The sequence below is a fragment of the Aequorivita echinoideorum genome (genome assembly GCF_018476645.1).
GTDB classification, from domain to species: Bacteria; Bacteroidota; Bacteroidia; order Flavobacteriales; family Flavobacteriaceae; genus Aequorivita; species Aequorivita echinoideorum.
On record NZ_JAHCTB010000003.1, the window covers coordinates 57,672 to 288,357 of the forward strand.

The 230,686-nt window shown below is 37.4% G+C and carries 203 protein-coding genes, 1 tRNA gene, 1 other RNA gene and 3 pseudogenes (2 of these 208 only partly in view); 83 read left to right on the forward strand and 125 right to left on the reverse strand.

The window, feature by feature from the left end; all coding sequences use genetic code 11:
- The 5 genes from KIV10_RS07085 to KIV10_RS07105 form a co-directional block, all read right to left on the reverse strand.
- Positions 1 to 643, reverse strand: partial view of a glycosyltransferase gene (locus KIV10_RS07085; RefSeq protein WP_246516245.1) — the 5' portion only. 323 nt of this gene lie to the left of the window's left edge; only the first 643 of its 966 coding nucleotides appear in the window; its start codon is at positions 641 to 643; the stop codon falls past the left edge of the window.
- Positions 643 to 1,377, reverse strand: a complete 735-nt coding sequence (locus tag KIV10_RS07090; RefSeq protein WP_214112820.1) for a dTDP-4-amino-4,6-dideoxyglucose formyltransferase — start codon at positions 1,375 to 1,377, stop codon at positions 643 to 645. Before KIV10_RS07090 ends, KIV10_RS07085 begins: the two co-directional genes overlap by 1 nt.
- Entirely contained in the window at positions 1,370 to 2,443 is a 1,074-nt protein-coding gene (locus KIV10_RS07095; protein WP_214112821.1) for a DegT/DnrJ/EryC1/StrS family aminotransferase, read from the reverse strand. The genes KIV10_RS07090 and KIV10_RS07095 overlap by 8 nt, the downstream gene beginning before the upstream one ends.
- Positions 2,440 to 3,876: a lipopolysaccharide biosynthesis protein gene (locus KIV10_RS07100; RefSeq protein ID WP_214112822.1), complete on the reverse strand. Its 1,437-nt coding sequence runs from the start codon at positions 3,874 to 3,876 to the stop codon at positions 2,440 to 2,442. Before KIV10_RS07100 ends, KIV10_RS07095 begins: the two co-directional genes overlap by 4 nt.
- Positions 3,877 to 4,375: 499 nt before the next feature.
- Positions 4,376 to 4,597 (reverse strand): hypothetical protein, encoded by a 222-nt coding sequence (locus KIV10_RS07105; RefSeq protein ID WP_214112823.1) that lies wholly within the window; start codon positions 4,595 to 4,597, stop codon positions 4,376 to 4,378.
- Positions 4,598 to 5,586: 989 nt separating this feature from the next.
- Between KIV10_RS07105 and KIV10_RS07110 the strand changes: the two genes are divergently transcribed.
- Together KIV10_RS07110 and KIV10_RS07115 are read left to right on the forward strand one after the other, a co-directional pair.
- A complete protein-coding gene (locus tag KIV10_RS07110; protein ID WP_214112824.1) occupies positions 5,587 to 6,339 on the forward strand; it encodes a hypothetical protein in 753 nt (250 codons plus the stop codon).
- Positions 6,340 to 6,657: 318 nt separating this feature from the next.
- Positions 6,658 to 7,833, forward strand: coding sequence for a T9SS type A sorting domain-containing protein (locus KIV10_RS07115; protein WP_214112825.1), 1,176 nt, complete (start codon positions 6,658 to 6,660; stop codon positions 7,831 to 7,833).
- Between the two features lie 559 nt (positions 7,834 to 8,392).
- Here KIV10_RS07115 and KIV10_RS07120 read toward each other — a convergent pair.
- From KIV10_RS07120 to KIV10_RS07165, 10 genes are all read right to left on the reverse strand, one after another.
- Positions 8,393 to 9,418 (reverse strand): AI-2E family transporter, encoded by a 1,026-nt coding sequence (locus KIV10_RS07120; RefSeq protein ID WP_214112826.1) that lies wholly within the window; start codon positions 9,416 to 9,418, stop codon positions 8,393 to 8,395.
- Between the two features lie 463 nt (positions 9,419 to 9,881).
- A complete protein-coding gene (locus KIV10_RS07125) occupies positions 9,882 to 10,787 on the reverse strand; it encodes a M14 family metallopeptidase (RefSeq protein WP_214112827.1) in 906 nt (301 codons plus the stop codon).
- A 284-nt stretch (positions 10,788 to 11,071) separates the two neighbouring features.
- Complete coding sequence (locus tag KIV10_RS07130) at positions 11,072 to 12,124, reverse strand: glutathione synthetase (protein ID WP_214112828.1); 1,053 nt, start codon at positions 12,122 to 12,124, stop codon at positions 11,072 to 11,074.
- Entirely contained in the window at positions 12,121 to 13,965 is a 1,845-nt protein-coding gene (locus tag KIV10_RS07135; RefSeq protein WP_214112829.1) for a flavohemoglobin expression-modulating QEGLA motif protein, read from the reverse strand. The genes KIV10_RS07130 and KIV10_RS07135 overlap by 4 nt, the downstream gene beginning before the upstream one ends.
- A gap of 406 nt (positions 13,966 to 14,371) precedes the next feature.
- Positions 14,372 to 15,247 carry a glucose-1-phosphate thymidylyltransferase RfbA gene (gene rfbA / locus KIV10_RS07140; RefSeq protein WP_214112830.1) on the reverse strand — a complete coding sequence of 292 codons (876 nt, stop codon included), beginning with the start codon at positions 15,245 to 15,247 and terminating at the stop codon, positions 14,372 to 14,374.
- A gap of 117 nt (positions 15,248 to 15,364) precedes the next feature.
- Positions 15,365 to 16,228 carry a dTDP-4-dehydrorhamnose reductase gene (rfbD, locus tag KIV10_RS07145; protein ID WP_214112831.1) on the reverse strand — a complete coding sequence of 288 codons (864 nt, stop codon included), beginning with the start codon at positions 16,226 to 16,228 and terminating at the stop codon, positions 15,365 to 15,367.
- A gap of 4 nt (positions 16,229 to 16,232) precedes the next feature.
- A complete protein-coding gene (gene rfbC / locus KIV10_RS07150; RefSeq protein WP_214112832.1) occupies positions 16,233 to 16,778 on the reverse strand; it encodes a dTDP-4-dehydrorhamnose 3,5-epimerase in 546 nt (181 codons plus the stop codon).
- A 4-nt stretch (positions 16,779 to 16,782) separates the two neighbouring features.
- Positions 16,783 to 17,838, reverse strand: coding sequence for a dTDP-glucose 4,6-dehydratase (gene rfbB, locus KIV10_RS07155; RefSeq protein ID WP_214112833.1), 1,056 nt, complete (start codon positions 17,836 to 17,838; stop codon positions 16,783 to 16,785).
- Between the two features lie 147 nt (positions 17,839 to 17,985).
- Positions 17,986 to 18,981, reverse strand: a complete 996-nt coding sequence (locus KIV10_RS07160; protein ID WP_214112834.1) for an SDR family oxidoreductase — start codon at positions 18,979 to 18,981, stop codon at positions 17,986 to 17,988.
- A gap of 82 nt (positions 18,982 to 19,063) precedes the next feature.
- Positions 19,064 to 20,389 (reverse strand): nucleotide sugar dehydrogenase, encoded by a 1,326-nt coding sequence (locus KIV10_RS07165; protein ID WP_214112835.1) that lies wholly within the window; start codon positions 20,387 to 20,389, stop codon positions 19,064 to 19,066.
- A gap of 226 nt (positions 20,390 to 20,615) precedes the next feature.
- Between KIV10_RS07165 and KIV10_RS07170 the strand changes: the two genes are divergently transcribed.
- Positions 20,616 to 21,314, forward strand: coding sequence for a ZIP family metal transporter (locus KIV10_RS07170; RefSeq protein WP_214112836.1), 699 nt, complete (start codon positions 20,616 to 20,618; stop codon positions 21,312 to 21,314).
- A 122-nt stretch (positions 21,315 to 21,436) separates the two neighbouring features.
- Positions 21,437 to 21,670, forward strand: coding sequence for a YtxH domain-containing protein (locus KIV10_RS07175; RefSeq protein WP_214112837.1), 234 nt, complete (start codon positions 21,437 to 21,439; stop codon positions 21,668 to 21,670).
- A 145-nt stretch (positions 21,671 to 21,815) separates the two neighbouring features.
- On the opposite strand, the gene tamL is transcribed toward KIV10_RS07175, so the two are convergent.
- The 3 genes from tamL to msrA all read right to left on the reverse strand — a co-directional run bounded on the left by tamL (position 21,816) and on the right by msrA (position 30,035).
- Complete coding sequence (gene tamL, locus KIV10_RS07180) at positions 21,816 to 24,050, reverse strand: translocation and assembly module lipoprotein TamL (RefSeq protein ID WP_214112838.1); 2,235 nt, start codon at positions 24,048 to 24,050, stop codon at positions 21,816 to 21,818.
- Positions 24,051 to 24,139: 89 nt separating this feature from the next.
- Positions 24,140 to 29,248 carry a translocation/assembly module TamB domain-containing protein gene (locus KIV10_RS07185; protein ID WP_214112839.1) on the reverse strand — a complete coding sequence of 1,703 codons (5,109 nt, stop codon included), beginning with the start codon at positions 29,246 to 29,248 and terminating at the stop codon, positions 24,140 to 24,142.
- 247 nt (positions 29,249 to 29,495) lie between these two features.
- Entirely contained in the window at positions 29,496 to 30,035 is a 540-nt protein-coding gene (gene msrA / locus KIV10_RS07190; protein ID WP_214112840.1) for a peptide-methionine (S)-S-oxide reductase MsrA, read from the reverse strand.
- 221 nt (positions 30,036 to 30,256) lie between these two features.
- On the opposite strand from msrA, the gene KIV10_RS07195 reads away from it, so the two are divergent.
- From KIV10_RS07195 to KIV10_RS07205, 3 genes are all read left to right on the forward strand, one after another.
- Positions 30,257 to 30,781, forward strand: coding sequence for a YceI family protein (locus KIV10_RS07195; protein ID WP_214112841.1), 525 nt, complete (start codon positions 30,257 to 30,259; stop codon positions 30,779 to 30,781).
- Between the two features lie 169 nt (positions 30,782 to 30,950).
- Positions 30,951 to 31,829 (forward strand): pirin family protein, encoded by an 879-nt coding sequence (locus tag KIV10_RS07200; protein WP_214112842.1) that lies wholly within the window; start codon positions 30,951 to 30,953, stop codon positions 31,827 to 31,829.
- Between the two features lie 83 nt (positions 31,830 to 31,912).
- Positions 31,913 to 32,782, forward strand: a complete 870-nt coding sequence (locus KIV10_RS07205) for a pirin family protein (protein ID WP_214112843.1) — start codon at positions 31,913 to 31,915, stop codon at positions 32,780 to 32,782.
- Here KIV10_RS07205 and KIV10_RS07210 read toward each other — a convergent pair.
- Positions 32,779 to 33,393 carry a Crp/Fnr family transcriptional regulator gene (locus KIV10_RS07210; protein WP_214112844.1) on the reverse strand — a complete coding sequence of 205 codons (615 nt, stop codon included), beginning with the start codon at positions 33,391 to 33,393 and terminating at the stop codon, positions 32,779 to 32,781. The two genes, KIV10_RS07205 and KIV10_RS07210, sit on opposite strands and share 4 nt — an antisense overlap.
- A 184-nt stretch (positions 33,394 to 33,577) precedes the next feature.
- Between KIV10_RS07210 and KIV10_RS07215 the strand changes: the two genes are divergently transcribed.
- The 4 genes from KIV10_RS07215 (at position 33,578) to KIV10_RS07230 (ending at position 37,278) form a co-directional block, all read left to right on the forward strand.
- On the forward strand, positions 33,578 to 34,201 hold the full coding sequence (locus KIV10_RS07215) for a hypothetical protein (RefSeq protein WP_214112845.1): 624 nt from the start codon (positions 33,578 to 33,580) through the stop codon (positions 34,199 to 34,201).
- Between the two features lie 3 nt (positions 34,202 to 34,204).
- A complete protein-coding gene (locus KIV10_RS07220) occupies positions 34,205 to 34,837 on the forward strand; it encodes a hypothetical protein (protein ID WP_214112846.1) in 633 nt (210 codons plus the stop codon).
- Between the two features lie 15 nt (positions 34,838 to 34,852).
- Positions 34,853 to 35,503: a hypothetical protein gene (locus KIV10_RS07225; protein ID WP_214112847.1), complete on the forward strand. Its 651-nt coding sequence runs from the start codon at positions 34,853 to 34,855 to the stop codon at positions 35,501 to 35,503.
- Between the two features lie 476 nt (positions 35,504 to 35,979).
- Positions 35,980 to 37,278: an Ig-like domain-containing protein gene (locus KIV10_RS07230; protein ID WP_214112848.1), complete on the forward strand. Its 1,299-nt coding sequence runs from the start codon at positions 35,980 to 35,982 to the stop codon at positions 37,276 to 37,278.
- Between the two features lie 61 nt (positions 37,279 to 37,339).
- Here the strand turns inward: KIV10_RS07230 and KIV10_RS07235 are convergent, their stop codons facing one another.
- From KIV10_RS07235 to KIV10_RS07245, 3 genes are all read right to left on the reverse strand, one after another.
- Positions 37,340 to 38,611: an MFS transporter gene (locus KIV10_RS07235; RefSeq protein WP_214112849.1), complete on the reverse strand. Its 1,272-nt coding sequence runs from the start codon at positions 38,609 to 38,611 to the stop codon at positions 37,340 to 37,342.
- A 64-nt stretch (positions 38,612 to 38,675) separates the two neighbouring features.
- Entirely contained in the window at positions 38,676 to 39,290 is a 615-nt protein-coding gene (locus KIV10_RS07240) for a YqaA family protein (protein ID WP_214112850.1), read from the reverse strand.
- 625 nt (positions 39,291 to 39,915) lie between these two features.
- Positions 39,916 to 40,191: a DUF1456 family protein gene (locus KIV10_RS07245; RefSeq protein ID WP_214112851.1), complete on the reverse strand. Its 276-nt coding sequence runs from the start codon at positions 40,189 to 40,191 to the stop codon at positions 39,916 to 39,918.
- A 127-nt stretch (positions 40,192 to 40,318) separates the two neighbouring features.
- Here KIV10_RS07245 and KIV10_RS07250 point away from each other — a divergent pair, with 127 nt between their 5' ends.
- A complete protein-coding gene (locus KIV10_RS07250) occupies positions 40,319 to 40,630 on the forward strand; it encodes a hypothetical protein (RefSeq protein ID WP_214112852.1) in 312 nt (103 codons plus the stop codon).
- 10 nt (positions 40,631 to 40,640) lie between these two features.
- On the opposite strand, the gene KIV10_RS07255 is transcribed toward KIV10_RS07250, so the two are convergent.
- Together KIV10_RS07255 and KIV10_RS07260 are read right to left on the reverse strand one after the other, a co-directional pair.
- A complete protein-coding gene (locus KIV10_RS07255; protein WP_214112853.1) occupies positions 40,641 to 41,099 on the reverse strand; it encodes a universal stress protein in 459 nt (152 codons plus the stop codon).
- A 32-nt stretch (positions 41,100 to 41,131) separates the two neighbouring features.
- Positions 41,132 to 41,779: a hypothetical protein gene (locus KIV10_RS07260; protein WP_214112854.1), complete on the reverse strand. Its 648-nt coding sequence runs from the start codon at positions 41,777 to 41,779 to the stop codon at positions 41,132 to 41,134.
- A gap of 410 nt (positions 41,780 to 42,189) precedes the next feature.
- Between KIV10_RS07260 and KIV10_RS07265 the strand changes: the two genes are divergently transcribed.
- The 5 genes from KIV10_RS07265 to KIV10_RS07285 all read left to right on the forward strand — a co-directional run bounded on the left by KIV10_RS07265 (position 42,190) and on the right by KIV10_RS07285 (position 47,544).
- A complete protein-coding gene (locus KIV10_RS07265; protein WP_214112855.1) occupies positions 42,190 to 43,059 on the forward strand; it encodes a sigma-70 family RNA polymerase sigma factor in 870 nt (289 codons plus the stop codon).
- Between the two features lie 89 nt (positions 43,060 to 43,148).
- The gene (locus tag KIV10_RS07270; protein ID WP_214112856.1) at positions 43,149 to 44,966 is read left to right on the forward strand and encodes a sodium:proton antiporter; all 1,818 of its coding nucleotides are present in this window, start codon (positions 43,149 to 43,151) and stop codon (positions 44,964 to 44,966) included.
- A 13-nt stretch (positions 44,967 to 44,979) separates the two neighbouring features.
- Positions 44,980 to 45,912, forward strand: coding sequence for a mechanosensitive ion channel family protein (locus KIV10_RS07275; protein ID WP_214112857.1), 933 nt, complete (start codon positions 44,980 to 44,982; stop codon positions 45,910 to 45,912).
- Between the two features lie 291 nt (positions 45,913 to 46,203).
- Positions 46,204 to 46,587, forward strand: a complete 384-nt coding sequence (locus KIV10_RS07280; protein WP_214112858.1) for an HU family DNA-binding protein — start codon at positions 46,204 to 46,206, stop codon at positions 46,585 to 46,587.
- A 114-nt stretch (positions 46,588 to 46,701) separates the two neighbouring features.
- Positions 46,702 to 47,544, forward strand: coding sequence for an OmpA family protein (locus KIV10_RS07285; RefSeq protein ID WP_214112859.1), 843 nt, complete (start codon positions 46,702 to 46,704; stop codon positions 47,542 to 47,544).
- A 307-nt stretch (positions 47,545 to 47,851) separates the two neighbouring features.
- Here KIV10_RS07285 and KIV10_RS07290 read toward each other — a convergent pair whose 3' ends face one another.
- The 3 genes from KIV10_RS07290 to KIV10_RS07300 all read right to left on the reverse strand — a co-directional run bounded on the left by KIV10_RS07290 (position 47,852) and on the right by KIV10_RS07300 (position 49,775).
- Complete coding sequence (locus KIV10_RS07290; RefSeq protein WP_214112860.1) at positions 47,852 to 48,424, reverse strand: REP-associated tyrosine transposase; 573 nt, start codon at positions 48,422 to 48,424, stop codon at positions 47,852 to 47,854.
- A 140-nt stretch (positions 48,425 to 48,564) separates the two neighbouring features.
- Positions 48,565 to 49,149 (reverse strand): Swt1 family HEPN domain-containing protein, encoded by a 585-nt coding sequence (locus KIV10_RS07295; protein ID WP_214112861.1) that lies wholly within the window; start codon positions 49,147 to 49,149, stop codon positions 48,565 to 48,567.
- A complete protein-coding gene (locus tag KIV10_RS07300) occupies positions 49,146 to 49,775 on the reverse strand; it encodes a DUF5343 domain-containing protein (protein ID WP_214112862.1) in 630 nt (209 codons plus the stop codon). The genes KIV10_RS07295 and KIV10_RS07300 overlap by 4 nt, the downstream gene beginning before the upstream one ends.
- 624 nt (positions 49,776 to 50,399) lie before the next feature.
- Between KIV10_RS07300 and KIV10_RS07305 the strand changes: the two genes are divergently transcribed.
- Entirely contained in the window at positions 50,400 to 51,044 is a 645-nt protein-coding gene (locus KIV10_RS07305) for a DUF6266 family protein (RefSeq protein WP_214112863.1), read from the forward strand.
- A gap of 75 nt (positions 51,045 to 51,119) precedes the next feature.
- Here KIV10_RS07305 and KIV10_RS07310 read toward each other — a convergent pair whose 3' ends face one another.
- The 3 genes and pseudogenes from KIV10_RS07310 to KIV10_RS07320 form a co-directional block, all read right to left on the reverse strand.
- Positions 51,120 to 51,362, reverse strand: a complete 243-nt coding sequence (locus tag KIV10_RS07310; RefSeq protein ID WP_214112864.1) for a helix-turn-helix domain-containing protein — start codon at positions 51,360 to 51,362, stop codon at positions 51,120 to 51,122.
- 284 nt (positions 51,363 to 51,646) lie between these two features.
- Positions 51,647 to 52,290, reverse strand: a pseudogene (locus KIV10_RS14065) (putative polyvalent protein kinase domain-containing protein).
- 187 nt (positions 52,291 to 52,477) lie between these two features.
- Entirely contained in the window at positions 52,478 to 53,197 is a 720-nt protein-coding gene (locus KIV10_RS07320; RefSeq protein WP_214112865.1) for an SDR family oxidoreductase, read from the reverse strand.
- 71 nt (positions 53,198 to 53,268) lie between these two features.
- Between KIV10_RS07320 and KIV10_RS07325 the strand changes: the two genes are divergently transcribed.
- Positions 53,269 to 53,883 (forward strand): M15 family metallopeptidase, encoded by a 615-nt coding sequence (locus KIV10_RS07325; protein ID WP_214112866.1) that lies wholly within the window; start codon positions 53,269 to 53,271, stop codon positions 53,881 to 53,883.
- A gap of 61 nt (positions 53,884 to 53,944) precedes the next feature.
- Positions 53,945 to 54,685: an SDR family NAD(P)-dependent oxidoreductase gene (locus tag KIV10_RS07330; RefSeq protein WP_214112867.1), complete on the forward strand. Its 741-nt coding sequence runs from the start codon at positions 53,945 to 53,947 to the stop codon at positions 54,683 to 54,685.
- A gap of 4 nt (positions 54,686 to 54,689) precedes the next feature.
- Here KIV10_RS07330 and KIV10_RS07335 read toward each other — a convergent pair whose 3' ends face one another.
- Positions 54,690 to 55,619 carry a mechanosensitive ion channel family protein gene (locus KIV10_RS07335; protein WP_214112868.1) on the reverse strand — a complete coding sequence of 310 codons (930 nt, stop codon included), beginning with the start codon at positions 55,617 to 55,619 and terminating at the stop codon, positions 54,690 to 54,692.
- A gap of 118 nt (positions 55,620 to 55,737) precedes the next feature.
- On the opposite strand from KIV10_RS07335, the gene KIV10_RS07340 reads away from it, so the two are divergent.
- Together KIV10_RS07340 and KIV10_RS07345 are read left to right on the forward strand one after the other, a co-directional pair.
- The gene (locus KIV10_RS07340) at positions 55,738 to 56,025 is read left to right on the forward strand and encodes a DUF3817 domain-containing protein (RefSeq protein WP_214112869.1); all 288 of its coding nucleotides are present in this window, start codon (positions 55,738 to 55,740) and stop codon (positions 56,023 to 56,025) included.
- On the forward strand, positions 56,025 to 57,296 hold the full coding sequence (locus KIV10_RS07345; RefSeq protein WP_214112870.1) for a mechanosensitive ion channel family protein: 1,272 nt from the start codon (positions 56,025 to 56,027) through the stop codon (positions 57,294 to 57,296). The genes KIV10_RS07340 and KIV10_RS07345 overlap by 1 nt, the downstream gene beginning before the upstream one ends.
- On the opposite strand, the gene KIV10_RS07350 is transcribed toward KIV10_RS07345, so the two are convergent.
- Genes KIV10_RS07350 through KIV10_RS07360 form a run of 3 tightly spaced genes read right to left on the reverse strand, consistent with a single transcriptional unit; the run spans position 57,297 to position 59,985 of the window.
- A complete protein-coding gene (locus KIV10_RS07350) occupies positions 57,297 to 57,686 on the reverse strand; it encodes an acyl-CoA thioesterase (RefSeq protein WP_214112871.1) in 390 nt (129 codons plus the stop codon). It lies immediately after the preceding gene.
- On the reverse strand, positions 57,686 to 58,576 hold the full coding sequence (locus KIV10_RS07355) for a DUF72 domain-containing protein (RefSeq protein ID WP_214112872.1): 891 nt from the start codon (positions 58,574 to 58,576) through the stop codon (positions 57,686 to 57,688). The genes KIV10_RS07350 and KIV10_RS07355 overlap by 1 nt, the downstream gene beginning before the upstream one ends.
- Positions 58,577 to 58,623: 47 nt before the next feature.
- Positions 58,624 to 59,985: an NAD-dependent succinate-semialdehyde dehydrogenase gene (locus tag KIV10_RS07360; protein ID WP_214112873.1), complete on the reverse strand. Its 1,362-nt coding sequence runs from the start codon at positions 59,983 to 59,985 to the stop codon at positions 58,624 to 58,626.
- A gap of 200 nt (positions 59,986 to 60,185) precedes the next feature.
- Here KIV10_RS07360 and gcvT point away from each other — a divergent pair, with 200 nt between their 5' ends.
- The 5 genes from gcvT (at position 60,186) to KIV10_RS07385 (ending at position 64,271) form a co-directional block, all read left to right on the forward strand.
- On the forward strand, positions 60,186 to 61,268 hold the full coding sequence (gcvT, locus tag KIV10_RS07365) for a glycine cleavage system aminomethyltransferase GcvT (RefSeq protein ID WP_214112874.1): 1,083 nt from the start codon (positions 60,186 to 60,188) through the stop codon (positions 61,266 to 61,268).
- Entirely contained in the window at positions 61,268 to 62,182 is a 915-nt protein-coding gene (locus KIV10_RS07370) for a glutaminase (protein WP_214112875.1), read from the forward strand. Before gcvT ends, KIV10_RS07370 begins: the two co-directional genes overlap by 1 nt.
- Positions 62,183 to 62,202: 20 nt before the next feature.
- A complete protein-coding gene (locus KIV10_RS07375; RefSeq protein ID WP_214112876.1) occupies positions 62,203 to 63,060 on the forward strand; it encodes a sugar nucleotide-binding protein in 858 nt (285 codons plus the stop codon).
- A gap of 37 nt (positions 63,061 to 63,097) precedes the next feature.
- Entirely contained in the window at positions 63,098 to 63,379 is a 282-nt protein-coding gene (locus tag KIV10_RS07380) for a 4a-hydroxytetrahydrobiopterin dehydratase (protein WP_214112877.1), read from the forward strand.
- Positions 63,380 to 63,548: 169 nt separating this feature from the next.
- Positions 63,549 to 64,271 carry a YebC/PmpR family DNA-binding transcriptional regulator gene (locus KIV10_RS07385; protein WP_214112878.1) on the forward strand — a complete coding sequence of 241 codons (723 nt, stop codon included), beginning with the start codon at positions 63,549 to 63,551 and terminating at the stop codon, positions 64,269 to 64,271.
- 71 nt (positions 64,272 to 64,342) lie between these two features.
- Here the strand turns inward: KIV10_RS07385 and KIV10_RS07390 are convergent, their stop codons facing one another.
- From KIV10_RS07390 to KIV10_RS07405, 5 genes and pseudogenes are all read right to left on the reverse strand, one after another.
- Positions 64,343 to 65,371 carry a hypothetical protein gene (locus tag KIV10_RS07390; RefSeq protein ID WP_214112879.1) on the reverse strand — a complete coding sequence of 343 codons (1,029 nt, stop codon included), beginning with the start codon at positions 65,369 to 65,371 and terminating at the stop codon, positions 64,343 to 64,345.
- A 155-nt stretch (positions 65,372 to 65,526) separates the two neighbouring features.
- Complete coding sequence (locus tag KIV10_RS07395) at positions 65,527 to 66,063, reverse strand: 1-acyl-sn-glycerol-3-phosphate acyltransferase (protein WP_214112880.1); 537 nt, start codon at positions 66,061 to 66,063, stop codon at positions 65,527 to 65,529.
- Positions 66,064 to 66,080: 17 nt separating this feature from the next.
- On the reverse strand, positions 66,081 to 67,193 hold the full coding sequence (locus tag KIV10_RS13920; protein WP_317194714.1) for an iron-containing alcohol dehydrogenase family protein: 1,113 nt from the start codon (positions 67,191 to 67,193) through the stop codon (positions 66,081 to 66,083).
- Positions 67,191 to 67,895 (reverse strand): annotated as a pseudogene (kdsB, locus tag KIV10_RS13925) (3-deoxy-manno-octulosonate cytidylyltransferase); the annotation flags it as partial. The pseudogene kdsB and the gene KIV10_RS13920, both read right to left, overlap by 3 nt.
- 149 nt (positions 67,896 to 68,044) lie before the next feature.
- Positions 68,045 to 69,469, reverse strand: a complete 1,425-nt coding sequence (locus KIV10_RS07405) for an ATP-dependent DNA helicase (RefSeq protein WP_214112881.1) — start codon at positions 69,467 to 69,469, stop codon at positions 68,045 to 68,047.
- A 128-nt stretch (positions 69,470 to 69,597) separates the two neighbouring features.
- Between KIV10_RS07405 and KIV10_RS07410 the strand changes: the two genes are divergently transcribed.
- Genes KIV10_RS07410 through KIV10_RS07420 form a run of 3 tightly spaced genes read left to right on the forward strand, consistent with a single transcriptional unit; the run spans position 69,598 to position 71,596 of the window.
- Positions 69,598 to 70,260 (forward strand): hypothetical protein, encoded by a 663-nt coding sequence (locus tag KIV10_RS07410; protein WP_214112882.1) that lies wholly within the window; start codon positions 69,598 to 69,600, stop codon positions 70,258 to 70,260.
- A 43-nt stretch (positions 70,261 to 70,303) separates the two neighbouring features.
- Positions 70,304 to 71,059, forward strand: coding sequence for a DUF3822 family protein (locus tag KIV10_RS07415; RefSeq protein ID WP_246516233.1), 756 nt, complete (start codon positions 70,304 to 70,306; stop codon positions 71,057 to 71,059).
- The gene (locus KIV10_RS07420) at positions 71,060 to 71,596 is read left to right on the forward strand and encodes an RsmD family RNA methyltransferase (RefSeq protein WP_214112883.1); all 537 of its coding nucleotides are present in this window, start codon (positions 71,060 to 71,062) and stop codon (positions 71,594 to 71,596) included.
- Between the two features lie 34 nt (positions 71,597 to 71,630).
- Here KIV10_RS07420 and rnpB read toward each other — a convergent pair.
- An RNA gene (gene rnpB, locus KIV10_RS07425) (RNase P RNA component class A) lies at positions 71,631 to 71,978 on the reverse strand.
- A 186-nt stretch (positions 71,979 to 72,164) separates the two neighbouring features.
- Between rnpB and KIV10_RS07430 the strand changes: the two genes are divergently transcribed.
- From KIV10_RS07430 to ribB, 12 genes are all read left to right on the forward strand, one after another.
- On the forward strand, positions 72,165 to 73,985 hold the full coding sequence (locus tag KIV10_RS07430) for a DNA polymerase III subunit gamma/tau (RefSeq protein ID WP_214112884.1): 1,821 nt from the start codon (positions 72,165 to 72,167) through the stop codon (positions 73,983 to 73,985).
- 36 nt (positions 73,986 to 74,021) lie between these two features.
- Positions 74,022 to 74,603 (forward strand): tRNA-(ms[2]io[6]A)-hydroxylase, encoded by a 582-nt coding sequence (gene miaE / locus KIV10_RS07435; RefSeq protein WP_214112885.1) that lies wholly within the window; start codon positions 74,022 to 74,024, stop codon positions 74,601 to 74,603.
- Positions 74,604 to 74,695: 92 nt separating this feature from the next.
- Positions 74,696 to 76,453 carry an SLC13 family permease gene (locus KIV10_RS07440; RefSeq protein WP_214112886.1) on the forward strand — a complete coding sequence of 586 codons (1,758 nt, stop codon included), beginning with the start codon at positions 74,696 to 74,698 and terminating at the stop codon, positions 76,451 to 76,453.
- A gap of 52 nt (positions 76,454 to 76,505) precedes the next feature.
- Positions 76,506 to 76,874: a DMT family protein gene (locus tag KIV10_RS07445; protein WP_214112887.1), complete on the forward strand. Its 369-nt coding sequence runs from the start codon at positions 76,506 to 76,508 to the stop codon at positions 76,872 to 76,874.
- A gap of 41 nt (positions 76,875 to 76,915) precedes the next feature.
- The gene (locus KIV10_RS07450) at positions 76,916 to 77,395 is read left to right on the forward strand and encodes a VOC family protein (RefSeq protein WP_317194710.1); all 480 of its coding nucleotides are present in this window, start codon (positions 76,916 to 76,918) and stop codon (positions 77,393 to 77,395) included.
- A gap of 163 nt (positions 77,396 to 77,558) precedes the next feature.
- Positions 77,559 to 79,061 (forward strand): Na+/H+ antiporter NhaC, encoded by a 1,503-nt coding sequence (nhaC, locus tag KIV10_RS07455; protein WP_214112888.1) that lies wholly within the window; start codon positions 77,559 to 77,561, stop codon positions 79,059 to 79,061.
- A gap of 126 nt (positions 79,062 to 79,187) precedes the next feature.
- Positions 79,188 to 79,688: a thiol peroxidase gene (tpx, locus tag KIV10_RS07460; RefSeq protein WP_214112889.1), complete on the forward strand. Its 501-nt coding sequence runs from the start codon at positions 79,188 to 79,190 to the stop codon at positions 79,686 to 79,688.
- A 2-nt stretch (positions 79,689 to 79,690) separates the two neighbouring features.
- On the forward strand, positions 79,691 to 80,050 hold the full coding sequence (locus tag KIV10_RS07465; RefSeq protein WP_214112890.1) for a diacylglycerol kinase family protein: 360 nt from the start codon (positions 79,691 to 79,693) through the stop codon (positions 80,048 to 80,050).
- A 92-nt stretch (positions 80,051 to 80,142) separates the two neighbouring features.
- Positions 80,143 to 82,536, forward strand: a complete 2,394-nt coding sequence (locus KIV10_RS07470) for an FtsK/SpoIIIE family DNA translocase (RefSeq protein WP_214112891.1) — start codon at positions 80,143 to 80,145, stop codon at positions 82,534 to 82,536.
- 65 nt (positions 82,537 to 82,601) lie between these two features.
- Positions 82,602 to 83,240, forward strand: coding sequence for a LolA family protein (locus tag KIV10_RS07475; protein WP_214112892.1), 639 nt, complete (start codon positions 82,602 to 82,604; stop codon positions 83,238 to 83,240).
- A gap of 10 nt (positions 83,241 to 83,250) precedes the next feature.
- Entirely contained in the window at positions 83,251 to 84,687 is a 1,437-nt protein-coding gene (locus KIV10_RS07480) for an LptF/LptG family permease (RefSeq protein WP_214112893.1), read from the forward strand.
- A 70-nt stretch (positions 84,688 to 84,757) separates the two neighbouring features.
- Positions 84,758 to 85,906, forward strand: a complete 1,149-nt coding sequence (gene ribB, locus KIV10_RS07485; RefSeq protein ID WP_214112894.1) for a 3,4-dihydroxy-2-butanone-4-phosphate synthase — start codon at positions 84,758 to 84,760, stop codon at positions 85,904 to 85,906.
- Positions 85,907 to 85,909: 3 nt separating this feature from the next.
- Here the strand turns inward: ribB and KIV10_RS07490 are convergent, their stop codons facing one another.
- Genes KIV10_RS07490 through KIV10_RS07500 form a run of 3 tightly spaced genes read right to left on the reverse strand, consistent with a single transcriptional unit; the run spans position 85,910 to position 91,591 of the window.
- Positions 85,910 to 89,680 (reverse strand): transglutaminase domain-containing protein, encoded by a 3,771-nt coding sequence (locus tag KIV10_RS07490; RefSeq protein WP_214112895.1) that lies wholly within the window; start codon positions 89,678 to 89,680, stop codon positions 85,910 to 85,912.
- Positions 89,681 to 89,726: 46 nt separating this feature from the next.
- Positions 89,727 to 90,923 carry a DegT/DnrJ/EryC1/StrS family aminotransferase gene (locus KIV10_RS07495; RefSeq protein WP_214112896.1) on the reverse strand — a complete coding sequence of 399 codons (1,197 nt, stop codon included), beginning with the start codon at positions 90,921 to 90,923 and terminating at the stop codon, positions 89,727 to 89,729.
- A gap of 29 nt (positions 90,924 to 90,952) precedes the next feature.
- Complete coding sequence (locus KIV10_RS07500) at positions 90,953 to 91,591, reverse strand: NAD(P)H-dependent oxidoreductase (protein ID WP_214112897.1); 639 nt, start codon at positions 91,589 to 91,591, stop codon at positions 90,953 to 90,955.
- Between the two features lie 233 nt (positions 91,592 to 91,824).
- Between KIV10_RS07500 and KIV10_RS07505 the strand changes: the two genes are divergently transcribed.
- A tRNA-Ser gene (locus KIV10_RS07505) sits at positions 91,825 to 91,909 on the forward strand.
- A 156-nt stretch (positions 91,910 to 92,065) separates the two neighbouring features.
- Here the strand turns inward: KIV10_RS07505 and KIV10_RS07510 are convergent.
- Positions 92,066 to 92,707 (reverse strand): DUF6266 family protein, encoded by a 642-nt coding sequence (locus tag KIV10_RS07510; RefSeq protein WP_214112898.1) that lies wholly within the window; start codon positions 92,705 to 92,707, stop codon positions 92,066 to 92,068.
- 242 nt (positions 92,708 to 92,949) lie between these two features.
- Here KIV10_RS07510 and KIV10_RS07515 point away from each other — a divergent pair, with 242 nt between their 5' ends.
- Complete coding sequence (locus KIV10_RS07515; RefSeq protein ID WP_214112899.1) at positions 92,950 to 93,288, forward strand: helix-turn-helix domain-containing protein; 339 nt, start codon at positions 92,950 to 92,952, stop codon at positions 93,286 to 93,288.
- Positions 93,289 to 93,293: 5 nt separating this feature from the next.
- Here KIV10_RS07515 and KIV10_RS07520 read toward each other — a convergent pair whose 3' ends face one another.
- Positions 93,294 to 93,587 (reverse strand): helix-turn-helix domain-containing protein, encoded by a 294-nt coding sequence (locus KIV10_RS07520; RefSeq protein ID WP_214112900.1) that lies wholly within the window; start codon positions 93,585 to 93,587, stop codon positions 93,294 to 93,296.
- A 548-nt stretch (positions 93,588 to 94,135) separates the two neighbouring features.
- A complete protein-coding gene (locus KIV10_RS07525; protein WP_214112901.1) occupies positions 94,136 to 94,558 on the reverse strand; it encodes a hypothetical protein in 423 nt (140 codons plus the stop codon).
- A gap of 473 nt (positions 94,559 to 95,031) precedes the next feature.
- Between KIV10_RS07525 and KIV10_RS07530 the strand changes: the two genes are divergently transcribed.
- A complete protein-coding gene (locus KIV10_RS07530; protein ID WP_214112902.1) occupies positions 95,032 to 95,199 on the forward strand; it encodes a hypothetical protein in 168 nt (55 codons plus the stop codon).
- A 228-nt stretch (positions 95,200 to 95,427) separates the two neighbouring features.
- Here KIV10_RS07530 and KIV10_RS07535 read toward each other — a convergent pair whose 3' ends face one another.
- From KIV10_RS07535 to KIV10_RS07585, 11 genes are all read right to left on the reverse strand, one after another.
- Positions 95,428 to 96,315: a hypothetical protein gene (locus tag KIV10_RS07535; RefSeq protein WP_214112903.1), complete on the reverse strand. Its 888-nt coding sequence runs from the start codon at positions 96,313 to 96,315 to the stop codon at positions 95,428 to 95,430.
- The gene (locus tag KIV10_RS07540; RefSeq protein ID WP_214112904.1) at positions 96,315 to 97,154 is read right to left on the reverse strand and encodes a HipA family kinase; all 840 of its coding nucleotides are present in this window, start codon (positions 97,152 to 97,154) and stop codon (positions 96,315 to 96,317) included. Before KIV10_RS07540 ends, KIV10_RS07535 begins: the two co-directional genes overlap by 1 nt.
- Positions 97,155 to 97,255: 101 nt before the next feature.
- The gene (locus KIV10_RS07545; protein WP_214112905.1) at positions 97,256 to 98,884 is read right to left on the reverse strand and encodes a type I restriction-modification system subunit M; all 1,629 of its coding nucleotides are present in this window, start codon (positions 98,882 to 98,884) and stop codon (positions 97,256 to 97,258) included.
- A gap of 1 nt (position 98,885) precedes the next feature.
- Positions 98,886 to 100,040, reverse strand: a complete 1,155-nt coding sequence (locus KIV10_RS07550; RefSeq protein WP_214112906.1) for an AAA family ATPase — start codon at positions 100,038 to 100,040, stop codon at positions 98,886 to 98,888.
- Positions 100,037 to 101,302 carry a restriction endonuclease subunit S gene (locus tag KIV10_RS07555; protein ID WP_214112907.1) on the reverse strand — a complete coding sequence of 422 codons (1,266 nt, stop codon included), beginning with the start codon at positions 101,300 to 101,302 and terminating at the stop codon, positions 100,037 to 100,039. Before KIV10_RS07555 ends, KIV10_RS07550 begins: the two co-directional genes overlap by 4 nt.
- A complete protein-coding gene (locus tag KIV10_RS07560) occupies positions 101,295 to 104,285 on the reverse strand; it encodes a type I restriction endonuclease subunit R (RefSeq protein ID WP_214112908.1) in 2,991 nt (996 codons plus the stop codon). The genes KIV10_RS07555 and KIV10_RS07560 overlap by 8 nt, the downstream gene beginning before the upstream one ends.
- A 153-nt stretch (positions 104,286 to 104,438) precedes the next feature.
- A complete protein-coding gene (locus KIV10_RS07565) occupies positions 104,439 to 106,679 on the reverse strand; it encodes a DUF3987 domain-containing protein (RefSeq protein ID WP_214112909.1) in 2,241 nt (746 codons plus the stop codon).
- 25 nt (positions 106,680 to 106,704) lie between these two features.
- On the reverse strand, positions 106,705 to 106,989 hold the full coding sequence (locus KIV10_RS07570) for a helix-turn-helix domain-containing protein (RefSeq protein WP_214112910.1): 285 nt from the start codon (positions 106,987 to 106,989) through the stop codon (positions 106,705 to 106,707).
- A complete protein-coding gene (locus KIV10_RS07575; RefSeq protein ID WP_214112911.1) occupies positions 106,989 to 107,291 on the reverse strand; it encodes a helix-turn-helix domain-containing protein in 303 nt (100 codons plus the stop codon). The genes KIV10_RS07570 and KIV10_RS07575 overlap by 1 nt, the downstream gene beginning before the upstream one ends.
- Before the next feature lie 234 nt (positions 107,292 to 107,525).
- Positions 107,526 to 108,890 carry a hypothetical protein gene (locus KIV10_RS07580; RefSeq protein WP_214112912.1) on the reverse strand — a complete coding sequence of 455 codons (1,365 nt, stop codon included), beginning with the start codon at positions 108,888 to 108,890 and terminating at the stop codon, positions 107,526 to 107,528.
- A 39-nt stretch (positions 108,891 to 108,929) separates the two neighbouring features.
- Positions 108,930 to 110,231, reverse strand: a complete 1,302-nt coding sequence (locus KIV10_RS07585; RefSeq protein ID WP_214112913.1) for a tyrosine-type recombinase/integrase — start codon at positions 110,229 to 110,231, stop codon at positions 108,930 to 108,932.
- 451 nt (positions 110,232 to 110,682) lie between these two features.
- On the opposite strand from KIV10_RS07585, the gene KIV10_RS07590 reads away from it, so the two are divergent.
- On the forward strand, positions 110,683 to 111,930 hold the full coding sequence (locus tag KIV10_RS07590) for a site-specific integrase (protein WP_214112914.1): 1,248 nt from the start codon (positions 110,683 to 110,685) through the stop codon (positions 111,928 to 111,930).
- 99 nt (positions 111,931 to 112,029) lie between these two features.
- Here the strand turns inward: KIV10_RS07590 and KIV10_RS07595 are convergent, their stop codons facing one another.
- The 14 genes from KIV10_RS07595 to KIV10_RS07660 all read right to left on the reverse strand — a co-directional run bounded on the left by KIV10_RS07595 (position 112,030) and on the right by KIV10_RS07660 (position 132,695).
- The gene (locus KIV10_RS07595) at positions 112,030 to 113,796 is read right to left on the reverse strand and encodes a hypothetical protein (RefSeq protein ID WP_214112915.1); all 1,767 of its coding nucleotides are present in this window, start codon (positions 113,794 to 113,796) and stop codon (positions 112,030 to 112,032) included.
- Positions 113,783 to 117,274: a toxin-antitoxin system YwqK family antitoxin gene (locus KIV10_RS07600; protein ID WP_214112916.1), complete on the reverse strand. Its 3,492-nt coding sequence runs from the start codon at positions 117,272 to 117,274 to the stop codon at positions 113,783 to 113,785. The genes KIV10_RS07595 and KIV10_RS07600 overlap by 14 nt, the downstream gene beginning before the upstream one ends.
- A 45-nt stretch (positions 117,275 to 117,319) precedes the next feature.
- Positions 117,320 to 118,090: an XAC2610-related protein gene (locus KIV10_RS07605; protein ID WP_214112917.1), complete on the reverse strand. Its 771-nt coding sequence runs from the start codon at positions 118,088 to 118,090 to the stop codon at positions 117,320 to 117,322.
- A 12-nt stretch (positions 118,091 to 118,102) separates the two neighbouring features.
- On the reverse strand, positions 118,103 to 119,158 hold the full coding sequence (locus tag KIV10_RS07610) for a DUF3137 domain-containing protein (RefSeq protein WP_214112918.1): 1,056 nt from the start codon (positions 119,156 to 119,158) through the stop codon (positions 118,103 to 118,105).
- A gap of 11 nt (positions 119,159 to 119,169) precedes the next feature.
- Complete coding sequence (locus tag KIV10_RS07615) at positions 119,170 to 119,766, reverse strand: LemA family protein (RefSeq protein WP_214112919.1); 597 nt, start codon at positions 119,764 to 119,766, stop codon at positions 119,170 to 119,172.
- A 63-nt stretch (positions 119,767 to 119,829) separates the two neighbouring features.
- Complete coding sequence (locus KIV10_RS07620; protein WP_214112920.1) at positions 119,830 to 121,443, reverse strand: hypothetical protein; 1,614 nt, start codon at positions 121,441 to 121,443, stop codon at positions 119,830 to 119,832.
- 336 nt (positions 121,444 to 121,779) lie between these two features.
- Positions 121,780 to 122,166, reverse strand: coding sequence for a hypothetical protein (locus KIV10_RS07625; protein ID WP_214112921.1), 387 nt, complete (start codon positions 122,164 to 122,166; stop codon positions 121,780 to 121,782).
- A gap of 350 nt (positions 122,167 to 122,516) precedes the next feature.
- On the reverse strand, positions 122,517 to 123,500 hold the full coding sequence (locus KIV10_RS07630; protein WP_214112922.1) for a DUF4238 domain-containing protein: 984 nt from the start codon (positions 123,498 to 123,500) through the stop codon (positions 122,517 to 122,519).
- Between the two features lie 300 nt (positions 123,501 to 123,800).
- A complete protein-coding gene (locus KIV10_RS07635) occupies positions 123,801 to 124,748 on the reverse strand; it encodes a hypothetical protein (protein WP_214112923.1) in 948 nt (315 codons plus the stop codon).
- A 386-nt stretch (positions 124,749 to 125,134) separates the two neighbouring features.
- Positions 125,135 to 129,112, reverse strand: a complete 3,978-nt coding sequence (locus KIV10_RS07640; protein WP_214112924.1) for an N-6 DNA methylase — start codon at positions 129,110 to 129,112, stop codon at positions 125,135 to 125,137.
- Complete coding sequence (locus tag KIV10_RS07645) at positions 129,112 to 129,915, reverse strand: nucleotidyl transferase AbiEii/AbiGii toxin family protein (RefSeq protein WP_214112925.1); 804 nt, start codon at positions 129,913 to 129,915, stop codon at positions 129,112 to 129,114. The genes KIV10_RS07640 and KIV10_RS07645 overlap by 1 nt, the downstream gene beginning before the upstream one ends.
- The gene (locus KIV10_RS07650; protein WP_214112926.1) at positions 129,912 to 130,733 is read right to left on the reverse strand and encodes a type IV toxin-antitoxin system AbiEi family antitoxin domain-containing protein; all 822 of its coding nucleotides are present in this window, start codon (positions 130,731 to 130,733) and stop codon (positions 129,912 to 129,914) included. The genes KIV10_RS07645 and KIV10_RS07650 overlap by 4 nt, the downstream gene beginning before the upstream one ends.
- Positions 130,734 to 131,402: 669 nt before the next feature.
- The gene (locus tag KIV10_RS07655; protein ID WP_214112927.1) at positions 131,403 to 132,062 is read right to left on the reverse strand and encodes a restriction endonuclease subunit S domain-containing protein; all 660 of its coding nucleotides are present in this window, start codon (positions 132,060 to 132,062) and stop codon (positions 131,403 to 131,405) included.
- A gap of 309 nt (positions 132,063 to 132,371) precedes the next feature.
- Positions 132,372 to 132,695, reverse strand: coding sequence for a hypothetical protein (locus tag KIV10_RS07660; RefSeq protein ID WP_214112928.1), 324 nt, complete (start codon positions 132,693 to 132,695; stop codon positions 132,372 to 132,374).
- Positions 132,696 to 133,233: 538 nt separating this feature from the next.
- Here KIV10_RS07660 and KIV10_RS07665 point away from each other — a divergent pair.
- The 3 genes from KIV10_RS07665 to KIV10_RS07675 are packed head-to-tail and all read left to right on the forward strand — an operon-like array spanning position 133,234 to position 140,255.
- A complete protein-coding gene (locus KIV10_RS07665; RefSeq protein WP_214112929.1) occupies positions 133,234 to 136,218 on the forward strand; it encodes a SusC/RagA family TonB-linked outer membrane protein in 2,985 nt (994 codons plus the stop codon).
- 18 nt (positions 136,219 to 136,236) lie between these two features.
- Entirely contained in the window at positions 136,237 to 137,631 is a 1,395-nt protein-coding gene (locus tag KIV10_RS07670) for a RagB/SusD family nutrient uptake outer membrane protein (protein WP_045079488.1), read from the forward strand.
- Between the two features lie 53 nt (positions 137,632 to 137,684).
- Positions 137,685 to 140,255, forward strand: coding sequence for a S9 family peptidase (locus KIV10_RS07675; protein WP_214112930.1), 2,571 nt, complete (start codon positions 137,685 to 137,687; stop codon positions 140,253 to 140,255).
- Positions 140,256 to 140,298: 43 nt separating this feature from the next.
- Here KIV10_RS07675 and KIV10_RS07680 read toward each other — a convergent pair whose 3' ends face one another.
- The 4 genes from KIV10_RS07680 to KIV10_RS07695 form a co-directional block, all read right to left on the reverse strand.
- The gene (locus tag KIV10_RS07680) at positions 140,299 to 140,553 is read right to left on the reverse strand and encodes a DUF6520 family protein (protein WP_045079490.1); all 255 of its coding nucleotides are present in this window, start codon (positions 140,551 to 140,553) and stop codon (positions 140,299 to 140,301) included.
- A gap of 54 nt (positions 140,554 to 140,607) precedes the next feature.
- Positions 140,608 to 142,149: a MauE/DoxX family redox-associated membrane protein gene (locus KIV10_RS07685; RefSeq protein ID WP_214112931.1), complete on the reverse strand. Its 1,542-nt coding sequence runs from the start codon at positions 142,147 to 142,149 to the stop codon at positions 140,608 to 140,610.
- A 96-nt stretch (positions 142,150 to 142,245) separates the two neighbouring features.
- Complete coding sequence (locus KIV10_RS07690; RefSeq protein ID WP_214112932.1) at positions 142,246 to 143,220, reverse strand: helix-turn-helix domain-containing protein; 975 nt, start codon at positions 143,218 to 143,220, stop codon at positions 142,246 to 142,248.
- A 61-nt stretch (positions 143,221 to 143,281) separates the two neighbouring features.
- Positions 143,282 to 143,653: a DUF7793 family protein gene (locus KIV10_RS07695; RefSeq protein ID WP_045079493.1), complete on the reverse strand. Its 372-nt coding sequence runs from the start codon at positions 143,651 to 143,653 to the stop codon at positions 143,282 to 143,284.
- Between the two features lie 199 nt (positions 143,654 to 143,852).
- Between KIV10_RS07695 and KIV10_RS07700 the strand changes: the two genes are divergently transcribed.
- The 6 genes from KIV10_RS07700 (at position 143,853) to KIV10_RS07725 (ending at position 150,182) form a co-directional block, all read left to right on the forward strand.
- Entirely contained in the window at positions 143,853 to 146,264 is a 2,412-nt protein-coding gene (locus KIV10_RS07700) for an aminotransferase class I/II-fold pyridoxal phosphate-dependent enzyme (protein ID WP_214112933.1), read from the forward strand.
- A 26-nt stretch (positions 146,265 to 146,290) separates the two neighbouring features.
- A complete protein-coding gene (locus KIV10_RS07705) occupies positions 146,291 to 147,130 on the forward strand; it encodes an RteC domain-containing protein (RefSeq protein WP_045079495.1) in 840 nt (279 codons plus the stop codon).
- A 325-nt stretch (positions 147,131 to 147,455) separates the two neighbouring features.
- The gene (locus KIV10_RS07710; RefSeq protein WP_214112934.1) at positions 147,456 to 147,737 is read left to right on the forward strand and encodes a helix-turn-helix domain-containing protein; all 282 of its coding nucleotides are present in this window, start codon (positions 147,456 to 147,458) and stop codon (positions 147,735 to 147,737) included.
- A 6-nt stretch (positions 147,738 to 147,743) separates the two neighbouring features.
- Positions 147,744 to 148,418, forward strand: coding sequence for a hypothetical protein (locus tag KIV10_RS07715; RefSeq protein WP_214112935.1), 675 nt, complete (start codon positions 147,744 to 147,746; stop codon positions 148,416 to 148,418).
- Positions 148,402 to 149,058, forward strand: coding sequence for a P-loop NTPase family protein (locus KIV10_RS07720; RefSeq protein WP_214112936.1), 657 nt, complete (start codon positions 148,402 to 148,404; stop codon positions 149,056 to 149,058). Before KIV10_RS07715 ends, KIV10_RS07720 begins: the two co-directional genes overlap by 17 nt.
- Before the next feature lie 11 nt (positions 149,059 to 149,069).
- Positions 149,070 to 150,182, forward strand: a complete 1,113-nt coding sequence (locus KIV10_RS07725) for an exonuclease/endonuclease/phosphatase family protein (RefSeq protein WP_214112937.1) — start codon at positions 149,070 to 149,072, stop codon at positions 150,180 to 150,182.
- A gap of 8 nt (positions 150,183 to 150,190) precedes the next feature.
- Here KIV10_RS07725 and KIV10_RS07730 read toward each other — a convergent pair whose 3' ends face one another.
- The 3 genes from KIV10_RS07730 to KIV10_RS07740 all read right to left on the reverse strand — a co-directional run bounded on the left by KIV10_RS07730 (position 150,191) and on the right by KIV10_RS07740 (position 153,966).
- Positions 150,191 to 151,156, reverse strand: coding sequence for an HNH endonuclease (locus KIV10_RS07730; protein WP_045079500.1), 966 nt, complete (start codon positions 151,154 to 151,156; stop codon positions 150,191 to 150,193).
- A gap of 21 nt (positions 151,157 to 151,177) precedes the next feature.
- Positions 151,178 to 153,130 carry a hypothetical protein gene (locus tag KIV10_RS07735; protein ID WP_214112938.1) on the reverse strand — a complete coding sequence of 651 codons (1,953 nt, stop codon included), beginning with the start codon at positions 153,128 to 153,130 and terminating at the stop codon, positions 151,178 to 151,180.
- Positions 153,131 to 153,306: 176 nt separating this feature from the next.
- Positions 153,307 to 153,966, reverse strand: coding sequence for an N-acetylmuramoyl-L-alanine amidase family protein (locus tag KIV10_RS07740; protein WP_045079502.1), 660 nt, complete (start codon positions 153,964 to 153,966; stop codon positions 153,307 to 153,309).
- A 176-nt stretch (positions 153,967 to 154,142) separates the two neighbouring features.
- On the opposite strand from KIV10_RS07740, the gene KIV10_RS07745 reads away from it, so the two are divergent.
- From KIV10_RS07745 to KIV10_RS07785, 9 genes are read left to right on the forward strand one after another with little or no spacing between them, the layout of a single operon-like run.
- A complete protein-coding gene (locus KIV10_RS07745; RefSeq protein ID WP_045079503.1) occupies positions 154,143 to 154,430 on the forward strand; it encodes a hypothetical protein in 288 nt (95 codons plus the stop codon).
- Positions 154,430 to 154,714: a hypothetical protein gene (locus KIV10_RS07750; protein WP_045079504.1), complete on the forward strand. Its 285-nt coding sequence runs from the start codon at positions 154,430 to 154,432 to the stop codon at positions 154,712 to 154,714. The genes KIV10_RS07745 and KIV10_RS07750 overlap by 1 nt, the downstream gene beginning before the upstream one ends.
- A complete protein-coding gene (locus tag KIV10_RS07755) occupies positions 154,701 to 157,097 on the forward strand; it encodes a TraG family conjugative transposon ATPase (protein WP_214112939.1) in 2,397 nt (798 codons plus the stop codon). Before KIV10_RS07750 ends, KIV10_RS07755 begins: the two co-directional genes overlap by 14 nt.
- 11 nt (positions 157,098 to 157,108) lie before the next feature.
- Entirely contained in the window at positions 157,109 to 157,678 is a 570-nt protein-coding gene (locus KIV10_RS07760) for a conjugal transfer protein (protein WP_214112940.1), read from the forward strand.
- Between the two features lies 1 nt (position 157,679).
- Complete coding sequence (locus KIV10_RS07765) at positions 157,680 to 158,522, forward strand: hypothetical protein (RefSeq protein WP_214112941.1); 843 nt, start codon at positions 157,680 to 157,682, stop codon at positions 158,520 to 158,522.
- 15 nt (positions 158,523 to 158,537) lie between these two features.
- Positions 158,538 to 159,152, forward strand: coding sequence for a conjugal transfer protein TraK (locus tag KIV10_RS07770; protein ID WP_214112942.1), 615 nt, complete (start codon positions 158,538 to 158,540; stop codon positions 159,150 to 159,152).
- Positions 159,142 to 160,065 carry a conjugative transposon protein TraM gene (gene traM / locus KIV10_RS07775; protein ID WP_214112943.1) on the forward strand — a complete coding sequence of 308 codons (924 nt, stop codon included), beginning with the start codon at positions 159,142 to 159,144 and terminating at the stop codon, positions 160,063 to 160,065. The genes KIV10_RS07770 and traM overlap by 11 nt, the downstream gene beginning before the upstream one ends.
- On the forward strand, positions 160,062 to 160,895 hold the full coding sequence (locus KIV10_RS07780) for a DUF4138 domain-containing protein (protein WP_214112944.1): 834 nt from the start codon (positions 160,062 to 160,064) through the stop codon (positions 160,893 to 160,895). The genes traM and KIV10_RS07780 overlap by 4 nt, the downstream gene beginning before the upstream one ends.
- Positions 160,896 to 160,902: 7 nt before the next feature.
- A complete protein-coding gene (locus tag KIV10_RS07785) occupies positions 160,903 to 161,265 on the forward strand; it encodes a nuclear transport factor 2 family protein (RefSeq protein ID WP_214112945.1) in 363 nt (120 codons plus the stop codon).
- Between the two features lie 9 nt (positions 161,266 to 161,274).
- On the opposite strand, the gene KIV10_RS07790 is transcribed toward KIV10_RS07785, so the two are convergent.
- The 4 genes from KIV10_RS07790 to KIV10_RS07805 are packed head-to-tail and all read right to left on the reverse strand — an operon-like array spanning position 161,275 to position 164,320.
- Entirely contained in the window at positions 161,275 to 162,906 is a 1,632-nt protein-coding gene (locus KIV10_RS07790; RefSeq protein ID WP_214112946.1) for a nucleotidyltransferase domain-containing protein, read from the reverse strand.
- Entirely contained in the window at positions 162,907 to 163,734 is an 828-nt protein-coding gene (locus KIV10_RS07795; RefSeq protein WP_214112947.1) for an SMODS-associated NUDIX domain-containing protein, read from the reverse strand. It abuts the gene before it with no gap.
- Positions 163,727 to 164,143, reverse strand: a complete 417-nt coding sequence (locus tag KIV10_RS07800; RefSeq protein WP_214112948.1) for a lecithin retinol acyltransferase family protein — start codon at positions 164,141 to 164,143, stop codon at positions 163,727 to 163,729. The genes KIV10_RS07795 and KIV10_RS07800 overlap by 8 nt, the downstream gene beginning before the upstream one ends.
- Positions 164,144 to 164,146: 3 nt before the next feature.
- Entirely contained in the window at positions 164,147 to 164,320 is a 174-nt protein-coding gene (locus tag KIV10_RS07805) for a hypothetical protein (protein ID WP_214112949.1), read from the reverse strand.
- A 106-nt stretch (positions 164,321 to 164,426) separates the two neighbouring features.
- Between KIV10_RS07805 and KIV10_RS07810 the strand changes: the two genes are divergently transcribed.
- Complete coding sequence (locus KIV10_RS07810) at positions 164,427 to 165,095, forward strand: sigma-70 family RNA polymerase sigma factor (protein WP_214112950.1); 669 nt, start codon at positions 164,427 to 164,429, stop codon at positions 165,093 to 165,095.
- Positions 165,082 to 165,813: a hypothetical protein gene (locus KIV10_RS07815; protein WP_214112951.1), complete on the forward strand. Its 732-nt coding sequence runs from the start codon at positions 165,082 to 165,084 to the stop codon at positions 165,811 to 165,813. The genes KIV10_RS07810 and KIV10_RS07815 overlap by 14 nt, the downstream gene beginning before the upstream one ends.
- On the opposite strand, the gene KIV10_RS07820 is transcribed toward KIV10_RS07815, so the two are convergent.
- The 36 genes and pseudogenes from KIV10_RS07820 to KIV10_RS07995 form a co-directional block, all read right to left on the reverse strand.
- Entirely contained in the window at positions 165,810 to 167,252 is a 1,443-nt protein-coding gene (locus KIV10_RS07820; protein WP_214112952.1) for an RNA-binding domain-containing protein, read from the reverse strand. The two genes, KIV10_RS07815 and KIV10_RS07820, sit on opposite strands and share 4 nt — an antisense overlap.
- Before the next feature lie 54 nt (positions 167,253 to 167,306).
- Positions 167,307 to 168,899, reverse strand: coding sequence for a type IV secretory system conjugative DNA transfer family protein (locus KIV10_RS07825; protein ID WP_214112953.1), 1,593 nt, complete (start codon positions 168,897 to 168,899; stop codon positions 167,307 to 167,309).
- A 4-nt stretch (positions 168,900 to 168,903) separates the two neighbouring features.
- Entirely contained in the window at positions 168,904 to 169,941 is a 1,038-nt protein-coding gene (gene mobB, locus KIV10_RS07830) for a MobB family relaxase (RefSeq protein ID WP_214112954.1), read from the reverse strand.
- An 11-nt stretch (positions 169,942 to 169,952) separates the two neighbouring features.
- Complete coding sequence (locus KIV10_RS07835; protein WP_214112955.1) at positions 169,953 to 170,351, reverse strand: BfmA/BtgA family mobilization protein; 399 nt, start codon at positions 170,349 to 170,351, stop codon at positions 169,953 to 169,955.
- A gap of 391 nt (positions 170,352 to 170,742) precedes the next feature.
- A complete protein-coding gene (locus KIV10_RS07840; RefSeq protein WP_214112956.1) occupies positions 170,743 to 170,940 on the reverse strand; it encodes a hypothetical protein in 198 nt (65 codons plus the stop codon).
- 18 nt (positions 170,941 to 170,958) lie between these two features.
- Complete coding sequence (locus tag KIV10_RS07845; protein ID WP_045079523.1) at positions 170,959 to 171,339, reverse strand: DUF6876 family protein; 381 nt, start codon at positions 171,337 to 171,339, stop codon at positions 170,959 to 170,961.
- Between the two features lie 82 nt (positions 171,340 to 171,421).
- The gene (locus KIV10_RS07850; protein WP_214112957.1) at positions 171,422 to 171,775 is read right to left on the reverse strand and encodes a single-stranded DNA-binding protein; all 354 of its coding nucleotides are present in this window, start codon (positions 171,773 to 171,775) and stop codon (positions 171,422 to 171,424) included.
- A gap of 11 nt (positions 171,776 to 171,786) precedes the next feature.
- A complete protein-coding gene (locus KIV10_RS07855; protein ID WP_246516234.1) occupies positions 171,787 to 171,939 on the reverse strand; it encodes a hypothetical protein in 153 nt (50 codons plus the stop codon).
- Positions 171,940 to 172,481: 542 nt separating this feature from the next.
- Positions 172,482 to 175,742: a DEAD/DEAH box helicase gene (locus KIV10_RS07860; protein WP_214112959.1), complete on the reverse strand. Its 3,261-nt coding sequence runs from the start codon at positions 175,740 to 175,742 to the stop codon at positions 172,482 to 172,484.
- An 18-nt stretch (positions 175,743 to 175,760) separates the two neighbouring features.
- Complete coding sequence (locus KIV10_RS07865; protein WP_045079525.1) at positions 175,761 to 176,060, reverse strand: helix-turn-helix domain-containing protein; 300 nt, start codon at positions 176,058 to 176,060, stop codon at positions 175,761 to 175,763.
- A 584-nt stretch (positions 176,061 to 176,644) separates the two neighbouring features.
- Entirely contained in the window at positions 176,645 to 177,442 is a 798-nt protein-coding gene (locus KIV10_RS07870) for a hypothetical protein (protein ID WP_214112960.1), read from the reverse strand.
- 10 nt (positions 177,443 to 177,452) lie between these two features.
- Positions 177,453 to 179,210, reverse strand: coding sequence for a hypothetical protein (locus KIV10_RS07875; RefSeq protein WP_214112961.1), 1,758 nt, complete (start codon positions 179,208 to 179,210; stop codon positions 177,453 to 177,455).
- Between the two features lie 72 nt (positions 179,211 to 179,282).
- Positions 179,283 to 180,662: an RNA-binding domain-containing protein gene (locus KIV10_RS07880; protein ID WP_214112962.1), complete on the reverse strand. Its 1,380-nt coding sequence runs from the start codon at positions 180,660 to 180,662 to the stop codon at positions 179,283 to 179,285.
- Between the two features lie 137 nt (positions 180,663 to 180,799).
- On the reverse strand, positions 180,800 to 181,699 hold the full coding sequence (locus KIV10_RS07885; RefSeq protein WP_214112963.1) for a DUF4365 domain-containing protein: 900 nt from the start codon (positions 181,697 to 181,699) through the stop codon (positions 180,800 to 180,802).
- A 38-nt stretch (positions 181,700 to 181,737) separates the two neighbouring features.
- Positions 181,738 to 183,702 carry a heavy metal translocating P-type ATPase gene (locus KIV10_RS07890; protein WP_214112964.1) on the reverse strand — a complete coding sequence of 655 codons (1,965 nt, stop codon included), beginning with the start codon at positions 183,700 to 183,702 and terminating at the stop codon, positions 181,738 to 181,740.
- Between the two features lie 10 nt (positions 183,703 to 183,712).
- Positions 183,713 to 184,068, reverse strand: a pseudogene (locus tag KIV10_RS14070) (STAS/SEC14 domain-containing protein).
- A gap of 60 nt (positions 184,069 to 184,128) precedes the next feature.
- Entirely contained in the window at positions 184,129 to 184,305 is a 177-nt protein-coding gene (locus KIV10_RS07900) for a hypothetical protein (protein WP_214112965.1), read from the reverse strand.
- Positions 184,306 to 184,314: 9 nt separating this feature from the next.
- Entirely contained in the window at positions 184,315 to 185,631 is a 1,317-nt protein-coding gene (locus tag KIV10_RS07905) for an APC family permease (RefSeq protein ID WP_214112966.1), read from the reverse strand.
- Positions 185,632 to 185,643: 12 nt separating this feature from the next.
- Entirely contained in the window at positions 185,644 to 186,069 is a 426-nt protein-coding gene (locus KIV10_RS07910; RefSeq protein ID WP_214112967.1) for a Fur family transcriptional regulator, read from the reverse strand.
- A 12-nt stretch (positions 186,070 to 186,081) separates the two neighbouring features.
- Entirely contained in the window at positions 186,082 to 186,420 is a 339-nt protein-coding gene (locus KIV10_RS07915) for a P-II family nitrogen regulator (RefSeq protein ID WP_214113217.1), read from the reverse strand.
- Between the two features lie 120 nt (positions 186,421 to 186,540).
- Positions 186,541 to 187,755: an efflux RND transporter periplasmic adaptor subunit gene (locus tag KIV10_RS07920; protein WP_214112968.1), complete on the reverse strand. Its 1,215-nt coding sequence runs from the start codon at positions 187,753 to 187,755 to the stop codon at positions 186,541 to 186,543.
- Between the two features lie 19 nt (positions 187,756 to 187,774).
- Complete coding sequence (locus tag KIV10_RS07925; protein WP_214112969.1) at positions 187,775 to 192,190, reverse strand: CusA/CzcA family heavy metal efflux RND transporter; 4,416 nt, start codon at positions 192,188 to 192,190, stop codon at positions 187,775 to 187,777.
- 96 nt (positions 192,191 to 192,286) lie between these two features.
- Positions 192,287 to 192,658, reverse strand: coding sequence for a hypothetical protein (locus tag KIV10_RS07930; protein ID WP_214112970.1), 372 nt, complete (start codon positions 192,656 to 192,658; stop codon positions 192,287 to 192,289).
- Positions 192,659 to 192,746: 88 nt separating this feature from the next.
- On the reverse strand, positions 192,747 to 194,537 hold the full coding sequence (locus tag KIV10_RS07935) for an efflux RND transporter periplasmic adaptor subunit (RefSeq protein WP_214112971.1): 1,791 nt from the start codon (positions 194,535 to 194,537) through the stop codon (positions 192,747 to 192,749).
- A 62-nt stretch (positions 194,538 to 194,599) separates the two neighbouring features.
- Positions 194,600 to 195,082 (reverse strand): DUF305 domain-containing protein, encoded by a 483-nt coding sequence (locus KIV10_RS07940; protein WP_214112972.1) that lies wholly within the window; start codon positions 195,080 to 195,082, stop codon positions 194,600 to 194,602.
- A gap of 16 nt (positions 195,083 to 195,098) precedes the next feature.
- Complete coding sequence (locus KIV10_RS07945; protein WP_214112973.1) at positions 195,099 to 197,597, reverse strand: heavy metal translocating P-type ATPase; 2,499 nt, start codon at positions 197,595 to 197,597, stop codon at positions 195,099 to 195,101.
- A gap of 361 nt (positions 197,598 to 197,958) precedes the next feature.
- Entirely contained in the window at positions 197,959 to 198,279 is a 321-nt protein-coding gene (locus KIV10_RS07950) for a four-helix bundle copper-binding protein (RefSeq protein WP_214112974.1), read from the reverse strand.
- 84 nt (positions 198,280 to 198,363) lie between these two features.
- Entirely contained in the window at positions 198,364 to 198,930 is a 567-nt protein-coding gene (locus KIV10_RS07955) for a helix-turn-helix domain-containing protein (protein ID WP_214112975.1), read from the reverse strand.
- A 2-nt stretch (positions 198,931 to 198,932) separates the two neighbouring features.
- Positions 198,933 to 200,156, reverse strand: a complete 1,224-nt coding sequence (locus KIV10_RS07960) for a permease (RefSeq protein WP_214112976.1) — start codon at positions 200,154 to 200,156, stop codon at positions 198,933 to 198,935.
- 86 nt (positions 200,157 to 200,242) lie between these two features.
- Positions 200,243 to 200,698 (reverse strand): heme-binding domain-containing protein, encoded by a 456-nt coding sequence (locus KIV10_RS07965; protein WP_214112977.1) that lies wholly within the window; start codon positions 200,696 to 200,698, stop codon positions 200,243 to 200,245.
- A gap of 64 nt (positions 200,699 to 200,762) precedes the next feature.
- Complete coding sequence (locus KIV10_RS07970; protein WP_214112978.1) at positions 200,763 to 201,389, reverse strand: DUF3347 domain-containing protein; 627 nt, start codon at positions 201,387 to 201,389, stop codon at positions 200,763 to 200,765.
- Between the two features lie 14 nt (positions 201,390 to 201,403).
- Positions 201,404 to 202,639 carry a TolC family protein gene (locus KIV10_RS07975; RefSeq protein ID WP_214112979.1) on the reverse strand — a complete coding sequence of 412 codons (1,236 nt, stop codon included), beginning with the start codon at positions 202,637 to 202,639 and terminating at the stop codon, positions 201,404 to 201,406.
- The gene (locus KIV10_RS07980; RefSeq protein ID WP_214112980.1) at positions 202,636 to 206,415 is read right to left on the reverse strand and encodes an efflux RND transporter permease subunit; all 3,780 of its coding nucleotides are present in this window, start codon (positions 206,413 to 206,415) and stop codon (positions 202,636 to 202,638) included. Before KIV10_RS07980 ends, KIV10_RS07975 begins: the two co-directional genes overlap by 4 nt.
- A 108-nt stretch (positions 206,416 to 206,523) precedes the next feature.
- Positions 206,524 to 206,940: an HYC_CC_PP family protein gene (locus KIV10_RS07985; protein ID WP_214112981.1), complete on the reverse strand. Its 417-nt coding sequence runs from the start codon at positions 206,938 to 206,940 to the stop codon at positions 206,524 to 206,526.
- A 263-nt stretch (positions 206,941 to 207,203) separates the two neighbouring features.
- Positions 207,204 to 207,803: a nucleotidyltransferase family protein gene (locus KIV10_RS07990; RefSeq protein ID WP_214112982.1), complete on the reverse strand. Its 600-nt coding sequence runs from the start codon at positions 207,801 to 207,803 to the stop codon at positions 207,204 to 207,206.
- A gap of 12 nt (positions 207,804 to 207,815) precedes the next feature.
- Positions 207,816 to 208,835, reverse strand: a complete 1,020-nt coding sequence (locus tag KIV10_RS07995; RefSeq protein ID WP_214112983.1) for an XdhC family protein — start codon at positions 208,833 to 208,835, stop codon at positions 207,816 to 207,818.
- Positions 208,836 to 209,198: 363 nt separating this feature from the next.
- Between KIV10_RS07995 and moaD the strand changes: the two genes are divergently transcribed.
- The 11 genes from moaD to KIV10_RS08050 are packed head-to-tail and all read left to right on the forward strand — an operon-like array spanning position 209,199 to position 216,893.
- Entirely contained in the window at positions 209,199 to 209,438 is a 240-nt protein-coding gene (gene moaD, locus KIV10_RS08000; protein ID WP_214112984.1) for a molybdopterin converting factor subunit 1, read from the forward strand.
- Positions 209,438 to 209,857 carry a molybdenum cofactor biosynthesis protein MoaE gene (locus KIV10_RS08005; RefSeq protein ID WP_214112985.1) on the forward strand — a complete coding sequence of 140 codons (420 nt, stop codon included), beginning with the start codon at positions 209,438 to 209,440 and terminating at the stop codon, positions 209,855 to 209,857. The genes moaD and KIV10_RS08005 overlap by 1 nt, the downstream gene beginning before the upstream one ends.
- A gap of 16 nt (positions 209,858 to 209,873) precedes the next feature.
- Positions 209,874 to 210,860 carry a GTP 3',8-cyclase MoaA gene (moaA, locus tag KIV10_RS08010; protein ID WP_214112986.1) on the forward strand — a complete coding sequence of 329 codons (987 nt, stop codon included), beginning with the start codon at positions 209,874 to 209,876 and terminating at the stop codon, positions 210,858 to 210,860.
- Positions 210,853 to 211,326: a cyclic pyranopterin monophosphate synthase MoaC gene (gene moaC, locus KIV10_RS08015; RefSeq protein WP_214112987.1), complete on the forward strand. Its 474-nt coding sequence runs from the start codon at positions 210,853 to 210,855 to the stop codon at positions 211,324 to 211,326. Before moaA ends, moaC begins: the two co-directional genes overlap by 8 nt.
- Positions 211,316 to 211,912, forward strand: coding sequence for an NTP transferase domain-containing protein (locus KIV10_RS08020; protein WP_214112988.1), 597 nt, complete (start codon positions 211,316 to 211,318; stop codon positions 211,910 to 211,912). The genes moaC and KIV10_RS08020 overlap by 11 nt, the downstream gene beginning before the upstream one ends.
- Positions 211,902 to 212,990 (forward strand): HesA/MoeB/ThiF family protein, encoded by a 1,089-nt coding sequence (locus tag KIV10_RS08025; RefSeq protein ID WP_214112989.1) that lies wholly within the window; start codon positions 211,902 to 211,904, stop codon positions 212,988 to 212,990. Before KIV10_RS08020 ends, KIV10_RS08025 begins: the two co-directional genes overlap by 11 nt.
- 1 nt (position 212,991) lies before the next feature.
- Positions 212,992 to 213,765, forward strand: a complete 774-nt coding sequence (gene modA / locus KIV10_RS08030) for a molybdate ABC transporter substrate-binding protein (protein ID WP_214112990.1) — start codon at positions 212,992 to 212,994, stop codon at positions 213,763 to 213,765.
- A complete protein-coding gene (locus tag KIV10_RS08035) occupies positions 213,762 to 214,160 on the forward strand; it encodes a TOBE domain-containing protein (protein ID WP_214112991.1) in 399 nt (132 codons plus the stop codon). Before modA ends, KIV10_RS08035 begins: the two co-directional genes overlap by 4 nt.
- Entirely contained in the window at positions 214,157 to 214,828 is a 672-nt protein-coding gene (gene modB / locus KIV10_RS08040; protein ID WP_214112992.1) for a molybdate ABC transporter permease subunit, read from the forward strand. The genes KIV10_RS08035 and modB overlap by 4 nt, the downstream gene beginning before the upstream one ends.
- Entirely contained in the window at positions 214,825 to 215,700 is an 876-nt protein-coding gene (locus tag KIV10_RS08045; protein WP_214112993.1) for an ABC transporter ATP-binding protein, read from the forward strand. The genes modB and KIV10_RS08045 overlap by 4 nt, the downstream gene beginning before the upstream one ends.
- 14 nt (positions 215,701 to 215,714) lie before the next feature.
- Positions 215,715 to 216,893 (forward strand): molybdopterin molybdotransferase MoeA, encoded by a 1,179-nt coding sequence (locus tag KIV10_RS08050; protein WP_214112994.1) that lies wholly within the window; start codon positions 215,715 to 215,717, stop codon positions 216,891 to 216,893.
- A gap of 4 nt (positions 216,894 to 216,897) precedes the next feature.
- Here the strand turns inward: KIV10_RS08050 and KIV10_RS08055 are convergent, their stop codons facing one another.
- From KIV10_RS08055 to KIV10_RS08065, 3 genes are read right to left on the reverse strand one after another with little or no spacing between them, the layout of a single operon-like run.
- Positions 216,898 to 219,069: a xanthine dehydrogenase family protein molybdopterin-binding subunit gene (locus KIV10_RS08055; protein WP_214112995.1), complete on the reverse strand. Its 2,172-nt coding sequence runs from the start codon at positions 219,067 to 219,069 to the stop codon at positions 216,898 to 216,900.
- 31 nt (positions 219,070 to 219,100) lie between these two features.
- The gene (locus KIV10_RS08060; protein ID WP_214112996.1) at positions 219,101 to 220,093 is read right to left on the reverse strand and encodes an FAD binding domain-containing protein; all 993 of its coding nucleotides are present in this window, start codon (positions 220,091 to 220,093) and stop codon (positions 219,101 to 219,103) included.
- A 37-nt stretch (positions 220,094 to 220,130) separates the two neighbouring features.
- Positions 220,131 to 220,730 carry a 2Fe-2S iron-sulfur cluster-binding protein gene (locus KIV10_RS08065; protein ID WP_214112997.1) on the reverse strand — a complete coding sequence of 200 codons (600 nt, stop codon included), beginning with the start codon at positions 220,728 to 220,730 and terminating at the stop codon, positions 220,131 to 220,133.
- Between the two features lie 660 nt (positions 220,731 to 221,390).
- Between KIV10_RS08065 and KIV10_RS08070 the strand changes: the two genes are divergently transcribed.
- Entirely contained in the window at positions 221,391 to 222,413 is a 1,023-nt protein-coding gene (locus tag KIV10_RS08070) for a helix-turn-helix transcriptional regulator (protein WP_214112998.1), read from the forward strand.
- Between the two features lie 253 nt (positions 222,414 to 222,666).
- The gene (gene purB, locus KIV10_RS08075) at positions 222,667 to 224,010 is read left to right on the forward strand and encodes an adenylosuccinate lyase (protein ID WP_214112999.1); all 1,344 of its coding nucleotides are present in this window, start codon (positions 222,667 to 222,669) and stop codon (positions 224,008 to 224,010) included.
- Positions 224,011 to 224,081: 71 nt separating this feature from the next.
- Here the strand turns inward: purB and KIV10_RS08080 are convergent, their stop codons facing one another.
- Genes KIV10_RS08080 through KIV10_RS08095 form a run of 4 tightly spaced genes read right to left on the reverse strand, consistent with a single transcriptional unit; the run spans position 224,082 to position 226,112 of the window.
- Positions 224,082 to 224,621 carry a DUF4252 domain-containing protein gene (locus KIV10_RS08080; RefSeq protein WP_214113000.1) on the reverse strand — a complete coding sequence of 180 codons (540 nt, stop codon included), beginning with the start codon at positions 224,619 to 224,621 and terminating at the stop codon, positions 224,082 to 224,084.
- Positions 224,622 to 224,623: 2 nt separating this feature from the next.
- On the reverse strand, positions 224,624 to 225,163 hold the full coding sequence (locus tag KIV10_RS08085) for a DUF4252 domain-containing protein (protein WP_214113001.1): 540 nt from the start codon (positions 225,161 to 225,163) through the stop codon (positions 224,624 to 224,626).
- A gap of 18 nt (positions 225,164 to 225,181) precedes the next feature.
- Positions 225,182 to 225,619, reverse strand: coding sequence for a hypothetical protein (locus tag KIV10_RS08090; protein ID WP_214113002.1), 438 nt, complete (start codon positions 225,617 to 225,619; stop codon positions 225,182 to 225,184).
- Positions 225,606 to 226,112 carry an RNA polymerase sigma factor gene (locus KIV10_RS08095; protein ID WP_214113003.1) on the reverse strand — a complete coding sequence of 169 codons (507 nt, stop codon included), beginning with the start codon at positions 226,110 to 226,112 and terminating at the stop codon, positions 225,606 to 225,608. The genes KIV10_RS08090 and KIV10_RS08095 overlap by 14 nt, the downstream gene beginning before the upstream one ends.
- Before the next feature lie 194 nt (positions 226,113 to 226,306).
- On the opposite strand from KIV10_RS08095, the gene KIV10_RS08100 reads away from it, so the two are divergent.
- The 4 genes from KIV10_RS08100 to KIV10_RS08115 all read left to right on the forward strand — a co-directional run.
- Positions 226,307 to 227,707 (forward strand): S41 family peptidase, encoded by a 1,401-nt coding sequence (locus tag KIV10_RS08100; protein ID WP_214113004.1) that lies wholly within the window; start codon positions 226,307 to 226,309, stop codon positions 227,705 to 227,707.
- Positions 227,708 to 227,809: 102 nt separating this feature from the next.
- Positions 227,810 to 228,955 (forward strand): ABC transporter substrate-binding protein, encoded by a 1,146-nt coding sequence (locus KIV10_RS08105; protein WP_214113005.1) that lies wholly within the window; start codon positions 227,810 to 227,812, stop codon positions 228,953 to 228,955.
- Positions 228,955 to 229,986, forward strand: a complete 1,032-nt coding sequence (locus KIV10_RS08110) for a FecCD family ABC transporter permease (protein WP_214113006.1) — start codon at positions 228,955 to 228,957, stop codon at positions 229,984 to 229,986. Before KIV10_RS08105 ends, KIV10_RS08110 begins: the two co-directional genes overlap by 1 nt.
- A gap of 1 nt (position 229,987) precedes the next feature.
- Positions 229,988 to 230,686, forward strand: partial view of an ABC transporter ATP-binding protein gene (locus tag KIV10_RS08115; protein ID WP_214113007.1) — the 5' portion only. The gene runs 96 nt beyond the window's last position; only the first 699 of its 795 coding nucleotides appear in the window; its start codon is at positions 229,988 to 229,990; the stop codon falls past the right edge of the window.

A 230,686-nucleotide genomic window follows, 5' to 3' on the forward strand; every position in this document is an offset into this window, starting at 1 on the left:
TGGAAACACTTCCCGGTACTACTCTATACACAGAAGTCACCTCATCAATGTATTGGATTTTTGAATGTAATGAAAACCAAAGCCAAATAGGTAAATCTCCAGCAACCCATTTTCTGCTCAAAGGATTTACATCAATAATATACTCTTTAAGTAGATTAGACCGAAAACAAGTAGTTAAGGTAGCAATAGGATTTTTATAAATAATATCTTCAAAAGTATTTTTGTGACGATCCGTTTCTGATTTCTTTACAATTCCATCTGTTATTGAAACAAAGTTTGTTTGCGTATGAACCATACCATATTCGCTATTTATCTCTAAATAATCAACTTGCTTCTGTAATTTATACGGATCGGTCCAGTAATCATCGCCTTCACAAATAGCAATAAATTCTCCGGTACAATTTTTTAAAGTTTCAATCCAATTACCAATCATTCCTAAATTTTTATCTCTTGCAATGATCTTGATTAAATTTGGATATTTTATTTCAAATTCACGACATATTTTTAAAGTTTCATCTGTGGAATTATCTTCCCCAATAATAATTTCATAATCGCAATTTAGTTGCTGCATAACTGCACCCTCTAAACATTGCCGTATATAGTTTTCTTGGTTATAAGTAATTATACACGCGGATACTTTCATCACTTTTCTAGATTTATACTGACAAAAACTTTTTTTCCATCTTCTGGATCAATAAAATATGCATTCTTATATTCACCATGAGTTAAAGCTCTTAAAAGATTTATAGTTTTACGCATGGTTGTTTCCTCGTCCAAGTTTAATTCTCTCAACTCATTAAAATCCCTTTTCAAATAAAGATTACCCGTATTTTCAGGAACGATTGTTGTATAATTATTATTTAAGATGTTCTCCAAATTTTTTTTCATTAACTCAATTTCTGCATCTAAAATTTTATTATATAAACTTAATGAGGTATCGATTAATGTTTTTTGAACAAACGTTCGGTCTATAATATCGCCATTGTCCAGCTCATTATCTATTTCGTGTATGGTAGCACCAATGGGTAAATCATTAATGATTGAAAACACTTGAGGATACCACCCTCTATTTATGGGGTTATAACCTGGATGAACATTTATGCACTTTATTGTATTAACTAACTTTTTTGGAAATATTTGTTTACAGTGAAGGGAAATTATTAGATCATATTTACTTATGATATTATCAATAACCTTTTCCTCTCTAAGATCATAGATATTTATAGAAAAAAAATCGATTTCAAAGTCATCTCGGTTGGAGAATGGACTAATTCCAAAATTAAATTTGAAATGCGAATATTTCGAATCTCTAATAATGGCGACTACGCGTTTACAAATAACTGGATTATCTGATATGAAAAGTATATTTTTAAACATTCGTATTAATAATATAAGCTATTTTTTTTACCGTGCTAATTTCAAGACATTTAGATAAAGGCAAACACATAACACATTTTGCAATCTCTTCCGAAATTGGCATCTCTGCTCTTTCAACATAATTAAGCGTATTCAAAGAGGGATAAAAATACCGTCGTGGAAATATCTTTGCCTCATTAAGTGCCTTTTGAGCCTTTAGTAAAACTGCTTCACTTTCAAATATTATGGGATAATAACTATAATTCCATTGGGTTTTTTCGCGTAATTTTATTTTACGCAGTTTGGTAAAATCCAATCCGGCATCGTACGCCTCAACTACTCTTTTTCTTCCGCTATAGATGGCATCCATATAGGGCAATACGCTTAATCCCATAGCTGCTTGTAGTTCACTTATTTTTGCATTGATACCCACGCCATGAAAGTCCATGGGGCCGTTATGCCCAAAGTTATGGCTGTAAAAAAGCTGGTGGTACAAATGCTCGTTATTACAAAACGCTGCCCCGCCCTCCCCTGTATGGAAAATTTTGGTGGCATGGAAACTGCACGTGCTTACATCCCCATATTCAAACAGGGATTTTTTTCGGTACGTAACCCCAAAGCAATGGGCCGCGTCATAAATAACAGCTAAGTTATGTTTTAAGGCTATAGCCTCAATAGCTTCTATATTACAGGGATTTCCAAAAACATGGGTGGCAAGTATGGCGGTGGTTTTATCAGTTATTGCCGCCGCTATCTTGGTTTCGTCTATGGTCAAATATTCTGGGTGAATATCTACAAAAACAGGGGTGCATTGTTCCCAGACTATTGCGCTTGTAGTAGCTACGTAGCTAAATGGGGTGGTAATAACTTCTCCTCCTTTAGCCAATAATTTTAAGGCTATCTGTATGGGCAGGGTTCCATTGGTCATAAGGATGATGTTTGGAACATTCAAATGTGCCCTCAATTTCTCCTCCAATTCCAGTACCAGTTCTCCCCTATTGGTCAACCATTCATTCTGCCACACACGTTGCAATTGTGCTTCATATTCAGCCAAGGGCGGAAAAAAGGTTTTGGTTACGTTAATCATTTTAAATTTTGTTTAAACTGTAAAAGCAATTGTAGTGACGGCGTTTTTAAGAAATAGTTGGTAACCGCATAAAATAGGGCGCCCGTAATTGAGGGGACTAAAATCTTTAAAAACAAGTTTTCATCAAAAAAATAATATTGCCCGGCATACATAATCAAAAACATAACAATACCAAGCAACAAAATTACCCAAACATCCCTAAACTGTTGCCAGAGATTGTAGTTTATTAAAAGATTTGTATAATAAGTATTTATCGCAAGTGCCAACACAGAAATTATTGCGGCACTCCACACAAGGGCATAGATTCCAAATTGAAATGCTATTGCTACAACTACAGCAATCATAATCTTTTTTATTACCTCCACTTTTAAAAACCAATCACTACGTCCATATACTTTCAACAGGTTTAAATTAAATGCATGAATGGGGTATAACATCCCCGATATGCAGAGAATCTGAAAAAAAACGGCAGCCTGTTCCCATTGAGGACCCAGTACAAATAGAATTAATGGTTTTCCTACTGCAGAGAGACCAAGCATTAGGGGTGCCGATATAAAAAAGATAAATTGCAGTATTTGCTTATATGCACTCGCCAATCGCTCCTTTTCATCCTGAATTCCTGCCATCAATGGATAGCTAACTTTACCAACCATGGTGGTCAAAATAGTTGCCGGGTATAAGCTGAACGTTTTTGCTCTTTCAAAATGCCCCAATGATGCAGTTGCATAAAAGCGTCCTATCAATACATTGTATATATTATCAAATATGGTATTCAATAATCCGGATAACGTCAATTTATATCCAAATTCAAAGTGTCTCTTTAATTTTAGTGTAGAAAACACAAAACTTGGCTTCCAATCGCTTACAATCCACAGCATTATCGTCAAGACAGCTTGTGTGGCCAATTGCATGGCAATAATACTCCACACTCCAAAACCGTAATACGCCATCGTAATCCCAATTCCAGCACCTATCAAAATTCCTGGAATATTGAGAAGCATCAACTTTTTAAAATCCATTTTTTTTTGAAAAATAGTTAGCTGGACAGCTGAAAAGGAGGTAATTACAAAGATTAATGCATAAACCCTAACAATGAAGATTAGATCTGGTTCATCATAGAATGCTGCAATAAATGGAGCCAGTAAAAATACCACCCAGTATAGTATAAAGCTCACCGCTATATTGGTAAAGAAAATGGTACTATAATCCCTATTATCAACCTGTTGCGTTCGTATTAGAGATGCGGTAAGTCCCCCATCCACCAATGTTGCAGAAACCGCCGTGAAAATATAAACCATTCCCATCAATCCAAACTCACGTGGTGATAGCAAGCGTGCTAAAAGCACGGAAGCCGCAATCCCCACACCCCTAGCTACAACTGTATCTAGAAAAGTCCATACCAAACCAGAGGTAGCAGATTTCCGTAGGCTCATCGGGTTTTTTGATTTAGGGTAATAACCATATTTTCAATAACTTGAATGCTAATCAGCAAGCTAATTTTTTAAGCCTGCAAAGATACCATTCCTAAATGCTTTTAGAGTAGTTTTTTTAAAATAAAGAATAAGTAATTATTTTATACCGTCACTTCGAGTAGCCAACGATAAGGCGGCAGCCGTTCGGGGGCATATCGAGAAGCCTGCCCCAACGGTATCATGATTAGAACTACGAACAAGTTATTGCACATTGCAATGGCATTGATCAAAAATCAAACTTTTTATCAAAACCGCTTGCTTTTGTCATAGAAATCGACCTGACAATGGGAACACAATGCTGTCATTTTGAGTAGCAACGCAAAAGATAACTAATAATAAAAAGTAATTGCCATAATCAACTGATTAGGAAAACAAAATGATTTTTTAAAACTCGAAAATCAACAAAACGCTCCCGTAAAAAAAGCTGTCGAAAAGAACAAGGCAAATAGAGCCAAGGCACTCACTTAGAAACATTTGCACGCGGATTGTCTCGCATAAAAATAACCTCGCGTATCAACGCCACGTCTATTTCCAGATATTCCGCCACCTCGGGGATGGTTATGGGGCTATCTTTTTTCTTCCCTAACTTTTTTCGAATCTCCCGCAATTTTTTATTGCAGGTTTCTGGGGTCTTTCCCAAAATAACCGCCAAATCCTTGGCGTAAACACATAATCTACCCATGCTTTCTAAATTAATTTTCAATAAAACAACACCCTTAGTTGAATAAAAGAACAAAGTCCTTCAATTGAAAATTAAAAGCTCAAAAACTTTTAATCAACAATCCTAAACTAAATGAATGTTTAGCTCATTTTTTTTCATACTCGGATTCAAAGATTAATATTTGGTTAAAAAAGACTTGGTTAATGTCTAATGCAATGTTATAACATTTGAAATGAACTCCAATAAAAAGCAAAGCAACGTTTTCAACTAATTATTAACATTGTTAAAATTAATAACTTATAAATGTATGTATATCAGATAATTAAAAAAATAGTATTCACAACTAAACGACAAAGTTATCAACACAATTAATTGTTAATATGTTGATAACCAAATAATTAATATCACAATTAATTAACTATCAAGCTTTTTGATGTTATTGCAAGAAACAGCACCCCATTAATTAAATAATTACTATGTTAATCTCTTGATTTTAAGGATATACATTTCACAACCAACAACCAACAACTAACAACTAACAACCAACAACCCACAAACAACAACTTATCATCCGTCATTGCGAGCGAAGCGCGGCAATCTCATCAAACTAGCTCTTCACATAATTAATAATTACTAACTGCTAATTGATCATTGCTAATTGATCATTGCTAATTGACAATAGCATGATACTCCCATGATACTCCCACCATGATTGCACCTTACCCCACCCTATAGAATATGAAGAGTTTCCAGAAATATCATCGAAAAGAAGAAAACAAGACGTTTTTAAGAAATTCAGTCGGATAGGCATTATAAAAGCCCCATACAAATCCTAACGGGAAAAATAAGTATTTCAGTTCCATTGGCACGACTGTAAATAGGAAAAATGTATCAAAGAAATACCAGCCGATTTTACTTAAAAACAGTTCTTAATATCATAAAAAAAACATATCATTTGTTTGAAGAAGCCTGTATTTGCAGGGGCTCAACACCCGTCGTAATATTGCGCTATGCCTAAGCAACGAGGCCCATTAAAAATTGTTGGAACCCTAGAGGACATCAATTTTTACAAATTGAAGAAAGGATACGCAGTCCGCATGAAGGGCGGTGTGGACAAAGACCGTATCCTAAGCGAAGCAAAATTCGCAAGAACTCGTGAAAACATGTCTGAATTTGGTCTAAGCGCCACGGCAGGCAAGTATTTGCGTAAGGCAGCAGCAGGGTTGACGCTGTCTGCTAAAGACAATACCTCAGTCTCACGTTTGACTCAGGTTATGACCAGAATTAAGTATTTCGACAACACTTCCCCTCGTGGGAAGCGTCGGGTAGAGATTGGCATTCAAAACCCAGAGGGAATTGCATTGCTAAAAAACTTCAACTTTAATGATGAAGCCCCTCTATACGCTATTCTTAATGCACCTTACACGCTAGATAATGCCAGTGGGGAAGTTGAGATTCCGGTACTTATTACCGCTAAAAATCTCAACTATCCATCGGCGGCTACGCACGTAAGTTTTATGTCGGCTTTTATGGTTATAGATTTCGCCACTGGCGAATTTCAAGTAACCGAAAGCCCTGTGGTAAATCTGCCCATTAACCTGGTTTCCACCCAGGCTACGTTAACCCCAGCAGATGTGCCGTCGGGTACAGGACCATCCATCTATCTTCTTGGAATCCAATTTTTTCAAGAAATAAATGGCGTTCAGTATCCATTATCTGAAGGAGCCTATAATACGTTGAGTATTATCGAAGCGGCAATCTAAGCCAAGCTCCATTATAAAAGACCGGCGTTTTATACACCTTCAACTCTAAAACAAATTAACCGTAGTTGAAGCCTGTGCAAAATTGCTGGTCTTTTTCTATTATGTGAATTTTAACTAGGATTAACCCCGAAACAATTATCATTAATCGTCAATTGTAAATCTCTGTCATACATCTTTCATCTTATGTCATACATCTTAAGTCCTAGGTCTTACGTCTTATGTCATATATCTTAAGTCTCATAAGACACTTCTCAAGTCTCAAATCTCAAATCTCAAGTCTAACATCAATTACTATCTTTGCCTAATAATCGTATGAATATGAAACTTTTCATAACAACATGTCTTTTTATAATTTCCCAACTCACTTTCTCACAGACCGTAAACATTCCGGATGCCAACTTCAAGCAGGCACTCTTGGACCATACCCCTCCCATAGATACTAATAATGATGGCGAAATACAGTTAAGCGAGGCGCAGGCTACTTCAGTTGTTAATGTAATGAATAAAAATGTCTCAGATCTTACCGGTATCAGCGCATTTACAAACCTACAGGACTTATTGTGTAGGTCAAACCCCATAACTTCCCTGGATATTTCCAGCAACACCCAATTGGTGCAGCTGTGGGCAGGATTTACGGATATTTCATCACTGAACACCTCCCAAAATGGAAATCTCTACATAATTCGTATAGAGAATTCAAACGTAACTGATCTAGATATCACTAATAATCCGCTTCTTGAATGGCTGGATGCAAGCTATTCACCTTTACAAAATCTTTCCACGGCTTCCACTACGGCCCTTAGTGTTCTTTCTGTTGAAAATACTAATTTACAGTCCCTCGATGGTACCGCACATCCCCAACTGGAATTACTTAACATAGTCAATACCTCAATAACCAATATAGACTTTACTTTTTTACAGCAATTAAAGTCTATATCATTGGGCAGCGATTTAATACCCGAGACTTTGGACTTTTCCCAAAATACCAATCTTTGCTCCCTTTATATACAAAACAGCCCCCAATTGGAATATATAAATCTAAAAAACGGCAATAATACGCTTTTGGTGCCTAACAGTGATTGCTCGGTAAATCTTACTTATGGCGGTATAGCTACCACCTCGGGTGTCAACGCACAATTTAACGTCCCAAATCTGCAGACAATCTGTGTGGATAACATAGCCTTTGCACAACAAAACTTCACCCTTGTTCCCCCACAGACTGTATTTATAGATGATTGCAACCTTGGCAATACTGAAAATCCACTGACTTCCCTGGAGCTTTATCCCAATCCCGTTACGGAGGTGGTGTATCTTGATTCATACAAAACCATTTCATCGATAACAATTCTTAGCCCTTTGGGACAAACGCTAAAAAGCTTCAACCCCAACAATAAGAAAATCAGCATCAATTTAGAAGAATTTGCTGCCGGCATCTATTTTATTCAAATTGAATCAGAAAACATCCAAATACTAAAAAGGATCATAAAGAAATAACCACCCATCAGGACAGCGAAAGACTATCGTGAGCTAAAATTATATTTCACTGAAGCAACTAATTAATTTTCAGAATAGAAAATCAAAAACCAACAACCAACAACCAAGAACCAAGAACCAAGAACCAAGAACCAAGAACCAAGAACCAAGAACCGGGAATCAAGAATCAAGAATCAAGAACCAAGAATCAAGAACCAAGAACCGAGAACCGAGAACAAACAACCATCAACCATCAACCATCAACCAACAACCGAAAACCGACAACCGAAAACCGAAAACAGACAACCGAGAACAAAAAGCCCACAACATTCAACATTCATTAGTGAGCAACCAACAACAAAAAACCCCAACATTCATCATTCAAAATTCAAAATTCAAAATTCATTAGTGAGCAACCCACAACAGACAACCGAGAACAAAAACCCCACAACATTCAACATTCAACATTCAAAATTCAAAATCCAACAACCAATAACCGAGAACACACAACCCACAACAGACAACCGAGAACAAAAACCCCACAACATTCAACCACCAACCACCAACCAACAACCACCAACTATTTCTTCAGCAAATAAGCATACGCTTCCATTCCCTTGGTATATTCAAATAGTACCTTTAGGACGCCTACCAATGGCAAGGCAATGATGGCTCCCACCGTCCCCCAGATTACCGAGAAGAGGATCACGCCAAAGATGGTAATAAAAGGATTCAAATCCGTTTCGTCCCCTATAATCCACGGCGTAAGTACATAATTCTCTACCAGCTGCGCCGCAGAGATTACGCCAATTACAATGAGTGCTGGGGTGGTGCCTGCGTACAAAAATGAAAGCAATACGGCTATTCCCCCACCTATAATGTTTCCCACATAAGGAATAATGGAGAAAAGGGCCCCAAACAGTGCCAGGAACAATGCATACGGTACAGAGCCAAGCAGGAATCCCGCATAATAGATCACAAATAGAAATACCATAATCTTGCTTTTCCCAATGAGATAACTGCTCACTATCTTCGATGAGTCCCGTAACATCAACGCCATAGCCTTGGGATGGTCTGTCAACTTCTTAAAGAAATTCATGAACATCTGCTTCTGCAATAGCAATAGAATGATGTATATGAAAATGATAAGCGATTGCGATAGTAAATTGATAAATGAGGAAAGAAAAGCACCCGCCATTCCTTCCAACTTATCCACTATCTTTTGATTGTCCTCAATGTAATTTTCGTAATCCCAATGAAGGGTTTCATTGGCCCACTCGCTTGCGGCGTTCAACTTTTCAGTTCCCTTTTCCTTGATGGTGGGCCAGTCGTCTGCCATTGCATTTATCTGTGAACCCACCAACCACGAAAGCAGTGAAAATACAATGACCATAAGCGTAACAGACAGGGTTATGGCAAGCCAATGGGGCAATCCCCATTTCTTGAACTGCTGCGTAGGCTTGTCCAGCAGCACAGCGATAATCGCACCCACCGCCAAGGGCATCAATATCCCGGAACCTATAATCAGTAGTGCCAACACACCGCCAATTATAAACAGCACCTTCAATAAATACTTCCCAGAGATTTCTATTTTGTTATTATTCATTATGAATTTTTAGAATTGAAGAAACTAAAAGTAATTATTCATAAATGATAAATAACCAATAAACCAACAATTAATTTCTAAAAACAAAGAATATAGGACAAGATTAGAGAATCAAGAACCAAGAACAGAGAACCGAGAACCAAGAACCAAGAACCGACAACCGACAACAGACAACCGAGAACAGAGAACCGAGAACCGACAACCGACAACAGACAACCGAGAACAGAGAACCGAGAACAGACAACCGAGAACAGACAACCGAGAACTGGAAACAGACAACCGAGAACCGAGAACCGAGAACCGAGAACAGACAATCGAGAATCAAGAACTAAGAATCAAGAACCGAGAACAGAGAACCGGGAACAGAGAACTGAGAACAGAGAATTGAGAACTGAGAACAGAGAACCCACAAAATTCAAAATTCAGAATTCAAAATTCAACATTCATTAGTGATCAACAATCGCTAAACTTCCTCAACCACAAAAAACCCATCATTCCCTTGGGCCTGGTAAAGGGGCATAAAGATATACGCATCCCATTCACTGAAGACAGACTGTCCGTTGTGGTGCGCCAGCAACTCCCCTTTTTTGATAGGCTGAAAATTGGTGTAACCCGCTTCCATCTTAAAGTCATCGCCGGGCTGCAGTCCATACCTATGTTTTATTTCAAAGGTTTTTTGCGAATCCTTTTTCTTGTTGAGCAACTTAACAGATTCGGGATAATGGCGCAAAAGCTCGAGGTTGAGGCCGCAAGCATTCTGTATGGCCAGCCAGATCATCCCTTCATGGCTCACTTTTGAAATGCGGCTATCGTGCTGTCCTCCTTCAAAAACAAAGCCTGTAATGCCAATCCTGCTTTCGTAATGGTCTATACAGCCTAAAACAATATCCGAAAAACCACGAATGATGTAGGTAGGAAATTGATGCGCCCAAGCATCGTTATCATTTACTTCCTGTACAGAAATGTAGGGCTCGCTCGCCGCTGAGGTGGTATGGCAATCCAAGAAATAACGTTTGGTAAAATCCTCCTCCGGAAACCGCTCTAGCACTTCAATGATGGAAAACATCTCCTTTTTTTCGTAAGTGTCCTTTATGTTTCCCTCAATATTTTCAACGGTCCACGTTCTGTTAAGGTCTTCATCTATATACCGAACCCCATTCTTTAGGGCATCCCGGTTTCCTATCACACCTACAACCTTTCCGTTTATTTCAGGTTTCTCATCCTTTAGGATCTTAAAAACATTCTGAAGCGCAATTACACCACTGGGTTCATTTCCGTGTACCCCTCCCGTTATGAACAGGAGCGGTCCCTTGTTTCCGCTGCTATATTCACCAACCACGCGAGGCAAATTTTCTCTATTCCTAAGCATTGTTATCTCTTTCTGTTTTTTGAGTATATGGTTTTAATTAATTTAATTAAGCGAAAAGGTTTCCTAAAACATCTCCACTTCTACAAAAATAATAGCTATGTTGTTTAAATTCAAATTGAACTAATAACAATTAGCAATGAACAATTAGCAATTAGCAATTAATAATGTGTAATTAGTAATAATTTAGCGCCAAACTCAATCTTGAAAACCAAACTCCCATCTAATCTCTTAAACATTTAAACTTTTAAACTTTCAACTCTGAACTTTCAACCATTAACCATCAACTAATCCATAGTAGCCAATTCCCGATTGCTGAGTGTTTTTTTATAATACTTTCTATATTCCATCTTCCGTTCTATCGCTTCAATTACGGTATCGGTAAAGGCTGGTAGTTTTATCTTTTCGCAATAATCCAATCCGCCCGGGCTCAGTACGTTTATTTCTATCAGCTTATCCTTTACAATGTCAAGCCCCACAAAGAAAAGTCCGTCCCTGATCAGTTTTGGGGCAGTCAGTGCCACAATACGCTCAATCTCCGGGGTCAGTTTCGCCTTCTTGGCCTTGGCGCCCAGCGCCAGATTACTCCTGAATTCCGAGGAATCACTATTGACCCTGCGTATGATCGCCATTTCGCCATCTTCCTCCAGTATTTTCCCGTTCATTAAAATCACACGCACATCGCCCTTGCTCACTTCCGGCAAAAATTCCTGTGCTATGATATATCCCTTGGCACTGATGGTATCTACAATCTGGTTTAGATTTTTCTTGTCCTTGTCTATAAGATAAACATCCTGTCCCCCCGAGCCTTCCAAGGGTTTCAGTACCATTTTCTTTCCCGCTTGCTCCCAAAATTTCAATATATCCTCCTTATTGCGAGTGATAATGCTGTCCGGTTTTATTTCTGCGGGCAATTCCTCAAAATATAGTTTATCAATAAAAGCGTGGCTCATCGCAAAGGCATCGTTAAGCACCAAAACGCCACTCTGCTGTATCATTCGCGCAAAGGCAATACCACTGTGCTCTGCCCAATGTCTATCTGAGGTTTCCTCGGTTGGGTTATTCCGAAGAAAAACAACATCCATATCGGCACTCGGCACGGCTTTATACTTCATTTTATCGTCCTGTACCTGTGCCCAAAATTCCTCAACGGTTTCCCCTTTCAGCGATTTGGGGAGTTTCTTACAGCGCAGACTTATGTTCTCATCGTGCTGGAATATAAAGTCGCCCACGCTCATCACGTACACATCATGCCCCCTTGTATGGGCTTTTCTCAATAATACTACCGTGGTCCCGCAGGTCTCGGTCTTAATGTCGCTTATTACAAAACATATTTTCATGTTGCTATCATTTTTGAAAGAGGAATTCCCTCTTTTAGTTTGTCCATTCGTTTTTCAAAATCTTTTTGTTGCAAGTAACGCGGTTTCAGTTTTGGAGGTTGCAAAAGTTCGCGCGCCGTTAAATCGGTAATCATCGGTACGTGTTTAAGGGCGAATTTTCCCGAAAGCAAAAACTCCAGATCGCCACCGTTCTTTATATAATCCAGAAGGTGTACCAATCCCTTCAGATAAATAATGTCCTTTAAAAACCCACCGCCCTGGAACATACGTGATGTAATATTGAAGGCCCTATCCTTGGAAAAATGGTGCGTTGTGTACAGCAGATTGAAAACATCCCTGAAATCTGCGTGGTCCAAAAGCGCAGCCCCCGCCACTACCCTTCCCGCCAATATCCGCAGCCTGTTTGCTGAAAGTCCGCCTATCAAATATTCTGAAAGTACCGCAATGCCCTCCTGCAAGGGATCGTAATCTGCAAAGCCAACGCTCAACTGACTCAAGGGCTGCCGTGACCCGTTAAAGTGTGTTAGGGAATGGGTTCCTATTTCGTGCTGTATTAAGGCCTTGGCGTCATTCTGGGTAAGGGTATAATCCGCTGGTAGATAAAGTTCGCCATTGCTTACCATCATTACGTTTACATCCTTACGGATATGTACTTTTCCTTTATAATTGGGATCCTGATTTCTGAAGAATTCAAATTCTTCGGTGGCCATGGCTCCAAATTCCACGGCATCGATTATTTCAGCATCCGTTTCCTCCACATCTTCAGGCAATTGCTGAAGAATCATTTCTGCCTCAGTAAGAATATGTTTTTCCAACCCTTTATACAATCGCACGCTGCTGTAAAAGAAGTTTTTGGAACCGCGCTCCTTCAGCATGGTCAACTGCTGATCTATCTCCTCCCGCTTTTCGTCAAATAGATACGAAAGGGCGGGATCATCTATTTTATCAATATCCAGATTGTAGAGCTTTCGTTTCAGAATATCCGGATCTACGGGCAAAAGCCGATAATGGTATTCTTCCAGCGTTTCAAAATTGGATTCAAAAAAATGTTCGCGCATCCGCTGAATGTTCACGGGTGCCAGCAATAGCAGAAATTGATAGCTGTTCTCAATCTGGGTAAGGGCCCTATCCATTTTAAAAACTTCCTTATGGATTTCCCTTTTCCCCAAGGCGTAATAACTGGCAAGATCGCTGGAGGTCTGTACGCGTATAAATTCAAAAACCGATTTCTGTACCGCCTCGGCAAATCCTTCCCGAAACTTTCTGAAATACAACGGAAAAACATTCCCGGCAACATCCCTGTAAATGGGCGGTACTTCAAGCCCTATCAATGTTCCCCCGCATTCCTTTATTTCTGAAATGCTCATGAGCGATTCCTCGCTGTCCTGCTGCCGCTGTTTGGTTTGTTCAATCCTGCTTTGCAATTGAACGCCGTACTTTCGGCTTTCAATGGTGTCAAGTTCTTTCTGAAGTACTTCCAAGGATACCGGGAGTTTGTGGGAAGGCCCGCGGATTACAAATTCGTTGCTTCCAAATGCACCGCTGTATAGTTCCATTAAAAAGAAACTGCCAAAGCGGGCGCTCATTTTTTGGGTCAACTGACCAAGAAATTCACGGAAATATTCAAAATGCGTTTCTCCAATAATCAAATAGCTGGCACCGGTTCTGGCAAGCCGAAGGGTGGAATGATCATTTTCACGTTTTCTATAGATAAGAAGAAAGGGCACGTCGTGCTCCAAAAAAAGAAACCCGCCGTGCGGAAGGTCCTTCACGGTCCTACGTCCATCTGCAAGCTCCCCGATTAAATCCTCATTTTCAATAGAAGTGGATGCTTTTATCATAAAAGCGCTTTTTGTTATAAGGTTTCAAGGGAATATAAAAAAAACCCTGCGCGAGGGCAGGGAGTTTAGAGTTTATTTAACAAGATGTGATTTTTTAAATGTATAATTAGTGAGGAGTAATTAGTAATGAATAATGAATAATGAATAATGAATAATGAATAATGAATAATTAGTAATGAATAATTAGTAATTAGAAAGAACAAGATTTTAGGTTCAAGGTTTCAGATTTAAGGTTTAAAATGTAAATGCTGGGGAGTGTTCATTAAAATGTGTCTTCGGTGGGAGTGGAATTTAGATTCTTTCTGATCCCAACCCACAACGCACAACCCACAACCCACAACCCACAACCCACAACTCCTAACTCCTAACTCCTAACTCCTAACTCCTAACTCCTAACTAAAAAAAATCATTCATTGATAAACCGCGCCAAGTATTGCCCGTATTCCCCTTTTTTGAATTCTTCCGCTTTTTGCTTAAGTTGATTCTTGGTCATCCAACCTTTGTGGTAGGCAATTTCCTCAATGCAACCAATTTTAAGGCCCGTACGTTTTTCAACGGCCTTTACAAATTCGGTAGCCTCGGTCAGGGCTTCGTGGGTTCCCGTGTCCAGCCAAGCAAAACCGCGGCTCAATAGCTGCATCTTCAGCGATTCCTGCTCTAAATAGGTCTGATTCACCGTGGTGATTTCCAATTCCCCCCTGTGGGAAGGTTTCACGTTTTTCGCAATCTCCACAACGGAATTCGGATAGAAATAAAGCCCCACTACGGCAAAATTGGATTTCGGCTTTGCAGGTTTTTCCTCAATGCTCACCACATTCATTTCCGCATCAAATTCAGCAACCCCATATCTTTCGGGATCTGTTACATAATTTCCAAAAACCACTGCCTTATTTTCGTTTTCAACAGTTTTTACAGCATCCTGCAAAATCCTATTAAGTCCCGCACCGTAAAAAATGTTGTCGCCAAGCACCAGGCATACGGGGTCATTGCCTATAAATTCCTCCCCGAGAATAAAAGCCTGCGCCAATCCGTCTGGGCTAGGTTGTTCCTTATAGCTTAAATGTATTCCGTATTCGCTTCCATCACCCAGCAATTTTTCAAAATTGGGCAAATCGTGTGGCGTTGAGATAATCAATATATCCTTAATGCCCGCAAGCAATAAAACCGAAAGCGGATAATAAATCATAGGTTTATCATAAATGGGCAACAATTGCTTGCTTACCGCAAGTGTAAGAGGGTGCAACCGAGTTCCCGAACCGCCAGCTAAAATTATTCCTTTCATTTTTATATTATTTTTAATTACTCATTTAAAATTTCAAAAATATACACTTCTCTAACCACCGATTACTGAATACAGAACACTGACCACTCACAACTCCTAACTCCTAACTCCTAACTCCTAACTCCTAACTCCTAACTCAAATAAGCATTTCCTTAAACTATCCTTCCAAAAGGGAATTTGCACCCCATAGGTCTTTTCTATTTTTGAAGTATCCAATAATGAATAATTTGGCCTTTTGGCTGCTGTGGGAAATTGGGACGAAGGTACCGGCACTACTTCACATTCCAGTTGTGCAAGCTCTTTGATGGCGATTGCAAAATCAAACCAAGAGATTTTCCCCTTGTTCGAGTAGTGAAAAATTCCTGTCTCCCATTTCCCCGAACTTACAATCTTCAGGATAGCTTCCGCCAAATCTAACGCATACGTGGGCGCACCTATTTGATCGTTCACCACAGTTAATCGGTCGCGTTCCTTTAGTAAACGAAGCATGGTTTTTACAAAATTATTTCCATATTCTGAATAAACCCACGCCGTCCTAATGATTATAGCGTCATTCATAGCCTCCAATATGGCTTCCTCACCTCTTAATTTTGTTTCCCCGTACCAATTCACTGGCGCTGTTTTCGCCGCTTCATCAAGCGGGATTTGGCTGTTCCCATCAAAAACATAATCGGTTGAAATGTGGATGAGCTTCGTATTGTTCAGCTTGCACCATTTGGCAATTACACCTACTGCAATGTGATTCACTTGATCGGCCAATTCCCTTTCCGTCTCAGCTTTATCCACAGCCGTATATGCCCCTGCATTAATGATACATGAAGGTTTTGTCTTTTCCAAAAAAGACACGATTGCATCCTTGTTTTCCAAAGGCATTTCGTCCCTTCCAGCAAATACAAAATTGAATTGCGCGAAGTTCGTGGATATCTTTCGAATTTCTGAACCGAGTTGGCCGTGGGCTCCCGTTACCAAGATGGTTGACATAGCACTATTTTTTTTCAGATTCAAAAAAAGGCAATTGCATATCCTTTTCTGAAATAATTCTTTTTGAAGGAGCTATCTGCCAATCGATGCCAAAGGCCGGATCGTCAAAGCGATAGCCGTATTCCGCCTGCCTGTCGTAAAAATTATCACATTTATAGAAAAAGATGGCGTCCCCACTCAATACCGAAAAACCATGCAGGCAGCCACGCGGCACAAAAAGTTGTTTCTTATTTTCTGCGCTTAACGATATTGAATAATGTTGAAGATAGGTTTGTGAATCTGGCCTAAAATCCACCACAACATCCAAAACTTCACCTTTCAATACACGAACCAACTTGGCCTGCGCCATTGTTCCTTTTTGCGCGTGAAGTCCCCTAATTACTCCATAATTGGATTGTGATTCGTTATCCTGAACGAAACGAATTTGAAGACCCGTTGCTTTTTTGAAAGTATTTTCATTGAAGGTTTCCATAAAATAACCGCGGCTATCCTGAAAAACAGTTGGGGCAATCACAAAACAATCCTTTATATTGGTTTTTTCAACTTCCATTTTTTTATAAGTATTGTTCTTTATAGTATTTCTGATAATCGCCACTGGTGACTTTCTGCATCCAGGCTTTATTTTGCAAGTACCAATCTATGGTTTTTGAAAGGCCTTCCTCAAAGGTAACACTTGGTTTCCAGCCAAGTTCCTTATTTATTTTTGATGCGTCTATGGCATACCGCAAATCGTGTCCCGGACGATCTTTTACAAAGGTGATTAGCTTTTCACTTTCCCCAACGGTTCTACCAAGTTTCGCATCCATTTGCTGGCAAAGTAATTTAACAAGATCAATATTTTTCCATTCGTTAAAACCGCCAATGTTGTAGGTCTCGTGATTTTTTCCGGTATGGAAAACCAGATCGATTGCTTTTGCGTGATCTATCACGTAGAGCCAATCTCTTGTATAGTTGCCATCACCATAAACCGGTAGCGGTTTCTTTTCTATAATATTGTTGATAAACAATGGAATCAATTTCTCCGGAAAATGGTTGGGCCCGTAATTATTTGAGCAATTGGTTATCACATATGGCAGTCCGTATGTTTCACCATATGCACGCACAAAATGGTCGCTACTTGCCTTTGAAGCCGAATAGGGCGAATTGGGATCATACGAAGTGGTCTCGGTAAAAAGTCCGCTCTCTCCCAGAGTGCCATATACCTCATCGGTACTTATATGGTAAAATCGTTTTCCGGTCCAGTCATTCTGCCACGTTTTTTTGAATGCCTGAAGCAAAATCATAGTTCCCAAAATATTGGTCTTGGCAAACGCCAACGGATCGGTAATAGAGCGGTCCACGTGACTTTCCGCCGCCAGATGGATAACATCGGTAAAGCGGTTTTCTTCAAATAGATTATTTATGAATGCATCATCCGTAATATCCCCCTTTATAAAAATATAATTGGGAGAATTCTCAATATCGGTAAGATTTTCAAAATTACCGGCGTACGTAAGCGCATCAAGATTGTAGATTTTATAATCTGGGTATTTTGTAACAAATTCACGAACCACGTGCGATCCAATAAATCCTGCGCCTCCAGTTATTAAAATCCTTTTTTCCGTTTCCATAGTATCTTTAAATATTTATATAATGTAATTTCAAGTGTTTTTTATTGAACCAAAGTGAAAATAAAAAATGTATCGAAAACCCCATTTACACAATTCAACAAAAAAAGTATCGTCAAGAATCATTGCTAATTGCTAATTGTCAATTGCCTAAAGATTTTCCCAATACCAGCGCACCGCCTCCTCAATACCTTTATCAATGGTATGGCTCGGTTTGTAACCCAACAAACGCTCCGCTTTTTCCACAGAAGCCAATGAATGCGGAATATCTCCTTTTCTATTGGGACCGTGGGTAATGGGCACATCGGCAATAGCGGGATTAAAACTACTTAAATGTTTTTTCAACAGTTGCGTCAATTGCAATAAGGTGGTCCTATCACCTACCGCCGTATTGTAAATTTGGTTTAAAGCTTCATTGTTTTTTGTGGTTATGGCGAGCAGATTCATTTGCACCACATTGTCAATATACGTGAAATCACGCGAGAATGTTCCATCGCCATTGATTGTTGGGCTTTCGTGCGCCATAAATTTCTTTACGAATAAAGGAATAACCGCGGCATAGGCTCCCTCCGGATCTTGCCTTCTCCCGAATACATTAAAATACCGCAACCCCACACTGTCTAGATCGTACGTAGATTTGAAGATGGTTGCATATAATTCATTTACATATTTAGTAATTGCATATGGCGAAAGTGGATTGCCTATTTTATCCTCAATCTTCGGAAGTGCCTCGCTATCGCCATACGTTGAGCTACTAGCGGCATATACGAAGCGTTTTACACCGGCATCGCGCGCTGCTACCAGCATATTCAAAAAGCCGCCCACGTTTACATCATTTGAAGTAATTGGATCATTTATTGACCTGGGTACAGAGCCCAAAGCCGCCTGATGCAGCACAAAATCCTGATGCTCGCAAGCAGCTTGGCAGGTTTCAAGATTGCGGATATCTCCTTCCACCATCTTAAAATTTTCGTTCGAAAGAAATGGCGTAATGTTGTGCCTGTGTCCTGTGGCAAAATTATCCAAGCAGGTTACCTTCGCATTCAAATCCAACAAAGCCTCACAAAGATTGGAACCAATAAATCCTGCGCCTCCGGTTACCAAAACTTTTTTATTTTCTAAACTCCTAAACTGTTCTAAATTCATTCTTTTCGTTGCTTCCTAAGATGTTTCAAAATTGTTTGAAGACTTAAATACCAATTCTCAAATCAATATTTCAGAATATACGTTATAGCTTGGCGTTGCTTTCCGCTAAAACACCCTTCACATCATAAACTATGGAATTCTCCTTTTTCCAAGGATTTAAATCCATTTCCAAAAACTGATTATGCGAAACGCCCAAAACAATGGCATCAAAAGTTTTGTTTATTTCCGAAGCATTTTTCACCGTCTCCGTATTGTATTCGTGCATTACCTCTTGCGGATTGGCCCACGGATCAAAAATAGTCACATTAATACCGTAATCCCTTAATGCAGCAACAACGTCAACAATCTTGGTATTGCGAACATCGGGACAATTTTCCTTAAAGGTGATGCCCAGCATTAAAATTTCAGCAGCATTTATAGCTATTCCCTTTTTTATCATACACTTCACCACCTGTGATGCCACGTATTCGCCCATGGAATCGTTCAACCTTCTTCCGGCCAAAATAATTTCTGGGTGGTAACCGCGTTCCTGTGCCTTTTGAGCTAAATAATAAGGGTCTACACCTATGCAATGTCCACCCACCAAACCTGGTTTAAAGGGTAGAAAATTCCATTTGGTGCCAGCGGCTTTAAGTACTTCGTGGGTATCAATTTCCAAAAGGTTGAAAATCTTTGCCAATTCATTTACGAAGGCAATATTGATATCGCGCTGCGAATTTTCTATAACCTTGGCGGCCTCCGCAACCTTGATGGTGGGTGCCAAATATGTTCCCGCCGTTATTACCGAAGCGTAGATGCTATTGATCTTTTCGGCGCTTTCCGGCGTAGATCCGGCAGTGATCTTCAATATTTTATCAACGGTGTGTTCCTTATCGCCGGGATTAATGCGCTCTGGGGAGTAACCCACGTAAAAGTCTGTATTAAACTGAAGTCCGCTCTCCTTTTCAAGAACTGGCACGCACTCATCTTCCGTGACACCGGGATATACGGTAGATTCGTAAACAACGGTGTCTCCCTTCTTCAGCACCTTGCCCACCGTCCCGCTTGCGGCATATAATGGGTAGAGGACTGGGCGATTGTTTTTATCTACCGGGGTTGGGACCGTAACTATATAATAATTACAATCCTGAATATCCATCAAATCTGTAGTGCAGAATAGACCGTTATTACTCTCTTCTGAATTCAAGGAGTTTATGGGATTGTTTTTCAATAAAACTTCCTTCAAAATATCATCCGCAACTTCCAGCGTATCGTCATGGCCTTTTTGCAGGTTGGCCACGCGTTCCTTATTAATATCGAAACCGATTACGGGATATTTGGTAGCAAAAAGCCGCGCAAGCGGAAGCCCTACGTAGCCAAGGCCGATAACGGCTATTCTAATATCAGACTTTTCAATTGGGTTGTTCATAGGTTTTTATTGAAAATTTGGAAATGTAAAATCATTTTTCGAAACTCGAAAAACAGAATACTATTTTGCAAATATAGTATTCCCAAATTACAACGAACTCAAATAAATTTTATATAATTATTGAAAAACAAAATATTATAGATGTTTTTTTATTTTACCATTTCTTTTAAATAGTTATAAATATTATTATAAACACTTTAATTATTTTAGTCTATCAATATATTAAATGACTTTCATTGTAATCATCGTTGTTTCCGCAGCTCTTATTGTGGGTGCCGTTTGGGGTATTTATGGAAAATTGTCTGGATCTACTGAAGGATTTTTGGTGGCGCTTGCTGGAGGTGCTTTAATGGTTTCGGCAATTCTTGAACTTATTGAGCCAGCCAGCCATCAAGCGCCGTTGATGTACGCGCTAGCGAGTGTATTAATGGGTGCCTTTGTATTTTGCATATTGGATTATTATGTTAAACGAAAATTTGGAAGTGGTAATGGCGGCGGCCTTTTGGCGGCAATTACCTTAGATGGTATTCCTGAAAATCTCGCTTTGGGCGTTGCGCTTATTGGTGCCGATCCTTTGACTGTGGCGGCACTATCTGGTTCTATATTTTTGTCCAATCTTCCAGAAGCTGCTGGGGGAGCCAAGGAAATGGCAAATAATGGCCGAAATAAAAGGAAAATACTTTTTCTGTGGGTAGCTACAGCCGTTTTACTGTCAATCTCCGCAATTGCTGGCAACCTATTGTTAGCTGACGTTTCGAAGGAATTTTTGGCTTATATACGCTGTTTTGCAGCGGGAGCTGTTATAGCATCATTGGCTATAGAGGTTTTTCCGCAGGCTTTTAAGGAAGATAGTTATTATACTGGGGTTGCTGCTGCGTTGGGAGTAATATTGGCCATTTTTCTAACCGATATGGGTGGACAATAAGTGCTTGTTTTTATTAAAGTTTTAAGGGATGGTATTAAATAAATACTAAAGTGCATTCGAAAATATAGGTAGCAATGCAATTTGTAATATCTTCACACTAAATATCTAAAAAACAAAAAACTATGAACAATAAAGGAAAAGGATTATTGGCACTTTTAGGAATTGGAGCAGGTGCATTTGCATTCTGGAAATATAAAAATATGACTCCAGCTGAAAAGCAAAATCTTAAAAACAAAGTGAATAATACGGGCCAAAGAATCAAGGAGACTGCACAGGATGTCGAGGCCAGTATTTCAGATAAATACGACAAGTTGAAAAATTCAACTAAACAAGAAATCAACGATATTACAAGATAGATTATTTTTGTTTAAACATTTTTAAAATCCCTGTTGCCCCGCAATGGGGATTTTTCTATTTGGGCTTTATTGAAATTTTGCTCATTCTCAATTTTATGCAGGTTCTGATTTATTCAACTTAAATTGAAGAGAATTTTTATGCCTTTTAAAAAGGATAGCCTATGGCGAAGTTAAATATGGGTTCATCGTACCTAAAATCGAAGCGTTGTCCCACTTCCTGTGAAGGATCGTGAAAGGGTGCGGCAAGATCAAACCTTATTACAAATCCCTGAACATCAACCCGAAGCCCGAAGCCTGCTCCCATTCCCAATTCATTCAGAAAATTAGAAGTGAATTTACCTCCCGGCAATGCTTCGTTTTCTTTGCTGTTCCAAATATTTCCGGCATCCGCAAATACAGCGCCCTTCAAATATGAAAAAATGGGAAACCTATATTCCACATTCGCTTCAAGACGGATATTTCCGGTCTGATCAAAAAAGCTACTTTGGTTGGTGCCATCATCTGTATAGGTTCCCGGGCCGAGCGACCGTATTCTAAAGGCTCGAACGCTATATGGACCACCGGCAAAATATTGCTTCACATACGGCAAAACATCAGAATTTCCGTACGCGAGCCCATATCCCGCAAAAAGTCGCGTTGCGATGGTTTGTTCTTTCGCAAAATTGAAGTGATAGCGCACATCTACATCACCCTTTGCATACTGCGCGTATTCCAAACCTAAAAATTCATTAGTTCCCTCTTCGTTTTCCTTTCCGAATAAACTGATTGAATTTCCGGCAACATCCAGCGTTGCGTTCAAATAAAATTGATGTGTTTTTCCCGCGTCAACCATCCCGTTGTAGGTAAAGGAATAATTGAGACCCGAAATAAACTGCTGCTCAAAACTTCGTCGTAAAAATTCGTTGTCATCAAGAATTTGCTCAAATTCTGGTGTAGTATTTGAAAGTTTTGTGTAATTGATTGAAATTGGAATAATTTCGTGAGTAACATATCGATTTGCCTGCCACAAATATCCAAATTGTCCTGTGCCGGAAATAAGGGAGTACAGTTTTGTTCTGTTTAAATAGTCCACACCAACACTGGTTTTGGTTTTCGGAATCGCATATTCAAAAAAGTCGCTATTTATTTTTATTGGAAAAATCACTCTTGGGAAAATGAGTTCGTTCTTCAACCCCAACTCCAGACTGCTTCTCCCCCCAGAATCGCCGCCGCCGGCTTGCACCTCATAACTTACTCTTCCCGTGATATTTAATATTTCACCTCCTTTAAAAAGATTGCGGTTGGTATAGGTAAGTGCCAATCCCGGACCAGCAAAATTGTTTGATTTTGTAACTCCTTGCAGTTCAGCGCGGATGGCTCTTTTGTTTAAAGGCGAAAGAAAAATATTCGCTTCCAGCGCTCCCAAACTATCCGTTAGCAACGTATCTATTTCCTTGTATTGAATATTTACAAATTTATATGCGCCAATGGTTGAAAGTCTGCGTGCCGTATTTTTTGAATTTTGAGGACTATAAAGCTGGCCTTCCTCTAATGTGATGTATGGATCCAAATATTTTGATTTGAAAAAATCCTCACCATTTATATAATTTTTTTCATTGAAACGAATCACTTCATTTGAAAGTGAATCGGTGCCCACATTGTAATTTGGGTAAACGTTTATTTTTGAAATTCTGTAAGGAACAACAGATTTTGCTGGTGTCTCATTCTTTAGCCTCAAAAATAAATCGAAACGTTTTTTGTCATATTGATTGGTATCTGCTTCAAAAATTAAAAAACCATTGTTGAAATTATAATATCCTTTTTGCTTCAGTTCGCTATCAATCCGCTCGCGTTCCAGCTTCAAGTTTGAAAGGTCAAAACGCATTCCCGGTTTCAGCTTCGTATTTGCTACACTTTCTTTTATTTCAGAATAAAAAGGTTCCGAGAGGCTGTCCAATTGATAGGAGGCAATCCGGTACGGACTTGGCACGGTAACAGTATATTTTGCTGAAGCGTATTTTTCTTCCTCAATCATTTCTGAAGTTGCCGTACTGTAAAAGAACCCCCTATTTTCCAATCTATTGATAAGAATTTCCTCAACCTCAAAAGGTTGCACGCTGCTTTCGTAGACTGGCTCCTCTCCTATTCTTTTGTAAAAAAACCGATTTAAAAAACCCGGTTTTTCCTGCTGCATCTTGTAATAATAATGAAGTCCAGGGCGCATCCCCAAAAATTTGCTGTTGGGCTTGGGCCGCAATGCTTCTTGCAAAACTGCTTTCAATTGCGGTTCATTTTCAATGATGGAATCACTCTTTATTTCAATTTCAGCACCCGTGTAAAGTTTTTCATCTTCGGGGATATATTTTTCCACAGCGCAGGAATACAAGGTTAATGCAGCCATTGCTAAAACAATGGTTGTTAATCTTACGTTCTTCAATCGATAATTTGGTTTCAAAAAAATCAAAGTTTTTTATCAGATTTTAAATAATGCTAATTTTCATCTTCCTTGGTTGCTTCGGTTCCCGTTCTTTTTTCCAGTTCCTGTTGCTCTTCTTCTTCTTTTTGCGCTTTCTTTTTTTCCTCAGCTTCCTTTCTATCGGCTTTTTCCTGTTGGGTTTCGCCTTTTAAAATTGCCTCCCAAAGCTCATCAAACTTGTTGAATTCCTGAGTGAAAATAAGTGCAATACCACTGGCAATGGTCTGCCCGTCAATTACATTCTCAAATTGATTTCTTCTGAAACCACGTAATCTATAGCGGCCATTTTCTGTCAATAAATACTCTAAACTTACATTGCCAATCAATGGTGCAGGTTCATTTGTCTGGCTGCTTCCTTGTATATCCACTTCGCTTCCCACCCGCACAATCAATCTATCATTAAAAAGTTTCTTTTGGGCAGCAATATCCAATTGGGTGCGCTCCTGTGGCGTGTCGCCCTGATAATCAGTATAACTGGCCAAGCCAAAATCCAGTTCAACTCCACTATTTCCCAATAATTTATTTGAAAAGGTATTCAATTGATCTGAAACTGCATCATTAATGTTATCGCGGGCCACGGTTGCAAATCCGCCATTGCTGCCATCGCTTCCGGGATCGGGATAAAATCTATTGAGCACCAAAAGTGAAAATACCTGCCTATTAAGTTCATCTTCCTGCTGGTTCAATTGCTGAACCCTTCCGTAAACCTGTCCGCCAACAGCACCCTGCTCATCCTCCGGCATATCAAGATTGAATGAAATTACGGGTTGCGTAAGCTCTCCATCTACATTCAAATACACATAAAAAGGTAAAACCTGTCTATATCTCGATTTAAATGAAGGATCTGCTGAAGAGCTCGTGGGAGCCATTAATGCCGAAGCGGAAGTTTCCAATTTATAGATCGCGCTTACATCCAATTTCGCATCAAAGGGATCTCCGGACCAGCTTACACGGCCACCGGGAGCAAGTTCGAATCTTCTGTTTACGAGATTGTAGAGGTTCATTTCGTAATGGCCGCCAGCAATTTCGTAAACTCCGGCGAGCGTCATTTGTCCATTTGGATTCATTTTGAAATCTAAATCCCCATCACCAAATACCTTAAAATTATCTCCGGTTTCCTCATCCAGCACAATGGTAATTTTTGCGGCCTTTCCTATTTTCAGCAGCGCACTTACATCAAAACCGCCCAGCGTGCCTGTTTCCTGTTGTGTTCGTGTAAGAATGGCATCTGGATTTTCACGGTTCACAAAAAGAACCACGCCATCGCGTTCCTCAATGGCCACGGAAGATGCTGGCATTACGTATGTAACATTGGTATCGTCATTCACATCCAAATTCATGTCCAAAACCGGAATTTGGAGATCGCCCGTTAGTGTTGCGTCCACATCAAAAGCTGCCTTGCCGTACAGAAAATCGTTGTCATCCTCCGTGGCGTTCAGTACTTGGAAATTTGTAGCGTTCAGCTCAAGATCGAACGTTGGATTTACAAAACTTTCTGTACCTACTTTACCGCTAATTACAAATTTATTGTTGTTTTCATCCCGAATCGTAAAATTATCCATTGACAGACCACTGTTGTCAATCTGCAATTCCTCATTGGCCAGGGTAAAGGGAGCATTCAATTTTTTAATTTTGAAAGCAGCATCATCAAAATAGAGACTTCCTTCATATTCTGGTTCGGTTGGGCTTCCAGTTACGTTGAAATTTCCAGAAAAACTGCCATCGGTATCGGTAATTTCACCCAATGAAAAACCTTCCAAAGCTTTCATTTTAAATTCATTGATATCTAAATCAAGATTCAGCTTTGCCTCCGTTTCGGTAGCCACATAATCGCCCGTTAAATCGAGATCCACTTCACCTTCCTTTAAGGCCAGATTAAAATCATAATTATTTCCACCCAGAGATTTGGCATCAATGCTCAATCTCCCCAAGTTTACATCTAAAATTTTCAATTTTTCAATATAAAGATCTGCCAAAAGCCCAGTATTTCCAAAGGGTTCCTCAAATACTAAATTTCCATTTAGATTTCCGGTAGCCAGTTTTTCATCCGGGTTCAGATAATTTAGAATTTCGCTTAAGCGAAAATTTTTAAAATCGATGGCAACGTGGGTTTTGGACACATTGGGAAGTTTATCTGTAACCTCCACCGTTTGGCTATTTCTTCTGAAAATAAAATCATTGAATTCCAGATTATTTTCAGTAATGATAATTTCGTTTTCCGCGGGTGTTTCCCAAGTTTTTTTATTCAGAATTAAATCTGCGGGAACTACATGAAAACGCAACTGCGTGCTATCTCCCGTGATTTTTGTTTGAATATTTATAAGCGTGCTATCTTTATGCGAAGCATTAAAACCAAGCGAAAGTTCATTGTTTTGCTGGTTTCCGGTAATTTTTGTTTTTTGAATATCAATAGGACCTGCTTTGATGTTGTTAAACCCAAGATCAAAAACGAATTTTTCTCTATCTGTGTCCATCGAAAATGCGAGGCTGTCGATTTCATTTCCGCCATAATTTATATGCGGCGCATTGATATCGGCCTTCAGTTTTCTCGCCCTTTCATCAAAATCTACAGCGAGCGTAATGGTATCCAGCTCTTTAACGTTTACCAAAAACACTTCATTTAAAACAGGATCCTCGGCAACTCTTCCTTTTATGTTCAATTTTACTGGGTTGGTTATGCTGTCGGGAAGTTTTATTTCCCGAGAAAAATAGCTTGCAATGTGCCTTTGAACGGCTGTGCCGAAAGTCGCCGGATCTGTGTTACTTTCCAGCTGAAGCTGTAAAATCTTATTGTCAAACCAAATGGAGGTTGTGTCCTTTTCTACGTGCGCAGTTGCCAATACGTTACCAAGCAAATAGGTTTTATTATCATACACCACAACGCCGTCCCCGATGGTTGAAATGACATCAAAATTTTCTGCGTTTCCTTTAAATTCGGCATCAAGTTTTAGGGCTGCGCGAACGTCGCGCGTCATAACGCCTAGAGATTGCAGATTTACACCAATTAAATTGAGGCTTATATTCACTTCGGGCGCCACCGAATCCAGCACCACCCCTGCATTTAAATCCAGATTGAGATTTTGGTCTTTATATTTTGAAACAACATTTCCCTTGCCATCCTTAATATTTCCGTTTATCGCGAGATCTTTAATTTCGTAATTATTGAATTGAAAGCTGGAAATTGTGGCATCGAGCGTGGCATCGAGCGTATTGATATCACTACCCTTTCCGCTCGTTTTTATGTTAAGGCTTAAAGCTCCCAATTGTTCGTTATTCAGCAGCTCATTGAGCTTGTATTCTTTAATTTCAAGGTCTGCGTCAAAAGCAATGTCAGCATCGTTTTTGAAATGCCCATCTATAATTGCAATTCCTTGGGAAGTGTTCAATTCTGCTTTCGCGAAAACATCATTTACATTGCCTTTGGCATTTCCTTTAAGCGAAACATTTTCTGGAAGACTTACGCCAAAATCCTGTTCGTTGACAAACTGGAGCAAATCCCTGCGCTTGGTCTGTGCGGTGAATCGAGGAATATTGAATTGAAGATTATCAGGATCTGTTGCATTCTGAATAAGTCCGCTTGCAGAAATACGGGTGGTATTTCCCCAGCGGATATTTACATTGGGTATTTGAATGGATGAAAGATATCCAGAAGCTTTTGCATTACCAGTGAGATATCGCTTGCTAAGGGTTACCAAATATTCATTTTTTCTAAGCTCTGGTTGAAATTTGAAAATTTCCTTCAAATCAACCTGAAATCTTGGGAAATCCAGGGCGATTTTTGATTGGTCCGGTGCTTCAATCATTTTGGCGAGCGATGGGTAATCCATCTTAAATTCGCCATTTAAAAGATTATTATTTAAAGAAACAGCTATATCATTTACATCCAAAAATCTATCGGTAATTTCCAGATTCAGTGCCATCTCCTTTAAATTAAATCCAGAAAATTCCTCAAAAGTGAGTGACTCCAAATTCAAACCTGCATTTTTTTCTTTCAGAAATATTTTATTCGCCTGCAAATTGAAATCCTTTAAAACAATTGCATTGGGGTTGAAAATATTTTCTTTTGCTTCGGCATTTTCAACTAAATAGCTGATGTTGTTTTGCTCCAAATCAATATTGGCGATAGCAATTTTAAAATCGGGCCACTCAAATGCCTGAATTTCCTCTTTGGTTTGCTCCGTGGTTTCTTTTGCCTTTTCAGTAATCGCGTTGGTTGTGGATTCGGTTGTAAGGGTGATTATTGAATTTTTCAATTGAACATCGCCTATTTCTATATCGTTATTGACCAAATCTGCTTTTGGCAATTCCAGATAAAAATCGATTATTTCTAGATTTGCAGCAATGCCGTCCCCCATAGATTGATAATCCGCAAAAACGTTTTTCAGTGAAAGCTCATCGAGTTGTAAAAATGGCAGGGGAACTGGCTCAGCATTTGGGTCTGGCGGCACGGGGGATTGATGGTATTTAATTCTTGAATTTGAAATGGACGCATTCAATGCTCTGAAATCCATTGTTTCCAGATCCGTTTTTTTCATTTCAAGACTTAACTTTCCGACTTCAAATTGGCTGTCAATCCCCAAAACTTCATCGTTGTAAACTATATTGAAATCTTTAAAATTGAAGCTACCCAATACAATTTCCATCGCGTTTGAAGTAGTATCACTAGCAACGCTCGTAGTATCCGTAGCAACAAATGCATCCATTAAAAATTGGAAATTATACCCTTCAACGGAATCTTTTCTAACGATATTTGCACGGAGCCCTTCCCAATCTATGTAATTGATTGCAATGGCGTTTCCTTTTATAATGGGCAAAAATGGAATATCGGCTTCCAGCGATTTTGAATAGATAAGCGTATCGCCTTTCTTATCTTCCAAATACAGACCTTTCAGCATAATATTTCCGCCGAAGGTGACAAAGAGTTTTTCAATTTCAACTTTGGTATTTGTCTTTTCTGAAACGTAATTGGTGGCGTAATCAACTATAATCCCTTGGCCCCAAGGACTTCGTATAAATAATATGAGAAGAATTATCAGAATTATAAGAGCAGCAAAAACCTTCGCGATGATTCTTAAAAACCGATTTTTTTTTGATTTTGTTTTTTTCTTTTCCTTCTTTTCCAACTGGCTGATTTCGTAGGTTTCAAAAGTATGAAATTTAGGTTATAACAAATGATACAAATCCTTTACATATTGGCATTTCGGCATAAACTTATGTTAAAAATAATTAAGTATAAAGCAAAAAAAAACCTTCGATAAACGAAGGTTCAAAAAGCATAAATTAATTGGGGAGATAATTATTCTTGCTTTTTAAGATTTTATAAAAGTGAATTCCATTTACAAAAGAATTTTTTTTAAAAACGTAAAGGTGTTATTTTAATTTTTCACTGTGCATCTTCCGCAATTTAGCCAATTTTGGATTAATAACCGCACTACAGTAACCCTGACTTTTATTATTTGCATAATAATTTTGGTGGTAATCTTCGGCGGGATGAAATTTTTCGGCAGGACTTAATTCTGTAACAATTGGATTATCAAAATATTGAGCCATTTTGTTAAAAATTTTTTCTGCGATTTCTCTTTGGATTTGATTGTGATAATAAATTACGGAGCGATATTGCGTACCGCGATCTGCACCCTGTTGATTCAAAGTTGTGGGATCGTGCGTGGTCATAAATATTACCAATAAATCTTCATACGTAATTATTGATGAATCAAATGTTACCTGCACAACTTCTGCGTGTCCCGTAAGCCCTGAGCACACTTCGCGGTAGGTTGGTACTCCGGGCACCTTTCCCCCGGTATAGCCAGAAATCACCTTTTCCACACCATCAACTTCATTGAAAACTGCTTCCGTGCACCAAAAACAGCCGCCACCCACAGTCATTATCTCTTTATTCTTATTTTCCATTTTGCTCATTTGGTTCCAAATATAGCCCTTGCATATTTGTGATTTTTAAAATTAGTGTTAAAGATGGTTTGCTAATCAAATAACTTCATTTTTCAGAATTTAGCCGTTAAAGATTACGAAAAATTAAAAAAATAAATTTCTTATCATACATCAATGCCTTTCAAATTTTTGTAATATAGTTTTGCTTTGTAAATATTTAATAATTAAAACCTTATAATAAAATGGAAAACAACGCAAAAACAACTTGGAATATAGACACCGCTCATTCAGAAATCAATTTTAAGGTGAAACACATGATGATTTCCACCGTTTCCGGTCACTTTGAAAATTTTGAAGGGAAAGCCGAAACGGATAATCCAGATTTCAAAAATGCTGATTTTTCATTCTCTGCAAAGGTTGATTCCGTAAATACGAATAATAAGGACCGTGACAACCACTTGAAGAGTGATGAATTTTTCGGAAGTGACAAACATCCGAAGCTTACTTTCAAATCAAAATCCTTTGACGGAAACAAAGTAACCGGCGATCTTACCATAAAAGATGTGACCAAGGAAATCACACTTGATGCAGAATATAACGGCACAGCGGTAGATCCCTACGGACAGACCAAAGCTGGTTTTGAGTTTGAGGGCAATATAAACCGAAAGGATTTTGGGCTAACCTGGAATGCCGTCACAGAAGCAGGAAGCGTGGTTGTGAGCGACAAAGTGAAACTCATTGCATCACTGCAATTCATAAAACAATAATTTTTACAAATTAACTGTTCCCTATTTTTTGATCGAGAACCTGTTTGATAAGAACAGGGTTCTCGATTTTGTTTTAAAGTAAATAATCCACACAAAACTTCTTACCATACATCAATGGATAACAGTGGTTTCCGATGTAATTTTATAAAATAATTTAAAATTCAGAATTATGAAAACAAGAAATATAGAACGCATTCTTACTCCGCCAAGACCTCACATGGTTGGGGATGGTTTTAGGGTTCATCAATATATTCCTTCAGCAATTAATGAAGGTTTTGAGCGAATGAATCCATTTATTATGATGGACTACAACAGTAAATTCTACTTCCCTCCTACGGAACAGCCTCGCGGAGTAGGTGTACATCCGCATCGCGGATTTGAAACCGTAACTATAGCTTACAAAGGCAGTGTGGCCCATCACGACAGTGCCGGAAACAGCGGCGTAATTGCTGAAGGTGATGTTCAGTGGATGACAGCGGCCTCAGGTATTCTCCACAAAGAATATCATGAGGAAAATTTCAGCAGGGCTGGTGGCTATTTTCAAATGGTGCAGCTGTGGATTAACCTTCCGGCCAAAGATAAAATGAGTGCTCCCAAGTACCAGGGAATTACAAACGCAGAGATGAAAAAAGTAGCATTGCCAAATAATTCGGGTACAGTTGAAGTGATTGCAGGTACGTACAATGGGGAAAAGGGCCCGGCGCACACTTTTACTCCGGTGCATATGCTCAATGCGAAATTGAACAAGGGCGGAAAGGCAAATTTCAGTTTTCCAGAACACTACAATACCGTGGTTTTGGTTGTTGAAGGAACCATAAAAGTGAACAATACTGAACAAATAAATACCGATGGTTTGGGATTATTTAAAAATGACGGGGAAGAATTTACAATTGAAGCAACCGAAGCCGCGGTAGTACTGGTACTTAGTGGCGAACCCATAGATGAACCCATTGCTGCCCAGGGTCCATTTGTTATGAATACGCGCAGCGAACTCGTACAGGCAATAAGTGATTTCAATATGGGAAAATTCGGCTATCTGGAAGAATAAATTAATGTAATTTAGAGGATGCTTCTGTGCGGTCAAGCGCAGTGTAGACTTTTATGGACATTCTCTAAAATTCACAAAAAAATATGTCAAATTTAAGTACAATAATCCCAGAACGCGCTGCCAACATTGGTAATTTTATGGTCGGCCGGCTTCTGCCATTTCGTGAAAAGCGAATGGTAGGCCCTTTCGCATTTATTGATCATATGGGCCCGGTTTCCATGGGTGAAAATGAAAATCTGGATGTGCCGCCGCATCCCCATATTGGACTTTCCACGCTAACCTATTTATTTGAGGGAAGCATTATGCACCGCGACAGTCTGGGTTTTGAAATTGAAATAACCCCAGGTGCGGTCAATTGGATGACCGCGGGAAAAGGTGTGGTTCATTCTGAAAGAACTCCAGAAAATCTTAGGGGCACTCGCAAAACATTGCACGGACTCCAAATATGGGTGGCGCTGCCAAAACATTTGGAATTTATGGAGCCGTCTTTCCATCATACTGAAAAAAAGGACATTCCCCAATTTGAAATAGACGGTGTCTCCATAAAAGTTATTGCGGGTGAAGTCTTCGGAAAAAAATCGCCCGTGCCCGTACACAGTGACTTATATTTTTTGGAATTGAAAAGCGGCAAGAGAAAAAAGGTAAAACTAGGTGATTATCTTTTTGGCGAAAGCGGGCTATATATTTTGGAAGGAACGGTTATTAGTGAGGGAAATACATATAAACCTAAGCAAATACTGGTTTCAAAGGATAGCACTTTATGTGAATTTGAAATGGCGGAAAACACGACCGTATATATATTTGGGGGCGAAGCATTCGCTGGAGAACGCCACATTCACTGGAATTTTGTTGCTTCAGAAAAAGAAACTATTGAAAAGGCACGAGCTGATTGGAAAGCGCAACGATTCCCAAAAGTTCCGGGAGAGACGGAATTTGTTCCCCTTCCCGATTAAAAGGTTTTAAAATTATTGTGGGCAAGTTCTTTCCTTACGCGGCTAAGGCTTTCCGGGGTTATGCCCAGATAGGAGGCTATCATCCATTGGGGCACCCGCAACAATAAATCTGGGTACATCTTGATGAAACTTAAATAACGTTTCTGTGCCGTTGCACCCAATAAAAGATTAATGCGTTTTTGCATCTGCCGTATGTGGTTGTGCAAAAGTTTATCGTTATATCGTCCAAATGCTGGGCTCACCTCCGCTGCACGGCACATAAAATGCTCACCTATCCATACGGTTTCGGTGTCTTCTATGGCTTCAATATAACTTTCGGAAGGATCATTGAAATATACGCTGCTCCTATCCACAATAAACCAATTTTCTGGCGCAAATTGTATAACGTGTTCCTTTCCGCTATCATCAAGCATATACGATCGCAAAAGACCCTTTTCAACGAAAAAGGAATGTTTGCATACATCGCCCCTGCGCAATAATATAGAACCCTTATCGTATTTTTCTCGATGCAACCCAGCTGAGATTTCTTTCGCCTCCACTTCAGGTAAACCCACCGTATTTATCAAATAGGAATTAAAATCTGAAGAAAAATCGCTACTATTCTTTATCATTTTGGAAGTTTGATGTCTAAAATTAAAACTTTTAATTTATATGATTAAATCAATATTAGAAATATAAAAATGTCCATTTCTTCGATTATCGGTATAATTATTACGTTAAATAAACATTATATTCCACTATTTTCTAAATAGTTATTAAAATTTTATTTATTTTTGAAGTCCCAAATCGATTATAATGACCTACTTAAAGCAATTAGTGTGTTTAGGCACCTGCTGTATTTGCTTGATGCCAAATGTTTTTTCCCAAGTGGGAATAAACACCACAAGCCCCCGCACGGCACTTGAAGTGGCCGGAAGCACAAAAATCTCTGATTCCATTGTGATCACAAAAATCAAATCCTTGAAGGACTCTGATAATTCTACTTTTCTTATTCAGGATGAAAATGATTTTATTAAAACTCTCGATGTAAGCAACCCCACGGGGGCCGCACTGGGCTATATTCAGGAATATGTAATTGTAAACCCACAACTGGATTGGGTTTTGGATTTTGATACCCGCATAAGCGCTACTGATTATGTTTTAAACACGGTTTCTGCCCATTACAACCGTGAACTTATAATGAACACCGCCAATGGTATTAATTCCAGTATTCCATACGCTTCAGCATTCATAAAAAATGGAACCTGGCATATTATTGCGGATTATCCTTCGGCAAACAATAGAACACCTTCAGAAATTGGTACTTGGACCATAACTACCTTGATATATTCCCGGGATCTTTCAAAACAGTTCGGGACCGTAAACATTCCCATGGCAAATGCGACTACCGGCAGTGCCACTTCACCTATAATCAATTGATATATGGCTAGAAAAATTACTCCACTTATATTTCTTCTTTTTTGTGCTTTTGGTTTTTCCCAAGTGGGTATTGGTACAGAAACCCCGCGTGCCGCACTGGACGTCCACGGGTCTATGCTCGTACAGCAAGGTTTTAATCTGGGAACACTCCCTACCGTTAAAAACACCGATGAAGATTTCAAACTGCTTACAAGGCTTACCAACTCAAGCCCGGTGGGCGAAATAACCGTGCTGGATGTAGATTCACTAACGGTTGCGCCCATTAACGTGATCAATTACCGCTTCAATAATGTGAGCTTGGACAATCTAACCAACGTCAATCTTCAATATGATGCGAACAAATATGTAGTTGCCGTGTCCAACTTTCAATATTTGGGAGATGCCATCCCAAAAACGGCGAGCGGCACCACTACTTCCATCGGTGCATTTTTGGTACGGGCATTCGTGGAAAACGGCACTTGGCATCTGGAGATAAAGAATCGATTTCTCGATTTGCAGGCAAGCGCCCCCAACGGCATTCGGTATAGGGCCACCCTCATTATTTATGACAAATCATATTTCCGCAACCTTCCTGTAATCACCACCAATCTTGGTGGGTCAAACACGGGAATGGCAAGCGCTGTTCCCACTTTGTAAAATTTTCTGTTTCATATGAAGAATTTTATATACATCGCCGCCATACTATTTCTACACACTACCGCTGTAGTAGCGCAGGTAGGTATCAACAATCCAAACCCTCAGGAAACACTGGACGTGAACGGAAGCGCTATCGTGAGCGACCGACTTTATCTTGAAAATCCAGGAAACTCCACCCAAATCAGGGGTTCAAAATTATTGATACAAAAAACGGATGACCAGATTGTCCAGTATGATATTGAGCAAAGCAAATATGGACCCATAAATTACGTGGAATTTGTTTTCAGAAATACGAATACGGCCGGTCTTACGGATTATGATACCAAAATATCCGCTACAGATTATCTGGTAACCATTCAAGGATTCTATTTTTTGCGCGCCGGCTCTACAGACACCAATATTACCATTCGCAGTACGCTGGATAATAATAAAGTTGAAGGATTTCAAGTATATGCCTACATAAGCACCGCAACTAACACTTGGCACATTAAAGGTTTCGTGAACAATAGTAGATTCCAAAATAGTTCTGGCGCAGATACTTCAATAGATCTTTATATGAATTTAATCATATTCAGAAATGGTTTTATTTCGAAGCCACTCCCAAACATTACAGTAAATATGACCAACGCCGAAACAAAGACCGCTCCCCTCCCCGCAGGTTTTTAACTGAAAATCACCATATTTCAGAACATTATTTTTGAAAGATTGAAATAGCAGGGTTAACCCTGAAATGAAAACTCATGGTTTTTATCAATCTATCCCCATATTTGAATAAATCGCCTTCCAAATTCAAACAAATCTCTTAACAACAGACATAGCTCTCCTAACAGCACGGACAAAACTCCTAACAAACAAACTAAACCTCCTAACAATACGAACAAACATCCTAACAAACTAATTAAATCTCTTAAATACTTACCTAATTTATTTTAAACAACAATTTTTCATTCCTTAAAAGATGGACGACCGATTGTAATATTTTAATCAATATATTTTTCTAGAATCATAGGTTTTTGATCAAAAGTAGGTTTGTAGTATTACTAGCTACCAAATAAGATTATTGAACCATTACACTGTTCAAACCTGCTGTTCCATAATATTTTCTTACATTACCAATATTAATTATTTAAAATATGTGACATATGAAAACAAATTACAAGAAGAGATTTATTTCGAAAATGGCAAAAGTTGGTATTCTCTGCCTTATTATGTTTAGCACAAGCCCGATACTTCACGCACAAGGATGTGTAGATCCAACCATCACCTCAACTGGTGGTCCCGGAACAATCTGCGAGGGTGATACGGCAACTCTTACGGCAACTCATGACGGAGAGGTTATTAATTGGTATGACGCCCAAACCGGAGGTACTTTGTTAGGTTCTGGTTCTCCATTTGAGACGGATGCGCTCTCATCGACCACTTCATTCTGGGCAGAATCTGTAAATAACGCCATGGGCACACCTCAAACAGGAGCAGCTAGAGTTGCCCCGGCTGGAAATTCAAGTTCCTCGGTAGTTGCAGCAACAAGTCCGTGGGGATTGGCTTTCAATGCAGATGAAGATTTTACGATCAATTCAGTTGTTGTTTACTTGGCATCTGCCAATCCTGGTGATATTACCGTACAATTGAAAGATAATACACTGGCGATATTAGATGAAATAACAATTTCATGTCCAGCAGGTAATTCTGCCAATCCTGTTCCATTTACGTTAGATTTAGACTTTTTTGTACCGACAGGCACCGATTATAATTTAGTAGCAAGCATAAGTCCCACGTTAGTACGTGAATTTTCAAGCGGGCATCCTGGATTTCCTTATCCCATAGGTACATTGGGCTCTGTTTTTGGAGGAACAATTAATGACAATGATACCAACGCTACACTATATTATTTCTTTTACAATTGGACAGTAACTCCGGGCGAGACCTGCACGTCAGATAGAGCCGAAGTTCTAGTAACAGTGACACCATCTCCAGCTGCTCCCGTAGCTGAAAGTCCACAAACTTTTGAGACTGGTGAAACGCTTGCAGACCTTGAGGTTACTGGTGAAAACCTTATCTTTTATTCCGATGAGGATGGAAATAACGAAATCCCAATTACTACGGTTCTTGAGGATGGCACAACCTATTATGTAAGCCAAACAGTAGATGGTTGCGAGGGTGATTTATTACCCATTTTGGTACAGCTAAACTTAGGAGTTCAAGATGAATCTTTCGGTAGCTTGACATATTTTCCAAATCCAGTGACAACTTCTCTAAAAATTTCAAATTCTGAAGTAATAGAATCTGTAATTGTTAGAAATATTTTAGGTCAAACAATATTAACAAAGGATAACGGTTCTTTGGAATTTGAAGTCGATATGTCTGCGCTTCAAGCTGGAAACTATATGGTATCAATATTTACCAAGTTCAATTCCAAAACCATAAATGTGGTAAAGAAATAATTTAAAATGTTCTATATTGATAAAAACCCTTTCAAGAATTATTTTGAAAGGGTTTTTAAATTTAATCTATCTTGTTCTCATGCTCCTCAAGATCTTTCCTAAGATCAAGTTTTCGAAGTTTTGGCAAGAAAACGCCCGTGGCAAAAACAGTAATCAACGTCATACCACCCCCGAAAACTACAGCGGTAACCGTTCCCATCAATTTGGCTGTAAGGCCGCTTTCAAATGCACCCAGTTCATTGGAAGATCCCACAAACATTGAGTTTACGGAAGCCACCCTTCCACGCATGTGGTCTGGCGTTCGCAATTGCAGTATCGTTTGTCTTATTATTACCGATACGCCATCTGTGATTCCGCTGAGGAAAAGCGCAAAAACTGAAAGCCAAAAAGATGTGGAAAGGCCAAATACGATAATACAAATTCCAAAGCCGAAAATAGCCGCGAGAAGTTTCATCCCCGCATTTTTATTTAATGGAAAATAAGCCGAGGTAAACATAATAATTAAAGCTCCCACAGCCGGCGCGGCGCGTAAAATTCCAAAGCCTTCCGGTCCTACTTTCAAAATATCCTGTGCATAGATGGGCAATAACGCTACGGCCCCGCCAAAGAGTACCGCAATCATATCAAGTGTTATGGCACCCAGAATAACTCTGGTGGTAAGAACAAACCTAACGCCTTCTCTCAAACTTTTGAAAATAGGTTCGCCAATGTTTGGATTGAGTATCGGTTTTTTCGGAATTTGAAAAAGAAATAACAACGCTATAAGCGAAAGTGCAAAAATGAGGCACATAGACCAGTGCACGCCTATCCAGTGAATTGCAAATCCGCCAATGGCCGGACCCACGACTGCACCCATTTGCCAAACCGAACTGCTCCAAGTAGCGGCATTCGGATAAATTTTCTTAGGAATAAGCAATGAAAAAAGTGAGAAGATAGTGGGACCCAGAAAAGACCGCACGATACCTCCAATAAATACCAGAAAATATATGGAATATAAAATAGTATTTGTGGAAAAATCTGCAACAACTCTTGGCCAAGTAAGCAGGAAAAGTCCAAAACTTACAATTGAAAATCCACCGATGCACTTCACTAGCAGACTTCTCTTTTCTTTTTGATCAACAATATGTCCGGCAAAAAGTGCCATGGAAACTGCGGGAATAACCTCCATTAAACCAATAATTCCTAAAGAAAGTGGATTTTTTGTAATACTGTACACCTCCCACTCTATTACTACAAATTGCATACTCCAAGCAAAAACCATTGCAAAGCGTACCACTAAAAAAATGTTGAATTCCCGAAATCTCAACGCAGCATAGGGATCATTTTTATTCATTGGTATTTCAGGATTTGGAGGACGGCAATTTTAAATCCACCAAGGATTTATAGGTCCAAAGGTATTACACCAAGCTGAATATGGCAACCGCATACAAATAAAAACGAACAAAGCGCAACAAGCCAAAAAGCAAGTATTTTCTGAAACTGTAATTAATGGTCCCCGCTGCCATGCTCGTCATAGAATATGGAATGGGCAACAGCGCGCCCACTACAATAAGAAACCCACCCCATTTCTGGATATGTTTCAAATGTTTTTTCATTTTTCCTTCCATATAAGCGTACACCTTCGGAATTGTAAAAATCCATTTTCCGATGAAGTAAGAAATAATTCCACCTAAATAGGAAATGGCCGCGAGTAAGGAGAGATATAGAATTGGTTGTGGCATTTTATCGCTCCAGGCAATAAAAATTTCCGGCGGCACTAAACCCAACAAGGATTCTGAAGCAAGAAAAACCAGAAGGATATTTATGGGAGCGTAATTTTGGGTGATGTACGTAAACAAATCACTAAAGTCAACAACAAATTGATCCAACAAAACCAAAGCTACAACTGCAAATATGATTGGAACAATGGCTTTTTTGAGACTTTGACCCACAAAATTGTAGAATCCAGTATACTTGTAATAAAGGTGTGCTCTCTTGATTTTATTCTTTTCTGTTCTTTTCACGGTGTTCATAATGTGTCCTCCAGTTCAATTTTTTGCAAAGATAATTCTCTTTCATATTATTAACAATAAGGAACAACAACAATGCCGAAGATGGGTTAATGGGTTATATCCCAATTATTTTAAAATTCAAATAAAGTTAAGGTTTTGTTAATTCATTACTTTGTATTGCATAGTACTGTAACAATATTTCAAACGTGTCGTCTATTTAGTATAACCTTTAAAACTATAATTATGAGAACCTTTGAGAGTATCCATTCCGCAGAAAAAATGAAATCTTCAAAAGCATATACTTGGAATTTAAAAAGAAGATTTCGATAACCTTTAATTTATAAGAATCATGAGAACCTTAGATTCCAATGACACCCTTCACAGACCCAATACTTCAAAAGCATATACTTGGAATGCTAAAAGAAGATTCAGATAACCAATCAATTCTAAAATTATATTTATGAAAACCTTACGAAATATTCAAAATCGCATACGTGGCGCTTCCCAAAAACAGCATACGCTATATTTTCTTAGTGAGAGGCAATACAATCTTGAAGAACCATCTATTCGAAAAACATGCAGATACATTTGAAAATCTTAAATGCGAAAAATTAAAAACTGAATCTCACAAACGGATTCAGTTTTTTTATTGCTTCTCCCCTTCCCCAGATTTTTTCTTTCGAGGCGCAGGTTTTTCCGGCATTGGGCCGCGCAAGTGTATTACAAGACCGTTCAAAAAATTTCTTAAAAATTGATCCCCGCATTCCATATATTTTTCGTGGCTTTCGTGTCTGAAAATTGCCCCAAGCTCACTTTTGGTTACACGGAAATCCACGAGCTCACATATTTTTACGATTTCATCATCCCGTAGTTTGAGTGCCACACGCAATTTTTTCATGATATCATTATTGGAAAGTGCCATAAATTAAGTTTAATTGCGAAGATACCAATTTACCTTCCTTTTCTTAAACGCTTGTTATATTTTCTTTATCCTGTGTTAATTCGCGTTTTTATATATTTTTCATTCAATATCTTTAAAATAAAAAATTATGAAAAATTCAAAGGAAAATAATAAGCCGAAAACTTCTTCGCAATCAAATGATGAAAAACTGCCCTATAACCCAGAAGTTACCAAACACGACAGGGATATCCTTGAACAAAGTAATATTCATGGCGATGGCGGGGATGATCAACAATTACGCGACAGAATGGAAAATGTGGATTTCGAAGGAAAAGATTTAGATGTACCTGGACGCAACCAAGCAAAGAAGAAAAATGGAAAGTTTACGGATGAAGAAAATAAACTTTTTAGCCAAGGTGGCGAGGACAATGAAAATTTAGAACAAGATACACCTCTATAATGTAGGGGTGTTATTTTTCTCCTGTAGGAATTAAATAAACTGGGATTTTAGTGCGTTCCAAAACACCTGAGGGAACTGTCCCCAATAGTAATTTCTCCAAAGTACCGTGACTATGCGTACCCATAACGATAAGGTCTGCATTCCATTCTTCTGAAAATTTGATGATACTTTTCGCCGTATCACCTTCAGCTAAATGAGTGGAAACATTTTGATTGTCCAAATGTTTCGCAGTTTTTGCGAGATAATCTTCCGCCACTTTGATCATATCTTCCTGAATGTGAAAATCTACCGGAAACGCGTAACCCTCGTATCCCATAAAGGGTTCGTATTGCATTCCGTAATATCTCACATCTGCCAATACGTGCAACAAGCATATTTCAGCATTCATCAGTTGGGCAATCTCCCGCCCCATCCTCACTACTTTTTCTGAAGTAGGATTGTAATCAATAGCAATAACTACTTTTTTCATATTTTTTTCAGGAAGAATTTTTAAATGTCGTTTTACTCTTTTACCACAATGGCAGTCGCCTTATTGCCAGTCAACAGATTCCATTCATAACTAGCCAATAGATTTCCGGTTTCGTCAAAAACTTGGAGCTGAGCGGTATTGGGACCTGAAGAACCTTGATTGAGAGCTTCAAAATCTACCTTATTGAATCCACTTTCAAGCGGAAGTTCGAAACCACGAAACGCTCCTTCGAGCCGAACCCTATCATAGCCAACTTTTCCGTTTACATAGATTCGGATTAAATCGCCATCAACATATTCGTGGTCGCGGTACATAAAAGTAACCTTTCCAGCTTTGGTTTTAAAATCGCCCAAATAATCATCTTTACCATATTCAGGCTTTTCCTCTTTATCTTTTGAAAAATATTTTGGCGCTTTATTTGTTCCAGTATATTCTATTAATCCATCGCCGTTTTTGAAATCTATTGTTGGTTCTTCCGGTTGGCCCAATGTTGAATTTGATGTATTTGAAGGTAAATTGGTAAGCGTGGGTCTTTTGGAAGCTGGTATTTCAAAACTTGAGCCAGTTGTATTCGTTTCATTTGAATTAAACTTAACCGTACTGTTAGATGTTTCAAATTGCGCGAACACTGCAATATTGCTGGCAAATAGTAAAAGAAATACGACTATATATTTTTTCATCACTAAATAATTTTAGAAAACTGTATTCGTCAATTATCACACCAAAATTAGTGAAAGTTTGGTTCAATATTATTTGTTTTCGCTTTCGCGTCTGTTTTTTACCTTTTTCCACCACAATACAAAAAGTAAAATGCAAACAATTGGTAAAATTATGTATATTATAATGTTTGCTGGATTTGTAAAGTCCACTGGTTGATCATCAACCTTTGGGAGGTCTGTAGGTTTCTGTAACAAGAAAAATAAATTTAGAAGCATATTGGTGCATTTTCAGAGGTAAAATAATTTTCTTTGAAAGTAACTGAAAAAAAAATTTCTAATACACATTTTAACATAAGATGTTAAGTTTTTGGATTTTACGCATTAAAAAGTTATAATGCCTTGTTACAATAATATAAACCCCTATAAAATATATGAGACAACTTAAGATAACGAAGCAAGTTACCAACCGCGAAACAAAATCCCTTAACAGTTACTTACAGGATGTAAGTAAAATTGATTTAATCACTGCTGAAGAGGAAGTAGAGTTGGCACAACGCATTCGTGAGGGAGACCAGCGCGCGCTTAATAAACTAAGTCGTGCAAATTTACGATTTGTGATATCGGTTGCCAAACAATATCAAAATCAAGGTTTGAGCTTACCAGATTTAATCAATGAAGGTAACGTGGGCTTAGTAAAAGCTGCTAAAAGATTTGATGAGACGCGTGGTTTCAAATTTATATCTTATGCCGTATGGTGGATTCGCCAAGCCATATTGCAGGCCATTGCAGAGCAATCCAGAGTGGTCCGATTGCCTTTAAACAAAATTGGCGATATCAATAAAATTAAAAAAGCAGCAATCCACTTGGAACAATTATACGAGCGTCCCCCTACTGCTGCCGAAATTGCAAAGGAATTGGACTTTAGTGTGCAAAAAGTAAAAAGTTCACTAAAAAATTCAACGCGAAGTCTTTCCATGGATGCTCCTTTTCAGGAAGGCGAGAATGATAACAATCTTTATGATGTAATCAGTTCCGGGCAAAGTCCCAATCCAGATAAAAGTTTAATCCACGAATCCCTGCGCATCGAGATTGATCGGGCTCTGGATACCCTAGCTCCACGCGAGGCAGATGTCGTTAAGTTGAATTTCGGTCTTTGTGGGCAGCCGCCTATGACGTTGCAGGAAATTGGCGAAACCTTTGACCTAAGCCGCGAACGTGTACGCCAAATTCGTGAAAAAGCTATTAGAAGACTCCGGCAACAATCCAAAAGCCATATACTGAAAAAGTATCTTGGTCAATAACTCCATACAATCTTAATGTATTAATTTAAGATTTTATTAGTAACGAGTATAATATCTACGAGTATCTTTATAATTCTAACCAAATTTAAATGACTCCAGAGATTATACTCGTTTTTACAATAATAGGCATTGCCATTTTACTTTTCGCATTTGAAGTCTTTCCCGTAGATAAAATTGCGCTATTCATAATAGCATCCCTTGCGCTCACCGGCCTCGTAAAACCCGAAGAAGCCATTTCCGGATTTTCAAATGCTGCTACCATAACCGTACTTTCATTGATGATTATCGCGTTGGCGCTTGAGGACAACGGTGTTATTAGCACCTTGGCGCGGCTTTTAAAAAACCTGCACGTGCTGCCATTGGTTTTGCTTCTTCCCGCCTTTATGCTTATTACGGGCGGTATTTCAGCATTTATAAATACTACGGCAGTAGTAATCGTGTTCATAAAAATTATTGATGAACTTTCACGGAGATTCAATCTCCCAAAGGCAAAGCTGCTCCTGCCCATCTCATTTGCGGGTATTATGGGCGGGAGCTGCACGCTTATGGGAACTTCTACCAACCTTATTGTGAATTCCGTCGCGCGCGACTTGGGAGCGGAACGCTTTTCATTTTTTGAATTTTCGTTTTTTGGCGTAATCTTTCTGCTTGTAGGTATTCTTATAATTACCATTGCTTCCCGCTGGTTACCAAAAGATGCAAAGGAAAACCTTCACGATGCGTATGAACTTGGCAATTACGTAACCACGGTAGTAATTAATGCCGATTCAGATTTAATTGATAAAACCATTGAAGAAACATTTCTATATAAAAATCCGGACATTTCAATATTGAAACTTACGCGCAGCAAACAGATTACAAATGCGCCGGGCAGATATATTTCCTTAAAGGAAAAAGACAAACTGCTATTGATGTGCGATATTGAATCGCTTGCCAAATTAAATGAAGCCGAAGGTCTGAGCGTCCATAAACAGAAGGATTCCAACTCGCAGGAAGAAGTTGATGAGGACGGCGAGGAACAAAAAAGAAATGAGGATTTGGGCTTTGTGGAGTTGCTTATCCTTCCCGGTTCCCTATTGATAGGAAAAACATTGAAACAGTTACGAAAACAAACGTTTAAAAATGCGCTGCCAATCGCCATTAAAAAACGGCGGAATATCAGAAATACAAAAGAGCGCTTGGTGCGAAAGAATATTGATCAAATAACCGTAAAACCGGGCGACCGTATTTTGGTAGAAATTCCAAAGACCGAAATCGGCCAGCTCTATGAAATGGAAAATGTGGCTATTCTCCGGGAACACGAAACAAAACCGCCCGTAAATAAATACAAAAGAGCGATGTCCTTTGGTATTTTGGTGTTGGTGATAGCACTTGCCGCAAGCGGTGTTCTCACCATCCTGATAAGTGCCTTGACGGGTGTTTGTTTGTTATTGTTGACCAAATGCCTTGATTTAAATGATGTTTACCATCGCGTAAACTGGCAGGTAATATTCCTGCTCGCGGGAATGATTCCATTAGGGATTGCTATGAACAACACGGGTGCGGACAAATGGATCTCAGATCATTTGCTTGATATTTTAAGCGGCCAATCTGATCTGTTCGTTATCGGTTTTATATTTCTTATAACCATGCTTATGAGCAGTGTGGTTAGCAATAATGCCACGGCAATTATTATGACGCCCATCGCCATTGCGGTAGCAATTGGATTGGACCTTTCCATGAAACCTTTTATTTTAGCGGTACTCTTTGGTGCCAATTTCAGCTTTTTTACGCCTATGGGATATCAAACCAATACCCTCATTTATGCGATGGGTTACTATAAATTCAAACATTTTGTTATAATTGGAGGTATTCTGTCCTTAGTTTTATGGGTTTTGGGTACTTTTATGTTATCGACACTTTTTTAATCATTATTATATTATGCAAGAAACAGTACAAGAGGTGCAGGAAGCACAGGAAAAATTCTCAGTAAATGATGCCATTTCGGGTTTATGGAACAAACTTGACGGATGGTTTGATGCGCTTATTTTGAAGTTGCCAAATATGGTTGTAGCCATTTTGGTACTGGTTATCTTCTATTTCGTGGCAAAGATGCTTCGAAATGTATCCTATAAAATATTATTTAAGAAAATTCAGCAGGAATCCATTCGGCAGATGCTGAGCAAAATCATCTTTGCCGTAGTCGTACTCGTAGGTTTTTTCGTGGCGCTTGGCGTCCTTGAACTGGATAAGGTTTTAACCTCTGTACTTGCCGGTGCCGGTGTGGTTGGTCTCGCAATAGGTCTGGCGTTGCAGGGTACGTTGAGCAACACGTTTTCCGGGCTTATGCTTTCCTTTCTTCCCAAAGTGCGGATTGGTGATTTCATTGAAACACAGGACAAAAAAGGTTATGTAACGGAGATAAACCTACGCAATATCTCCATCCGTCAAACGGATAATGAATACGTTATCATCCCCAATTCCATATTTATTGACAATCCCTTTACCAATTATTCGTGGACGGAGCGTTCCCGCGTGGACGTGAGCTGCGGCGTGGGGTACGAAAGTGACCTGCAACAGGTGGAAGATCTTGTGGTAAAGATTATTTCTGAAAATTTTGAACAGCGTGAGAACGAGGGCGTGGAATTCTTTTTTACTGAATTTGGTGACAGCTCCATAAATTTTGTGACGCGCTTTTGGATAAGCAGTAAAAAGCCGAAGCCAAAACTACAGGCACAGCACGAGGCCATCAAACTTATCAAGAAACATTTTGATGCCCACGATATTAATATTCCATTCCCCATCCGTACGTTGGATTTTGCCAAAAACAGGTTGCGTATGGAAGAGCCAAATACTGGCGATAGAGACGAATAAAACACCCTTTCACAAATTTGCAAAAGGCTTCATATACTATATGGAGCCTTTTTTTATTTATTATGAAGCTATTTCAGAGATAGGATATTGATTTTCGATTTTATAGTATCAAAGCATCTTCCTCTAAATGGAGGCTTAGACATCAATAAAATATTGCGCTATATTTTATAATTTATAGCGCTATTTATTTTGAAATATTGCGCTATATTTATACTGGACAACGTTTCCCATCATGAATATAATGCTGTACGAACAAGATACCTTATACATTCCGAATAAACCATAGTACTTATGCCTTTAAAATATAAAATCGTAAAACGGATAAATCCGCAAAACACTTCCGAAGAAAAATATATTATGCAGCACATTGCCACAGGGGTGGTAGACCTGGAGCGGCTGTGTGATGAAATAAGTAAGGAAAGTAGCCTTTCCCATTCAGATATCATAGGTGTTGTTACGGCACTTACCCGAAGAATGCAAGACCACTTAGAAAATGGAAATATTGTGGATATGGGCGGTTTGGGAAGATATAAAGTAGGGTTTAAGGCCAAACCTTTGGAACAAGAAAAGGCACCCCTAAAACCTCATGTCGAAAAGTTCTATATCAATTACCAACCCTCGCCAAAGCTGAAAATGTGGCTGAAAAACGGACTTAAACTAACGGTTGCGAAATAAGTGGTACACGTTTGCGAAAAGTCTCATTTAACAAAAGTATAGCACGCGTTAACGTAATTTTTGGAGTACTCCCCTCTTATATTTGCTTCAACAAACCTTTAAAAATAAAGTATTATGAGAAAAGCTATTGCACTAACGATGCTAGCGGGAGCAGTAATCACTACTTCATGCGTTTCAAAAAAGAAGTACAATGAACTACAAACACAGTACGACACCACGAGTTCTACCCTAAGCAAGACCCAACTTGAAAAAGAGGAGCTTGAAAGAAAGATGGCGAAAATTGAAGAACGTGTAGCCAACTACAACTCAAAAATCCAATCCCTTACAGATTCAAACAATTCACGATTACAAAATATTGACGGTATTGCCGTTTCAGAAAATGATAAGGTGAAAATGCGTGCCGCGCTTGCCAATGTAGATCCCCAAAAATTGGCACAGGCACAAACATTGAAAGATTCCATGAACCTGATTGTTTCCTATAATCTGAAAAAGAATCTTGACAATACCCTGATTGCCGAAGGTGAGGAAGATGATATCAATATTGATATTGACGAAACGGTGGTGATGATTACCGTATCGGACAAATTGTTGTTCAACTCCGGAAGCTCAAAAGTGAACCCAAAAGCAAACAACCTTTTGCAACGTCTTGCTACGGTTATCAACAGCGAGCCAGCTATGGAAGTGATGGTTGAAGGCCACACCGATAGCCAGACCGTAAAGCCGGGCGCATATATTAAAGACAACTGGGAGCTGAGCGTTGACCGTTCTACGGCAGTTATCCGCAAGCTACAAGACGACTACGGCGTAGCACCGGAGAAATTGATTGCGGCGGGACGTAGCAGTTTCCACCCGCTTACCGAGAATGACAGCAAGGAAGGCCGCGCAACAAACAGAAGAACGCGCATCGTTATCCTCCCCAACCTAGATAAATTCTTGGCCTTGCTTTCAGCGAATTAAAAGAAAATCATTTGATATTTAAAAAGGCGATTCAGAAATGAATTGCCTTTTTTTATTTTGGTAAGTTGTATATTGAGTAGCCTTTCGCTAGTCGTTGTTGTAGGTAACATCGCTCCCGCGCTCCCGAGATTTCGGGAGCATCGCGTGGCATTACAGTATCAATTTCATTAAACTAAATTCTGAAAAACCAAATCATCGCTCCCGCGCGATTGTATCGCGTGGTATTCCCTTATAAATTTAATCTAGATTTTGAAAAACCACAATACCTCCTCGCTCCCGCGCGATTGCATCGCGTGGCATTCTAGTATCAATTTGATTGACCTAAATTTTGAAAAACCACAATACCACCTAACAAACCTTTTTCATCTGAATAGTCAAGGGCACTACTATACAAATAATCTGAAGGTTTATAAACAACTCCAGCTTCTACGGGATTGTTGTGTATATAGTTTATCTTCTCCTGTATCAACTTGTTGCTCCAGAGCTCTATTGGCTTATTGTCGTGTCGCCAAAATTGATATTTGGAAACATTTGAGGTCTTTTCCCCGGCATTACTGAATCTGGCCAATAAAAATTCTTTCCTGCTTTCCCTGGGGTTTTCTGAGATTGCCTTTACCAAGGCCTTGCTGGTAAATCTCTTGAAATCCCCCAAAAGCAATTCAGGTCTTTCGCCATTTATACTTCTGAAGATTAAATGTACATGATTGGTCATAATGCACCACGCAATTATCTCCATCCCCTTTTCCTTTTGGCAGAAAGACAAACTGTTCAATAGAATATTTTTATATTCAACTCTGGTAAACACATCGAGCCACTCCACCACCGCAAAGCTCACAAAATAAAGTCCTTCTGGATTATGGAATTTGTAGTTACGGCTCATAGATTATAAAATTAAGCAAAAAAGCATTGGTAGATATTATGCTTGGTGGAAAGAACGCTTACTCTTGTGGCCACGCGATGCAATCGCGCGGTAGCGGGGGAGAACAAGCAATTACTTATAGATATTGTTGCCAGTAGTTTTTATATTCCCACTTGTCTTATCCAATCTCTTATTAAAGTCCCGATTCTCGCTAAATCCTGTTCTGATAAATCTCCACTATGCATTATAACGTTTCTAGACCTTTCAAGAGCTTTGATAATTTGTTGTGCCCATTCTAAAGATACAATATGAGGTTCAAAATATGCCCAATTGTCTCCGCGCATAATTGCAATCAAATCTCCAAACTCTGTGTAATTAATAAAATTATCTCCTCTTTGTGTATGCCAGCGAATTTTATCTTCCTCTTCTTTTCTAGATTCGGCTCTTTCTCTAACTTTATTCGGAACACATTGTTCCCACCAATCAGCACCTTTTTCTTCGATTAGTTTTTGCGAGATAAATTCTCTTATACTATTTTCAAAAGCGCATATTGCCGTATATACATATGACATTTTCTTTGAATTTGACACGAATTCTTGTGGTAATTCATCAATACAAAGAAGGCTTATGATTTTTTCTTCATCAATCCTCCCGTAAGATTTTTTGTCTTTGGCTTGTGTATATTCTAATGCTTGTTTCGTCAAAATGCCTTTAAAAACAAAAGAATATAATGGGTCGGACATCATAATAAATGGTCTTTTAATGATTTGAAAATTGCATCGAATACTGAAATATCTTTGGTTTCAGGTAGATGTATTTGAATATTGTAATGCATCTCTGTAGTTATTTGTTTACTTATAATTTCTCCCAAATTCTTTGAATTTTTGTATTCGGGTTCTTCTTCGGTTTGATATTCCTCTTCTTGAAGAACTTTCGATAATCCAGTATTTGAAAAATCCGCAATACTGCAAAGTTCTTTAAAAGTTTTAGCCATTAAATCAAGAATATTATCCGTTTTTTTGCCTTGAAAAATTGTCTTCATTTTATTCTTAACTTCAGTTTTGGTCATATTTTGAGCATTTTTATTTAACTGAAATAAGTCCGAATATGCTTCTTGAATACATTCCGCCAATATCTTTTTAGTCCTTGATTGGTCAATGAATTCATAATATTTTGAAGTTGGAACTCCATTTCCGTCAAGCAATCCTAAATCCTTAAATAACTTTAAATACAATCTGTCATTGGTACTTTTGAAACCTAATTGTTCTAAAAAAGCAATCGTAAATTTGTCGGGTGCCTGAGCATTCACAACTGTATCAATAATTGGATTCAGGTTTTTTGTTGTTTGTAAATAACTTTCAATTAATGACATATGTTTATTTTTTTAAATTACTGGCAACATGCTTATATATACATCTTTTAAAAATAATGCTGTATATACACCACGGGAACATATTATAATTTTCAAATATTATAGTAAGATCGCTATCGCATGATACAACACACAAAAGCTAATTAATTGGGGGGAGATTTTCAAATGTAATAATTAATGTGAAATAAATGACAATGAATAATTAACAATGTGAAATTAATAATTACCAAGGGAGTGTTCATTAAAGTGTGTCAGCGGTTAAAATAGCTTTCTCTAAATCCATTACTACTTTGTTTCATGCTGTGTGCTAAAAGGCGTAACAAAAACACTTTCCCCCACCCTCACCCCACCCACCTTCGGAAAAAAGGTGCTTTTTCCGAACAACGTCCGAACAAAACTGCCACTATCCCCGAACAAATCCACAAACTACCCGAACAAATCTTGCAATTGTTTGCAAAAGTGTGCAAATGATTGCAGCGGTACGCAATGGTTGGCATTGGCCTGCAATACGTTGCTAAAGCAAGCAATAACAGGCAATTGTAGGCATACTTTAGGATGGGCCAACCTGTTAAAATACTTTTGGCTCAATCAATAACTAATGTTTAACCTTTAAAATTTAAAATCATGGGAAAATTTAATGATGGCATCTTTGGTGCCTTTTCAGGACGGGTAGGTAATGTGGTAGGTGCCAGCTGGCGCGATATGGACGTGCTGCGCAAGCGACCCCGCCGCAAAAAACAGGATCCTAGTGAAAAACAAATGGAGCAGCGCCTCAAATTTGCCGAGGTGGCAAAGTTTTTAAACCCTATCAAGGAAGTAGTGGGTGCCTATTTTGGCAGGACAGAAAAAAGCAAATCGCGCTTTAACCTTGCCACCAGTTACCACCTTAAAAATGCCGTAGTACCCGCACCGGATGGTACGTATTTAATAGATTACCCACGTGTTATGATAAGCCGGGGCGAACTGCGCGGTATGGAAGAGGGTACCATACAAGCGGCGGCAAACCATGTACTGCAAGTAACATGGGCTGACAATAGTGGGCAGGGTTCTGCAGCAGGGACTGACCTTCTTGTAGTGGTTGTGTATGAAAGCGACGGCCAGTTTTTCAGCATATACAATCCCGCGGGAACACGTAACGAGGCCACCAAGGCCATTACCATGCCGGCCTATTATTTTGGTAAGGAAGTCCACGTTTGGGCGGCTTTTGTTTCAGCAGATAAAAAGGTTTCTTCCATAAGCACTTATTTGGGCCACGTAACTGCGCAATAATGATCCACAATGCCTTAAAGGTAAAATCCAAAAAGAGCGATGCATCTTTTTGGATTTTTTGTTTTAGGCCCATCCTTACTTTTTTACCTTGTACCGGTAAATGCAGTTATGATGGCTTTGCTGTTCAATCATTTTATTGATTATTTTTTCTGAGTAGTAATACGTGCCGCCCATTTTTATAAAGGGAAGGTATTCCTTTTTGCGCCAGCGGTATAGGCTGCACTTGCTTACGCCAAAGAGAGTCATAAGTTCTTCGTCATTCAATAAACGATTCTTCTTTCCGAAACTTTCATTTCCATCGGTAGGTTTTTGTGACATACATGATAAGATTTAGATAACGGGGAGGGCGCTAATGTAAAAAATATTCTTAAATTAATGTTAATTACATAACTTTTTTAGTTGTGACGTAGCATAAATTTAATTTGAAAAGGTTTACAGCAACTATTTAGCAATGCTGGTTGCTTGAAAGAAATTATTATAATCAAAAATTATCTTGATAATAATCGGGAATGTATGTTTAATAAAAAAGGCGATTCAGAGATGAATTGCCTTATAAAAATAAAAAGTGAAAAAAATCAATCAAACCACTAGTCTTATTTGGTTTAAGATTTACAAAAAATATCGTTGTTGATAAAAAATACTGTATCAATAAAATATAAGATTCCCGTGTTGGCTAGTACATTTTCATCGTGCAAATCTTCTATTATAATTCCCAATTCTGAGTGAAAATAATCGTTACGCCTAATATTAACAAATCCATTGGCGCTCATAAATTCTCTAACCAAGGTTAAATCCGTAATACTGTCTGCAATTACAAAAGGTTGCTGAACTACTGCATAAAGCGTTTCATCTATAATATAAAATCCATTTAGATTATAGGCCGTATCCGAAAAGAAATAATTATGCAAAGCAGGTTATGAAAATAGTCTTCCCAAGATGCGTAGTATATAGCATCGTTTAATTTTATTACATCCTTAGCTCCGTGTATATAAACTTTTTGTTCAGCTCCACTGGAGATAAATTTATTTTTAGAAATAGAATCCACAAATAATCCGTGCCTTTCTGCAAAAGCAATTAATCTCTTTGTTTTTTCAGCTTTGTGTTCGTGTTTCTCCTCAGCCATTGGGCTTGTTCTTTTGCCACTTCTAAGGTAACTGGAGATTGTCTGGATAAGCGCATCGTAGCTTGCGCCGCTCTTTCCTGAAATGAGATTTTGTAATTCATACTTTGTTTGCTCTAAATCCATTTGATTAAAACTGGCTTTCTTAATTTTAAAACCGAAAGTTTAACTAGCTTTAAATGTAATTCTTTTGCAATGTCTATGCAAATATTCTATTGTAAGGGCCTATTTTGAAATTTCAATAATTATAAATATTCTTAAAAAGACGATTCATTTCTGAATCGCCTTTTTTGTTTTACTTATTCTGAAAAAATTACTTCGGCGTAGTGGGCCTTACCTCAATTTTGCTGGGCAAGGTGCGCGGGTTCATTTTCAATAAATCCACAACCATCTGCCCAATGTCCTCTGGCTGGATTTTCCAGGCATCTTTGTCATCGGGTTCATTGCCGTTGAATTGGGTTGAAACCGAACCGGGCATAATGGTGCTCATCTTTATTCCATAATCCCGAACGTCCAGCATCGCGGCTTGGGTAAATCCGGTCACTCCAAATTTACTCGCATTGTAGGCACTGCCGCCTTTAAAGAAATTGGTGCCCGCCAAACTGGAAATGGTAATGTAATATCCTTTAGTTTTTTTCAGTTGGTCCAGCGTGGCTTTTAAGGTAAAAAATGGCCCGGTAAGATTGGTCTCAATGGTTTCCTGCCATTGTTCGGCGGTCAATTCTTCTACGGAGCCAAAATGCCCAAGACCTGCATTGGCAATCACAAAATCGATACTTCCAAATTGTTCCACCGCCTTTGACACTGCTTTTTGCTGGCTGTCATAATTCCGAACATCCGCTTCCACCGCCATCGCCTTGGCACCATCGGTTGTATTGCTATTTAATTTTTCGGCTGCCTTTTCAGCGGTTTTCAAGGTTCTTCCGGTGATTACCACATTAATTCCCTCGTTTAAAAGTGCTTCGGCTATGCCGTATCCTATTCCTTTGGTTCCGCCCGTAATCAGTGCGGTTTTGTTCTTTAGTTTTTCCATAAAATTGTTATTTTTCCCAAAGTTACAAATCACGGTCTCCAAACTCCCTAAATTCAACTTAAATTTGAACGATGAAATTAACAGCCCTGCTCCTATTCCTTCTCATTTCTTTGAATTTTTCTTCGGAAGAAAATCCGCAGGAGCAGTTGGTGGATATGGCTGAACTTTCTACTGAATTCAGCTATGAAATCCGCTACGCCACCCCCAACAATTTTATAGGCGAAACATTGTACGATTGTCCAAAGTGCCTTTTGCGCCCCGAAGTTGCCGAAGCGCTTTTGCAAGCCAACCAATATTTCTGTGAAAAGGGATACCGCATAAAATTTTACGATTGCTACCGACCGCTGGATGTGCAAAAGAAAATGTGGGCCAAAGTACCTCGTGCCACATACGTGGGCAATCCCTACGGCAACGGCTCCATCCACAACCGCGCGGCTGCGGTGGACCTAACGCTGGAGACGCTGGATGGCTGTTATGTGGAAATGGGCAGCGATTATGATTATTTTGGCCGTGAGGCGCACATTGACAATTATAATTTTTCAAAGGAAATTCTTGCAAATAGAAAGTTGCTTTTTGATGGAATGCGAAAGTTTGGTTTCAGCACCATCCGTACTGAGTGGTGGCATTTCAGCTTCAAAAAGAACTATGCTTTTAAAGTGCTGAATATTCCCTTTCCCTGCGAATGATTTAATACTTCATTAATAGCCATTCCTATTCATTCATTGTAACTTTAGAAAAAAATTTATAATGAAAAACAAAACAGTTATAGTTACTGGAGCTGGATCCGGAATTGGAAGGGCAATTTCACATAAATTTGCCGAAAATGGTGCTAACGTTGTAGTTTCAGACATTGATGAAGAAGCTGGAAATAAGGTTGTAAACGAAATAACCGATAAGAAAGGTTCGGCAATTTTTATAAAGGCAGATACTTCAAAAGCCGAAGAAAATGAAAATCTAGTAAAGAAAACCGTTGAGAAATTCGGAAATCTGCATTATGCCGTCAACAATGCCGGGATAGGCGGCGAAATGGCAATAACGGCCGATTACTCCCCTGAAAGTTGGGAAAAGGTAATTGCCATAAATTTAAGCGGGGTTTTCTATGGAACACAATCCCAAATTCCCGCAATTTTGAAAAGCGGAGGTGGTGCCATCGTTAATATGTCGTCCATTTTGGGTAGCGTAGGTTCTGCAAATTCCGTAGCGTACGTTGCCGCAAAACACGGCGTTGTAGGGCTTACCAAAACTGCGGCAATTGAATACGCAAAAGAAAACATACGAATTAATGCCGTAGGTCCGGGCTATATTTCCACACCGCTCCTCGAACAGTTGGATCAAGAGCAAAAAGATGCGCTAATAGAAAAACACCCGATGGGCAGGCTCGGAAAACCTGAGGAGGTTGCCAATCTGGTTTTTTGGCTGTGCAGTGATGAAGCCAGTTTTGTTACCGGCTCCTACCATTTGGTAGATGGCGGTTACACGGCTCCATAACTAGTTAATCAGAAATACGATCCTTTTTTAATCCGCCCTCGTGGCGGATTTTTACTGGAATGGCATCTTCGGTTCCGTAGATTTTAAGTTCCTTGATGTCTGCGGGCAGATTGAAACCAGCCGCTGCCAATTTCTCCTTGATTTCTTTTATAATAATTCCGCGAAGTACTAGGGAGGCGCGGCGATAATCCTTGGTATCTACCCAGAAAAAGACTTTCAGGTTTACCGTACTTGCCGCGAGTTCGTCCTCAATCACAAAATTTTCGTGCAATGCATCGTGCACAATCTCGGTATTTAAATCCAGAATATTCTGTATCAATGCTTTTGCGCCCTCAATTTCATCTTCATAACCAATTCCCACAACAAATTCAACTCTATAAAAGCCATCGGCGGTATAGTTGGCCACGGGTTTGGTAAGCACATCGCTATTGGGAATGTAGATATCCCGCCCATCAAAGGTTTTGATGTGTGAATAGCGAAAACTCAGTTCTTTTACCTTTCCGAATATATCATCAATTTTTATGGTATCATCTATATTGAAAGGTCTGTTGAAGGCTAGGATTATTCCCGCTAGGAAATTTTTCCCAATATCCTGAAAGGCAAATCCCAGAATGATGGCTCCCCCACCCACTGCGGTCAAAAGTCCTGTTGCCACACCGTTTAACCCTGCAACCTGTAGCGCCAGCATAATTGCGATAATTACCAAAATAATTTTTATGGCTTGCGCAAGAAAGCGCGCCATCAGCGGATCTTCGGCTTTTTTAAGAATTCTTCTTTTATAGAAATTGGTTATAAGCTGGGCAATGAGAATTCCGGCGATAATAACGAAAATGCCCAACGCAATGCGCGGCAGTACGCTCAGGAGTTTTTCATAATAATTATCCAATGATTTGAGAATGGTTGTTTCAGGGGATTCTTGTAGAAGTGCAAACATAGAGATTTTTTGATTTCAATAAATATAGCGTACTTCGTATAAAGTCTATTCGCTTTTTCATATAAAATATTCATAAAAATATAGCATCCCAACTTCAACGTGTATCTTTGCAGAAACTTTGAAAACTGTGGAACTTTCAGTAAAATCATTCAAAATTATAAGCATTTTAGAAGCCGTATCCTTTTTAGTATTGCTATTGATAGCAATGCCCCTAAAATATATGTTTGAAATGCCACAAATGGTTCAGGTAGTAGGGATGGCGCACGGAATTTTGTTCATTCTATATTTGGGCGGTGCCATTTATATGTATAAAAAATTGAATTGGTCTATTGGCACGCTCTTCATTGCGGTGCTATGTTCCATTATACCATTTGGTCCTTTCTACGTTGAAAAGAAATTCCTCTAATGAATACGGAAACCATTCAAGAATATAGTTGTATTCTTCAATACTACCTTATAAATCAAGGTATGGCATTGCAATGGGCCATATTTGTGAATGTGGTGGTCAATTGTGTCATTGTTCTTATTTTCATTAATCTGCTTGATGTTGTTCTTCGCAAATTTGTGGTGGAAGCTTTCAAGGCATTCAGCAATAAAACCACCACTACCTTTGATGATTATTTGGTAACGAGCAATTTCCCACGATACATCGCGCATACCATTCCGCTTGCAATTGTTTGGTATTTAATCCCAATAATTTTTCTTGAATCCCAATTGATTACCCGTTTGCTTTTAGTTGCAGCAAATGTTTACTTGATTATACTTAGTGTTTTAATTTTCAGAAGTATACTTAGAACTTCCAGACGCTTTATGGCGGAGTCTGAAAAGTTTAGGGATAAACCTCTGGAGAGTTATGTTCAGGTAATGATGATTTTTGCATGGGGCGTCGGTATTTTTCTTATTATCCAAGAGTTGACCGGATATTCCGTGATAAGTCTGGCAACTTTGGGAGCCGCCTCTGCGGTGCTTCTTCTTATTTTTAGGGATACCATTTTGGGATTTGTGGCAAGCATTCAAGTTTCGGTAAATGATATTGTGCGCATTGGGGACTGGATAACCTTCAGCAAATTTGGTGCAGATGGGTATGTAACCGAAATAAACCTCGCCACGGTGCGCGTACAGAATTTTGACAATACATTCACCACGATCCCAACATATAGCCTAATTGCAGATTCCTTTCAAAACTGGCGCGGGATGCAGGATAGTGCTGGGAGACGCATAAAGCGGGCAATTTATATCAAGCAATCTTCCATAAAATTTCTATCGGAAGCGGAAATTGAGAAGCTGAAAAAAATACAATTGATAAAACCCTATTTGGAACACCGCCAAAAGGAAGTGGAAAAATTTAACAGGCAGAGTGAAGCCGACAAGGCGCTTTTGATAAATGGAAAGAACCAAACAAATTTGGGCGTATTCCGCTATTATGCCGATGCTTTTTTAAATGAAAATTCAGCAATAAACAAAGATCTTTTTATGATGGTGCGGCATTTGGCGCCAACGGATAAAGGCATTCCCATAGAAATCTTTTGCTTCAGTTATGATAAGCAATGGGAAAATTACGAACACATTCAGGCAGATATTTTTGACCATTTGTTAGCTTCCATCCCCTATTTCGATCTTGAAATATTTGAATTGCCCACAGGAAAGGATTTGCATCATTTCCCGAACAAGGAATAATTATTTCGCCAATCTATCTTTTACAAATTCAATCTCCGTTTTTCCATGGGGTTTGGGCTTGCCGTCTTCGCCAAGGCTAACCATAATTATTTTATCGATGGTAATAATAACTTCGTGCGTCATTTTATTTCGCACTTCGCACGATAGTGTTAAGGAACTGTTTCCAAAAGCGGTAGCTTCCAGGCCTATTTCAATAATATCACCTTTCGTCGCCGAACTTTTGAAATTGATCTCGCTCATAAACTTAGTCACCGTTCGCGGATTTTCGAGTTGGATGATAGCATAAAGTGCAGCTTCCTCGTCAATCCATTCCAGCAATCGTCCGCCAAAAAGCGTCCCGTTTGGATTCAAATCTTCAGGTTTTATCCATTTTCGTGTGTGAAAATTCATTAGAATAATTTATTTGGTTTGTCCATTTGCGGAATGTGGAGATTGGTTCCAAAGCGTTCGTTCGCCTTTTTTATAAAATGTGCGGAAAGCAACGGGGACGCCTGCTCGATGTTTTGATGTACGAAAAAATAGATGTTTTGCAGACCTTCCTTCCACCATTTTTCAAGCCTTTCAATCCAATCATCAAGCCTTGTGTAATCGCTTTCGTGATTACTACCGTTATAGCGAATGAATGCCGTGGGCGTGGTGAGCCGCATATGAAGCAGGTCGCGCCTTCCCGCAGAATCCACAATGATATTCGTTATTTGGTGTCTTTCAAGAATGGAATATAATTCTTCGGAAACTTCAGCATTGTTAAACCACTGCGTATGCCGAAATTCGATGGCGGGTTTTATGTCTTTTGGAATCATTTTAAAGAAAGGGTCTAACCTATCTATATCCTTTGGGCTAAAATTGTCCGGAAGCTGGACAAACGGCATTTCCAGTTTTTCTTTCAAATTTGAAGAGTTTAAGACAAATTCATTCAAATTTTCCTGAGCATCTTCCTGCAGCCTTTTCCAGTGTGAAATTCCCTGAAAAAATTTTGGGAAAAACCTGAAATCTGCGGGCGTTTTATCATACCAACCCGCAAAAACATCGGCCGGAAATATACGGTAGAATGTGGCATTCAACTCTATGCTATTGAATTGGGTGCCGTAATGTTCCAACTCATCCTTGGTACCTCTAGGATAAAAACCCTTTAAGTCTGATTTGTTCCATTTTGCACAACCCACGTAGAGATTTGGCCTATCCGGTTTTTTATGTTCTGAAAGAACTTTTTTTGTGCCGGGATGGTCTTCTGGCAAGCTAAAATCTATTTGTGAAGGGTCAGCTACTTTTCCGAATTTCATTTTTTGATGGATTTAATATAAAACTAAAGAAGATGAATTTTCTTCACTTATTTATTGATAAAAATGGTTTTTCTATTCAAAAATTCATGAATGCCGTGTTCGCTAAGCTCGCGGCCGTACCCACTTTCCTTAATACCACCAAAAGGCAATCTGGGGTCGCTTTTAACCAATTCATTTATAAAAACAGCACCCTCGTCAAACTGGAACGAGAGTTTTTCAGCCTCTTCAATATTTTTTGTGAAGATAGAAACCCCCAATCCAAATTTAGACATATTTGAAAGCTCAACAGCCTCTTCCGCAGTTTTGAATGTTGTAACGGAAAGCGCTGGGCCAAAGGTTTCTTCCGTAAAAACGGGCATGTTTTTGGTGACGTTTGTTAATACGGTAGGTTCAAAATAAGCACCTTGGCGCTTGCCTCCTATTACAATCTTTGCGCCTGCTTTTACGGATGCGTTTACTTGTTTTTCCAGATCCTCCGCCAAGTCCTCTCGTGCCAGCGTACCCACGTACGTTTCTTCATCGGCGGGGTCGCCACTTTTCAATTCACGAACTTTCACAACAAGTTTTTCTACAAATTCTTCTTCAATGGAAACATCGATAAGCAGACGTTTTCCAGCGATACAACTCTGTCCAGTATTTTGAAATCGTGCCTGCACACAAGTCTCAATGGTTTTTTCCATATCGCAATCCTTCAAGACCACCAGAGCATTGCTTCCGCCCAATTCAAGTACCGATTTTTTAATATTTTTCCCGGCAATGGAAGCTACGGAAGAACCCGCAGGCCCACTACCGGTGAGCGTTACGGCTTTAATTTTGTCATTCTTTATAATATCTTCAATGGCATCGCTGCCCACCAATAAGGTTGAAAAGCAGTTATCGGGGAATCCTGCTCGTTTAAAAACTTTTTCAATATTGAGCGCACTCCCAAAAACATTTGAGGCATGCTTTAGTACTCCTATATTTCCAGCCATCAACGCGGGTGCGGCAAAACGAAACACCTGCCAGAACGGATAATTCCAGGGCATAATGGCAAGTACCACTCCCATAGGCTCGTAACGCACGTAACTTTTATGTGCATCCGTTTTTATGATTTCGTCCTGCATTTGGTTTTGTGCGTTTTCAGCATAATATTCACAAACCCAGGCACATTTTTCAATTTCTGCAATGGACTGTGAAATTGGTTTTCCCATTTCAGCGGTCATTGTTTCCGCATATTCCTGCTTATTTTTTTTCAATTCAGCTGCTGCGGCTAGCATCAATTTTTTCCTTTCTGAAAAGGATGTTTCCCGCCAACTATAAAAGCGTTTGTCTGCTTTATCTATTATTTCTGAAACTTCGGCTTTTGTGTGGTTTTTATAACGCTCGATTTCTTTACCGGTGTAGGGATTTTTTGAGGTGGTTGTGCTCATTGTTTTTCTTTTAAAAGTATTGAAAACATTAGGGAAATGTAAAGCGATTAAGATGATTTTAACGCCCGATTTATTTAAAATAATCGCTGCAAACCTTCGTTACCTTTAGTGGATTGTAATACATTTGCCACAGGCGAAAAATAGGAAATTGCATGCGCCATGAAAATAAAAATGAACTATAGATCAAACCAGAATAAATGATGAAAAATACTGCACTTACACACATACACGAACAATTGGGTGCCAAAATGGTGCCTTTTGCGGGCTATAACATGCCAGTTTCCTATGAGGGCGTAAATGCCGAGCACGAGACCGTTCGCAAAGGCGTTGGGGTATTTGACGTTTCGCATATGGGCGAATTTTTAATTACAGGCCCAAATGCACTGGATTTGATTCAAAAAGTAACCAGCAACGATGCATCAAAACTTGTGGATGGACAGGCACAATACAGTTGTTTGCCGAATGACACAGGCGGAATTGTTGATGATTTGATCGTTTACAGGCTGGAAGCAGAAAAATGGCTGCTCGTGGTGAATGCCTCAAATATTGAAAAAGATTGGAACTGGATAAGTGGTTTAAACACAATGAATGCTGAAATGCGCAACCTTTCCGAAGATTATTCATTGCTGGCAATCCAAGGGCCAAAAGCTATTGAAGCGATGCAATCGTTAACTTCTGTAGACTTAAGCACCATAAAATTTTACACCTTTAAAGTGGCTGACTTTGCCGAAATTGAGCACGTTATTATAAGCGCAACGGGCTATACCGGAAGTGGCGGTTTCGAAATTTATTGCAAAAACAGCGAGGTAGAACAAATTTGGAATAAAGTAATGGAAGCTGGAAAGGATTTTGGGATAAAACCCATTGGTCTTGCCGCCCGTGATACTTTACGACTCGAAATGGGCTTCTGCCTCTACGGAAATGATATTGACGATAAAACTTCGCCACTGGAAGCTGGTTTGGGCTGGATTACAAAATTCACGAAGGATTTCACCAATTCCGAAAATTTGAAGAAGCAAAAGGAAAATGGCGTGATGGGAAAATTGGTCGGTTTTGAAATGAACGAACGTGCCATTCCGCGCCACGATTACGATATTGAAGATAAGAATGGAAATATTATCGGCAAGGTTACCAGCGGGACTATGTCGCCGTCCTTAAATAAAGGTATTGGTTTGGGTTACGTAAATACTGAAAACAGCGCCATTGGGAGTGAGATTTTTGTGAAAATAAGAAACAAATCTATGCCTGCTACCATTGTAAAACCACCATTTTATAAAGGATAATGCAGGATTATCAAACCATTTTAGAGGAAATTTACCAATCACTTAAAAACTGTGAAAACACAGGTCAGGTAGCCAGTTATATTCCAGAATTGGCAAATGCTGACAAGAACAAACTGGGTTTACATTTGCAGTTGATAACCGGTGAAAATTTTGGGGTGGGTAACTCCTCCGAAAAGTTTTCGATACAAAGTATTTCCAAAGTATTCTCACTTGCGTTGGCATTTCAGCATATTGGGAATGACCTTTTGGAACGTGTGGACGTGGAACCTTCCGGAAACCCCTTTAATCACCTTTCGCTACTGGAGCAAGAGGATGGAATTCCCAGAAATCCATTGATAAATTCAGGTGCTATCGTGGTTGCAGACGTTTTGCTTTCGAACTTACAAAACCCAAAACAGGATTTTTTGGAATTTGTACGCGAGCTCGCGCACGATGATACTATAGAATTCAATGAGAAAATTGCGGAATCTGAACGGAAAACAGGGTTCAACAATTATGCTGCCGCCAATCTTTTGAAGGCCTACGGCAATTTAAACAACAAGGTGGAAGATGTTTTGGATTTCTATTTCCATCAATGTTCCATAATGATGGATTGCAAGCAGTTGACCGATGCTTTTTTCGTCTTCGCAAACAAAGGCTGTTGCAGGAAAAACAAACAACATCTTACTGATAGCCAAGTAAAAAGGGTAAATGCCATTATGCTTACCTGTGGTTTTTATGACGAAGCCGGAGAGTTTGCCTTTGAAGTAGGGCTACCGGGAAAAAGTGGCGTTGGCGGTGGAATTGTGGCGCTTTTGCCTAACGAATTTATCATTGCGACTTGGGCCCCAGCGCTCAATCCCAAAGGAAATTCATATCTGGGAATGCAAGCCTTGGAACAATTTACCACCAAAACAAAACTTTCCATATTTTAAGAAAAGAACGAAGGATTTTAATGAAGTTGAAGCAAGACAAGCAGCGTATTTTAATTTTGGGAGGCAGTGGTTTTATTGGCAATGCGCTGTACAAAGAGCTTCTCTCCTATTTTGAGGTGTATTGTACCTACTGCCATCAGCACGGTGCGTTTTCTGAAAATCAGGTGTTTTTTCGTTATTGCGCAGAAGAAGATTCGCTTTTTTTATTGCTGAATGAAATTCAGCCTACTATTATAATTTCCGCATTTCACGGAAGCAATCAAGCACTATTTGAAGCTCACGAGGAAATTGTGAATTATGCAATGCTTCATTTTAATTGTACGGTTCTATATATTTCTTCTTCCGAAGTATTTGACGGCAAGTTTCAGCATCCGGCATTCGAGGATGATGCGCCACTTTCAGCGTCTGCATCTGGAAAATTGAAGATTTCAATTGAAAAATTATTATTGGAACAAATCCCAGCACAAACAGCCATTTTAAGGCTTCCGTTTGTTTTGGGTATTAATTCGCCAGAGATTGTACATTTACGGCAATGTATCAGGCACGCGGCAACTTTTGATGTGTACCCAAACTTGGTAATAAGTGCAACCACAATAAATAAAGTGTCGCAACAAATCCATTTTATTGTCAATAAAGGTTCGACGGGAATTTTTCATTTGGCCAGTAATGATATGATTCATCATGAAGACCTCTTCATGGAAATCACTTCAAAAATGGGAGATAAAATGCCTATCTTTAAAAGCATTTACAGAAGAAATGAAGATGATTATCAAGCAATTCTTCCGAAGAAAAATAAGCTGCCCGATACTCATCAAATTACTGTTTCACAGGTTATTGAAGAATGTAGTTTGAAGGAAGAGATTATATCGATAAAATAAATAGAACTATTCATTTCACAATAAAATCAAAGAAATTATGAAAGCGTTATCAGAAAAAGAAATCAATGAAAAATTAAAGAATTTTGAAGGTTGGGATTATCACGATGGTGCACTGCACACTGTTTTTGAATTTGAAAATTTCAAGGAAGCTTTTTCAGCAATGACGCGCATTGCTTTTGAAGCGGAAAGAATGGAGCATCATCCAGAGTGGAGCAATGTATATAATTCATTGGAAATTTATCTTTCCACTCACGATGCCGATGGGGTTACCGAGAAGGATTTTGAGTTGGCGGAAATCATAGATTCATTGGTTGGATAAATCACAAAATATTTAAATTTAATTAGTTATGTATTGTAATCTAATCATTTAATTCAAATGTTTCTAAGTGGTAAGATTTAATAAAATGATTATTACGAAGCGATTGGGATTTTTTATATTTGATCAGATTTTTCAGAGAATAATTAAAATTTTATAACATAAAATAGATATGGGAAGAGCTTTTGAATTTAGGAAAGCAAGAAAAATGAAGCGTTGGTCCGCAATGTCCAAAGCATTTACCCGCATAGGAAAGGATATTGTAATGGCGGTAAAAGAGGGCGGCCCGGATCCCGATGCCAATTCAAGACTTCGTGCGGTAATACAAAATGCGAAGGCAGTAAATATGCCGAAGGATAATGTGGAACGCGCCATCAAACGTGCCAGCGATAAAAGCCTGGGTGAATATAAAGAGGTGCTTTTTGAAGGCTACGCGCCCCACGGTATCGCTATTTTAATTGAAACCGCGACCGATAATAATACGCGAACAGTGGCCAACATACGTTCCTATTTCAATAAGTGTGATGGTAGTTTGGGAACTTCCGGTTCAGTTTCATTTATGTTTGACCACACGTGTAATTTTAGAATCAATCCGGAAGGGCTCGATATCGAGGAACTTGAGCTTGAGCTGATAGATCACGGAGTAGATGAAATCTTTGAGGATGAAGATGGAATAATGATTTACGCACCATTTGAAAGCTTTGGCGCAATTCAATCCTATTTGGAAGAAAACAAAATTGAAATTTTATCTTCTGGGTTCGAACAAATCCCTCAGGTCACCAAAAAATTGACTGAAGAACAAGCGGCTGATGTAGAAAAATTACTTGAGAAAATAGAGGAAGATGATGATGTACAAAATGTATATCATACTATGGAAGAAACCTCAGAAGAATGATTGTTGCAAAATTCATATAAAAAAAGCCATCTTTATTAGATGGCTTTTCTTTTTTTTTCAATTATTGTTTATTAACGGTCTTCAAAATATACAGATGATGCACCTTCAAATGGGGTGCTGAGTGAAGGTCTAAGATTTCCTCCAGCTTCCACATTGGTGAAGAATAAAATTTTACCACCTTCATTTGCGCGTTCTGCTACCATTATTGTGTTTCTACCGTTGTCGTATGCTACTGAAACAGGATTCCCCAACTCGGTAAGGTTTCCTGATACACGCACTTGGTTTCCGGCAACAGCCAGTGTTCCGCCATTTTCTACGCTATTGAATTTTGAAACAAAGTTTGAGATGAAGTGTAAGCCACCATCTGTACTTATATCTGCATCACCAATATCTGTTAAAATTACAAAACCATCATCTTCAGCAATACCGTGGGTTCTAGCTATCCCTTCAATAGTAATTCTTTTATCTGGAACTGCAGTTACATCTGTAGTGTAAGTGGTAAGGAAATTTCTTAAAACTGCCACATCTGAAGTTTTGTCAACTACAGTATATAGATCGTTACCGATAAATTCAATTCCCCATACTGCATAATCTACGGTCACCGTATTTCTCAAAGTATAGCCTTCGTTATTTCTTGAGAATACAAAAAATCGACCTTCGCCAGTATCAGGGTTTCCATCTAAATCTGTGTTATCGGCAACTACATATAGGTCGTTGTTTCTATCGATATCGCGTGGACTATCCAATACCGAACTGCTGGATAAAAATGGTGAAATTTCACCACTCTGTAAATTATCGATGTTTGAATAGGTATTAATAACACCCTGTGAACGTGACACTACGAATAATTCATTATCATCATCATCAAAATAAACACCTTCATTATCGTTTGAACTTGTACTAAAAGTACGTGTTGCTATTCCATTCGGTGTAAAATCGAAAGAAATAACATTGTCGTTAAGATTGCTGGTTGCAAATAAATTGGCATTGATTACAGTTGGGATGGGTCCATCATCTGTTCCAGAGTTATCATCATCATTACTACAAGCAACCCCAAGCGTCAAAGCAACGAGCGGGAATACAAATTTTAATTTTTTCATTTTTATGTGTGTTTGTTTGTTAATTTGCTGCATAGTTAATAAGAAGTCTGAAATTGAAAAAACACGTCGCGTCAAACTTAACTAAAATTTAACATTAAGTATTGAATATCAAATAGTTATGAAGATTTTTCAATTAGCTATTAACAAAAATCCAACTAAGAATATTCCGGATTTTTTCCAATTATTCCCTTGTAGTAAGACCGAAGTCTTTTCGTATCCTTATCAATATCTCCGGATGGATAGAATGGTTTGTTTATTATTACTTTTTTGTGCGGATAATCGAAAGCAACGCAAATAATAGGAACATTTGCAGCTAAAGCAATGTAATAATAACCCGTTTTCCAGTTTAAAACTTTTTTTCGCGTTCCCTCGGGAGCCATTGCGAGTCTATATTCATTTTTGGATTTGAAAAGTTGGGCGATGGCTTCAACTTTGCGTTGACCCGGTGTTCTATCCAAAGGCGCACCACCCATCCATTTAAAATACCAACCAAATGGCCAGGAAAATAGTTCTTTTTTTGCGATGTAATTTATTTGGGTTTTGGAAATTCTTCTCGCGAAGGCCCCAATGTAGAAGTCGTGCCAACTTGTATGCGGGACTACTATCACAACAGCTTTTTTAACTGATGGATCAAAAGATCCTTCGATCTTCCAGCCCATTATTTTATTAAATATGAATTTTGTAATTCCCATATTTGGTATTTACAGAATTACATCTTCCTATATAGTTTTTTTAATTTTGAAGGCGTTATTATAGATTGCCAATCTGCGCCCAGTGCGTTTTCCCATAAAGGAACCATACCCATTGCTATATGAACCATCATTTCCAATTGTTCTTCTGAAATATTTTCGCAAACTCCTTTCGGAATTTCCACATCATTTTTTAGTGCCATTTCTTTAAAAATTGCAACGTATTTGGGATAAAATTCATCCAAATATTGAAAAACGATACAATTACCTACCCCGTGCTTTGTTCCTAATACATATGAAAGACCGTAACTCATAGCGTGGCAAACACCAACCTGAGAATACGCAATGCTCATGCCGCCGTGCCACGAGGCCATCATCAATTTTGCCCGGGATTCTTCTTCCGAAAGTGTATTTCCCAAAAAGATTTCCAAACAAAGATCGTATGCCTTTTCACCGTAACTCTGGCTAAAAGCATTCAAAAAAGTACCATTTAGCGATTCAACACAATGAATAAAACAATCCATACCCGTATAAAACCATTGGTTTTTTGGCACACCCTGCGCTAAATCTGGATCCAAAATAACTTGATCAAATGGCGTGTAATCACTATTTATGCCCAATTTGCGCGTAGGGCCCGTTAAAACCGTTGTTCGTGAAACTTCAGCGCCTGTACCTGAAATTGTGGGAATTCCCACGTGGTAGATTGCTTTGTTTTTAACAATATCCCAACCTTGGTAATCTGCCGCGCTTCCCTCATTAGCCAGCATTATGGAAACAGCTTTCGCTAAATCCATAACCGTACCACCACCAATTCCAATAATGCCAGAGGGACTGTTTTTGAATTCTGCTTTAATATTTTTTACCAATTCATCAACTTGTGAGGTTTTTGGCTCTTCAGCTGCAGATATAAAAATCAATTTATCGTTGAAACGAAGACTTATTCTATTTATAAGTGAAGTATTTCCTTCGAAAACATCATCTACCAAATATATAAATGGCGCATTCTCCTTTTTATGTTCGGCCAAAATATCCAATAATTGGTTGAACGATCCTTGACCGAATACCACTTTTGGTACCATCGGAAAATTCCTAAATTTATTATTGACCGTTTTTGGTGAATTTTCCGCCAGCATTTTATTTGCTTTTACAAGATCTTCTGGAGTGTCTATTTCTACACCGGCAATATTTGAAATTGCCATCTTTATATTTTTTCCGTATTCCAAATACCGGATGCACTCTATTTTTTCAACCGCTTCCAACGAACGCATTGGCAATCTATAAAAATCCATAATCGCCTGTTTTCTAAATGCATAAATACCTTTGTGCTTATAATATTTTACATCCACATTTTTATCACGCGGATATGGTATGGGCGAACGGGAAAAATAGAGGGCAAAATTATCTTTATCTGTTAAAACCTTTACGCAATTGGGATCGCTGATTTCCTGCCAATCCGTGATTTCGGTCATAAGGGAGGCCAAATCGATTTTTTCGGCATCGGTTTCGTTAAAAACGGACAATACTTTTTCAAGTCCTTCACGGCTGGTAAATGGCTCATCTCCTTGAACATTAACAACAATATCCACATCCATATGTTCAACCGCTTCTGCTATTCGGTCACTGCCGCAATCGTGCTCCTTTTGGCTCATAATTGCCTTTCCGCCGTGCTTTTCAATTTCACTGAAAATAATATCGCTATCCGTTACCACATAAACTTCATCAAAAAGTTCCGTTGCTTTTGCGGCTTCATATGTTCTAACGATTACGGGCTTACCGCCCAAATCTTTCATTAATTTACCAGGAAATCTGGACGCGGCGTAACGCGCCGGAATCATTGCTATTATTTTCAAAAGAGATATTTTTTAATTTGGAAACCAAAAATAAGAAGTTTGCGCACTTTATACTTTTTTTTCCAAGGTTTTCTAAAATTGGTGGCAAATAGCCGTTTCAATATAAATGATGGGAAATTTTGTGAATGGTGGCGTTAGGCTTCAAAAAAATCTTCTTTGAAACCAATGAGATATAACTTTTCCCGTGCCCGTGTAATCGCAGTGTAAAGCCAGCGAAGATACTCTTTATCAACACCGTTCGGCAAATAGGGCTGCTCTACAAAAACCGTGTTCCACTGTCCTCCCTGCGATTTATGGCACGTGATGGCGTAGCTGAATTTCACCTGTAACGCATTGAAATATCTATTGTTTTTAACCGCTAAAAACTTTTTGTATTTGGATTTTTCGGAAGCGTAATCTTTCATCACTTCAACATATAAACTATTTGATTCTTCATAAGTGAGCGAAGGACTTTCGGAAGTAAGCGTGTCCAAAAGCAATGTTGTTTCCAAAGGCTTCATCTTTGGGTAATCTACCATTCGCAGTTTCACATCGGCAAAACGAAAACCGTAGAGTTCTTTAAAAGCGAAAATTTCCATCACTTCAACAATATCGCCATTGGCAATAAAACCTGCTTCACTGCTGCTATCCAGCCAAAAATAATTGTTTTTCACCACCATTAAATAATCTCCGGCGGCCAATTCAGATTCTTGGAATAAAATGCGTTGCCGAATGCTTTGGTTGTAAAGATTTGCCCTTTTATTTGAGCGTACAATAATTACGGAATCCTCGTTGCCAAGTTGGGCATAACTGTCATTTATAGCATCCATTATTTCCTGTCCGTCCGTAGGTCTCACCACTTCTGGAAACTTAAGCGCAGAAAATTTGAAGGTCTCAAAAAAACCATCGTCAATAGTTTCCCTTATTTTAGTGGCATTTACAAGAATACCGCTGTCCTTTTGCTGTCTTACAACTTCATCCAATTCAATTTTACTTATTTGCCGACTGTATTGATTTTCCAAAATTGAAGCATCCAAAGCTGGGCTTATATCCAAACGAACCGGTGGCAACTGCGCGGAATCGCCAATGAGCAAAAGTTTGCAATTGTCTCCGCTGTATACATATTGCATTAAATCATCCAGCAGCGAACCGTTTTCAAATAATTTTGAATCCTGATTTACGTCGGGTATCATAGATGCTTCATCCACAATAAATAAGGTATTTCTATGCTTATTGGTTTGAAGTGTAAAGGAAATTCCCCCGCCGCTCTCCCCTTTTGGAAAATATATTTTTTTATGAATAGTATAAGCTTGCCGGTTTGAATAATTACTGATCACTTTTGCCGCGCGGCCTGTTGGAGCTAATAAAACTGAAGTTTGCTTGATTTTTGAAAGGTTTTTTACCAAAGTTCCAATAATGGTAGTTTTTCCCGTACCAGCGTAACCTTTCAATAAAAAAAGACCGTTTTCCTGGGAATCTAGCACGAATTTTGCGAGCAATTGAAGCGCAATATCTTGCTTGGCAGTAGTTGTGTAGGGAAAATCATTTTTTAAAACACTGTAAAATTCAGAAACGTTCATAGTTCTCGGCTCTCTGTAAGGGTTTAAAGATAGCCATGATTTTTTCGGAATATGACTTTAACGATTAAAAAAAAATTGTAGATTTGCGATAGACCTTTTAGTAATTCAACACTTAAACTTTAGTAATAATGAAATTAGTAATTCAGATTGTTCTTTGGATTGTGATCATCTTTTTGGGATGGAAACTGTATAGCTCCGTAAATGGACCTGTAAAGTTCAATGAAATCAAAGAAGCGCGCTACGCCAAAGTAATCAAAAATTTAAAGGATATTCAAGCAGCACAACTTGCGCACAAAGAAATTACTGGAAAATTTACTGGAAGTTTTGATAGTCTTGTCCGCTTCATAGACACTGCACAATTTGCTGTTATTCAAAGACGGGATACAAGTTATGCTGATGTCGCAAAAAATAAAGCCTTCGGAATTGATGAAGGATATTACATTGAGTCCACCCTCATTGATACTTTAGGATTTACCCCTGTTAAAGATTCCCTTTACGCAGGAACAGACCGTTATAAAAATATGATGAATGTCCCAATCGAAGGGGTTGATGCAAAGGTTGAGCTTCGCGCCGGGAAAATTTCCAAGAGTGATGCAACCTATTCTGTTTTTGAAGCGCGCGTAGCCAAAAATGACATCTTGAATGATTTGGATAAAGATCTTTTAAAGCAAGAAAACCAAGTACAATCCGTGGACGGAGTGAATGGTGCCTATATTAAAGTAGGATCTATGGACGATGTAAACACCGCTGGAAACTGGCCAAAAATTTACGACTCTGTTAAAGACAAATAACATAGACAATTCCATAAATAAAAGACTGTCCGTTCAAGTTTCATTGATCGGACTTTCTTTTTTGGTCACAAATTTAGAAAGCGACGAAACACTTTTTTTTATTGAAAAATCGCTTCCCCACAGCACCACACCCGAAGAACTGCTAATAGAAATTGAAAATACACTTTCAGAAAATACTATTTTTGATGGGCCTTTTTCTGAAATTTCAATTGTTTATGCCACTTCCAATTATAGTTTGGTTCCCCAAACACTTTTTGATGAATCCAAATCCAGCGAATATTTAAAGTTTAATTCAAAGATTCTCGCCAATGATTACATTGCGCATGACAGACTGGAGACTTTGGGAGTTGTAGTCGTTTATGTACCCTTCATAAATATCAACAATTACTTCTTTGAGCGCTACGGTTCATTCAGTTATTTTCATTCCACTACAATTTTGCTGAACACCTTATTAGCAAAAGAAAATCAATCAGATTCGCCAACCGTCCATTTACACTTTCTAAAGAATAGTTTTGACTGTATCATAATTAAAGATGGCGCGCTTCAATTGTGCAATACTTTCCAATTCAAGACTCCAGAGGATTTTATATATTATACTTTGTTCTGCTTTGAACAATTAAAATTGAATCCGGATACCGTTCCCGTTACGCTTTATGGCGATATTGATGAAAACAACAACCTGTATAAAATTGCATATACCTATATACGAAATGTGCAATTCGCTGATTTTCAACAGCACACCAAATTTATTGATGCCGCAATGCCACACAACCATTTTATCTTAAAAAACACCTTGTAAATGCGAATAATCTCCGGCACACATAAAGGTAGAAGACTTACGGCCCCAAAAAATCTCCCGGTAAGACCCACTACTGATTTTGCCAAAGAAGCCCTTTTCAATATTCTTAGAGTTCGTTATTTTTTTGAAGAGCTCTCGGTTCTGGATCTATTCAGCGGGACGGGGAATATCAGCTTTGAATTTGCTTCGCGCGGCGTGCCAACGATCACGGCTGTTGATGAAAATTATGCCTGCATTCAGTTTATAAATAAAATTTCTGATGAATTTGATTTTCCAATAATTCCCATCAAATCAGAAGTATCGAAATATCTTGAAACTATCTCCGGTCAGTTTGACATTATTTTCGCGGATCCGCCATACGAATTTAATGTCTCTCAATTGGAGTCAATAAAAAATGTGATTTTCGAAAAAAAACTTTTAAAGGAAGAAGGAATATTGGTAATTGAACATTCCAAAATGAACGATCTTTCAAATTTGGAAAATTTTTCCGAAGCCAGAAAATATGGCGGAAATATGTTCAGCTTTTTTTCAGAATAAATAACATCTTCTCAAGAAAATCCCTTTCACGAAGAAAAAAAGCAGGCCTGTAAGCCGGGTTCTGTTACCAAAATTAATTTGACACCTTATCATTTATCTAGGCTTATTGTTGCCAAAAAGCTCAATCTGCCTACCCTCCTGCATCGGGCGGGTACCCTTTCCCATCCCGATAGCTATCGGGACACGGGGCGCAGGTTTACGTGGCATTTCACCGCATAGAGTTTACCTGGTTTCACTACAGCATTACCTGTACATCCTTTCTGTTGCACTTGTCCTATCCCGAAGCGGGTTCGGGACGACGGCCGTTAGCCGCTATGCTTCCCTTTGGTGCCCGGACTTTCCTCCCCCGAATAATTTCGGCAGCGATAAGGCGGCCTGCTGCGCAAAAGTAAATCAATGTTGATAAATATGGGAAATTTGAAACATCTATTTTTTAAAAAGCCATTGTACATCTTTATATTTGCTACAAAGTCAATATTATTTTTTTCAAGTTTTGAAATAGGATTAGTTGCAATTTTCTATTTAAATTTTACTGCCAACTGCAACTGAATATTGATGACTAAAAAATATGGAACATTTCATCGTCTCGGCCAGAAAATATCGCCCCGCCATTTTTAAGGATGTTGTAGGGCAACAGGCTATTACTAATACGCTGGAAAATGCCATTGAAAACAATCATTTAGCCCAAGCCTTGCTGTTTACAGGCCCTCGCGGCGTAGGAAAAACTACCTGCGCCCGTATTCTTGCAAAAAAAATAAATCAGGATGGAACTGAAAAAGAAGGCGAGGATTTTGCCTTCAATATTTTTGAACTGGATGCGGCATCAAACAATTCGGTTGACGATATTCGAAATTTGATTGATCAGGTTCGCATTCCTCCCCAGGTAGGAAAATATAAGGTTTACATTATAGATGAGGTACATATGTTGTCCTCCTCGGCTTTCAATGCGTTTTTGAAAACGCTGGAAGAACCGCCCAAGCACGCCATATTTATTTTGGCCACTACTGAGAAGCACAAAATTATACCCACAATACTCTCTCGCTGCCAGATTTTCGATTTCAGAAGAATTGGCGTAAAAGATATTAAAGAACATCTAGCCGATGTTGCAAAGTCTGAAAACATTGATGCCGAAGATGATGCGCTGCATATCATTGCGCAAAAGGCTGATGGAGCACTTCGCGATGCGCTTTCCATTTTTGACCGTGTTGTTAGTTTTGCCGGAAAAAATTTAACGCGGGAGGCCGTCACGGAAAACCTAAATGTACTTGATTATACGTGGTACTTTCAGATTACTGATTTGCTTTTGGAGTGCAATATTCCGCAAGTATTGGTTTCTTATAATGAAATTCTTTCTAAAGGTTTTGATGGCCACCACTTTATTATGGGTCTTGCTTCCCATTTCCGGGATTTGCTGGTGTGCAAAAACCAGGAAACCATTGCATTGTTAGAGGTTGGTGAGCAGGTTAAGACTATGTATTTTGAGCAATCACAAAAGACGAGTTCCCAATTTTTGATTGATGCCATAGAGCTTGCAAATGCGTGTGATCTAAAATATAAAAACAGCCAGAATCAACGGTTACTGGTAGAACTGTGCTTGATGCAACTTGCTTCCTTGAATTTTCAGGGCGAAAAAAAAAAGTCTAATTCCCACGAACGTTTCATAATACCTCCCTCCTATTTTAGGAGTGAAGAATATACTTCAAAAAAGATTACATCAGCGGGAAGTGTGGTTCCTAATCAAATTCCAAAAACTGAAGTAGCCAAGCAAAACGCTGAAATTCTAAGGGAACCTTCGGAAGAAATTTCTTCAAAAAATAATTCTGAAAGCCGCGATTTTTCAGAAAATAAGGCAGCTTCAAATGATAATTCAATAGAAGCACCCACGGAAAAGGTGAATGAGCGTCCCCAACTTTTGGCTGAAAGAAATGCCAAAAAGGTTTCGGCACTTTCACTTAAAAGTATCCAGAAAAAACAGGAAATAAAACAGGAATTGGTTGCCAACCAACCCACTGAAGATAACTTGCCCGTAAACGATTTTTCTGAAGATGAAATGCAAGTTGCTTGGCAAGAATATGCCAATACGGTTGAAAGTGACGGAAAATTCAATTTGCTTTCGCACTTGACGATGGGCGTTCCACGTTTGGAGGGAACCATAATCCATTTGGAATTTCCAAACCAAACCATTAAAGTGGAAGTGGAACGTGCCAAATATGAACTTTTGGGATTTCTGCGGGAAAAACTTCAAAATTATGAAATCGATCTCGATATTACCGTAAACGAAGCGGTTGAGAAGAAATATGCGTACACACCACGAGAAAAATTTGAAAAACTGAAAGAGAAAAATCCATTGATTGATAGGTTGCGGCAGGAATTTGATCTTGATATTTAAATTGCTGAAAATCTCTCATATAAATTTTAAAACAAAATGCTTGGTTTAAAACTTCCCACAGACCCACGCTGGGTAAATATTGTTGAAAAAAACATTGAAGATATTTTAACCGATCACGCTTGGTGCGAACAAAAGGCGGCATCAACGGCGGTCTCTTTAATTGTTAGTTTCCCGGAGTACACGGATTTAATTCAGGAAATGATTGCGCTTGTAAAGGAGGAAATTAGCCATTTTAAGATGGTTCACGATAAAATTTTGGAGCGCGGCTGGATATTGGGTCGCGATAGAAAGGATGAATATGTGGCCCAGATTCTATCTTTTTTCCCAAAAGGCGGAAGCCGAACCACGCAACTTATCCACAGATTGCTTTATGCAGCATTGATAGAGGCTAGAAGCTGTGAACGTTTTCGGCTTTTGAGTGAGCAGTTGGAAGATAGGGAATTGGCAGAATTTTACAGAAAATTAATGGTAAGTGAAGCAAATCATTATACCATGTTTTTAGGCTTTGCCCGAAAGTATGGTGACAGAACCGAGGTGGACCAAAAGTGGAATGATCTTCTTTCTTTTGAAGCAGACGTTATGAAAAACCTTAGCAAGCATCAATCCATCCACGGATAATTATTTTTTTTTTAGCATTTTTAAAAATTAAATTCTGCGTCAATTTTCGTGGAAACCTTTTACATATCTTTAGTGGATTTTAATTATATGCTATGGAAATTGCATTGGTGATCGGTCTTCTTGTTCTAGTCATCATATTATTTGCAACTGAAAAATTTTCAGTGGATATTGTAACCATCGGGATGCTGGTGATACTGGCGCTCTTCGGTATAATTTCTCCGCAGGAAGCATTTGAAGGATTCAGCAGCGATTTCATTATTATTTTGGCCTCCATATTTATCATTTCCGGGGCGCTTTCAGAAACAGGATTGCTGGATAAAGTGGGTTCCCAAATGATAAAAGTAGTAAAGAGTAAAACACTTTTCGTGGGCTACACTATGTTTGTAACGGGCGCGCTATCAGCGTTTATGAACAACACAACCGTAACCGCTCTAGTTACCGGGCCCGTAATTGGAATGTGCCGCAAACTGGATTTGAGCCCCTCAAAAGTATTGATTCCCGTTGCATTTGCTTCCATACTTGGTGGCACCTGCACGCTCATAGGAACTTCTACCAATGTGGCCGTGAGCGGATATATAGCGCAAGCTGGAATGGAGCCCCTGAGTTTCTTTGAGATATTGGGGATAGGACTCATTTTTCTCTTTACTGGAATTGTTTTCATTTTAATTTTTTATAAAAAATTATTGCCAGACCATAAAGATGGAGGCTATAATGAACGGTACGAAATTGCCCAATATCTATCTGAAATTTTGGTTTCCGAGAAATCTGCTTTGGTTGGGCAGGTTGCATTTGCTTCAGATATAGCTAAAATGCAAATACGAATTCTAAAAATAATTCGAAATAAAGAGGAATTTATTCCGCGGCCATCTACGCGTATTCAAGCAAAAGATATTATGCTCGTGGAATGTAGCGTTGAAGATTTAATACGGATTAAAGAAAAACCGGGACTCGACGTTCTTGCAGATACCATTGGTGAAAAACAAGTTGAGAATGAAAAAGTAATGATGGCCGAACTACTTATAACCCCTGGCTCCCGTTTAATAAACCATACGTTAAAAGAATCCCGTTTTCGCCAAAATTACGATCTCGTTGTACTTGCGGTACAGCGTTTTGGCGGAACAGTTTCCCAGAAAATAGGTGGACTCAAATTACGGATTGGCGATACCTTACTCGTTCAGGGTACGCAGGAAGATATTGATAACAATAGAAATTCCAATGAATTTTCGGTTGTAGGCGATTTCCGTGTAACGATGTTCAAGGAAAAGAAAGGCATATTTGCGGCGGTGATTTTCTTGATTGCCATACTTGCCGGAACGTTGGGATGGGCGCCACTTTCCATCGCTTTTATGGCCGCGGCATTGCTTACGGTCCTCTCCGGCGCTATTAATGTTGAACGTGTATACCAAATCATCAATTGGAAATTGCTTATTCTAATCGGCGGGATGACTGCCTTTGGAACAGCTATGGAAAATAGTGGGGCATCCCAATTTTTGGCCGAAAATATCATGAAATTACTTGGCGATATGGGGCCAATGTACGTTTTGGGAGGTTTTGTTCTGTTAGTGATTTTACTTACCCAGCCCATGAGTAACGCTGCCGCTGCTCTTGTAGTTTTACCGGTGGCCATTGATACTGCCGCACTTTTGGAAACGGATCCGCGTACATTTGCCATTGCTATTATGCTTGGGGCTTCGGTTTCACTAATAGCGCCTTTTGAGCCATCGTGTATTTTGGTATTCGGTCCCGGAAAATACAAATTCAGCGATTTTTTAAAGGTTGGGTTACCTCTCACCTTAATTCTATTCATTTTTTTAATGTTATTGGTTCCTATATTCTGGCCCCTGCAATAATTTTTGAAACTTTATCTCAGCAATTTTTTTTTTCAAAGTAAACTATAATAAAATGAAGTCAATCCTTACAGTATGCTTGCTTGTACTTTCCAATTCGTTTATGACACTTGCCTGGTATGGCCATTTAAAATTCGCTGAATGGAAATGGTTCAATAAACTGGGGCTAATAGCCATCGTTTTGATAAGTTGGGGAATAGCACTTTTTGAATATATGTTTCAAGTGCCCGCAAATAGGATTGGTTACAGCGGCAACGGAGGTCCATTCACTTTACTTCAACTTAAAGTTTTACAGGAAGTTATAACACTTGTAGTTTTTGTCGGTTTTACGCTTTTGGTTTTTAAAACCGAAACCTTCCGGATGAATCACGTTATATCGTTTGTGCTACTTATTTTGGCGGTTTATTTTATGTTTAAGAAGTAGATACTCCTTCAAATAATAATTAATTAAAAAAAAATACAATTATGAAAAATATACTATTAATTGCATTTGGCTTTGTAATTTGCTCGTTACTTGGGTTTACATTCAATAAAACCGAAAAAATAGTGTATGAACAAAATATGGAAAATATGAGATTGGGGGCATTTAGCATGAGTTTGAACGTAAAAGACATCAATGTTTCGAAAAATTTTTATGAGAACCTTGGATTTACTGTCCTGGGCGGAAGTCTCGAACAGAAATATTTAATAATGAAAAATGAGAATGCGCTTATCGGAATTTTTCAGGATATGTTTGACGGTAACATTTTAACGTTCAATCCCGGCTGGGATGAAAATGGAAAGAACGTTGAATCATTTCTGGACATTAGGGAAATTCAAAGTCGAATTGAAAATTCCGGTATAGAATTTATTTCTCCAAAAATAGATCCTGCTACTTCAGGTCCCGCCAGTATTATGCTTAAAGACCCGGATGGGAATATTATACTTATTGATCAGCATCGGTAGGTGCTATAAAAAATTGTAATTTAAAAGCATTCTCAAATTTTATTTTGGCAACAAATTTGAATTAAAAAAGATTTGGATGAAAATCGAATTTCCAAAGCCAGTCTTAAACTTGCATAGCTATTAACAAAATCGTAACATTACATTCCAAATTAAAAAACTCCCTATGCAAAGCCAAGATATAAAACCAAAAGACCCCCAAAATGAACCCGTTGTTGAAAACAGGGAACTCAACATTTGGGAAGCTTTGATTCCGGTTTTTGCTTTGGTGATCATGCTTTTTTATAATGTTTTTTTTGCATTTGGCGATGCCGCTCTCGACGGGAGCAATCAGTTTATTCTCTTAATGGGAGCTGCGGTTGCGGCCATTGTTGGCTTATTTAATAAAGTAAGTTTTGACCAAATGATGGAAGAGGTTGCGGAGAACATTAAATCTACCGCAGGCGCTATCCTCATTTTATTGATGGTTGGCGCGCTTGCCGGAACGTGGCTTATAAGTGGCATTATCCCTACTATGATTTATTACGGACTCCAAATATTAAATCCAACCATTTTTTTGGCTTCGTGTGTAATTATTTGTGCTATAATTTCAATAGCTACCGGGAGCAGTTGGACCACTTCTGCCACTGTGGGTATAGCATTAATTGGTATTGCGGATGCATTGAATATTCCTTTGGGGATGACGGCGGGAGCGATATTGTCCGGCGCATATTTTGGCGATAAAATTTCACCGCTTAGTGACACTACCAATTTGGCGCCGGCCATGGCGGGAACTGATCTTTTTACGCATATAAAATATATGCTTTATACAACTATTCCCACCATCACAGTAACACTACTCGTATTCATAATTTTGGGATTTAATTTGGATACCACAGGTACCGCAGACACGCATTTAATCTTACAAGCTGTAACAGACGCAATCAACATTAGCCCTTGGCTCTTTCTGGTTCCCGCCATTGTAATTTTTCTTATCGTGAAGAAAACATCGCCTTTAATCGCTTTGTTGATAGGAACACTACTTGGTGGAGTCGCGGCACTCATTTTTCAGCCAGAAATTGTTGCAGCAATTGGAGATGGCGGAACTTCGCTTACGTTTGAAAATGGCTACAAAGGAATTATGAACGCCATAACGGTAGATACCGCAATACCTACGGATAATGAAGCCCTAAAAGATTTGTTTTCAGCGGGTGGCATGTCTGGTATGTTAAATACCATCTGGCTCATTTTATGCGCTATGGTTTTTGGTGGAATTATGGATGCCATAGGTGCGCTTGCTGCAATCAGTAAAGCTTTATTGACATTATTTCACACCACTTTTGGGCTTTTTGCAAGCACCGTTATAAGTTGCCTCGCGCTGAATGTAACAGCGAGCGATCAATATTTGGCAATAGTTGTTCCTGGGAAAATGTATGCAAAAGCTTTCCGTGATAAAGGTTTGGCGCCAGAAAATTTGAGTAGGACTTTGGAGGATTCTGGTACGGTGACTTCGGTTTTGGTGCCTTGGAATACTTGCGGCGCCTACCAAAGTGGCGTTTTGGGCGTAGATACCTTATCGTATGCGGGATACGCTTTTTTCAATTGGCTGAGCCCTTTCACAACGTTATTATTTGCTGCTTTCAGAATTAAAATCAGACAGATTTCAACGGTATATTCTTCAAAAGGATAAAATCCAAAATTTGATTTTTGCCAATTCAATTTTCTGAAAAAATCCCACGTAACCTTTATGAAGTCTTTTGGAATATTAATGAAAGTCATTTACTAATTTTAAACCTCATTAAAAAAATTAGAAACTATGTCAACCATCAAATTAGGCGAAAATAACGTTGAAACTTCTGGAACCCTTCCGAAAAAAGGAGAAAAAGCGCCAGATTTCAATTTAACCGCTCAAGACCTTTCTGAAAAAAACCTTTCAGATTACAAAGGCAGTCGTGTAATCATGAATATCTTCCCAAGTATTGACACAAATGTGTGTGCGACCTCGGTTCGAAAATTCAACGAAAAAGCTTCCGGTCTTAAAAACACCAAGGTTTTATGCATCTCAAAAGATTTACCCTTTGCTCAAAAACGGTTCGTAAGCGATGAAGAATTGGAAAACGTTACCAATCTATCCGATTTTCGTGATGGTAGCTTCGGAAAAAATTATGGTGTAGAAATGATGAACAGTCCCATGAAAGGGCTTCTTTCCCGCGCCGTTGTGGTGGTAGATGAAGATGGAACAGTTATGTATTCTCAACAAGTGCCAGATATTGGGGAAGAACCAGATTATCTATCTGCCCTGAAAACATTATTATAATTATGTGGAATACCTTTTTGGGGAAACGCCTTAAAGGTTGTGCCTTTGCGCTTAAGGGTGCTTGGCTTTTACTTTCAACCGAGGCAAGCATTCAAGTGCAATTTGTTATTGCAATCCTCGTGACAATTGCAGGATTTTATTTTAACATCTCGGCAACAGAATGGATGTTTCAGATTTTCGCTATTGGTTTGATAATGAGCATTGAAGGACTGAATACCGCCGCAGAGGAAATTGCAGATTTTGTGCACCCGGATTTCCACAATAAAATTGGGTTTATAAAAGATATAGCGGCCGGCGCGGTATTTTTTGCTGCGGTAACGGCCGTTATCATTGGTTGCATCATCTACATTCCCAAGTTATAGATTCTACGGTTTTATTTGGAATTTGTTTTTTTGAAATTATAAATTTTCCAAGTTGATATTTGTACTTTTGCTGAAAGACAACCGCTTCATTAATGGCCAAAAAAAAGAAACAAACACCTAAGGAACCTCGTAAAAAAATTAATTTTTCGCTTTCAAGACAGCAAAAAATTCTGTTGGGCAGTTTTCTTTTTCTGTTGGGCCTCGCGCTTATTTTTTCATTTATATCTTACTTTTTTACGTGGCAGGCGGACCAAAGCAATCTTGGCATTTTGGGTGAGCGCGATCTTCCGGCGGAGAATTGGCTCAATAAATTTGGTGCCAATGTTGGCAATTTTTTTATCTACGATGGCTTCGGGGTCTCTTCTTTCATTATTGCATTTCTTGTAACGCTTACTGGAGTTTATTTCTTTTTCGATTATGTAAAATCACAATTGGTGAAATTTTGGTTTTGGGGGATTCTGTTAATGATTTGGATTTCCATATTCTTTGGTTTTTTTGGCGAAAAAACCACACTCTTAAGTGGAATAATAGGTTTTGAAACCAATGATTTGCTTCAGGATTATCTCGGTCTTTTGGGTGCCATTTTATTTATGACCTTTGTAATGGTAGTTTATTTGGTGGTTCGCTTAAAATTGACTCCCGAAAAAGTGATCGCTGCCCTTAAATCTTCAAAGAAGAATATTGCCGAAGAATTTGCAACGCCGGTTTCGGAGACTGAAACTAAAGCAACAGTTACGGAACCAGTTTCAACTAAAAAAGATATTTCAGAAAAACCGGTGCCCAAGACGGAAGAAGAACCTATTTCCAAGCCAATTGTAATGGAAGAATCCGTGGAAGAAAAAGCTGTTCTTGAAAAAATTATTTTGAAATCTGATGTGGAGGGCGACGTAGAAATGGAAGTGGAACAAGCTGCCGAGGAAGAAGTTTTGGAAGAGAATTTCAGTGAAAAACTGGTAAAGGATTACGGCGAATTTGATCCCAGACTGGAGCTGAGCAAATATAAATTCCCAACTATTGAGCTTTTACGTGACCATACTGTAGGCAATGGCGGAATAACCATTGACCAAGAGGAGCTGGAGGAAAATAAAAATAATATTGTTGATACCCTCAATAATTACAAAATAGGTATCGCGAACATCAAAGCTACCGTGGGACCAACGGTAACGCTGTATGAAATTGTGCCAGATGCGGGAGTGCGTATTTCAAAAATAAAAAATTTGGAAGACGATATTGCCCTTTCCCTTTCCGCGTTGGGAATTCGTATTATCGCCCCCATACCCGGGCGGGGAACCATTGGTATTGAAGTTCCCAATAAAAACGCGCGCGTTGTATCGATGCGCTCAGTTATTGCCTCGCCAAAATTTCAAAATGCTGAAATGGAATTGCCCATTGCTTTTGGGAAGACCATCAGCAACGAAACGTTTGTTGTGGACCTTGCAAAAATGCCGCATATGCTGATGGCGGGAGCTACCGGTCAAGGAAAGTCGGTTGGATTGAATGCCGTATTAACTTCTCTTTTATACAAAAAACATCCTGCCGAAGTGAAATTTGTTTTGGTTGATCCAAAAAAGGTGGAGCTAACACTCTTCAATAAAATTGAAAGACACTTTTTGGCTAAACTTCCCGATAACGAGGAAGCAATTATTACCGATACCACTAAAGTTATCAACACACTCAATTCCCTTTGCATCGAAATGGACACCCGTTATGATTTGCTAAAGGATGCGATGGTGCGGAATATTAAGGAATACAACACGAAGTTCAAAAACAGAAAATTAAACCCAAATGAGGGCCACCACTTTTTGCCTTACATAGTTTTGGTGATTGATGAATTTGCAGATTTAATTATGACTGCGGGCAAAGAAGTGGAAACGCCCATTGCTAGACTGGCACAGCTAGCACGGGCTATTGGTATTCACTTGATTGTTGCAACCCAGCGGCCTTCGGTAAATGTGATAACAGGAATTATCAAAGCGAACTTTCCAGCGCGTATTGCTTTTAGGGTAACCAGTAAAATTGATTCGCGCACCATCCTCGATAATTCTGGGGCAGATCAATTAATTGGCCGTGGAGATATGCTATACACCCAAGGAAACGATCTCACGCGAATTCAATGTGCGTTTGTTGATACCCCCGAAGTTGCCGATATTACAGAATATATTGGGGCACAAAAAGCGTATTCTGATGCATACCTTTTACCAGAATATTCTGGGGAGGAAGGTGGCACAAATCTTGATATTAACATCGACGATCGTGATAAAATGTTTCGCGAAGCCGCAGAAGTACTGGTAATAGCCCAACAAGGTTCTGCCTCACTTCTGCAACGAAAACTAAAACTTGGTTACAATCGCGCTGGGCGAATTATTGACCAACTGGAAGCGGCAGGAATTGTAGGTCCCTTTGAAGGCAGCAAAGCGAGACAGGTGCTCGTACCAACAATCGATGCCTTGAACCAGCTTTTGGAAAATGAAATGCCCACGAGTTAGTGAAAATTTGAATTAAATTTTTCCCATTAAGAATTTAAAAGTTGATGAAAATAAATAAAACTGAAATGAAAAAAGCTCTTATTATTTGTATCGCGTTTTTTGCAACAGCAATGCTTCAGGCACAGGACGCAAAAAATCTATTGAAGGAAGTCTCGGCAAAAGCGAAAAGTTATGACAACATTACAATAGATTTCAAATACAATTTAAATAATTCCAAGGAAAATGTAAATCAGGAAACCCGTGGCGACGTTACACTTCAAGGTGATAAATATGTACTCAATATGCTTGGGACTACCAGGGTTTTTGACGGAAAGAATATTTATACCGTTGTTCCGGAGGATGAGGAAGTAACAATTTCAAAATACAATCCTTTGGACGATAAAGAAATAACACCTTCAAAAATGCTTACCTTTTATGAAAAGGGATACAATTATAAAATGGACATAGAGCAAAATATAAAGGGTAGAAAAATTCAATTTATAAAATTGATTCCCATTGATCCAAAAGCCGAAATCAAGGATATTCTCTTGGGAATTGATGTGCAGACGAAACATATATACAAGCTCATACAGACGGATGCCAACGGCACCAAATATACGCTTACGGTAAATTCATTTAAAACAAACCAGCCTGTTTCCAAGACCTTGTTTACTTTTGACGAAGCCAAATATAAAAAGGACGGCTACTACATAAACAGGATTTAATAGCGTTTCGGTGAAAATACTGGACAGATATATATTAGTTACTTATTTGAAGACGTTTTTGAGCGTCTTCATTATTTTAATGTTCATATTCGTCCTGCAGACCATTTGGCTTTACATCGCCGAACTCGCCGGAAAGGACCTCGATGTATTTATTGTTCTGAAATTTTTATGGTATGTAAGCCCACGATTGATTCCGCTAGTTCTTCCGCTCACCATTTTGGTTACATCACTTATGGTTTTTGGAAGTTTCGCTGAAAAGTATGAATTTGCTGCAATGAAATCCACTGGAATTTCACTACAGCGTGCTATGGGAAGCGTCATGTTCTTTATAATTCTACTTTCCATCACAGCCTTCTTTTTCGCCAATAATGTTATCCCCTATTCTGAATACAAATGGCAAAATTTGCGTCGTAATATTTCACAATTTCAGCCCTCTATGGTTATTGCTGAAGGGCAATTTAGCCAGATTGGGGATATGTTCAACATTAAGGTTGAAGAAAAAAGTGGCGATAGGGATCAATATTTAAAGGATGTAGTAATCCACAAAAAAACGGAAGGAAGCCCCAACGGAAATTACACCGTTATTATCGCGAACAATGGCGAACTTGCAAGCCAAGAAGGGAGTAATACACTTTCCTTGATTTTAAAAGAAGGAAATTATTACGAAGACATCCAGGCAAAAACTACTGCGAAGCAACAAAAAATGCCTTTTGCAAAAAGTTATTTTGATGAATATTCAATAAACATCGACCTTACTGAACTCAATAACAAAGATGTTGATAAGGAAAATAATCTCAACAATCAAAATATGTACAAAATCAGCGAATTGCGGGTTGAGATTGATTCCCTTTCGCAAAGCTATTCAAAAGATATAGAATCCTACGCAAGCAATATGTACATGCGAAGTGGTGTAGGAAGGTTTAAAGCGCCCGTTACAACAAATGATACGGTAAGCAAAAAAGCAGAAAATCTGTTGGATATTTTCAACACCCAAAGACAACTGGATATAGCAAAGTTGGCACTCAACAATGCCAAAGGAAGCCTCCAAACTATAGATGCCAAAAAATTGGAGTTTTCGAATATCACAAAAAGACTGAATAAAACAGAGATTGCACTTCACGAAAAATATGCACTGGGAGTGGCGTGCATCATTTTATTTTTTGTTGGTGCGCCTCTGGGTGCTATTATCCGGAAAGGCGGTATGGGATTGCCCATGGTCGTTGCCATTCTGCTATTTCTTTCCTATCATTTTATTGGGATTTTCGCCAAAAATAGCGCTGAGGACGGTACTATGCATCCATTCATAGCAACTTGGTTGAGCACGCTCATTATGCTTCCGTTGAGTATTTGGCTTACGTATCGTGCCACTACGGACCAAGGAATAATGGATATTGATACGTTTACGCAACGCTTCACAAAACTTTTCAAAAAGAAAGACGCTAAATAGATTTACCCATTCGCAAATCAAGGACTATCTAATTACTGTTGCGTATCTTTGCAAAACTTAAAATTGAGTTATGATTTCTACGAAAACCGATGCTTCAATTAAACTGAATACTATTGAAGAAGCTATTGAAGATATAAGAAACGGAAAAGTAATTATTGTTGTTGATGATGAAAACCGGGAAAATGAAGGAGATTTTATAGCCGCCGCGGAGATGGTTACCCCAGAAATGATAAATTTTATGGCTACACACGGTCGCGGACTCATTTGCGCCCCGCTTACCGAGCAACGCTGCAATGCCCTAAACCTAAATATGATGGTAGAAAACAATACCGTTTTGCACCATACACAATTTACCGTTTCTGTTGATTTGATTGGCCATGGCTGTACTACCGGAATTTCGGTTCACGACCGTTCCAAAACCATTAAGGCTCTTGTAAAGGAAGATACAAAGCCAGGGGATTTAGGTAGGCCGGGACATATTTTTCCCTTGCGTGCAAAGGAAGGCGGTGTTTTAAGAAGAACCGGACACACCGAGGCGGCAATAGATCTTGCCCGCTTGGCAGGCTTGAAACCCGCTGGTATCTTGGTTGAAATTTTGAATGAAGACGGAACAATGGCACGGCTTCCACAATTGGTAAAAGTTGCAGAACGTTTCAATTTAAAATTAATTTCCATCGAAGATTTGGTGAAATACAGGATGGAACACGATTCACTTATTCAAAAGAAAGAGGATTTTACCATCAATACAAAATTTGGAAGCTTTAGGCTTCGCGCTTACAAACAAACCACAAACGACCAGATACACATTGCGCTTACTAAAGGAAATTTCCAAAAAGACGAGCCGATACTAGTACGAGTTAACGCAACCTTGGTCAATGGGGATATCCTTGGAACCCTCACAAACAATGCCGATGAGAAACTTGATGACATGTTCAATGTAATCAATAATGAAGGGAAAGGTGCCATTGTTTTTATCAATCAACAAAGCCAATCGCTTGATTTATTGAACCGTTTAAGGGATTTAAAAGAAGCCCAAAACACAGCCGAAATTGCCAAAGCACCACGCATTGAAATGGATGCCAAGGATTTTGGAATTGGCGCGCAAATATTGCACGATCTGGGCATCCATAAGATACGGTTGGTTTCCAATAGTGAACAAACCAAACGCGTGGGTATGATAGGTTACGGACTTGAAATTACTGAATACGTAAAATATTAAAGTCTATTTGTACGCAAAAAACTGCTTGCGCGTATCTAGCACATTTTTAACGAACTTCTTGAATTCAGGATATTTTTCTGGCACAATATTCTTTTTGCCAGGTTTCGATTTAATTTTGATTGCAAGCTCGTTTTCATTTAATTTATTGTAAACCACATTATAAGAGTGGTCTTCAAAAGTAAATTCTTTATTTTCAGGAATTTCAATGAAGACTGTTCCCTCAGGAATTTTCACCACGTAATTTTCTTCGTAAAAATCCGCATTCTCATATTGTTTGTAATCTATCGTATAATTTCGGTTATCAAGATTCACAATATTTGATGTGTAGGGGTTAGAAAAATAAGGCAATTTAAATGTTTTGAAGGAACCAATTGGGTTCACTCTTTCATTTAGTGTAAGCTGGGTTTCCAGCGTAAATTCATTCGATTTTCCTTTGGCTGAAGGGATTTTGAATGAATTCAATGTAATATCAGAATCTGTTCGCGTTAATAGTTGATTGTAAATTTCCTCTTTTAAAACTGTCTCGTTGCTTTCATCTGTCATAGAATGGTAAAAAGAGCTTAAATACCCGCTGGTTGTGGTAACAAGCTCAATTTTGGAACTTTCCTCCCCTACTTCAATCGTAGTATTTGTAGTTACCCCATTTTCATTTCTCGCCACATCATTTAAAATGAATAAAGAACTATTGTTTGTTGCATTGCTTGAATATGGAATTTCCAAAGCAAGAGCATTTTCCAGAGAGGTTGGCAATGATTTATAGGGCAAATATTTATCCGTTAGTTCCAGATATTGTTCGTTGCCATCAATAGTTACCTTTGCGATGCAATGGTTAAAATCTGTACTGGGAAGCACCAAAGCATCTTTTCCAAAATCTGAAGTCAATATTAAAACAAGTTGTGCATCAATCTCTGCCTCTCTTGCAAGAGTTACATATAGCGTAGAAAAATCCTTGCAATCGCCCAATTTCGTTTTAATAGTTTTAGAAGGTTTCTGTGGCACAAAACCACTTTGTTTAAAACTTACATAGCTGTAAGTGAAATCTCCCGTTACATATTCATAGATTTTACGGGCGCGCTCATCTTCGGTTAGATTTTTGTATCCGTTGGGAAATATGGAATTGAATGCTTTTTTCACTTCGGCATCATAAATAATCTGTGATCGCACCAAATCTGAATACCAGTTTGATATATCACTCCATGAATCTATGGTGCTTATATTGAGATTTCGGGATACATCAACGAAAGGAGGCATATAATCTTCATATAATGGTATCCCGGGAGTATTCTCAAGATTCCATTCAAAAACATTGAATTCATCCATCTTGGATTTTTTGAATGCTACATTTCCATTTGTTATTTTATACTGTATGTCACTTTTTGGGGTTATTACGCGATACGTTTTACGCACCACAGGATAGTAACTATCAAAGGATTGTGTATCTATAAAATCCTGATAAAACCTGCCGCCGCTGGAAAATGTGGATTCAAAGTCTACATAAACTACATCCCCGGGAGCCAATTCATTAAAAACCAAATTGTAACCGCTGCGCTCTGCAGGTACAATGGCTTTGTTCGGTTTAACGATTTCAGACTTTAAAATGGTGTAGTCACCTCCCAACTGTAAATTATATTCCTTCAACTCTTCCACTCCTTTTGAGGAAGTAACTTCATAAATATATGTACCACGGTAACGGCCACCGCCATTTTCATAAACCATTACATTGATCTCGTCCAAAAGGGTGTTTACGCCATAATTGTTATCTGCAATCTTATTTCGGTTTTTCTCTAAGTATGAATAGAAATCCTTATCCCTGAATTTTTCTAGTGGATCTTTGATATTTTTAAGATCATTTATCTTTTTTCTTAGAGCTTTATTGCCACTATTGCGAATCAGCGCCTTTTCGTAATTGGCCAATGCTTCCTTTTTATTGTTCATTTTTAAGTACGCATCCCCTTTCAGCCGCATAAAAACTGTAGAGAATGGAAAATTTTCAAGCCCTTTGTTAATGTAGGGCAAAGATTCTTCGTGCCTATTGAAATCATGTAATCTTTCCACGTAATCATAAATCACATTGTTATCCCCGGGTGAATGGTCAAGAACAGATTTAAGAGCAGCGAGGGATTCCTCCTGCCTATTTTGCTTTTGATAGAAATAGCTAAGCTGTGAAACGGCTTGGTAATCTAAATATTTAGTTACAATTTTTTCATATTCAGCAATTGCTGCGGGCTCGTCTTGCAATACCGAGGTGAAAAAATTAGCATACACAGAATGCAATGCTGAAGGTGTATTGGGATTATCTAATAAAGCGCGAAGGTTGATTCTTACTGAATCCAACTGATTTTTGCGCAGTTGCACCATAATATCAGCCGTATTTTTTATATAACTTATATCTGTGGCGTTTTTCATTTTATTGAAGGTCTTTTCAAATGTCTCCAAGTCTTGATTCATCAGCTCTCCCTTATTTTTCAATTTGTAGATTAGGGACAGGTAATAATCTGGGTCTGAAACCTCCATGTTTTTAATAAGCTCGGTTTGACGAATGTCATTGTTCTCGAAAATACTGCACGTGATGAGGCATTGCTTCAAAAAAGAGCTTGCAGGATATTTTTCCAACCAAGGGGCGATGAGTTCTTTACCTTTTTCATAATCTGAAATACGCATATAAGCCATGAAAAGATTCAAGTCATCTTGAAAATTTACTTTTGAAGATTCCTTTCTTTTTATGAAATATCTGATGATGCTGTTATCATAAACTTCAGCATTGACTAAAGCTTCGGTAGCTTTTGTGTAATTTCTCTTAGAGAGGGAATATTCCAAATTATCAATTTTCGCGTCATTTTCATCTTCAACCCGCATCATTATATAAGGCGTATTATCTTCCGAAGCAACTTTCACCAATAATCTATTGGCTCCCTGTTGCAAATTGGCCGCGATTACGTAAGCATCCATTTCGGTAATCACATCTTTTTCATTTTCAAAAATGAGCACATCATTTAACCATACTCTTACCAATCCTGCTTTTCCCAATTTAAATTGAACGCGCTGCGCGGTGGGAGACTGGATAAAAGTCTGAGCATAATTTACCCCAGAACCATATTCTATGTGATTCGTGAAAAACTGGTATCCACTTTCCTCCTTCAAATTTGGTTTATACCATGAAACCGAACCTATACTTCGGGCATCAAATTCTGCAGTATTAGCAGCGTTTTCTTCTGGTCCATATACTATGGAGAGCCCACTGTTATTAAGATTTTCAAATAGCCCGCAATGTTCCCAAATAGCTATCGAATTAATTTTTGATGTTTCTTTCTCATACATTTCCCAATTCCCAAATGTTCTATATGAAATTCCACGCAGATAGTGAAATGCATTGTAAACTGTGGAATTTTTTAGTTCCACATCATCAAAAGCTTTTAACACAGCCATATTTTTTGCGCTAAAACCCTGTTCATAATATTCATCAAATAAGAAAGGCCTGCCCCAATAGGCATACATATAATTCTCAAAATCTGGATAGGCTATAAATTCTTGGACAAAATTGGGATCGGTTGCAAAAATTCCGTTATCGTTTTTTACGATATTTTTTAAAATGAGGTTATCAATACTATTTACAAATTTTTTGGAATTGACTTTTTCCAGCGCTTCTTTCCTTTTATTTTGAAGAAGCAAATCCCACACTTCTGCAGAATTTTGCGAAAAAAGATTCAATGAAAAACATAAAAAAACCAGCAGAATTGCTGGTTTTTTGCCAAGCAATGAAAAAATAGAATTCATAATATCCAATAAAATAATGTAGTTGCTAAAAGGAGTGGCAAATACGTTATTTTATTATTTCTATCAAAATTTTTCTTAAATTTTCTGCTCTTTTAGAAACTTCTTCGTCGCTCCATCCCAATTTTATCAAAATAGAAATATTTCTTCCCATCCAGAAATCACTTTGGGAAAAATCAACTGTATTTAAATCCTGTAATTGCGCTTTCATTTCAGTTGAAATTGATTGACTAGATTTTAAATTTTTGAGATGACCCCAGCCATTTACGTAATGCCAATTATTTTTGAACCAATAAAAACAACTATCAATTCCGTTTTCTCCAAATGCCTTATGTGCTTTTTCGGCAACTTCTTGATTAGGCAGAAAGAAATTCAGAAACGAATAATTTTCAACCCCGCCCTCAGGAATTCTTCTAAATGTTACACCTTCAATACTTTTGATATTTTCCTTTAAAACTTCATAGTTTTTTTTCTGCGTGCCTAAAATGCCATCAAGTTTGGTCAACTGTGCCAACCCTACGGCAGCATTCAATTCAGATATTCTATAATTATAGCCCAATATAGGATGCGATTCCGCCCCGCGATCCTTGCCAACGTGGTCGTGACCGTGATCTTGATATTGATCCGCATTTATGGCAAATTTTTTGTTATCGGTAATTATTGCTCCACCCTCGCCGCACGTGATGGTTTTTACAAAATCAAATGAAAAGCAACCCAAATCTCCATAACTCCCCAGTGGTTTGCCTTCAAAAGTTCCGCCAAGCGCCTGACAAGCATCTTCCAATAATAGCAAATTGTGGGTCTCACAAATTTGCTTCAGTTTTTTTAAATCTGCCATAGATCCACACATATGTACCGGCATAATACATTTAGTCCGTGATGTGATGGCAGCTTCTACCGCCTTGGGATCCAGCGTCAAAGTATCGTCTACATCAACCAAAATGGGTACCGCGCCAAGAGCCAAGATAGATTCAAAACTTGCTACAAAAGTAAACGAAGGCATAATCACCTCATCGCCTGCGCCAATTCCTGCAGCGGCAAGTGCCACTGTAAGTGCTGCCGTACCACTGCTTACCAATTGGCAATGTGCCACACCCATAGTTTCAGCGAAGGTTGTTTCAAACTCCTTTGCTTTCCAATGGCTGTTGCGCATTCCGTCAAAACCGTAACGCATCAAAATTCCTGTTTCCAGTACATCGTTCACCTGTTTACGTTCTTCGGCGCCAAAAATCTCAAATCCGGGCATAAATAGTTATGTTTTTTAGTATTAAAATTTCAATTTATTTCAAAAACCAATTCCTCCACTCCGCGCCTAACTTTCTTCATATTGATGAAAAAATCGCTTTCATCCCTGTAACCTACAGGCAGCGCCAAAATAGATTGCAAGCCCATTTTATCCAACTCGAGTAAAGTATCGTATTTTTCTGACTCAAAACCTTCCATAGGGCAGGCATCAATTTTCTCCACCGCGCAAACCGTGAGTAGCGCACCAAGCGTTAAATATACCTGATTTATCATCCATTGCTTTATTTCGTCAGCATTTTTCTCTTCAAATGACTGGAGCAATGCCTGCTCAAATGGTTCCAATATTTCACGGGAGGTTTTACGTGTTCCCTCAACCAGTTTGAAATGATCTTTTATAAATTGCGGATCAATTTTCCTTTCCACGCAGAGTATAAGTACGTGCGATGCATCCCGAACTTGGCTCTGGTTATAAGTTAGGGGCATCAGCGCGTTTTTCGTTTCTTGATTGCTTACTATAACCATTTTCAATGGTTGAAGCCCAAAAGAAGTAGCGGTCAAATTAAATGTCTGTTTTAGAATATCTAATTTTTCTGCTGATAGGGTTTTGTTTGGGTCAAATTTTTTGGTGGCGTAGCGCCATTTCAGCTGATCAATAATTTCCGAAGCCATAGGATATTCATTGGTTTTCAACAAAAATAACGATTCTAATATTTCTGCAACTTCTCGTGGCAATTAGAATAATCTATGGGATTTTTCGAAAAATCTATTTTCCAAAAAAATAAAAGAAAAGACATCCAAAATTAAAAAAGCTTTCTATATTTGCACTCGCAAAAGGAGAAATGGCAGTCCCGATAGCAATCGGGGGGTCAATTTGGCAAAAACCGTCTCTTATTTGTACCACTGGAGAAATGGCAGAGTGGTCGATTGCGGCAGTCTTGAAAACTGTTGAGGGTTACACCTCCGGGGGTTCGAATCCCTCTTTCTCCGCTGAAATAAAACCCTAACGATTGGAAATCAATTAGTTAGGGTTTTTTATTTGCTGTATATCCCCACATTATCCCCACAATATTTCTTCGCTGTTGGAATAAAAAAACCGCTACAAATTAATGTAACGGTCTTTTCGCTATTAATTTAGGCTCACTTTTATGATGCCGTACCACTACCTAAATAAACGCTGTTCGATACTCTTGAACCATCAGCTGCAATAAACGCCATAAATAACTCTACGGTGTCTCCGGCATAGGTTGATGGGATAATTACGGTGTCTGTTCCAACTGTTCTATCAGCGCCCTCTAATTGAGAAATGGATTCTTTCTTAGTGGGATTGTAAACTAACAACATTGCTTTGTCAGTTGTATTTGCATTTCCTTCAGCAGAGTTATCATCCCAGGCAAAGGTTACTTCGCCGGGAGTAGCTAAATCTGTACTTGGATTTAAAGCTCCTGATAAATTACCTCTACTTAAAAATGCTGTTGGATAGTCAACACTGAAGTCTGGCTCTACTCCTATAATAGCGTTATTCAAAACATAAGACATAGCCGCATTAAACTGTGTCATTTTCACCGCATAGTTCTTATAACCTTTCTGCACGAATGCAAGATTAGGCTGCAAGAATTCTAACGTTACCGTAAACTTGTTTCTTTGGTTTACCTGTCCGACTGTTCTTGGATTTGCAACACTAGAAGGTTTAATCCTTAAGTAATCAATACCTTTCCAATTACCACCAATAACATTTCCTACCTTTCCAGATAGTCCTCCTAAAATTCCTTGGGCTATTTTTCCCATAACATATAACAATTTTTAATTAATACTCATTCGGACTTGGTACGGACTAAATAAGGATTTGACCTTACTTCTTGAGCTGCAATTTACTTATTAGAATGAACGTTTTATTCATATTAGCCCTTTAGGCACTTGATTATCCCCGTTTACCTTGTTTTGCCAATTTTTTATGCAGGGTGCGGGAAGTAATAATCAAAAAGAAGGGCATCTTCCTGTTATATTTTTAATTTAATCTTATAGAGACTATGGAAAATCCTTTTGTAATACTGAATGAAAGACTTCAGCGGATTGAAAATCTTTTAGAGAAAGTCGTCAATACCGGAAGGGTATCGGATATTATTGAAATTACCCCAAAAGTTATGACTACGCATACTGTTGCTGCCTATTTAGATCTTTCCATATCCTGTATCTACAAATTAACAAGCAGTCGTGAAATACCACATTCCAAAAGAGGTAAACGATTGTATTTCGATAAGGTTGAAATTGATAAATGGGTATTGGAAAATAAATGTTGGACCAATAAGGACCTCGGAAATTTGGCCGATGAATATTTAAGGAAGCATCCGAATAAATTTCTTCGATAGCGTATTTATCGATGCCGTACTTCGTTTTTTCTTAATAAATCGATTATCTCCTTTTTGTTGTAATATCGCCTGTTTCCCAATCCATAGCTTTTGAGTTTGCCTTTGTTGGTCCAATTCCAAAGGGTGGATGGGTCAACTTTTAGATATTCGGCTGTTTCTGTTCTTGTTAGAAAGATATCATTTTCGTTTGAAGCTAAGTCTTCAATATAATTCTTGATTTTTTCGAGTAATTTGTCAGCTACTTTATCGGCTAATTCATCAACTGTTACTTCTGTAATTTCAATTGTTTTTGTTTTCATATTTTTTCTTTGAAGTTACTTTAAAGATAATTTTTCGAAAAATGATTAAAAAAAGAGCCCCCTAAAAAGGGAGCTCTGTGAGGCAGCACTCTAACCAAAAGATGCGCACCGTATACTCTTTGAAGCCTACGTAATGCACACCAATGAAGAACGGACTGCCCGAGGTGCGTATGCCCGCCAGCAACCACCGGCTGCCTAAACGGACTCTAAATAAAAACTTGAACATAATGCCTTATGCCACAGGATCGGTGCGATTGATGCAAGGGCTGTAAAAAAAAATACTACCCGTGTTTTATTTTCAAAATGAACAGGCACAGACTAAATTTTAATAAGAGTGAAAATGCTAATGCAAGCAAAAAGCGAGGGTGGAGATTTTTTTTTAAAACAGGCGAAGCGAACCCTTGCAGCTCTCGCATCCGCACGCCTGTACCTTTGCTTTATGTTGGAGTTTTTTGCTTTTATCTAAATTGATGATTGGATAGACTTGATTTTAGGTGGTAGATATAACGCTTCAATAAAATTGAATGTGTTCAGCTGTTGAGAGACTATTAAATGCGCAGAAGACAATAAGCAGGTTTAAATAAAATGTTTACTTGTTCTTTTGATAAAGATGGAGAAATATAATAATTGTCTAAATTGTTATTTTGATACAATAAAAAAGATATTTTGTTTGCTGAATAAAGAATAACAATGTGGTCGTTTTCAAACTGCAACATAAATCCATCTTTTGGTTTTACTTTGAAGGCATCTAGTGAATATTTATACAATACATAATATGAATCAATTGTATTTTTAAATTCAAAACCTACTCTTTTATTGTTAGAATTAATTGCCTTGAAAGATAACGAAATTGAATCCTTATTTGTTTCTAAACAGACAGGCTGTTCCGCTGAATAAGCACATTGTTTATTCTGGCTAAATAGCACAGCATTGTAGATTATTAAAAATGTAAATAAAAATAATCGTATCATAGACTACTAAAATACAGAATTTTAGAATTAAAAATCAGAATTATATTTTTTGTGTGACGTATTTAGCAGGTAATCTAAAAGGCGCGAGCCGCCTGCGAGCGGAGCAAGGGTGGTGGCTGCAGAAGCCCGAGGGAGGAGGGCGGCAGACGCCTACCGTTTACGGCAGGGCTGGCGCGATTTTTTGCTTCGGCGTTGGGAAAGGCAAGGGTAGCGATTGAACGTAGCGAAACGATGCCGGAGGCCGTAATGGAGCAATACTCGAGCGCTATAAGTATTCTGGTATTAAAGTTTGCTTATAGTATTCAATATGATTTTAAGGTGTTAAAATTGTATTGCGTAATGGAGGTACGTAGGCTCGTGTAGTGAAGAGAATGAGCTACTCTTGCGCGCGTTGCCGAAAGTGGCTGAGTTGAGGGAATGAGGCACGAATGAGGGAAACGAAGCGACTGTAGGTAAATGGGATTGCAAAAATCGTGACAGCCCGATTAGCCCGAAGCGACCCGCAGGCTCGCACAATTAACAAGTGGCGGCAGACCCCCAATAAAAAAGTGGTGAGCGATAGCGAACACCTTATTAGGGTTTGGGGGTATGGAGTAGCCACGGGTGAGGAAGGAGAGCAGTGTGTGAAGCAAAACAAATAAATAGTGCCAGCGAGGACGTGTCGCCGCAGCGGTACTATTTATGGTATATGCAAGCCTTAGTGGTTCCGAATGCATAATTGGAAAGATTGCTTCACTGCGTTCGCAATGGTTGACGGAAGAACGAAGTGGCTTGCAGATATGTTTTTGCGGAACAAAACGGAACGACTGACGAACACCGCTTTACCTGCCCTTTCATCTTAATATTATTCTGGAATTTATTCTAAAGGATCAATTCATACTTTCAATAAAATCCGAGAATTTAGTAATAGATTCAGAATTTTTTATTTTAGAAGTTACGGTCGGTAAATAATTCGTATCGATTATTGAGTATGGATAATCCCCTTCCTTTTGCTCCATTAAAATTTCATACAACTTATGGTACGATGATTTAGAACCTTTATAGGGGTCGATTACAAGATAATGATTAGCGTTATCTTCATCTAAAGAATATTCTTTACTAAATAAATCAAGACGGTAATTCAAACTCTCTAAATCTGAAATTTCACGTCTAATTATATCTATTGGTTTTTCTGAATTTAAATCTATTGACTTGACAGAGTAAACACTTCCATTAACACCAATACCATCTAAAGTATAATCGAAAAAAAGGTTCGGTATCTGTTCTTTTTTTACTTTGTAATTTAAATCAATTACATCTTTTAATGGGTCAAAAAATACCTTTTTTATAGTTCTATTGAAAGCCTTATCTACTATCTGCTTTTTTTGTGGTTTAAGATTAAGTTCTATATATTTTTTGAAAAAATCATTGAAGCTAGATGAATTTATAGACATATGTAAAACAGAAGGATTATCAAATTGGATAAAACCATTGTTATAGATTGACAACCTATTTAAATACTCTAAATTAACAGAAACATCCTTAGAAAATAAGGAAACTTCCTCTTTCAATTGAAAATCAATAAAATCTGAAATTTTCTTAATAGTATAATCTAATAATTTACTATTCGAGTTATTGATTTTATGGGATAAAGCTATTTTTTCTTTTGAGAATTTATAATAAACTTCATTACCAGAAATTAAAATCATACCAATAGCGAGGTTTTCCTTACTTAGAGGATTGTTAACAAAGCGGATTATACTGTAGTATGATTTCATCATTTATAATTGAAGTACATTCTTGATACTTCTTTATTTCTTTCTTGATTTGATAAAATTTCTTTTATCTTTTTTTTGCCCTTTTTACTTAATCCAAATGAATTTGGAACTTGCTCAAACACAAAATCAATATTATCTAAAATATCATTAAAACTTTCAAATATAATATTGTGAAAGTTACTGATAATTTTTGAGTCGGCAAAGTTAAGAATACTTTTTGACATAGGTGTTTTTAGAATGCTTTTAGGATTAGGATTAGACATTAATGATAGACGTAAAGCTTTATATTGGCTTTGATAACCGTAAAGATATGTGTGGTCAATAGGCAAAAATTTAAATCTACCATTAGCAGTTTCATCTATCAAAATATTTGGATTACTTCCTCTTCTATCCATATTACCAATCCAATAATCAAAAACACCAATTTTTATAAAGTCCAAAGGATTTACATACTTATTATAATCAAACTTATTTTTAAGTGTTGTATTATACAATTCCACCTCTGTGGTTGTTAATTGATATAAAGAACCAAAAAATAACATATCTTCAAACTGAAAATTGTTATACCTGTTATCATACTTCTTATCGGTAATTTTAAAAGTTTCAAAAACTTCCTGTGGAATTTTAATAAGACAAGATTTTATGGTATTTACTTGCATTAATTCCAAAAAATAAACACCTAAAATTTCATTTATTAAATCTTCAAATGGTGGATGAGATTTGAAAATTGACTTGGCTATATACATTTCGCCATCATCACATAAAACAAGGAAAGGAACACTATTTGTGCCTTTTTGCTCTAATATTTGAATTGCTGTTATGTGTTTAAGTTCTTCCAAATAAAAATAATATCACCAAATAATTTGTTTGAATAATAATAGTAAAGTAAATAAAGTGTTTAAAAATGCTTATTAGTTTATAATCATTAATTTACACGCCTTTAAATACCATCCAAACCTAATTCTTTTAAATAAGAGTTATGTTCTTCTCTACTTGCTTTTATTCTTTTTTCAACATCTACTATTTTAGTATTAACCTCTTTTAAGTTGATAATTGGTTCTGGTTTTGCTGTACTAACGTATCTTGAAATATTAAGATTAAAATCGTTTTTCTCAATTTCTTCCATTGATACGCTACGAGCATATCTTTCTTCTATTTCTGGTCTGTTTTGGTACGTATCAACAATTCTCTTTATATCTTTTTTGCGTAAAAAGTTTTGACGTTTTTCTTTTGCAAAATTCTCATCGCCACTTGCATTAATAAACAACACATCATCTTCTTTTTTACATTTCTTCAACACTAAAATACATACAGGAATACCTGTTGAAAAGAACAAATTTGAAGGCAAACCAATTACTGTGTCGATATTACCATCTTTCAATAACTTTGTACGAATACGTTGTTCTGCACCACCTCTAAATAATACACCGTGTGGTAATATAATAGCCATCGTACCTTCATCGCTTAAAAAGTGAAAACCGTGTAATAAAAATGCAAAATCTGCTGCCGATTTAGGTGCTAAACCATAGTTTTTAAATCTAAAATCTTCCGCTGTGGTTTCACTTGGATTCCAACGTAAACTAAATGGTGGATTTGCTACAATAGCATCAAACTCTACTTTTTTAGCAGGGTTCATTTCATTTAAAATATCCCAATCATTTTTTAAGGTATCACCGTGAAATATTTCAAACTCAGAATCCTTAACACCGTGCAACAACATATTCATACGTGCTAAGTTGTAAGTGGTTATATTCTTTTCTTGACCATATATTCTACTTATTGTACCACCACCTTCTTGTTTTTCTATTTTATTCTTTACGTTTAATAGCAATGACCCAGAACCACAAGCAAAATCTAATACCTTATTGATTTTTTTCTTTTTACCTGCTTTTGGGTTTTGACTGTCTAAACTTACTATTTCAGAAAGTACGGTAGATAATTCTTGTGGGGTATAAAATTCTCCTGCCTTTTTACCTGAACCTGCTGCAAACTGACCAATTAAGTACTCGTAAGCATTACCTAAACTATCAGTATCTGTATCGAAACCTTCAATACCTTCTGCGATTTTTTGGATGATAGTACAAAGCTTTTTGTTTCTAGCTTCATAATTTTTACCCAACTTTTCTGAATCTAAATTGATTTCTGAGAATAGACCTTTAAAGGAATTATCAAACGATTCGTTTTCTATGTATTTAAACCCTTTTTGTAAGGTCAATAACAGTTCGCTATTCTGTGTTCTTGCTAATTCTGCAATGCTATTCCACAAATATGCTGGCTCAATAACGTAGTGTACTTTTCTACGCATTTGCTTTTCAAAGTCTGCAATAAACTCTGGATTGTCTTGATACCAAACCGATAACGGTGTACGACTATCTTCTTCATCTAATTTTGGATAATCAGACCCTAATTCTTTTTTAACTGATGTTTCGTAGTTGTCTGATAAATACCGTAAAAAGAGAAATGACAACATATAATCACGAAAATCATCCGCATTCATTGCTCCTCTTAAACTATCTGCTATATCCCAAAGTGTTTGACCTAATTTGTCCTGTTTTTGTTTTGCTGTCATTTTATGCGTGTAAAACGAATTTATATTTTTTCTGTATTGCTTCAAATATTTCTATTATCAGCTTTTTATTATCTGGTACTGGCTCTCTGAGTTCATATCTAAACACTGATTTATGAGCCATAATATTGACTATTTGAGCTTGCTTTTCTGCATCTGAAAACCCTATTTCCTTTAAAACGTGAGAAAAATTCCTAACACCTAGAAAAGAACTAATATTTTCCAATATTTGTCTTAACAAAGCAAAGTGATACACATATATTTCGTCTTTATCTTTAGCTTCTTTTATTACCCTTAATAATTCTAAATGATATAAAAAGACTTCCTTTCTTGGGCCGACTAATTGAATTGTACCGTTATTGTTTTTTAACTTGTAAATATCTACTTGCTCCTGATAACGTGATGCTTTTTCTCCTCTCGTTAACCAATCCGCCAACACAGAAAAGAAACCGATATGATGGGTTGTTATTATTATTTTTCTCTTTTTGAAATGCTTATCTATTAAATCCACAAGAGAAGATATTGTAACAAAAATGTTATGGTCGTCTAGACTTGAAACAGGATCGTCAATAAAAAAATGTGTCGATTGATTGTCTTCTCCAGTCCATCCATCAACTTCAAACAGAGCCAAAAAGAAACACCAAACGAATATTTGCTCTTCTCCTCTTGAAATTTTAATTGGTCTTTCCTCTTCCTCTTTCTTCTCTTCCTTTTTTTGCTCTACACCCTCAGGTTCTTCTAAAGGTTCTTCATCTTCTTTTTTATTATAAAACCTAATGTACTTGATACCATCATTTAATTCATCAAAGTACTCAAACCTATAATCAAATTTAGGCTGATATGATGCTAACTTATCTTGTAGGTTAATTTCATCTAGTAAAGGGTGGAATTGATTTAAACTGCTTTTGGCAAGTTTGAGTTTTATATCTGCACCATTATTTTCTTCATCATTATCCCAATTAAATAAATCTTCACTATAGGCATTATAATACACACCAGAATGACTACCACCATTATTAGTTTTAGTAACATCTTTATACGCAACAGATAGCCTTGTTTTACCAGTGCCATTAAATGCGTAAATAAGGTTTATATTTTTTTCTAGACCAACTAACTGATTTGCAATATCACTTATGTTTTTTTCAAACTTTTTACTCATACTGCAACATCATTTAGGTTAGGAAATAATTGTTGCAACAAGCCTTTTTTATGAGCCTGTAGTCTTCTTATTTTTTCTTGTTGTTCTTCTATTAATTTACTTGCGGAAGTAAGCGTATTTGCAATTTTATCTTGTTCTTTTGGGTTTGTAGGCTTTAAAATTGGACAATTCAACACATCATCTTTTCTTAAGTTTGTCTGCTTATTACCATCATCAAAGCGTAAAAAGTATTTATTTCTATTAAGTTGATAGAATAGAAAAACACTATTGATATTGGTTGATGTTATTTTACATATTCGCTGATTTACTGTATACGTATCGTTTTTATCCACGTAAAAACATTTCGACAATGCTTTACCATTTGGTATATCGCTTAGTACCATTAAAATATCCCCTATTTTGGTTTCTAAGTTTACAGAATCACTAAATTTCACAACTTCTCCTTCAGTTGAAATGAATTTAGAGTTGACTACTTTATATTTTCCTGTTTTAGAAATCTCTTTTTCGTGAGCTTTCCCATTTTCATAGTCGGCAACCGCATCTAAAGTGGTTTCTTTCCAATCACCATCATTTCTATACTCTGGAAAGCGATATTTAGGCTGTGTTTCTCCTTCTTGTGGGAATAATTGTTGTAATAAACCTTTTTTATGATCTTGTAATAGCTCTAATTTTTCGGTTTCTGTATTAATAACATCATCTAAAGAAGATAAACAATTGGCTATTTTTTGTTGTTCTTTTGGGTTAGTAGGAATTGCAAAAACAAATCTTTCAAATAAATTTCTCTTACTTATACGAACTCTACCTGCACCACTTGATAAACTCAATAGTTTAATTTGACTTTCATTTGTACAAAGTAAATTCATTAAAAAATAATTATTTATAAGAGAATTTTCTCTAATCCAGCAAACATCAACACTAGTTACATAATCGCCTTTATGCGGAAAAATACAATTGTTGATTTTATCAGAATCAACCATTCTATTAATTAGTAAATCACCCTTTAAAATTGGTGTACCTTTCAACTCATTAAATGTTTCCTTTGAAATAGTTTTTAACTCTTTTTCTTTGAAATTTCCAAAACCAATGCTAGAAAGTTGTACTATTTGGTATTCACCATCTGTATTTATATTTTTAGATAGAATCCAGTCTCCATCACCACTAGATAATTCCTCATAATCTCCTAGTTTTTTATAAACCCAAAAGCCATCATTCACAAACTCGGGAAAACGAAGCTCTGGTAATATTTGTTGTTCTTTATTCATAAGCGTTCAATCCTGCTATGTCTCGCCCTTGGGCTAATTTGTTTAATAATGGCACTAAGTCTTCCATCAGTGCTAATTCTTTAATTCTTCGGTCTTTCCACCCTAATTCTAATGGTGCTAATAAGTCGGTTAACTTTTCGCCATCAAAGAGCATACGGTTCATAATTTCGGCAATAAAGGCTTTTAGGCTATCGGTTGTAATACCGTGCTTTTCAGCAATGGTACGTAGTTCTTTTTCTGCTTTTTCGTCTTTGAATTTTTGATACCCTTGTCTTATGTCTTTTTCGGTTAAACCGTTCCCTACTTCTAACGTGTTAATGTATTCTATAATGTCGTCACGTTCTTCTATTAAGTTGGCACTAGAGCTTAATAGATTAATTAACTGATGACGTGTCATTTTTTGTTTAGATGGTTTGTCTTGCGTGTATTTAGCAATTAAACCAATGATATAATCGTAGTCAATGACCGCAGAAGAAAATAGTACGAACTCAAAATCTAATTGTTCAACTTCTGGTGGTATATTGTCACCGCCTTTGTCTTGTTGTGCTTTTAAACGTTTAGCCGTATCTAGATACACCGATTTAAAGGAACGTAAATCATCAATAGGCAATAATGCTTCTATAGCTTCTGTTTGTTGTTCTTCAAGGTCTGTATATTGGTCTAATTGTGTTTTTAAGCGTTGTACTTCTTTAAAGGTGTTGATAAACTCTGCACGTGCTTCATCACCACGTAAATTACTAACTTCTGAAGGTGTACAGTCTAAACCTTTTGATTGCATAAACTCGTTTAAGTTCTGTACTGCCTTTTCGTATTTTTCAATAACTTTTGGTGCTGCATCAACTAACCAGATTTCTTTAGGGTTGTCTACTTTTTCTCCAGAGAATAATATCATTGCCTTATCTACAGCTTCTTCTTGATGCCTAAAGTCTAAAATATTACCATAAGGTTTGGTATCATTGATTACACGATTGGTTCGTGAAAAGGCTTGTATTAAACCGTGATATTTTAAATTTTTATCTACATACAAGGTATTTAGGTATTTAGAATCGAAACCTGTTAAGAGCATATCTACCACTATCATAACATCAATTTTGTTCTGATGCGGGTAGTCTTTGTTAGAGTACTTTTGGTCTTTGATGCGCTGTTGCACATCTTGATAATATAAATCGAACTCTGTTATGGTATGATTTGTACCGTATTGTTTGTTATAATCTGTAATGATTTCAGTTAAGGCTTCTTTCTTTTTATTAGGTTCTACCTCATTATCTTTCTTTTCTTGCTCTAAATCTTCTTGTAACTGTTTAATATCTTTATTGCCCTCGGCAGGTGGTGAGAATACACAAGCAATGTTTAAAGGTTTATAGTCTTCATTTTCTGCAATTAATTGAGCCTGTAATTCTTTAAAAATAGTATAATATTGAATTGCATCGTTAATTGAAGCTGTAGCTAAAACACTATTGAATCTTCTATCGTTTGTAGCCTTATCGTGTTTATTGATTACTGCGTTAGCTACTGCTAATTTATGTATATCGCTACCAATATTTACAACGCCATCAGGTTTAAAATAATCGATATGAAAACGTAATACATTTTTATCTTCTATAGCGTGCGTGATGGTGTAAGAATGTAACTCTTGCTGAAACACATCTGTAGTTGTTTTATAAGATGCTTCGTTACCTTCAATAGTTTTATAAGTAGCGTTATCTTCAAAAATTGGTGTTCCTGTAAAGCCAAATAATTGTGCTTTTGGAAAGAACTCTTTTATTGCATCGTGATTGTCGCCAAATTGTGAGCGGTGACACTCATCAAATATAAAGACTACTCTTTTATCCCTTAACGGTGCTAATCTATCGTAATAGGTTTCTTTTTTTTCTTCTCTTTGCTGTACGTTACGCTTACTATTTTGATTGAGTGCTAAACCTAATTTCTGAATAGTAGTTACAATTACTTTATCGGCATAATCGGTTGATAACATACGACGTACCAAAGTTTCGGTATTCGTATTTTCTTCAACACTGCCTTCTTGGAACTTATTAAATTCTTCGCGTGTTTGTCTATCTAAATCTTTTCTATCAACTACAAATAAACATTTTTCGATATTTGGGTTTTCTTTTAAAAGTGTAGATGCTTTAAAGGATGTTAATGTTTTACCACTACCTGTAGTATGCCATATATAGCCATTTCCTCTATTTTGGTCTATACAATCTACAATTGCTTTAACCGCATAGATTTGATAAGGTCGCATTACTAGCATTTTTTGTTCACTAGCAACTAATACCATATAACGGCTTATCATTTGACCAAGGGTACACTTTGATAAAAACTTATCTGTAAAATCGTCTAAATGACTTATTTTTTTATTGTCTTCACTCGCTAATTCATAAACAGGTAAAAATTGTTCATCTGCATTAAAAGCAAAATGTTGATTGTTATTATTAGCAAAATAAAACGTTCTTGTTTTGTTGCTCACAATAAACAATTGCATAAAACACATTAATGAATTGGTGTAACCATTGCCAGGATCTGTTTTGTATTCAACTATTTGTTGCATTGCACGATTAGGACTAATCTGCAAGGTTTTTAATTCTATTTGAACAACAGGAACACCATTGATTAATAAAATAACATCGTAACGGTGGTTACTGTTATCTGTGTTTATTCTGAGTTGATTAATAACTTCAAAGTCATTTTTGCACCAATCTTTAATATTTACAAGCGTATAGTGTAATGGTGTACCATCTTCCCTTGAAAATGTGTTGGTATTTCTTAAATAGTTTGAAGCCTTGAAAACATCAGGGTTTACTATTTCTTCTCTAAGTTTTTTAAATTCGGAATCTGTTAAATTTACTCTATTTAACTTTTCAAACTTTTCTCTGAAGTTTTGTTCAAGAGCATCTTTTGTTCTAATATCAGAGCGATAAATATATTTTAAGTCTTTTAACCTATCGATTAGCTGGTTTTCGATTTGTTGTTCTTTGGTCATTGCTTTTGGCTGAAAATTTAAAAATGTTAAAAATATAAATATAAATTCACTTTATATTAAGATTTGCCGAAATTAGTCCATTGTCTTCGACTTATATATTTTTATTCCGTCTGGCGTAAACGCATTAATTTGCAAACTTTGCAAAGCTTGCAATTATTTCACTTTGATATAATACCCTGCTTTGGGTTTTGAAAGATAACCAGCACTTTCAAGCTTTGCAAGATGATAGTCAATAGTACGTTCCTTGATAGTGAGTTTGGCGCCAATTTTAATAGCGTGTTTTCTCTCAAATTCTTGAGGTAATTGTTTGTAAAAGTTCATCTTGGCGGAAGTTGGTTTGAATTGTATGCTCGTGCCCTGAGATGGTAAATTTTTATAAATAAGCAAGCTATGTTCAAGATAGATTTCTGCCAGTATGAGGGCGTTATTAAAATCTTCGTCTGTACACTCTAAATCCACGTCGTGCATTTGATATTCAAATTTACGCATTGCTGTAAATATCATACAGAAACGATAGACTATTAGGCCTAAGCGCTTGACGACACTTGTGGCGTCTTCGCTTACCAGATTGTGAATTCTGAATAAATATTCATCAAAAATAGGGTTGAATTTTTCCCATTGCTCGTCTGACAGGTGAATAGTTGTATTGGTATTATTTAAAAATCGTACCATTCTAAATACCTCATCTGAAAGTCCATTAAAGTGTTGCGTTAGATTTATTGGATTGGATTTTGGGGATGGGTCTAACCATACCGGATTTGATGCAAATACATAAAACATAAACCTACTGAACAAACCATCTTCCGCGGACTGCACAATGTTTAAAATTTGATTTGGAGTGCCGGACAAAACTACCGACAACCTTGGGTTGTCAATCTCGAAATATTCATTATTGGTTTTTCTTGAGATTGATATTTTTTCGTGGTGGTATGCTTTACGCAATAAATCGGAATAGGAGCCCCAATCATTTTTAAAGGTTTGTCCTAAGGTGTCGGCTTCTGTTTCGCAAATAATGCCAAAACCGTCATTGTCCTGTATGTGCTTGATGATTTTTGCATTACTTGTGTTGGCAGGAATAAAAACCACTTTAAAGGGCGGTTCTTCGGGTGCTTCCGGCGGTTGCTCTCCCTTTTTAAGATACTTCTTCTCGTGCTTATGCACTTCCATTTCCTGGCTATATTGTTTTGCAGCTTCTTTTGAATCGGACATAACAGCCTGGTGATATTTGTCAGCTAACATTTTTGCAAATGTTAGGGCCCCTTTTCCTGAAGCTGGAGGCGCTAATAAAAAAGAGAAGAGATTTGGATATACCACTTTGCCACCATATAATCCTGTTACATTGGGTAAGCATCCAGAAATTATGGATAAGGCACTGGTAAAAAAAACGTCTCGTTCCCGGCTATCTTTTAAAACTTCAGTTCCTTTTTTGAATAGTTCAGGTAAATTATTGTAAACCTCATCTGGAATTGTTGGCGTACCAGCCAATAATGATAAGCTGTCTAAACTTTGCTTTTTTTCTGTATTGGGAGATTCTTTAGTTGGTCCGGTTGCAAACTTTGCAAACTTTGCAAAGTCCTGAGAATTATTTTTGTAGGAACTGTGAACGGCACTTTTTATTTCCTTTTCATTTAAATCGAAATTATTGATACAGAACTCCAATGTGTCAGATTCCTGGACTCCAAACCTATTGGCATTTGAAGCAAAGAGGAAGATGAAGTTATTTCTATTTCCTTCAAAATACTGCATCTTCTGCTCTGTGAAAGCCAAACAGCGCTCTAATATTTCAAAGGTCGATAAAGAATTTTTCTGGGCGGTAGACACTTTATTTTCAGCAGCATCTTTTTCAATGTTTACCTGAAAAATGTCAGCATTTGGATTGATAAAGCATTCTTCATCATAGGACACAAAACATAAGCGACATATATCACTGCCGGAAGTATCTATAGTTAAATTTAGGGCCTGTTCATAATACTCGACCACCTGATTATAAGCTTCTTTATGATGGGCCGCAGTGGTGCTTACCTTAACCAATATCTTCACTCCTTTGCCTCTTGGACTGATAAATGAAGCGTACGTATATGGCGCCAAGCGCGCTAGATTTATTACTTTTTGAAGTTGATTTTCTGAAAGACCATCAATATCCAGCGTAATGATTTGACTGTATTTCTCAATTTTATCTGTCGCTCTACCATTGATAAATGTTCCGGAAGCGGTAAAGCCCAGGAGTTGTTTTTTGAGGTTGTCTACACCCTTTTCATCATCAGCGTTATAAAGGATTCTTATCTTTTCTATGTCGGCTTTATAAGTGCCTATTTTGATGTCATTGAGAATTTGGTCTAAAGGTTTATCCTCAACCTTTTGAGTGAATTTTTTGAATACTGAAATATTTGGCATCGCGTGTGATTTAGTGGTGGGTACATTATCTTTTGTTTATGGGTTTGTAATTGGCATCTAACAACTTCTTGATATCGCTCAACCGGTAATAAATTTTATTACCTATCTGAGAAAATGCAATTACTTTATTGTCTCTCCAATTCTGGGCTGTCTTATGGCTTATTTTGAACAGTTGTAATAAGTCTGCATTGTCGAGTAAAACAAGTTCTGGGTCTTTTGTTATGCTGTTTTCAAGCTTGTTTACAAGCGATTGGAAACGATTGTACAGCTTATTCCATTCTTGAATGGAAGTGTCTTGCAGTGGCTCCATTATCGCTTATTTTTTACATTATTGATTGCGATAAGTGCCTGGTCTATTTCCTCGGACTTATATCTGATAAGATTTCCTAATCGGTAAGGTTTGAGAATGCCTTTTTTATTCCAATCGGTAAGGGTTACTAATGATACCTTTAGGATTTTGGCTACTTCCTGACGGGTGAGATATTCAGGAGGTTTAATGGGTTGGAAATTTTGAGCTATGATTTTTAATTCGGCTCTTACGTCATTGATAATGTCTTCTTTTAATTCGGCAGGAGTTATACCGAATACTTGGGTGATTTTACTTTGTTCCATCGTGATACGTTTTTAGGGTTCGATGGGGTAAAAGTAGAATAGAAGTGTTTGGACAAACGTACCGGAAGGTACTCGAACGGTACTAGCTTACCTCTTTTTTGTTAGGTATATTGAAGTTTGCTTTATTGAAATTCCTTTGGGTATCTTGACACACTTGGATAATTTTTATCAAATTATAAAGTTCATTTTTGAAAAAATGAGGAAAAGATATTCTTTCAGAAATATTGTATAGAATTAACTAATTTCTTTTTTATGTGGAATTCTGAAGTTTTTTGACTCAAATTTTCTTAAGGTTTCTTGACCTTTTTCAGAATCCAAATTCAAATACTTGGATAATGTACTTTCCGTTGTCTCACATTCTATGGTTTGCATAACCAATCTTGCAAATTGGAGGTAATTAATTTCACCGTTTTTTCTTAATGGCGCTTCTATATATCCTAATTGGGCGAGATTTGACATAATAAACCCTAACTGGGATGGCTTTCCTATCCACTTTATTCTTTTGGAGCTATTAATATTTTCGTCTACCTCATCTATTTTCTCAAAAATCATTTCTCCCGGGATAAGTCTATCATAATGTTCTAGAAATGTATCTTCAGTAAATTTCATTATCCATCCTTCCTTTTTGAGTTTTTCAGTAAGGAATGCTATTTTTTTATTTTTAGAAAAATTTAGCTTGTTCTCGGATTCAATGAAGCTATGATAATGTACCGTTTCTTTATTATGCATTAGAACTCGCATTTCCTTAGGATTGTAAATATCCTGCAGCTCTTGCTTAATGAAATCGGCTTCACTGGCATCGATATGCTCTTTTATGAACTCAAGTAGTCTTTGCTCATAATGATTCTCATATACGCTAAATGCACAATCAAAAAAGAAATAGTTGTTTTGAACGGAAGCAATTTGAAGCTTCTGAATTGCAACAGTCACCATCCATTGAGCAAAACGAAAATCATTTTCAAAACCTTCCTCAAGCTCGGGGCTATAATTTCTTCCTTCTATATGAAAAACATTTAATTCTCGATCTAAATCTATTCTCTCGTTATTACTTTCAATGATGTTCTTAAACACCTCATCGAGTAAACCATTAATATTTTCAGTGTCCATCATTTCTTCTTTAGTAATTGGAATTTCTGTGTAAGAGATTTTATTTGATTTTAAAAAATAAATCAACTCTTTGGCGTAGTAAGCCAAGAAGTAGTACAAGAAACTTTCTTGAATTGCTCTAACCTCATCAAAATTATCGTGATATGTATCTAGGGATAAATTTTTATCAATAATATTATTTAGTTCTTGGTCATATTCAAATTCTCTTAATTGCTCTACGGTAACATTTAGTCTTTTTAAAAAATGAGATATTTTTTCAACACCGTAATCCTTAAGATAGTCCTGTTTCTCAATTTGAAGAATTTTCGATTCTAAGTAATAGTCAATTTTGGTGTTATCAAGCTCCAATATGTCTTTGAGTATTTGAGATTTAATTTCAGTTATACAGAGCTGCAGCATCTTCACGACACCCATAACGGAATGTTTTTTTAAAACATTACTGTCATCTAATAGTTCACAAAACTTTTCAAAACCATAATAATTTGCACTCATAGGATTCTAAAATAAGTGTTAAATCTATTAAACCTTCTCCTACTTTGCTACTTTCATATTAACTTTTTCGAAATTGTTATCTTCATTTTGTTTTAACCAATAGGCTTGAAGTGTTTTTGCGTTCTCTTTGGGAGTGATTTTTATATACTTTAAAAATTGGGCTTCCGTCTGATGGCCGGTGATGGCCATTATTACCATATTGGGCAGCTTGCCATATAAGTTGGAAGCGAAGCTTCTGCGACATATATGAGAGGTGACAAGTTTATGCATTGGGAAAATACCCTTCTCCTTTCTTTTGGTTTCAGAGTTTATCATACTGCCTTCGATTTTCTGCGTAAACCCTGCTTCTTCACAAACTTCCTTTATATGTAAATTGAATTTCTGGTCGGATATACTTCTTGGAAACCCTTTGTGTTTTTTCAGAATTGCTTTTACTTGTGGATGCATTGGTATAACCACGTCCTGACCTGTTTTTTGGGTTTCTATTTCGATGAATCCTTCTTTAATATTGGTTGCTTTTAATCGTAAAAAATCGGATACTCTTAGTCCGGTTCGTAAACCAATAATAAATAGATCCCTGGCGTTTTCTAAACGTTCTACTCCTTTGTAGTCGTGGTTGTAAATCTTATTTATTTGCTCGTCTCTTAGATAGATACTATCTGCCTTTACTTTAGGTGCAAAGAATTTTGGATGGTTTATATGTTCGTGAACAGGAAGCCCTTGAAGTTTGGCTTCTCTTGCTATGGTTTTAATGGTTCCAATATAATTACCAACCGTACCCAGGTTTATCTTCTGGTCCTGGGTTAAAAAGTTTACAAACCTATCGTAAAAGGTCAGGTTTAAATCGGTGAACTTCAGTTTGGTTTTAAACTTTTCCTCATATTCCTGTATCTTATTCTTGGTGGTATTATATTTAGTAATTGTGCCGGAACTTACTGGCTTGTTTTTGCCTTTTATTATGCGAGATGGTGCTAACTCTATAAAGCGTTTTACATAGGGCAGGAAGAATACCTGGTCTATTGCATCATCATTAACAGGTCTATTGAAATGATTCGCAATTTTGGTTATAAGCCAATCTCTATCAATATAAATTCCTTTGGAATTGTCCGCGTTGAATTCCGCTATAATGAAGTTTTCGAGCTCGAATAAATGGTTGTTTACGTCATCCTTGTAAGCTGCATCGGAAATGTTCTTTACTTTTTGCTTTGCCTTACTCCAATGACTTGGAAGAATCTTTAAATCTGTGGAAGCGGTGTAGTCAAATTTTCTTCCATTTTTGAATCGTACTAAAATATTGGAATATCCTTTAGTACCTTTTACGAGGTAATTGATGGTGGCCATAGCGTATAAATTATTAAAAGTGAGCAGTATAAAGATAAGAAACTATCCCCACATTATCCCCACAATTGCTATATTTATATATATTTTGCTTAATAAAAACTAATTACTAAAAATAGGAAAACCCTTGTTTTACAAGGGTTTCGGGAGGTTTTGGAAAGATGAGTGATGTATGGGAAAGGTGCTGGTTAGTTCCTCTTTCTCCGCTGAGAGATTATCAAATCTCCCCAAAACCCGATAAACAATATGTTATCGGGTTTTTTAATTTTCTTCAATATTAAATAATTTCATCCAACATCAAATAAAAGGTACGGCATTCGGTGCGTATTTTTACTACTTATTTTACGCACCGAATGAAGCTTGAAATACTGGTAAGCAACACTTTGCAGATGTTAAACATTTTATTTTTGTGGGAATTTTCAGTATATTTATTGTAAATAAAAAGTACGCACCTATGCAATCAAGCTTTTCCATAATATTTTATCCTCGGGGTAATGATGCTGATAAGCACGGTAATGCCCCTATATATGCACGAATTACCGTAAATGGGAAACGAAGTGAGTTTAGCATTAAACGAAAGGTATTATTAGAAAAATGGAGTTCAGTTGCAGGAAAAATTAAAGGTACGTCGTCCGAAGCTCGAGAATTGAATAAGTATATTAATGTTATACAGAACAAAATCTACAGAATTCAAGAGGAATTAACTGAGAATGGAGATTTGATTACAGCAAAAAGAATTAAAAATAGATATCTCGGTAAGGATAAGACTCATAAAATGCTGTTAGAAATTTTTCAGGAGCATAATAATAAAGTTGAGAAACTAATTGGTAAGGATTTTGCCGCTGGTACGGCAGAACGCTACAGAACTGCCAAAAAACACGTGAAAGAATATATTAAGAAAGAATATCAGGTAAATGACATTCCTGTTACAGATGTTGACCACAAGTTTATAACAGGCTTCGAATATTATCTTAAAACCGCGAGAAATTGCGCTCATAATACGGCCATTAAATACATTACTAATTTTAAAAAAATAATCCGCATCGCATACGCCAACGATTGGATCTCTAAAGATCCATTTACAAATTGGAAAGCGAGGCTCAAAATAGTTGATAGGGAGTTTTTAACTGTTGAGGAAATTCAGACAATGGTTGAAAAACAACTACATACTGAAAGACTGGATCAAGTTAAAGACATTTTTATATTCTGTTGTTTTACTGGTTTAGCCTATTCGGATGTAAAAAAGCTTTCTGCAAATAATGTTGTAATCGGTATTGATGGTGGAAAATGGATAAAAATTAATAGATCCAAAACCGACACACGAAGCAATATTCCAATTTTGCCCACAGCTGAAGCCATTTTAGAAAAGTACGCCGATGATTCAGAAAATAAAAGAAACCAACTTCTATTGCCAGTGTTAAGCAATCAAAAAATGAATGCCTACTTGAAAGAGATATCAGATTTGTGCAAAATCAACAAAAATTTAACCTTCCATTTAGCGCGTCATACTTTTGCTACAACTGTAACTCTCTCTAATGGTGTTCCCATTGAATCAGTAAGTAAAATGTTGGGGCATAAATCTCTTAAGACAACGCAACATTATGCTAAAATTTTAGACAGAAAAGTTAGCGATGATATGCTGGCGCTTAAAAATAAATTGACGAATTATTCTAATGTAATTAGCGTGTCAAAAAGCGTATGATTTTCTTTGAAAATAAATTGTTTGAGCTTTTATAAAAGCAGTTAAAGAAATTATTTTCTTATTTCAAAAATTATAAAAACTCTTTGAGCGTATGGATTTTTATTCTTCTACGAATTGAATTTCGTACTCATATGCTTTTACAACCGAGTCAGAATATGAAATATCCGTTTCTAAAATAGTCAAGGGTTTTAAAATATCTAAATGGTAAATAAATTCCATCCTTTTCTTAAGTATTTGGCTTGAAAACATGGTAAAAGTTTTAATTCTATCCTGAGCGTCATAGGAAAAGGAATAGCGATATCGGTCATTTTCGAAATAACTCTCAACGGGCTGGTTCTTTTCATTTGTCAATACATCAATTGGCTCTCCTTTCAAATGCTTTATTCCCAAAACTCGCCCATTCATATTGGCAAGCGAGCAATAATTATATTCGCAAAATTCATTGTTTGCAACACTTCTGGTGTTCGACCTTCCTTCTTGATTAATATCGCCAATCAAGGAAAATTGTAAACTGAAGCGCATATTATCGTGATATGCAAAATGCTGCTGCCAAATATGAAGTTCCACTATTTCTTGAGAAAAGTCTTCTCTTCGCTCTTCTACCTCTATAAATTCTTTAATATCCAACCTATCCTTTTCATAATGGTAAATTTGGATGTTCTTTCTATATTCGGACGATATAATTTCCAACAGACGATTCTTTTGGTCATAACGGTATTTTTCCTCACCTACAATTTCCTTCTTATCATTTCTGTGCTCAATTCTGTAAACATTGCCCTCCTTATTCAAAAACATTCTTTTGGACCCTAAAAATTTTCTCTGATCATTAAATAATTGGTAATTATTGATGTTCAGGCTGGAAATATTTCCGGTAGCTACAGGCGGATTAAGAATTCCAATCATTTCCATTTCTTTAGGTGCTCTACGGAATCTCTCCAAATCAAACTTTTTATCATTGTTGAGAACCGACATAATCTTAGCAGATGGAGGTCTCAAAAAAGTTTGGAAGGATGATTTAAATTCTGGATAAAGAGCTAATACCGCTTTCATCTCGTCCCCTTTCAACAGTAAGCGAAATGTCTCGTTATTAAAAATTTCGGACGACTTACTAAACTTGGGAAATTCTACCATTATACCAGTAAAATAAGGGTAAACTTGGGCTTCTGAATAATCCAATTTTTTTGCAAATTCGGCTTGATTTTTCAAATCCTTTTTTAAAACTTCCAAGCTTTCCATATTTCCTATAGCTATCTTTTGGGTTTGCAAAAGGTAATATTGAAGAAATTTCGACAAGGTTAATTTTGCTAAGATTTTCTGTTGTCCAAGAGTATGAGTTTTTCCTATTTCGGAAATTTTATTCTTGCTATAGTCACATAAATAATATTTGTCAACCGATATAGTTTCCATGTCATTCCCGCCATCAAATTTGAATTGAATGCGGTATAAGCCAATATTATTGAGAACACTTATTAATCTAATTTCAATATCCTTAAAAAATGGAGGGTAATTTTCTGAAGTATCATCGCCTTCTTGTACTCTTTTCCAATCTTCAAATTGTTTTTGGTATTTCAGCGCTTTGGAGTGAAGCTCAAAAAAAGCTACTTCATCCTCAATTTTAGCAATTGCAATTGTTTCCAATTGTGCTTCTATTTTTTTCCAACTTTCATTTTCTTGAATATTTTTTTCCAGTAAAATTTCAAAGGTTCCGGGAACATAATCTTTATTTGCCTCCTTAGTTATTACAAAAGAAGACACCTTATATTCCTTATTTTGGAACACATCGATAATCTGTGCCTGTATCGAAAAATGGAAGAGGCATACAATCAATACGATAAACGTTTTTTTGAACTTTTTACTTTTCCACATAAAATTCCACCATTAATTTATTCTCCTCACCTACCACTTTCACACGGTAAAACCCTTTTTGCTCCAATATATTTTTAAGTTGCTGTATTTCCAAATAAGCATTATTGTTTTCCATAATAAATCCCTCAGCACCTTTTTGCCTTCCTTCAATAAACAAGCGGGCTGCTACATAATTTGCACCAGCAAGCATGTGGTCGCATACAGCTTTAACTTTAGTAGCACCAATTTCAAAGTGAACCGTTGCATTATTAATTTCGAGTCCATAGAACTTTTGTTTCTCATTTTTCAGCAACGGAAGGTTAGAAGAATTAATATTGTTTTGTGGATTTATGCTCAGGTGTGCTTTTTCTATTTGAACCGTCATAAAATCTTTAATAATACCCAAAGGATAGCATTCATTTCTATTTTCTGCAAATTGAATTGACTTTATACCGTTTGCATCAAAGTTCAATTCTTCGGTATCGAAATAAGAAGTAAAATCACTTCCATCAGCTGCATTTACCAACGGATTTCTTTGCAAGCTTACCGCAATCCTTCTGGGACGGAATTCGGAATGCAATATTTGTTTTTTGTCAAAGCGATATGCTACGTTCGCTTCTATATTACTAATATAACCTTCAGTTTTGCAGGGATTTAAATTGAACTTTAAAAAACCCGCACTTGGATACTGAAATGAAAATTCTTGAAAAAGCAATAGTTTGAAATGAGTAAAACCAGCAGATTGATCGTTATTACTCCCAAAGTTTATATAAAAAATCTTTTCATAATTCAATTCATTGATGGGAATAATGCTTTGGGGAATAAATGGTTTTATATTTTGATATTCAGCCAACTGTTTTAGAGAATTTGCAAACCCTATTTTACTTCCGGAGAGAGAGGTATCATAGCATTTACAGAGATCCTCATCATTCGTGTTCTTTTCAATTAAAATTTCTCCATTCTCAAAAAATGAAATCTCTTCCTTCTCATTTGGCTCATAATTTATCCATTTCCCATCCCGTTTACCGTCCTTGAAATGCCCCAATGTTAACAAAGTGCCATTTTCATCAAACTTTTGATAAATACCATGGGCTTTGTCGTTTTTTAATTCGTGAAAGGTTTGAAGTTGTCCATTTTCGAAATACGTTTTTGCGCTTCCTATTCCTGTATCTAAGTTATTGTATCTATCGTTCCTCAACTTATTATTCCCATAAAAAAGTCGATTTACTCTAATGGAATCCAATCTTGTGTAAAGTAAACGATACGATAATGTGTCCCCTTGTGGAGAAAAATTGATGTAACTGTTTTGTGCAGGGATACGTTTTTCCTTGAGTTTTCCATCAGGGTAATATTCCGCATAAAATGTACTGGTGCCAGTACTATCATTTTTGTAAATATTTCTAATTATACCGTTATCGCCATAATAATAACTTTCCTTTACCTTTTGATTCGGGAAATACTCCACTCTTAATTCTGGACTGCCATCCATTTTGTTCCTTATATATTTTCCTACTGGTAATCCTCTATTGTACTCAGCATAAAATAATGTGTCCTTAGATATTGGATTGTAGGCTATCCAATCACCGTGCGGTAAACTATCCTTAAATTCTATCTTAAAGAAAGGGGCACCATCTGCATAATTCCATTGGTATTTACCATTGGGATAAGACTGGGTTGCAAGAATTTCGTTTTGCCAATTTGGATTATACTGTGCTGCTATTTTTTTTGCCATTTCGTTTATAGCATCTTCATCAATTATTTTGGATGTGTTGCTATTTACTTGAATTAAATCTCCTTCACTAGTGAAATTTGCCGATAACGGAGCTTGTCCATCTACAGTAAAATGTATCTGTCGCAATTTCTTATTACTGAAAAATTCATATGCAAAAAACGGTCTTCCATTCTCTTGCCAATTCACCGAGCTTAGTTGTTGTCCATCAAAAAAACTGATCTTGAAAATATCACTCGCTATTAAATTTGTCCTCTTGTCCTTTTCAAAATATTGCGCCGTTAGAATCTTGTCTGTTCCTGTTGCAAAAAAATATTTTGTTATCTGTCCGGCTTGGTCAAATGCAGTATTCCACCCTATATCCTCCGATTTGTCTGTCTCTTCCGTATATTGCTTGGTGTAATCTTCCTTCAGCTTGCCATTTTCATAGTATGTTTTATATGGGCCATGTAATTTGCCCTCCCTAAAATGGATTATACTCTCCACCTGTCCGTTTTTATAATAAGTCTTGGCCACACCATCCTTCACTCCATTTTTCCATTCAGCAATCGCTCGCTCCTTTCCATTTTCCCAATAGGTTTCCGTTCCTGTCTGCTGGGAAATTCTCTGGTCCTTTTTTTCTACTATTTCAAAATGTGCCAAATAATTTCTGACGCCATCCTTAAACCGCTCCACAGTTCCCGTCTTCAGATTATCTATTTCATAATATCGTTCCGACAGATTCCCGGTGCTATGGGAATAATTTTCCTGGACCCCATTTCTTTGAAAATTTTTCCAATTTTCAATTCTTGATATTTTTCCTTTGTCGTGATAAATTTCAATGGTTCCGTCGTATACATTTTTTAGTAGGGTATCCCCCGCTTGTATCTCACGGTAAAATCTTCCTTTTCTTTCTAGATATCCCCTTGAGTTAAAATAAGTGAAATCACCATGTTCCAAGCCCTCCTTAAAAACTACAGCCGACTCTAGGGAATTGCTTTTATCCTGATAATATTCTTTGGCCAACCCTTCCTTTTTTCCATTTTTAAAAAAGAGGTCAGAAGCAAGAAATCCATTATAATGGTAATATCTTACTTTTCCATTCAGAACAGAGACTTTAAGGGGCAGGTTGCTGGAATTTTTATTATCAACTTTATCATTTAAAGTATCCTTGTTTTTAGCTACATATTTGGGATTCTCAATAATTATGAAGTTTTCATCTTTTATTAGTATTCCATTGGCATTATAGGATTTTCGCACCCCTACATTTAGACCATCTTCAAAAGTTCCCTCTTCCTTTAATTGGCCGTTGTTGTGGTACAATTCATACTTTCCATTTTTTTGTCCGTTTTTATAAGTGGTTTTTTCCAAGAGGGTACCCTCTGGAGCAAAAACTTTATACGGACCATGTAAAAGGGCTTTTTGCCCTTTTGCAAAGGCTTTGTAAAGTTCAATTCGAATGGGATAATCCTTGTCATGGGAAAAATAGATCACTTCCCCATCCAACAAATCATTTTTGTATTTGGCAATTCTGCTTATTTTTCCATTATTGAAAAAAAGAATCTGCTCCCCATTTTTCTTCCCTCTCTTGAAGTCGGCAATTTCCAGAGTATCTTTCGTTGCATTTTGAATTATTATTTGATTTTTCAAAAAAATGGTATCCGTTGCCGTAGTATTATAAACATTCGGATAATCGCCCGGCTGTGCCCTTGCGGTTACAGTAAATAAATTGAAAAATATTAGGAATAAAATGCAATTATAAAATTGCAATCCATTAAACCTTTTAAACATCTTTATTTCCATTGATGATTACTGTTATTGTACACTTTACCGCTGTTATTTTTTAAATGTCCTCACCCATTCAAAAAATGGGGAATAAATGGATTCCAGTCCTTTATTCTTGATACGTTTTGGAATTTCTATCTTTTCTTTAATTACGTTATCTATTATTTTCTGATAATGAAAGATAAAAGATGTTTCTTCATCAGAAAGAATGACTGCGGCGCTATTCCAATATTTCTCTATATATTTTATTATACCATTATCAAAATGGATTTTTTTAAAGCTGTATAATCCTCCGCCTCCCTTGCTGGAATACGTTGCGATTTTATTTTTGGGATCCAGTAAAATACCCTCTTCCAATGACCCTCCCGAAAGTTCTTTTACAAACTCAAAGCTTTTGGTTATGGGTCGAAAAAGGTAAACTATATATTCCTGATTGCCACTGGATGATTGCATAGTTCTAAATTGAAGATCGGTAAAACCATCAAAATTAATATCAAAATCCTCTTGGAAACCATTCCAATTTCTTAATGTCGCTATTTCATATTCTTGAATATCAATGAAATTAGTTAAATCCAGCTCCATTAATATTTCATTTGAACTTGCATTTATTAGTCTCTGTCGAATCAGCTTTACCAAATCATTCTGTGACGTTTTGTTTGAATCAACAAAAGCTACGTCATACTCCCAAGAGCTTTCTATTCCATTAATGAAAAAAATGTTGCTTTTTATTATAAAGGTTGCTTTGGAAAAATCCGTCTCAATACTTTGGGAATCACATACCCCAAAGTGTAAAACCAGAATTAAAATTATTAATTTCTTCAAACGCACACCATTTTATGTCTTACTCCAAATTCTTACATCCAGGTTTAAGCCCCTTACAATCTTTTCGAATGATTCAATCTCATCAATATAACGTAAAAAATACCTCTCGTCCTCTACTTTCGTAAAGATATCAGCTTTGAAAAGATTCTTATCCCAAGGGATCAGAAAATACATTTTTCCCTGGATAAACGATATTATGGGCAATGCTTTTTCCTTCTCGATTACAATATGAATTTTGTCAATTAAACTTTGGGAAAGGACATAATACCCGGTCTGTGGATTAGTAGTATAGATGTTGTAATTATTATCTATATAAGGATTCTCTATGCTCATTTTTATTAAAGATTTTTGCTGAAAAATCTCATTCACCCTATCCTTAAATTTATCATTTTTCTTTGGCATCATTAATACCCTTCCATCAAATTCCTTATGAAAATCTGCATACATAAAGAAACCGGAAAAATAGACATCCACATCCTGAATGAATCCGAAAAAAATCTCATTTGGCCGGGCATTTCGATTTACAAGGTTTCTAACTAGTTCTATTGGGATTAATAGTATCGAAAGGAAGCATCCTCCAGCGGTTTTTCCATAATTTGTCTTCTCCTTTAAAAATTTAATCTCACAAAATTCCACATCAATATTTTCGATTGTTCCACGAACAAAATCCTCTCCTTGAATTTCAATGGTATTGGCAAAAAATCCTTTATCCAGAATTTCACTCTCTTCGAGCGCCAGATTGTTATAGCCTTTAGCCGAATATGTGAAATTAGGCCGTATCTTATTAAAGATTGTGGGAAGTACGTCATTTTTTAGATTGGATTCATACACCTCTTGAGGATTATTAAAAACCAATAGGGCAAGAAATAACACACCGACGAAAATTGTAATTGGAAGTAAAAAAGGAAGTATAAAGGTTACGGGAAACAAAAGGATTAAAATACCTTTTAAAAGTGTTCTCAAAGGTTTTGCAATCCTGTAGAAATAATACATTTTAAGAGCCTTTGTTCGCTGTATTTCCAACTGAACAGCGCGCTCCTTTAAAAATGACCTTAAGTCCTCATCCATAACCATACTGATTATTTATTAAAACCTTCCTTGAGAATGGGAACGGCGCGTGCTGATTCATCAGCTTTAAAGAAAGGACTCATTTTAAAATTATATACGCTGGCCATTACATTGGATGGGAACGTCTCGATTGCATTGTTAAGATTCATCACAGCAGCGTTGTATGCGCGTCTTGATGCGCTAATTTTTTCTTCCATTTCATTTAATGAGCGTTGCAGATGCAACATATTTTCACTTGCTTTTAGGTCGGGATAGCTTTCTACGGTAACCATTAGATTTTTCAATAAACCCGTTAACTCATTCTCCATTCCAAATCTTTTACTTGATTGGGGATCTACTTCCAGCAATTTGTTTCGCAACGCAGTGATGTCGTGAAGCGTACTTTTTTCGTGAAACATATACGCCTTAACACTTGCCACCAAGTTTGGAATTAATTCCCCTCTATTTTGGAGTGCTACATCTACCCCACTGAATGAAAACGCCACGTGATTTCTTTTTTTAACCAGACCATTGTATAAAATAATAAGAAGTGGAATTGTTATAAAAAATATTGGCAGCGTAACAACAATGGCAATTATTAGTATTAAATAGGCTATTGGTTTATTCATATTTGAGATTATTATAACTGTTTGGATATTGAAGCATTTGTGTGGTCAAGATGTGCTGTGTTTTTATTCATCCAAAAATTCATTTCCCAGTTTGTCCAACCATCCTTCCTGCCCATTTGGCAACTGAAACCTGGAAAAATATTCCCCCACATCTAAATTTTTATATTGCGGGGAGGCATTTAAACCATACAAACCTTGGAGGCCGTTTTTGGAAAATAAAATGTGGGGTGTTCTTGGTACAAGTTTAATGGTATCGAATTCTGCGGGTAGTAATTCAATCAGTTCTATGTTTGGATACGCTTGGGAATCCTCATTTGGATTTGATTTTTTTGAAATTAGTGCTAAAAGTCCAAATTGGTTATCCTTTTCTACCACAATATATTCCTTAAAACCATACCATTCATAATACCTGTGAAAAGTCAATTCTTTCGGAATCTGCTTATTCCTCAGCATCGTATAATCCAAAAAATTTACTGACTGAAATTCAATTCCGGAAAATAGATTGGTGGAGTAATTTGTTTCCTTCCATACTTCATCAAAATCTAAATATTTATTATTAATATGTAGGATAAAATCCGTGCTATCTTTTTTAATGGATATATAACTATATCCTGATGAATTATTGAATCCGCATATGGCAACTGGCTCTCTTTTAGGCAATTCATCTATAACGGTTCCATTTTTCAAAACATATTTAATCTGGTTATCTATTAAGCACATTGAATAATCACTATTGTTAACTATAGGAAAGGCAGAACGCAAATTTTTTGGAGTTAAATCCTTAAGTTGCAAATTATAAATATTTATCTCTTCATTATTTCTACCCACTATAAAACCATTCTGACTTATAACGGTATCAAATTTCTTGTCAATTAAAATTTGACCGAATATGGCATCTTTTATATAGGAGTCTTTAAAGGCAAAGTTAGAGGACCAAATATGCGATTTGTCTTCATAGCTTTCTATTTTTTGTAGAAAATTAAAGGATGCATCCTTAGCTAGAAAAGTATCTTGATATTTTGCCTTTAGCCCTTTTTTATCAGGAATAATATATCCTTGATACTGAATATATGAAAAACGAATGTCGTTAAAGGTGGCCCTTTTTTTATAGGTAAAATTGTTTTCAATAAATGGAAAAATAATTATATTTCTATTCTTACCTAAATCCACAATTACAAAAGGAATGAGCGTATCATCTGCACAGCGCCATTCCTGCTTCCCATTAGAAGGATGTGTTTCAAAATAACAATCTGTTTTTTTTAAAAAAGATTGATTATAATATGTTATGCCTTTTACAATAAATCCTCCATTATGCTCCGTTCTCTCATATAGATTTTCGGCAAATAACTCTTCTATGGATATATTTTTCTTTTGTTTTTCTAAGTCCGATACTTTTATAATAAAAGAGTATTTATTAGGATTTAGGGTAATAGTATTGAACATATCTAAATAGTATTCGGAGACTTCCACATTTTGTGTTTTTATTTCCTTTCCTAAGAAATCGTCCGTTGCAAACAAACTTAGTACAGTGATTGATGCTATTTGGCCACCATTCTTTTTTAAAAAGTACAATTCGTCATTAGCTACCACTATATCATCAGCATCCACGTTTACGGTGGTTTGCGATATAACTATCTGACCAAATAAAAAAAATATGAAAATTGATAGCTGTTTCAATGGGATTTTATTTAGAGAACACATTTATTGAGCCAAAAGATAACTTAAATTTTAAATTATTAAAAAATTAATGAAAGTAGCCTTAACCTAGCCTTTGGGTAGCATTAACGTAGCTTAAACCATACACTCGAGTAGCACTCGCCCCCGTTGAACCATACATTAGCTCAACCTGAACGTACCATTAAGGGACATTAACTGTAGCATTAGGTCACTTTAACTATAACATTAGGTCACTATGACTGTAGCCCTAACAGCCTGTATTTTTATGCAAAATCTATGATTACGCCCGTTGTAGTGGTCACGGGCGAGATGCCCCCGCCAGCAAGGGGCAGTATTTTAATCGGCTTTATGATAAATTATTTCTTCTCCGTCAGTAATCAAAATCATTTTGGTTGAGTTTAGATATTTCAATTCAGATATCCATTCCTCGAACATTGTAGAATATTTTAATTTAAATCCATCCTCATATCTCAATATCTCAACATCTGCCATATCCCCTTCATTAAACCAAAGTTTACCGTTTTCATCAAAATTGTAAATTTTGTATTGAATTCCGCTAGAATCTCCGAAATATTCAAAAAAGGTATTGGAATCAAATTTTTCTGCTTTCCACTTTCCAATAACAAGTTCTCTAACTTCATTTTCAGTTTCACAACACTTAAGTTGTTGACCAAAAAGTGTCAGAGGTAAAAAGATTAATATAATTAGCAGAAATTTCATCATATTGCACACAACTTATTTTTACTCCCAACTTTTTAATTTTTAGCCATTCAACCTGTTCGGCTATACACAAGTTATTAAAAGAAATTTCTTTGTATAGTTTATAAATATAAAACAAACTCAAACCCACCCATTACAGAAAACCATAAGAGTGGGTTTTTAAATCGGGGAGAATACCAAATATACTGATTATCACTTAACAACTAACAACAATTAATAAATCCAATTATCTAACAATATAGTTAACAAGAGCGAATCATTCTTGTAGTTAAAGCGGTTGAGCCTATATCTTGGTTAGTTTAAACGTTGGGGAAACGAGAGGATACTCTCGCAAATGGGGCTTAATATATATATTATAAACCCAGCTCTTTTAATTTAGCAAAAACATCAGCCATTTTTTCTCCTTTTTTTAGAGGTCGTTCAGATTCTTGCTTTGTTAATAAATACGATTCCAATGCCCCTTTTGAACCAAACATAAATCTCTCTGAATTTTGCATTTGGGAATAGTTAGAAGTCAATTTCTGAATTTCTGAAAATGGTTTTTTTACGTTTTGTCTAAAAACTACATTTTCTAAACCCTTAGTATTTTCCGGCATTAACATTAAAATATGTTTTGAATCTAAAGGCAGTTTCAAAACATTCGTAGGATCAAAAGGTGCAAATCTTTGAGGACTATTATTTTCTGCAATTACTGGATTATCACTTGTTACCAACTCCAAATCTTCGTCATCAATGCGAACTACCATTATTGCATCATTTGCAAGTCTACTTCTAATCAACTCAATCGCAACTTCAAGTTGAGTTATTATCATTCCAGGTTGCCTTCTTTTGTTCCATTCGGATGTAAATTCTTCCAATTCTCGATCCTTAATAGAAATTGTTTGGCCTTCGTAATTAAAATGTTCACTACCGGTTTGCTTGCACAACTGAAATGCTCTTTCCAAGATTCTGCCTGACAAATCTCTACTGCTATTTACCCATTTTGTTGTACGATAATACATTGTTACAACCGTAGAAATTATCAACTCTCTCTGTTCGTTTGTAACTTCTGTTTTTGTTGGGTCAGTTAAAATTTTGTAGATGGAATCATAGTGTTGCTCAAGTTCATTAGAATAAAACTTTTCAATCGCCATTTTTTGAGCAACAGTTTCTCCCGGCAGAGTATAAAGATGATTTTCTAATGCTACATTATTGATTTTGGATTGGAATATACTGTTCTCATCAGTTTCACTTTTAGAAAGCACATAAATTAGATATTCGGAACCATCTAAAACTCCAAAATGTTTTAAATATGTTCTTGGCACAAAATGTTGTCTTTTAACTAAACTCTCTGACATAGCCGTATATGAATATTAAGCCCAACCTGTTTATATATCAATTTCTGTGTGTCTTCTTATCGTTACATATATCTGATAAGCTTCCTTTTAGAAAATACAATACCTTTTATTTACGTTAAATGTACTTGATCAATATATTTCTAGAATGAAAAAAATATTTTTTATTGTGTAATTTCCAAATATAAAACAAACTAAAACCCACCCATTACGGAAAACCATAAGAGTTGGTTTTTAAGCCGAGGTTAAAATCAAAATTACAATTTTTTAAAAACAGAATTAGTGGTTTAAATAGGATATTTTTTACAATGCAATTTTTACTCGTTCAATTTCATCAGCTTTTATAACTACCGTTCTGATGTTTAATTTTTTATAAGTTTGTTCCGCTTTGTATTTACACCGCTCATCGTTAGTTACAAAATATTCACAATGTGCTCCGTAAAAAGTATGCAATGAATCATCAAACATATTATTAAAATTGCCGTCTGTCTTATAACCTTTCAAGTCAAATTTATAAAATGTCTCAATTAGCAGAGAAAAGTTTTTGTTATCACTTGTTTTAGATTTTGGTCCATATAAATCTGAAAGTTCAAAAATATCTAAATGCTGTGGTAAATCTTTAAAATTTTGTCTTACTGCTTTTTGTAGTTGTGGATTATTGTTAAGTTTATTTATACTCCGTATTAAATAAACCTTTAATGATTTATATAGGCTGTAATCGGATTTTAATCTAGTTTGAAAATTAAATATATCTTCGAACAATGAATACATATTATCTTCAACTCTACATTTTGGATACATTACTCCAAAAATTGGGTCTTGACTATATCCCAATTTGAAATTTTTTGGTAATGGAATATATTTAAAAGGTAGATAGATATTTGGAATTCCATCTTCAGGATCAAATAAATCATCAAATGATGTGGGCTCAAATTCCCACTCCTTTTGCTTTTCGTCGAAAAATTCCCTAATATTCTTGAAGTGCCAAGTCGATGAATTTCTACCCCAATATTGACATAAGCATAAATTTTTAGTGAGTCGTTCAATATTTTCTAAATGGCCGTCGATAAATTGTGGATTTTTTTGAAACCCTCGGAACAGGTCATTCAGGTGTGCATTAGAATAAGGGACTTCAATTTTTCCACTTAAAATCAAATCTTCCCAATCTGAATATAATTTTCGCTCGTCGTCTTTAAGATTATCCTTTTTTTCAATGCGGTCAAAAATGTTTAAATCTAGATAAATATACATTTGATAAATTGTAAAAATTTCTTTTTAAGGGCTGCATTTTAAACCATTTATCATCTTATGCTTTATATTATGATTGTAATTATTGTAAATATAAAACAAACACACACATTACGGAAAACCGTAAAAGGAGGTTATTTAACCGGGGAGAATACCAAATATATGGTTTTTGGTAAATAAAACCGCTATCTATTTCATTTTTAGAAGCTACCAAAAAACAAAGCCGCTCAAAGCGGCTTATATACATTCAGTTTTTTTAACGAGAATGGGGTCATGCATTTTACCTTGTTATATGCCGTTACTATTTTATTAATTTCGTTTATAGCGTTGGTGTGAAAGCTCTTGCAACCGTACGGAGGAGGATCGAAATGTACTTGAACTTGTGTTTGCTATTTCTTTTTATATTTTACTTTTGGTTCTGCTGCTATGGCTATTTCCGTTTCTTTTACTTCTCCCATTAAGTAAGACTTAATTACGGCTTCCTTTCGTTTAGCCATTCCGTTAATAATATCTTGTGAGTCTTTGATTTTCTTTTCCAGCTCTTCAACTTTTATAATGAGTTCAGTTTGAATTTTCTGAGATGGAGCTTTGATACTCAAACCTCTCATGCTATCCATTGAAGCCCGATTATTTCTCGAAAATCGCACACGTTCTCCCTCTTTTTGAAGTGCCCATGCTAAATATTTAGGGTGTACTTCATTGCTTTTTATGCGAAGAACTCCACAGTGATCAGTTGGATAAAAAGGTTCTTTTGCTGGAATGACATTTACCATCCAATCTCCATCAATACCCCAAAGGACAGATGAAATATCAAAGTTTTCAATAAGCTTCTTTTCTATATGCCCAAATGGTTCAAAAACATTGGCACTATAAACTGGAATCCCTTTATCTTCATTGTTTATTTCATCCTTTAGCACACGTTTACCAATTGATAGTTCAAATATATCTGTGTTGCTCAATTTATATGTGATATTTGATTTCGATAGGGCATCGCTAAAAAGAGATTCTAATTCATTTTTAGATTTACTCAAAATTTGATTTGCCTTTTTTGCTTCTGTGTTGAAAACACTGCATTCATTGATTATTTGTTTTTGAACATCTATAGGTGGGAGAGGAATTAGCATGCTAGAATATATCTGTCCATTTATGTTAGGCTGAGAAGAACCCGTTTGATTATGCCTTACCCAACTTTGATAAATAGGTAGATTCGTATATTCATCAAGAAATTCTGGAAGTAATTTTGATTTATTTGTTCGAAATCTAATTAAGTATCCTGCGTATAATGCTTTTCCAAATTCTTTTCGATACAAAAATGTCTTACCAACAGTATTGCCAGACCTTGCAAATAGGAAATCCCCATCTTTAAGAATAAATTTTTCTTCTACTGTTTTCGTGGTTTTAAATTCGCTTAAAAGTTGTCCATTTTCATCAATATCTGTAATTCTTATATATCGGTAATCAGTTTTTGGATTCCCGACTATTGCACTTTCATTAGCACCGTATTGAGGTTCATTACAAACCATTCCGAGTTTTACCAAATCCCATTTTGTTTCCATAAAAATACTTGTCTTGGGAGTTAAAGAGATAAATTTGTTGAAATCTGGACGACTGAAATCTAGCATTTTGATTAATCTAACCTGTGTTACATTATTCTCAATATCTTTAGGTATTTCAACCTCTACTCCTTCAAAATTCTGATTAATCATATGGTTAATCTTCCTTTCATTCTTTTTATTGTATGGGTCGTAAAGTGGTGTATTAATATTATTTAAATTGAAGATATTGCTCAAAACACGTTTGTCTTCTTCATCCAAAGCAACATTACCTTCATCCTCATCTTCACCTTCCATTTTGTCGAGTTTAACACCACCTAAATATTTAATTCCTTCATTGCCTTTTGCAGCACTCCATTCATATCCCAGAAATTTCTTCATTTCTTTAGATTTTGAAGGACTTTTTACGATCAATACCTTTTGAGGATTTTGACTTGCCAACACAAAATAGTATAGCTTTTCTTTTTCGTTTTCTGTGAGGTAAACAAGGAAACGTTTGTTGAGTTCAATCTCTTTTTTACGAGGAGATAATGCCTTAAATGTTGTTTTCTTTTTCAGATTCTTAATTTCTGACCATTTATCAAACTCTTTTCGATATTCTTTAAAAATATCTGTTTCTAGTATTTTTTTATTTGGTTCTCCTTTCAATAAAGTTTGATAATCTTCAAATTCAAGTTCTAAGTGGTTGCAATACTGTTTTAGAAAGTGTTCATCTTCAAATAAACCGTCTTTGGTTTTATCGAAATTGAACCACGCGTTCACGCGGTTTAAGAAATGATCAGAAGGAGACGGACCTTCTTTTCTCCGTCTGATAAATAACGTAACGGTATTAGTTCCAGTCTTCCCAAAAGTTCCACTTCCGAATTCTGCAATGGCTATAATGTCAAAATACTTTAGCAAGATTTCACGAGTAGCCACATAAATATTAGTCGATTTCGAAGTGCTTTTGGCTTTTCCTTTGGTTAAAATAGAAGAGGGTACAATAATACCTGCAACTCCACCAGGTTTCAAAAGTTGTTTCGCTCTTTCAATAAAGAAAGTCTCAATACTATTGTTGTTAGGATAACTCTTTTCTCCAACCGTTTCAATAAGTTCATACTTCTTTCTTTCGGTTTCTGAAAGTGTTTCTAAAAAGCCTTTTACACTGTATGGAGGGTTAGCGATTAAAACAGAAAATGAACTGTCTTTGATGTTTTTATCATCCATTTCTTTACCAGAAGACAAAGCATCTGAGTACACAATATTGATGTCATCCTGTCCATACATAAAGGAGGAAACCTTGGCCACTTTTGAAAGACGGTATTCTTTTTCTATTCCGTAAACATTTTCGTAGTAGTCGGCTATCTTGGCTTCCTTTTCTTTTTCTACAATTGGTTTAATTTCTTTGGCATATTCATTTAAAAAGTGTCCTGCACCACAAGCATAATCTATGACTTTTGGTATTTCATCTCCTTTGGTAATAATTGATTCTAACGGTAAAGATTTCAGGATGAATTTTACAATAGGCATTGGAGTGAAGAATTGACCCTCTGACTGCTTTACTCCCTGATCCAAGAAGCCCTCAAACATATCCCCCAGAAACTGGTTTTCCTCGCTAGCTGATTCGCTATCAGTTTTTAATTGAATGTCCTGAAGCATTTGCACAATCTTCAGCAGGATAGCCGTGTTTTGATAAAAAAGTTTTTCGTTGTGGACGTCTATGAATCCAAAATCATTATTGTTAAAGAATTTTAGTTCCTTGAAGTATTTCTTGATAGTGTCTTTAGTAGCATCAGGATCATTTTTGAAAAAGTCAAAAGCTTTATCAATCTGATCGGCACTGATGTAAACCACATCCTCACCAAGGAAGCGTTGCATTCCATCCTGATACAATTTCTGTAGTCTGTCAATCAAACTGAATTGATCGTCATAAGCGATTCCTTTCCAATAAAATTTAAGTTCTTCGGGGTTATTGGTTTCATCAACAATTTTGCATAGAAAAAGATTGACTAATTTATCAAAAGCGTTTTCACGGCCAGAGACATTGTGTTGTCTTAAAATGGTTGCAAATTCATGATATTTTCCCTGAATGTCATTGCTGCTGATGGTTTTTAAGTCTTTAAGCGAGTACTTCGTCTTTCCGATTTCATAAGCAGGAATATCTTCCTCAAAAATACCTTTGGTGGCATAATCTCGAGCATAAGTTTCTTTCCATGCTTTGAAAATATCTTCAACATCCAACCCTTTTGCTTTTTCAAATGAGAGAGGTTTTTTGTCTGCTAATTCAACCAGTAACTTTTCGTTATCTTTAAATGTGATGAGACGATAATTAGCCGTTACTTTTGCGTCTAAATAATCAGAAGCATAGAGACAAACAAATTGAGTGCTGCCCGCTTGCTTTACGTAAGAAAGTAATTGCCCCCCATTGATTAATGTTTTCTTCCAGGCATCTTCAAATTCTTTTCCTTCTGTTTTACATTCTATGATAACTAATGATTTTCCCGAATTGTCTTTAACCATGATGTCGGCACGACCACCGCTTGCTCCATGACCAACCTTCCATTTTGGTTCTAGTTCTATATGTTCAGGTTTATAGCCTTGCTCAAAAAGACGATGAACACATTCAAAAACAACAAAGTTTTCGTTTTGCTTAAAGTTACAGGTTTGTTTCTCGTTTATCTTAAAGCCTTTATCTTCTGGATAGATTAGTTTTTCAGCTTTAAAATCGACCTTCAGGTAAGCGTCTGAATTCTTAAACTTTTTAAAAAAGGTATCTCCTTTGCTTGTAAAGCCAAGTTTGGTTAGGAGGTCTTTGAAATTATTTTTGGTAATCATTACATTTCAAATTTTTTTAAGTGACGAGTAACTTCTCTTAATACGGTATCAAAATCTGGTAAATCATGAATTTGATCTGCCATAGATTTTTGCCACCTTCCTTTATATTGTGGTAAACGCTGCTCTAATTTCTCATGAAAATCGGCAGGATTTACTTCTTTATTTTTACATTTTGCTTTGAATTCTTTGATATAAAAATTAACATCCATGCCATGAACTTCCAGCAAATACCAGATATCATAAAAATCTCTGGCCTGCATTCGTTGCATTACTGACCGTAATTTTTCTACTAATACTTCCTCCAACGAATAACAAAGGAGTTGATGCTTTTCCTGATCTGTATACCCAATAAAAACATCATTCAAAACAGGCTCAAAAACTAAATTTTCACTTCTTGAAATATCAACTTTCACTTTCTTATTTGCTCCCAATCCACCAAGAGGCCCTACATAGCTGATGTAGAAGTTGATTCCTCCGTCTTTATGTTCGTTGTCGTCGATTATTGCTAACGGGATGTTAGCTTCTTCTTTTATGAATTCAAAAACTTCTTCAAACCACTCAAATATTTGTTCGTTCGTTATACTGTCATCAAGTAATGTAAAATCAAGATCCTCGGAAAATCGGTAATCTTCGAAATAGACTTTTTTTAGCACCGTTCCACCTTTAAAAGCAATTGTTTTAGAAAGCTCTTCATGTTTTGCTATTCCTTGCAGAATCCACGATAGAATGTAATCCTTTTCAATCTGCTGATCTCGCACACCAAATTCACGAGCCATGTTTTGTATTTCTCCCGGTTTAATCATGTATAAATGGCAGATTTAATAGTTTCCGTTTCTAAATTTTGTTGAATGCTCCATCTGCTTATCATCTTTCCTGATTTTGGCAATTCGGTATCGAGCAACACATAAGAAGCTGTTTTTACTTTATTGAGTTTGGAAATAATGTCGGTTTCTATTTCGAGTATTTCCAGCAAGAACCCAAGCCGCTTGATTACTGCTTGCGATTTGAACTTTTCAGCATATTCCAAAAGTTTGTTGAACTTGATTTTGTCTTTTGATATATAGATGGCTCTTGCTATTTCTACAATTCCACCAGCATAGTCCGGTTTGAATAAACAGTCAATAAAAGTTTTTTCTAGGTCAGAGCATAATACTTTGTTAAAGCTGTCTATCCATATTTTTTTTGCTCCGAAAAAGTGTTTTTCATTATGATAAATAAATTGAAAATCAATATCCTTTATTTTGATTTTCGAAGGACGAATTTGATTTGCAACAACTATTTGTTCCTTTAAAGAAGGCTGAGTAATTAAGTTGTGGATTTGTAAAGCAGAATAATATCCAATATAGTGGTCAGTCCCTTTTGCTAAGTGCTCTGCGATTAGATGCCAATCAGGCATAAAGGATTCAGGGTCTTTTTCAAAAGGAATAACATAATACAGCCCTTTTTTTAATCGCATTAACAACCCTCTTTTAACCATATCACTGAGGAGTTCCTTTAAAGCACTGTCACTTGATTGAGGTAAAGCATTTACAGCATCACTATAAGTGAAACAATTCTTGTCCAATTGATTGAAATAGTTCAGTATTTGATTGGATTGTGTTGAAACGTTTTTTGCTCTCATAGCTTAAAAGTCAGCTTTAAACTGACCACAATGATACAAAGAATAAAATTAAAAAACGATTGTTTATCGTAAAAAAGTCAGCTTATACCTGTTTTAAGTGATATAAAACATAATTTAAACTATTGTCCTTTGAGTGATGGAGAAGTGAAAGCTCTTTTAATGTGGAGCGTAGCGGAACAGCAAATGTGCTTGAATGTGCCGCTGGATTTTCAAATGGCATACATCTACTTATTTATCCTCTCAATTTTATTAGGTTTATCCAACCAATAGTGAGTTAAGCACAAGCTATTAAAAATTTCCTTGGCATATTTTACAAACATATAACAAACTCAAACTCACCCATTATGGAAAACCATAAGACAGGTTTTTTAAATTGGGGAGAATACCAAATATAAGTTTTTTGCTAAATAGTATAGCTATCCATTTAATTTTTAGATGATACCCAAAAAAAATGCCACATAAAGCGGCTTATATGAGTTCGGTTTCTACAAATTAAGGGGTCGTGTAAAGATTACCATTCTTATTAGCAACGGGCTTTTATATTCCAAAGTGCTTAATAATTTGGTCAAAACACACTAAATCTTCTCGATTATACTCTTCCTCTTTTTTTACAGCTATTCCAACGTGAACCGCAGAATTTCTCTTTTTTTGAATATCTTCAAAATGATTTCATGGAAAATCAAGATTTATATTTAGCTTGAGCAGTTTTATATAAGTAATTAATTTTCCTAATCCTAAAGAACGGTCTTTTTCCAAGAGCTTTTTCTCAGTATTTTGGTCAAGTAATAACTGGTACAATAAAGCTTCGGAAATAGCTCCTGCTAGGATTATTGCGGTTCTATACCTTTCATTTTTCAAGTTCAATCTATAATCATTATAGAATCCACCAATTAATTTTCTAAATGGATTTTCTTCTATTTTAATTACAATCTCCTTTTTACTAGTATATTTTCTCGAATTTGGAGGAATTGGAATAACTAAATCATATAAATCTTTTTTTGGAATTCTAATAAATACACTTCCTTTTGCAAATTGTGCCAAATGATTTTTAACAAAATCTCTTGATAGAAACCAATTCAAATAGTTGGCAGTTATACCATTTTCAAGCCCTTTTTTGTTTAATATTAATGGTGTTGAAAAACCTTTGTTAGGTGCTATTTTGTCTAATAATTTAAGCCTTATTTGACTATCATTTGAAGGCATTAAAACCAAAGTTCCGGAGGGAATATTTGTTCCTCTTTTAGAAGGGGTTATAATTTCACCTAACGTAATCCGCTTACTTTTTTCGAATTTACTGTCAAGGTTTCCTATATACTTATTTATCGACATTGCCCGTTTAGGTTGTTGGTAATTTATCTCTTCACTAGGGTTCGCTATGCACAAGTTATTAAATTTTTCCTTTGTAAAGTTTCCAAATCCAAAACAAACCCACCCATTGCGGAATACCGTAAGAGTGGGTTTTTTATTGGGGAGATTAATAAAGGTAACTTTTTTTTATTAAAATAGCCCAATTTCGAATAGCAAAATACAATCTATCCATCCTTTAGCAGCCAAGTGTGGAAGTTCTAAATGAAAAAAAATAAATTATGAATAAATCGTCAATAGAGATAAAAAAAATCAGCAACTATCTAACTCCATCTATGATTTCCGTGCGTTTTTAAATTTTTCTACTTCTTTAGTCGTAAGACTGTCATATTTTTTAGCAAAATCAGATAAAGAATACCCCATAGCTTGAATAATTAGAAATACCGTGGTTGAATTCGGCCCTGTTATTGATTTAGCATTAAAAGTGTCCGACACAGTTGCTTTTCTGATATCTGCTTCTAAGGCTATTTCGTTATAGCTTTCAATAATTCCTTCGCTAGACTTATTAATAGAGCTAAATTTCTTGCTTGTTTCGAGCAAAAAATTTAAGGTAATTGCGATCTTAATATTAATAACTTGAATTAGCTCCTCTTTCATCTACGCAATAAAGTATTTCACAAATAATTTATCGGTACGTTTTGGCGTACCGATAAATTTTATTATATTTGAATTTGTATCTTGATTTACAGATACAAATTATATTTTTGCGAAAGCATTTCTAAACTTCTTAGAAGCATTCGCTTTGAATCTCGATCTGAAAACTGGTAATTTTTACGTGTACGAGACGATAAGCAAGGATGCTCACGACCCGGGCGTGGGCTCTCCTTATCCGTACACAGGCATACCAGTGCCCCAGGTCGGTAAGTTGAGTTCCGCGCCCACTTATTTTAGGTACCGCGTATCATATTTTTCAACTTAATTTTTCAAAGCATCCGTTTTCAGTTTTGTTTAGGAGTTTTTGCAATTGTTATTGTATTGAGTAGTTAGTATTGAGGGTTTGTAACTTCCAAGGAGGTTTCGACTCCGCTCAACCTGACATTCGTCTCACTACAAAAAAATGACCCGCTCCAGTTTTTCCAGACCATCGGAGCAGGCCAGTAGTTAAATGAATACTAAACTTAACTGATGCAAAATTATGAAAAATAAGTACAGGGGCTACTATGTCCTACCCTTATCTTTTGCCCTATTCTGGGCATTAAGTACTCCCCTAACCTCACAAAACGGCTCCCCTCCTATCTCGGGCATTGTAACTGATGCCAATGGACCGCTTGGGGGCGTAAATATTATAGTAAAAAATACCGCTCGTGGTACCCAAAGTGATGTGGATGGGCACTATTCCATAACCGCCAAAAAATCCGATACGCTTGTGTTTAGCTATCTGGGTTATAAGGCGCAAGAAGTAGCAGTGGGCAGTGGTAGTATACTTAATGTTACATTGCAAGCTGATGCCACGGCGCTGGATCAAGTGGTTATTAATGCGGGGTATTATACCACTACCGACAAAAAACGCACTGGAAGTATAGGGCGTGTAACCGCTGCTGAAATCGACAAACAACCTATCAATAATCCTCTTGAGGCCTTACAGGGACGGGTGACTGGAGTAGATGTAATTCAAAATTCCGGGGTGCCGGGAGGAGGATTTAAAATGCGCATTCGTGGTCAAAACAGTTTGATGGCCGGGAATGAACCGCTCTATATTATTGATGGGGTACCCTATGATACACGTACGCTCGGTTCTCCCAATACCTCAGGGGGAATTATTCCTGGTGCTGATGTCAGCCCCTTAAATGCCATAAACCCAGAAAGCATTGAATCCATTGAAATCCTAAAGGATGCAGACGCTACCGCTATCTATGGCTCCCGTGGGGCCAATGGGGTGGTTCTTATTACCACTAAAAGAGGAAAGGAAGGAAAGACCAAAATAACGGTAAATAGCAGTACGGGTATAGCGCATATCTCTAAAAAGGCCAATCTGCTGAATACAGAGCAATATTTGGAAGTCCGTCGGGAAGCTTTCGCCAACGACGGGATAACAGAATATCCTGAATGGGCTTACGACGTAAATGGCACTTGGGATATGGAACGTTATACCGATTGGCAAAAGGAGCTAATAGGCGGTACGGCAAATACGCGCAAACTTTTAGCAGAGGTCTCGGGAGGCTCTTCCAAAACCCAATTCCTAATCAGTGGTCAATATCAGGAGGAGACCACTGTTTTCCCTGCAAAATATGCCTATGACAGACTTACGGTAAATACGAATTTAAACCATCAAAGTAATGATGAACGGTTTAATATAGTGTTTACGGCAGGATATTCCCTTGAAAAAAATAATCTCCCAAATCTCGATTTTACTTCAGATGCTTTATGGTTGCCCCCAAACGCTCCGGCTATTTACGATGGGGAAGGCAATATAAACTGGGAGAACAGCACTTGGGCGAACCCATTGGCGGGGGTAGCAAGTAAATATACACAGGATTCCAAAAACCTAATTACCAATACCATTGCATCCTATACCTTTCTTAATGATTTTGAAGTAAAGATCAATGCAGGCTATGGTTTCTCGCAGCTACAAGGCCTTACCACCACCCCACACACCGTATACGATCCCGCCTATGGTATGGATAGTGGGTCTTCCAGACTTACCACAAGCAACGGCGGTCGAAATTACTGGATAACAGAACCACAAATCCGCTGGCAAAAGAAAAATGAAACCCATAAATGGGATATTCTCGTGGGAAGTTCTTTTCAAGAAAACACTTATATTCAAAAGATTATTACGGGAAGGGGATTTCCTAACAATCATTTCATAAATAATCTGGGGGCAGCGACCACGGTGACCATTGTGGATGAAAGCAAAACCAATTATAAATACCATTCCCTTTTTGGCAGGATCAACTATACTTTCCGTAACGAACTTTTCCTTAATGTTACCGGAAGACGGGACGGCTCCAGCAGGTTTGGTCCTAAAAACAAATATGGAAACTTTGGAGCTATTGGGGCGGCCTGGATATTTACCGAGGGAAGAACTTTTAATGGGTTGAGCTTTGGAAAGCTTAGAGGCAGTTATGGCCTTGCAGGAAATGACCAGATAGGCGATTATCAATACTTGCAAACCTACTCCATAGAGGATTATCCGTATGATGGCAATATAGGATTGGTACCTTCCCGTTTGTACAATCCCAATTTTAAATGGGAAAAAATAATCAAACGGGAAGCCGCCGTGGAACTGGGCTTTCTGGATAATAAAATCTCCATTTCCGCGGCCTACTATAATAACCGCTCATCAAATCAATTGGTAAATTATGCCTTGCCCGGTACAACGGGTTTTGTAAGTATTCAAGCAAATCTGGATGCAGAAGTAGAGAACTCAGGCTTTGAGATTGAATTGAACAGCGTTTTAGGCCGTAGTAATAATTTTACCTGGAATAATTCCTTAAACTTTTCCATGGCCCGCAACAAACTATTGGCCTTTCCAAGTCTTGAAAATTCCACCTATGCCAATAGATACGTAATTGGAGAACCATTAACCATAACAAAACTTTACGAGCTGCAAGGGGTAAATCCTGAAACCGGGCTTTTTGAATTTAAGGATTATAATGGGGATGGCGTCATCAGCAGCGATAAGGATAGGCAATATATAGCAGATCTGTCTCCAAAGTTTTTCGGCGGGCTCTCCAATACCTTAGGCTATAAAAATTGGTCCCTAGATTTTCTTTTTCAATTTGTCAAGAAAAACGGATATAACCAGTACCGCTTTTCGGAGCCGCCGGGTCTAATGGGAAACCGCTCCATAAGCGTATTGGACCGATGGCAGCAACCCGGGGATGTGGCTCCAATGCAACGCTATACAACCGGGGAAAATTATGAAGCCTATTTGGCCTATTCTCAGTTTACTCAGAGCAATGGCGTTATTTCCGATGCTTCCTTTATTCGGTTACGCTCAATGGAATTGGCCTATAATTTAAAATTGGGAAAGGAAGCTGGCACTTACTGCCGGATCTTCCTTCAAGGCCTAAACCTATTGACCTTTACAAATTTTAAAGGTGCAGATCCAGATCAAATTACTGGGTTTCTTCCCTCCCTACGAAAAATCACTTTTGGGGCACAACTCCATTTATAATCATTAAAAAACGTACAGATGAAAAAAGCAATACACTATCATATCAAAAAATATATATACCTCCTGCTCTGCCCTTTACTCTTTTTGGGCTGCGAGGATTTCTTGGAAGCAGAAGACCCCTTGGGGCAACTAAACAGTCCCCTAGTTTTTGAGGATGAAGCCACCGCTACTGCCGCGGTTACAACCCTATATGCAAAATTGCGGGACGAGGTGCTATTGACCGGAAACACTCAGGGCCTTGGCCTATTAATGGGCATATACGCTGATGAAATGGACTACTACGGTTTTGGGGGAGAGCCATTGGACAGCTTTTATCAGCACCAGGTATTCTCCGATGATGTAATTGCAGAAAACCTTTGGACCCAATCCTACGCCCTCATTTATATGGGCAACGCAATATTAGAAGGGCTAGAAACTTCCCAGATTTTAAGTGCAGAGAGCAAGGCACAACTGAGAGGGGAGGTTCTTTTTATTCGGGCCCTCTCCTATTTTTATTTGGTCAACCTCTATGGGGATATTCCGTATGCAATCACTACCAATTACGAAGTAAACAGCATCCTCTCAAGAATGCCCGCTTCTCAGGTTTATGAAAACATAGTTATTGATCTAAATGAAAGCAAGACCTTGCTGGGAACCAATTACATTTCTGGGGAACGAACTCGCGTCAATAGCATGGGAGTGTCCGCCCTACTTGCCCGAATATACCTCTATACAGAACAATGGAATGCAGCAGAAATGGAAGCCAGTGCGGTGATAAACAATACTTCTTTGTACAACTTGGAAACTGAAGTCTCTAATGAATTTTTAAAGGAAAGTCCTTCAGCTATTTTACAATTTAAACCAAAGACGGAAGGTAACAACACTTTGGAAGCATCCACATTCATATTTACCGCTGGCCCTCCGCCTTTAGTTTCCCTTGAACCTCAACTTATAGAAGGAATGGAGGCAGACGATCAAAGGCGGGAGCAGTGGATTGGGGAAGTTACGGACGGGAGCCAAACTTGGTATTATCCCAACAAATACCAAAACAATAGCAATACAGGCACAAGTATGGAATATTCCATAGTGTTTCGCATATCAGAACAATACTTAATCCGTGCGGAAGCCAAGGCCAAACTAGGGAACCTTCCAGACGCTTTGGAAGACCTCAACACCATTCGGAACAGGGCTGGCTTGATGGATTCAGAGGCAACAACTCAAAATGAAATTTTAGAGGCCATATTCCAAGAACGCTACCATGAACTCTTTTCAGAATTCGGTCATAGGTGGTTTGACCTTAAGAGGCTTGGCTTGGCAAACGAAATCCTTGCTCCCATTAAGCCCGGCTGGAAACCAACTGATGTATTGTTGCCAATTCCAGAGAACGAACTTTTAATGAACCCTAACCTGTATCCTCAAAATCCGGGATATTAAATTCAATATATGTTATGAAATTAATATTTATTAAAACTAAACCATTTCCTATTATGCGATATTGCATTTTGCTTTTGGTATTGCTTATATTTAGTGGTAGTACAGTAGCACAAGTTCAACAGAAGTATTCCTCGGAATTGAATTCCCTCTGGAGCAATGGCACCTTTATTATCAAGATATCCAAGAATGGCAAATGGGCAGTCATTGAGGAGGACTTCCCACAAAAGGGAAGGGAGATTCTAGTAATGCAAACAAAGGGTACAAAACAGTATCGCCTTCCAGAAAGTGAATGGTTGGATTTTTCCGCGGACAGTAAATGGTTTGGGTGCATCAGTAAGGAGGAAATGATACTCATCGATTTGGAAACCGATAAGGAGGTACGCTATTCCAATATAGCTACCTATAAATTTTCAGGCACTGGTAATTATATTGCCGCACTACAACAAGGCAAGGGGAAGCTAACGGAACTTTTAATAATTGACCTGAAAAACAAAACGATAGCAAGAAGGCTTAGGGATGTAATAAAATTTGAGTGGCATCCTACCCAGAATATTTTGCTCGCCACGGTGAAAGGGGCGGAACAAAACCAAGTAATCCGTTATGATGTTGGGAAAGAAAATTCTGAACTTCTTTTCAAGGAAAACTCAGGAAGTATCGAGTATTTAAGATGGAACGGGTCGGGTTCAGCCGCCATTTTTCTTAGCCGAAATGAAGGGAATCTCCAATTGCATTATTTCAGTAAAAGCGAAGGCACAAGTGGGGTGCTAACCGATAAGGCAATACAGGAAAAATTCATAGACCATCATCTTAGTGATCGTCAACCTTTTATATCCGATGATGGAAAAAAAGTAATTTTTTATGTTCAGAAGCTAGAAAAGTCTGAGGCTGAAAAAAGCGATGTTCAGGTATGGAATAGTGACGATCCGTGGATTACCCCTCGAATGGAAAGCTCCAATGGGGGAAGACATTTTTTAACAGCCTGGTATCCACAGAGCGGAGAGATTAAGCCAATCGAAACGGAAGCCCTACCCAAGGCCGCGATGAGCGTAAACCACGATTTTGCAGTGGTGCACAATCCACTACAATATGAACCCCTATATAAATACTATCCAAATGCAGATTTATATATTAAAAATATAGCAACAGGTGATACTACTTTGGTTTGCAAAAATCAATACACAGAAGGGAAATTTGTCACAATATCTCCCAGTGGAAAATACGTTTCCTATTTTAAGGATACTGATTGGTTTGTGTATAATTTAGAAAGTGGGAAAACTATAAATCTGACCGAAGATTTGGAGGTACCGTTCCAAAATACTGAATCCCAAAGGCCAGGGGATTTATTTCCATATGGCAATCCCGGCTGGCTAAAGGACGATGGGTACATAATATTTTATGACCAATATGATATATGGGTTCTGAGCCCAGAAGGCAATACTAAAAAAAGGGTTACTCAGGGTAGGGAAGATAAAATCCAGTATAGGATTAGTAGGGATTATGGCCGTAAAGCATATAATCCCTTAACGATTCATCCCGATTTCTGGAGTGAACCATTTAATATTAAGGAGGGTATTATATTGGAATTCCTTGATAATAATAATTTTGACACCGGATTAGCGCTATGGAAGGACGATTTAGCCATTAAACCACTTTTTAAAACGGAAGGGGCAATTACCAAAGTTATGAGTTCGGATAATTTGGAAACCGTACTGTATAGCAGTCACCGCTTTAACAGGCCCCTAAGCATTCACAATGTAAACGTAAAGACCAAAAAATCCCAACTGCTGTATCAAGCAAACGAGAAGCTTTTGGATTATGATTTAGGCCACACAGAATTCATCGAATATCAGTTGGAAGATGGCACTAAACTAAGGGGAAGTTTGATGTATCCTGCAAATTATAACCCCAATATTAAATATCCTATGATTGTGGAAATTTATGAAAGAAAGTCCGTGGATATAAATCAATTCCAACCCCCAAGCAATTATATGGTTATCGGGATCAGTTTATTAAATTTTACTCTTAATGATTACTTTGTGCTTTATCCAGATATTGAATATACCATTGGGGATCCAGGGATTTCAGCATTAAAATCAGTAACCGCTGCGGTAGATAAAGTACTGGAAACGGGTAAGGTGGATGAAAAGCGGTTAGGATTGATTGGCCATTCCTTTGGGGGCTATGAAACAGCATTTATCGTTACCCAAACAGATAAGTTTGCCGCAGCTGTGGCAGGAGCGGCAGTAACCAATATTGTTTCTTATTACCACGATGTATTTTGGGATTCTAGGCGCACTCAAATGTGGCGTATGGAAAACCAACAATTTCGCTTTGGGGATTCATTTTATAATATGAAGGATGCCTATTATAGAAATTCCCCTTTGCACCACGTGGAAAATGTGAATACCCCATTGCTATTATGGACCGGAAATACAGACACCAATATCAACTGGAACCAAAGTGTCCAGATGTTCCTCGCTCTAAAAAGATTGGGCAAAAAATCGAAGTTGCTTTTGTATGACGACGAGCCTCATGTTCTAATGAAGACCCCTAACCAAATGGATCTTACCAAGGGTATATTTAATTGGATGGAAAAATATGTAAAGAAAATTGATGAAATTTAAAAAGCTTCCCGATTAATAAAAACCGAGAAGCTTAAACTAACCCTTATTGTAACCATTCATATAAAAAGTCATGACAGTCCGGGGTTTTATAGATGGATCTGCCATTAAATTTACAAACGGGCACTCCATTTTCGGAACAATCCTTCGGAGCAGACGCACAACCCGCAGAGGTCATAATATATCCTGTTACCAGGGCATTCTCCTCAATGGGGGTGCTCTTTTCAGTTGCAAAGGCAAAAACGATTGCCAGTAAAAATGCCATCAATGGCATGCCGAACTTTAAAATTTTTGTTTTCATAATATAAAAGTTTTAATGAATTAGCGACCTACTATTTTTTACAGGTGTTCGGTCTTATTCCTGATACTGGCCAGTATGTGTTGTGTTAGAGCCGGGGTCAAAGTACTCCGGCTTTAACTTATAAATCCATAACCTTCCGTCTACAAGTGCAATCAAAATATCCTTGTAAATTCGGAAACCATTAAGTTTTTTATTTTGTTGGTGATAGAGGTAAAAACTGAATTCATAGCTATTCGTAACGATATTATAGACATCAATAATAGCAGCGGTTTCAGTAGCCGTTTTATCTTCATAACGACCTAATCGGTCGCTATTGATAAATAGGTAATCTCCAAAGGTGGCAGTATACTTATTAATCATAACCGATTGTCCTCTTTTGTATTGATCTTTTTTAGTGTGATGGGCAATATCTAAAATTGCCTTGCTTACCGTATCAATGGTCTTTCCTGAATATTTATAAAATAGATTTTCATCCGTAACCTCATAACTGTTGCGATAAAAATAAGTGTAAAGAAACTTCTTGTTTTTAGTGTTCCAGAGCAAAAGCCCATCACTATCGAATATTCCATCCACCTGTTTGGTAATAATGCTATCATTAAAAATCACGCTGTCCCTGTCCGTTGCTCTGGTAATGAGACCGAGATTGGTGATGGCTGTAGTATTGGAAATACCGGCAATTCCTATCCGAGTCGAATCCGCTATTTCAAATTGTTTAAAGTAGGCCTCGTTATAGCTGAAAACATCAGCTTTCCAATCTGTCGTATTTCCTCGAAAAATTATAGGTACGGTGCCGTCACCTAAAAAGAAGAACGGAGGTTCCACTAATATTCTCGCCCTTCGGTAAGGAAGTTCAATGTTGCTAATAGCAACTGGGAAATCCTTTATATGCTGCAGGGAAACATCGAGGGTCTTTAAATATAAAGGGGCCTGCAAATTCCCTAAATAAATAATGCTGTCCTTAAAACCTGCAATGTAATAAGTATTCGAGCCAAGCTCATAATCCCCTAAATACTCGGCAGCATGGGGAAGGTATTTACGCTGAAAGGCCTCGTTTCTGTAAATTTTCTTCTCGGAGCTAATGAAAAGCACCGTTAGCAAAAGCGTGGCAAAAGCGGCGATAATGAATAGAGCAAGAAACACAGCCTTATAAGAGGTCGTCAACTTGCCAGGCCGCGGAAGTCGCGTTGCGAGAAGGATGGCCACCACCGCCAATATGATAAAGGAAATATTAAAAAAGAGGTGTTCAGTCCAACTCAGTTTTTCAAGTACACCCCCACAAGAACATGGAACAAAGTCAGAGAAATTTAGAATAATGACTATATAAGCAGTAAACATAACCATTAACCCAAAGCAGCCAATAAGAGCGGCTAATCTAAATCGGGGAATAATAAGCAACACCGCCAATAGAATTTCAATGCTCGGCACCAGTACAGACACCATCCCAGCATAGGCACTTAATAAGGGAGCTTGAGCGAGTTGGATCTGAAATGTTTCAAAATCCAAAAGTTTGCTCATGGCTGCATAAACAAACAAAACAATAAATAATAGACTAATTACATTTACTGTGAATTCCCTATATTTTTTATTGAATATCATATCGTTAGATTTGATATGATAAAATTCTGCATTAAAATTTCAGAAAAATGGAAATAAACTTATCCCAGCGGTATTATTTTCAGTCAATGGAAAAAATCACGGATTTTCGGCTAAAAATTTCCTTCGAAGTTCTTTGGGGGTATAGCCAAATTCGTTTTTAAATGTGGCCGAAAAAGAAGGTACGCTTTTAAAACCGCATAATTGGGTAATTTTTTTGAAACTGATATTGCTTCCCTGTACCAACATTTTAGCTTTTCGCAACCGTTCGTTTCTAATAAAGCGAAAAACACTCACCCCGTACAACTCCTTAAAACCATATTTAATTTTGAAGGCATTTGTGCCAAATTCGAGTGCTATTTCCTTTATTGGCGGAAAATCCATTTCGAGATTGTCCATAAAGTAGTCGCGTACCTCTCGAATTTTTATGACATCGGAGGAGGATAACTTAACCTTTTGTCTATTATCCATTAAAGTGAGGGGATTATTTTTTTTAGAGCTCTCTTTTTTATTATTCTCTTTTGCTATAAGGTATTCCTCTAATTCAACCTGTCTTTTGGAATGTTTCACAACAGTTACTATAATACTTTCCTCCCCATTCTTTTTCCCGCCTAACTTATTTATATAGCAAGCACTGGGTAGCAATAGGCCTGATTTGGTTTTAAACGTTAGCGCTATTGAAGTATCCAGCATTTTTTTATTTTTAAGCATATCCCAATGCCTTTTCCATTTTGGAGTAGACTTTTTGTTTAAAAGGTTGTCGAAGGACCCTCCAACAATTTCCAAACAGTTATAAAACAAGATGTCACACGCTTGTTGGTTAACGGCTTTAACATTTCCGTCTAGATCGATTATAAAATTCATCAAGACTATATGCTTGATAGTTTCATTTGAATTAACATACCCCTCATGCAATAAAGCTTCCCCAATTTCTTCTGCCATCATGTTAATTCCAGATATAAGCGCGTCTATGCTATCCTTTTTGGAAGATTTTTCAATATGATAATAGAACTTACCCGCACCCATTTCAGCTATTGCTTCGACAATCCTTTTGAGACGTTTCTTCTTAGACATCTGCATTCTTATTAAATTATACTTTTACATTTTTTCCATTTTCCAATCAGTAATTTGACCGTTAAATGTATTTTTCCAAAAATAATTTCGCTTCGTCCATATCCTGAAAAGCTTTTGTTGGGATGGAGGGTTTAGTAGTCTTAAGGTAGAAATAAGATAAAATATCCGACATTGGGTCTCCCACAATAAATGCCACTGCTTTAAGCAATGTGGAACCCTCACGCGCAAGGTAGTCCCTACCGGGTTTGTCGACTTCTTCAACACCACGAATATCGCATAGGGCGGGGTAATAAATTCCATTCTGCAATTTAAGGCGATCTGCCACAATCCTTATGGCCGCCTCATGGTTGATTACGATATCCTTATAATACCGTATGTGTAGAAGACCTCCGTTAAGAGTGTATAAAGCAAATTTATTTTCTATAGAATCCATGATGATCGAAAACTGGCAATTCCCTATAAATTTACGAAAATCTGAAAGTATTTATTTTTAAGGCGACGATTCACAGCCCAAGTCAGGACTTTTTTCTTATCCAAAATGAAAAAAAACTTATCCCAGCGGTATTATTTTGTAATTGAACTTTTAATTGCCATCAAATGCCCGTAAATTCTATGCTTTAAACTCAACGACCATGGCAAAAATCAAACACAACAACTTTTTGGATACCGTTCATGAGGTGTTTACGGATGCAAAACAGGAAGGCGTACTCCATCTGTACGCTGAAGGGGAAACCTTTAACGGACGTACTATTGGAGTTAAAAACAGGAGCCTTTTTCACTTTGGCACCACTGGGTATTTAGGCCTGGAACAGGATGTAAGGCTAAAGGAAGCAGCTATTGATGCGATACGCAAATACGGCACGCAGTTTCCGTTGTCAAAGTCTTACATCTCCAATCCGCTATATAGTAGGTTGGAAGAAAAGGTTACCGAAATGTACGGACATCCTATTATCATTACCAAAAACAGTACACTGGGTCATATAGGAGTAATACCGAGCGCAGTGAAAGATCAGGATGCCATCATTTTAGACCATCAGGTTCATTGGAGCGTGCAGAGTGCGGCCAAGATTTTAAAGAATAGAAGTGTACCTATTGATATGGTAAGGCACAACGACCTGAATATGCTTGAGGATAAAATAAAGCGGTATTCAGACCAGCGAAAGAAAATTTGGTATATGGCTGACGGTATCTATTCCATGTACGGCGACTTCGCTCCTATTTCCGATTTAATGGCATTAAGCCAAAAATATCCGCAGCTTAATTTCTATTTTGATGATGTGCACGGCATGAGCTGGATAGGCAAGAACGGTACGGGATATGTGTTAAGCCAGCTTGGGGAACTGTCCGAAAATATTCTGCTCTTTGGTACCCTTAGCAAAACCTTTGGAGCCAGTGGTGCGGTGTTGGTGTGTTCCAATAAAAAAATGTACCATGAGATTAAGACTTTTGGAGGGCCCTTAACCTTTTCCGCCCAATTGGAACCAGCATCCATTGCCGCGGCAACTGCCTCGGCTGATATACACCTTTCCCCAGAAATTTATACCCTGCAACAGGAACTGCGGGAACACGTAGAATATTTCAATGAGCTTTTGCAGCAAACCGATCTGCCCCTGATTGACGAGAATATATCTCCGGTGTTTTATATCGGAACCGGAATGCCAAGGACAGGTTATAATTTTGTAAACCGATTGATGAAGGAAGGATTTTATGTAAACCTTGGCATCTTCCCTGCCGTTCCCGTCAAGAATACCGGTGTACGCATTACCATTTCCAGGCACAACCAAAAAGAGGAAATAAAGGACCTTGTGGAGGCGATGAAATTCCATTTTCCAAAGGCACTGGAAGACACCCACACAAATAGTGAAAGAGTGTTCCAGGCCTTTAAATTGGAGCCGAAACAAAAAAAGGCTTTTTTAAAACCAAAAGTCACTGCGGATTTAAAAGTACAATTAGAAGATTCCATATTAAAAATTGACAAAAAGCTCTGGAACAGCCTATTGGGAAAATATGGAGTATTTGATTGGGAGGGATTGAAATTTTTGGAAGAATCATTTAGCGGCAATTCCCATATGGAACATAACTGGGAATTCAGGTATTTGATTATCTATGACCAAGAGCAAAAACCAATATTGGCCACATTTATGACTGTGGGATTATGGAAGGACGATATGCTTGCAGCTGTTGGAGCTTCTAAGACCATTGAGGAAGAACGCAAAAATAATCCTTATTACTTGACCTCAAAAGTGCTGAGCCTTGGTTCGTTATTTACGGAGGGCGAACATTTATTTCTTGAAAACTCACATCCCCAAAAACAGGAAGCGTTGAATTTACTTATGCAATATTTGGAAAAATTGGAACATTCCCTTAAAGCAAAAATGATAGTACTTCGTGATTTCCGGGAAAATAAAATGCTTCATGATTATTTTCTGGGACAAGGCTTTGTTCGCGTACAGATGCCAGAATCATGCACGCTTGCGCTTGACGAAGATGAAACCCTGGAAACATACATTTCCCAACTTTCCAGCAGAAACAGAAAGCACTTACGAAAAGAGGTTTTTAAAGTTATGGATTTACTTGATATACGTATCGTACAGGAGGCCACCGTAGAACAATTGGAGCAGATTTCGGAACTGTACTCCAATGTACATCAAAATAACTTGGGACTGAACACTTTTTCCTTTCCCGCGAAGCTGTTTGGTAAGATGTGGGTGCATCCGAATTGGGAATTCATTACAATTGCTCCAAAGGACGAACCCAATAAAATGATAGGCGTTATGCTTTGTTATAGGAATATCTATAACACTTACGTCCCCGCCTTTGTGGGAATGGATTATAACTATCTGGAACAATTTCATATTTATCGCCAACTTTTATTCCAGACCATTAAGCGTGCAATAGAACTGAAATGTCGACATATTTCTTTAGGCCTTACCGCAGAGTTTGAAAAACGAAAATTGGGAGCTACCGTATATAATAAATACGCTTATATACAGACAGCTGATAATTATAAACTTGAACTTATGGGTATTCTGGAATCTAGTTGACAATCACTTCAAATTGCCCCATATGCATGAAATATCAAGATTTAATATCGGAATTCGAAGCCAAATTGGAAGCTTTGGAAACTTGTACGGACGATATTTTATACAGGGCAGAGACTGGCATAGCCTATACAGAGCGGTGGATAAAAACACTTCGGGAGGAGGTGGTACGGCATGGTTTCGGCTCCATTCAGGAAGAGATATTTTTCTTCAAACATATCAAGCCCCAAATCTTCAGCAAACTGATCTACTACTCAAAACTATTTAATATTGAAAGCAAACGGCCACGGAGCAGTTCCAAATTCCAGATTAAATATCTCAATAATCAAATTGACAAATTGCAGGTCTTCTTTAATGACAATCTGGAGTTCTACCATTATTATCGAAGGGGAGCAACATCGCTCGACGAACAATATTTCGTCCGTGGCAAATCTGATCTTCGGTCCACCACTGATTTCTTTAACTTTTATATCGACGAAAAGTTCTCCACTTGTCAGGATGGAACCGTGGCGGCGATTATGGCCTATGATATGCTGATCGTTTATTTACAACAGGAAATTGAAAAACTAGAAAATTACAAGGACAATCAAAACACAAATTTAATGAAGCAATCATCAAGACTTTTTTGGACGGGAAACAAAACAGATCTCATAGAACTCATCTATGCCCTGCAGAGCAGCGGGGCTATTAATAGCGGAACGGCCGATATAAAGGAAATGGCTACTCTTTTTGAACAGATTTTCAATATAGACCTTGGAAATTATTATCATACTTTTATAGAGATCAGGGCACGTAAAGGCAGTAGAACCAAATTTCTGGACAGATTGCAGGAATCATTATTGAAGCGGTTCGAAGAATCGGATACATAATCCCACCCTCTTCCCAAGTTGGGAAATCAGCTTTTAAATCTTTTGCCATTAAAATTATGTCAAATTAGTATCAATATCCAAATTGATAACATTCATTTCCCTCCAAAACTACCCGAATTTTATTTGAAAAAATCTTTCCCACCTCTGGATTGACTATTGAAAGATTTCCATCAAAGACCTGCAAATTTGTAGAACGAAAGTCAAATCAAAGATTCACGAACACTTTGCTATTAAAATTTTAAAGTGCGTGAGCTAAATCAAGTAAGGGGCTATCAAATTAGATAACAGCAATAAAATAGTCCCTTTCTTCTAAAACCGTTCTATTATGCCAACAAGTATTATAACCACAGACGATCTTCGGGATTTCAAGTTTGAATTGCTCGATGACATTAAAAAAATTCTCACAAAACAAGCTTCCGGCACTTTGAAAAAATATCTCAAATCCTCAGAGGTAATGGAAATGCTTCAGATAAGTCCCGGCACCCTCCAAAATCTTCGAATTAATGGTACGCTACCTTTTAGCAAGATGGGTGGAATCATTTATTATGATTCTGAGGACATTCAGAAAGTAATGAGAGATAATCGTGTTCAACATCCAAGTGACTAATCATGTATGAACTATATAAAACACCTAAACTCTGTTTTTCAGCAATTTTCGATGGATTCCCAATTGAACCCAACGCACATAAGTTTGTATATGGCCCTGTTCCAATATTGGAACATCAATCGGTTTCCAGATGAGTTTTATATAAACCGGGAAGAGATTATGAAGATGTCCAAAATAGGCTCAAAAGCAACCTATCATCGATGTTTAAAAAATCTGCATCGATGGAAATACATTCGATATCTCCCCTCCCACAATCCTTACAAGGGGAGTAAAATCAGGATGCCCAAATTTGATACAAGTAGTGAAACAAGCGACGAAACAACTACTGAGATAAGTACCGAGGAATCTACTGAACAACTAAAGGGACAAGCATTGGCACCTTATACAAACATGAATAAACATATAACAAACAGAAATAAAGCTAAGCTACCAAAAAATAAAAATGAAGTTTTAATTTTTTTTGAAAAACAAAAATGGCCTGTATTGGAAGGAGAAAAATTCTTCAACCATTATAACGGCATCGGTTGGAAAATCGGTGGAAAAATTGAAATAGCGGATTGGCAATCCACAGCAGAAAACTGGATTTTAAAATCCAAAGAAATTGAAACGGGAAAAGCAATGTCCCAAAATCGGGACAACCTTAAAACCAGTAAAATCAAAAATTATGGTCAACCCCTCTAAAATAACCGAAGGCGGCATAGAATATTCAATCGGAAGGTTCAATGGGTTTGAGATGTTCTATGATTTTCCAAAGATCTTGATCTATCTGGATGCTAAGGGAAAGTTGTTGTTTGGCAAACAGTTCAAAATCTATAGGGAGGATAAGGACATCATCTATAAACTCAGTAATTATTTTATAAAGGATAAAGAAAAATGCGATCAGGCAGGAATAGATCCAGATAAGGGGCTTTTGGTTTCCGGTCCTGTGGGATGTGGTAAAACATCTTTAATGAAGCTGTTGCAGTTTATTGTTCCGCTTCAGCGATCCTACTCGGTAATACCCTGCCGGAATATTGTTTTTGCATTCAATCACCTCGGTTATAAAATCATTGAAGATTACGGAAGTGGCAGCTATTTCTGTTTTGATGATCTGGGGGTGGAGCCCATCGGGAGGCACTACGGACAGGACTGCAATGTAATGGGAGAGGTGCTGCTTTCACGTTATGAGCTTTTTCTGAAAAGCAAACTGAAAACGCATGCCACTACCAATCTAAATGCAGAGGAACTGGAGGAAAGATATGGAAACCGTGTGCGAAGCAGAATGCGCGAAATGTTTAACCTAATTGCCTTTGATAAAAATGCACAGGACAAAAGAAAATAAAATCTACGATTATGAAAATAGCCACCTTTAATGTTCAAAACCTGTTTCATAGAGATAGAAGCTTGATTCAAAAAACCGTTGGCAAATGCGTTTCCGATTGGATTGTTGAATTCGACACCCTGCTAACTAAAGAAAAAAGCGCTTCGAATACTGAACGGTTAAGGGAATTATCGTTCCTGTTGGATTTTGACAAAACCTATCAAAACCCATACGTGGTGATGCGAAAGAAAGCGGGAGAGCTCTATTTGAAAGGAATGAACTGCTCCAAAGAGCTTAAATCAGGGGAATTAACGGATTGGAACGGTTGGATCAAAGTTCAGACCGTGCCTATCGATCCAGAAGCTACAAATCATAAAGCTATGGTTATTTCAGAGATTGACCCGGATATTTTGGTGCTGCAAGAAGTTGAAGATAAAATGTCTTTGGATGAATTTAATAATTTCATCTTGCCTAAGTTTAATTGCGCTTCTTTTTCGGAAAGTATTTTGATACCAAGTTCTGAAGGAAAGAGCCGTGAACAAGCTTTACTTTTAAAAAATGGATATCAATTGGAATCCATCAAAATTCATAGTATAGATGATTCTGAAACTGCAACACAGGATTTATTGGAATACGAAATTCAAAGCCCAAAAGGAAAAATTATTCATTTACTCTCGGCCTATTTCTATGAAAATAAATGCGATAAAGAAAAGGCTTTTGAAATAAGGAAAAATCAAGCATATCAAGTCTCCGTGATATATAAAATATTACAGTTGCAAAGTAAAACCAATATTGCCCTCGTTGGAACTTTAAACGCTCCCTCCTACTGCAACTCCTTGGCTCCATTGCTCCAAGAAACCGATTTAAAAGACATCAGCAAAAACAAAACTTTTAATGTTGATTTTGATGAAGGTCAAGATGCTACCTACTTTCGATTAGGTGCTTACCGAATGGGAGTAAATATTAGACAAGAAGATTATTTATTGTTATCTCCTGCGCTTTTTTCAAATGTAGAAAGTAGTGGACTGAACAGGAAAGGGGTTTGGCCGGAGAAGCGGCCTAATTGGGGTATATATTCCAGTTTGCAGAATAAGAGTCAGGCGGCTAGTGAGCATCCTGTGATGTGGTGTGAATTAACAATTTAAAGTGACTATTAGTTGCTAATGATACTATCATATTTAAATCCGATTAATTCATCTTCTTCAACTTGTGCGCGCCAGTTCATATCGTATTTAACAATGGACATATCGCTTATATCCAATTCAATCTTCTCTTGATCTTTTGGGAAATCAACATCAAATACAAAAGCTGGAAATAAATCATATTCAAATTTATATTCCTTTGGATTAATGTTTTCAGTTTCATCGCAAAATGGTATGAAAATCTGAAAAACTAAAATTCCTGAATAAACCACCAAACATAAGTTTGGTCGGTAAATGTTGCCTGAAATGCTATGTTTTCTTTTGTATAGAATAGCAGCTGGCTTTGCATAATATTTCTTTGAAAATCGTGTCCTCAATAATAGTAAGGGAATATCAAAAATGGTATTCTCAAGATCATCCTCTCTTTGAGATAACCAGTCAATAGTCTTATTGTAATTTTCCAATTCTTCTGTTGTGCATAATGACAATCCGACTTTCACTAAACCTTTATAAACATTAATTGGAACAAATTTTTTCTTTTTCAGAGTGACATTCAGTTGATTATTTTGATAATCATATTCAAAATCTGAAAGATTACTTCCAAAATTAAAGTGAGGGTTTCCGTTAATGTTTTTGATCCTTGTAGAACGTTGATTTTCGCCCTTTCTACTTTGAAATATGGGAACTTTACTTTTTGTTCTTTGTCCAATTAATGTTAAATATGGACTGACATAATTCGCCAAATCTGTCTCAAATCGTCCAAATAACGTGTTGCAATTATCACACTCCTCGTTATTTGTAAAATTATTTTTGCCGAAAAGTTCAGGAATTACGTGCGGAACATTATTGAAGGTGGTTTCATTTGATGTTTTAGAACAAAATTTACAAGTTTTATCTATACCACGGACAAACTTTTTTTCAAAGTTATCAGTTGAACTTATTTTTTCAAACTTATCTAAAAAATCAGTTATTTTCATAATTTGTTAATTAAACGGAAATCAATTACATTTTACACAGATATTTCCTTTCAAAATTTGCCTCGTTGTAGTTGACATAGTGTGATTATTTTTGCATTTCACGCGAATTTTCACTCCGCTGTTTGTCCTGTAAATATCTATTGTTTCTGCTCCAGATTTTTCAATTATAACTTTGGCTCTATTTTCACGTTCAATAAGTTCCTTATTTTTGGTGTAGGTGTAAACCTCTGATGGATTTAGCTTAATATCTTTTGCCTTTATGGGATATTTTATATTTTTATTTTCAAGTTGATTAATTATGAATGAAACTAAATCATCTAATTTGACATCCGTAAACACTTCAGGTATATAAATGATTTTAACGCCTAATTCCTTACAGATCTCTGCTTTCTGTTTGTCATTATCAATCGTAGATTGTTTGACGTATCTATGATTAACGTTTGTTGTAGAATAGTGCTGACGACCTTGATGTTCAAATGCAATTTTTAGTTCTTCGTTGTAACCGTCAAGTTCCATTTTATTACCTATATTGTTCTTTAACCAATCAGGTCTAATGCCGTTGAAGTTTTTACCGAATATTTTTTCAAAACTTAATCTACAGGTTCTTTCGCCTATTCCTTTTGTGCAAGTTGGACACCATTTACCTCTTTTTATGTTATTTGGTGTTGCAATCCACTTATGTTTTTCCGAACATTCCCATTGCATTTTGGTCGCATCATTTTTATATTTTGCGGAAAGGCATTTTCCTCCTCTTTCGATTGCTAATTCTTGGATTTCACTCAAAGTTGATTTTGCTGTTCCGTAACACTTTCTGCACCAAGCATCTCTCTTTAATCCTTGTGGCCTTGCAAACCACCTATGGCCATTCTCACATTCTACGTGAATTCTACTTTGAGTAGCATTTAGATAAGTTTTCGATAAGCATTTGCCACCATTCTTTTTTATGATTTGGATAAAATCTTCTATCGTATCTCTTTGTTCATCGCTTACCCTCTTTACAGCGCAAGCATTGCACCAACCACCTTTTTTTATTATGTGTGGTATAGTTTCCCAAATGTGACCTTGTGAGCATTGAAATTTTAATTTTGTTTTACTATTTATATATGTTTTTGATAGGCATTTACCTCCCTTTAAAATTGCAATATTCCTAACCTCATCTAATTTATCTTGAATTTGTTTTTCCGTTGTAACTTTAAATGTTCCTGCACAAAATGGACACCACGTTTTACCGGCTCTAATTGAACCTGCTGTTGTTTTCCATTTATGACCTTTTGAGCATTGAAATTCAAGTTTAGAACTTTGGGTTTCGTAATGTTCACTTAAGCAAAGACCATTTTTTGAAATGGCGTATTTTTTAAAGAAGTCCAAAGACAAACGTCTTTTCAAGCCACTTTTTTTTATAGAGCATATTCTGCACCAAGTACCTTTTCTAATATTTGCATATGAAGATTTCCAAATATGTTTTTTATCACATTGCCAAAGCATTTTTGTTTGACTATTCTCGTAATGTTCCGACAAACATTTTCCGTTGTTTTCTTTAGCGGTTTCTACACAATCAGATAAAGAATGTTTTAATTTTTCACTTCCTTTTTTGGATGAACAAATGTTACACCAACTTCCTTGTTGAATACTATTATAAGTTGCCTGCCAAATATGATTTTCCTTACATTGCCAAGTCATTTTAGAATTACTACTAATATACTCTTGTGAAAGGCATTTGCCATTATTTTTAGTTGCAACAGCTATACAGTCTGAAAGTGTTTTTTTCCATTTATTTGAGGTTCGTTTAGACGAGCAACGTTTACACCAAAATCCTCTAATTAAATTTCTTGGATAAGTTGACCATTTGTGATTATTTACACAAACTAAATCAAGTTTCGTTTCTGAACTAATCAATTCATTTGTCAAACATTTTCCACCATTTTTTTCGGCAATAACCTTATAATGCTCTATGCTGTATTTTGGTTTTCTCAATGTTTTTTTTAAATGTGTGGTAATTCGTTATATCCAAACAAAAATAAGGAATTATCGGTGGAAATTGATAGATAACAGAACATTCAAATTACTTCAATTTCTTAATAACCTTAATAGCTTCTGAACAAACCGTTACAACAATCTGCTTTAAACTTTTCAAAACCTGTTCAAACAACTTATTCATAATTTGATATTTTGGTTAATTCATTCAATAACAGTAATGCAATCACTTTCAAGTTTTTATCTACTGAATAGTAATTTGCTTCGTCCAAATTAGACAAAAACCCAAATTCCAAAAGCACAGCAGGAAAACAATCAACCGTTTCCCTTAAGACCTGAAAATTTGCAAACTTCACACCACGACTTTCCAAACCAATATTATTGACCAATGCCTTTTCAATTTCATATCCTGTTAAAATGGAATGCTTCCAATACATTCCAATAGAATTTGAAACATACACTTCAATCCCTCTCGCATTCGGACTATCAAAATGATTGCAATGCAAGGAAATAAAAATATCTGCATTCAAGGATTTTGCTAACTTGGTTCTATCTCCCAATGAAATAAGTGTGTCCTTATATCGCGTTAAGTAAATTTCATATTGATTTTTAAAAACGGTTTCATTCAGTTCTGCAGTCTGTTTTGCGATTTTTAGAACGACATCTTTTTCGAGAATCCCATTTACACCCACTGCCCCAGGATCTTTTCCACCGTGACCGGGATCAATTACAATTATCCTTTTTCCATTTGGGTTTGGTTGTCCCAAAACACGATTGGGCAGACTAAATAATTCTAGGGCCAAAAGGATCGAGAATAAAACCTTGAACAGAACCATAATAACTTCTTGTTTTGAACAAAATTCAAAGATTCATTTCCATTTCTAACAATCTTCCAAAGTTTAACACTGGATCACGTTAAAGTTTAAAGATTTTCTTTCCCTCCCTTCTTTTCATAATAGATTTCGCAAAATTTCAGTAACCAACCTGTTTCAGGTTTATAAAACGCATAGCTATGAAAAGATCTATTTTCATTTTAACCGCACTTTTATTTTCAATCGCACGAAGCTTCGCACAGATTGGTGGAATCGAAGATTCCGTAAATGATGTTTCCGATACTATACGGACCATCTTCCCTATTATTCTCGGGGTCATCTTTCTTATTGGATTTCTATTTAATGCTGGGCATTTCTTCGGAGAGAACGCAGACCTAAAAAAAGGAATTACACGGGTTTTGGTATTCGTGCTGATCGCGGGAGCGGTGGTAGGAATCTTTACTTATTTAATCGGAATCGTGGTGTAATGAAACAGTACGAAACCTATAGAAACATCAGGAAACGCGCGGTCATTTTTGGGCTGCCCATTTCCTTGTTTGCCCTAATGATGATTTCAATAGTAGCATCGCTCTTGGTCATTATTTTCTCTTTCAGTTTCGGAATAATTGTCGGAGTAATAGTATTGAATATGGGACTGTATATCGCACTTATCAAGATTACAAACAATCCACAACTATTCCATTTCTCAAAACCCTTTCCACAGATTATCAGCAACAAGAAACCCACACTTTTCAATTATGAAGAAGATTAACGTGGCGACATATTACCCAATCGTGGATATTCAAGAGAATGTCATTTTTGCCAATAATGGCAATGTTGTTTTGTGTTACGCGGGCAATCTTCCAGAAATATATTCCCTCTCCGAAAAAGATTTTGAGGATATTCACGGAGCGTGGTTCCAGGCCATTAAATCCTTACCCACTGGATGCGTTGTTCACAAACAGGATATTTATCTAAAAAGAAACTTTTCCTCAGAAAATCTACCCAACAAAACCTTTCTGGAAAAAGCCACACACAAGCATTTTATGGGACGGGAATATATGAAGCATAAGTGTTATCTGTTTTTCATTCTCACCAAGAATAAGGCACTCAACAATTCAAAATACATCAACCCCTTCAAAAAGGTGACAAAAACCATTGTCCCGGAAATGGACGATGCTATCCACAGCTTTGTCGGTGCCGTTAGCGATTCGGTTTCCTTTATAAACAACAGTCGAAAAATGGAGTTCACTCCTTTGGATCCAACGGAAATCCAAAATATGACAAATGGGTTTTTCAATGGTTTCAATGAAGGGTTTGACACAGATATAATCTTAGATAAAAAGGAATTGAATATAGGGGAAAACTATTTCGATGTCCTTTCCATAAACAGTGAACTATGCTTTGGCGAAAATGTACAGAGCAGCAAGACCAACGAACATTTTACTTCGGACGATTTTGTGTTCCATCAAGGGTTTATTGATGGGCTTGGACTTACCCTGAATGAAAACCATATCGTAAACCAAATCATATATCTGGATGACAAACAAAAGTGGCGAAAAATTCTCGACAAGAAGATCGAGGAACTCAACAAAAGCTCCAATTTTGGCTCACAAAATAAAGTCGTCCTAAAGAAAATCCAATATATTCAGGACCAAATAAATTCCGATGACAATGCCCGGGTTATCCGGGGACACCTCAATATTATTTATTGGGATAAGGAAGTGAAAAACCTTGAAAAAATTAGCTCCAAAATAAAGACTGAATTCAAGGAGCTGGACATTATTCCATACTATCCCAGAGGCGAGGAACGCAAGAATTATATCCTAAATAGCTTTTGCTGCTTTTCTTCCAACTTTTCAAATGACGATCTGTATGTAACGGATTTAAAACATTCGCTATGCCTATTGATCAACAACACCAATTATAAATCGGATACAACGGGAGTAATATTCAATGACAGGGAACATAACATCCCTGTCCTTAAAGATGTTTGGGACGAAAAAAAGAAACGCATCAAGGCCAGAAACTTTGCAATCTTCGCTCCTACGGGGGAAGGGAAATCTTTTTTGGCCAACAATATCTTGCGTCAATATTTCGAAAGCGGAGTTCGTCTTGTCATTATAGATTTGGGCGGTTCCTACACCAAATTCGCAAAACTTTATCCAGAGCAATACACCGTGCTCCGCTATGAAAGTGGAAAAAACCTTGGCATAAACCCCTTTTATATAAGTGACCTTAAAGACTTGACCCCGGAACGTCTGGAGGATCTTTCGGTATTCCTTTTTGAATTGTTCGCTTCCGATTTAAAAGTGACCAAAGCACAATCAGTATCCGTTAAGAAAATCCTACGCCATTATTATAAGCAAATCAAGACCAATCATTCACTTAGCAGTTTTTATGCTTTTATTGAGTCCAATCAGGATTCACTTTTAAAGAAATTGAAAATTCATTCCGATTATTTCAACATTACCAATTTCCTGCACATTATGTCCGAGTATGTTGGGGATGGACTGTACAGTTTCCTCTTTGAGGTAAGTGAGGACCAAACCTATAAAATTGAGGATAAAAGATTGATAGTTTTCGAGCTGGACGAAGTAAAGGACAACAAGGAAATTCTTTCGGTTATGCTAAAGCTTATAAAGTCCGCAATCCAAAGAACCATTTGGAAGAACCGTGCTGAAAAAGGTATCATTCTGTTCGATGAGTTTGCAAAACAGCTCAAGTTCGAAAACGTACTGGAAAGTGTGGAATTCTATTACCAGGCCATCCGAAAACAGAACGGTGCCATCGGGATCATTCTTCAGTCCATTAATCAGCTTCCCAACAATTCAACTTCTGCAAGTATTTTGGAAAACACACAGGTCATTTACAGCCTTCACAATGAAAAAGGATATGACGAGCTGCAGAAAAGGTTGCACCTCTCCAGCCACGATTTAAATCAGCTGAAATCAATCAAAAACAATCTTTCTGGGCCGCGCAAGTACACGGAAATGTTTATTAAAATCGGAAAGGAAAGCAACATTTTCCGATTGGAAGTTCCCAAAGAAGTTTATGCAGCTTACTTAACGGACGGGGCTGAAAATGAAGAAATAATGAAGCTTTATGAAAAGCATCAAAATATGGAAAAAGCAATCACTGAATATACATCCTAAAAACAGAATTTATGAAGTCAAAAATTTTAATTCTCGCAATGGCACTATTGTTCAGCCTAAATATCAAGGCCCAAGGAATGCCCGTTTATGACAACACAAACTTTATCAGTTTGATTAAACAGCTATTGGAATCCGGTAAGCAGACCTCCAATCTAATCAAAACCGTCAAGTTCTTAAAAACACAAAAGGAAAACCTCGAAAAGGTAAACGATGTGATCAAACAGCTGAAGGCAGTCCAAGAAATCAACCGGGACAACCAACGTTTGATTGACATTGTAAATGAGGATTTACGGGATATATTGAACTCCCCTTTTATAAAACCTGACGAGATTACCCGTATCTCAGATTCCTTCAACGCTATAATCGATACCTCTTTGGACAATCTTGACTTTATAGATCAGATCCTCTCCAGCGATTATATGAAAATGAGCGATGCCGAAAGAGCCTCGATTTTGAAAGCAAAGGAAGTACAAACAAAGGAAATGGTGGCTGAAATCACAAAAAAGACTGAGCGCTATCGGGATATTATTTCCTTTAGAAAAATGCAGGACAAGATAAATAACCGGGAAACAGCCTACTAAAATGACTGCCGCAATCTCATTGGGAATAGGTCTGGAATATGTGGACACGATTTACCAGACCATACAGAACAGCGACTTTTCGCAATACACCATTGGCGGAATGAAAACGCTTGCGGTGCTGTTCTTTCTAATTAATATCCTAAAAAAGTACAATGAGGGTGCGGTAGATAAGGATGGATATACTTGGGGACTTAGCCCTGGCGACCTAATCAAAAATTTTATGATCGTAATCCTCGTCATTTTCTCAACGCAGGTATTGGGGTTCTTTGATGGCATATTGGTAGCCATTGAATCCCAATATCGCAACACGGCTCCTGCGCTCCTTCCTCTCCAAATGCAGGATATTCCATTGGAAGAGGATGTGGGCGCATTGGAAGCCGCCAAAAAAGCAATGGCACTATTGTACGATGCACTGGTAACGCCACTGTATGGATTTAAGATTTTCGCCTTTATCGGAAGTCTAATTCTTTGGATTTTGGATCTGTTTATCTATCCCCTATTCTTGGCCGAACGATTTTTCCTTTTGGGAATTATGCGTGCCTTCTTTCCGCTCGTAATCAGCTTGGCCGTTTTTGAGAAATTTCGAACCCTTGCCTATAACTATTTCAAGCTTTATGCGGCAGTGTATATGTTGGTTCCGGCTTTTTTTCTGGTCAATGTTTTTATTAATGCAATCTATACGGAGATTAATACCAACTTTTGGGTAAACCTTTTTGGCACCGATGTGGGCAGTAGAGTCTTTGCGCCCGTTGTGGAACTCGGCTCCATAGGATTTATCGTATTCCTAAAATTTAAGCTTTATCGACGTGCCACATCATTCACCCTAAGACTTTTTACCGCTTAAAGCGTATTTTAAATTATGAAAACACCTTATAAAAATATATACACCGTCCTTAAAACGAACCGATTCATTGTAATCGCCGTATTGGCCTTCTCTTTTCTTTCGAGTGGATTGGCCGTTTGGTCAGTTTTCAGAATCAATAACAAAGCATTGAACAATGCTTTCGCCATCAATACCGACGGATCTGTAATTCCTTTAAAATGGGTGGCACAAAAGGAAAATCTTAGAGTTGAAGCCTTGGCGCATCTCGAGCTGTTTCATACCTATTTCTACAATATCGATGCAAGCAACTACGAAAAGAATTTGGAAAAAGCACTTTGGTTGGGAAACAGCTCAGTTGATAACCTGTACCGACAGAAAAAAGCCGATGGTGTATATAATAGATTGCTCCAATATTCACTGGTTCAAAAAGTGCTCAGCATTGAATCCCAATTAGACCTGCAGAGCAATCCCTATAAATTTCAAACTAAAACAATTTTTGAAATCAATCGCGGCACCGTGGTGGATAGGTATGAGTTGATTTCCACAGGAAATCTGATTGTCGTGGACCGAAATTTTCCCAAGAACACACACGGCCTTTTGATTACTGATTATTTTGAAAAATCACTTAAAAAACTTACAAATGAAAATTGAAAAGAATAAAATAGTATTCGGTTCTGTCCTCGCAGTTGTGGTAGTATTCATTATCGCCTACACCGTATCCGTATTGTCGGGTGATGAATCCAAAAGCGAAAGCTTGACACAGACTGCCGTGCCGGATTTGGATGAAAACCAAAAAGAATACAAGACAAAACTGGAAGCGATTGATGCGCTAAAAGAAGTTAGAGAAACCAATGCACCGAGTATTTACGATGAAAAGAATATCGATTCCCTGGGTTTTTACGATCCTGATTTTATGGATAAAGAAAAGGTGAGGATTGTGGATAGTATTTACAAACACAACAGGATCACCTATTCAAAAGACACCTATGTGGTTCCCGAAAGGTATCGAAGGAAACCAAAAGTGAACGAGGATACCCTTACGGCCAAAAAAGATGAAGCCATTGCACTAAAGGAATTGGGTCTGGAACATCAATTGTTTTTTGCGTCGGATCCAATGGCCAATCCAAAGATGGACATTGCCAATACTGATGCTGAAATATTGGTGGAAGTTGACGGGAACCAAGTAGTGAAGACCAATTATCGCCTTCGGATGCGCCTGTTAAAGGATGCATTGATAAATGGAGTAAAAGTTCCAAAGAACACACCCGTTTTCGGTTTTATTAGCTTTAAACCAAACCGTGCCCTAATTGAAATTGAGAACATTAATCATCGTCCCGTCAAACTAAAAGCCTTTGATCTCCAGGATGGAAGTGAAGGGATTTATGTGGAAAACAGTTTCCGAGCTGATTTGAGTCGCGAGATCGTGGATGACATAGTAGGAGACATCAATATAGCAGGGGTTCCACAGGTTAGCGGAATCCAAAAAGTATTTCGAAAGAACCAAAGAACGGTCAAGGTTACCGTGACCAATAATTATAAACTCATTCTAAAACCAGCGTTATGAAAAATTCAATTTTATTGGGAAGTTTATTCCTTGCCAGCTTCTTTATGGAGGCCCAAAACACTGCCCCGCTCGACACCATCTTTGCCAACGACCAAAAGAACGTAGCCCTCTTTTTTCCCCATCCTATTCGACAAGGAATTACGGGTGCGGACAATTTTGTTTTTACTTATAACCGTGAAAAAGAACAATACTTTGGACTGCTCCAGGCAAAGCCCGGAAAGGCAAGTAATTTGCTTGTAATCAACACAAATGGCTCAATTTTTTCGTATATTGTAAGCTATAGGGAGCAATTGGAAAAGCTGATTCATTTTGTTCCACAGTCCGAGAGTATCGGTTTTGAACAACCAAAATTTACAGAGGGTTCTGATTCTACTAATGTTGCCAATCTGTTCACGGACAAAACATTTTACTACGAAAGGTTTTGCTCTTATCTGTTGACTAGAAAACAAAAAATTGGGAGCATCCAAAAACGTAAGCATGGTATAGTTCTGAGTTTGGAAAATATAGTTTTTGATAAGGAAGAACTTTATTTCGTTGTCAAAATTGAAAACAAATCTTCATTGGATTACGATCTAAATTTCTTGGATATTTCGACACAAACCAGAAAACAGGGAAAGAAGAAATCTTTACAGCAAATTTCACAGCTTACTAATTTTAAATACAATGTTCCTACGAAGGTTGACGAGAATCAAATCAAAAGAATGGTTTATGTACTTCCCAAATTTTCATTGAGCAATGATAAAATGGTCGTTTTGGAACTGAATGAAAAAAATGGGGAACGAAATATAAAACTGAAAGTATCAAATAAATATATCAATAACCCAAATTGAAACTGCTATGAAAAATCTAGCCTTAATACTCCTGTTTCTTGTTGGTATCTCCTGCTCCCAACAATCCCTATCCCCTACCGAAACTGCCAAGGTTGTTGTGGAAAGTTTCTATAATAAAGACAATCAGAAATTGAAGGAATACACTACCGCTGAGAGTTATGAATCATTTATGGCCATTCAAGATATAATGACTGCCAACACTTCTGGAAAATTTAATTTTAAGGTTTTGCAAGAAAAAGTGGATGGAGATATTGCTTGGGTTCAGTTTTCTACTTCGTATGAGGAGAAACCTGAGACTTTTAAGCTTATTAAGGAAAATGGGCGATGGAAGGTTACGGAAAAAGCTTTAAAGGAAAAAGGACCATTTTGAGATAAAAGATTAGTGCTTAATCTCGTTAGCCAACCAAATTCCATATTTTTTCCAAAGCTCGTACATTACTAGCCATTCTGATATCCAAGGAATAATATCAACAAAATTTAAATCTAAATGTTGTGGTAAATCTTTTGGATAATAAAGGCATAGACTGTTTCCTGGATATAAATGTGGCGCAGTTCCGAATTTAATTCTACTATCGTTCAAAATAAATACCCTTTCTTTTCTTCCAATGCCATTTATATCATAACTCACAAGTATTTCGTATTCTTTTTTACAGCCTTTTGGCCTAATTTTACCCTTTCCCAAGAGTTTACCGTCTTTAACAACTGTTTGTAACCAAGGAAAGTTTTTATCAACATATTCCTTTTGAATGTATGGCGCGATATAATTCTTTGAAAATATCGTATTTTGTCTTGAACGAATGTCTATTTCCACACTACCATAATTACGGTTGGGTTTACTTTTATATCCGTGGGTTTCAGTAATATTCCCACTCCCATCTACATAATTATTTCCCGATAAAATAGTAAGACCAGCTTTTTCAAGAGTGTTTGATTTTGTTGATACCAAACTCTCCAGTTGTGCTTTTAAAATAGTCTTTGTTCTGGTACTTCCGAATAAATCTTCTGCCACACCAAAATTACCATTTTTTAGACGCTCCCAATTTTCCTTAAAACTTCTTGCAAATGCAATAAACTGAATATAGTACTCTTTATCTTTATCCCATTTCTCTGTAAAATCTTCGTCTTCATTCACAGGGTTTAAAACCTTGATTCTGTTATAAACACCACTACTTTCGTATAACATCTCATAGGCACTATATCTCCTTAAAATTTTATTTAGAACGTTATCAATGGTTTCATAAATAGACGCTTCACCATCGTAAAATTGCCCAAAAATCGTTGTAAGAACTATACTGGAAGTTCGATATTTTGGTTTATTTGCAAAAAAGATATCCCGATAACGTTTTGTGAGTTGCACAGAGCGTTTCAATGGCTCTTTGTCATAATAGTCCTCATTTGGCAAATCTTCCTGTTCTGCTTTTGCTTCGGAAAGGGTAATATATCCACTAAATGCTTTCTTCAATAAAGTTTCTCGAACGTTTTCTGCTCTGTCCAAAAACCATTTTGAGTATCCTTTTGGGAATGATGAAGTCCAAGATGCCAGTTCTCTGTCGGGAACCATCAATTTATCTTCTGTTTCAATGATTATACAACCGGGAAGTATATCGAGGTGAAAATCACCCTCGTAGTTTATTCTCGCACATCGATTTTTTTCAATTAGCTTTGGTTTGTAAAGTTGGTTGTTTTTGAATACCCGGATGAGATGATTATAAATCTCTGATGAAGTATAAATATGGTATGACTCTCTGATTTGGATTACTATATCCAAATCAAATTCATCTTGGCCAATGGGTTTTGTAGTCGTACCTATCGCTTTTGAACCTTGTGGATATACCACAAAGTCCACTTTGGAAAAAAATATTGGATCTGCCTTTAATACATCATAAATTGCATTGTAAGCGGATTCCATTCTTTTGGAACGTGATTCATCAAGTTCAAGCGATTCAGCGAGTCTTGCAAGTAAGTCTTCTCTTTGAAAACCGTGGTTGTATAAATATTCTTGAAAATTCATTTATATTGTAAATTTGGCGTGTTGTCCTATTTTAAATTTGTGATTGTTAAAGCATTCTTTTTCAATTTCATCTTTGGTTACGAATGCGTATTTTTCGGTAAATCTGTTTGCATCCAATAAATTATTGAACTGGTTAAGTTGATCTTGGTTGAGTTCAATCTGAAAAATATCGTATATCAACGTATGATATGTCTCATCGCTAAACCTATTCTGTTTATTGAGAATATTCTCGTGAGTACCAAGATATTCAGCCCGTATGGTTTTAAAGTTTTCCGGCTTTAAAATTTTTGTTTCAACCAATTCTTCAAAAAATTCTCTCCACACACCAATTTCTCTATCTTTTCTTGATTTAAACCACTGTATAATATTTGGAATATGTTTTGCCCTTACAAAAAAGCGCAAGTCCTTCGGATTCTTGATGTCTGATTTTGGATAAGCTTCCCAATCTTTATAAATATCCTTATTGCCAACCAATTTGTATACGCCACCAACAGGTTGGTACTGATTAATTTTAGAGCCTTTCACTAAAAAATAAAGCTCATTTCCCTGTATTTTTATCCGAAGCAAATAGCTCAATGACACATACACTTTTTTGTTTGGAATTAAGAGAGAACATTTTAAGGCTATCCAAAAATATTTGCCTTGACATTTAATGGTTTCGTAAATCCCCATCAAGCAGGCCGTAATAATTGCAATTGCAAATGCTACCAAAATTTCCTTATGAAAATCTGTTACTGGATTAAGGAAAAAATACCTATAAATTAAGTAGCCGATTGCTAAACAAAAACCGACGACGTAACCAAAAAATCTTTTTAATTCACTACTCATCCCTTGCCATCACTTTTAAAGCAATTGCACCTGCCAGAATAAGAAAACCGGTCGTCACTTGACTACTTTCTGCTTTACCGAACTGAACCCAATTTGCAAAGTGTTCACAGTTGAAATTTAACAAACTGTATCTGTTACCTAATTTAGAATAAGCCCTATGAATTGCTAATTGCCGTTGAAATATTGTTCCATTGAACGGCCTAACGCCTATTGGTTCATAATCTTGTAGTAATCTCATTAATTCGTGATGATGCAATTCTTTTACTCCATCAATAAGATTACCAATAAATCTATTATCTCCAACATACACTATGTAATGATTAAGAATTCTACCGAATCCAGTACGTTTTTTAGCAATAATTACATCCCCTGGCAAAAGACCAGAGAGATTATATAATGTATTTATCATATTTTATTTTTCTTTTCTGACCCCTTTAAACTTTCCGCCAGTTGTTTTCACGTCCATAAATTGACCGTTTTCGCCATTTCTTTTTACGTACAAGTTTGTTTTTGGGTTAAGGACTTGTGACCTTTGTTTTACAGCTCCTTTTCGAGCATTGTCTCCGATTGGTTTATTTTTTGCCATCTTAAAATTTGTTAAAAATTATTATTAGTTTTACGCGAGCATGTTACTACCCTTAATACGCTCAACCGTTCCCAACGCTTTTGCGTACAGTTAATGAACCAACTAAATGTCTGACTGGAATATACTTAAAGATGAAGAAACCCTACAATTGACTGAACTTTATCAGGATAAAGGTAATCCCGATTCTTTACGGGAAAACGCATTTCACGCTTTATGTCATAGATTTAAAAAAGATGTGTTGAACAAATGCGAAATCACTTCTAAAAGATTTGGTCACGACATTACGGTCGCTGAATTAGTTGCCACCGCTACATTCTCTTCATATGCAAAAAAGGGGGACTTCCAAATAAATAAGGCAAGGAAAAAAAATGTGGATGATGCTTTTAAAAATTATTTATATAAAATTGCGAGAAATGAGTTTACAAACTATTATCGTCAACAGCAACGGAAAATTAACAATCCTTATGACGGGTCAGAAGAAATTGTAACTGAATTGCCTAATCTAAAGGGCGTACAACTCAATATGGAACAGGCTATTATCATCAAAGCAATAGAATCACTAACCCCAGCCCAAAGAACTGTTTATTTAACTTACACCAAGTATGAGAAGTTAGGATTTAATCTTCCTAAAAAACTTCGTGAACAACTCCGCGTCCATTTAGGTGGAATTGAACAATCCACTATTCGTACTTATAAAAAGGAAGCGCTTGAAAAGATTAAAAGTTATAAGGAAGTAATGAAATTAACTAAAGAATTATCTGATGGAAAAGTCTAAAATAGATGAAATACTAGGTTCTTTAGGTTTTGGTTTACCTGAAAATGAAATTGAAATAAAAGCATTTGACGAAAGTTTTAGAAATTATCGGTTTGAGGCAGACGAAACTAAAATTAATTCGGAAGAGATTCTAAAAAATTTACGGCCTAAAATAAAACCTACTAATATTGATTTTCATCGTAGAACAGTTTTAGCCGCTGAAATTGTATTTAAACTTCATAAAGAAAACACTTTAGGACATCTTAAACTCCAAAAGTTAATATACCTGTGCCAGCATTCAGCACAAATGAATCTTCATACGAATTTTCTCAAACAGGCAATGGGCCCTTATGACAATCGATTGATGCGGTCATTGGATAAAAAATTTAGAGAAAATCAGTGGTTTACTTTTTCCTCAAACGACTACCTCAAGTATCAGCCTTTAGAAAAAGTTGGTGGTCATAGAGAATGGTATGAACGTTATTTTTCCAACGAGCTCTCTGATATTGATTTTATTATTGAAAAATTTAGAAAATTTAGAACTAGAAATGTAGAGCTAATCGCTACAGTTTTTGCTTGTTGGAAAGAAATTATAGAAGAAAAACAACTTCTCAATGATGAAATTTTAATAAAGAAATTTTATGACTGGCATCCAGATAAATCGAAATTTAAAAGAGAGGAAATACTTGATACAATTGAATGGATGAATAGTGAGGGATTTTATCCTTCAAGTAATTAAAATTTACCTTCCACATTAACCTGCCAATATCCGCGAGTGCCACCTATGCGTTCTATATATCCAGCTTCTTTTAGATTATTTAGGTGCTTTTGAATAGCAGATTCATTTATATGAAGAACCTCTGCAATTCCAGAACGACTTATCCTATTATCTACGTATATAAGTTTTAGTATTTGCTTTTGTCTTTGTGTTAATTCAGGATTAGCATCTATTGCTTTTTCAGTTTCCTTATTTATTTGACTACCTTTTTGACCACCCATTTGACCACCCATTTGACCACCCATTTGACCACCCATTTGACCACCTATTACACCACCTATTTGACCACCTATTTCTTTACCATCAGCATCATCTTTATTAACAGCAGTTTCTTTTGCCATAAAAGTCATTCGAAGAAAGTTTTCACTAAAGTTAAAACTCTCTTTTCCATAGTGTTCTAAAATACGTGGTATGCCAGAACCCAGCTGTTCCACCAATTCCAAATCTTTAAAAATACGCATCAATTCCTTATTCCGAGGTACGGAAAAGCCTTCAAAAAACTCCTGTTCGCTCAAACCTTCCGGTAAACCGCCAGCAGATGTAATCTCAATTCGGTCTGAAAAGATTTCAAATTTTGGCGGAATTTCATTGGTATAGTCATTATGCACAAATGCATTGATGATGGCCTCACGTAAGGCAATGGGATTCCAAAGATTATTTTGTTTTCGTTCTTTGGATGTGATTTTAGTATTGGTTCTATTTTCTACGGCAATCTTATCGATGACTTGCTTTGTTGCTTTTACCAAACTTTCGTGGCCATACTCATTGCTTTCTATCAAGTCAGCACGACTTGTTCCTGAATATTTGGCAACTTTTATAGATGTATTGTTTTTGTCGGCCAATAAATAGGCTGCATAATTATATAAACCATCTTCCGTAAGAAGTTCCAGATTTTTTGCAAAGGCATTACCAAGAGTATGACCCGATTCCTGATAGTATATCTTCAATTGACTAAACGTCAAATCTTGTCTATTTGCCTTTATTTTGCTAATGGAATTACGGGTTCGGCTGGCAAAAAGTTCATCAATCATCTTTTGTGGCATCGGTTCTGCAGCAGAACCTAAACGGATGAAACAGCCTTTCTCGCTCATCCCATATTTTTTGAGATGATATGGTTTTTCCGGACCACTGGCGACAATCACTTTGAGGATGTCCTTTCCTTTCCTAACTTCACTCACGATGTCGAACAGACCCATTGCAGAGGGGCGAATGTTGTTTTTTAACCTGTCTTTTATTTTGAGTTGGTCTGCATCAGCATCTGCCAAGCCATAAGTGTTTCCATTTTTATCGACACCAATATATAGAACACCGCCTTCACGATAGTTCAGGAAAGCAATGACCTCTTTTTCCAGACCTTCGGTAAGTTCTCTTTTGTATTCTATACGATTGGTTTCTGACATATAAATTTGAATTCCTTTTCTACTCGGAATTTTAAAAGCATTAGGATAAAGATATTAATTTTTGAAGATTGATCTCGCTTCTCTATAAATCCGTTCAAAATTTTCTTCTAAATCCGCCTCTGTATATTTATGGGCTTTGGCAGGCAATCGTCTTTCAATCCTGGAAAGTTTGAATTGGACCTTTTTATCCTCTCCATCCGCAAAGGTTATAAACTCGCCTTGTTTAAGCCTAAAAAACACATCTGCCCTAATCTTTGACACTTCACGTTCACCGGTTGTGATTCGGGTATCAAAATTCAGGTTATGTCCTCGGTTCACACTTGTGGTTTCCTTTTTGACTATTTCAAAAAACCGTTCGTAATATTTGGCAGTGTCCGGGTCGTTTACCTTTCCGAAAAATTGATAGGACAAATTACTTAAGATTGCCTTACTCGCCTTGTCCCCATACATCATATCATTCTGAATTTTATCCTGCATCACATAAATGGTGGCGATATCATAACTCCGCAATGTTGCAGGGATGCGGTGCATATTGAGCAATCGAATCGTGGGCGCTTCCTCCATCAATAGGAATGATGGTTTTGAATTCCGTACACTCATTTGTTTTGTAATGGTATGGATTATGGTTGCGATAATTGGCGAATAGGCAGTTTCATATTTTGGATTATTTACAACTGATATGATGATAGGTTTCTCTCGCCTATTGATATTTAGCGGCACATCATCAGCGGAAAGTACCATAAAAATACGCTTGGTACTTATCTTTTTAAGTGCATTGGCCAACGTGCTTTTAACGCCTGCGGTTTGTCGGTCAGATTCCTTCCCACTAATGAAAGCGTCTGCCATTGCCCGGGACGTTGTATTTGAACTTAAAAAGGCAGTTAGACTATCTGTGTCCAATAACTGATAAATCGCTATCAGATGTGGTAATGTGCAGTATTGGGGATAGGATGTCCGCAGTTTCCAAATCAAGCCACCTATTAGGCCTTCTGCTGCATCATTGAAAAATTTACTTGTTCCCGTACTGCCAGATTCTTTCTGCTCCAATAGGTTTTCGATAAGAACTCTTGCCACTTCATTCACGCTTTCCTCATCCTGCATATATTGGGGTGCGATTGGATTCACACGATCAAAAATCTCATCAAAGGAGATGATCCGAAATTCTATCTGCTTTTTTTCAAACAACGGATATGCCATTTCGGTAATTTCAAAATGCTTGTAATCGTGGATCAAACCGCAAAAAGAATGCGAACTGAAATGAGAAAGAAAGTTGAACACCACGCTTTCCGTCTTCCCGCTCCCAGCGGATCCTATGACGGAAACTCCACGTTTGATATTGTTGATTTTAAACGGACTTCCCTTTGTCTTAAAATGAACTTGGTATTTATCATTTAGGCCCTGCGTTTGATTGGCTTTGTGAAGAAAAACATAGAGTACCGTGTTTATCAATAGTAGCGGACAAAATAAGGTAAGTAGATAAAATATTAAGTCTGAATTCGTTTCAAAATAAAACAACATTGCAAAGCAACTAATCAGTAGTACAACATTTATAAAAAAAGCAAAACGCGTCAGTTTAAACAGCGCATAGAAAAAAATGCCCATTCCAACAATCAATGTTATTATTACCCTAAAACTTTGTGTACCCATAACTCTAAATTCCTATTGAACCCGATTTAATGGCCACTTCAACCCCTCTTTTTAAATATCGAATAGTTTTCAATGCAACTTGAACCTTATTTGTGGGAATACTTGCAATCGGCACACCCGATTTCCCAAGAATCTTAAAGGCAATGGCTTTTTCGCTTGCTGGCAAACCCAATAAAACTGAAAAATACAGCTTTGGATTTTTGATAAAATCCTTTTTCGATTGATAGGATTCAGCATAGTTACGTTTATAACCAAAAGTGGCATCGAAAGTTTTTTCAGCTTTGGTAAAAAATGAGTCCCTATCGAAACCACGCTTTACCATTTTTCCATTCAACATTACTTCTGATGATCTATATTTACTTCCCGGTGAAAGGCTCACGGAATTGGAAGCATCCTTCCGACTGACTATGATGTGAATGTGGCTTTGGCTTCCCTCTTTCTGCATTCCCTGTACGATCCGTTTTCTCCCGAGGCCTCGGGATTGGTGTGGGGCGCTGGCTTCAAGTTTAGCTATTTCTGATTTTAATTGTTTGATGTTTCCAGTGAGCTCGTCATTTTCTATCTTCCAAATCTCCTTTTTTAATTTAAGTATTTTGGTCGCAAAGGGTTGGTTCTCCCTCACCTGCCTATCCGTTCCCTTAAAGGTTCTTTGGTGTTCTATCTTTGCGAAGTACTTTATATCATCAACGGTAATCGGTTTCCCATTTATATCACGATTGAAGGAACTGGCATAATCTTTCATTATGGCCCTGGTATATCGTTTCAAGTCCTCACTGCTATTCTGCAATTTCCTCAACTCATACTTACTTGGATTTACGGTAATCGAATAAAATTTGGGTTCCACTTTTTTGAGTTTTGCAGTATTGTCATCAATTTCTTTGATGACGTTTTCTGCACTGATTTCATCGGAATACTGATTGAAAAAGTGTTCCATTTCTTCCCATTCCAAACCTTGGTTTTCCTTCTCCAGATACTCCACAAATTCCGCAGCACTTTGTGCATAGGTCTTACCCAATTTCTGGGCTGTTATCGTGATATACATTTATAATGATTTTATAGTTCGTTATTGGTATGTTTCTTCTCTTGGAATCGTATTTCATTTTTTTTAATTGGAATCTCCTTTTCCAAAATGAGTGGCTTTTTGTTTGGTTCCAATTCTTCAAAAAGTGATTGCATCATTGCGACCGTAGGCTTGGTCTGGTTCTTTTCTATGTCCTTCATAATCGCAATAACTCCATTGATTCTTTTCTTTATCAACGCTTCCAATGTCTGCATTTTTGGACCTATGGATTCATTTGGCGAAATACCGTTATCCTCAAAAAAATCGAGCATCAGGAGCAAGGCCATTGACTGGGATCTGGACATTCTCTTGCAGAACCGCCTAAACTTCACGGCCACGGAAGCCTTGATTTTCAAGGTCTCAAACCGTTCTTTTTCATATCCTTTATCCATTCTTTTTAGTAAAAATTTTCCCTGTTTAATTGCGCCGACGTCTGTTTTTAGTAAAAAATCAATTCTGAAATCCAAATATTCGAAAAGGAATTAATTTCAACGGCTTGATTTTTAATTGTTTGCAAAACAACAAAAACCGAAACATCGCGCCAGCGTGTTACCCTCTTGCTATTCCTTTTCGTCCAGCTCACTGGACCAAAAAAAATACCATTACACCTGAATGTAATGGCTTATTTACTGACTGAAATGAGATTTGAATTTTTTAAGATTTTAAAAATGAAATTTTGTAAGTATTACCAAAGAAGAAATAGAATTATTGAGAAAAATGGAATCCGCTTAAAAACAAAGACCTCTGAAAATTCAAAGGTCCTTGGGTTTTGGTTTTTAAGACTTAAATGACAAATACAAAATCATAGCTGTAAAGATTCCGCTGTGCTTCCTCTTCCAGCATCGTATCAAAATCAATATGATTTTCATCGGCGTACCTTCGGATATCATCTCCAAAACGTTCCTCTATTTCCTTTTTGGAGTTTTCAAGAAGTTGGTTTTGGGTCTCCTCGTTCAAGGTTGAATAATTAAGGTAAATCATAGCTTACATTTTAAAATCTTAATATTCACTTGGCAACAAGAGCGTGTTATCGATAAAATAAAGCCGGAGTTCATCCAATGGAAAATCCGTTGCCCTGTATTTATGGGTTTCCAAAACAGTTCCATTTCCATCGCCATAAGTGATGGTCGCCTCGCAACCCATTTTTTGCTGTTCCTCTTCCGATAACCTTTTAAAGTCAATGGTTATGAAATAGCTTTTTTGCATTAGGCTCTTCGCTATTATCGAAGTGTCCGTTACCAACCAAAAACATTCAGCTGCTTCCACCAGATATTTTATACCGTTGGTAAATCGGGTGCGTGTCAGTGGGATTTGATAGAACATATCCGTTCCAGAAAAATGTTGCAATCCCTGTTTTATTTCGTTAACTTGTGTTTTCATTATACATTTATTTAAAAGTGTTTAATAATCAAATAAGAGGGCGCTACTTTCGACGGGAACGCCCTCTTAAATTTTACCGCTGTTATTCAGCGTTTGTGTTGTCCTTGGTTCCGAGCAACAGGATTTCATCGGCTACCACTTCGGTAACATATCGTTTCTCCCCTGTTTCGGTCTCATAGGATCGGGAGGTCAATTTGCCCTCAATGGCAACTTCCTTTCCCTTGCCCACGTATTTCTCAACGATTTCGGCAATCTTGCCCCAGGAAACTATATTGTGCCATTGTGTGTCCTGTACTTTTTCACCCTCTGAATTTTTATAAAATTCGTTGGTTGCAAGTGAAAAGTTAACGACTTTCCTGCCGCTCTCAAGGGTCTTGATCTCGGGAGAATTCCCCACGTTCCCGATCAGCTGTACTTTGTTTTTTAGTGTACTCATGATTAAAAGATTTAAGGATTAATTAAAATTCCATCCGAACCCTTCGGACGGTTTGCGTTTGTATTTTTTTGGAGTGATTTACTTATTATATCCAGAGCGTTTTCCTTTTTTTGTTTTTTTAACTTTGTTTCCGCTTCCCTTTTATTGATTTCGTAAGATTCCATAATTTCCGTTTTAGATTTACTTCCCATAGAGCCGTCGCTGTTACCTTTTTTTGTTGCTGATACATTTTCAATATTTGGAATTAATAAGGACTTATAAAAGGGAGGCACGACCGGTTATGCAGTCTGTTTAACTTCCAAATGTTGGTATTTTGCTGTCAAAAAAAGGTAGGGACAGTGGCGGATCGGGAGGTTTCTAAAGGACGTATGTGAAATACTAAAATCAAGGGAAGTGGGAACAAATGCAAAAATGTGAATTCCGACCGGGCGGACTCCGTTCACAATTTCGGCTTGCAATGGAGTGTTCCGTTCCGGCGGAGCGGATCGGGTTAGCGAAATGGAGAGCGGAAATTGGGGACGGTGTCCAAGACCTATTTAATGAAGCTCTTTACCCGAAATGTAGCTTTTCGCGAAATGTAGAGGAATGGGCTGAAGGATAAACAAACTTTATAACCCAATCAATTCATTTAAGTCCATTATTATTTATGAATTTCTTTTCAAAATAATTTTACCCTAAATTAAAAGAATAAAGCTTTTTTATTTTATTACTTGCTACTTATTATTTGCAAATTAACATCGCCTACTGTAGCAAGGTAATGGCTTGTTGTAGCTAACAATGATAAAATACTATCTGAAGCATTTACTTTTGATAACGATGGCTGGACTATGTAAATATGAAACTTTGTATCAAGATTCCATTTAACAGCTGTGAGAAGCAATTCAAGCTCTTCTTCTGTACCTTTTATAAGTCTTGAGCATTCTTTATCTTTTTCTTTTTTAATTATTCGCTTAAAGAGATGAACAAACAATTCTTTTCCTTCCCTATATTTCCAGTTTAAGGATTTTTGCGCTTGACCACAGACTTGATAAAAATTGTCAATGTTATTACCTACTTTACCGCCTTTCGCATATTTCAGATGAAATAGATGTATATCTATTTTTCCTTCTGATTTGTTTATGGCCACCACGTCGGCAATTTCCCCTGAACCGTCGTCGTCATAAATTATGTCGTAATCATCTTTTATCTTCTGAATGAATTGATATTGAATAGAATCTTGAATATAGGGTGCAATGCCCATTGATTCCTTATTCAAAGACACACCATCCCAATTCCAACTCTGTAATAAATCCTTGTCGAAATTTTCAACTGGGTCTTTTGGTTTGAAATAATAATTTAATTCAAGTTGTGAACCGTCTGCAAAAAAGATTATAGGATGAAAGTCATTTAAAAATTCTTCTAATTTCTCAACTTTACTGCCATAGCTCACAGTTGCATCATCGTTACCAATTTTTACTATTTTACAATTTGGCACAGGGACACCATCAAGTAATTTTGAACCTAAAATAATCTCAAATTCTATACTTAAGTCATCACAATCCCAAGAAAATTTGATTGGATTTTCAACTTTTGTATCAATTATATTCAATTCAGAATTGGATAAGTCATATGTTTTCTGATTACTTTTTATTTTGAATGAATATCGGCGTTCTGGATGCCTATAAATTTCAGCATTCCAATCTACAGCTATTGGAAGTGTATTTGTTGGACGACTTGTAATAACTATTGGAATGATAGTGTTTTTTAAAAATATATTTGGATTAATAGTGTCATTGATAAGTATGCTTCCTAAATTTTCACACCAATCATTCAATTCTTTTAAATTACCTCGAAGATATGCCCAGACTTTACCTTTTACAGAGCAACCTATGGAAACCTGCTCGCCTGAAGTATATCCAGTACCGAAAGCATTGTTCTTCTTTAATGTTCCTTGTTCAAGCTGTTTTATTCCATCTTCTACATTTTTACCAAAAAAAGATTGATAGCTAATATCTTGACCAATTCCTTTGCGGCCACCAAAATTATAAAGTCTCAATCGTTTAACATCGTGAAAAACTCTAAAAACATTCATTCCGTTTATAATTGAATTTGGCTCATTGAAAATAGCATTTATCAATTTTTCACTTTTTAAAGATTTGAATGATGTATGAATATATGCCAGGTTACTTTCCTTCCTTTTATCCCAATGCACTACCAATAATTCCCATTGCAAATTTTTAACTGAATCAAAAGTTCCCCAATCTGTCCTTCCAGTTTTACCTAAAATGACCACCAAAGTTTTCTCATTATCGTTTACATCACTGAATTGATGCTCATAAGATTCAATATTTGCAATACCTTCCTTCCAATTATTTGGATTCCATTGTTCACAAGTAACCTTATAAACTACGGCACTCAACGCTGGACTAATTGATTCAAAAGGTATTTCAGATTCTTTCAAATTCTTAAAACCTCCTAAAAACGTTTGAATATCAAGTTGACTTTTGGTTGCTCCTTCACTTATTTTAGGAAGTAATGCATTCCAATCACTTCCTTTGGCATAAAGTTCATCAAGTTCTTGCTGTATAGGTGGATAAGCTGTATTCGTTATGAATGTTGCGTCCCCAATATTATTTCCAGATGTTCGTGTAAATCTTCCGATAAATTGAAGCATAATTGGAATACTTTGTCGGTCATCGTGGATGGCTGCAATTTTCAATTCTGGTAAATCAAACCCTTCGCCAAGCATATCAACACAAACAATTATTCTATGCTTTAAAAGTTTTATATTCTCTATTTTCTGTTTCAGTCCCGCAATTCCTGTATATACCAAAACAGGGGATAAATCAGAATGTGTGGAATAAAATTTAAAAACCTCTTTTGCTCTATTTTTCGTTTTGCATCTTGCAAGTAGTGCGTGGTTTAAATTTTTCGACAAATCTTCCCTTAAAACAGAAATTGCTTTTTCTGCAATCGCTTTATCGGCGCTTTCAATATTATATTCCCTTATTGGTTTAAATACAATTTTTTTGTAATAGCCTTGTTCCTGTGCTGCTTTTAAAGAGAATTCAAATATGAACTTTCCATCGAGCTTCTTCTGGTCATTTCTAAAAGGTGTAGCAGTAAATAAAAACACTTTATTTTTATCGAATAAATCAATAAAATCTCGCCAAGTTTTAGCTTCCGAATGATGCGCTTCATCAATGAAGTAATGAGAAAAAACATCACTCATTGTTGCCTTCTGGGCTTGTTCTGAACCCGATAGAATGCTCATTGTAGTAACAACTACATTTACATTTGAAAGAAATTTTTGAAGTTCGTCCTCACTCTTAAACTTTTTCGTAATTAATCCCACAATTGGATTCAATGCACTTGCGGCAACTATATTAAAATCTTTGAGCAAGCCAAGTGTAAAAAACTTTTTGAATATTTGCTCTCTTAAAGCGTCCGATGGAACTGATATAAGCAACTTCTCGCATTGATTGGCAATTAATGCTGAAATCATTGTTTCAGTTTTACCTGTTCCTGTTGGCATAACAACAATTCCTTTATCGCTCTGATTTTGTATATGCGATAATATTGAATATAAGGCACCAAGTTGTGGTGGTCTTAAACCATTTATATTTTTCTCTAAATCTTCTTTTATAAAATGAAAATTTCCAAACCACGATTCTTTTACCTCTGACGGACTTTTTATAGATATGGAAGGATGCTTTATCCATCGTGTAATTGGAAGTTCTGAACGAATAAAGTCTTTTTTGGTTGGCTTTTTTGACGCTAATAATACATACTCAATCCCAGCTGGAACTTTAAGTTTTTTATCTGTTGATACCAACATTCTATTTCCATTTGAATTAAAAATAAATGGCACTTCACTTTCCAACATACAGTTTTGGAAACTCGTTGCACCTGAAAAAAACTGTTTAGCAATATTTCCATTTTTTTCGTAATGGTAATACTCCACATCTGGGGTCAATACTGTAATCATATAGTCAGATTTTATAAACTACTCATTTTGATTGGTCAATTTCTTGATTTTTTCTTCAGCGATTTTGAGGATTTCCTCACTATTCGTTTCATACATTATCATATCAACAATCTTATCAGCCATCCAGATTTTTATCAACTCAATTTTATTTTCATTTAAAGCGGTTGCCAAAGCTTCCACTTGCTCTTTTCGGGCTTTGCGTGTGCCACGTTCAATTTTACTTAATAAAGCTGTATCGGTATCCATTTGTGATGCTACTTCACGAAGTAATAAGTGCTTTTGTTCTCGCAATTTCCTAATGTATTCGCCAAACGTCATTTTAGATATATTTAGACTTGTCAATATTTGTCTAATTTAAGAAAAGTCAGCTAAATGAAAGGAAAAAGATATAAACAGTTGTTAACAGAGATCGAAAGCGAAAAAGATTTAAGCAAAAAAAGGAAACCTACAACTTGATTGCAGAAGCGATACAAAACGCAGAAATGATATTCCGATGAAGCGGACTTAATTCACAATTTTTGTTTGGAAATGAAGCGTCCCATCCCAGTCCCGAAGTTTCGGGGCGGGAAGGGCAAGTGGAATGCAAAACCAAAATTGGGGATTGGGTCCAAGACTTTTTGTAGTGAAGCTCTTTCCCCGGAATGGAATGAAGCGGGAATGTGCTTAACGTATTTTAAATGAATTTCTTTGTAGGGAATCTTTTCCAGAATAGACTTATTTTCTGGTTTTTGCGCAAAGGCAAAAAGTACTGGGTGTAATTACATTAACCAAAATCTATTTGTCACTATTGTTTTATATGTAATTACAGCCTGTACTGCGCGGAAGTGAAGGCTCTTGGGAATGAATGAGTGTAGGCACGGAACGAGTGAATGAGTAAGTGCCGAAGGTGGGGCATAATAACTTTAATCTTTTATTAAAGTGAGATTTTTAAAATCAAGTAATAATTGTCGGTCGTTATCAATATGTTTCCAGTCTTTAATGTTTTCCTGAATTTGTGTAAGATAATTATTATATTTTTTCTTAAGCCATTCGTGTTTAGTCTTGACACTATTTGAATTAGAGTTCAACCCAATCTCTATCAGGCTTTTCAATTTTTTTAAATATGGGACTAAATCATAATTTGGTTCATCCAATTCGTCATTAGCCTGTGTAATATAATCTATGTAATAAAAACCATCATCATCTAAAGATAGACAACTCATTATGCTTTCAGTCTCATCTTCCAATGAATTATGAGGCATCCTATATTCCTTGCCAATCTCAATAACTTCCTCACTTATAATAATTCTTGGGTCAATCGCTTTTTGGGACTCAAGAATGTAAGCATCCGCAAGTGCAGGTCCAAAAATATGATTTTCTGTATGCAACAGTTTGCCTACGCTCACACCGCCTCTGGTCAAATATCCGTTATTTGCAAGTTCAAAAGCAATATGAAGCAAATCAATTAGAGAATAAAACACTTCGCTTGTTTCCTCAATTCTAAATGATATTACAATAGAATCAGAAAACTGTGTTACCATTTTCGATTTTGAAATGCCACTATCATATTCTATTAAAATTTTATTGGCGATATCAATAATTTGTTTTATGCTCTTTATTTTATCCTCGACATCATTTCCAGAATCATCAACAGTAGAATCAATATGCGATTTAAAACCTAAAATATCTATAAAGCAACAAATACGGTATTCATAATTCATAATGAAAATTTTATTTTGTGACTACACTTATCATTTTCTCCAATAATTCTGTTGGTTTTGGCCTTCTAAATTTGTCGTCAATTTTGTTATCGAGGTAGTGGGCGAAAGAGGCATAGCTCTCACTAATAATATCGTCAACTTGTTGTTGGTTTTTGAAGCGGTGGTTTTTCAAATTTATATTCAAATACTTGGTATGGTATTCCAACAGACAATCTTCAAAAGAAAGTTTGCGGGTTTCAAAAAAGTGGCTGTTATAAATTAGAGTGTCCATATCTATAATGATAAGACTTCTTACATTTTCTACATTCAAACCTTCTTTATTTAAAATTGTGAGTGCATTTTTAAACCACCCATCAATTAGCTTATTCATTCCTGGCGTATTGAACATTCTGTAATGGACAATTAATATTGGATATATATGGGCTTTTTCAGAGGGTGCGTATTTATCAAATGAAAGTGATTGGGTCAATATCTCTCTTATGGTGTCTTTAAGTTGCAACACTGCTTTAGCCTTGCCTTTTTCATTTTCTACAAAGGTTATTTTAAGCTTTTCCAATACTTCATAATAGTTGGTAGATTGCTTTATTTCCTTTCCTAAAAGAACATCCTTCGATTCAAACAAAAATATTCTTTTGCCATTGCGCACATAATAATCCGGTGCTCCTTCAAACTCTGCATCCAATTCCTTACCGGACTTTTGTATAAATCTATTACCAAATATCTTCTTAAGTGTTTGATTCAATAAATATTGTTCAGAAAATTCTAAATTTTTAATGCCATAAAGGTTTTTTAACTGTTGGTTTTCCGGAAGCGTGGCATTGATGTCCTTAAAACGAAAATACAAGCCTTTGTAAATCATTTCCACCACAAATAATGGATAGATAATTCTATATTTTCCTTCATCTATTTTATAGAGCGGATAACTTCGAGTTTTGGTAAAATCAAAATCGGTTAACCTTTCATCATCCAGTTTTATATGTTTCTCAATAAACAATGAAAGTTCTTCCTGCTTGTCAGCCTCCAGATGTATTTCAGTTTGAGCCTCTCTTTTTGCGGTTAGCACGGGAAAAACAATACCCAATAATTTATGAAGATACTTCTTGAAATTTGGGACATCATAATAATTATAAAATGCCTTGATTAGATGTTCACTACCTTGAAATGATTCTAAAAACTCAAAGAAACTGTAGGCTTTCAAAAATTGACAGTAAAACACCTTATTTATTTGGTAGTCTGTAATATCGAAACTGTGCAGATTATTTCCTATGAAAAAATTCGTGAGATTGCCCTCAATATCATATTCCTTAAAATTTTGAGCTAAATCCTTACCTCGTTCTGTAATTGTTTTTTGATTGAAAACAGTGTAGGCCTTGAAAAAATTGATTTCAATATCTAAAAATTCCTCTCTGCTATATTCCTTATTATCAAATTCGGCTGGATTATCGTAAACGTACTCAAAATAGGTAAGACTACTCATTGGATATAGGACTTCAAAACTTTCTATATCGAAATCATTTTCTCTTGCAAAAATTACCATCCGTTTATAAACACTATCTGCAAATTGAAAATTGGCTTCTGAAAAATATTCTGGCAAAAAGCCTGTAAGACCAGAAAATTTAGAACCGCTATTTTTAATTCCCAATAGAAAAGAACCCATTAACAATCGCATATCCTTGCCTAAATCCTTCAAATAATGGTCTATGGATTTTTGTTCATCTTCAGGAAAGCACACCTCGAAAGTCAATGGCATTTTAATTGTTACGCCCATATTCTATAAAACATACCTTCATTTCTAACTTCTAATTTAACAATAGATTTTCTACCCACCTTTTCTACCCACTTAAGGAAGTATGTAATTAATTTTCCAATGGCCACCTTTTGCTCCACCCATTCTTTCAATTAGACCAATATCTTTTAGAGCATCAATATTATTATCAATGGCAGTAGGACTTAAGCCTATTATATCTTCAAGTTCTCTTTTAGAAACTTTATTATCTTTATGGATAGCTCTAATAATTCCAACTCTATTATCAGTAAGATTATCTACCCACTTATCTACCCACTTATCAAAATCAAAAGGTCTTCTAAATGTAACAGTAAATATACCTTCAGTATTAAATTCAGGTGGCGTTAAATCTTCTTCTACCATTAAATCCCTCATTCTACTGATACCAGAACCTACTTGTTCTACCATTCTAATTCTTTCAAATAGACCAAATATCAAAGGATTTCTACTTAAACTTCTTTTTCCAAATTCATTTTTAGGAATACCGCTAACAAGTCCACCAGGATTTGAGACTTCAACTCTATCATTAAAAACTTCAACAGTAATACGTGCACCTTTGTCATAATAATCTCTATGTGCCAGAGCATTGATAATTGCTTCCTTAAAAACTGTTTCGGGAATTTCCCAATGTTCCTTACGTGGCCGTGAGCCAGCACCTTCAATATCATAACGAATATTAAGCTTTGTTTTAAGCCAAGCCATCGCTTGAAGGAATTGTTGATATAGCGTACCTACCACAGTTTTATCGTCAACAATGTATCTTTTGTCAATACCATCAAACGCAATACAACGAATCACTGCCTTTTCAAAAAATATTTCGGGGTTTTTAGTAAAAAACAACGCGGCACCATTTTTAAGATAGCCTTCTTTTGTAATCAGTTTAAGATTTTGAAAAACCTGCTCATTGGAAATCGTGGAATTTAAACCTGCCAAATCCCTAAACTGAATAATATTGGCATCAGGAATATCTTGCACTATATCAATGGTTTTGCAAGGTGCTTCATCAAAATAAATTCTATCTGCCTGTTGAAAAAAATCCCTCATTTCCTCAACTGTTGTGAGTTTTTGGGAATTAGGGCCTTGGCGTACATAAATAGCTCCAGAAAGTACATAAGGTTTGCTTTCGCCGGAAGGCACTTCAATTACCACCAACTCTTTACCATCAACCCCTAAAGAATAGATTTCACAATGTAATGCAGGTGTTATTTCGTTTATTGAATTTTGAATCGCAGAATGCTTTGCATTATTGAAAGTAATTCCTTGAATCACATTATTGTCGTCAACACCTAATAAAATAGTACCACCTGCTGCATTGGCAAAGGCACAGATTTCTTCTGTGACCTCTTTGACCTTATTCGGAATATTTTTCTTGAATTCCACATTATAGCCCTCTCCAGATGCAATCAGGGATTTTATTTCAGCGGTGCTTAACATAACTATTGTGATAACTAAAGATGATTCACAAAGCTATTGAAATTGTTTTGGTTATTTATTTATAATTTTCTTTAGTCCAGTTTTTTAATAGGCCAATTTAAATTTCCTGATGCACTAATATAGTTTTTATATAAAAATCAATAGTGTGGTAGCTCGCCGTTATCTTTTATATTGGTTACATAATTATATAGGTTTAAATCCATAGTAATCCAATACTCTTTTTCAGCATCAACTTTTTGTTTAAGACCCTTGATTATTTTTAAGGATAAATTTCTAAAATCTTCCGCTACTTGAGATAAATCGTGTTCATAGAGCTCGTAATAGTCATCTTTGAAAACCTGTTTGCTTTTTAATTTCAACTCTCTTAAAGACAGAATTGGATGCTCAATTAATAAATAATCAGCAATAAAAAAGTAATTGCGATGCATCGCTTCAAAAAAGATTAAATCCACAGATTCTATGGGCAAATGATAATCCCTGTAACTATGCTCATCTTGAAAATTGTGATAATGTTCCAATGTTGATAAGAACGTTTTCATTTCATTTTCAAAGAGATTTCTTGAATCTTGAAAAGCATATCTCAATCTGAAAAGTGATGGTCCCGATTTTTTATCAAAAAAGTCCATATCTTTTGATATAGAATAATTAAAGGTCTTTTGCTTTGCGAAAGCAAAAAAATTCTTTTTTATAAAATTTTTGACTGAAATAAAATACATTTCTTTTTTTTCATTGTCCGTCACACAGAGAAATACTGGTACTGGAAAGCGATACCAATAATTACTTGTCGATATTTTTATATTGGAAATAGTCAATGTATTATCCAAATTCCAATTTATATTCTCTTTAGATTTGAGTTGTATTGATGCTAAATCTCCTGTTAATTGATTTTTCTCATTTACCAATTCTACATAACAGTCGATACCATAATCTCTTTCAGTAACGTCTCTAACTATCCAATTGTCCGGAATGTGGTTTGCAAATATTTTGAACGATGTTGATTCAGAAATATGTTGAGGTACTCTTTGTGGTAATTGCATATATTGGTATTTTTCTGTTACTTCTATAATTAAAAATTTTAATCCCACTTCATCTTCTGCAATCTAACAGCATTCAATATCGCCAATAAAGCCACGCCAACATCCGCAAAAACGGCTTCCCACATTGTGGCTAAACCGCCTGCTCCCAATATTAAAACCACGGCTTTTACACCAAACGCCAAACCAATATTCTGCCAAACAATTTTTCGGGTAGAGCGTCCAATTTTTATGGCTCTTGCAATTTTGCTGGGTTGGTCTGTTTGGATGATAACATCTGCCGTTTCAATGGCCACATCACTGCCTAAACCTCCCATTGCGATACCAACATCGCTTGCGGCCAAAACTGGCGCATCGTTGATGCCATCGCCAATAAAGGCCACTTTGTTATCGGTTTCTGCCATCAGTTTTTCAACTTCCCTCAACTTGTCTTCCGGCAATAAACCGCCTTTTGCACAATCCACGCCCATTTCCTTGGCCACTTGTTGGGTTATGGAATCTTTATCGCCCGAAAGCATAATGATTTTGGAAATTCCGGATTTGCGGATTTGTGCTATGGCTTCGTGGGCATCATCCTTTAACTCGTCTGCAATAATGACGTAGCCAGCAAATTTGCCCTCAATGGAAACCATTACTATAGATTCCACAATAGCGTCAGTTTCAGAAGGAACTTCGATGCTATTCGAAGTCATCAATGCTTTGTTGCCCACCAAGACGGTTTTACCATTTACCGTTCCCTTTAGACCTTTTCCCGCAACTTCATTGACGTTTGTAGCCTCAAAATCCTCACCATCGGCTTTGAATTCCATAATTGCCTTGGCAATGGGATGCGTGGATTGCTCTTCCATCGCCATCAGGTACTTCATAAATTCAGGTTCTTCCCAATCAATGGCTTTGATGTCCTTGATTTTGAAAACACCTTTGGTCACAGTTCCTGTTTTGTCCATAACAACCGTTGTTATTTTGGTCATTTCATCCAAATAGGAAGCACCTTTAAACAGAATTCCATTTATTGAAGCTGCTCCCAATCCACCGAAATAACCCAAGGGAATTGAGATTACCAAAGCACAGGGACAGGAAATGACCAAGAAAATCAAAGCTCTGTATAACCAATCGTTAAAGACATAATTGTCCACAAAAAAATAGGGTATAAACGTCAAACCAATTGCCAAGAAAACCACAATTGGTGTATAGATTCTTGCAAACTTTCTGATAAACAATTCGGTTTTTGATTTTCGGGCGGTTGCATTCTGCACCATATCGAGGATTCGGGCAATGGAACTGTCCTTAAATTCCTTGGTGGTCTCGATTTCTACAACACCGTCCAGATTGATGCTTCCCGCAAATACTTTTTCGCCCTTGGCAATGGTATTGGGTTTGCTTTCGCCTGTTAGGGCTGCCGTGTTAAATGAGCCTTTTTCTGATAATAAGATACCGTCCAAAGGGATTTTTTCGCCTACACGAACTTGCACCTTTTCGCCAATTTCAACGGTTTCGGGATTTACAGACACATAATCATTGTTCCGATACACCAAGGCTTCATTGGGACGCACATCGAGCAATGCCTTTATATTTTTTTTTGCCTTGTTGACCGCCGCGTTCTGAAACAGCTCGCCAACGGCATAAAACAACATTACGGCCACACCTTCCGGATATTCGCCAATGGCGAATGCGCCAATGGTTGCAATGGACATCAACAGAAATTCCGTAAAAAAATCGCCTTTTACAATGCTGTTCCAGCCTTCCCTGATTACAGGAAATCCAACGGGAAGATATGCCACGACATACCAAACGATGCGAATCCAGCCCGAAAAGTAGGGGAAGGTTTCGAAATAATCGAACGCAATGCCTGCGATGAGCATTACAAAACTGAAAATTGCTGGCAAATAAGTTCTAAACTTGCCAAGATTTTCGGGATTGCTGTGATTGTGGCCATCCGAATCGGAATGTTCGCCTTGATGTTCTTTTGGGTCTAAATCCCGAAGGTTTCTTTTTTGTTTTATCATTGGTCCAATTTTATTGTGCTATCCATTTTTTAGCTGCTTCTTTTTCTTTTAAATCGAAGTATTTCACTTCCGAACTTGTAAAGAAATCGGTAGCTTTTGCGACCCATTCCTCCCATTTCTTTTCGCCCACAAAAGCCATTTTTCATAATCGGAAATGTGTGCGCTATCTACTTTAATATCTTCCCAAAAGCCTTTTAAGGTATAACCTTCAAAATCGTGCATTTCAAAATAGAAATGAACTTTTTGATTGCTTTTCAGGATTTGGTGGATACGGGAATGAATGGACTCCACATCGGTTTTAGAGATTTTGCCTTCCAAAATGGCGGCAATAACATTTTCCTTTTCTGAATTCAATAACTGTATCATAATTTTAAATTTTAATCAATGTAGTGATATAATCAATGCAATGGAAGTGCAAATAAATTGCTATCCACCAAGGTCATAAAACCATTCCTCTGCTCTTATAATAGCTTGTTTCAACGCTTCTTTTGCTGAAAGGTCTTTCTCTTGTACAAGTTCCTTGGCAATTTCGAAGGCTTTTTCGCGTACTGTTGAATTTAGGGCATCCAATTCCGTTTTGAAATCATCAAACATCCAGTCCATAATACTCGATTAATGTTTAAACAATTCGTTTTCATCTTTCACATCTATGTCTTCTTTGGGTCTTTTATCCAAAAAGTAATCCAACACGATACCCACTACAATGGCACCTACAAATGCGGCATATACTTGCCAATCATATTGTATAATTAAAGATAGGCTAATAAATATTGCCAAAATTGGCAGTATTGGCACTTTCCCAATAGTCAAAGGAACTTTAAATGGTCTTTCTTTATCAGGTGCTTTGAAACGCAATACAATGAGGGCAATGTTTACGGCTACAAATACGAGCAGCGCACCCAACGATGACATTCCCGCTACGATTTTAATATCGCCCAACAACATAAATCCCGCAACTGCCGCCATAACCACAATGGTGGTGACCCACGGCACTTTTTGTGCATTGGTCTTGGTCATAAACTTTGGAAGTTCACCCACACTTGCCATTCCGAACAGCAACCTGCTAATGGAAATAATACCGCTAAAGGCGGCATTTGCCGTGGCAAAAAGAGCTGCGACCGCCAAGGCAATAGGCAACCAACTGTTGAGATTGGATGCTGCAAGTGATAGTGGCGAATCTACTTTTGCCAGTTTTGATGGGTCAGCAATATTAAGAACCGTAAAAGCTATGAGCAAATAGATTACGGTGGTAAAGACCATTGTCAATAGAAAGGCACGAGGTATGGTCTTGCCAGGGTTTTTCACTTCCGAACCCAATGATGCCATATGCTCAAATCCGGTATAGACAAAAAACAATGTTGCAGTAGCTGCCAACGTACCCGAAAAGGATTCCACTTCGAAAAATTCTGCTTTTGGCGGACCAGTTTCAGCCAGACCGACTGCAATGAGAATGAATAAACCCAACAACTGTATGCTAACCATTATAATATTGGCAGTAGATGATTTCTTGATGCCCGTAATGCTTATCAATGAAAGGACTATCAACACGCCATAACTTATCAATAAGGAAGGTACACTAAAAAAAGTGTTGAAATATCCCGAAAAGGCCAGCAAAACAGCGGCTATTGTGGCTGAACTGTGAAAGGCAAGAGTCCAGCCTGTTAGAAAGGACGGTATATCTATCTTTGGAAATGCTTTGCGTACAAAAATGAATTCGGCACCTGCATTGGGATAGGTAGAGGACATTTCTGCATACGACATTGCCGAAACACTTGCAGCAATCGCAGCGAAGAAAAAACTCAACCAAAGGTCTGTACCCGCTTGTCCTGCGGCCGCACCAATAACGGTATAAATTCCCGCGCCTACTATAGTACCAACACCATAAAAGGTAAGGCGAAGTGTTCCGAGTGATTTTTTTAATTCGGCCATACTAATTTTTTTTTATTGATTTGATTGGTTACTGCATTTCTCACAAATCCCCTTGACCACAAGGTTTACATCTTCGGCCAAATAGCCGTCAGGTAAATTAATATGTGGGATTTTATGTTGCGTGAGGCAAACCGTTTCATCGCAATTGTTGCAATGGAAATGTAGGTGCAAATCCTGTTCAATCTCGCAGTTGCAACCGGGCTCGCAGAGTGCATATTTAGTGGTTCCAGTGCCATCTTCTATTTGGTGCACGATACCTTTTTCCTCAAAAGTTTTTATGGTTCGGTAAAGGGTGGTGCGTTCCGCTTTGGCAAAAGCGTTTTCAACATCGGTCAATGCTACCGCTGTATCCTGCTGTGCCATATATTTGTAGATAAGGATGCGCATTGCGGTTGGCCGAACGTTTTTGTGCTCTAAAAATGTTTCAATTTCATTCATAAACATCTCAATTTATCCCTGTTTTTTCTTCAACGACTCTCCCGTTTTAATCTGAAAAGCGTCTTCAATATCCATCATATAGATAATTCCATCGCCCTGCTCATTGGTCTTTCCATTGGCAATGATAAGGTCTATGGCATCTTGGGCCTCTTCGTTTTGGCAGACCAGTTCCAACTTTACCACAGGACTGTCGGTTACGTGAAAATCAAGCGAGGGTCTTGCACCCTTTGCCTTAAACGCTCCCGTGCCTTCTGCCTGTGAAAGTGTCATACTCTTAAACCCGTTTTCGGCCAAAGCTTCGATTACTCTTTGGATTCGGTTTGGTTTTATAAATGCTTTTATCTCTTTCATCTTTCTAAAATATTTCATAAAATGGAAGATGGAATGCCTCAATTATCTTTCTATGTTGATATGAAAATTGTCAATAGGCATTTCATCTGAATATCGTTTTGTTTTAAAATTTACAAATTTTTAATGGTCGTGTTCCAGTTCGCCCTTGACCATTTCGGACGAGAGCGTATAGGCTCCTTTTGTTACCACCTTGATTCCTTTCGGGACATTTGCCGGAAGGTTTATTTCCACAAAATCCAAATCTGTAATGCCTGTGCTTACAGGTATCATTTTAAATTTTATTTTGTTCGCTTCCTTTTCGCCATCTTCATCCAAAATAAAAATAAAGGATTGTTCGCCTTCTTTGATAATTGCATCCTCGGGTACGGCATAGACCATTTTTTCATCTTGGGCAATTCTACCTTCCACATACATTCCCGGAAGAAGTTCTTTGTCTTCATTATGTACGTCTGCGTGAACGTGCAAGGCTTTTGGGTCTGTTTCAAAAGTTTTACCTATGGCGTGAATTTTTGCCTTTAAAAGCTCATTTGGTTTTGAAGCCACCGTAAAATATATTTCCTGCCCTTCTTTTACTTTATGGATGTCCTTTTCATAGACTTTAAAGTCGGCGTGGATTTCTGTATTGTCACTTACCGTGAACATTTTGGTCTGTGGCGCAACGTAATCGCCAAGGCTGACCATTACTTCATCCACAAAGCCACTGATGGGCGAGGTAATGGGTACTGCCGAATAGATTTGCCCTTCCAAAACTTTACTGGTATTGATGCCCAGAAGTTTTAGTTTGGAACGCAATCCATTGACACTTGATGTGGTAGAACGAAATTTGGACTGTGCCAGTTGAAATTCCTTCCCTGATGAAACGCCCTTTTCGTGTAGTATTTTTTTTCGTTCAAAATCCTGTTCCAAAAAGACCAGTTCATCGTTCTTTTCCTGAAATTCCTGTTGCATTGTAATGATATCTGGATGTTCCAAATATGCCAATACCTGACCTTTGCTCACTTTGTCGCCTTCTATGACAGTGATGGAACGGACATTTCCACCCACAAAGGGACTTATGTTGGCCCTGTCCTGTGGAAATAATTCCAATTGGCCAGTAACTTTTATGGTGTTTCCCAAATTTTTTTGTTCCAATGGTTTCATTTCAAGACCAATGGTTTCTGCCTGTGCCTGGGTAATGGCTACCACGCCTTCTTCATTTTCGTGTCCAGCTTCCTCGCCTTCAGAATGCTCGGACGTTTGCGTTTCGTTGTGGTCCAATTTGCTTTCAGCTTTGTTGTTGCAAGCCATTAATAAGGCTATGGCCATTATTGAACTGATTATTTTGATATATTTCATTTCCTGTTTCATTTTAAGATTATAGATTGCCCAATTGGTACTGCACCTCAATGGCCTGTTGGTTGTATTGATTGATATATTCCAAATGTGTTTGCTTTATCCTGATGGCACTGTTAAGGATGGTGATATAGTTCACATAATCTATTTCGCCTTCCTTGGATGCCAGTTCTGCGGTTGTTATTTGTTCTTCCGCCAAAAGCAATGCGCCTTCTTCATAATACTGCAATATTTTCTGCGTTTTTTCAAGGGATTTGAACAATTGCGACACCCTACTTTCGGTGGTTGCCTTTTGCTCCAAATATTGATTTTCTGCCATCATTGCATCTGCCTTGGCTGCCTTTACCCGTGATTTTTGCGGAAAAAACCACAACGGAATACTGATTCCTGCCTGATAGGTATTGAATCCCGAAACATCATCCACAACCTGCCGTCCATAAGAAAAGCTGAATTTTGGCAGCAATTCCGATTTTTCAACGCCCACATTGGCTTTACTTACTTCGGCTTTCTGCAACGCATATTGCAATATTGGGTTGTTTGCCACCGAAGTTGAATCCAAAGTTGCCATAAAATCCAATGGCTCATAAAAACCGTCCACCGTTTCGATGGGTTCATCTGTTCCCAAATATTGTTTTAGGGCACGCTTGGCAATTTCAATATCATCATAGGCTTGTTGCCTCAACACTTGAATCTGTTGAAACTCTGAAGAGGCTGAAATAAATTCCAACTTACCAGTTTCTCCCGTGTCATAACGAAGTTGGGCAGCGGTCTTGAAATTGGCATAAATACTGTCCAATTGGTCTGCAAAACGCAACTGTGCCTTGTAATAATTAATGTGGTCGTATGCTTGCATCACATTGCGCACCAACTGTTGCTCACTCGCTACGTAAAACTTCTCTCCCAAGGCAATGCGCTCTTTATAAAACTTGGATTTTGAAAATCCAGAAAGCAAATCTATGTTGCCCTGTTGCACACCAATGGTAGTTTGTACCCCGGGAAGATTATTGCCATATTCTTCCTTGCCCGTAAAAACTTGGGTGCTTCCAAGGTCAAAACTGGTGCCTTTCATAGCCTTTTCCCTTTCAATAAAAGCTTCACTTTCCTTAAGCGATGGATAATTCTTTTTTGCCAAAGCGATGGCTTCATCTACCGTCAAGGTCTTTGGAATTGTTACATCTTGATTGGTGTCTTGGGCCACCGCAGTTCCGGAAGCCATCAAACCACCCACCATCAACAACACGGTTACAATGTTCGTGGATTTGTTGATATAGCTTACATCGCCATTAGTATTGTTTCGTTCCTTTCTCGATTCCAACCAATAGTACAATACCGGAAGGACTACAAGTGTTAAAAATGTTGCTGTGAGCAATCCGCCAATAACCACCGTTGCCAATGGTCGCTGTACTTCAGCACCACCAGAGGTAGAAATTGCCATTGGGATAAAGCCCATAATGGCCGCCGTTGCGGTTAGCAAAATTGGTCGCAACCTTTCGTGTGTTGCTTCGTATATTCGTTTTTTTAAGTCTGTCATTCCACTTTCTTTTAGTTCATTGAATTTGTTTATCAGTACCAACCCGTTCAATACCGCTACTCCAAAGAGCACAATAAATCCGACTCCCGCTGAAATACTGAAAGGCATTCCCCTTATCCAAAGGGCAAACACGCCACCAATGGCCGCCAAAGGAACTGCCATATAAATCATTAGTGATTGGGAAAACGAGCTCAACGCAAAGTAGAGCAATATGAATATTAGGAAAAGAGCGATAGGTACTACAATCATCAATCGGTCTGATGCACGTTGCAGGTTCTCAAACGAACCTCCGTAGGTTACAAAATAACCCGGTGGCAGTTTCACTTCCGTTTCCAGTTTTTGCTGTATCTCCTCGACCATCGATTTTACATCACGCCCACGAACATTGACCCCTACCGAAATACGACGCGAGGTATTGTCCCTTGAAATCTGCATTGGACCGGGCTTATAGCTGATGTCCGCTACTTCCTTTAAGGGCACTTGCGCTCCGTTTGGTAAATCGATATATAAATTTTTAAGGCTATTGATGTCCTGTCTGAAGTCCTTCGCCAAACGAATGACCACATCAAAGCGTTTTTCGCCTTCAAAAATCACCCCTGCCGCTTCTCCTGAAAAGGCGGCACTTACATAATCATTCAGCTTATCAACGGTTACTCCGTACTGTGCCATTTTTGCACGATTGTATTCTACAGTCATTTGTGGTAAACCACTCGTGGCTTCCACATTGAGGTCGGCGGCACCGGGAACTTTACGTATGACTGCCGCAATTTCCTGTACCTTATCTGCCAACACGCCCAGATCTTCTCCGTACAATTTAATGGCCACGTCCTCACGAACACCCGTAAGCAATTCGTTAAAACGAAGCTCCACAGGTTGCGTAAACACGAAATTTACACCGGGAACAACTGAAATTTTTTCCTGTATTTTTTCTATGAGTTCTTCTTTGCTATCTGCGGAAGTCCACTTGCTCTTATCCTTTTCAAGAATGATATAGCTATCGGCAATGTCCATTGGCATTGGGTCTGTCGGTATTTCGGCCACACCAATCCTTGAAACCACTGTTTTTACTTCAGGAAATTCATTGATTAAATTTTGAAGTTTTTTTGAGGCTTCAATAGATTCCGTAAGACTGCTCCCTGGTTTTATCAAAGCCTGAAATGCAATATCGCCCTCATCAAATTTAGGTATGAATTCGCCACCCATATTGCTGAAAATAAATCCTGCAATCAATAACAGCCCTACCGCACCAATAATGACACCAGCCCTAAAGCGAAGTGCGAAATTGAGCAAGGGTACATACGCCCTGTTCAACCCTGACATTATTTTATCGCTGAAACCGTCAATCCTGTTTTCAAATTTGGCGAACCAACTATTCTGATTTTTGGCAGGCTTTAGGAACATTGACGAAATCATTGGCACGTAGGTAAGACAAAGGATAATGGCTCCCAAAACCGCAAATCCGAAAGTAAATGCCATTGGACGGAACATTTTTCCTTCTACACCAGTCAAAAAGAGAATCGGTGTAAATACGATAAGGATAATAAGCTGACCGAAAAAAGCCGAATTCATCATCGTGCTTGCTGATTCATAGGCTATTTCATCCATTTCTGGCTGGCCAATGGCAGTTGTGGTTTTCTTCATCCGTTGATGGATGTGGAACACCATACCTTCCACAATGATTACCGCACCATCCACGATGATTCCAAAATCGATTGCTCCCAAGGACATTAAATTTGCCCAAACGCCAAATTGTTTCATCAAGATAAAGGCGAAGAGTAATGACAGTGGGATTACCGAAGCCGTAATTAATCCACCACGGAAACTTCCCAAAAGCAAGACCAAAACGAAAATCACAATCAATGAACCTTCAATAAGGTTTTTTTCAACGGTGCTTGTGGTCCTTCCGATAAGTTCACTTCTACTTAAAAACGTATCTATGTAAACGCCTTCCGGCAGGGATTTTTGTATTTCTGCAATGCGCTTCTCCACATTTTCGACCACGTTACCAGGGCTTTCGCCTTTCAGCATCAGTATTTGTCCCCCAACCGTTTCGTGTCCATCTTGGGTAAACGCACCATAGCGCACTTGATTCCCATAGCCCACTTTTTCGGCGACATTCCGCACTAAAACAGGGCTTCCGTTTTGTGTGGTTACAACGGTGTTTTCCAAATCTTCAAGGCTACGCGCCAAGCCTTCGCCACGAATGAAATTTGCTTGGTGGTTTTTTTCAATATAAGCACCACCAGTATTGGCATTGTTTACTTTCAGGGCTTCAAAAACCTGATTCATTGTAATGCCAAAACTTTTCAGCTTATTTGGATTTATGGCAACTTCATATTGTTTCACATAGCCTCCAAAAGCATTGACCTCTACCACTCCAGGGACTAATGCCATTTGGCGTTTTACAATCCAATCCTGTATGGTACGAAGCTCCATTGCATCATATTTATCTTCGTAGCCTTCTTTTAATTTTAAGGTGTATTGGTAGATTTCGCCCAAACCTGTAGTAATGGGTGCCATAAATGGCGTGCCGAAGCCTTCGGGGATTTCTCCAGCGACTTCGGTCAATTTTTCTTGCACCAATTGCCGGGGAAGATAAGTGCCTGCCTCGTCCTTAAAAACAATGGTAACCACAGAAAGACCAAAACGGGAAACGGAACGCAACTCGATAACATCAGGAAGGTTTGCCATTGCCAATTCTACCGGATAGGTTACAAATTGCTCAATATCTTCAGTCCCTAAATTTGGGGCAACGGTAATAACTTGCACTTGATTATTGGTAATATCGGGTACAGAACCCAGATTTATAGTGGCCATAGACCAAATGCCTGTACCTACCAATGCCACTATAAAGAGCCCAATAATAAACTTGTTATTAATGGAAAATGAAATGATTTTGTTAATCATAGAAAAAGTTTAATGAATTATAAATAGTAGTAAGTTGACCACGATTGATATGGGCAACAATAATTTATAAGATACCTGCCGTTGCAGATATTTTTATTAAACTCGTGGGGGTTGAAAAAGGGATTCCAGATATCTGGAATTTAGATGAAATGTGTAGAAATTAAATTGATTTTGCGCCTCAAAGGAAACATCAGTAATTAATGTTGGCTGAAATGGCGCGAAGAATACAAAATGCTGGCAACATTGATGGCTTGTATGGATAGGTACATCCTCGTGGTCTGAATCCTGATGATGGTCTTCAGATGTTCCATCGTCGTTGATGTAATCTTCATAAACATATTTTATAAAGGAATAGCCATCAACCTCTTTATGTTCTTGATAATGGGCAACGAAGTGTGATAATTCTTCTAATTGCTCACAAACTTCCATATTGGCCGCTATTCCTTGAAAAAGGAATAGGAATGACATTGTTATGGAAACGATGATTTTCATAAAGCTTGACAAATATACAAAAATTGAAATGCAACTGGTGTGCAAAATCTATATGTGTCTAATTCTATTCAATTTCATCTGTTACACTACCACAATTCAACATATCAGAACCAAAATAAGGATTACGGATGTCCATATCCTTACTCAACCAATAGGCACCCAAGTTATTGTTTGCCATTGGACAAAAATCCACATATACTTTTTGGTTGATGCCAAAGGTTTTTACGGCATTGATTAAATGTGCGGATAAATGAATGAAATGTTCCCGTTGTTTTTTGATATCCGAAGTGTTGGCTATGGCACTTGTGGATGCCTTCAATTCTTTTTCCAGAGTCATCCAGTGTTTATGTGCATCATCCTTCAATAATTTCATATCCACTTTTTCAATACTTTTTTGCAACCCGTTTGCTGATTTTTTTGCTGTTTCGGCATCATCATTTACAAGTGCTTTATCCACTGAAACATAGTTTTCAAAAACAGTATTGAGCTGTTCCTTGAATTTAGAGGAAACTTCCAGACGCTTGGTCATTTGGAAATGGTCTGTTGTTGAATTGCCATTGGCATTTTCCATACCCAAATGTACTTCGTGACCTGTCATTGTTTTGCCTCCTTGGGTGTTCATCATAGATTTTTTGCCTTGTAATTGTGCGGCGGCATCTACTGTAAATGTGCCGTTCGTTACTACTTCATCCCCATTTTTAAGCCCTTCGGTAATGGAATAAACATCGCCATTTTTAGTACCTAAAGTAACTTCCCGCATTTCAAAAACGGGCTCGTTTGGGTTTGTTTTGATATATACCAATGAGCGTTCGCCTGTCCACATAACCGCAGTAGCCGGGACCGTTATTTGCGAATCCATTTTATTTCCTTTTGACATCTGTACTTTTGCCGTAACGAACATTCCGGGTTTCAATAAATCTTCTTTATTGTTCAAGGTGGCTCGAACCGAAACTGTTCTAGATTTTGTATTTAAAACTGGGTCAATAAACGAAACAGTTGCCTCAAATTCCTTGTTGGGATAAGCGTTGGTAGTAACATTTATTTTCTGTCCTTCCTTTAATTGTGAAATTTGACGTTCGTAGGCATCAAACATCGCCCAAACGGTTGCCAAATCGCTTACTTTTACAATGGGCTGGCCTTGCTTTACATAGTCACCTTCTTCTGCCATTTTTTGGGAAACTGTACCCGAAACCGTGGCATAAATGGGGAAAATTTCACGCACTTTGCCAGAACTTTCAATTTGGTTGATTTGGCTTTCAGACAATTTCCACAATTTTAATTTGTTACGGACGGCTTTATACAAGGCAGGTTGTGATTCCTTCATACTTGCTGCTGTCAACAATTCCTGCTGTGCTGCAACAAGTGTTGGCGCATAGATTGTTGCCAATAATTGCCCTTTTCGCACTTCCTCGCCCGTAAAATTGACGTTCAGTTTTTCAATACGGCCTTCAAAATAACTTGCTTGAACTGCATTGGCCTCTTCGTTCGCCATTATCTTTCCGGAAAGCTGCATTGTATTTTCATCTGTTCCTGAAACATTGCCAACAATTGTGGTTTGGATATTCGCCAATGCCATTGCGTTTTCGGTCATTTTTATTTCGTTCATTGCGAGTCCGTCTGCACCAGTTTCGGCAGGAATCAAGTCCATCCCGCAGATGGGACAGTCGCCGGGTTCGGGCTGCATAATCTGTGGGTGCATTGAGCAGGTCCACATTTGGTTTTGTTCGTTGGTACTGTCCGACATATCGGACACATCCTTGGTGTTTGAGTTTTCTTCAGCAGACTTGCCGAAAAAGACATAGCCCAATATTAAACCAGCGGCCAAAATGGCGATGTAGATGATGTATTTTTTCATAATTAAATTGTTTAAACCTACAAGGTGGCCTTCGGCAACACCTTGCAGGTTTGGTGTGTGATTTATTTTGCGGCTTCCAAACGTTTTATCATTTCTTTCATTTCGCCTATTTCTTTACGTTGTGCTTCAATAATGTCATCTGCCAATTTTCTGACCTCTGGATCTTTTATGTCAGCTCTTTCACTCGTTAAAATTGCAATTGAGTGATGGGGAATCATTGCCTTCATCCAAAGGATATCTCCAATAATAGGACTTTGAGCCCTTACCAAGCCAAGTGCGCTAACAAAAAGCACTAAACTTCCCAACAAAATTGCGATGTTTTTTTTCTTGTTTTGGTACATTTTCCGCATAAAAAACCACATTATTACTGCCATACAGGCAATGCCCAAACAACTCATATAGAAACGTGTGAGGCTAAAGTAAACGTGGTCAATTTGATACGTATTTAGGTACATTGTGATGTACATCGCGATAAAAGATGCGACGAGCATCAAAATGAATTTTGTGTAATTGCCTTTGCTTTTGTGTTGATTTGAATGTTCCATAGTTTTTGAGTTTTAATTATAGCTTAATATTTCTTAATCGTAAGGAATTTGCAATGACCGAAACCGAGCTAAAGCTCATTGCCAAAGCTGCTATCATAGGCGACAATAACAATCCGAACACAGGAAAGAGAACACCTGCTGCTATTGGGATTCCTAAAATATTGTAACCCAGTGCAAAAAACAGATTTTGCTTAATGTTTCGCATCACACTATGACTTAAATCCCTTGCCTTTACGATGCCGTGCAAATCGCCCTTTACCAAAGTTATCATCGCACTTTCGATGGCAACGTCCGTTCCTGTTCCCATTGCGATGCCCACATCGCTTTTTGCCAAAGCTGGGGCATCGTTAATGCCGTCGCCAGCCATTGCAACAATTTTTCCGTTGTTCTGTAATTTTTCTACCTCTTGCAGTTTGTTTTCGGGCAGCATTCCTGCTTTAAAATCGGCAAGGTTTAGTTCCTTTGCGACCGCTTGGGCGGTGTCGTGATTATCGCCAGTGAGCATAATTACTGCAATTCCCTTATCCTGAAGTGCTTTAATTGCCTTGGCACTGGTTCCTTTTATTTTATCGCCGATGACCACATATCCCACAACTTTTGAATCGATTGACAAATAGGAAACTGTTTTTCCCTGCTTTTGAAAGCTTTGCGCTTCGGTTTCCATTTCAGAAGTCAATTGAGCCTCGGCATATTCCATCATTTTTGCGTTGCCCAAGGCAACCTTTTTTCCGTTTACCGTTCCTTCAACACCTTTTCCGGTTACGGCACTAAAGTTTTCAGAATTTAAAACTTCAACTTTCTGCTCTTTACCATATTTCACGGTAGCTTCAGCGAGTGGATGTTCACTCATATTGTTAAGGGAAACAATGTGTTGCAATACTTCATTTTCAGAAAATTCCATCCCAAAAGCACCAATCTTTTCAACGGTTGGTTTTCCTTCGGTTATGGTTCCGGTTTTATCGATAATCAAGGTATCTACTTTGTCCATTTCTTCGAGGGCTTCCGCATTTTTAATCAGCACACCATTTTGAGCACCTTTTCCAACCCCAACCATCACAGACATTGGTGTAGCGAGACCGAGTGCACACGGACAAGCGATGATGAGTACAGCTATTGCATTTACAAAAGCATAGACATAAACAGGTTCGGGACCAAAAATTGCCCATACAATGAATGTGATGATTGAAACAAGCACCACAATAGGTACAAAATATCCCGAAACCGTATCTGCCAATTTTTGGATGGGCGCACGACTGCGACTGGCGTTATTGACCATTTGGATGATTTGGGAAAGCAAGGTATCTGAACCTACTTTTTCGGCTTTCATTAAAAACGATTGGTTGCCGTTGATAGTTCCGCTGCTTACTTTGTCACCTTCACTTTTGCTTACGGGAATGGGTTCTCCCGTAATCATAGATTCGTCAACTGATGTATTTCCTTCGGAAATGACACCGTCAACCGGAATTTTGTCGCCGGGTTTTACGCGAAGGATATCTCCTAACTTAATTGAATCAATCGTAACTTCTTCTTCCTTTCCATCTTTAACCAAAATAGCTTTGTTTGGTGCGAGTTTCAACAATTCCTTGACGGCGGAATTTGTTTTGCTGTGTGCACGAGCTTCGAGAACCTGACCCAACAACACCAAGGTTAAAATAACCGTTGCAGCTTCAAAATAGACGTGTACTGCGCCAGATTCAGTTTTAAATTGAACAGGAAAGAAATCGGGAAAGAACATTCCGAAAACGCTGAACAACCACGCTGCGCCTGCGCCAATACCGATTAAGGTGAACATATTGAGATTCCACGTTTTTATACTTCTATAAGCCCGTTCAAAGAACATCCAAGTAGCATAAAAAACCACAGGTATCGATAAGGCAAATTGAATCCAGTTCCAATACTTCTGTTCCATTACTTGGTATAATGGATTGTTGGGAATCATTTCGCTCATTGCCATTAGGAAAATGGGCAAGGTAAAAGCGACTGCAATCCAAAATTTCTTGAGCAGTTTTTGATAGGTTTTTTCTTCTGAAGAAATATCAGGCTGCATCGGTACCAAATCCATCCCACAGATTGGGCAGGCCCCCGGTCCATCCTTTACGATTTCTGGATGCATTGGGCAGGTCCATTGTTCGGACGTTGTTGCCGACAGATTTTGCTCTTCCACCAAGTCCATTCCGCAGACAGGGCAATCGCCCGGTTTATTATAGGTTTTATGGCCTTCGCAGTGCATTGGGCAGTAAAAAGTTCCAGTTCCTTTGCCTTTTGGTTTTTCTACTTTTGCGTCTTCGGAATGATGATGTTCTCCAACATTATGGATGCCATAACGCCCACCGTCATTTTTTAAGGCTTCTTGAAACTTTTCCAATGGAATATGGTTTTGCATTTCTATGGTTGCTTCGGCCTTTTCCAAATTGACCGAGGCAGAAGTTACACCTTCAACTTTTGAAAGTGTACTTTCTACGTGGCTTCGGCAACCGTTGCAGGTCATTCCGTGTATGTGATAGGTGTGTTTCATATTATCTTAATTTTTTTCGCATTGCTTCCGAAATTTTCAGCATAAACTCCGTAAGCATCTACCAACAAGCCTTTAAACCCTTTTTTAGAATGTATAGCAAACAGTATACTATTGTCGTCGGTACTGCTCATACCTTCAAAGCGATACATCTCGTCCACCTTGAAATCTTCTGGATATAATTTTAGTTTTAAAGCACTGCATTCAATATGATCCGAACATTAATTAAAGTCATACATATATCCAGTTGATTGTAAATCTTTAATTGCTTCGGAAAGAGTGTCGTAGTTTTTCATTTTTTAAATTCATACAATAAATCTAAAAATTCCCCGCCGTGAAAAGCAGGGAATTATTTGTTTGCGAATTACGCTGCATAAGTTTTACAGGCATCTTCACATTTTCTGCACGCTTCTGCACATTTTTTGCAATGGTCGTGGTCGTGCTTGGCACATTCATCGCCACATTCTTTACAAGCTTTTTGGCATAATGCAACCATTTCTTTTGCAAAAGATGAATCCATTGCTACCAATTTTGCGGTGGTGGCACAAATTTCGGCACAGATAATATCGGTACGAATACAGTCTGCCATCATTTTTACATTTTCCTCGCCCAAACAGGCACTTGCACAGGTGTTACAAGCTGCAATACAATTGTATAAAGCATCAATAAGATTTTGTTTTTTCATTTTTTATATGATTTAAGATTAATAATTATTACTATAAAATTATGGTCTTTCTCGTTAAGATAGTGTCATTATTATGGTTGTTATCTAACTAATTTTGTCCAATGAATTTCTAAAATTTTTCTGCGCTACCTTGTACTTTGAAAGGCTCACTCCCGTTTCACTTTTAAATTGTCGGCTTAAATGATTGATATGACTGTAATCCAAAAGCTGACTTATTTCTGTGAAATTATATGTTGGAATCTGTATCAATTCCTTGACTTTTTCAATTTTCATTTTGATAAAATATTTTTCAATGGTCAATCCTTCAGTTACTGAAAAAACCTTGCTGATTTTAGCATAGTCTTGATTCATTTGACTTGAAAGGTATTCCGATAAATTACCTTCCAAATTGAGTGGTAATTTGTTCAACAATTTTATAAGATTGATTTTGACGTCTTCCCTTATTTTTTCATAAGGTGTGGCTATAAGTTCGAAGCCATTATCGTTTAAAATATTTTGTATTACCTGTAAGTCATTATCAGAATTGATATCAATTTGAACACTTCCCAATTCGATATCCAAAAGTTTTATATTATGAGATTTTATTTCGGTTTTTAGCACTTTGATACATCTATCGCAGACCATATTTTTTATGTGAAGTGTTTTTGTCATAATCAGTAAATAAAAAATTTCACAATCAATCCGCCCGCAAGCCACAAGTAGCTTACTAATGCGGCATATTTTAGGATGTTTTCCAGCAGTTGGCTTTTGGGTGCCATTTCCTTCATTTGTTTTACATCTTTCCTTTTGAAAAAACCGAGATAAATCAAAAAGCCGGATAATACCATAAAAGCGATGTTCAAAAAGAAGGTATAATCTAACTTAAAGTATTCGCTATCCTGAATTTTTACTTGTGATGGATCTGGCAGAATGCTCAATAAATCGAATGAATAATGTAAAAGCAAGGACGCGCCGATAAGTGCTGTGAACAACAAGAACAAAATGAAAAGCGACATTTTCCAACCATAATATTTGGCATTGATACGAAGTATTGGAAACACTACCAAATCACTAAAAATAAAAGCCATAACGCCCGCAAAACTTACACCTTTACCAAACAATAAAGCAGCCAAAGGAATATTTCCCATTGAACCAATAAAGGTTAAAAATGCAGCAACTGGACCAACAATTATGTGTTCGAGGATTTGAAAAAAGGTAAAGTCGGTATTTCCGTTCCCACTATTGATAAACAAGGTTTGAAAGAAGGAATCCGGTACAAAAGCCGCTACGATTCCCGCAATGGTAAAGCCAACGGTAACGTCTTTCCAGACCATTTTCCATTCCATCCCGTATTGTTTTGAAACCTTTGCCCATCCTTTTTCCGACTGAATTTTCTTTTTCCACGATTTGGAACCGTCCATATCATCATCGTCCTTATCCTTTAGGTTTTTTCGCGCTTTCTCAATGAGTTTTTTTGGATTTATCAATCGAATCAATAACCAAGAAATAAGTATTAATAGAATTCCACCCACATATTCTCCAACAACAAATTGCCAACCCAGAAAGATGGAAATGATAATTCCAAGTTCGATAACCAAATTGGTTGATGCCAATAGAAAAGCTATTGACGACACAAAACTCGCCCCTTTTTTGAAAAGTGACTTTGTTGATGCCAATGCCGCAAAACTGCACGAACTGCTGATAAAGCCGAAAAATGTGCCGAGCAAAACGCCTTTGCCTTCATTTTCCCCCATTGTTTCCTGCATCTTTTTTTCGGTCACAAAAACCTGAATCATACTGCTGATGATATAACCAAGTGCAAAAGCCCATAGTGCCATCCAGAAAAATCCAGTGGTGGTATAGGCTGCCTCACCCCATTGTTTTAGAAAGTTTTCCATACTATACTCTTTTTTGTGCCTGACTTGGGAAGGGTTTTAACTAATCAACAATGAAAAAAATTCCATTCCCTTCCCACATCAGGACTTTACTCTAAACTATCTTTTATTTTAGTCATATAATCAATCAAGGTTTTCTTTTCAGCATCTGATAAAATCGCATCCCGATGAAACAAAGTATAGGACGACAAAGGCATTTCATCATCCTTAATCTGGTTGATGATGGATTTTAATTTGCTGTTTTTTCTTCTGTCTGAATAATTTTCCCATTCATTAAAATTAAGCTCTGCCTTTCCTTCCTTTATATGTTCTTCCAAAAACCAAGCGGCAGGTTGCATTTTATTGTACCACGGATATTCGGTATTGTTACTGTGGCAATCATAGCAGGATTCCTTCAATAGTGTACCGATATTTTCCGGTGGATTGTTTACCAACAGAAAATCGGTTTTTGGAATCACATCACTTTCGTTTCTTTCAGTTGGAAAGAATTGGATTGCTATAAAAGCTATCAATAAAATGAGCGCTATGGTTTTTAGGATTTTCATTCAGTCATTGAATTAAACCTACAAGCTAACCCCGGAAGGGCGGAAAATGCCTTGAAGGTTATGATTAATTAATTTCCTTCTGCACTTTACCGCAGGCCATCATTTTGCTGCCGTAGTATGGGTTTTTTATCTCTTTTTCCATACTTAACCAAGCACTTCCACCATCATACATTGGACAAAATTGTTGGTACAAGGTATTTTCAGTTCCCGTAATGGCGACCATATCCATCATATCCTTGCTCAAAGTCTTGAAATGCTCACGTTGGTGGTCCATTTCACTTTTGCCGATATGCTCGGCGTGTTCCTTGGCATCTGCGATGATGTCCTTCAATTCTGTTTGCTGTTCGGCTGTGTAACCGCTCACATCAAAGCCATTTAAGGTGCTTTCCAATTTTTTGCCGGCTTTTGCGGCATCGTCCTTATTGGTGGCAACCAATGCATTTTTCAGCTCCATATAATCTGCCATTACTTGCTTGGCATCAGAGGCTTGCGCTTCAGAATCCATTGAATCATTAGAACCTTCCATTTCATCGTGTTCCATTCCCTCATCGTGGTGATGGCCTTCTTCAGAGGACATTTCAGAATGCATCGCATCTTCTGATTTTTCTTTTTTACCGTCTTTACAGGACATTGCTGTTAGGCTTACGAAGGCCATTGCCAAAATTGCTGTTGTTACTTTTACATTTTTCATTTTGTTTTTGATTTTTAATTGGTTAAATAATTGATAATGGTGGATTGTTCGAAATACATTTTTATGGATTCTATTTGATTGATTTGAAACTTCAACTGCAATTCCTGAATGTCCAGCACATCATTAAAATCTATCGTTCCCGTTTCATAATTTTTTATCAGGATTTCCTCGGCATCCTTTGCTTGCTGAAGGTTTTTTGATTGTGTCTCAAACTTTATTCGTGCTTGGTTTCGCTGTGAAATCGCTTTTGCCAATTCAGATTCCAATCCGTTCAATCGTTCGTCTTTTTGCGACTGGATTTCCTGTTGGCGCAACTCATTCTGTTTGGTAATGGACTTATAGCGATTGTTGAAAATTGGAATCGTAATTGAAACCATAGGCATCAAAATATCCTTTCCGTTATCAATGAAATCCATATCTTGTCTTGCCGCAACGGGTAAGTAATCGACACCAATACCGAACTTTGGTTGGCTTTCACGCAGGTTAAGCAGTTCCGATTTTGCGACCGATTCATACAACTTATCGAATTTGAGCAATTCCGGATTTACGGAAAGTGCTTCAAAAGAAAGCTGCATATCTTCCATCGGAATTTCTAAACTTTCAACAACCGAAATTTCCTTGTCGTAACCGCGATTCATCAAACTGTTCATAGCGGCCTGTATGCCATTATTTTGTTCTTGCAAGACTTCTTTTTCCTGTTGCAGCTCATTTTGTCGAATCTGTAATCGCAGTACATCAACGGCAGAAGCTTTTCCAACTTCTACAGAAGTCAGCGCAAGTTTTTCATACGTTTGCAACAATGCAATATTTTGGTCAAGAACTTTCTGTTTCGCCCTTATTTCATAAAGCTGGAAATAGAACTGTGAAACAGAAAGGGCCAATTTTCGTTTTGCTATCGTGACTTCCACAAAATCTGCATCCGCCATTGAAGTGGCATAATTTTCCCTTGCGGTGATAGTTCCAAACCAAGGCAACATCTGTTTAACCGAAAAGCGAGCACGCTGCGCACCAACTCGTGTTTCGGGCTCGCTAACAAAATAACCAACACTGAATTCGGTGTTTGGAATCCAATTGGCTTCATTCACTTTTTCAGATGCAATATCATAACGCAATTGAAACTTTTGGATTTCCGGACTGTTGGTAATGGCTTCGTCTATGTAAGTCTGTAAGTCCTGACCAAAACTATTTATAGCTGAAAGACCAATTCCGAAAAACAAAGCCAGCCTTATATATATTTTCTTTTTTATCATTTTTCTATGGTTATAGTTCGTGATTCTGCTTTCAGTTTTCTTTTCGCAATTCGTTCCTTCCTCCAACTGTACAGGACAGGCACAAGGAAATACGATGTGGTATCGAGCAACATTCCGCCAAAGATGGGAATGGACATCGGTATCATAATATCACTTCCTTTTCCTGTGGAAGTCAATACAGGCAACAATGCCAAAATAGTGGTAACAGTCGTCATCAAACAAGGACGGATTCTTTTGGAAGCAGCTTCCAACGTGGATTGTCTTATTTCCGCTTTATCGGTCGGGTCGTTTTTGTCGAAGGTCTGTGTGAGATAGGTCGCCATTACCACGCCATCATCCGTTGCAATACCAAAAAGAGCAATAAAACCTACCCAAACCGCGACGCTCAAATTGACCGTGCGGATATTGAAAAGGTCGCGCAGATTTTCGCCAAAAAAGTTGAAGTTCAAGAACCAATCTTGACCATAGAACCAAATCATTACAAAACCACCCGCAAAAGCGACTGCAATCCCTGTAAATACCATCAAGGTTGTGGACACCGAACGGAACTGGAAATATAAAATCAAAAAGATGACCGCAAGTGCCAAAGGAACGATAATGGACAGCGTTTTTTCTGCACGTAATTGGTTTTCATAAGTACCTGTAAATTGATAGCTGATGCCTTTGGGAACAGTCAATTCGCCCGCGTCAATTTTATTTTGGATGAGTGCCTGTGCATTTTCCACGACATTCACTTCGGCAAAACCATCGCGTTTGTCAAATAAGACATAACCCACCAAAAAGGTATCTTCACTTTTAATGACTTGCGGACCTTGTTCGTATCGAATGGTTGCCAATTCGCTCAATGGAACGGGGCTTCCCTTTTCAACAGGCACATAAATATCTTGCAAGTCTGATGGGTCGCCACGCAATTCACGAGGATAGCGCACCCGAACGCCATAGCGCTCCCTGCCTTCAACGGTTTGGGTCAACACCATTCCGCCCACGGCAACTTTCAGGACATTTTGAACTTCCTCTATAGTAACGCCATAACGTGCCAATTTTTCCCTATTGATATCAATCAGCAAATAGGGTTTGCCCACGATTCGGTCTGCAAATACGGCTTCCTGTTTTACACCCTCCGCTTGTTTTAAAATTCCTTCCAACTGAACCCCAAAGGCTTCAATCTGTTTTAAATCCTGACCTTTAACCTTAATGCCCATTGGGGCGCGCATTCCTGTCTGCAACATAACCAAACGGGTTTCTATGGGTTGCAGTTTTGGGGCAGAGGTAACGCCTGGAAATTTAGTGACCCTTACAATTTCGTTCCAAATATCATTGGGCGAATTGATTTCGGGTCGCCAGTTTCGGTAGAACTCGCCGTCATCATCAGGAATTAATTTTTCCGAAGAGATATCGACCGTTATTGAAATTTTCTTCCCATTATTTCGGACGTTTTCAACTTTTTCAGAACCAACGGGACTGTTGGGATTTTCAACTAAAGTGTTATCCTTCAGCATAAAAAACCCATCATCGTTTACCTTAAAACGTTGCCGTTTTCCATCATCATTCAACATATATTCAGATTTGTACTGAATTACGTTTTCGTACATTGACAAAGGTGCTGGGTCGAGTGCGGATTCCGTTCTTCCGGATTTTCCAACAACGGTTTCGATTTCGGGAATGCTTGCTACCGCCATATCCAATTGCTGCAAGACCCGTTTGTTTTCCTCAATACCTGCGTGCGGCATAGAGGTGGGCATTAACAGGAATGAACCTTCATTTAGGGAAGGCATAAATTCTTTTCCGGTATTCTTATAAATATAAAAACCAAATATCAAAAGTGTCGTAGGAATAGTTAAAAACAGCAATTTGTTTTCCAATGCCCATTTCAAAATTCTCGTATAATAGTTTTTAAATAGTGAAAAGCCTGCCAAAAGACCAAAACAAATGATGCCTACAAAAATGAGGTTCCAAAAAACGCTTTTATCCACGCCCAACGGCCTCCAATATTCAGCCAACAGAAAGACAATGGCAGCTGCGGAAAGATATATGTTGAATTTGTTTGACCTTTCCTTTGAAATTTTTTCTTTTAAAACCGCCAAAGCCACAAAACCAAAGCCAATAAGGATAAGGCCAATCCAATGGCCAAAAATGACCGCAATAAACCCTGCCAAAATCAACAGACTGCTAATGCCGTAATTGGCTGTTTTTCGGATATTCCTGCTTTTGAAGAAAAACGCAGCGAATGGTGGTATCAAAAATAACGCTATTATGATAGATGCCGTTAATGCAAAGGTTTTGGTAAATGCCAAGGGTCTGAACAATTTGCCTTCAGCACCAATCATTGTGAATACGGGAATGAAACTGATGATGGTTGTCATCACTGCCGTTACGATGGCGCCGGAAACTTCGGCGGTAGCGTTGTAAACCACTGTGTTTATTGGCGTAGTTTTATCGTCCTCATCCAGATGCCTTATGATATTTTCTGAAAGGATGATGCCCACATCCACCATTGTCCCGATGGCGATGGCGATACCCGAAAGCGCTACGATGTTGGCATCCACACCAAAAAATTTCATTGCAATGAAGACCATCAACACCGCCACAGGTAAGAGTCCGGATATGAGTACCGATGCTCGAAGATTAAAAACCATTACGATAATTACCAAAATGGTTATGAGAATTTCGAGTGTTAACGCCTCGTTGAGTGTACCCAAAGTTTCCTGTATGAGTTCTGTTCGGTCATAAAAAGGAACAATAGTAACTTGCGAAGTTCTGCCATCTGCCAACACTTTTGAAGGCAAGCCAGTACTCAACTCATTGATTTTTTCTTTTACGTTATTGATTACCGCTAAAGGATTTGCTCCGTATCGAGCCACCACAACCGCACCTACAACTTCGGCACCTTCCTTGTCTAAAATTCCACGACGTGTTGCAGGTCCAAGTGTCACTTTGGCAATATCACTAATTTTAATGGATGTAAAATTTTCAGAAGTAACGACAGCATTTTCAATATCTGCGACTGATTTTACATAACCCAAACCACGCACAAGATATTCTGCTTGATTGATTTCCAAAGTTTGTGCGCCAATGTCCCGATTGCTTTCTTTTACCGCTTTGACCACTTGTGCAAGTCCAATATTGTATTGTCGCATCAATTCGGGGTTCACGTCAATTTGATATTCCTTTACATAGCCGCCAATGGAAGCCACCTCTGAAACACCACTTGCAGATGCCAAGGCGTATTTCACATAATAATCCTGAATACTCCGCAATTCCTGTAAATCCCATCCCCCTGTAACGTTGCCATCTTTATCACGACCCTCTAGGGTGTACCAAAATATTTGTCCCAATCCTGTGGCATCGGGACCCAAAGCCGGATTTACACCTTCGGGCAATAATCCGCTAGGTAGGGAATTAAGTTTTTCGAGGATACGGCTACGGCTCCAGTAAAATTCGATATCCTCTTCAAAAATGATGTAAATACTGGAAAATCCAAACATTGAAGAACTCCGGATGGTTTTCACGCCTGGAATGCCTAACAATGTGGTGGTTAGAGGATAGGTAATTTGGTCCTCAATATCCTGTGGTGAACGTCCGTCCCATTTGGTAAAAACAATTTGTTGGTTTTCGCCTATGTCCGGAATGGCATCAACCGCCACAGGGTCTGATGGCAAAATACCTGTATTCCAATTAAAGGGTGCGTACACCGTCCCGAACCCGACAAATGCGACGAGCAGTAAGACAGCAAAGAGTTTGTTTTCTATAAGAAATTTGATGCTTTTATTTAGCATTGGCATTGATTGTTAAACAATTAGAAATAAGTATTTGGAAAATACCGAATACGACAAATTATCCTAATGGATAAACTCCATAGGATTTTTGGTTCTAATGTTTAAAAATCAAATTAAATAACTCTCGTCAAGTTTGTAGATATGCCTGACTATATTGGGCGGTGGGTATGCTGGTAAGGACGGTCTAATTTCTTCGGTTGATTCAAAAAGGGCACTGTACGTGTGGAAGAAAGCAGCAACAAAAATATGCTGGTCAAATGAAATTTTATCGAAATTCAGTTTAAGTTCGTCCTGTCCTTTAATGAGTGACTGCTCATTTTTACAGCAATCCGGTTTTTCCATTGAACAACCGTTAGGAAGTTTTGATTTTGCTATTTCCATTCCGCAGGACTCAACACTTTCAAAAAAAGAGGTCGCCACTAAAGTTTCTCCACAATAATGCATATTGAGCGTAAATGACATTGTAGAAAACAAGACTACAAATGCCATTAGCATTGACAATACTTTATGGAAAAATTTTTTCATTTCTACGAAATTATAAAATAATGTATAGAAAAATTTGTTTTTAACATTTTGTTTTATAATTACAAATACAATACATAAAAATTTAAAACTTTGAATTTATCACAAAGCATCTACATTTCAGAAATTTACAGGATTAATTAACTGGTGCGTAAATAGGTGCGTAAATGAATAAACATTTTTGTAATATATTTAAAAACAATGTTTTAGAATAATATGGATAGTTCCTCTTTCTCCGCTGAAGTTTTAGAAAACCCTGTGAATTTTCACGGGGTTTTTTGTTTGATTGCATTTTCATAGGCCGCAGGCGTGTCGATATCAGTTGTATCAGTTTGATATTTTGAAATTTTAACGGAATCGGTATATTTTTGAAGAATGGATTTTGCACCTTCATCTCCCTTAAGTTTATTTAAATCGGTATAAAATTTTCGCGGGAAAATAGCTGGCACTCCAGCGTGATCGCTATAATTGGTAGCAAGAATACCTTCTTCCATGTTGCTGAACGTGTTTATAAGTTTATTCAAATAAGCTGAATTCACAAAAGGTTGATCTGCGAGCATAATCAGAATCCCATCAATTTCATGATGTTTTTTTTGAAGAAATTCTGTACCAACAGCAAGACTACTACCCAGACCTTGTTCCCAATTTTTATTTTCCAAAACCTCGATATTTTCGAAATTATGGTTATTCAAAATTTCATTGAAATGCGCGCCCAACACACAAATAATTCTTGAAGCAGAGGTCATTTTGGCAATTTCCAAAGCGTTCCCCAGTAAAGTTGTTTCTTTAAAAGGCAGCATTTGTTTCTTGCGCTTCATCCTTTTTGAAGCACCTGCCGCAAGTATAATAATACCTATTTTTTTCAAAGTTTTTTCAATTTAAGAATGAACTTTGCCAGTTTTGTCTCTCAATGAAGGTATTTCCTTCCTTCTTTTAATTGCGAGTATTTCAGACAAAATAGAGACTGAGATTTCCTCTGGTGTAACGGCTCCAATGTCAATACCCGCAGGACTGTAAATTCTGTCCAAGAAATCAATATCCAAATCGGGAACTTCCATCAATTCGCCCATCAATTTTTCTTTTCGGTCTGCAGACCCCAAAATCCCGATATAGAAAGGGTTTGAATTTTTAAGCGTCAATAAAAAATGGAGATCGCGCGCGTAATTGTGGTTCATCAAAACAATTGCTGTGGAAGCATCGATGGTGAAACCATAATCCTCTTGTGGGTTGAAATGAAAAATTTGTGTTGCACCCGTAAAATTTTCAACCGTTTTTGGATCTTTTGGGGAAGCCACAATTTTCACATCCCAACCTAAAAGTGCCGCGGCGGCGCATAATTTTACTGCATCGTGTTCCGCGCCAAAAATAAAAATTTGCGAAAGCGCGGGCAGGGTTTCTATAAAACTTGACCACTTTTTGTGGTTGTGATCTTCGATTTTATTCTGGTGAAATTGCCCGATTTTATTTTCTTCAAAATATAATTCAGTACCAAATTCTGAATTGCTCGTTTCTTGCTTGGCGAAAGAAGATATGAGTTGAAATTCCTTTCGATTTTCAATCAATTTTTTGATTCTCTTGTAAAGAAGCATTTCTACCTTAAAAGGTTCAAGCAAGATATAAAGAATACCCTCGCAGCCTAATCTATATCGGCCATCATAGGTAATCACTTTCGGAATTTCATTTTTGAAAACTGTTTTTGATTGAAGCAGAACTTCTTTCTCAACACAACCGCCGCTTACCGCTCCCGTCATTGTACCGTCTTCAGCAATTAACATACGCACTCCCGGTTTTCTGTAGGAAGATCCGTCTAAATAAACCACCGTAGCAAGTACGTTTTTAAGTCCCCGGTTTTGATTGATTACAGCAATATCAAGTATTTTTTTGAATTCGTGTGTCATAAATTTAAAGGTACTATTATACGCCAAATGAATATGCCAAAACGGTCGCTAAATAAATTTCAGTAAAATTAATTTGCTTTTGCCTGGTTTTTAATAGGCAAATCCCGAACCCGAATGCCGGAAGCTTTAAAAAAAGGAGGGGATCTTTTTCAAAAATAATATTTTGCTATTTTTTATTCACGTATAAAGTAAATTCCCGTTTCATGATAGCGCATTTTGCCCCAAGAATTTACAACTTTAAAACCAAAACTGAAATTAGAAATTCATTAATCAATTATATGCCGTCTCTTAAGCCTCAATTTTTGAAATTGTGGAAACTTTATATTTATTTCTGGTGGAGAGACCTTATATTTACAATAAAAAATGAAAATCTTGCTTTTTGGAATTGCCAAAGAAATCGCTGGAAAAAGCGTTTTGGATGCTTCGGAATTTTCTGAAGCAAAAAATGTGGGCGAGCTAAAAAAAGTTTTCAAGGAAAGATACCCGGAAGCCTCAAAACTATCTTCATTGGCTATTGCCGTAAACGAAGAATATGCAGAGGATGATCACAAAATTTCAACGGGAGATGAAGTTGCCATAATACCACCAGTGAGCGGAGGATAATGAAAAAGAAAATTGAAATTGTCGATTCTATAGATATTTCCAAAATTTATTCGGAATTATCACATCCGGCCAGTGGCGGAATCTGCGTATTTATTGGCACTGTGAGGGAACAAACGCAACAGCAAACAGTAAACTCGTTGTTCTTTGAAACGTATGAAACCATGGCCGTAAAAGAAATGCACAAGATTGCCGATGAGGCCACAAAAAGATGGAATCTGAATAGCATTATCCTACAACACGCTGTTGGCAAAAAAAATGTTGAGGAAGCCGTAGTTTTGGTCGGTGCCTCCTCCCCTCACCGTGATGATTGCTTTACAGCTTGCCGATACTTAATAGACACATTGAAAGAACGTGTGCCCATTTGGAAAAAGGAATTTTTTGAAAATACAGATGAAGTCTGGGTAACTCCACATCCTTAAAATACCACAACTTTTAATGCTTATAGACAACCACAATAGAACCATTGATTACTTACGGCTTGCAGTAACAGACCGTTGCAATTTGCGCTGTAACTATTGCATGCCAGAAAATGGTATCAATTTCGTGAAAAGTGATCGCTTGCTATCTATTGATGAACTTTATAGGCTCAGCAAAGTACTTGTGGATCAAGGAATTCGCAAAATACGAATTACCGGTGGTGAACCTTTTATGCGAAAGGATTTAATGATTTTATTACGAAAACTCTCTGCCATTCCGCAATTGGAGGATATCAGCATGACGACCAATGCTACGCTCATTGGCAACCACATTTTAGAATTAAAAGAACTGGGAATCAAAAACATCAATGTAAGTTTGGATGCCATAAATCCCGAAACTTTCAATAGAATTACCCGCAGAAGCCAATTTGAAACAGTTTATGGAAATCTAATAAAACTCATTCAGGAAGGTTTTAATGTGAAGGTGAATTTTATCGCTTTGGACGGCCAAAATACGGACGATATAATTCCCATTTTAGAGAATTTGACCAAACATTATCCGGTATCCGTTCGATTTTTGGAAGAAATGCCATTTAATGGAGGTAGCAAAAAATTTAACGAAATAACTTGGAACCACAGAAAAATTTTTGAACATATAGCTTCACACTATCCCAGTATTTCAAAAATTTCTTCAGAAAAAACCTCAACTTCCATTAATTACCAAATAGAAGATTTTGCGGGTACATTCGGCATTATTCCCTCATTTACACGCAATTTCTGCGGAAGTTGCAATCGACTTCGCATTACCGCAACCGGTGATGTGATTACCTGCCTATATGCCAACGCCAGCAAAAATTTACGGGATATTTTGCGCGGTGAATCTTCAGAAGAAAAAATAAAGGAAGAAATTCTCGACGCCATAAAACACCGTGCAAAGAACGGTTTTGAAGCCGAAAAAAGAAACAAGAATATTTACGAAAATTCAATGACGAGCATCGGTGGATAAAAAACTTTCACATATAAATAAAGAAGGAAATGCAGAAATGGTGGACGTTTCCGGAAAAGAAACCACGGAGCGAATGGCAGTTGCTACAGGGAAAGTTTTATTTCCTCCTGAAATTTTTCAGCAACTGTCCGCCTCAAATTTTTTGAGCAAAAAAGGAAGCATCACACAAACTGCTGTGATTGCGGGCATTCAAGCCGTAAAAAAAACTTCAGATTTAATTCCGTTATGCCATCCGCTTCGGCTTTCAAAAATAGATATCAACATTTCATCCGCAGAAAATAGACTTGAAATTGAATGTACGGTAAAATGCAACGAGCGCACGGGGGTAGAAATGGAAGCACTTACAGGCGTTTCCGTTGCTGCACTCACCATTTATGATATGGTAAAAGCGCTAAGCCGCGATATTGAAATTTCAGAAATAAGGCTACGGAAAAAAACGGGAGGAAAAAGCGATTATGAAAACTGAATGCTACGGATTGGTACTCGCTGGGGGAAGAAGTACGCGAATGGGTGCGGACAAAGGAGAAATTGAATATCATGGCAAACCACACCGCGAATTTTTATATCAGTTATTGGAAAAATTTTGTGATGAAGTTTTTTTGAGCGTGAGACCGAACCAAACAGAAAATTTGAATCATAATTTTAAAACAATCACAGATACCGATGCATTTCGTGGGCCGTTCAATGGTCTCTTCAGCGCACACAAAAAATATCCAAAAGTAGCGTGGTTGGTGGTCGCAACAGATTTACCATTGTTCAATGAAACTGCGCTCCAGCAATTGATAAAATCACGCAATAAAAACAAAATCGCAACAGCGTTTGCCACAAAACAATCAGGTTTACCGGAACCGCTGTGCGCCATTTGGGAACCTTCAGCTTTTTCAAAAGCGGCGTCATTTTTTGAGGAACATCAAAGTAGCTGCCCAAGAAAATTTCTCATAAATTCAGATATTGAATTGATTTTTCCTGAAAATGATGATGTTTTAATCAATGCAAACAAACCGGAAGAATATCAATTAGCTTTAAAAAAACTACAAATTATTGAACCCTAAACGCTACATACGCCAAACTTCTCTGAAGGAATTTGGTAGTGTGAGCCAGAAAAAATTGTCGCTCGCAAAAGTTTTGGTCGTTGGTGTGGGCGGTCTGGGAGTTCCGGTTCTTCAATACCTCAACGCAATGGGAGTGGGCACTTTGGGCGTAATTGATAACGATTTTATCCATTTGGCGAACCTACAACGCCAAGTTTTATATTCTGAAAATGATCTTGGAAAAAGTAAAGCTGAAGTTGCTTCAAAAAAATTGAAAGCCCAAAATAGTGAGACAAATTTTATCATTTTCAAAGAAAAATTGCAAACAGAAAATGCACTTAACATTATTGAAAAATTTGATATAATTGTTGATGCTTCTGACAATTTTCCCACACGCTATTTAATCAATGACGCTTGTGTAATTTCGAATAAACCTTTTGTTTATGGGGCTCTTCAAGCATTTGAAGGTCAAGTGAGCGTGTTTAATTATAAAAATGGTCCCACATATAGATGCTTATTTCCAAAGATGCCATCTGCGGAAGAGATCCCGGACTGTAACGTTAATGGAGTTTTAGGCGTTATTCCAGGAATTATTGGTTGTCTGCAAGCATTGGAAGTTGTGAAAATAATTACTGAATTAGGTGAAATACTTTCAGGAAAATTATTGCTTTTTGATGGATTAACCCAAAAACAACAAAGCATAAATTTTAAGCTGAAACCAGAAAATTTACAGATTTCCGAACTTCAAAGTAATTATGGTTTCAATGAATCTTCACAGATAAATTCAATTTCAGCAACAAATTTTTTGAAACTTCAGAATTTTGATGATTTTCAAGTGATTGACGTTAGAAATGCAGATGAAATAGATTTTCAAAAACAGAAAAAATTATTTCCAAAAAACTGGATACATATTCCGTTGACTGATTTGGAACGAAGAATATCTGAGATAAATCTTCAGCAGAAAACGTATTTTGTGTGCCAATCGGGAGTTCGCAGTAAAAAGGCCATTTCACTATTGAAAAACAATTCTTCCCCAGAAAATTTGATCAATATTGAAGGTGGAATGAACGCATTGAACGAAATTTCGATTAAAATATGATATGAAAAACCACACCCTTTCATATAAAACTGGAATTTATTTTTTCTTCCTAATTGCTTTTCTTTTTAGTAGTTGCGCTGAAAAAAGAGTAGATAAAATTAGAATTGCAACTGCTGCGAATATGCAATTTGCAATGAATGATCTTGCGGAAAAATTCAAGGAAAATACTGGGATTGAAAGTGAAATTTTGACAAGCTCTTCCGGAAAACTTACCGCACAAATCGAGGCAGGTGCACCATTTCATATATTCGTTTCGGCAGATATGAAATATCCGAATACGCTTTTCAACAAAGGCTTCGCAGACGAAAAACCAAAAATTTATGCTTACGGAAATCTGGTTTTGTGGACACTAAATAATTCAATTAATCTTACACTGGAAAATTTGCTCGACCCGAATGTGAAACATATAGCAATCGCGAATCCACAGACGGCGCCATACGGTCGCGCAACTGAGGAATATCTACGAAAATCAGGAATTTATGATAGCTTGCGGCCAAAATTTGTTTACGGCGAAAGCATTTCCGTGGTAAATCGTTATATCCACTCCCGCTCCGCAGAAGTTGGATTCACCGCAAAATCTGTTGTTCTTTCGCCACAAATGAAAAACGAGGGAAAATGGATTGAAATTGCCCAAGAAAATTATGGCAAAATTGAGCAGGGCGCGCTTTTGCTGAAAAATAAAAGCAATGAAGAAAATGCGAAAAAATTCTATGATTTTCTATTTTCTGATGAAGCGAAGCTTATTTTGGAACGTTATGGATATTCAACAAAATGAATAGAATTCCCGCAGAAATAACAGCCATAAATACTGCTGGAAATCTCTCGGAAGTCCAATTGACTTCCGGTGAAATAAAATTTACGGTTCTTTTAGTTGAAACGCCAGAGACCGCGCCTTATTTGAAAATTGGCTCTCGAATGACATTGTTGTTCAAAGAAACTGAAGTTATTCTAGCCGAAAATTCCGCAGTCAACGTAAGCATCCAAAATAGATTTCATGGAACAATTTCAGAAATAAAAAAAAGTGAAATTCTTTCCGAAATTATTTTAAAAACTGCGGTTGGAACGGTGAAATGCTTAATTTCCACTTCCCAGCTTGCAACTCTTCCGTTTTATGAAGGACAAGAAGTTGCTATCTTCGTAAAAGCCAATGAAATTATGTTATCCGAATGATTTGGGAATCTTTATGGTTGACTTTTAAACTAGCATTTGTAACAACAATTTTGCTTTTTTTGTTGGGAACACCGCTTGCTTATTGGCTATCGCGCACGAAAACACGAAGCAAACCTATTTGGGAAGCGTTGATTAGCATGCCATTAATTTTGCCTCCAACCGTTTTAGGTTTTTATTTGCTCGTGGCTTTCGGGCAATCTAGTTTCCTGGGTAGTTTTCTTCAAAATTTATTAGGCCTTAATATGGTTTTTTCTTTTGAAGGTCTGGTTTTTGCCTCTATAATTTACAGTCTCCCATTTATGATTCATCCCATTCAGGCTGGATTTTCTGGTCTTCCCATTCACTTAAAGGAAGCCTCTTACAGTTTGGGAAAATCAAAAACCATTACATTTTTTAAGGTTTTGCTTCCCAATATAAAACCGGCGCTCCTCACAGGAATCGTGCTTTCATTTGCGCATACCATTGGTGAATTTGGTGTGGTTTTGATGATTGGCGGCAACATTCCCAGTGAAACCCGGGTGGCGTCCATTGCCATTTACGATGAAGTGGAATCGCTTAACTACGCTGCTGCCAACCAACTTTCCCTTATTTTATTTGTAATTAGTTTTGCTATTTTGCTTGGAGTTTATTTGCTGAATAACAACACGTTTAAAAGTTTTTGGAAATGATAAAAGCGACCCTCCAAAAAACACTGAATTCTGCTGAAGGCAAAATGCTTTTGGATGTTTCAATGGATTTGGAACAAGGTGATTTTGTTGTTATTTATGGAAATTCCGGTGCCGGAAAAACTTCCATTTTGAGAATGATTGCGGGTTTGCTTTTACCTGAAAATGGGACAATTGAAGTTAATGGAAGTACGTGGTTTCACGCTTCCAAAAAAATTAATCTTTCTCCGCAAAAGCGAAATATTGGTATCGTTTTTCAAGATTATGCGCTTTTTCCAAACATGACGGTTGAGGAAAATTTGAATTTTGCGCTTGGTAAAAATCAAAATAGAGATTTTGTGGAAGAGCTTTTAAACTTAATGGAACTTGAGAATTTAAGAGGACAGAGACCCCAAAATCTTTCTGGAGGTCAGCAACAACGCGTTGCTTTGGCGCGTGCTTTGGTTCGCAAACCTGAAATTTTATTTCTTGACGAGCCACTTTCTGCACTTGATCACAAATTGCGAAATAGATTACAGGACTATATTTTGCAAGTCCATAAAAAATACAATTTAACCACAATTTTGGTCAGCCACGATCCAGGCGAAATCATTAAAATGGCCAACAGAGTCTTGGTTTTGGAACAAGGAAAAATCACCAAAATAGGCACTCCGCTAGAGGTTTTCAGTTCCAAGAAATTAAGCGGCAAATTTCAGTTTACCGGAGAAGTTTTGGCGATAGATCGAGAAAGTTTGGTTTCAATTTTACATATTTTAATAGGAAATAACGTAATAAAAACGGTATGTTCTACTGACGAAATTTTGAATATCTCTGCCGGGGATAAGGTTGTGGTGGCTTCAAAAGCGTTTAACCCCGTTGTAACAAAAATCGAATAATTAAAAATAACGATGTGATTTCATATTCCGAAGCATTAGAAAATGTACTAAAAACCGCAACTGATTTTGGCGTTGAAAAAATTCCTTTGCTTGAAAGTGTCGGCAGAGTTTTAGATGAAAATATTACGGCAGATCGTGATTTCCCTCCTTTTGATCGTGTGACAAAAGATGGCATTGCGCTCAATTCTGATATCCTTATTTCAAAAAAAAAAACTATAAATATTGAAGCAATTTTTGCTGCTGGCAGCCAAGAAGGAATTCTAAAAAATAAGAATAACTGCGTGGAAATTATGACCGGCGCAATGCTTCCGAAAAATACGGACACCGTTATTATGTATGAAGATATTTCAATTGAAAACGGTGGAGCGACTTTAAAAAAATCCTTCAGCAAAGGGCAAAACGTTCATAAAAAAGGAAGCGATAGAAAAGCAGGTGAAGTAATTCTGAAAAAAAATAGAAAAATTACGGCTCGGGAAATTGGCGTTTTGGCGACTGTGGGCAAAACAGAAATACTAGTTAAAAAACTTCCTAAAATTGCGGTTATTTCCACAGGGGATGAGTTAATTTCAATTGATAGAACACCGCTTCCGCATCAAATTAGATCCTCGAACAATTATAGCCTTTATGCAGCTTTAGCCGAAGAAAATATTATTCCAAATCTTTTTCATTTAAAAGATGAAAAGACTGAAATGAAAGATTTTTTGGAAAACTTAGTGAAAGAATATGACATTCTATTATTGAGCGGCGGAGTTTCAAAAGGAAAATTTGATTTTCTGCCCGGCATTTTTGAAGAATTGAAAGTTGAAAAAATATTCCATCGTGTTTTGCAACAACCTGGAAAACCCTTGTGGTTTGGGAAACAGGAAGAAGAAAAAACGATTGTTTTTTCATTTCCTGGCAATCCTGTTTCAACCTTTGTTAATTTTCATATCTACTTTAAAAATTGGCTTCGGAAAAGTCTTCAAATTGAGGCAAAAAATGAACAGGTTTTTCTTTCGGAATTTGAAAACACGTCAACATTGACGCGGTTTCTTTTAGCTGAAATTATTTCAGAAAATGAAAAATTAACGGCCAAATTGATTGAAGGGAATGGCTCCGGAGATTTAATCAGCCTCACAAAAGCAGCTGGCGTTGTGATAATTCCGCCGAAAACTTCAATAAAAAATGAATCCGTAGATTTTATCAAATTTTAAAGATTTAGGCTACGCCAATCTCTTTTTTTGCCATAATCAATTTTTCTGGGGTGATGGGCAAATCGCGCATACGCTTACCGGTAGCATTGAAAATAGCATTTGCTATTGATGCCGCAACACTGGTGATGCCCAATTCCCCCACACCTTTTACTCCCATCGCGTTTGCAATTTTATCTTCTTCCGGGAGAAAAATGACTTCGATATTTGCCATATCCAAATTAACGGGAACGTGATAATCTGCAAAAGAGCGGGTTATGAAATTTCCGAAATTAGGCTCAACTCGAGTTTGCTCTGCAAGCGCCATCCCTGCGCCCATAGTAAGTCCGCCGATAATTTGCCCGAACGAAGTTTTTGGGTTCAAAATTTTTCCGCAGGCACCCACGTTTACCATTTTTTTTATACGGTACATTCCGGTGTCCTTATCTACCCAAACCTCACAAAAATTTGCACCGAACGAATACACCGAATGTTTTTCAAATTCTTCGGATGGCTCGGCGGTTCCTTCAGCTTCGAATTTATCCAATTTGTTATCAGTCAATAACTTTTCTACTGAAATTTCTTCATTCTCACCTACATTCAGCTTCTTTTTCAATTCCTTTATAGCATTCAAGCAAGCCATACGGGCGCCATTTGCAAAGGACGCAGCGCCCCAACTTCCACCTGAACCCGGAGTGACCGGAAAAAGGGAATCGCCAAGTTCCACATTTATTTGCTCCACGGGAATTTTTAAATATTCCGAAGCGGTTTGTGCAATAATTGTGTAGCTACCAGTCCCAATATCCGTAGCATCCATTTGAATTGTGGCATACACCGTTTGGTTTTTACGTTCCAAGATAACTTTTGACGATGTTTTTTGATATGGCGCACCACGGGATGCACCGCTAACCCCGTAGCCAATCAACCAGTTTCCATTTGTCTTGGTAGCCGGCTCCATATTTCTTTCCTTCCAACCGAATTTTTCAGCACCAATCCGTAAACATTCCTTGAGAAGACGCGAAGAAAACGGCTTATCATTGCTTAAATCTGTTTGGGTATCATTTTTTATTCTGAAATCAATTGGGTCCATTTTCAATTTCCAAGCTAGCTCATCCATGGCACATTCCAATGCAAAACTTCCGGTAGCCTCTCCGGGAGCACGCATAGCAAAGGGCGTTTGCAGATTGGTTGGCACAAGACGATGGGTCACCAGATTATTGGGAACTTTATAAAGCATTTTGGTCACCGCGCCGCACGATTCCTGAAATTCCTCATAGGTTGAAGTATGTGAAAGCGTTTCGTGTGAGAGTGCGGTCAAGGTTCCGTTCTTCTTTGCGCCAATCCGCATTTTTTGCTCATTGTATTGCCTAAGATTGGTATTGGTAAACATTTGATTGCGAGTCACAGTCAACTGTATGGGGCGCCCAACTTTTTTAGCAGCCATAATTGCCAAAATTACATGTTGCTTTGCAGCAAGCTTTGAACCAAAACCACCGCCAACGTACGGAGAAATAACCCGAACATTTTCTTTTGAAATCTGAAAAGTCTTTGCAATGGTTTTTGCCGCATTATCTATCATTTGCTGGCTTGCGTAGGCTTTCACTTTTCCATTTTCCCAAGTGGCGATAATGGCGTGAAGTTCCATTGGGTGATGGTGCTCGATGGGGGTATTGTAAGTCATTTCCAATTTCACATCAGCCTCGGCCAAACCTTCCTCTACATTACCACGGGAATAGTCAGATTCTTCTTTGGGGCGATATGCATCTTCCCTGTGATTCTTAAAATTTATTTTTGGAGTTTCCTTTTTATATTCAAATTTTACCAAGCGTGCTGCATATTGGGCCTGTTCAAAAGTTTCTGCAACGACTAACCCAATGTATTCGCCGTAGTAATGAATATTTGGACTTTGAAGAACAGGCTGAATGCTATCTACGTCCAGCACCGGTAATTTTTTATCAGAAGTTTTTAATTTTTCAGCATTTTTATAAGTGATAATTGCCAAAACACCTTTTTGTTTTTCCGCTTCGGAAGTATCTACAGAAATTATTTCACCCTTAGCAATAGTACTGGTAATTGCTTGGGCGTATACTTTATTTTCTATTTGAAATTCAGATGAATATTTTGCCTTTCCGGTTACCTTTAAATGGCCTTCTACCCTATCAATTGCATTTCCTATTCCCATTGACGTTTTTGTTTCCATAGTTAAATTTGGCTTTGATAGTGTTGAATTTTTATGCCTTTCTTTCAAAAGCTTGTGTGAGAGCCCTTTCGATTGCTTTTATACCTATTTCGATTTTATAAGAATTATCCGAAAGTGGGCGAGCGTCCTTCATTGCCAATTCCGCGGCTTTTTTAAAATTTTCTGAAGTCGGTTTTTTTCCTGTTAAAAATTCTTCCGAAGCAGTAAGTTTCCAAGGTTTGTGGGCAACACCGCCCATAGCCAATCCAGCTTTGGCAATACTTCCATCTTTAATTTGAAGTCCAGCCGCGACCGATATGAGCGCGAATGCATAGCTAGACCTTTCCCTAATTTTCAGATAATCATAGTGGTCTGAAAACATCGGTTCGGGCAATTCTATCGCTGTTATAAGTTCATTTGGTTCGAGGGAATTATCCAATTCTGGTTTATCTTCCGGCAAACGATGAAAATTTTTGAAGTCTATAGTTCGTGAATCACCCTCTGGTTTTTGAACCAGAACTTTGGCATCAAGCGCAGCTAAAGCCACACACATATCTGACGGATTCACTGCGATACATTTTTCATTCCAGCCAAAGATGGCGTGTTGACTGTTCATTCCATTTAATGCGCCACAACCCGTGCCCGGCTCACGCTTGTTGCACGGCATTGATGTTTCAAAAAAATAGGGACAACGCGTGCGCTGCAAAAGATTTCCGCCATTGGTGGCCATATTCCTAATTTGTGCCGTGGCCGCGGATAACATCGCCATGGAAAGCAATGGATAATTTTCTCGAATTTTTTGATGGTTTGCCGTATCTGCATTGCTTAACATTGCGCCAATGGTGTAACCGCCAGATTCATGTTCGGAAATTTTATTGAAATTTAAATCGGCTATCTCAACCAATTGCGAAGGGCGTTCCACATCCTCTTTCATTAAATCCAGCAAATTGGTCCCGCCACCCAAGTATTTTGAATTTTCTGTCGCTAATGCTGCTGTAAAGGCTTCCTTTTCATTCTGTGGATGTATGTATATAAATGGTCTCATTGTAATTTAATTTGTTGAATACGAATTTTGGAATCCTTCAATTTTGTGGTGATTTTGCTTTTTGCATCTGTGCCGCGCTTGCAAATTCCCACTTAGGTTTTTCTTCCTTTCCAGTGTTCACTTCCTTAATGGCCTGAACAATGTTGTTATAGGCTCCACACCTGCAAATATTACCCGACATACGTTCCCGGATCTCTTCCTCAGATAGTTCAACTTTCGACTGGTTTTCCTTGATATTTTCCGTTACGTAACTGGCGTCACCATTCTTTATTTCTTCCAAAAGTGCCACGGAAGAACAAATTTGTCCTGGAGTGCAATAACCACACTGGAAGCCGTCATGTTTAAGGAACGCAGCTTGAATGGGATGCAATCCACTTCCGTTTGCCAGACCTTCAATAGTAGTTATTTCTTTATTTTTACAAGAAGCTGCTAACGTAAGGCAGGAAAGTTTTCGCTTACCGTCAATGATTACGGTGCAAGCTCCGCATTGACCGTGGTCACATCCTTTTTTAGAGCCAGTCAATTTTAAATCCTCTCGCACTGCGTCGAGCAAAGTTTTTCGGGAATCCACAGTAAGATTGTGAGTTTCTTTATTGACCTGTAATGAAACGTGGATCTTATTTAAAAATGTTTTCATATTTTTTTGTTACAATTTTAAAGGTAGTGTTTCTTACTCGTGAGATTTTTGCCGAATGTGTTATCGTTTTGCTAAAATTTTTCAGCCCTGATAATTTTCCATTTTTGGTTTTCAGATAAAATTCGGAAAAAGATTAAATTAAATTCTTTATGCGTTAAAGATTAATTTTGAAAATATTATCTTTATAGTATTAGTAATCAACCTATTTAGGTAAAATCAAAAACCTATGTACTGGACAATTTTGTTTCTATTTTTTACAATAATTGCCGCCGTACTAGGTTTTCTTGGTATGGGGGACGGACCCATTTTCGAAGTTGAAATTGCTTTCTATATTTTGTCAGTTATGCTTTTATGCTCTTTTCTATTAGAAATACGCAGAAAGAAAAAGCATTACTACCAAAGGTAAACTTTAATTAACATTCAAATTTTGAATATTCAAAATGGAGATTGCATTCAAAATAAGCATGCGATGATGTTAAATTTCTTCCTAAAATAGTATATTTATCCAAATTTTTTAAGAGCCATAACTGTTGCATTTTTAGCTTGGATCCCCATGTTCGACACAATTTTTTGAGACAAATAAGTTAATTATTGTGTGTATATGCATTACAATTTTTTAAGACTTCATAGTATTTTGCGACCTATAAACAACCTACCACAATGAAATCCATACAAGTAAATTCACTTCCCCTTAAGGAAGTGATTGAAGATTTAGCTACCATTTTTTCTACAAAATTTTATGAGAATTGCGGAGAATATATACTTGAAATTCCAGAAAACATCGGGGAAGGTGTAATCCGGGGTATTAATTTTGAAGATGGTCTAGGGCTTTTGCATTATGATTGTTTGTTCAAGGAAGATATGGAAATCCATTTTATTATAAATAATGTGCATCCCCTCAAATTTTTATATGTGGAAGCCGGCGTGCTATACCATAGATTTGAAGACGAAGATACCGAGCACGAGATTGAACAGTTCCAAGATGCAATTGTAGCGAGCAGTAAACATAATGGCCATGTGCTTTCATTCAAGGCAAATCACAAAACAAAAATCAATAGCCTTGAAATTGATCGTGAAAAATTCCAAAGAAAAATGGAGTGCGATATTCAAAGTCTGGATGAAACGCTAGAAAAACTGTTTAGGGATATTAATGCCAAAGAAGCTTTTTACCATAAGGGAAATTACAGTTTGGGAATTGCGGATTTACTGCAGAATATGGAAGAATTTACTGCCGAAAATTTTATTAGGAAAATTTTTCTGGAAGGAATGGCAAACCAGATTTTAACGGAACAAATTCTTCAATATCAAGATGATCAACGCGATGAGGGCAGCAGAATGTTATTGCGTTCTTCAGAAATAAAGCAAGTGCGGTACATTGCCGGGCTTATTGAAAACAAAATTGCGGAGATACCAACTGTAGAATCGATGGCGAAAGATGCAGGATTGAATATTAATAAATTACAGACGGGCTTTAAAAAACTTTACGGCACCACCGTGAACAATTACGTGCAAAAGGTCAGACTAGATATGGCTAAAAGCCTACTGATGGGTACGGAATTCAGTATTTCAGAAATTGTTACGACCATTGGCCTCTCAAGCAAAAGTTATTTTTCCAAAATATTTAAGGAGAAATATGATATATCGCCATCAGATTTTCGAAACAACTATCGCAAAAACCTCTAAAATCAAAAAAACCTCCCAAGTGCAAACTTAAGGAGGTTTCTTTTTCTTTTTCGAAACAATTTTCTTTTGATGCTAAATTAGGCTATTGCTATGGCGATGCCTAACACTATTCAACTTATAATTAACGCAAACGTTTGTTTAACAAAACATTAGTAATTTGTAGTAATTTCAAGATATTGATTTTTAAAAACTCTCCGTGTGAAAGTCTAACTCAGTATAGTTACCTATCTTTGCCGTTTTAAAAAATTCTGCTATGTACACCAATGCTTTACAGGCTATTTCACCAATTGATGGACGTTACGCTTCAAAAACTGAGGCGCTAATCCCCTATTTTTCGGAGGAAGCACTAATTCGCTATAGAGTTCAAGTTGAAGTTGAATATTTTATAGCGCTTGCAGAATTGCCCTTAAAACAACTCGAAAAATTTGACCACAATCTTTTTCCGGTATTGAGAAAACTTTATCTGGAATTTTCTGTACAGGATGCGGTTGCCATTAAGGAAACTGAGAAAATTACGAACCACGATGTAAAGGCTGTCGAGTATTTTATAAAAGAAAAATTTGATTCGCTCAATCTTCAATCTTTTAAGGAATTTATACATTTTGGGCTTACATCGCAGGATATAAATAATACTGCCATACCACTTTCATTGAAGGATGCCATAAATGAAGTTTATGTACCATTACTCGCTGAAGTAAAAGCTAAATTAAAAGCGCTTGCCTCGGAATGGAGCAATGTTCCAATGCTCGCGAGAACACACGGCCAGCCAGCTTCTCCCACACGTTTGGGAAAAGAAATCGAGGTTTTTGTGGTACGTATCGAGGAACAATTCAATTTAATGAATGATATTAAAAGTGCGGCGAAATTTGGTGGTGCAACGGGAAATTTCAATGCACACAGCGTTGCATATCCAGATATTGATTGGAAGGAATTCGGTAGAAATTTTGTACAAAATACACTAGGTCTTCATTATTCATTTCCCACTACCCAAATTGAACATTACGACCATATGGCTTCTTTGTTTGATTGTTTGAAGCGAATAAATACAATCTTCATTGACTTCAATCGGGATATCTGGACGTATGTTTCCATGGATTATTTCAAACAAAAAATAAAAAAAGGCGAAGTAGGTTCTAGCGCGATGCCGCATAAAGTAAATCCCATAGATTTTGAAAACAGCGAGGGAAATTTAGGAATTGCCAATGCACTTTTTGAACATCTTTCGGCCAAATTGCCCATTAGCCGTTTGCAGCGTGATCTTACGGATAGCACGGTGTTACGAAATATTGGTGTGCCAGTGGGCCATACGTTGATTGCGCTTCATTCCACGCTGAAAGGTTTAAATAAATTGCTATTGAACGAATCTAAATTTGCCGAGGATTTGGAAAATAATTGGGCAGTTGTGGCAGAGGCCCTTCAAACAATCTTAAGACGCGAAGGGTATCCAAATCCTTATGAAGCCTTGAAAGGCTTAACTCGAACCAATGAGCGCATTAACCAAACTTCCATCGCAAATTTTATTGAAACTTTAGAAATTCCTGAAAGCGTAAAAGCCGAAATGCGCAAAATTTCACCATCAAGCTATACGGGAATTTAATTTTCAGAAAACAAAAAGACTTCAGCCAAACGAATGGCTGAAGTCTTTTTCAAACAAAATTCAACTAAAAATTATCCTTTAAACATTTCACCCAAACCACTTAATTGGGATAAATCCATCTTTCCATTTTCCAAGGAATTCATAAGCTTCAACATTTGATCTGGCCTCATATTTTCACCCAATAGCCTGAAGACCGCAAAGCCTTTTTCATTATCGCTTGCAAAAACGATTACCTCATCAATAGCGTCTTCATCACCCATATATTTCAATGTTGCATTCCATTCAGCACTTTTAATACGGGTCAACTCCTTGTATTGTTCCTGATCGAGTATAGTCTCAAGTTTTCCCTTTTCAGTTTCATATTCTGAAATATTGCCATCCTTTATTGGGTATGCAACAACGTTCACTTTTTTGATGGTTTTCCAAATTTCCTTTTCCTCTTCTGAAAAATTGCTGGAATTGTTCTGCAGTAAACTTGCCGCAACATCCATTTTCAGAAATTTATCGTTGTCCTGCTTATCGACCAAATATTGTTGCAGTGATTCATTTTTACAACCTGCCAATGCAAATGCAGCAAAAAATGCGATTGCTATATATTTTGAAAATTTCATAATCACGATTTTTTATTCTTGTCAATATTTTTAAGCTCTTCACTTCCAGGAATTTTTAAATCCTGCGTCAGTTTTGATATTTTTTTCAAATCTATATCTCCGGTAATGCTCATAATAACAGTCATTTTCTTCCCTTCCACTATTCCATCAAGGTGCATCAATAGCTCGCTAACGTAATTTTCACTTTTACCTTCTTTACTGTAAAATTTTATGTTTTTTCCATCATCTTTTACGCGCATAAGTTCAGAAAGGTCTTTTGAGGCCGAAATATATTTGTTTACGGCCGCATCCATTTTTTGTGAAAGCGCTGGATTTTCGGTAGTGTAGATTTTAATATTTTCAAGGCTTTCCACCAATTTTAGATATTCCTTTGCTTCCGGGTCTGTAGAATTTAAATCCATTTTGCTCAAAAGCTTGAACATATTTTTAGTAACAACCACTGCGGTCACATCTTTTTCATTTTCAAAAGAATCGAAAGCATTTTGTGCTGAAGCCAATAATGGCGAGACTAAAAGGCAAAAAATAATCGCTATTTTTTTCATAATTAATTCTGTTTAGGTTTATTTTAAAAATTTGTTTTTTGAAACTGTAAATTCATCCACAAGGTCCAGCTGCCCGGCTCCTTTATTGAGGTTTTCAGATAGTAGCATCATAGCCTGCTTACTTTTTTCAAATGCCACCAATGCCTCTTTTTCCTCTGCCGTAAGCTGTGGCTGTGATAGATAAAATGCGCCAACGCCAAAAGCTATAATGAGCAAAGCCGCAACCGAGTACCACCAAGGTTTGATACCCGATGTTTTGATCTCAAAAGTATCCAGCTGTTGTTTGGATTTTTCCATTCCCGCCACGTGCAGCCCTACAAATATGGGCTTGTATTGCAGTAGATGCTCGGCTACCCTATGATTATTGAAATAATCTTTCAAAATTTTTTCTTCCGAAAGGCTCGTGTTTCCTTCAAAATAGGCATTGAGCAGATTTTCTATTTTATTTGATTCCATAGTTATATTTTTTTATCAATGCATCCCGTACTGATTTTCTGGCTCGGGACAGTGCCACGCGGATTGCGGTCTCATTACTATCTAATATTTTTGCTATTTCTGAAAATTCAAATTGTTCCACATCCCGTAATTGAAGGACGATTTTCTGCTGTTCCGGTAGCGTTTCCATGATTTTGAAAACCATCTCCACACCGTTATTTGCTTCCACCGAGCGCTCCAAATTTTCTGAAGCGTGATAGTTGGAATGCACAATTTTCAAATTTGATGCCTGTTTTGATTTCAATCGGTCCAAACAATAATTTTTGGTCATGGTTACGGCAAAAGCCTCGGCACTGTTATAATTTTTGATGTTTTCCTTCCCTTTCCACAATTTCAGAAAAATTTCCTGCACCGCATCTTCCGCTTCGTCTTGGCTTACCAAAATCCGTTTTGCCAAACGATATAGTTTGTCCTTGAAAGGAACTATATTCTGAATAAATTCGTTTTTGGTCATTTTTGGTTGGTTTGGGTTGCCAGTCTATTTTTATGACGAATGGGCCAATTTTTTGTTACATTGAATTTTGATGGATATAATTAATCGCCCTAAATCCTATAGTTTAAAAGAATATTCGCTCAAAAAACATATTTTTACAACTACAATAATATTTCATACTTTCCAGTTTTAATAATACACTTTAAACCCATACTATGAAAAGAAAATTTTTCATTCCCCTTATTCTTTTTTCTACGCTTTTAGTTTCGTGTTTTGAAGATATGGATGATAATATAAATACAGCTTCTACGCTGGAAATTCAAAATTTCATTTACAGAGGTCTCAATTTTTTCTATTTATATAAAGCTGATACTCCAGAACTTGCGAATGATGCCTTTGCTACCGATGCTGATAGAAATGCTTTTTTGGAAAGTTTTGACACCCCCGAATCACTTTTTGAATATTTGCGATCGCCACAGGATCGTTTCAGCAACCTTTATAGTGATTACCGTGTTATTGAAGATGCCCTGAATGGAATTTCACTAAGCAACGGAATGGAATTTGGGCTCGTTTTTTATCCAGACAATAGCGGGAATGTTTTCGGCTATGTGCGCTATGTACTTCCCAATTCCTCGGCCTCTGCTGCCGGACTTCAGCGTGGCGACCTTTTTACGCAAGTTGATGGACAACAGTTGACTGAATCCAATTTTAACGATTTGCTTTCTCCAGATAATTATTCGATTGCTTTGGCTACGTATGATGGAACCGATTTCAATTTGACTGGAGAATCCGTCCAGCTTACCAAAGTCCAATACAATGAAAATCCAGTTTATAGGATTAAAACGCTGGACATCAATGGCCAGAAAATTGGTTATTTAATGTACAATGCTTTTACCCAGAGTTATGAAACCGATTTGAATGCGGCATTTTCTCAATTTCAGGCAGAAGGCGTTACAGATTTAGTGGTTGATTTGCGCTACAACAGCGGAGGTTCAGTTTCAAACGCCACGGATCTTGCGAGTATGATTACCGGACAATTCAACGGTCAAATATTTTATCAAGAATTTTGGAACGAGGACAGGCAAGAAGATTATGCGGAAAACGGACTTTTTGATAATACGTTAAATAATGGAAATTCAATTAATAGTTTAAACCTTACCAGCGTCTATTTTATAACCACGCGCAGAACAGCATCTGCCAGTGAATTGGTTATAAACGGGTTAAAACCATATATTGATGCGGTACAAGTGGGCGATACCACGACAGGAAAATTCCAGGCCTCGTTCCTACTTTACGATGCTCCGGCGCCCGGTTTCAATAGAAATGCAGCAAACCCAAACCACACCTATGTTATGTTGCCGTTGGTTTTCAAAACCGCAAATGCTTCCGGAACAACGGATTATGTGGATGGCCTTTTCCCAGATATTCAACAACGTGAGGATTATTTTAATCTTGGGCAATTGGGCGACGAGAACGAACCGCTTTTGGCAGCAGCCTTAAATCAAATTGCGGGAAGACCGATGCCAGCAAACAGAAATTTCAAAAATTTAAAGGAATTTTCTGGAAGTAATGCCAAATCACCGCTTTATGAAATTATGGTGGATACGCCTCGATAATTTTTAGATATCAAATTATATAATTTAAAAACCGCCTCATTAATTGAAGCGGTTTTTTTTCGAAAAGTCACCATCCCAAAACCAAAACCGTTATTTTTGAAAATGCGAAAAATCATAATTTTATTTCTGCCCATTTTTATATTTTTTTCCTGCAAAGATCCTTCGGCCACACGGGAAATTTCTGAAGAAAATAAACAGGAGTTGCAGATCACTAAAATTGGTTACGCCAAAGGTTTTGATATTGAATATTTTGATGGATACGAAGTAATTACCTTGAAAAATCCGTGGCCGGGAACCGATAAAATCTTCAGATATGCTTTAATTGAAGAAAATGCTTCGCGCCCTACAAATCAAGATTTTGATGCCGTTGTGCAATTGCCCATCAAAAAAATTGTGGTGACCTCAACAACGCATATTCCTTCTTTGGAAATGCTCGGGGTTACAAAAACGTTGAAAGGTTTTCCAAATCTCGATTACATTTCTTCAGAGCAAACCAGAAAACGTATTTCAGAAGGAAAAATTAGGGAGCTCGGAAAAAACGAAGCTTTAAATACTGAAATTTTAATTGATTTAGAACCGGATGCGGTGATAGGTTTTGCCGTGGACGGGAATAACTCTACATTCAATACCATCCAAAAAATGGGGATCCCGGTTATTTATAATTCGGACTGGACGGAGACTTCTCCCCTCGGAAAAGCAGAATGGATCAAATTCTTCGGCATACTTTTCAACAAAGAAAGGGAAGCAGACAGCATTTTTTCAGAAATTGAAAGCGAATATCTTTCCGCGAAAAAAATTGCAGCCAATAGTACAGAAACGCCCACGGTAATCAGTGGCGCGCTGTATAAAGATATTTGGTATATGCCACAGGGCGAAAGTTGGGGTGCGCAATTTATTGCCGATGCCAATGGCAATTACCTTTGGAAAAATTCAAAAGGAACCGGAAGTATTTCACTCAATTTGGAAGCTGTGCTTGAAAAAGGAAGTACCGCCGACTATTGGATTGGCCCCGGTCAATTTACAAGTTTGGATAAAATGAAAAATTCAAATTCAGTTTATCCACAATTTTTGGCTTTCCAAAAGGGAAATGTATATACCTACAGCCTTAAAAAAGGCGAAACCGGTGGACTTTTATACTACGAGTTGGCGCCAAACAGGCCAGATTTGGTATTGAAGGATATCATTAAAATTCTGCATCCCACGTTACTTGAAAATCATCAATTTTATTTTTTTGATAAATTGAATTAATGCAGACCGACTCCCAGTATAAAGGTTATTTCGTACTATTGATTTTTCTATTGATCGCCATGTTTTTTGTAAATATCAGTAGCGGATCAGTATCCATTCCCATCAATGAGATTTTTAATGCTTTTTTCGGGAGTGGCGCGAGCAAACAAACGTGGCAATACATTTTAATAGAATACAGATTGCCCAAAGCCATTACCGCAATACTCGCTGGCGGCGGTCTCGCCGTCTCCGGATTGTTGATGCAGACGCTTTTTAGAAATCCCTTGGCTGGACCCTTTGTTTTGGGTTTGAGTAGCGGCGCAAGTCTGGGCGTTGCAATTTTAATTTTAGGGGCGAGCACATTCGGTGGCTTCTTGGGAAGTTTATTATTGAGCGAATGGAGCTTGGTACTTGCGTCTGCCTTGGGCAGTTTTTTGGTACTTTTATCAGTGCTGGCAGTAACCTTCAAAATAAAGGATACTATGGCAATTTTGATAATTGGGTTAATGTTCGGCAGCGTAACTTCAGCAGTAGTATCCGTGCTATCCTATTTCAGCAATGCGGAACAATTGCAACAATATATTTTTTGGTCCTTTGGCAGCTTGGGAAACCAGTCCTGGAGCGGAGTCTCTATATTATGTCTCTGCTTTTTTGTGGGTTTATTTCTGGCAATTTTCAGTAGCAAATCGTTGAATGCGCTACTTTTGGGTGAAAATTACGCCAAAAGTATGGGGCTCCAAATTAAGAAAACCACCTTTGTTATTATTTTGGCAACCAGTATTCTAGCAGGAAGTATCACAGCATTTGTGGGACCCATTGCTTTTGTGGGATTGGCCGTGCCACATTTGGTTCGTCAATTTTATAAAACTTCAAATCATTTCATTTTATTACCGGCCGTCTTACTATGCGGTGCATTGTTAATGCTTGCCTGCGACACTGTGGCGCAACTTCCATTCAGTGAATTGACCCTTCCCATTAACGCCATAACTTCCCTCATTGGCGCGCCCGTGGTCATTTGGCTATTGGTACGAAAACGTAAACTTTTTTTCTAAAATGATTTCTGAAGAAAAAAATATCATTCTAAAAGCACAAAATTTATCAGTGGGATATTCTGATAAAAAGAAGAAACTTATTATTTCTAAGGATATCAATTTTGAAATAAAAAAAGGCGAATTGGTCGCGCTTGTAGGTGCAAATGGCATTGGAAAATCCACACTTTTGCGCACCCTGTCCGGGATGCAACAGCCGCTGGACGGAACTATTACAATTAATGAAAATCTGCTTCAGAATCATTCTTCTTTTGAATTGGCAACACAATTAAGCGTTGTCCTCACGGAAGCGCCCGCTTCAAAAAATCTTTCAGTCGTGGAATTCATCTCACTGGGAAGACAACCCTATACAAATTGGATTGGCACTCTTTCAGAAAAAGATAAAGATGCGGTAAATTATGCATTAAATGCCACTGAAACCGCAGAACTTTCCCACAGAAAATGTTTTGAACTCAGTGATGGACAAATGCAGCGTGTAGCGATTGCCCGTGCGCTGGCGCAGAATACGCCCATAATAATACTCGATGAGCCCACTACGCATTTGGATATTTATCACAGAGCTTACGTACTTAAATTGCTGAAAAACTTAGCTTCGGAAAATGGTAAAACCATAATTTTTTCAACACACGAAATTGATTTGGCCATCGCGCTTTCAGATAAAATGTTGGTGATGACAGGGGAATTGGTTCATTTCAACTCACCT

Excerpts from the sequence above, each read along its gene's own strand:
- KIV10_RS07935 (WP_214112971.1), bottom strand. The coding sequence starts at position 194,537 with ATGAAAAAATACATCATCTACATCGCCATTTTGGCCGCTGGTTTAATA.
- KIV10_RS07815 (WP_214112951.1), top strand. The coding sequence starts at position 165,082 with ATGGAAAAGTCTAAAATAGATGAAATACTAGGTTCTTTAGGTTTTGGT.
- KIV10_RS07250 (WP_214112852.1), top strand. The coding sequence starts at position 40,319 with ATGAAAAATTCAAAGGAAAATAATAAGCCGAAAACTTCTTCGCAATCA.
- KIV10_RS07350 (WP_214112871.1), bottom strand. The coding sequence starts at position 57,686 with ATGAATTTTCACACACGAAAATGGATAAAACCTGAAGATTTGAATCCA.
- KIV10_RS07280 (WP_214112858.1), top strand. The coding sequence starts at position 46,204 with ATGCCTTTAAAATATAAAATCGTAAAACGGATAAATCCGCAAAACACT.
- KIV10_RS07255 (WP_214112853.1), bottom strand. The coding sequence starts at position 41,099 with ATGAAAAAAGTAGTTATTGCTATTGATTACAATCCTACTTCAGAAAAA.
- KIV10_RS07945 (WP_214112973.1), bottom strand. The coding sequence starts at position 197,597 with ATGAAACACACCTATCACATACACGGAATGACCTGCAACGGTTGCCGA.
- KIV10_RS08065 (WP_214112997.1), bottom strand. The coding sequence starts at position 220,730 with ATGAAAACATTTTTAAATAAGATCCACGTTTCATTACAGGTCAATAAA.
- KIV10_RS07520 (WP_214112900.1), bottom strand. The coding sequence starts at position 93,587 with ATGAAAACAAAAACAATTGAAATTACAGAAGTAACAGTTGATGAATTA.
- KIV10_RS07570 (WP_214112910.1), bottom strand. The coding sequence starts at position 106,989 with ATGGAGCCACTGCAAGACACTTCCATTCAAGAATGGAATAAGCTGTAC.
- KIV10_RS07560 (WP_214112908.1), bottom strand. The coding sequence starts at position 104,285 with ATGACCAAAGAACAACAAATCGAAAACCAGCTAATCGATAGGTTAAAA.
- miaE (WP_214112885.1), top strand. The coding sequence starts at position 74,022 with ATGCTTGGTTTAAAACTTCCCACAGACCCACGCTGGGTAAATATTGTT.
- KIV10_RS07690 (WP_214112932.1), bottom strand. The coding sequence starts at position 143,220 with ATGTCTAAGAAGAAACGTCTCAAAAGGATTGTCGAAGCAATAGCTGAA.
- KIV10_RS07110 (WP_214112824.1), top strand. The coding sequence starts at position 5,587 with ATGCCTAAGCAACGAGGCCCATTAAAAATTGTTGGAACCCTAGAGGAC.
- KIV10_RS07755 (WP_214112939.1), top strand. The coding sequence starts at position 154,701 with ATGAAGAAGATTAACGTGGCGACATATTACCCAATCGTGGATATTCAA.
- KIV10_RS07925 (WP_214112969.1), bottom strand. The coding sequence starts at position 192,190 with ATGATTAACAAAATCATTTCATTTTCCATTAATAACAAGTTTATTATT.
- KIV10_RS07420 (WP_214112883.1), top strand. The coding sequence starts at position 71,060 with ATGCGAATAATCTCCGGCACACATAAAGGTAGAAGACTTACGGCCCCA.
- KIV10_RS07395 (WP_214112880.1), bottom strand. The coding sequence starts at position 66,063 with ATGGGAATTACAAAATTCATATTTAATAAAATAATGGGCTGGAAGATC.
- KIV10_RS07270 (WP_214112856.1), top strand. The coding sequence starts at position 43,149 with ATGACTCCAGAGATTATACTCGTTTTTACAATAATAGGCATTGCCATT.
- KIV10_RS07645 (WP_214112925.1), bottom strand. The coding sequence starts at position 129,915 with ATGATTAAACCGGGAGAAATACAAAACATGGCTCGTGAATTTGGTGTG.
- KIV10_RS07740 (WP_045079502.1), bottom strand. The coding sequence starts at position 153,966 with ATGGTTCTGTTCAAGGTTTTATTCTCGATCCTTTTGGCCCTAGAATTA.
- KIV10_RS07225 (WP_214112847.1), top strand. The coding sequence starts at position 34,853 with ATGAAGAATTTTATATACATCGCCGCCATACTATTTCTACACACTACC.
- KIV10_RS07095 (WP_214112821.1), bottom strand. The coding sequence starts at position 2,443 with ATGATTAACGTAACCAAAACCTTTTTTCCGCCCTTGGCTGAATATGAA.
- KIV10_RS07410 (WP_214112882.1), top strand. The coding sequence starts at position 69,598 with ATGAAATTAGTAATTCAGATTGTTCTTTGGATTGTGATCATCTTTTTG.
- KIV10_RS07310 (WP_214112864.1), bottom strand. The coding sequence starts at position 51,362 with ATGTCACAAAAACCTACCGATGGAAATGAAAGTTTCGGAAAGAAGAAT.
- KIV10_RS08060 (WP_214112996.1), bottom strand. The coding sequence starts at position 220,093 with ATGAGACCATTTATATACATACATCCACAGAATGAAAAGGAAGCCTTT.
- KIV10_RS07495 (WP_214112896.1), bottom strand. The coding sequence starts at position 90,923 with ATGCCCGGATTTGAGATTTTTGGCGCCGAAGAACGTAAACAGGTGAAC.
- KIV10_RS07785 (WP_214112945.1), top strand. The coding sequence starts at position 160,903 with ATGAAAAATCTAGCCTTAATACTCCTGTTTCTTGTTGGTATCTCCTGC.
- mobB (WP_214112954.1), bottom strand. The coding sequence starts at position 169,941 with ATGTATATCACGATAACAGCCCAGAAATTGGGTAAGACCTATGCACAA.
- KIV10_RS07975 (WP_214112979.1), bottom strand. The coding sequence starts at position 202,639 with ATGATAAAAAAGAAAATATATATAAGGCTGGCTTTGTTTTTCGGAATT.
- KIV10_RS07875 (WP_214112961.1), bottom strand. The coding sequence starts at position 179,210 with ATGGGCGTAACAATTAAAATGCCATTGACTTTCGAGGTGTGCTTTCCT.
- KIV10_RS07865 (WP_045079525.1), bottom strand. The coding sequence starts at position 176,060 with ATGACGTTTGGCGAATACATTAGGAAATTGCGAGAACAAAAGCACTTA.
- KIV10_RS07655 (WP_214112927.1), bottom strand. The coding sequence starts at position 132,062 with ATGTCGATAAATAAGTATATAGGAAACCTTGACAGTAAATTCGAAAAA.
- KIV10_RS07345 (WP_214112870.1), top strand. The coding sequence starts at position 56,025 with ATGAATACGGAAACCATTCAAGAATATAGTTGTATTCTTCAATACTAC.
- KIV10_RS07870 (WP_214112960.1), bottom strand. The coding sequence starts at position 177,442 with ATGAATTATGAATACCGTATTTGTTGCTTTATAGATATTTTAGGTTTT.
- KIV10_RS07780 (WP_214112944.1), top strand. The coding sequence starts at position 160,062 with ATGAAAAATTCAATTTTATTGGGAAGTTTATTCCTTGCCAGCTTCTTT.
- KIV10_RS07920 (WP_214112968.1), bottom strand. The coding sequence starts at position 187,755 with ATGAAATATATCAAAATAATCAGTTCAATAATGGCCATAGCCTTATTA.
- KIV10_RS07230 (WP_214112848.1), top strand. The coding sequence starts at position 35,980 with ATGAAAACAAATTACAAGAAGAGATTTATTTCGAAAATGGCAAAAGTT.
- KIV10_RS07275 (WP_214112857.1), top strand. The coding sequence starts at position 44,980 with ATGCAAGAAACAGTACAAGAGGTGCAGGAAGCACAGGAAAAATTCTCA.
- KIV10_RS08105 (WP_214113005.1), top strand. The coding sequence starts at position 227,810 with ATGCGAAAAATCATAATTTTATTTCTGCCCATTTTTATATTTTTTTCC.
- KIV10_RS07430 (WP_214112884.1), top strand. The coding sequence starts at position 72,165 with ATGGAACATTTCATCGTCTCGGCCAGAAAATATCGCCCCGCCATTTTT.
- modA (WP_214112990.1), top strand. The coding sequence starts at position 212,992 with ATGAAAAACCACACCCTTTCATATAAAACTGGAATTTATTTTTTCTTC.
- KIV10_RS07240 (WP_214112850.1), bottom strand. The coding sequence starts at position 39,290 with ATGAACACCGTGAAAAGAACAGAAAAGAATAAAATCAAGAGAGCACAC.
- KIV10_RS07665 (WP_214112929.1), top strand. The coding sequence starts at position 133,234 with ATGAAAAATAAGTACAGGGGCTACTATGTCCTACCCTTATCTTTTGCC.
- KIV10_RS07940 (WP_214112972.1), bottom strand. The coding sequence starts at position 195,082 with ATGGAACATTCAAATCAACACAAAAGCAAAGGCAATTACACAAAATTC.
- KIV10_RS07905 (WP_214112966.1), bottom strand. The coding sequence starts at position 185,631 with ATGGCCGAATTAAAAAAATCACTCGGAACACTTCGCCTTACCTTTTAT.
- KIV10_RS07475 (WP_214112892.1), top strand. The coding sequence starts at position 82,602 with ATGAAAAAAGCTCTTATTATTTGTATCGCGTTTTTTGCAACAGCAATG.
- KIV10_RS07355 (WP_214112872.1), bottom strand. The coding sequence starts at position 58,576 with ATGAAATTCGGAAAAGTAGCTGACCCTTCACAAATAGATTTTAGCTTG.
- KIV10_RS07915 (WP_214113217.1), bottom strand. The coding sequence starts at position 186,420 with ATGAAAGAGATAAAAGCATTTATAAAACCAAACCGAATCCAAAGAGTA.
- KIV10_RS07585 (WP_214112913.1), bottom strand. The coding sequence starts at position 110,231 with ATGGCCACCATCAATTACCTCGTAAAAGGTACTAAAGGATATTCCAAT.
- KIV10_RS07105 (WP_214112823.1), bottom strand. The coding sequence starts at position 4,597 with ATGGGTAGATTATGTGTTTACGCCAAGGATTTGGCGGTTATTTTGGGA.
- KIV10_RS07210 (WP_214112844.1), bottom strand. The coding sequence starts at position 33,393 with ATGATAAAGAATAGTAGCGATTTTTCTTCAGATTTTAATTCCTATTTG.
- moaD (WP_214112984.1), top strand. The coding sequence starts at position 209,199 with ATGAAAATCTTGCTTTTTGGAATTGCCAAAGAAATCGCTGGAAAAAGC.
- KIV10_RS07160 (WP_214112834.1), bottom strand. The coding sequence starts at position 18,981 with ATGAATTTAGAACAGTTTAGGAGTTTAGAAAATAAAAAAGTTTTGGTA.
- KIV10_RS07125 (WP_214112827.1), bottom strand. The coding sequence starts at position 10,787 with ATGCTTAGGAATAGAGAAAATTTGCCTCGCGTGGTTGGTGAATATAGC.
- KIV10_RS07680 (WP_045079490.1), bottom strand. The coding sequence starts at position 140,553 with ATGAAAACAAAAATTTTAAAGTTCGGCATGCCATTGATGGCATTTTTA.
- KIV10_RS07300 (WP_214112862.1), bottom strand. The coding sequence starts at position 49,775 with ATGTCATTAATTGAAAGTTATTTACAAACAACAAAAAACCTGAATCCA.
- KIV10_RS07490 (WP_214112895.1), bottom strand. The coding sequence starts at position 89,680 with ATGAATTCTATTTTTTCATTGCTTGGCAAAAAACCAGCAATTCTGCTG.
- KIV10_RS08045 (WP_214112993.1), top strand. The coding sequence starts at position 214,825 with ATGATAAAAGCGACCCTCCAAAAAACACTGAATTCTGCTGAAGGCAAA.
- tamL (WP_214112838.1), bottom strand. The coding sequence starts at position 24,050 with ATGGCTGCATTAACCTTGTATTCCTGCGCTGTGGAAAAATATATCCCC.
- moaA (WP_214112986.1), top strand. The coding sequence starts at position 209,874 with ATGCTTATAGACAACCACAATAGAACCATTGATTACTTACGGCTTGCA.
- KIV10_RS07120 (WP_214112826.1), bottom strand. The coding sequence starts at position 9,418 with ATGAATAATAACAAAATAGAAATCTCTGGGAAGTATTTATTGAAGGTG.
- KIV10_RS07625 (WP_214112921.1), bottom strand. The coding sequence starts at position 122,166 with ATGATGAAATTTCTGCTAATTATATTAATCTTTTTACCTCTGACACTT.
- KIV10_RS07535 (WP_214112903.1), bottom strand. The coding sequence starts at position 96,315 with ATGAAATCATACTACAGTATAATCCGCTTTGTTAACAATCCTCTAAGT.
- KIV10_RS07835 (WP_214112955.1), bottom strand. The coding sequence starts at position 170,351 with ATGGATAAAGGATATGAAAAAGAACGGTTTGAGACCTTGAAAATCAAG.
- KIV10_RS07515 (WP_214112899.1), top strand. The coding sequence starts at position 92,950 with ATGGAAAATCCTTTTGTAATACTGAATGAAAGACTTCAGCGGATTGAA.
- KIV10_RS07715 (WP_214112935.1), top strand. The coding sequence starts at position 147,744 with ATGAACTATATAAAACACCTAAACTCTGTTTTTCAGCAATTTTCGATG.
- rfbB (WP_214112833.1), bottom strand. The coding sequence starts at position 17,838 with ATGGAAACGGAAAAAAGGATTTTAATAACTGGAGGCGCAGGATTTATT.
- KIV10_RS07305 (WP_214112863.1), top strand. The coding sequence starts at position 50,400 with ATGGGAAAATTTAATGATGGCATCTTTGGTGCCTTTTCAGGACGGGTA.
- KIV10_RS08110 (WP_214113006.1), top strand. The coding sequence starts at position 228,955 with ATGCAGACCGACTCCCAGTATAAAGGTTATTTCGTACTATTGATTTTT.
- KIV10_RS08090 (WP_214113002.1), bottom strand. The coding sequence starts at position 225,619 with ATGGAATCAAATAAAATAGAAAATCTGCTCAATGCCTATTTTGAAGGA.
- purB (WP_214112999.1), top strand. The coding sequence starts at position 222,667 with ATGTACACCAATGCTTTACAGGCTATTTCACCAATTGATGGACGTTAC.
- KIV10_RS07135 (WP_214112829.1), bottom strand. The coding sequence starts at position 13,965 with ATGATAAAAGCATCCACTTCTATTGAAAATGAGGATTTAATCGGGGAG.
- KIV10_RS07600 (WP_214112916.1), bottom strand. The coding sequence starts at position 117,274 with ATGTTTAAAAGGTTTAATGGATTGCAATTTTATAATTGCATTTTATTC.
- KIV10_RS07385 (WP_214112878.1), top strand. The coding sequence starts at position 63,549 with ATGGGAAGAGCTTTTGAATTTAGGAAAGCAAGAAAAATGAAGCGTTGG.
- KIV10_RS08020 (WP_214112988.1), top strand. The coding sequence starts at position 211,316 with ATGAAAACTGAATGCTACGGATTGGTACTCGCTGGGGGAAGAAGTACG.
- KIV10_RS07200 (WP_214112842.1), top strand. The coding sequence starts at position 30,951 with ATGAAAACAAGAAATATAGAACGCATTCTTACTCCGCCAAGACCTCAC.
- KIV10_RS07850 (WP_214112957.1), bottom strand. The coding sequence starts at position 171,775 with ATGAGTACACTAAAAAACAAAGTACAGCTGATCGGGAACGTGGGGAAT.
- KIV10_RS07330 (WP_214112867.1), top strand. The coding sequence starts at position 53,945 with ATGAAAAACAAAACAGTTATAGTTACTGGAGCTGGATCCGGAATTGGA.
- KIV10_RS08055 (WP_214112995.1), bottom strand. The coding sequence starts at position 219,069 with ATGGAAACAAAAACGTCAATGGGAATAGGAAATGCAATTGATAGGGTA.
- KIV10_RS07860 (WP_214112959.1), bottom strand. The coding sequence starts at position 175,742 with ATGATTACAGTATTGACCCCAGATGTGGAGTATTACCATTACGAAAAA.
- KIV10_RS07525 (WP_214112901.1), bottom strand. The coding sequence starts at position 94,558 with ATGATACGATTATTTTTATTTACATTTTTAATAATCTACAATGCTGTG.
- KIV10_RS07290 (WP_214112860.1), bottom strand. The coding sequence starts at position 48,424 with ATGAGCCGTAACTACAAATTCCATAATCCAGAAGGACTTTATTTTGTG.
- KIV10_RS07465 (WP_214112890.1), top strand. The coding sequence starts at position 79,691 with ATGTGGAATACCTTTTTGGGGAAACGCCTTAAAGGTTGTGCCTTTGCG.
- KIV10_RS07960 (WP_214112976.1), bottom strand. The coding sequence starts at position 200,156 with ATGGAAAACTTTCTAAAACAATGGGGTGAGGCAGCCTATACCACCACT.
- KIV10_RS07845 (WP_045079523.1), bottom strand. The coding sequence starts at position 171,339 with ATGAAAACACAAGTTAACGAAATAAAACAGGGATTGCAACATTTTTCT.
- KIV10_RS07170 (WP_214112836.1), top strand. The coding sequence starts at position 20,616 with ATGACTTTCATTGTAATCATCGTTGTTTCCGCAGCTCTTATTGTGGGT.
- tpx (WP_214112889.1), top strand. The coding sequence starts at position 79,188 with ATGTCAACCATCAAATTAGGCGAAAATAACGTTGAAACTTCTGGAACC.
- KIV10_RS07380 (WP_214112877.1), top strand. The coding sequence starts at position 63,098 with ATGAAAGCGTTATCAGAAAAAGAAATCAATGAAAAATTAAAGAATTTT.
- KIV10_RS07970 (WP_214112978.1), bottom strand. The coding sequence starts at position 201,389 with ATGAAAAATGTAAAAGTAACAACAGCAATTTTGGCAATGGCCTTCGTA.
- KIV10_RS07260 (WP_214112854.1), bottom strand. The coding sequence starts at position 41,779 with ATGAAAAAATATATAGTCGTATTTCTTTTACTATTTGCCAGCAATATT.
- KIV10_RS07760 (WP_214112940.1), top strand. The coding sequence starts at position 157,109 with ATGAAGTCAAAAATTTTAATTCTCGCAATGGCACTATTGTTCAGCCTA.
- gcvT (WP_214112874.1), top strand. The coding sequence starts at position 60,186 with ATGAAAAATACTGCACTTACACACATACACGAACAATTGGGTGCCAAA.
- KIV10_RS07810 (WP_214112950.1), top strand. The coding sequence starts at position 164,427 with ATGTCTGACTGGAATATACTTAAAGATGAAGAAACCCTACAATTGACT.
- KIV10_RS07765 (WP_214112941.1), top strand. The coding sequence starts at position 157,680 with ATGACTGCCGCAATCTCATTGGGAATAGGTCTGGAATATGTGGACACG.
- KIV10_RS07930 (WP_214112970.1), bottom strand. The coding sequence starts at position 192,658 with ATGTCATTCCTATTCCTTTTTCAAGGAATAGCGGCCAATATGGAAGTT.
- KIV10_RS07205 (WP_214112843.1), top strand. The coding sequence starts at position 31,913 with ATGTCAAATTTAAGTACAATAATCCCAGAACGCGCTGCCAACATTGGT.
- KIV10_RS07805 (WP_214112949.1), bottom strand. The coding sequence starts at position 164,320 with ATGGCAAAAAATAAACCAATCGGAGACAATGCTCGAAAAGGAGCTGTA.
- KIV10_RS07450 (WP_317194710.1), top strand. The coding sequence starts at position 76,916 with ATGAAAAATATACTATTAATTGCATTTGGCTTTGTAATTTGCTCGTTA.
- KIV10_RS07370 (WP_214112875.1), top strand. The coding sequence starts at position 61,268 with ATGCAGGATTATCAAACCATTTTAGAGGAAATTTACCAATCACTTAAA.
- KIV10_RS08080 (WP_214113000.1), bottom strand. The coding sequence starts at position 224,621 with ATGAAATTTTCAAAATATATAGCAATCGCATTTTTTGCTGCATTTGCA.
- KIV10_RS07445 (WP_214112887.1), top strand. The coding sequence starts at position 76,506 with ATGAAGTCAATCCTTACAGTATGCTTGCTTGTACTTTCCAATTCGTTT.
- KIV10_RS07165 (WP_214112835.1), bottom strand. The coding sequence starts at position 20,389 with ATGAACAACCCAATTGAAAAGTCTGATATTAGAATAGCCGTTATCGGC.
- KIV10_RS07265 (WP_214112855.1), top strand. The coding sequence starts at position 42,190 with ATGAGACAACTTAAGATAACGAAGCAAGTTACCAACCGCGAAACAAAA.
- KIV10_RS07440 (WP_214112886.1), top strand. The coding sequence starts at position 74,696 with ATGGAAATTGCATTGGTGATCGGTCTTCTTGTTCTAGTCATCATATTA.
- KIV10_RS07675 (WP_214112930.1), top strand. The coding sequence starts at position 137,685 with ATGCGATATTGCATTTTGCTTTTGGTATTGCTTATATTTAGTGGTAGT.
- KIV10_RS07695 (WP_045079493.1), bottom strand. The coding sequence starts at position 143,653 with ATGGATTCTATAGAAAATAAATTTGCTTTATACACTCTTAACGGAGGT.
- KIV10_RS07980 (WP_214112980.1), bottom strand. The coding sequence starts at position 206,415 with ATGCTAAATAAAAGCATCAAATTTCTTATAGAAAACAAACTCTTTGCT.
- KIV10_RS07770 (WP_214112942.1), top strand. The coding sequence starts at position 158,538 with ATGAAAACACCTTATAAAAATATATACACCGTCCTTAAAACGAACCGA.
- KIV10_RS07685 (WP_214112931.1), bottom strand. The coding sequence starts at position 142,149 with ATGATATTCAATAAAAAATATAGGGAATTCACAGTAAATGTAATTAGT.
- KIV10_RS07955 (WP_214112975.1), bottom strand. The coding sequence starts at position 198,930 with ATGACAAAAACACTTCACATAAAAAATATGGTCTGCGATAGATGTATC.
- KIV10_RS07670 (WP_045079488.1), top strand. The coding sequence starts at position 136,237 with ATGAAAAAAGCAATACACTATCATATCAAAAAATATATATACCTCCTG.
- KIV10_RS07375 (WP_214112876.1), top strand. The coding sequence starts at position 62,203 with ATGAAGTTGAAGCAAGACAAGCAGCGTATTTTAATTTTGGGAGGCAGT.
- KIV10_RS07325 (WP_214112866.1), top strand. The coding sequence starts at position 53,269 with ATGAAATTAACAGCCCTGCTCCTATTCCTTCTCATTTCTTTGAATTTT.
- KIV10_RS07725 (WP_214112937.1), top strand. The coding sequence starts at position 149,070 with ATGAAAATAGCCACCTTTAATGTTCAAAACCTGTTTCATAGAGATAGA.
- KIV10_RS07175 (WP_214112837.1), top strand. The coding sequence starts at position 21,437 with ATGAACAATAAAGGAAAAGGATTATTGGCACTTTTAGGAATTGGAGCA.
- KIV10_RS07615 (WP_214112919.1), bottom strand. The coding sequence starts at position 119,766 with ATGAATAAACCAATAGCCTATTTAATACTAATAATTGCCATTGTTGTT.
- KIV10_RS07630 (WP_214112922.1), bottom strand. The coding sequence starts at position 123,500 with ATGTCAGAGAGTTTAGTTAAAAGACAACATTTTGTGCCAAGAACATAT.
- ribB (WP_214112894.1), top strand. The coding sequence starts at position 84,758 with ATGATTTCTACGAAAACCGATGCTTCAATTAAACTGAATACTATTGAA.
- rfbC (WP_214112832.1), bottom strand. The coding sequence starts at position 16,778 with ATGGAAGTTGAAAAAACCAATATAAAGGATTGTTTTGTGATTGCCCCA.
- KIV10_RS07555 (WP_214112907.1), bottom strand. The coding sequence starts at position 101,302 with ATGAATAAAGAACAACAAATATTACCAGAGCTTCGTTTTCCCGAGTTT.
- KIV10_RS07640 (WP_214112924.1), bottom strand. The coding sequence starts at position 129,112 with ATGATTACCAAAAATAATTTCAAAGACCTCCTAACCAAACTTGGCTTT.
- KIV10_RS07565 (WP_214112909.1), bottom strand. The coding sequence starts at position 106,679 with ATGCCAAATATTTCAGTATTCAAAAAATTCACTCAAAAGGTTGAGGAT.
- KIV10_RS07635 (WP_214112923.1), bottom strand. The coding sequence starts at position 124,748 with ATGTATATTTATCTAGATTTAAACATTTTTGACCGCATTGAAAAAAAG.
- KIV10_RS07590 (WP_214112914.1), top strand. The coding sequence starts at position 110,683 with ATGCAATCAAGCTTTTCCATAATATTTTATCCTCGGGGTAATGATGCT.
- rfbD (WP_214112831.1), bottom strand. The coding sequence starts at position 16,228 with ATGTCAACCATCTTGGTAACGGGAGCCCACGGCCAACTCGGTTCAGAA.
- KIV10_RS07885 (WP_214112963.1), bottom strand. The coding sequence starts at position 181,699 with ATGCAATTACCACAAAGAGTACCTCAACATATTTCTGAATCAACATCG.
- KIV10_RS08005 (WP_214112985.1), top strand. The coding sequence starts at position 209,438 with ATGAAAAAGAAAATTGAAATTGTCGATTCTATAGATATTTCCAAAATT.
- KIV10_RS07575 (WP_214112911.1), bottom strand. The coding sequence starts at position 107,291 with ATGGAACAAAGTAAAATCACCCAAGTATTCGGTATAACTCCTGCCGAA.
- KIV10_RS07195 (WP_214112841.1), top strand. The coding sequence starts at position 30,257 with ATGGAAAACAACGCAAAAACAACTTGGAATATAGACACCGCTCATTCA.
- KIV10_RS07910 (WP_214112967.1), bottom strand. The coding sequence starts at position 186,069 with ATGAATGAAATTGAAACATTTTTAGAGCACAAAAACGTTCGGCCAACC.
- KIV10_RS07405 (WP_214112881.1), bottom strand. The coding sequence starts at position 69,469 with ATGAACGTTTCTGAATTTTACAGTGTTTTAAAAAATGATTTTCCCTAC.
- KIV10_RS07880 (WP_214112962.1), bottom strand. The coding sequence starts at position 180,662 with ATGTTAAGCACCGCTGAAATAAAATCCCTGATTGCATCTGGAGAGGGC.
- KIV10_RS07610 (WP_214112918.1), bottom strand. The coding sequence starts at position 119,158 with ATGGATGAGGACTTAAGGTCATTTTTAAAGGAGCGCGCTGTTCAGTTG.
- KIV10_RS07800 (WP_214112948.1), bottom strand. The coding sequence starts at position 164,143 with ATGATAAATACATTATATAATCTCTCTGGTCTTTTGCCAGGGGATGTA.
- KIV10_RS08095 (WP_214113003.1), bottom strand. The coding sequence starts at position 226,112 with ATGACCAAAAACGAATTTATTCAGAATATAGTTCCTTTCAAGGACAAA.
- KIV10_RS07890 (WP_214112964.1), bottom strand. The coding sequence starts at position 183,702 with ATGATAAAACAAAAAAGAAACCTTCGGGATTTAGACCCAAAAGAACAT.
- KIV10_RS07730 (WP_045079500.1), bottom strand. The coding sequence starts at position 151,156 with ATGAAAATAACTGATTTTTTAGATAAGTTTGAAAAAATAAGTTCAACT.
- KIV10_RS07235 (WP_214112849.1), bottom strand. The coding sequence starts at position 38,611 with ATGAATAAAAATGATCCCTATGCTGCGTTGAGATTTCGGGAATTCAAC.
- KIV10_RS07595 (WP_214112915.1), bottom strand. The coding sequence starts at position 113,796 with ATGTGGAAAAGTAAAAAGTTCAAAAAAACGTTTATCGTATTGATTGTA.
- KIV10_RS07995 (WP_214112983.1), bottom strand. The coding sequence starts at position 208,835 with ATGACACACGAATTCAAAAAAATACTTGATATTGCTGTAATCAATCAA.
- KIV10_RS07100 (WP_214112822.1), bottom strand. The coding sequence starts at position 3,876 with ATGAGCCTACGGAAATCTGCTACCTCTGGTTTGGTATGGACTTTTCTA.
- KIV10_RS07295 (WP_214112861.1), bottom strand. The coding sequence starts at position 49,149 with ATGATGTCCGACCCATTATATTCTTTTGTTTTTAAAGGCATTTTGACG.
- KIV10_RS07550 (WP_214112906.1), bottom strand. The coding sequence starts at position 100,040 with ATGAGTAAAAAGTTTGAAAAAAACATAAGTGATATTGCAAATCAGTTA.
- KIV10_RS07855 (WP_246516234.1), bottom strand. The coding sequence starts at position 171,939 with ATGGAATCTTACGAAATCAATAAAAGGGAAGCGGAAACAAAGTTAAAA.
- KIV10_RS07510 (WP_214112898.1), bottom strand. The coding sequence starts at position 92,707 with ATGGGAAAAATAGCCCAAGGAATTTTAGGAGGACTATCTGGAAAGGTA.
- KIV10_RS07700 (WP_214112933.1), top strand. The coding sequence starts at position 143,853 with ATGGCAAAAATCAAACACAACAACTTTTTGGATACCGTTCATGAGGTG.
- KIV10_RS07470 (WP_214112891.1), top strand. The coding sequence starts at position 80,143 with ATGGCCAAAAAAAAGAAACAAACACCTAAGGAACCTCGTAAAAAAATT.
- KIV10_RS07130 (WP_214112828.1), bottom strand. The coding sequence starts at position 12,124 with ATGAAAATATGTTTTGTAATAAGCGACATTAAGACCGAGACCTGCGGG.
- KIV10_RS07840 (WP_214112956.1), bottom strand. The coding sequence starts at position 170,940 with ATGATTTACCTTAATTATTCAACCTTGAACGAGGAGACCCAAAACCAA.
- KIV10_RS07720 (WP_214112936.1), top strand. The coding sequence starts at position 148,402 with ATGGTCAACCCCTCTAAAATAACCGAAGGCGGCATAGAATATTCAATC.
- KIV10_RS07650 (WP_214112926.1), bottom strand. The coding sequence starts at position 130,733 with ATGAGAGCAAAAAACGTTTCAACACAATCCAATCAAATACTGAACTAT.
- KIV10_RS08100 (WP_214113004.1), top strand. The coding sequence starts at position 226,307 with ATGAAAAGAAAATTTTTCATTCCCCTTATTCTTTTTTCTACGCTTTTA.
- KIV10_RS07090 (WP_214112820.1), bottom strand. The coding sequence starts at position 1,377 with ATGTTTAAAAATATACTTTTCATATCAGATAATCCAGTTATTTGTAAA.
- KIV10_RS07545 (WP_214112905.1), bottom strand. The coding sequence starts at position 98,884 with ATGACAGCAAAACAAAAACAGGACAAATTAGGTCAAACACTTTGGGAT.
- rfbA (WP_214112830.1), bottom strand. The coding sequence starts at position 15,247 with ATGAAAGGAATAATTTTAGCTGGCGGTTCGGGAACTCGGTTGCACCCT.
- KIV10_RS07985 (WP_214112981.1), bottom strand. The coding sequence starts at position 206,940 with ATGAAAAAATTTTTCCATAAAGTATTGTCAATGCTAATGGCATTTGTA.
- KIV10_RS08035 (WP_214112991.1), top strand. The coding sequence starts at position 213,762 with ATGAATAGAATTCCCGCAGAAATAACAGCCATAAATACTGCTGGAAAT.
- KIV10_RS07750 (WP_045079504.1), top strand. The coding sequence starts at position 154,430 with ATGAAACAGTACGAAACCTATAGAAACATCAGGAAACGCGCGGTCATT.
- KIV10_RS07820 (WP_214112952.1), bottom strand. The coding sequence starts at position 167,252 with ATGTCAGAAACCAATCGTATAGAATACAAAAGAGAACTTACCGAAGGT.
- KIV10_RS07220 (WP_214112846.1), top strand. The coding sequence starts at position 34,205 with ATGGCTAGAAAAATTACTCCACTTATATTTCTTCTTTTTTGTGCTTTT.
- KIV10_RS07285 (WP_214112859.1), top strand. The coding sequence starts at position 46,702 with ATGAGAAAAGCTATTGCACTAACGATGCTAGCGGGAGCAGTAATCACT.
- KIV10_RS07795 (WP_214112947.1), bottom strand. The coding sequence starts at position 163,734 with ATGAGTAGTGAATTAAAAAGATTTTTTGGTTACGTCGTCGGTTTTTGT.
- msrA (WP_214112840.1), bottom strand. The coding sequence starts at position 30,035 with ATGGAAAATAAGAATAAAGAGATAATGACTGTGGGTGGCGGCTGTTTT.
- KIV10_RS07360 (WP_214112873.1), bottom strand. The coding sequence starts at position 59,985 with ATGAGCACAACCACCTCAAAAAATCCCTACACCGGTAAAGAAATCGAG.
- KIV10_RS07790 (WP_214112946.1), bottom strand. The coding sequence starts at position 162,906 with ATGAATTTTCAAGAATATTTATACAACCACGGTTTTCAAAGAGAAGAC.
- nhaC (WP_214112888.1), top strand. The coding sequence starts at position 77,559 with ATGCAAAGCCAAGATATAAAACCAAAAGACCCCCAAAATGAACCCGTT.
- KIV10_RS07245 (WP_214112851.1), bottom strand. The coding sequence starts at position 40,191 with ATGGCACTTTCCAATAATGATATCATGAAAAAATTGCGTGTGGCACTC.
- KIV10_RS07900 (WP_214112965.1), bottom strand. The coding sequence starts at position 184,305 with ATGGACTGGATGTTTGATGATTTCAAAACGGAATTGGATGCCCTAAAT.
- KIV10_RS07710 (WP_214112934.1), top strand. The coding sequence starts at position 147,456 with ATGCCAACAAGTATTATAACCACAGACGATCTTCGGGATTTCAAGTTT.
- KIV10_RS07660 (WP_214112928.1), bottom strand. The coding sequence starts at position 132,695 with ATGAAAGAGGAGCTAATTCAAGTTATTAATATTAAGATCGCAATTACC.
- KIV10_RS07705 (WP_045079495.1), top strand. The coding sequence starts at position 146,291 with ATGAAATATCAAGATTTAATATCGGAATTCGAAGCCAAATTGGAAGCT.
- KIV10_RS07115 (WP_214112825.1), top strand. The coding sequence starts at position 6,658 with ATGAAACTTTTCATAACAACATGTCTTTTTATAATTTCCCAACTCACT.
- KIV10_RS13920 (WP_317194714.1), bottom strand. The coding sequence starts at position 67,193 with ATGCTGGCGGAAAATTCACCAAAAACGGTCAATAATAAATTTAGGAAT.
- KIV10_RS07580 (WP_214112912.1), bottom strand. The coding sequence starts at position 108,890 with ATGAGTGCAAATTATTATGGTTTTGAAAAGTTTTGTGAACTATTAGAT.
- KIV10_RS07320 (WP_214112865.1), bottom strand. The coding sequence starts at position 53,197 with ATGGAAAAACTAAAGAACAAAACCGCACTGATTACGGGCGGAACCAAA.
- KIV10_RS07215 (WP_214112845.1), top strand. The coding sequence starts at position 33,578 with ATGACCTACTTAAAGCAATTAGTGTGTTTAGGCACCTGCTGTATTTGC.
- KIV10_RS07500 (WP_214112897.1), bottom strand. The coding sequence starts at position 91,591 with ATGGCTTCGGAAATTATTGATCAGCTGAAATGGCGCTACGCCACCAAA.
- KIV10_RS07950 (WP_214112974.1), bottom strand. The coding sequence starts at position 198,279 with ATGAAAAAACAAAATCTTATTGATGCTTTATACAATTGTATTGCAGCT.
- KIV10_RS07745 (WP_045079503.1), top strand. The coding sequence starts at position 154,143 with ATGAAAAGATCTATTTTCATTTTAACCGCACTTTTATTTTCAATCGCA.
- KIV10_RS08070 (WP_214112998.1), top strand. The coding sequence starts at position 221,391 with ATGAAATCCATACAAGTAAATTCACTTCCCCTTAAGGAAGTGATTGAA.
- KIV10_RS07390 (WP_214112879.1), bottom strand. The coding sequence starts at position 65,371 with ATGAAAAAATTAAAATTTGTATTCCCGCTCGTTGCTTTGACGCTTGGG.
- KIV10_RS07965 (WP_214112977.1), bottom strand. The coding sequence starts at position 200,698 with ATGAAAATCCTAAAAACCATAGCGCTCATTTTATTGATAGCTTTTATA.
- KIV10_RS08085 (WP_214113001.1), bottom strand. The coding sequence starts at position 225,163 with ATGAAAAAAATAGCGATTATTTTTTGCCTTTTAGTCTCGCCATTATTG.
- modB (WP_214112992.1), top strand. The coding sequence starts at position 214,157 with ATGATTTGGGAATCTTTATGGTTGACTTTTAAACTAGCATTTGTAACA.
- KIV10_RS07335 (WP_214112868.1), bottom strand. The coding sequence starts at position 55,619 with ATGTTTGCACTTCTACAAGAATCCCCTGAAACAACCATTCTCAAATCA.
- KIV10_RS07825 (WP_214112953.1), bottom strand. The coding sequence starts at position 168,899 with ATGGGTACACAAAGTTTTAGGGTAATAATAACATTGATTGTTGGAATG.
- traM (WP_214112943.1), top strand. The coding sequence starts at position 159,142 with ATGAAAATTGAAAAGAATAAAATAGTATTCGGTTCTGTCCTCGCAGTT.